The following is a 230686-nucleotide window of genomic DNA, read 5'->3' as shown; positions in this document are numbered from 1 at the left end:
AACTCAAAAGTTGGAAATAAGAACTGACCTGAATTTATATCCCCCGGAGATTCTTCAACCGGCCCTGTCCACGCGAAACCATCGTAACTATAACCGTGACCTGTTAGTTGTAGTGAATGACCAACCGGAGCTGTTGCTCCTCCTGATTCACTCACTCCCACATCCACAGATGTTTGTCCATTTGCAAGCCCTTCCGTTGCTGTAAATGTACCCTCATAACTCAAAAACTGAATGAGTTCATCATTATAAGACAGTGCGAGTCCATCAGGTTCTCCGTTTTGTATTCCTTCAACATTGATCCTCACAAAGGTGAAATTCCCGATTGTTTCACCAACCGTTACTTCCGGATCGTTTCCGGAATAAGAGGCATAAATTGTTCCACCGTTTCCGTTGTAAAGTGAAAGTGTAAACAAACTTACATCATAACTTCCTGCATCTTTGATCACGATCTCCACAAACTCGTTTTCATCCGGACCATCATTATCATAATGGAACTCGTTGATCCAGACATCGTTTGTGGTTGTTTGCCCGAATACGAAATGGTTACAGGTAGTTAAAGCAAAAATGGAAGCGAGTAGAATTATATTCTCCCTCATAGACCCTCCTCTCAGTATGTTTTGTGGCAAGGACTGAGAAAACCCCTATTACTTCTTCGTCACTTGACCCCGAATTATTCTCATTTGTTCTATGACATGAAATAATAAAAGGCAATTGATCTAAATAATCGCCTTTATTAAGAAATTTTAATTTTACTTACGATCTGCCAAACTCCCTAAAACAAAAAAGGCTCCCTGAGGAGCCTTATGAAAAATCTTACTTTTTCTTCTTGTGTCTGTTTTTTCTCAGACGCTTTTTACGCTTGTGCTTTGCAATTTTAGCGCGCTTTCTTTTTTTACCACTTGGCATAAATACTCACCTAAATGTGTTTTATAAATATTACTGTTGTTCGAACGCAACAAAAATAAGAAGAAATGAGCCGTTTTCTAAATCAATTTTCAACCATCTGGGCTTCGTTGACGGCTTCCTTAAAATCTTTGGAAACTTTTAGTACAGGTGCAAATTGCTCGGGCACAATCACTTCTTCATTTGTTTTTGGATTTCTGGCCACTCTCTGAGCACGTTTTACTACTTTAAAAGTACCAAAACCACGCAATTCAATATTATCCCCACGCTTCATCGCATCTATAACGGTTTCCATAAAACCGTTCACTACGGCTTCGGTTTCAACTTTTGTCAGGCCTACAGATGCTGATATTACATCTACTATGTCTGCTTTAGTCATAATTAATGAGTGTTTTAATAAAAGTTATGATAACTGTTTCAAAATACTACAATGAAAACAAAGCTTCTGCCAAATCGTTCACATTCATTTCTTAAACTTCTGTAAAAATACGCAGTCATTTAAAGAAAGGCCGGAAATGCCTAAATGTTATCCTTTAATATTCCGAAATGTTTTTTACTTTCTCGTTGCCTCTGAAATACTCTTAACCAAAAAAAATAATTCATGGAAGTTTTTGAAAGTGTCGTAAACTGGCTGAACAACCTGGTTTGGTCAACCCCGCAACAGTTCCCACTTATGGTGGTCTTACTGTTAGGCTTCGGAATTTTTATCACCCTCAGGCTCGGATTTGTTCAACTAAGAAGATTCACTCATGGTATCAAATCGGTGATGGGTGTTTACGATAATCCGGATGATACCGGGGATGTCAATCACTTTCAGGCTCTCACCACAGCCCTCTCTGCTACGGTAGGTATCGGTAATATTGCAGGTGTAGCTATTGCCATTCACTATGGTGGACCCGGTGCCCTGTTTTGGATGTGGGTAACCGCTTTCTTTGGTATGGCTATCAAATATACCGAGTGTACCCTGGCCGTTCAGTATAGGGTTAAGAATGATGACGGCTCCGTATCCGGTGGACCAATGTACTACATTGAAAAAGGTTTAGGGCCAAACTGGAAATGGCTGGCGGTATTCTTTGCTGCCATGGCCGTTATTTGTTCATTCCTAACCGGAAATGCGGTTCAGGCCAATACCGTGGCAGATACCATGTACAGCACATTCCAGATCCCAAGTTGGGTATCAGGAATTGTAACCGCCAGTTTTGTAGGTGTCGTGATCGTGGGTGGTATCAAGCGAATTGGTCAGGTAACTGCCCGACTCATGCCACTCATGGCGATCATCTATGTATTAGGCGCATTGATCATCCTGTTTCTGAATGCAGGATCTGTGATCCCGGCTTTCGGAACCATTATATCTTCCGCTTTCACACCTGAAGCCGGTTTATTTGGTGTAGGTTCAGGATTATTCCTAACCACTCTGGTCTGGGGTATTAAACGAGGTTTATTCTCTAACGAGGCGGGACAAGGTTCAGCTCCTATTGCCCACGGTGCTGCCAAAACGGAAGAACCGGTACGTGAAGGTGTGGTAGCTTTACTGGAACCATTCATTGATACCATCCTGGTATGTACCATGACCGGTCTTGTGATCGTAAGTACAGGTGTTTGGGAAGAACGTCACGATATGGTTTTTGATCCTTCCAACCGCGATAATGCCGTTGAGATCACAGACGGTTCCAATACCCTGATCATTGAAGATGGCGAGCCCGTGAATGGTATCGTGATGCGTAATGATTTTGAAACTGACAAATTCTATACCAACGAAGATCAGACTGAGCTATTCAGTGGAACGCTTGTGTTTGAAGGTGAAGGTGGTCGTTTTGTGGATGCTTCAGGAGCTGCCGTTCCAACCGTTTATACCAAGATCATTGAGAACGGTGCCCCACTAACTTCCCTTGCCTTTGAAAAAGGACTCGCCCCGATCTTCCCTTACGGAAAACACATCGTAACCTTCTGTGTGCTTCTGTTCGGTATATCAACGGCTATTAGCTGGAGTTACTACGGTGACCGCTCCATACAGTACCTGGCAGGAGACGGAGCCATCCTTCCATATAAAGTGGTTTATCTGGGCATGCACTTTTTAGGTGCCATCTTCCCGCTCGCTACGGTTTGGGCCATCGGTGATATCGCTTTAGGTTTGATGACCTTCCCGAACATCATCGCGCTGTTTGCCCTTTCAGGTTCAGTGGCTGTTGCCAGCAAGACCTACTTCAATAAGATGGACGAACTGGAAGCTAAAAGTTAAGTAAGATCACAACCTACTAATTCATGGAAAACGTTATTGAAATAGATCATCCCGTCGTAAAAAGGTATCTGACCATACTTCGGGATAGATCTACCGATACTGCTGCTTTCAGGCGGGCAATGGGAACCATTGGTACCGTGCTCGCCTATCAGGCTCTGACTGACCTCCCACTTGATGAATGCGACGTTGAGACACCCATTAAAACAACCAAGGGTCACAAGCCGGGGGCTGAGGTTTTTGTAATTCCCATACTGAGGGCCGGACTTAGTTTAGTTGATGGCATCATCAGCTTTATGCCGGATGCCAAGGTGGGTCACATTGGGGTTTACAGAGATGAGAAAACTCACGAACCGGTCAATTACTATCACAACTTTCCGGGCGGATTAAAAGGAGCCTATACCCTGGTTGTGGATCCCATGCTGGCTACCGGCGGAACAGGATCACATGCTGTCAAATTCCTCAAAGAAAACGGAGCCGATAACATCCGGTTCGTATCACTGATCTCAGCACCTGAAGGCATTAAACGCCTCAGAGATGATCACCCTGATGTACCAATCATTACCGCTGCCATAGATGAAAAACTTAACGATGATGCTTTTATCGTTCCGGGACTTGGCGATGCGGGAGACCGCTATTTTGGCACTCTTTAACCACCGGTCCCTTTTATTCCTTGTTGCCTGCATGACCCTTACCCTTTCATGCGGGGAACTCTCGGAATATGAAAATCAGCAGGTGGATGAGGCCCTAAGTGATTCCCTTTTTTCCACCACAGAAAGCTGGGGCATGAATATGGAAATTCTTGAAGAGGAAAAACTGAAGCTGAGACTTAAAAGCAGCTATACGGCTTCCATCAAGAATGAGACCCGTAACATTACCAAATTCAGTGGCCCGGTTTATATTGAGATCTTCAATGATGAAGGGGAACCCGAAACCGAGGTCTATTCAGACAGTGCTGTGTACAAACCCGATGATGCCACGTTTGAATTGTTTGGAAATGTGGAAGTGCTGGCTCCCGAAAACAAACGCCTGAACACACAGTACCTGATGTGGCTCAGAAATGAAGATAAGGTGAGTACTCCTGAAGCCCTTACGATCGTCACCCCTACCGACAGCATCAACGCCATAGGGTTGGAGGGCGATTCCGACCTTAGAAACTACACCCTGAAAGAAGTGACCGGAGAAACCGTCGTCAATTGAAGAAACTCAGCTTTACATATCTCCTTTTGGTTACAGGTATCATCGCCACCCTGCTCTCAATTGAGGTAAACGCACAGAATGTAGTTCAGATCGAACGAGCCCGTGAAGTTACCAACATAACTGAGGACGGTGAAGCGATCCGGAAAATGTATGATGTTCGGCTAAGAACCGGTAACATCGAAATGGTTTGTGACAGTGCCTGGGAATTCATCGACCGGAATGAATTGAGAGCCTATGGAAACATTGAGATCGAAACTCCGGATGAGATCATCTGGACCGACACCCTTTTCTACTTCACCGATCAGGAGATCAGTCAGCTTCGCGGGCGAGTAGTGATCTTACAGGATAGTACCACACTTTTTGGTGAGCAGGTGGATTATAATTTTCTGACAAAAGTTGCAGATTTTGAGGATGGCATTCGCCTGGAGGATGAGGGCGGCACACTCATTGCCAATACCGGCAGATATTTTCAGATACAGGACAGTGCCATTTTCAGAGGTAATGTTCAGGTGGCTGATACCGCTCAATATGCAGAAGGGGACAGTCTTTTTATCAACCGTAATACACAATTCCTTCAGCTTCACTCCAATATCTTTGTTCAGGACAGTACCAACAACGCCCTCCTGACCGGCGATTACCTGGAAGCCGATTCCACCGGCCGACGCTATGTTCAGGGTAATTCCTATTTGCGACAGATCAGTACCGATTCCACCGATACCACACATATCAATTCCAAAGACCTGCTGATGCTGGATCAGGATTCCACCGACATCATTCGTGCCATGCAAAACGTAAGGGTTTGGTCGCCTGATTTCTCCTCTGTCTCTGACACACTGATCTACACCTCAGATACAGAGATCTTTGAACTTATATCCAACCCCACTGCCTGGCATAAAAATATTCAGCTGAACGGACCTTACATTCAGGTGCAAATGGACAGTAATGCCGTGAACTACCTTACTTCCTACAAAAACACCATCACGGTTCAGAAAGACAGTACTACCGGGCGCTATAATCAAATAAAAGGCGATACCCTGAATGTAAATTTCGAAAATGGGCAGATCTCCCGGATCAAGATCTACCCAAACAGTCAGGTACTTTACCATACCAAAAATGAGGAAGACGAACCTGACGGAGCCGTGGAGTACACCTCTCCCGAAACGATCATGTATTTTGAAGAGGGAGATCTTGTGCGGGTAACAGCACTCAAGAACAATGGATACTTCTTTGAGGAATTCCCCGGCCTTGCAGACCGTAAACTGGATGGTTTTAAGTGGCAGCCTGAACTCAGGCCACTCAGACCTGAAGTTGCTGCTGAACCACGTTTCCCTCCTGTACCCATCGAGCGACCCTTTGAACTTCCGAACCGGTATTTGGATTATATTAGCACAGACCCTGAAGAGTAAACTTTTAATGTAAACGGAATGAGTAGCTGGACCCTCAAATCCATCCCCCCACATGACTGGTACCTTTGCCTCGATGTGGAATCCTATTTTGATCACGAACATGATCCTGAAAAAATCTTTGAGGAGGGATTCACCCGCCCCATTCCCATCGGTGATACGGATGTGATCGTCACGGTTTTCTTTAACGGTGATCCGGAGGATCCTGAATTCCATGTGGAATCGCAGGAAAGCCTGACAAAAGCTGAAATTGAGTTAGCAAATCAAAGCCTGGCAAAGATACTGGGTACCGAAATGGACCTTCGCCCTCTTTATGATCAGGCTAAAGATGATGGCGTTCTTGGCGATAAACTGATGGATCTCTATGGATTGAAACGCATGACCCGTGCCAATCTTTTTGAAGACATCCTATACCGTATCGTTCAGATGCAGATGAACCACAAGCCTACTGCCAAGAAGATGATGTTTCAGATCAGAGAGGCTTACGGTACAGCCCTGATGCTCGGCAAGCGATCTCTGCCTGCCTGGCCACGACCCCATCAGCTCATGAAGGCGGACCCGGCCAATATTCGAAAACTGGGTCCTACCCTTCGCAAGGGACAGTACCTGGTTGGTCTGGCCAATGATATCGTAGCCGGAAATGTGGATATGGGTCACCTGATGGAATGTGACCCACAGGAATTCTATGATATCATCACGAATATCAAAGGGATCGGGCCTACCTCCGGGCAGGACCTGATGATGATGCGTGGCCGAACCGATGCTGTCTTTCCTTCGAATAAGAAATCAGGTGAAGAAAAGGGTCTTCGAAGGTGGATCATTCATTCTTATGGAGAAGATCCTCATAATACCTCAGAAGAACGCTTTCAGGACCTGATCAGAAACTGGAAAGGCTATGAGGCTGCCGCTCTGGAATTCCTGTACGTGAATTATGTGCTGAAGGAAAAGGAAGAAAAGGCTAAGAAGTAGTTCGTTCGGATTTGAAGACTTTATGGAAGCAGGAGCTTCAGGGATTTCGTCTCCGAGCAGAAGCTTGGTGACGATTTCATTGTAATTCAGTGAGCTTATTCTGTTTCTGAAACCGGGTTGGTGAATAAGGCAAAGGTTACATCATTCATGCGTACACCAAGATGGTCATCATCTATATGAGTCAACATACTTTCTTTGGGCAAGTGTACCACATTTCTGACAACTCCCTCTTCATTTACCACTAACCACATTTCAGTTTTAGCCTCCATGTTTGATTTCAGCCAGAATATACCTTTATGATAGATCATTTTATCTGCCGGGGCTTTGTCTTCCGGCAGGGCTTCTTTAATCGTTTTCCACTGTTCCTCCATGTCATAACTTGCTTCCATGGAATCAAGTTCTGTTGTTGAGATCTCCTCCGTTGGCAAGTTTAGCGAAATCGTATTCAGAGTATCAAAATCAGCATCAATTTCTGCGATCAGATCAGAACCTGTATCATATGTAAACAACGAATTATTTCTAAAATCATAGCTTATAATATTGCCCGGTGCATAAGGCACTTTTGAAGCACCCATTACATTTCCATCGATCTTCAGCAAAGCATATGGCTGTGCATTCAGCGCCAAGACTTCCCCAAACGTATTATTTTCAGAATTGTACTGTACCAGATTGATCTGCCTTTGCTTGCTTTCATCCCATAAATATTCTGATGATGACATTTGCAACAGATACTCATTTTCTTCACCCATTGGGAACACTTTCAGTATGCCATTTGACTCATACTCTTTGGGAATAATATCAGATACATGGTCAAACTCCTTATCATATGTTAGGATCTTGTCGTTATTCTGATCATAGGTATAAATATTACCCGTTCTGTCTTTTGTGAAAAAATAGGCATCCTGGATCTCACCCGGTCCCCGGCCTGAACGTACGTGCTTTACGTATTCCCCGTTTTCACTGATTACCACGATGGCCGGTAACTGTCGATCGGCAAATACAATATTCCCATTCTCCAGAACTTCGCTCTCATAGCCTAAATGAGAAAAATACAGATCTCCGGCATGGTCAATGGACCATATCTGCTTTGGGTTCAAAGCCTCAATATCTTCAATGGTTAGGGGTTTTGGTTCAGCTGTCTGACCGGAGCACCCCATCAGCAGGCCGGTACAGATCATACCTAGCCCCATCATCATTCGATTTTTAAGATATCCCATTGTATCCCTTACTAAGATTCATATTTCAGCACAGTATAGCAGATAATTGATGGAAGAAAAAGCAAAGAAGTAGTTCGTTCGGATTTGAAGACTTTATGGAAGCAGGAAAGGAGCTTCCGTCCTATCGTCTCCAAGCAGAAGCTTGGTGACGGATCAATATCAGGAAACCTAAAGTCTCTTTTTTCTGAATTCAAATATGAACTTGAGAATGATCAAAAAGGCTGTGATCGGGAAGATGCCCCAGATCATGATCATTTCCATTGTCTCTTTAAACGGGTGCTGCATAGCCAGAAATACCAGGTAAGTGAGATAAGCAGCATAGTAGAACAAAAACCCGGATGCTTCTTTCCTTCCCAGTTCTTTACCCGGCCAGAACAGAGGCAAACACGCCACTGCTACGATCAGCATAATAGGCAGATCCAGTTTTATAGCTTCCGGAGAAACGTCAATAGCGCCGGGTGCGATCAGGACGGTGAGGCTCAGAGTAAGAAGAATATTATAGAGATTACTCCCCATCACGTTGGCAACGGCCGTATCGGAATCCCCATGCCTGACCGCAGCTACTGATGTGGCAACTTCCGGTAAGGAAGTACCAATGGATACGATGGTCAGGCCAATGATAAGTTCTGAAATACCCAGAATACCGGCAATTTCCACAGCAGAGGCCACCATCCAGCGAGAGCCTAACACAATGAGAACCAGCCCGGCCAGCAGCATCAGAATATATTTCCCATAGAAAAAGGTGGTTATCGGTTCATCCAGTTTCACCTCTTCTTCTGCCTTTTTTCGCTTATTGTTCTTTCTGTCTTTCTGAATCTGGAAGTACATAAAAATGGAATACAATATCAGACCCATAAATATGATCCCCCCGTCCAGTGGACTTAACAACCCATCCATAGCCAAAACAAAAAGTAACGTACTTGCGATGATCACCATGGGGACATCCACCTTGATAATACGATTAGTGATCTTAAGGGGGTGAACGAGCCCCGCAATGCCCAGTATAAGCAGTATGTTGGCAATATTACTCCCCAGTATGTTACCGAGCACCAGATCCGGTTTGCCGTCAACAGCAGCCTGTAAACTGATGGCAAGCTCCGGGGCACCGGTTGCGAATGCCACCACAGTGAGCCCCATAACCACGGGCGATACGCTCCATGCAGCTCCAAATTTGTCAACAGCTCTCAAAAATAACTCAGCTCCTCCGATCAGAATAGCCAGCCCAACGATGAATAAAAGTACAGTCATTCCTGTGTTTGTTTTTAAAAATTCAGCGGCCTAAAACTATCACAAATTACGCTGGAAATGAATTGAAAATCACCGCCCTGTAAAAGTTTATTGTGATCGAGACCAAAATCTGAAGTTTAGATTCAAATCTATATATTGAAGGCCATCCACTAACCAATTATTTAAGTATGAAATTACGATCGCTACTATTTACTCTCCTTTTCGTCCTGATGACCGCATCTTCGGCGTATGCTCAAAGAACCATCATTCATGCCGGTACGCTTATTGACGGCCGGTCGGAAGAAGCCCGGGAACAGGTCAGTATCATCATTGAAAATGACATGATCACCGGTATTCAAAACGGATACATCAACAGTAACCGTAATGATGAGGTTATCGATCTGAAAAACAAAACCGTGCTTCCCGGACTTATCGACCTCCACGTTCACCTGGAGAGCGAGACCAATCCCATGAAATATATGGAAGCCTTTACCTTTAACGAGGCTGATTTTGCCATGCGGTCCACGGCTTATGCCAAACGCACCCTTATGGCCGGCTTCACGACCGTTCGTGAACTGGGAGGCTCAGGAGTGAATATCTCATTGCGTGATGCCATCAATCAGGGATTTGTGGATGGACCGCGTGTCATTACAGTGGGGAAAAGTATTGCTACAACCGGTGGACATGCAGACCCCACAAACGGATGGAAAAATACACTGATGGGATCTCCCGGTCCTGATGACGGTGTCATTAACGGTGTGGCAGAAGCCCGAGAAGCTGTTCGTCAGCGCTACAAAAATGGAGCTGATCACATCAAGATCACCGCAACCGGTGGAGTTTTGAGTGTGGCAAAATCTGGTGATGCTGCTCAGTTCTTTGATGACGAACTGAATGCCATCGTAGAAACTGCCAATGAATATAGCATGCATGTGGCTGCACACGCCCATGGCACCGAAGGAATGAAACGAGCCGTTGAAGCCGGCGTTTTGACCATCGAACACGGTACTCATATGACCGAGGAAGTGATGGACCTTATGATCCAAAACGGCACTTATTATGTACCAACCATCTCAGCCGGTAAATGGGTAGCCGAAAAAGCCGAGATCGAGGGTTATTATCCTGCACTTGTCGTTCCCAAAGCCAAAGAGATCGGCCCCAAGATCCAAAGCACCTTTGAGAAAGCCTATAAACACGGCGTTAAGATCGCATTTGGAACCGATGCCGGTGTATTTCCACATGGTATCAACGGACGTGAATTCCGCTATATGACTGAAGTGGGCATGCCGGTGATGGAAGCCATTCAGAGTGCGACCTTAACTGCTGCCACAGTACTTGGCATGGAAGATCAGATCGGTACTATTGAAGCCGGTAAGTATGCCGATATCATTGCGACCGATAAAAATCCACTGGATGATGTAACAACACTCGAGTCAGTTCCTTTTGTAATGAAAGGAGGAAAAGTTTACAAGAAGTAGATCCGGATAAAAGTTTCAGGCAAAGAAGTTATACATGCCATCACGTTCTGTAAAACAGAGACTCATTAAAAAACTGCAGTGGACCTTTCAGGTGGAGGGAATGAATGCCGTTATGTTTTTCGGCATTCTGATCTTCATCAATGCAACCTACGATATCAAGGATCTGATCTTTTTATCATACGGTTTACTGCTCATGTGCTTTATTTTACTTCAGGGCACTTATTACTGGTGGAAAAAACTCTCAGTTCTGGAAGACAAACCTATCTTTCAAAACCGAACCCTGAAACGGTTTTTGAATTTCAAGCGGAAGAATGAGCTGGCTATAGCGTTCATGCCCTTTGTGCTGGTGGCCCAATGGGTCATTTCCGGGCGGACATTAGGCAGTGATAACCTCCTTGGCTGGGCGCTCTTTGCAAATGTATTTGCTGTACTTGAGTACATTAATTATTATCACACTCAGCTGATGTATGACAACCGCTACGATCTGCGGTATTTGTTCCGGCACAAGAAATTAAAGGAAGCTTCTTTGCGAAAAGATCTTCGTGAACAACAAATCTAATCCAGATACCATGAGCATACTTAGAATTATACTCGCCATCATTCTTCCTCCCCTTGGTGTTTTTCTGACCATAGGGATCAAACCCCATTTCTGGCTCAACATTTTATTGACTATCCTGGGTTTTGTACCCGGTATTGTTCATGCGGTTTGGATCATAGCAAAGAATGATTGACCTGAGCAGACATTAAGCTCTTCAGCCCCGATCTGTTTTATGACAAATCGGGGTTTTTTATTTGGGTGAGGTTAAGTTGTACTGCGAAGTATTTCCATACGCGGATCAGAATTGTAGGTGTCAGGTAATTCGAGGAGAAAAAATTAAACATTTTCCTGCACGACCCTGAAGGGGTCACATATGAATAGCCTCTGCCAATGAAATGTGATAGCATAGAAGCAGGCCGGGGTTAGAAATATGACTAAACAAAGCTTCGCCCAAAAGGGGATTTAGTCTATACCGTTTAACGAAGCTTGGGCAACCAACTTTTATAATGGCTTTGGTGCCCGCTTGCCCCAACCCTGCGATTGCCATGTGATATATTGGCACTTTTCGTTGCTTGGGTTTTTACAATTTCGGGGATGCACCCCAGGGTTGCATCCGCTTACGCGGCTTTACCCTGGGTTATTTATATGTGACCCTTTCAGGGTCTTCATTTTAACCAACTTTGCCCTCGAATTATCTAACATTTACCATGATGCCCCCTACCCCTCGTTCCGGTGCTCCGCTCCGGAATGCCCCACTGAGGCTCGAACGCAACGCTCGCAGGTCTTTCGGACGCTGCGAGGTTGCTGTCTTATAATATCTGATTAAAAGTTTGAGCCATTAACTGCCGGCCTTCCCGAAGGATATTTGATCGTAATTTTCCGGTTCAAACACCCACAGTTAAAGGATGTATTTCATATCTTGTCAGGAGTAGTTTACTACTGTTATTTACTACTCAAAAAAGGCTTATTGCTATGACAACCAAAGATCAGGTTCGTGAAGAAGTAACCATCCGATTTGCCGGAGATTCCGGAGATGGCATGCAGCTCACGGGCTCGCTTTTCACCAACACCACCGCCCTTCTCGGCAACGACCTCAGAACCCTTCCCGAATTCCCGGCTGAAATTCGCGCACCGGCCGGTACCGTCCCCGGCGTTTCTTCCTTCCAGCTTCATTTTGGAAGTACGGAGATCATGACTCCCGGCGATGTCTGTGATGTACTCGTGGTCATGAATTCAGCGGCATTAAAAGCCAATCTTTCCCTGCTCAAAAAAGGCGGGATCATCATAGCTAATACCGACGGATTTGATAAAAAGAATTTGAATCTTGCCAAATATCCGGAGGGGGTGAATCCGCTGGAAGATGGCTCACTGGATTCCTACCGCGTGTATGAAGTGGATGTGAGCAGTATGACCAAAGAGGCTCTGTCAGAGACCGACCTCTCATATAAGGAAGTGGACCGCTGCAAAAACATGTTCGTTCTGGGACTTTTGTTCTGGATGTATAACCGTCCGGTGGAGCCGACCATCAAATTCCTGCAAAAGAAATTCGAAAAGGAACCCCGAATCGCTGACGCAAACGTGAACGTGCTGAAGACCGGCTATCATTTTGGAGAAACGGCTGAGATCTTCAGTTCGCGATATACGGTAGAAGAAGCGGATCTGAAACCCGGCACTTATCGTAATATCACCGGTAATGAATCGACCGTATTGGGCCTGGTTGCAGCCACCCAAAAAAGTGGCCTTCCCTTATTTTTCGGCTCCTACCCTATTACCCCGGCTTCCGATATACTGCACGGACTTTCACGCCACAAGAATTTTGGAGTCACCACCTTTCAGGCAGAAGATGAGATCGCTGCGGTTTCCTCTGCCATCGGTGCGGCCTTTGGCGGACACATTGGAGTGACGAGTTCCTCCGGTCCCGGTATCGCCCTCAAGGGTGAAGCTATGGGCCTGGCTGTCATGCTGGAACTCCCATTGGTAGTATTGAACATACAGCGTGCCGGTCCATCAACCGGTATGCCGACCAAAACGGAACAGGCCGACCTCCTGCAGGCGATGTACGGCCGTAACGGTGAAAGCCCGATGGTGATCGTTGCGCCTAAATCTCCGGCCGATTGCTTTAACATGGCCTTTGAAGCCTGCCGGATCGCTCTGGAACATATGATCCCGGTGATGTACTTGTCAGACGGATACCTGGCCAATGGGTCCGAACCCTGGAAATTTCCACAAGAAAAAGACCTGAAAGATATTAAGGTACGGTTTGAACCGCCCCGTGAGAACAGTGACGAACCCTTCCTCCCCTACCTGCGGGATGAAAATCACGTTCGATCCTGGGCCATTCCGGGAACCGAAGGAATCGAGCACCGCGTGGGCGGACTCGAAAAAGAAGATGGAACCGGTAATGTATCCTACGATCCGGATAACCATGAGAAAATGGTGAAACTGCGTGAGGCCAAACGAAATAAAGTAGCAGATTTCATCCCCCTTCAGGAGATCGATCAGGGGAAACCCACCGGGGATGTCCTGGTGCTTGGCTGGGGATCGACCTATGGAAGTATCCGAACGGCAGTGGGTCAGCTTAGGCGAGATGGAATGGATATCTCCCACGCTCACCTGAATTATATCAGTCCCTTCCCTCGAAACCTTGAAGAACTGCTGAGAGGATTTGAAACGGTGATCGTACCCGAGATCAACAACGGGCAACTGGTACGCCTGATCAGAGATGAGTTTCTGATCCCTGCCAAACCTATCAACAAGATCAAAGGCCGGCCTTTTGGCGTGCAGGAGCTCAAGGATGCAATACTGAATATCCTCTCCGAAAAACAAACAGTTACAGAATCTTAAGTGAGTCGCTAATCATGACTACAAAAACGAACACAGACACATTAAAAAACGGAAATGCTAACGGAGAAAATGGCATTCCGAAGTATAGTTCCAAGGACTTTTCTTCGGATCAGGATGTACGGTGGTGCCCCGGTTGCGGTGATTACACCATCCTGAAGCAGGTCCAAAATGTGATGCCGGATATCGGAGTCCTCAAAAAAGACATCGTGTTCATTTCCGGGATCGGCTGTGCGGCCCGCTTCCCCTACTATATGGATACCTTTGGCATGCATTCGATTCACGGTCGTGCCCCGGCCATTGCCACGGGACTCAAAGTATCCCGACCGGAACTCAGCGTCTGGATCATAACGGGTGATGGGGATTCCCTTTCCATTGGGGCCAACCATTTTGTGCAGCTTCTGCGCCGTAATGTGGACGTAAACCTCTTGCTTTTCAACAATCAGATCTATGGGTTGACCAAAGGCCAATATTCCCCAACCGCGCCCGAAGGTACGATCTCTAAATCTACTCCATTTGGTTCCATCGACCACCCCTTCAATCCCCTTCAGCTGAGTATGGGAGCCGATGGCACTTTTATAGCCCGGGCCATGGACCGTGATCCCAAGCATCTCCAAAAAATGCTGCTGCGTGCCAGCGAACACAAGGGAACCTCCATGCTGGAGATCCTCCAAAACTGTATCGTTTTCAATGACGGAGCCTTTGAGTTATTCACGGATAAGAAATCCCGCCCCCGTGAGACCATTTACCTGGAGCATGGCGAGCCGCTGATCTTCGGAACAGACCATGAAAAAGGCCTTCGCCTGGATGGGCTGACCCCCGAAGTGGTTGAACTGAGTAGTGAGTTTTCCAAAGATGATCTGTGGGTCCATGATGAAAAAGACAAGACCAAAGCCGATCTGCTTACCCGATTCTTTGAGCACCCACACAACGGTGAGCACCTGAAATTCCCGAGACCCTTTGGGGTGCTGTATGACGTGGACCGCCCTACTTACGATGAGGGAGTCACCATACAAAACGCCGAAGCGCTCAAGCGATCCAAACCCGATCTGGATGCTTTACTTCAGGGACCGGAAACCTGGGAGGTAAGCTAAACAGCGGCACCTTCTATAGTTCCTTGCAACTAATGCTTAAGGTGTTATCTTTTGTGTAAATAAGAGGGGTGTTATCCGGCGACTTTATCCGCCTAATGAGACGGATAACATCCCAATATCACCGAATGATGTATGTGAGTGGCGATTCGTGGATCTTATCCACCGCGTCCTAACAAAACCCTTGTTCGGGTAATATTATGTTATACAACCAAAAGTAATCAAGCTCTATCAAATATATTAGGTGTCGGCATTCGGTCATCGGCAATGGCCACCATGTGAAACTCACCTTCAATGGCCTCTGTCCTTACGCTAGAATACATGTCTTCAATGACGATGCTCACCTTCACCTTGAGACTTCTTTTTCCAACCTCAACTACTTTTCAAATTAATTCTACCAGTTTCCCGGAGGGGGTAATCTTCTGTAAAATTAAAGCGTTACGTGGCTACAGTCACCATTTTTTAACGACTAAAGCGGGTGGCTGTTATAAAAGCTTTTTCATCCATCCAAAAAAGGGCAGTGCCTCCAAACAGGGAATCATATTGATTCTTCGTGTTTGGAAATACCGCTTTAACCATCCGATTTTCGGAGGCTTTTATTCTTTCTTCTATGTTCATATTACTGATTCTCTACCAAACACCTATTCACAACTCGGGCAGATCTTGCGAAGCATCGGATCGGTGGGACACGAATCCGCATCGGCACTTAGTGCTTCATCCACGGCTTCATCCCCGAACTTTTGGCGGGCTTCTGCTACGAGCTCATCCTGAGATTTTTCTTCATTCTGAGCCGTTGCTCCTCCAAAGCCTTTTCGGGATGCAGACGAGGTTTTGACTTTCTGCTCCTGCTCTGAACTTTCTTTTTTGGGCGCTGATGAACCGCCACTAAAACCGGCCCGTTTTCCACGCTTGTTCACCTTAGAAGTGTACTTCTCACCTTTGATCACTTTGTCGATAAAGCAGTAGTAGGTAGATTTGAGCTTCTTTTTCCAAGCATAGAGGTAGATCTCCGGCATGTCATTCCGAAGCTGCTCATCAATGTAGATCGATTTGGAAACAGCCTGATCAATAGACTCCTGGAAGGCTGCTGCAATATCTATCTGTCGTTTAGGATGAATTTCATATGCCGTCTTATACACACTCTTGTTGATCACCCCATTCAGTTCTTCAATATGTTGTACCGAACCATTGTGCTGCTTGATCAGGCTCGCCATATCATCACTCCAAAGCCCCTTCTCCTCCAGCTCTTCAATCAGTTGACTATTGATGACTATATGTTTCCCGGAAAGCGTATCCCGTGAATACAAATTGCTGAAGTAGCTGTCGATAGAAGACGTGGTGCCCGAAATAATGGAGATGGTCGCTGTTGGGGCAATAGCCAGCAGCACCGCATTTCTGCGAGGCTTATAGTTGTAGCCTTCTCTGTCCCTGGCGGCTTCATCATAATGAGCAAAAGCACCCCGTTCTTCCGCCAGTTTTTCGGACTGAGCATAGCATACTTCGCGCATGAAATTCCCGATCTTCCGGGCTTTGATCACCGCTTCTTCTGAATCATAAGAGATCTTCAAATCGACCAATGCTTCGGCAAATCCCATCACTCCAATACCCAGCGGACGCAGATCCATAGTGTTCTTTCGGGCTTCCTCAGAGGGATAAAAGTTCTTGTCGAGAATGTTATCCAGCCCCAACACCATGGTCTCCAGCGTGTCCTTGATCTTTTCCCAATTAAAGTCGCTGCCGTCATCTTTCACATGTTTCGAAAGGTTCAGCGAAGCCAGTGTACACACCGCAGTGGAATCCGGTCGGTTTGGGATGGAAATTTCCGTACAAAGATTCGAGCTGTTGATCACACTGTACTGTGGGCATGGGTTTTTGCGGTTGTGCTCGTCTTTAAAGATCAGCCACGGGTGACCGGTTTTCGCCAGCTTGAACAAGTATTTTCTAAAGAAAGTCTCCCCTTCCAGTTTCTTAAAATGACTTAACTCGCCGTTTTCAGCCTCCTCAATGCGTTGGCAATATTTTTTGGCAAAGTCGTCACCAATGGCATCTACAAGCTCAGGACACTCCCCCGGATCGAACAAATACACCGGCTCTTTATTTTCGATGCGTCGCATCAATTCGTCTGGCATCCAGAGTTTGGTATTGAGCGACGGTGTTCTAAAATAGGCATTTCCGGTTGTTTCACGCAGATCCAGAAAGGCTTCAATGTCGAGATGCCAGGGTTGAATGGAAATCACCTGCGAACTGCGACGCCGACCTCCCTGCTGGATAGAGTTAATGAGCGTATCATACATCTTGATAAACGGAATTACCCCAGAAGACTTTGCATTTAGGGATTTAATGAGTGAACCGGTTGCCCGGACACGCGTCACATCCGTTCCCACTCCACCGGCATGTTTAGCTAAAAATGCCGTCTCACGAGCCTTTGCCATAATGGATTCCAGGGAATCATCCACCACACTGACATAGCAGGAAGAATACTGAGACATCGGCGTTGCTGAGTTAAACAAGGTTGGGGTTGAGTGCAGGTATTCCAGTTTAGAAAGCTTGTTATACACCTTCACCACCTGCTCGTTGGTATTTCCGATGCCCATCGCTACCCGCATAAAAAACCACTGAGGTTTTTCGATGGTATCTTGTTCCCGATCTTTCATCAGGTAGCGGTCGCGCAGGGTTGTCAGGCCGAAATATCCGAACAATTCATCCCGATCATAATCCATCACTGATTTTAAGAGCTCAAGGTCAAATTCCAGCACCTCTTCAATCACCAGACCCTGAGCAATAGCATGATCCAGATATTCCCGAAAACCACCCAACTTTCGATCAATCTTTTTGTTGATCTGCTTCATTAGCTGCCGGGTTGCCAGTCGATCGTATCGTGGATGCTGTGGTATTAGCTGCTCGATGGCTTTTAACAGTAACTGGTCAATTTCTTCTGTTTTAACCTCTTCCGGTATCTTCAGGTCCAGCTCTTTCATGATCCGGAAAACGATCTCGTAGTCATCCTCCACATCCAGCCCAACCAGGATCTCAAAAATTGCATTAATAATCTTCTGGGTTTCAAATTTCTCTTTGGAACCATCTCTTTTTATAACTGTACGTTGCATAGTGATTTTCTTTTGTGATGATATATGATCTACTGTTTGTGTTTTGCCCTTAGATAGCATTGACCCTCACCTTGATCCTCTCCCAGGAGAGGAAACTCCTTCACGATTTTTGAATATGTAGATCTGATTATTTCTAATGTCTCAATTCAATAATTCAGTTCAACTCTTACTAAGGAGCTTCCCCGCTCGGGCGGGGATAAAGGGGTGGGTAAATGTCGCCACGACTCCTTGCCCTTAATAATTCGTGTATTCCGTAGAAGACACTTCAAAAAAGTTAATGAGCTTCTTCACATCCTCTTTCTGAAGGAATCGCAGCGGGTTTTCGGTAATGTTGAATTCAGCGCTGAATCCAAGTTCTTCCAGCCTGCGATCGGTGATATATTTTAGGTAGCGCTCCAGCTCTCCGTAGGAAATACCAAGGATTGTGCGATCGCCAAATTTGTGCTTTACATATTCAATCTCCAGCGCTGTTCCTTCCAAGATTACATCGCGGATGTCCTGTACGTACTGTGCATCCTCGGTGATCTCCGGGTTTTCATCCAGCATAATCAGGATGGATTCGATCCCATTTTGCAGGTGCAACGATTCATCGATCAGTACCAGCTCTACACCAGACACTACATTTTTCATTTTACCCATATCCTTCAACGCAAAGAAATGCGCAAACGTGGAATAGAAGAAAATACCCTCCATCACGATGTTGTTCAGCAAAATGGCCCGTAGAATATCTTTCTTTCCCTGTAGTGTTTCGGGATCAATTTTCCCGTAGCTGATCTTGTCGATCTCTTCTACGATCAGGTTCTGTTTCTTTTTCAGGATGGGATCATCAAAAGCTACCCGATACATTTTCTCACGATCCATATTGAAGGTCTGAAGTACGATCTCGAAAAAGTCGCTGTGAATATTTTCCATAAACAGCTGTGTACTGAAACTCATTTTGGCATGAGGGTCACTCAGCATGGGGAAAAAGGAATTCACCAAAACATTTTGCACCAGTAATTCAGATGAGCAAAAGTATCCTACCGCGGTGTCGAACAGATCTTTTTCTTCAGCCGTCAGTGATTCATAATCCAAAGCATCTTGCTGAATATTCAGCTCTTCGGGGAACCAAATGGCTTTTTTCTGTTTCTCATACAATTCTCTGAAAATGGGATAAGATGGGGTCTCACTCAGCTCGATGTTATCCCGCACCGAGGTTTTAGCTATTAATTTCTTCATGGTTGTCCTGTATTAAATCTCAATTCATGAGGACGGGAAAAGCAGGTAAAAGAATACAGATATACTACATGAGTACATAAACTGAAGTCTTTCACTCTGATTCTAATCCCGGAATCTCGTTTACTGGAATTAAGGCAGGTCTCCTGACTCACCGGCTATTTCTGTTCATCCTTCCCGCCTCTTTTTGAGCTGAGACAGTGGCAAATTGAACCGAATATTCCGATTAACAGTTGCGGGTACAGTTCCGGATTTTCACCGGATTCCCTTTTCATCTTTACCAAACGCAGTTGGATCCGACACCATTAATTCGCTTTTAATATGCCTGAAGAAAAACGGTTTGTCAATGATTAGTTCTCCACAAACAACCTTAGTTATCAACAATAGCAGGTTGTATAACAACGGTTTCAACGCGGACTTGGCCGTCGTCTGCCCTTTCAAAATTCATTGGTCAGAAAATAAATTCCAGTTTTAATTACATTACCAGCCAAAAAGGCCAAGCCGGTTAAACCGCAGACCGTTAGTAGGCTTTAAATTCTGAATCATGAAATCGACATCTTTTATTTTTCTTGTACTTCTATTATCGATGTCACTTTTTGTGAATTCATTCGCTCAAGAATGGGAACCTCCATTTGAATTTGAGGCTGATTATCTATCAACCAATCTTCCTGATGACAAGATTTTTAATAGTTTTGATAGTGCATTAGTAATTTTGAAGGTTCAATTTCATGAAGTCGAAAATCGAATTAATTGGTTTGATATATTGAGAGTTGATCTGTATCAGAATGATTCTGTCGCTTATAATTTTTTTAACACAGATATAAATCCAGATTGGACTTCGAATGCCAAAAAAACAAATATTGAAGTGTATCCAGATAGTATCACTCTCTCACTTGTTCAGTATTTAGAGAAAATAAAAGCCGTCGAATTTGAACCAACAAAATATGCCGAAGAATACAGGTTGGTGCCTGTTTCAGTTCCTGTTCGTTTAAAACCTCAAAGGAAACCAGCCTACTAACAAGCGCATTAACTGGGACGCGGACCGGATTTCGGTTTACAGAGTTGCTTGTTTTGAAATTTTAACCATTAATTAACTAATAATCTCCGCGCCCGTTATGCGCTGGGTCGTTAGTGTGCCTCATTAAACATTTATCCCGCGATTGCTTTCGAGGTTCTTTTTGTTCAAATTATTGTATCTAATTTAATTAATTCATTATGGAAGACACGCTGATTAAAGAATTATCGCGACTCAATAAAAACGAAAAAATCATTTTGGTAGAAGCTTTGTGGGATTCTATAGCTTCTGATCCCGAACAGATTGATATTCCTGAACATCATAAAAGCATTTTGGAAGAACGGCTGCAAACTCTTGATGAAGATACGGCTAATGGGAAGTCGTGGGATGAAATCCGAAAAAAATATTTATAGACATCGTGCCCAAAACGCTAATTCTTACTCCACAGGCTGAAAAAGATTTTGATGATGCTCACGATTGGTACGAAACCCAAGACCCGGGATTGGGGAAAGAGTTTGCTCGTTGTGTGGATGTAAAGATTACTTCAGTCCTTCGTACCCCTCATCAGCACCAAGTCATTTACAAAAATGTAGTCCGAAGAGCTGTAGTTAACCGGTTTCCTTTTTCTATTTACTTTGTTGAACAACAAGATGCGATTTCGGTTTTCGCAATTTTGCATCAACATCGGAATCCAGAATCTTGGAAATCACGCTTATAATCTACCGGCACACTAACAAGCGCATCAACTGGGGACGCGGACGTGCCGTTGGTTTCCGGAGTTGCTTGTTTTAAATTATTAGCCGTTTATTAACCCACAACCTCCGCGCCCGTTATGCGCTGGGTCGTTAGTGGGCTTGCAAATATGAATGATGCTAAAGAAGAACTCGGGAGAAAATTAGTCCATTTCTTCGAAGATTTGGGTTTGGATCCTCTTTATTCAATTACTGTACTAGTGATTATTGTTACTCTAAGTTATTACAAAGACTTTCAAAGAAAGGAAGAGTTACCATTCTGGCATCGAGGTATTATGTATTCTACTTTTTTTGGAGCAATCGTTCTTGTTTTCTTCAGTTTGTTGCAAATTTTCGGTGCTTTTTAAACAAGCGTCAGCCCACTAACAAGCGCATCAACTGGGACGCGGACGGAGCTTCGGTTTCCAGAATTGCTTGTTTTAACTTATTAGTCGTTTATTAATTAAAAATCTCCGCGCCCGTTATGCGCTGGGTCGTTATACGCCTAACAAACTTACGGAGGGTACATGGAGAGTACAAAACAAATTCTGGAGCTATTAAAAATCTATAAACTTTTAAACCTTAAAAAACCTGAACAGTCATGGCCCAATGAGATTATTAGAACTGTTTTATTTTTAAACCGAAATATTTTTGAGATCACTTGCTCGGTTAAAGCAATGAGAGAGAGTTGTAATATTCCACAAAATAATTTCTCGTCCCGATTCAAAGGATACATCGGAAAAGTCCCGAGTTTATATATTGTACATCACCGAATTGAAGCCGCTAAATTAATACTTCAGAAGAGTGACAGTTTAAATGTAACAATTGGTGATATTAGCTGGTTTGTAGGTTATGAAAAACCTGCTTCTTTCACTACTATATTTACCAATAGGGAAGGGCTTTCACCCATGGCATGGAAAAAATTGAAGAAATAATTGAAGAAAATATTGAAAAATATATGGATTGTTTTGATTTGATTTAACCTGTGCAGGTTCTTAATTAAATATTAATCAAAATCGATACTCTTATGAAAAAGCGTAATATACCCTTCCTTATTCTGAGTGGATTCATGCTCTTTGCAACACCAACAGTAAATGCAGCAATTTATCAATGTGATAATGGAGATTGCGTAACAACAATAAATGATGGAGATGGATTTGATGGATTTACTTGGTCAATATCCTGTTCCGATGGTTCTTGGGATTATGGAGAAGTAGCGGGAGCCTCTTACGGGGGAAGCTGTCCAATGATTTCTCAATAAACATTCTATCCATGACAACACAAGTAAATAAAACAGCCAATATGAGAGTTCATATTGGCTGTTTATTCTTAATTGCATTTACATTTATACATTGCTCTCAACAGAAGCCTAAGCACGTCTATGAAATTCCAGATCATGATTCCTTTGAATATATAAGCATAGATAGTTGGTCTGGAATCCGGAATGATACAACACTTGTAGAATTATGGTACGATTCAAAAAAAGATGATGGGGTAATTCTGTCTATGGTTACAGATATTATGGAAACCTCAAATGGAACTTATTGGGTAACTGATGTAACCACCGGAAAATTATTAGAATTTGATATCAGTGGTGGTTTCATAAGAGAGTTATTCAGAAAAGGAAGAGGCCCGTCGGAGGTAATTCGGCCAGTCTCTCTTGGCAAAACTTTGAACAAGAATGAAGAAACAATTTACATCATTGATACAGATCAACAGATGATCTTGGTATCCGATTTAAATGGCAATGAAAAATCAAGATATCATCTTAAGGATTTACCCAACTCTTTTGGAGGTAATAAATTAACAGTTTTAAACGAAAATGAATTTCTTTGGCCAACCTATCGTCAGGATTTTGTACTGTCCAAGCGAGATAGCTTAGGAAATGTGACTGAGAATTTAATACAGAGAATAGTTCCTTCAGGATATCAACCAAGTATGCATAATAATATTGCTTATGACATGACAGATGGTGAGGCGGGATTAATCTTATTATATGCATATCAAGGAATCCCAATGATTATGGCAAAAATCGGTGATGACAAAATAATGATAAACTTGGAACCAGATTCAGATTTAGAATCATTAAATACATCATTAGAATTGCTTCCCTTAAATGAACCTGTTACTGTTTCAGTTTTAATACGGGAAGTTTTTTTTAGTAAAAATACGATTTGGGTGGCATATAAAACTAACCTGTATGAAATTCCCTTGGACATGAACTCTGAAATTATAATTCATACATTTGTAGATAATAAAGGTGAGCAAGTGGTGTATCAGCCTCTTTTTAATACTGGCTCAAACATTTTTTTAGTTAATTTTAATAGTGCACGGATTTATAAAGCCCTTCTCCCGGATCTTATGAATTAGCTTTTGCCTTAATCCAACTCGGCGTATAACCAGCAAATCAACGCGGACACCGCCTTGCTTATTTCAAAATATCGGGTAGATTTAAAGCGTCATACAAACGGCGACGCTCCGAATCCCGGTGCCGGTTATTTGCAAGACCGTTATTGTGCAAAAAATGAATTCTGAACAAGACATAACATTTGAGATTTCTGACCAAGGAAACTTCGTTCGCCTTCAACCAATTGAGTTAATCAATCACGACTCCGATTTAGATTGGGATAAAAACTGGATCAAAACAAAGGTCATCCTTAATGCTGGGAATTTCACGGGTCATTATGACAGTGAATTTATGACCACCGATTTTGAAAAATTTAAACAAGAGTTATTTCAACTCTATAACAATTTAAAAGGAACCGCACATTTCAAGGACTTAGAGGGTTATTTAAATCTAAAAGTCATTGGAGATGGTTTAGGGCATTTTGAAGTAAAAATTGAAGCTTGCGATTCCCAAGGGATAAATAGTAGTCATTTAATCTTTTCACTAACATTTGATCAGACTCTAATTAAAGATCTAGTTCATCAGTTACAGATTATTACCAGTAATTATCCAATTGAAGGCGACTTTAAAATTCAGAATAAATCCCTGAAGTTTGCACAATAACAAGCGCATCAACTGGGGACGCGGACGTGCCGTTGGTTTCCGGTGTTGCTTGTTTTGAAAATTTAGTCGTTTATTAACCCATAATCTCCGCGCCCGTTATGCGCAGGGTCGTTAGGCAGCGGGGTACTTCTGTATAATTATAGTTATATAGCTTATTTTTATATATTGGAACTTCTTATCTTTTTTTCTCGTTCATTTAATGTTGAATGATTAATTTTAATTAAAAAAGAAAAATAATGGTACAAAAAGCATTACTGGTTACACTCGAAGCTAAACCGGGAAAAGAACAACAAGTTAAAGAATTTTTAAAAGATGCGCTGCCCATTGTTCAAAATGAACCGGATACGGTTACCTGGTTTGCCATTCGTCTCGGAGATTCTACCTTTGGAATATTCGATACTTTTGAAGATGAAGATGGACGACAGGCACATTTGAATGGGGATGTGGCCGCAGCGCTAATGGAAAAAGCTGATGAACTTTTTTCTGAAGAGCCGTCTATTACTCAAGTAGATGTTTTAGCAAGCAAATAGCAGAGACTCTGCAAGGCTCTCCGCGCTGTTTTAAACAAATAAGAGGGGATAGCTCTCTTACTCGTCAGCCTTCAAAAACAGCATGCAGACGAGGATTACTCTTCGTCAGACGACTGTTTTTGTCGTCTGACGAATATAAAAGGGCAGTTTTCTTCCTCGTCAGCCCACAAAAGCAGTATAAAGCCGAGCGGCGGTTAAAATATTTTTTCTACCTTTTCTATATCAAGCATTTGTTGGCTGCGGTTTCTAAACTGCTGCTCGTTGCTAATGTTGAAGGTGTCAATACCAAGCTCTTTTTTCGGTAAGGTGCCATTGCGCAAGCCTGCATAATCGCGATAGGATGAGAATTTCCAGTCCTCAATATTTTCAACCAGTTTAGCTTTTAGTGGATTTTGATGAATATAATGGAAACACGTTTCAGCATAATTACGATCTTCTTCACTTAAACTTTTAGCTTTAGTCTTAGGTGTAAATAATGAGCCGGATCGGTTTTCCTGCTTGTTAATGGCTTTGGCGTAGGAACTTAACATAATTGCAAGTTTTTGAACGAGCGGCCCACAATGTCCATTTTCCGCTTGAAGCGATGACGTTTCTATTTCCACTAATAGAAGGCGACCCTATCACATGGAAAAATATATTAAACGGTATACCTCTTTGGACAGTTGCTGGCCTTATTTGGGGTTATTTCGTAAAATGGTTTGCACGAAAAAAAGGCAAAAAACAAACAACAAATTCAGCCTAAACTTCAAAAACATGCGCCATAACGTTAGGCATCCTACATAATATGTCATGCTATTTATCACTCAGGGATTAAGGTAGATTAATAAATCCATTTGAATGCCATTAAATATTTGATACTTTCCTCCTGACGTATTTTCAAAAAATTGATTCCAATATGAGCAAAGAACAAGACCTGTCCAGTCCAGACGTTCGTAAACAAGATCGGGCTGCTTCTGGGGCACCCAAATCGGGTTGGGCGGTTAGTGACCGGTTTTCCTGGGAAGAAATACATCAGCGGGTTCTTGCTTCCGCGGATGAGGAGATTGCCAGTGAATCCCGGGAGTTATTCTTCAGCGGAATTACAGCGGGTTTCGCCATTATATTAACCCTGATCGGGTATGCTGTAGGCAGCGCCTATTTTCCTGACAACGCTTTTTTAGCGGCTCTTCTGTACCCCATCGGATTTATGTATATCATAATGGGCCGTTATCAGTTATATACAGAAAACACGTTGCCCCCCGTCAAGTTGGTTTTAACCAGACTGGCAAGCCTGCCGCTGCTTCTACGGTTGTGGGTAATTGTATTGGTAGCTAACGTCATTGGGGCCGCTATAGGAAGCCTGATTCTTGCCAACACTCACGTGCTCTCACAAGATGCATTAAATATGGCACTCGGTTTTGTTAGCCATGGGGTTGAATTAGGCTGGTGGGATATCTTTTTTCGTGCGCTGTTCGCAGGCTGGCTGGTGGCCGGTGTGGTCTGGTTAAGTACAGCGGCCCGGGACACGATTTCCCGCCTGCTTATCATCTATTTTGTATTTTATATGATTGCCGTATGTGATCTTTTCCATGTAGTTACTGCTGCCTCCGAAGTCTTACTGGTTGTTTTTCATGGCGGTTTATCCTACAGCCTGTTACAACTTTTCGCAACATTCTGGCTGCCTGTCTTAATAGGAAATACGGTGGGAGGTGTTATGGCCTTCTCATTTATGGCTTATGCTCAAAGCGATCAAAAACGATATCCAGAGGTTCGGGTGTTAACTATGCGAGAAGTATTGTTCAGTATGAAAGGTGGCCGTCCATTTGATACCCCAAGGCCGCGTCCCGAATGGACTGAAAAGCAACAACAGAATGATGGACCGGCTGCCTAACCAGCCCGTCAACGCGGACGTGCCTCGCCGTCGGTTGCAAGATTTTAATTCATCAAATTCTGTAGTACATTTTTAAATAAATTGGTGCCCGCCAGCACACCGGTTACGCGCAGGGTCGTTATACCCACTTCCGGAAATTTGCCCTGAGTCTGGATCAATAGAGTAAGGCTCCTTTGGTTGAGAAGGTTATCGAATAGATCGATCAAACCATCATTGAACTTGCTGATCCGGACAAATCTTCTCGCTTGAATGAGAGACGTGTAACCGTTCCCTCTTTGCTGGTTATTTCATATTCTGCTTTCAACTGTTTTACAAGTACATCAATGATTGTGAATCCCAAAGAGTGGTCTTTTATTTGCTCAAAATCTTCGAGCAGCCCTATGCCGTCATCTTTAACTTCAAGGCTTATAATATTATTGGCCATGGTAACATTGATGGTGATAGTACCTTTCCTGTCTGCCGGGAATGCATGTTTAACAGAGTTGGTAATCAATTCATTTAATATCAGTGCGCAGGGTATGGCCTGATTTACATTGATCAGAAATGGCTCACATGAAATTGAAAGCCTAATTCCTTTTTTGGGTTTGAGGGTATTTCTGATAAGCTCATTCAGGTTGTGGACATACAAGTTAAAATCGATCTTTGAAAGATTTTCGGACTGATAGAGAATCTCGTGAATCATAGCAATGGTTTTGATCCTCATTTGACAAGTAATCAACAGGTCCGAAAAAGCCTCATTTTGCGTAGTAAAATTCTGCAACTGCATCAGACCCGAAATAATAGCCAGGTTATTTTTAACCCGGTGGTGAACTTCCTGAAGCAAGACCTGTTTTTCCCGGACCGATTGTTCCAGTCGTTGCTCATAAGCCTTTCGGTCGTTGATATCCTGATATATCCCGGTAATCCGCAACGGAGACTCATTATCATCGATTTCCACTACTTTAGCCCTGCATTGTATCCAGTACCAGGAACCGTCTTTTCTTTTCAAGCGAAATTCAGCCTCAAAATGAGATAGATTTCCTATAATATGGTTTTTGAGTCGATCTTTAACAGGCTTCAGATCCTCGGGGTGGATGAGTTTATTCCACTTTTCAGCATTTTGACTTAATTCGGCAGGAAGATACCCCAAAGCATCTGACATCAACCCTTCGTCAAAAACAACCCGGTTATCCTGCGGATAGTAATCCCAGAATCCGATGTTGCCACCCTCCATGGCAAGTTGCAGGCGTTCTTCCCTAACCCGCAGGGAATCCTGAATGGATTGGTAGTTGGTAATATTGTGGCAGATCGCTGAGTAGTACTCGGTTTCATTATTACTGTTTTTGTGGGCATTTATGACCACAGAAACAGGGATCGGAGTGCCATCGGAACGCTGCAAATTGAACTCTCCGCTCCATGAACCAAACCTGGAAACAAACGGGAAGATTTCATCCTGCAGGAGACGGTAGGTACTATCAGGAACATAACAGGAGACTCTGGTTTCGGTAACATCCAGTTGTTCAAACCCTAACATGGATTGCCCGACCCCATTGACGAACATTACATTTCCGTCGGCTTTTGCAATCCCTATAAAATCGGGAGTGGATTCCAGTATCTCTACAAATAGTTGCTGACTGTCTTCAAGTTCCTTTTGTCCGGTAAAGTTTTCGACTATTGAGATAAAATAAAGAGGATTCCCTTGTTGGTCATCTATAAGTGTGGTGTACCAACGTGTGTGTTTGACCGAACCATCCTTCGCAATAATCCGGAAATAATAACATGTGCTCTTCATCTTTCCTTCCAGGAGAGAGTCGATTGACTTCAGAGCCAGTTGCAGGTCTTCTTCATCAATGGTATTAAAGGCCAGTTCAGTAGCGGCATTATTTTGGAGTTCCTCCAACCGGTATCCGAACCATTCTGTTATTTTGTCAGTAGTACTTATTACTTTGAGGTTCTTATCCAGGATGACCACTCCCAGATTCGACTGGGAGATGCATTGTTCAAGGGTATCAATCAGTTTTTGATTTTCGTAAGTGTTTTCCTCCATTATTTTTATTCTAAATTGACCTGTATGGGTTAACATTTTAGGGGAAGAGGGAGGAACTATTTTAAAGGTTGAAAATTAGAATAGAATCAGCCCTCACGCCCCCATAATTATATTATGTAAAGTTTCAATAATAATTGTGCCAATTCCCATAAGTCTCCCAATTCATTCTATTCTTTCAATTCTTTCAATATTCTCTATATTACTATTTGAAAACTAATTTAATGGGTATAGCTATGATTGCTATTATTTCACTTCTGGTTGTTATTTCTCTTTCTATACTCGTTACCCGTATAGCTGCCATGGCATTAATTCATACAGGACTCTCAAAAGATGCTGCTCGATTTCAGGCTCGCTCAGCCTTTACAGGAACGGGGTTCACTACAACCGAATCAGAGAACGTGGTTAACCATCCGGTCCGCCGTAACATTTTGATGATATTAATTTTTCTTGGAAGCGCTGGTGTTATTTCTACGATCTCATCTCTCATTCTTAGTTTTATATCTCTTGAACGAATAGGATATGTTTCCGTTGAAATTTTAGTCTTGGGGTTGGGGCTTATTCTGCTATTACTTTTAGTGCAAAGTAAATGGATTGACCGCAAACTATCGTATCTCATTAACCTTGCCCTTAATCGTTATACAACCTTAGACGTCAGAGACTATTATAGTCTCCTTCATCTTTCAGACAATTATCGGGTTTCAGAAATAAAGGTGGAACAACAAGATTGGCTGGCTGACAAAACCTTAAATGATTTACAATTACATGATGAAGGCATATTGGTATTGGGAATAAAGCGAAGCAATGGTGAATATATCGGAGCACCACGAGGAGAGACAAAAATTTATAACGATGATACCGTAACACTGTATGGACGGGCTGCACTTCTTGAATCATTGGATAATCGGCAGAAAGGTCAGAGTGGAGATAAAAAACATGCTGAGGCAGTCTTAGAACAAGAAAGAATGTGGGCTTCACAATAAAACAAGCTGTGGGTATAACAAGGCAAATCAAGCGGACGCGTTTGCGTTTAGTTGCTTACATTCAAGTATTTAGCCGTGCCGCTTATTTGCCAGGCCGTTATGCCTTCACAAAACAATTTCGTTGCATGGATACCGTTAATCCATTAAATTAAAGAATGATCAAATCATTCGGAGACAAAGCAACGTCAGATCTGTTTCATGGAAAATCGAGCAATAAAGTTCGAAAGTTACCTACTCAAATCCTTGATTCAGCTATTTACAAATTAGATATACTGAATGCGGCCACTTCTTTGGATGATTTACGGTCACCTCCAGGTAACCGATTAGAAGCACTGCGTGGAGATTATAAAGGATATCACAGTATTCGAATTAATGCCCAATGGAGAATTATTTTTCGTTGGCAAGATTCCAGTGCATGTGATGTAGCCATTGTTGATTATCATTAGAAAAAGGTGAAACCCATGATTCCACAAAACAGAATAACTACACATCCCGGGACGATTTTACTGAAAGAATACCTTGAACCGATGAAATTAACGCAGAAGGAATTAGCTGACCATCTGGATATTCCCATTCAACGAATTAATGAAATCGTAAGGGGTAAAAGAGGAATTTCCTCTGATACTGCTTGGCTGCTATCGAAAGCGTTAAATACCTCTCCTGAATTTTGGTTAAATCTACAGGCTATGCATGATTTATCCTCACATCGACCAAGCAAAGAAATTGCTCCACTTAAGGCTGTTCAGGCATAAGCGCATCAACTGGTACGCGGACGTGCCTTTGGTCTCCAATATTGCTTGTTTTGAGATTTTAGCCGTTAATTAACTCATAATCTCCGCACCCGTTAAACGCCACACCGTTAGCTGTACTAATTACTAAACAAATACAGAAGGTGTTTATATGAAAAAATTACTTTATATCTCCGTTATTGCTTCGTTCATCTTCCTTTCCTGCAATAGTAGCGTGGATTCACTTGATGATGAAAACCTCAGCATTACAACAAAAGAATCGGCCGTAATTCTTGCGAACAATTCGGATGAGATTATCCATTACATCCTACTTGAATATCAAACATCAACACTGGTTGATTTAGATCCTAATGCTGAATGGCCTACTATTGAAGGAAATTCAAAAGTCTCTATTCCATATAGTAAGATAATGGGTTATCAAGAATCATCAGCTGAAGCATTTATTATGTGGGGAATAGAAAAACGAAGTTCAGGAAATTCACTAAAATTCAAGCTTTAGCTGCAAAGCTAACAAGGCGTTAAAGCGGAAGCGGACGGGTGCGTTGGAAACTTGTTTACCAGGAATTAATTTCGCTACTTCAAATAATTCATAATCACTGTGCCGTTGTGTGATAAAATTATTCCTAATCTTACATCTATGAAAAAACACTGGCCATTAGTAGGTGCCCTCTTTTCACTATTCTTGTTTTTGATAGCAGCAAACTTATATCCAGGTGGTACAATGGCCTCCTCAAATACTGTTGGATACGATTGGGCTAACAACACCATTTCAGCATTATTTCAACCCAATGCATTGAATGGGGATACTAATCCGGCGAGATATTTTGCCATCACTGCCATGTTTGTTTATTGCTTAAGCCTGACATTTATATTTCGCAGAATTTCAAAAAATTCAACTTCAAAAGTCCATCAAAAAATAATTCAAATTGCTGGAATTGGGTTTGCGGTATATGCTTTTTTAATTGTTACTCCTATGCATAATCTGATGGTTAGTATTGCACTTGTGTTCTTTATAGTTACGGTTGTCAGCATGTTGCATAATTTATATCTGCAAAAAAATAATCAGCTGTTGGTATTGGGCCTGGCGTGTATTTCAATACCACTAATAAATGCAACATTATATTATGGGGATTTCATCTATGAGATTCTTCCTGCAGTTCAAAAGATTGGTGCGGTTGCTTGTGCAGTTTGGTTTATTCTTGTTTACTACTACGATCAAAGAACAATCGCTATTCAAACTGTACACAAAGCAAGTGCATCAACTGGAACGCGGACGTAGCTTCTCCTCATCACGGGGCAGAGCCGCCGAAATCGTTTTTTGATCCTGAATAATCCTGAAAATCCCGGTTCAAAACCTTTAGCATATAAAAACAGCGACCATTCGCACGATCTGCTTCATCCGCGTTCTATTCCTTTGCCATCTTCAACCTGTTCGTCCATCACAGGTCGGTTATTCGGTGATTCGCAGATCATTATCATGATGAATAGAACTACGATTGACCGATGGACCGATAGACCGAACTGCGATTCCTTATAGTGAAGAGAAAAGATCTTCTCCTCGTCACGGTGCTCTGCTCCGGAACGCGGGTAAACCAGTAAACGTCCTATATCCATCACTTTAAGCGGATATTCCTCGCCGCTTAGACACCAGACCGTTAGGTGTATGTATGCGTCCTATTCTTTTTATATTTTGAAATTACATTTTATCCCCAACTTACATATACCTCTATTATGCAAACATACAGCAAATCCTTTGAGGTAACGTGGGCAGATATGGATCCCAATCGTCATATGCGTCATTCCGTGTACAACGACTATGCCGCCCAAACTCGGGTCGGATTGTTCTCCGATTTCGACCTTTCCCTGACCGAGATCAGTCGCTTGGGTTTCGGCCCCATACTGTTTCGGGAAGAGACCAATTTTCTAAGGGAAATACATTTACTTGAAACCATCACAGTAACCTGTGCATTGAGATCCATGCGACGCGATGGCTCCCGCTGGAGTTTTCTGCATGAGATCCTTAAAGAAGGCGAAGAAGGTATCAAAGCGGCTCAGTTGGTTGTTGATGGCGCCTGGCTAAATCTGGAGACCCGAAAACTGGGTGTGGTTCCGAAGGTAGGTGAGGTTATGGACAGGTTCCCGAGAACTTCAGACTTTGAATGGATGTCCGATAAATGAGGCGGCTAAGAAGAAAGTTGTCATCGTCACGGAACAGAGCCACCGGCACGAGGGGAAATAGTAATTCGAGGTAAACAAAATTCGGATTCAATACCTATTTCATTACTATCAGTGATCATCTGCACGATCCGCCTCATCCGTGTTCTATTCCCATGCTTTTATCAACCTGTTTGTCCATCCCAGATCATGATGAAGAGATTTTCGATAGACCGATGGACCGATAGACCGAACTGCGATTCCTTATAGTGAAGAGAAAAGATCTTGTCCTCGTCACGGTGCTCTGCTCCGTGATGCCCCATGGAGGCTCCGCCTCACCCTGCAAGTAGTCTTGTAAATGACTCAACCGGAACGTAAAGAGTGGTGGTTCGGGAAATAAATGCCCTACGTAGCCCTAATTTATTATAGTTGGAGGCGGAGCCTCCTGCAGGCATTCCGGGGCAGAGTCGCCGGAACGAGGGATATACTTTAGCATATAAAAACAGCGACCATCCGCACGATCCGCTTCATCCGTGTTCTATTCCTTTGCCATCTTCAACCTATTCGTCACTCGCAGATCGGTTATTCGGTGATTCGCAGACCATTATCATGATGAATAGAACTACGATTGACCGATGGACCGATAGACCGAACTGCGATTCCTTATAGTGAAGAGAAAAGATCTTTGATAAAAAAATGGCCGGTGTTCAGTCCGGCCATTCTTTAATGAGGTCTCGTATGTTTTGGGTTATAGGCAACCCAAATTCTTTTTAGCGTAATCCGTTTGGCAGTCCCTTGCAGATACGGCTTACCGCATCATGGCTGTGCAGGCTTTCCATATGCACGCAACGTACCACAAAATCACGGATACTGTTATAGCTGTCTAATTCATCATAGAGCAACCGGGCGGCATCTTCCACAAATTTCTGATACGCTCCATTCATTTCCGCAAAAGCCTGTTCATCCTCACGTTTTACCATCACTTGCGTCTCGGTCTTCAGGGCATTGCGGCAGATCTGAACCAGGTCCTCCACAAAGAATTCATCCTTGAGCGCCACGGTGATATTAGCCACACTCCGCTGACTGTGTGGAATACTGGCGACTCCTCTTGTCTCACGCGCATGTTCTGCCAGCTCATAGCTGCATGGGCAGGCACTGCTGTACTCAAAATCGAGGTGCATGTATTTCTGAAACTGCCCGTAGTTATCCAGTCTTCCTTCCAACTGTACATTATAATACTGATAGCCTTTCATATCTGAACGCAGGCTGTCCATCAATAGCGGGTAATTGAATGTGATCCGAAGAAATGATTCCTGACTATCAAGGTCTTCCTTGTAGGCTTTCAGAACCTCTTCCAGTCGATCGAGGTGAAAGACCTTATCCTGAAACTTGTAGAAGGTCCGCATGATGCGACTCATGTTGATCCCTTTCTTATCCATTTCAAGGCTCACATAGCCATCTACGGAAGCCTCAAGCGTTACTGGCTCCCCTTCTCTCCTTCTGAACTTCAGGGGCAGCTTGAAGTTCGAGATCCCAACCTGCTGTATCGGTACATTTGCTCCCTCGATGAGTGAGGCCGGACCATTCTGTAGATCCGGTAAAGATTCTTTGTACTCAGGAGTCACCGTAAAGGTCGGATCATATATGCGTTGTACGTCATTTGAAATCATAGTTCTTCTCTTACTTACTGCTAATTGTATAATGAATAGTCTGTTAGATTCCCAGATAAGGACAATATTCGGCCACGTTTCGTTCGGTCTCGTATAATTTGACCTTGTAAAGCTTTCCCCCGTTGGTGCAGGCTGCTTCTACGTCAGCCTGGAGCTGATCAAAGAAAACACGTACCAAATTTTCTGAGGTTGGGATGATCCCCTTCAGAAATGGTACATCCATATTCAGGTTACGGTGGTCACAGGGGTCGAGGATCTTCTCCTTGATGATGGACTTTAAATTACCCAGGTCGATAACGTATCCCGTTTCAGGATCCGGTTCACCGGCTACCGTTACTTCTATCACATAATTGTGGCCATGCCAGTTTGGATAGTTACATTTACCGAAGGTATTTTGATTCCACTCCTTACTCTTATCAGGATTATGGAGTCGGTGTGCGGCATTAAAGTGTGCTCTTCGTGTTACAAATATCAAAATCAGACTATTTTTAAGTTTTCAGATGCTTCAACATTGAAAAATTAAAAACAGTTCTGCAAGTGGAAAGTTTTTTACAGTGAACAGTAAACAGTGATCAGTGTACAGGTGGTTATTAGTAGGCCGTTCTTTTCTTGTTTGCAAAGCGTACCAGGGATAGCATGACCGGCACTTCGATGAGAACGCCAACCACAGTTACTAAAGCCGCTCCGGATTGAAGTCCAAAAAGGGCGATCGCCACGGCAACCGCCAGTTCAAAGAAATTACTGGCTCCGATCATGGAACCGGGCGCGCAGACCTGATAAGGTAAACCGATTCGTTTGCCACCATACCATGCCAGTGCAAAAATGAAGTAGGTCTGAATGGTCAGCGGAATGGCGATCAGCAGAATATCCAGGGGTTGAGCCACAATACGTTCTCCCTGATAGGCAAAGAGCAATATCAGGGTGATCAATAGGGCTGAAATAGAAACGGGTTTAAATTTTGGAAGGAACTTTGACGTGTACCACTCCTGCCCTTTCCTCGCGATGGCTACTTTATGTGTCAGATATCCGGCCACCAGTGGGATCACTACAAAAACCACAATGGAGGCTGCCAGTGTATTCCACGGGATGGTGATGTCAGTGATGCCAAGCAGAAGTCCCACTATGGGAATGAACAAAATGAGAATAAGAAGATCGTTCACAGACACCTGAACCAGCGTGTAGTTCGGATCTCCATCCGACAAATAAGACCAAACAAACACCATGGCGGTACAGGGGGCAGCACCCAATAATATGGCTCCGGCTATGTACTGATCCGCCAGTTCGGGACTTACCCATGCCGAATAGATCTGATCAAAAAAGATCCAGGCAAAAAAGGCCATGGTAAATGGCTTGATCGCCCAGTTGATGATCACCGTCCAAACCACGCCTTTGGGTGACTTCCCGATCTCTTTGAGCGAGGCAAAATCTACCTGCAGCATCATGGGATAGATCATAAGCCAGATCAGGATCGCAACGGGAATGTTCACTTTGTAGATCTCCCAGTCACTGATCACCTGAATGGAATCACCGGCCAGATATCCCACACCAATTCCGATCCCAATACATAAAAGTACCCACACCGTTAAATATTTCTCAAAGAACGCGATCTGTTTTTCTGCCATGAATTAAGTGTATTATTTGGTTTAAATTAATATGGATTTAATTACTTATGAGCGGGGATCAACAAAAGCGGTTTTGACGTATGCCGAGCCACGCGCAGGCTGTTGCTGCCAATGAACACGTCTTCTGCATAGCCTTTACCCTGTGAACCCATCAGGATCATGGATGCATCTTTTTTATCCGCAAACTCGGTGATCTCGATCCAGATGTTACCGTGACGGGTTTCACTTTGAACCTCTCTGACACCGATCCGTTTCAGGTAGTCCACTCGCTCCTGAAGTTTATCCGGTTCACCCTCTTTGGGCATGGTCTGCACATTCAGCACGGTCACAGATGCATCCCGAAGTTCCTTCTGCTGAAAAGCCTGCATGGCCTGATCGGCCGCCTCAGAAAAATCGATGGGCAGCAGTATATGTCGCCTGACGTTCTTGCAAATAGAGACTTCCCCCTTACCCGGCTTATCAGATATTCGGAGCAGTAGCAATGGGACTTCTGCCCTGTGGATCACCTCTGAGGCCACACTGCCCAAAAGCATATCAGCAAGCAAGGTGTGGCCTTTATTACCGATCACCAGCAGGTCAGCACCGATCTTGCCCATAGAATCAAGGATCTCGGTTGGTGCATAGCTTCCATTTTCAACTTTCAGGACCCATTCAGCTTCGATACCACTTTTTTTCAGCCGTTCAGTATGATCAGTTAATTTTGACTCATAAACTTCACGATCAAACTTTTCTTTACCGTTGGGATAATCTTTGGTCACTACCGTTAACAGAGTAACTTTCTTAATTCCGATCTCTTTGAGATCTGCCATTCCACGAACCAGATCTTCACTGGAAAGTGACAGGTCGAGGGCGAGCAATGCGTGTGAGAATTTCATGTGGACCTCCTGATTACAAGTTGAGTTTAAGTACCGTAATTAAAATACGATCCTTGTTTTAAGAGAATATAAATACCGTTTGATTTATCTCCCGTATCAGCAACAATCTGCCATTTCTCTTGAGGAGTTGGTATTCATTGGTGTAACCTCATGTGTATTGGTCTCAATTCGAAATAAAATTTACTTTGGGTTGATACTCACGAGTTGTGTTTTGGTATATAAAAGGTTGAAGTTGTATTGCCCGAAGGATCTCTTAGCTTGAACCAGCGGGCCTATTAAACATTGAGATCCCTCGTGTTAAAAAGATCGATCCTAGCCACTTTTCGACCACTCGGGATGACAACTTCAGACACATTATCTCGAGTTCACAGTTGATATTTAATTCTTTGAACTCACTAAATTCATCATGTAAAACATTTCGGTAGCTATTTGCCGGCAACGCTCATCATAGACCTCTGCTTCCCGTTCGGTTCCGTCTGCTTCCTTGGGATCTACATAGGTGATCGGTTTTCGGAATTCGGCACCCGGTACAAACGGGCAGTTTTCATCGGCATCCGAACAGGTCATAATAGCGGTGAAGTTTTCATCAGGGTTGAAATCATCATCAAACTTCTTTGAGAAGCAGACCATGGGTTCCGATCCTTCACTGAATGAAACTTTATATCCGGGATTTTCACCACCGGGGTCCTCAACCTTAAATCCGGCTCGTTCCACAGCAGCTACAGCCCTTGGGTTGAAAGCCGTAGCTTCGGTTCCACCGGAGTAGGTTTCGATCTTATCAATGCTATAAAAGGCGGCAGCTGTTTGTGCCCAAATCTGCGACAGGTGACTTCGCCGGCTGTTATGCGTGCAGATGAAATTCAATTTGGCTACTTCATCGGCCGATAGTTTGGTCCTGATATAATTGGCCACTTCTTTCAGGTCCTTCTTTCGATCTTCTGAAATGGAACTGAAATCTGATACTAGCCTCGTTATATAATTTTCTAGTGTTGGGTACATATTCTTACTTATCGGTTCTCCTGTACCGTAGGGGCAATTCATGAATGGCCCCTACGGTACAGGGCTGTCAAATTGCTGGCTACAATTTTTTATCAACAACATCCTGAGCCCGGCTCACATGAAGCTGCCTCATCAGATGCTATCAGGGTAACTTGATTCTTCTCACCACCCGCTTTTTGTGCAAATACCGTAATGCTATAGATCCCGGTTCCTCCTGAATTGAACTCAGCTATTTCATCTTTACTCAAATACTGAGACAAAATATCTTCGGGGATCTCGATCGGTTTCTCTTTCTGGATCGTAATATTCTCAAATCCGGCTTCCTTGATATGTTCTAGGTAGGTGTCTTTCTGAATGGCTCCCGCTACGCAACCTGCATACATTTCTGCATCCTCACGCAAAGCCTCAGGAAGCTCTCCCTCCAGCACGATATCAGAAATACTGAAATGCCCCCCGGGCTTCAAAACTCTGAATATCTCTGAGATCACCTTGGGTTTGTCAGGTACCAGGTTCAATACGCAATTACTGACCACCACATCGGCGACTCCATCAGCAACCGGCATGTCTTCAATATCCCCATATCGAAATTCCACATTATTGAAACCCAGCTTATCGGCATTATCCCGGGCTTTTGCGATCATGGATTCCGTGAAATCAATACCCAGCACTTTACCTTCCGGTCCGGTTTCATGTCGGGCTACAAAACAATCGTTACCGGCTCCGGAACCCAGGTCAATGACATAATCCCCTTTTTTGATCTGAGCAAACTGCGTGGGCAGCCCGCATCCCAATCCAAGATCGGCATCTTTGTTATACCCCTCGAACTCACTGTAATCATCCGTCATGATGTTATATACCTTGGTCGAGTCTCCTCCTGCACCACAACAGCTGCGGGCGTTATAGTCTTTTCCCTGACGACTGATCTCGTCATATTTCTTTCGAACTGTTTCCTTGAGTTCTTCCGGAGATTTTATGTTGGTAGTCATAATATTAATGTTTGAGTCGTTATTGTTTAATTATTTCTACAGTGTCAACAGCAGTTTGGATTCTTGCTTCTCAGATCTGAGAAAAATTCATCCAAAATAGATCTGAATGCCGTAAGATTATCTTCATCCAGACAATAGCAGGTTCTGATCCCTTCTATCTCTCCTTTGATGATCCCTGCCGATTTCAAGGCTTTCAGATGTTGCGATACCGTTGATTGTGCCAGCGGAAGTTCTTCGGTGATATCACCACAGTAACAGGCATTTCGGCGAGCCAGGATCTCAAGGATCGCTATACGGGCCGGGTGTGACAATGCCTTTGCAAACTCTGCTGCTTTCACCTCTTTTTTGCTAAATAATTGTGCTTTTGTAATTGCCATAATCGTTTATCGTAATTATACGATAAAAGGTAAGTTGAATTCCGGTCATTCACAACAATTAGTTCATAAACCGAAAGGGCGTATTGCGATACGCCACTACGGTTCATTATTCATCATCTTAATCCGTTCAATCCAAAAATCTGCAATAAAAAAAGAGAACCCCGGTTCCCCGGAGCTCTCCTTGATCAGCACACCTCACAGTGATGTGAGACGTATATTTTGACGCAGATCTAATTCAATATCAGAAGGAATACTTATATCCGATACTGAAACTACGATGTTCGTTATAGCTGCTAAATATTTGATCGGCCGTATTGAATCCCTTATACAATTCTTCTCTGGCATCATCCAGAATGTTTGTGGCATTCAGACTGATGGTTGAATTTCCATCTTCGCCAAAGGTTTTATTCAACGAGAAATTGAGGCTGTGATATGGCTGCGAATACACATCAGGGAAAAGTCCACCACCAACAGCAGTCAGGGTCTCTCCTTTTACATTGTAGTAGAACCCTGCATCCAATCCGTTGTCAGGATTATCGTATGTGAATCCTGCATTGATGATGTAGGGTGCCTGACCGGCCATATCCCGGGTATCGTCAACGTTCTGCCCATCTTTCTCGCCGTTTTTACGAGCCACATACTCCTGTTCGGTCATGTCTATCAATGACCTTACCAAGGTCACATTCGTGCTTAAACCAAAGTGACGTATGGATTCTGAGATGAAATTCAGTGACTTTCTGATCTCAAACTCTGCACCATATACCTCACCATTTCCTACGTTTCGTGGCTGAAACTCACTGGATGTCTGTTGCACCTGAATACGAACCAATTCAATAGGATCCTGAAAAGATTTATAGAATAAACTGGCAGAAAGCATTTCATTCAGTCCCAGATATTTTTCCCATCTCAGATCGATGTTATTAACGTAGGTTTCGGTCAGATTTCCATCCCAGTCACCAATGGCAAATAGTCCTCCATTAAAGATACGATCTGAGACCGGATCCAGGATCTGGGCAAACGAGAGCTCTTTGAAGGATGGACGGGCAATGGTTCTGGAATACGCAAACCTTAGATTTTGATCGTCTCCAATTTCGTAACTAAGATTCGCTGAAGGAAACAGATCGAGGGCATCCAATACTTTTTCATTATCCAGATTGTTTCCTGAACCTCCTTGTGCATATAAGGCATCCCGACCGGTGTGACGCTGAGTGAATTGCTCGGCCCGAAGTCCAACGTACACTTTCAGTTTTTCAAATGGATTGAATTCGTTGGATATATAAGCGGCATAACTGCTTACATTTGAATTGTAGGCATTCGGATTAGGGATCTGATTACCGGATTGGTAATAGATGTTACCTCCTCCTCCATAAAGGTTTTCTTCTACCAATATCTCAGAGGGATCTCCGGTAAAGGTTGGCTGAGAACCAAAGAATTGCAGGTTGTAGGATAATACCTCGTAATCACGTTCTTTGTACACAAAACTTCCGCCAAATTTTAGGCTGGCAGGAAGATCGAACAGATCATACTCCCGTGTGATGTCCAAACGATTGGCATAGTTTACTTCATCCATGTACCGCCAGATACGGCTTGGGAATCCACCGGCACCGGCATTGAATCGGGGATTTGCTCCCGTCAGTGAAAGCGTATAAGCCGTTTTGCGGATATCAGGGTTCGTCATAGACGACAGGGTTACAGCCGATCTCCAGTTGACCTCCCAGTTGGTATTATCAAAGTAATTGACCCCATTCAACATGAAGTTGGTAATACTTCTTTGACCGTACTCCAAATTATAAGAATCTGCGGTATAACCGGATTGACCCGGTGCATCCTGACTGTTGTCAATAAAGAAGTTACCGGCTGTACTTTCTCCATTCTGAAGATGCATGGCCGTAAGCTTATACTTTGAGTTGTCTGTCTTGAATGCTATACCGGTTAAACCGCCAAGAAGAACACTTTGCTCAGATAATGTTCCGTTTTGCCTTGTAGCATAGATCAGGTCATAAGCAGATGGATCAGGCTGATTCTGATACTCACCTAACTGATAATTACTGTAATGATTTGACGAACTTTTGTAAGTGAGAGACATGATGTAACCCAGCTTATTGTCATCAAACACATTGTACTGATTACCCAGTGTAAAGCTGGCACTGTAATTGGCAAAATTCGTTGATGCACTTGGACCTAAGGTTGGATTGAATCCATTCACAAAATCATACACTTCCTGACTTGAGTTGCCGCTTATAGGAGTTGGGATATTACCATCGCTGGCTCCGGCCGGCAGTTCTCTTGTTCCACTGTCAAACCCAAGAAAATCAGTGCTGCTGCCATCATAGGTCAAAAAGTCACTGTTGAAGTGCATATCCGGGTTGTAATCAAAACTGATCGAGAAGTCATAGATCGGTTCCTCCGGAAAGTCGATCGTTTCGATATCCACGATACCACCGGTAAAATTAGCCGGCATTTCGGCTACGGCTGTTTTTGTAATGACCATATTGTTGATCAGGTTGGTAGGAAAGATATCGATCTGAAGACTGTTTCTGTCAGGATCAAGACTTGGGATCTCAACCGAATTCAGCATGGTTTGTGTGTACCGGTCACCAAGTCCGCGTACATACACGTACTTACCCCCTTCCACAGAAACACCGGTTACGTTTTTGAGGGCCTCAGCCGCATCAGAAACTCCTATTTTGGAAAAGGCTTCGGCAGAAATTCCATCAATCACATTTGGTGAATTCATCTTGGCCGTCATTATGGCTGCTTCTGAGATGGTCACCCGTGAAGAGGTTACAACTACCCCATCAAGTTCGGTAATAGCCGGATTCAATCGAATGTTGCCAAGGTTGGTCACCTCGCCTTCCTCGATCTCCACATCTTCAACTTCTATGGTCTGATAGGAAATGTAGGATATTCTCAGTGTGTATTCTCCGGGATCCAGTTGCAGTTTAAACTTTCCGTCAAAATCGGAGGTCGTTCCGGTTCCTTCACTTTGAATGTATATGGTGGCACCGAATATGGGTTCGGCGGTTTCGTCATCAATAATGGTTCCTCTCAATGTTCCTTTTTGGGCAACGGCATTTACAGAGAAACTTAGTGCCAATACCATAATTGGCAGTAGTTGTTTAATCATTTTCATTTGTGCTGATCGTTTTATTTAGAGAAAATGGGTGTTATAAAAAATTGCTTGCCCTTCTTTATTGAAGGACAAGCAATGAACCAGGTCATCTATGTTTAAAGTCCAATGTCACTTAGTGCACCTGAAAGGTTGGCCCAGGTAAAGCCAAAGACGCTTACGTCTGCACCTACTGTTGCATTTGCAACGTCACCAACTACGGTCACTTCTGCATCAAGTCCACCAGTGAAGTAATCTTCAACTGAAAGGCCATCAGGTATAACTGCTTCGATATTTGTGATGGAGTATCCGTTGGTATTAGCCGCGTAATCCACATAGTCACTTGAGATAACGTGAGCAGCTGCACCTTCATTAGTACCTAATCCAAAGAAGAAAAGGTTACTCATGTTGACATCCGTGTTTGCGTCTACATCGATCATAAGCTCAGAACCATTGCCTTGCATGTAGATGGTTACATCCTGAATGGTGTGACCGGTACTGGTGTAGTTGCCTTCAGGTCCGTCAAGTTCGAAAGCTGAACCGGCAGGACTTACGATCACTGCATTATTAAGGGTACCTGCCCATGCCTGGTCTGAGTCGATAGAATCATCGCCGCTGTTCCATACAAGCACATTGCTCACATTTACAGTCCCACCAAAGAATTCAACACCATCATCCTGATTCGCTACGATCTCGATATTTGAAATTGATGTTCCGGTACCAACGCCACCAAGAGTCAGTCCGTTGATCTCATTTCCTTCACCAATATTGGCTCCACCATGGCGAATTGATATGTAAGAGATTGAACCTGAACTATCACTGGCATCATTTCCGCCGTAAAGACCGCTGGGATCAGAAGATGGGATCCCTTCGATCTGAATTTCAGTGATATCAGTACCTTCATTACTGGCAGAGATAGGTGCGTTACCCAGAACGATCACTCCACCCCATAATCCGTTGATGTCAGGATCTAAATTCGGGCTGCCAAAATTTCCGGCATCCACATCTTCAGGTGTGATCTCGTCAGCAACAGAAGTAAAGATGATAGGCTGTGTAGGTGAACCATCAGCCAGAATAGTGGCATCTCGGGCTACCAATAGAGCCGTTGCATTTGAACCGGTTCCAGCTTCTCCTTTTATGATCACTCCCGGTTCGATTTCCAGGGTGGCACCGGCTTCAACAGAAATTCTTCCGCCGAGTATATAAATATTACCGTCTTCCCAGACAGTATCTTCCGTAATGTTATCAGATACTACGATCGTGTTCTCTGCATCCGGTTCTTCCGGGATATCAGTTCCTGTGGTGGAATCGTCACTGCAAGATATTAGCAACATGGAAGCCAGAAATAATCCTGACAAGTAAGTTAATGTAACTTTGAAGTTCATGAGTTATGGATATTTTAAATATTGGATTTTAGATTTCTAACAGAATCAGATATTAAGTTTCACAACTTTAGATCAGACGTGATGCTGCTGTACTGTTTTCACGAGCCAAAATAGAGGTGGTACATTTATGCAATGTTACCCGTGAATTATCCTTTAGTTATCCGAACTTTATGCTAATGTTAAGAAGGGCACTCATTAGCTTATTTCGATGAAGGGCATAAAAAAAGAGACACTGATATGTTCAGTGCCTCTCTATAGAATTTATTTTTGAAGTAAGGCTTACTCTTTTTCTTCTTCAGAAGGAGCTTGCTCTTCATCAGGTTCTGTTTCCTCGCTAATGATCTCGGCATCCTTCGCTTCTTTTTCAGCTTTCGATGGTTTCTCATTACCATCATCTGACATTCCATTTTTGGAACTTTCGCTGCTTTTTTTCTCAAAGATCCCATCCGGATATTTCCCGTGTGGGCGGTCACCTAATAACTCTCTCAGGGCATGGTGATCAAGCACTTCTTTTTCAAGCAGGGTTTCAGCCAGTTTCTCAAGTTCACTTTTATGTTTCTTAAGCAACTCGATGGTCCGGTCGTGGTTCTTCTCAATAATATTTCGGACTTCCTGATCGATCTGTTGACTTGTCGACTCAGAGTACTTCTTATTGAAACCGTAGCTGTTCTCGGCATTTTGTGAATCTTTCAGGGAAATGTACCCCAGTTTTTCACTCATTCCATACTCAGCTACCATGGCAAAGGCCATCTTGGTAATTCTCTCCAGGTCATTTTGAGCACCGGTTGAGATCCTTCCAAAAATGATCTCCTCAGCCACTCTACCACCAAGCAGAGCGCAGATCTTATCATCCAGTTCTTCAGTGGTCATCAGGAAGCGTTCTTCCAGAGGTGTTTGCAAGGTATAACCCAATGCTGCTAAACCGCGAGGTACAATACTCACCTTAAGAACCGGATCGGTATGCTCCAGGAACCAACCGACAATGGCGTGACCGGCTTCGTGGTACGCCACGATCTTGCGTTCTTCCGGGCTGATCAGTTTATTCTTGCGTTCAAGTCCGGCTATCACTTTTTCAATGGAATCCTGGAAATCTTCCATCTGAATATTATTCTTTTCTCTACGCGCTGCCAATAGAGCAGCCTCATTACATAGATTCGCAAGATCAGCTCCCGCAAAACCGGGAGTTTGAGAAGCTAAAACTCTTAGATCGATATCGTTTCCGAGTTTAAGCTTTTTAGTGTGCACCTTCAGGATCTCCACACGTCCATTCAGATCCGGCTTATCAATCATGATCTGACGATCAAAACGGCCCGGTCTGAGCAGAGCGGAATCCAGGATATCCGGACGGTTAGTGGCTGCCATAAGGATCACACCCTTATCCGAGTTGAAGCCGTCCATTTCACTTAACAGCTGGTTCAAGGTATTCTCACGTTCATCGTTAGAACCCATAGCCATTCCGCGCCCACGGGTTCTACCAATAGAATCGATCTCATCAATAAATATGATACATGGAGCTTTTTCCTTGGCTTGCTTGAACAGATCACGAACACGGGCTGCTCCAACTCCTACAAACATTTCAACAAAATCGGAACCACTCAGGCTAAAGAAAGGAACACTTGCCTCTCCGGCAGTGGCTTTAGCAAGCAGGGTTTTACCCGTACCCGGAGGGCCTACCAATAAAACACCTTTGGGCAGAACGCCCCCCAGTTTTGTGAATTTCTGAGGATTTTTGAGGAACTCAACCACTTCCTCTACTTCAGCTTTGGCTTCCTGTAATCCGGCAACGTCCTCAAAGGTTACCTTAGTTTCCGTCTGCTGATCATAAAGAGAAGCTTTGTTCTTGCCAATATTCAGCACCTGCTGTCCCGGATTCATTTTTCTGAAAATGAAGATCCAGATCACAATGAGTACTGCGATCGGTATAAGCCATATAAAGATACCACTGAACCAATCTTCTTCGATCCTGACATCAAACTCTACATTGTTGGATTCAAGGATCGGCCGAATTTCATCGTTACGCAACATGGTGGTACTGAACTTTTTAAACTGTTCCGTACCTCCCGTGGTAGTAAAGGGATTGTTATTGTCAGATTGTTCTGGCCGGGAGATCACCCCATCTGAAAGCGCCTTGTCTGAATAGGTTCCCGTAATGTCCACACCGTTAGTGATCGTGATCTCAGAAACGTGTCCATTTTCTACATGATCCAGGAATTCACTGTACTTAATTCGGTTGCCGGGTTCAGCGGGAAAGAATAGTACCTGTGCCAGCAAGAGCACGAAAAACAAAACAAAAATACTCCAAGTCGGAAACTTTGGGGAATTTCCATTTCCCTTTTTCCCACCTGGCTTTATCGATTTTTTCTTTTTGGGGTTATTTTGCGCCATCAAATATTAGCTTATGAAATTTTTTTAAACTGTAATATACGGAACCTGATACTCAAATAAGTCGGCTTCGTTTTCTAATGTGTAAGTTGAAACGGTAGTTTGGCAAAAAACGTGCCATCCATCCTGTTATGACAAATCATCAAAGGAAACAAGATCCCCTTCTGCTGTCTGCATTTTCATCCCCTCTTCTTCAGGCCTCATTCTGCCAATTACCACAAAATCATTGAACTCTTTGGCAAACTTTTCTACTTCTTTTTCAGGAAGGGTAAACATAAGTTCGAAATCCTCACCGCCAAACAGCGCGTAACGATCAACATCTTCCTGCATTTCATCTGCCACCTGTCGGGTTTCTATGGCTATAGGTAAAGCTGCCTGATAGATCGTTGCCCCGAGTTCTGAAGCTTCACACATGGCATTTAGATCACTGACAAGACCTTTTGACAGGTCGATCATCGAACTTGGTACCAGGTTGTTATCTTGCAGACTGTCTATAAGGTCTTTTCTTGCTTTAGGAACCAACTGCCGTTTTACCACAAATTGATAATCACCTAATTCAGGCTGAACCGAATCATCTCCGTGCTCCTCCCAGAATTTCTTTTCCCTCATCAGTATCCTGAGGCCTGCCAAAGCACCACCCAGATCTCCGGTCACACAAATGGCATCGCCATCCTTAGCTCCCTTTCTGTAGCTGACCTTGTCTTCACCTACCTTTCCATAAATACTGACTGACACGACGAGATTGGCATGATTGGCTTTCATATCCCCACCTACTAACTCAACCTCATATTCTTTTCCTGCAGCATAAATACCCTTATAAAGGTCCTGTATCATTTGCACCGACATTCGGTTAGGAACAGCCAGGTTGATCAGCATGCTGGTAGGTTTACCGTTCATGGCATAGATATCGCTGATACCGGCTACCACGATCTTATATCCTAAATGATGAAAAGGAGTGTAAGTTGGATCAAAGTCCACACCCTCTACAAAAGTTTCTGATGATAATAGGGAAAGATCACTTTGAGATTCTTTGATAACAGCGGCGTCATCACCCACCGACTGTATTACATTCTCATTCTTGTAGGAGTCAAAGTTTGTGATCTTATCTAAAAGTCCTTTAGCGCCTATACTCTGAATCGTCTGAAATGAATCTGACATGAAATGTAGTTGGGTTAAAATAAAAAAAGGCACCTGCATCCGGAGATACAGTTGCCTTAAATCGTTATTCGATATGCTTAAGGTTCGCGTCTTGTAGAGTAGTTGATCCTAAAAGCACTCGCTTTTTTCAGTTCTTCCTGTACATCGGTGAGAAGTCCGAATTCAGAGCTCTCATCCACACGCAGCGAGACAATTAATTTTGGTTGTTCACGCAGCTTATCGTACATGAGGTTACGAATAGCTCCAATGTCTTCCACTATGGCATCGTCGATCTGAACTTTATCTTCACCAAGTTGATTACCCGGCAGTCGTTCAGGACCAATGTAGACATAAGAAAGCAATCGTTTCTGTTCGATCTTCTCGATGTTTTCAGCCTGTGTAAGGTTTACACGAACTTTCAGGGTCACTTCTCTCAACACAGTGGTTACCATGAAGAAGAAAAGCAACATGAATACAACATCGGGCATTGCAGAAGTTGGTACCTCCTGCTTACTTCCACCTCGTTTCTTCTTGAAATGTGCCATTAGTTATCTCCCGGTTCTGCGATTGATATTTTCTTAGGATACATATCAGTGATCTGGTCATACTGCGGGCTGTCATCCTGTAATGCACCGAATGGCACACCATAGTTGGCCCGTGATGCAGCATCACGTAATTCTTTATATGCTCCCATAACTTCATCCAGCATATCCACATAAATGCGATATGGTGTCTGACGTTGTGTTTTCACAGATACAATGGCCATATCCGGAGATTCGGATAAATTTGGGTCATTGGTTGGGTTGTCAATGAACTCTTTCAAGCGTTCTTTAACTTCTGTTAGTTGATACGGTTGGTCGTCCATCAACACGCGCCCTTCAGCATTCACCAGAATATTCATCAGGTTTCTCTCCTTGATGGGTGGTGGTTCCTGATCTTCTTGTAATGGCGGTGGTAACACCAAGCCAATACCGGTATCCACATTAATGGTTGTGGTTACCAGGAAGAAGATAAGGAGAAGGAATGCGATATCGGCCATAGATGACCCATTGATTTCAGCACTTTCCCGTTCTCGTTTCTTCAATAACATATTTGAGTCCTAACTAAAACTTAAATGTTCCACGAAGACCCGTCAGAGCGATCGTGAGTATCATGAAAGCCATCATAATAGTAGCGGTGAGAACTCCTGCTTTGGCAACTTCACCAGTTACGCCATAAGAGATCCCGAACACTACAAATGGAACGGCCATCATTCCGATTTTCTTATAATCCTGCTTACCGAGCACGAGGCTTCTGATTCCGGCAACTACCATCGTCAGAACACCCAGAACTATCAAACCGGCAGCAAGTCCTACACTAATTGTTTCCATTGTTAAATCCTTTTATTGATTGGAGTTTTGTTCAGTTTAGGCGTCGTTATCAGCCTTAGGAACAAGGTCTTTTCCTTCATTCAGAAGAATAATGGAATCAATAAGAGTGATGGAACTTTCTTCCATATCAGCGATCAGGCGGTCAATTTTAGATACACAATAGTTGTATCCGATCTGCAGAATGATACCCGCTATCAAACCACCGGCTGTTGTTAAAAGGGCTGTTTTAATACCACCGGCTACAATACTTGGAGAAATATCGGCAGCAGCTTCAATATCATCGAACGCCTCGATCATACCTACTACTGTTCCAAGGAATCCAAATAGTGGAGCAATGGCAATGAATAGTGACAACCATACAAGACCTCTTTCGAGGAAGCTCATTTCAATAGAGCCGTATGCAGAAATTGCTTTCTCTGCCGCTTCGATTCCTTCATCTGACCGCATTAGGCCGGCTTGGAATACGGAGGCAACAGGTCCGCGAGTTTGTGCACAAAGTTCTTCAGCAGCATCAACGCCACCTTCCTGAAGTGCTTCTTGTACGTTAACGATAAATTTACGTGTGTTGATGTCAGCAAGGTTGAGGGTAATAATACGCTCAAGGAAAATAGCGAGACCGAGGATCAATGTGATCAATACCGGCCACATCCATCCGCCATCGTTACCTTCGTTAAATTTTGCTACGACAACATTAAAAAACCCTTCGTCAGCAGGGGCTTGTAAAAGAAAAAGAGCAATCGACGATATCATGTCTACTCCACTAATTGTTTAATTGTTAAAGGCTAAGATTAATGAGCAAAAAGAATAGTTCATTTTAAACTAAATGTCAAAGTAACATCCTTCTTAAAAAATCTTTTTTACGTAATGTTACTCAATCTAAAAAATTATCTACCAAAGTGTTTAAACGGCATTTTTAATTTTAAAAATTTGCACTCACCACCACTTTTGCCACATGAATAGACGGTCGCCCGGTCACAGTTCTTCCATCATAGTTAATGGTTAACCGCAAGAGTTCACTGGCTCTAAGGCTACCAGTTACCCCCCAAATCAGATTATTACCTGCGCCGGTCCCTTCTGTTAGTTCATAGTTTCCATAAGAGGTTGACTGCCCCTTCAAGATGGTACTTCTGAACTCTAAACTGATATTAGCCTGTATCTTTTTCATTATATATGCGCGATGAACCGTTCTGACCTTCCATTGTTCAGCCTTTGTTTCATCTGCCTGTGCGAGATCTCTCTTATATATATAGGACAAACTCAGATCTGCATTCCAGTTTCTGTTGATAGTCCCATTCAATCCCGGCGAGACAGAATAACTTCTGATATCAAAATTCCGGTTCATGAGTGTATTGCTTGTTGCAGTATTTCGCCCTCTGTTAATATCGAACCTTCCCTGGGTTCTGCTGCCTAAATCAAAAAGAGAATTCACATATTGAGTGGTCATTTCCGTTTTCAGGGATTCCCTGCTGCGGCGGTTCAGGCTTTCGCTACTTGAATACCCTATTGATATATCTCCGCCTTCAATGTCCCCCAGCAGATCCAGTTCCTGCTCCCATCTAATCCTTCCAAATATCGTGGTTGAATCGTTTTGAAAATTCTGAAGCTTCAACAGATATATCTCTCCAATATCTTCGGTGGTTGAGTTTTCAGTGATATCGATCCTTGACCTCAAGCTCAATCCGCTGTACCACGTTTCATTATCTAAGCGGTTAAAAGGCCTGAACGTATTTAGGTACCGTGTATTCAGATCAACGACCGGTAAGAGTTCATCGTTTGGAAGGAACTGCCTGATATAGGTCCCCTCATTGATACTTACTTCCGGAAAAAACTCATCCACCTGCCTGACCCCATCATTATTAAGGTCATCCCAAACATACTGTCCGATCTCCGGCCCGACTTCGATATATGTCTCCTCAAGCAGTGCGCGCCGCTGGGTATTGGCCTCATAGAATACCTCTCCTTCAAACATACTCTCTTCTGAACCGTAGTCCGTCACTGACCGGACTAGTATTCCCTTTCGGATTGCTACAGACCCGCTGTTTAGAAAATCATCCGTGAATTCTTTATTCCTGATACGAACTTCATTAACCGTTCTGAAAAACCCTTCAGGATTTACGGATAGCCTGTACCGTTGCTCGATAGCCTCTGCTCTCTTTTCGAACCGATCATCCAGCACACCGGTCTCATTTCGATAAGCCACACCGGCATCAAGATCTATTGCCCGATATCCCAAATTAATTCCGGGACCTATATCGTAAAATTTTTCTGATTCAATCTTCAACGAATCTGTGGGAAGATCCCTTAGAATTCTGTTCTCATGCTCAAAACTCAGGTACGGAGTAATAAGGGTTGAACCGACCTCAAATTTCTTCGATAAACTACCCTGCTGGCGGAACCAGTTACCCTCTTCGTTAAGCTGCTGATCCTCACTTCGGATCCAATCCTGATCGTAAGAGAACATAAACCTATCAGGCAAACTTACGGATGCAGATGTCTGCTGCCTTTCACCCTTAAATTGGTTTAACTCAACGGTTCCATACCCGGCTATGATGGAAGTGGATGCTGCAGGTATCAGATTCAGGGAAATCTCATTTGCAATTTCTTTCCCCACGAATGCTCTGTTAATATTCCAGATCCTCTCAAATTCCACATCTCTGGTGCGTTCAAAAAATTCAAAATTTTGTCCGTTGTACCTACGGTTGAATTGAAGGTTCAGTTTGCCAAGTCTCGTCCGGGCTTCCTTTACATTAAATCCTGTGGTATAACCGATATCAGTATTATCGGCATCATCTTCGCTCGAAAACCGGTTGGCATCGTGATCACTGGTAGCAAACTCTCCAGTCAACTCAATGTGATCCGTTAGCTTGTAACCTCCTCTAAGTGCCACCATCTGTTTGCTTTCCGGTGCATCCAGTGTCCTGAAGGGAGTATAATCCCCATTTCCCTCACCCACCCATTCATATAAAAAACCATTCGTTTGACCCGTGGTTCGCTGATAATTCCCCTCCCCCTGAGGCACCTTTGTAAATTGCACTCTATATATAGAGGTTGGTGCCCCGGGCCGGTGTTCATATATCGTGAGGTTCTCTCCATTGACGGTGGTATCCACTTTTGTGTACATGACGAACTGCTCTCTTTCCTCTGCAGTGGCTATACGAGCACCGTCGATCACAGCCTCGTCCAGATCATCTCCTACTTGTTGCAGCAGGCTCACATCGGAGGGAGTCAGAGACCGCTGAGAAAGTAACTCATCACCGTCTGCCTGCCTGATCACCGTGGCCCCAATATCCAGTTTACCATTAAAAAGAGAAGTTTGCGTTTCACCTGCAATGGCTGTGTTGGTAAAATTCTGATCCAGGTACTCATATTCTATGGTGATCCTGCTTTCATCTGTAATGAGCTGCTGATTGGTAAAAGTTACTTCCCCGATCCCATAATCGATGATGTAATCATTTTGAGCTCCTCTACTCACCCTTTCACCATTTATGTACACTTGCTCAGTTCCGGCTAAGATGGTCACAAACTCCTGCCCGTTTTCATTCGTGAGGCGATACGGTCCCTGAACCCCATCCTGACCGCTAAAACGCATGGACCGGTAAGTACCCCTGACCACAGAAAATGCCGCCTGATATTCTCCATGATCCAGGTCTAAGGTTCCGGTGGCACCTTGCAACCTTCGATTGAATCTGGCAAAAGAACTCTCCGAAAGGCTCACGTCCACATCCCCCATGGCCACCCTGGAATTAGGAGCCTCGACCTCAATAAAGACCTTATCAAATTCCCTCAGGTTTTGGGTGGTTCCATCGGGTTGAATGGGAATACTTTGATCCGTCAAAGAGGCGTTGATATTTATGTTCTCGGTCAAAGCCCCTGAAAGTTCAAAATTCAAACCGCTTTCGAGAGAAAAATCCTGATTTGACCCCACTATAATTCCCCGGCTCAAACTACCGGATTGTCTGAGGTTTGAGGCGTAGGAATAATTCCTTTCTGTCTCATTTAAAAGTGTTTGGAGGGAATCCGGCTCAGTATAAAATGAAGGATCAACTTCTCTGGGTGTCAGATTTTGATAGGTTCGTGGAAGCGAGTAGGGCAATTCATGAAAACGAACCCTGACTTCTCTGTACAGGCGTACTTCATTATTTTTGGGGATGAGTGTCAATTCACCTTTCAGCTCGTTAAAAACCCAAAGCGAATCCCCAAGTATGTTATTCTCAACGGTGATCTCAAGCGTGCCCGGCACGACCCAATCTCCAATAAATACCGTGGTATCGTTAGGCAATGACCGAAAACTTAACTTCTGTTCAATGGTGGATTGTGCCCGAATTTCAAACGTACCAAACAGGCACTGCACCACAATGCAGAACACACAATATAATCCGTACCTGGAAATCCGCGCTGTCAGAGAATTCAGATTTAGTTAGCCGTTGATCAAGGCTAAAGCTTTAATCGGTAAGGGTCAACCGTTATCGGTTTTGGTAGGCTTGAAGTCCCTTATCCAGAAAGGCGACAAAATCTTCTTTTTTGCTATACCCCAGGCTTTGAGCGATCACCCTTTCCGTTTCCGGGTCCACAATAGCGTAAGTAGGAAGGGCCACATTCCCGGTCAGTTCAAACTGAAACATCTGATTTTCAGGACCATCAGGACCACCGTCGGTGTACAGTTTAACCAGTTCCATTTGGTCAAAACGCTCCACCACTTCAGCTAACGGAAACACATTTGATTCCATAGCCCGGCAATTTGTACATGTGTAACCCGTAAAATCGATGAAGATCGGCACGCCTTCTTCTATCGCCACTTCTTTAGAAGCTTCAAAATCCTTAGACCAGCCATCGTCAGCACTGCTTGAAGTACCTGAACCTCCCATGGTTCCGATCGATGCCACCAGGCTTACATCAGTAGCTTGTTTTGGAGGGAGAAACGCATCCCAAATGCCAAGTGAGGAGCCTAACAAACCCGGTATAAGGTAAAAGCTAAACAGGAAAAAAGGGATAGCCAGCAACATCCGTCCGGTTGAGATACTTTCCGGCTTTTGCTCGTGCTTCAGGGAGTAACTGCCCAGAAGGTACAATCCGGTTAACAGGAATATGGCGATCCATGCAGCGATCGTCAGTGGGCGTGAAACAACCCCCCACTCCCAAACCAGGTCCACATTTGACAGGAATTTAAAGGCTGCAGCCAATTCTATAAATCCAAGGATCACTTTAACAATATTCATCCATGAACCGCTTTTGGGTAGTGATTCCATCCATTTTGGAAAAATGGCTAAGATCACAAAAGGACTGGCGAATGCGGCAGAAAACCCGATCATCCCGATAATTGGATAGAACCATTCACCACCGGTTGTGGCAGCAAATACGCCCCCAACAAAAGGTGCCGTACAGGAAAAGGATACTGCACTGATGGTCAAAGCCATGAATAAGATACCGGCTACTCCTGAACTTTGGTTACTCTTACGGTTCAGCCAGTTAGTTAGCTGATGGGGTAATTGCAGCTCGTACATCCCCAGTAAACTGAAAGCAAATGCCACCAATACAAAGGCAATAAATAGATTCACCCATGGATTGGATGCAAAATTCTGAGCTCCTGATACTCCGAATACAGCGGCCAGCAGAATCCCCAACAGTGTGAATGTTGCTACGATCGCCACACCAAAAAGAAAAGCTTTACCCACAGCTTTCCCGCCTTCATCTTGCTTGGCAAAATAGGATACGGTCAGTGGTATCATCGGGAAAACACATGGAGTCAGCAAGGCTGCAAAACCGGCCAGAATAGCCAGCCATAAAAAGGAAAAGACGCCTTCTCCTCCAAGGGCTGATTCCTTGATCTCTGCTTCAGTACCTGAAAGTTCCGTACCGCTGCCATCATCCAAAGCCTCCGGATCAGGATCCGCGGCTACACCGGTTACCGTAACACCTGCCACGATCGATTTAGTGGTGGGTGGCAAACATACTTTGTCGTCACAGACCTGATAATAAACTTCAATATCCAGGTTTTGCTTCCCGGTTTCTGTGGTCTTGATCGCAACCGGAATGGTGAATTCAGCAAAGTTACTATGCCAGCCTAATTCGGCTTCAAAGTTTGGATCGATTTCAATATCGGCTTCCGATTCGGTAGCCTGACCAACGATCACAAAATTGTTGGATTTGGCTGAAAATTCGGTTGGGAAAGGCCCGGCGTCTTCATCATTAAGAATAGAATACAGGTGCCAGTTACCTTCGATGGAGGCATCCACTTTTACTTCGAATACCTCACCGGCTAATACTGAGTCAGGTACTTCTGATAGGGTGAATTTTACCGGATCGGGAATTTGAGCCTGTAAAAAAAATGGGGATAACATCAGAATGATGATCCCCATTAATTTGATTTGCAATGATTTCATTGAAACTAATTTCTGTCGTTGTTCAGGTTAAACCTGTTTATAGGATGTTGTACACTGAATGAAACTTACTTTATTCGAAATTAGTGCCTGAAATCCCGAATGAAAATGATCATTCGTCTTTAACAACCCAAAACTTAACCTGTGGTTTCAGATCACCTACCAGGCTAACGGTTGCGGTGTATTCACCGAGACCTTTAACTTCCTGATCAAGTGTCACATCTTTCTTCTCAACAAGAATGTCACGCTCTTCCAGTGCCTTGGCAATATCTGCGTTGGTCACGGTACCGTGGATCTTGTCTTCATCTCCTGTTGTAACCGGAATGGTCAGTGAGGTCACTTCAAGCTGCTTGGCCAGTTCTTTGGCTTCATTTACTGTAAATTCAGCCTGACGTGCGGCTTCCTTCTTCAGTCTTTCAAGTTCCTGAATGGCTCCTTTGGTTGCCATAACGGCTTTGCCTTGTGGGATCAGGTAGTTTCTACCGTATCCATCCTTCACATCAACAACTTCTCCGGATTGTCCTAATTTTTCTACGTCTTCTCTAAGAATGATCTTCATAATACTGTTCTATAAATTTTATCGAAGGTTTTCAGCTACGTACGGCATAAGTGCTAAAAAGCGAGCACGTTTGATGGCCGTTGTTAACTGTCGTTGATGTTTAGCACTTGTACCGGTAACACGACGCGGAAGGATCTTTCCCTGATCGTTGGTGAAGCGCTGAAGAGTCTCAACATCTTTGTAATCGATGTACTCAAGTCCGGCACGTGTAAACTTACACTGCTTAACTTTACGTTGATTTTTTTTCGGGTGTGATGGATTCTTAATCATAATTCAATTCCTTTTGTGAGATTTGGCTGTTTAATCGTCGTCTTCTTCGTTGTCCTCATCTTCGTCTTCGATCGCGAAGATATCAGGGACTTCATTTTTTCTCTGAAGTTCTCTGTGACGCAACATTTTTGCATCATACTTGAGGGTTAAGAAACGAAGCACGTTATCGTCAATGCGTAACTGTCGTTCAACAGAAGCGATCGCTTCAGCAGGTGCAGTGAAATACATATTCACATAGTATCCACTTCCTTTTTTGTCGATATCGTATGCAAACTGACGTAAGCCCCACTCATCAACTTCATCAATTTCACCACCGTTGTTTTCGATAAGCTTGTTAACTTTATCAACGGTCTCTTTAAACATGTCCTCTTCGAGAACAGGGTTTATGATATAGGTAAACTCGTAATAGTTCTTGCTCATTTTATATATGTTTTCTTTGGGTGCTTTCTGAGATAAAAGCAGTCACTCTGGCACTTTGCCGAGCAACAGAAGACTCCAAAGATACGCTTTTTTCAGCTACTATTACAACAGAATTAATTAAATACTAAACCAGCGTGCCGATCACCTTACTGACTTGACCTTCCCTATTTTCAACACATGCCCAACTCAGATACTTAAGGTGTAAACTTTCAGTTCAATTCATTGATCGCCTTTGCCAGATCAAGATCTTTTTGGGTTACCTTATCTCCCGCGTCGTGGGTGCTTAACGAGATCCTCACTGTATTGTACACATTGAACAGTTCAGGGTGATGTCCCTGCTTTTCTGCTTCAACTCCAACCCGAACGATAAAACCCAGGGCTTCACTGAAGTTTTTGAACTCGTATTCATTGCTGATCTTATCATTCTCAAACTTCCAGCCGGACAGAGATCCAAGTTTTTGCTCTATATCTGATTCTGTTAATGGTTTTGCCATAATACTCTTCTCCTACTTAGAATATGTTTCAGATTTCTACGATAGCCATTTTCATTTAATACAGTGCGAGTCACTACAAAATAGTTCCATGTATCCGGGTAGTTGCTTACGCTCTCTCACGCTCAGCTTCATAATTACTTAACGATTCTTTTGTAAATGGTGAACTTTATAATGCGAAGCGAATCGGAACGCTAAACGCATTTACAATATTTAAAGGATATGACAACTCACTTTTGATAATCTTTTAACGGCTGATTTTTCAGCCGGCTATTATTTTTTAAATCGATGGTTCAACAGAACTAACAATCGCTCAAATAACATTTCAAGAATTATTCAGAATTTGTATGTTATAAGCCATTAGAAATTTAACGCTAACCCTACTCTTTACTTAATTTTGAAGTCATTATCTGCAAAAAGCCTGATTACCTCCTTTTTAAGCCTGATGGCATTCTGGTACATCATGAGCGGTTTTTTTGATGTGACACACTCACTGATGGGAGTTGTCAGTGTTGGTATTGTGATGGCCGTTAATTACAAACTCAAAGCTCACTCCTATTTTGCGGATGAATCGGACGTGATCAAAGACCTCAGGGTCTTCTATGTACCCTACTATTTTCTGTGGTTACTCGTTCAGATCGTGGTTTCAGGAATTCAGGTTGCAAAGATCTTACTCACGCCATCGCTGCCTATTCAAACCTCAGTGGTAAAGTTTAAGGTCAATTTCCCAAATGCGCACTGCAAAATGATCCTTGGAAATTCGATAACGCTGACCCCGGGTACACTCACAGTGGATATAGAAGGAGATGAATTTACCGTGCATGCCATTTCACCGGTTTCTTTCGAAGGTATCGCAAGCGATGAAATGCCTCAAATGGTCTTGAAATTATTTAAAGCAGAAACAGATCAGGTAGTTTATGATTTTAGAGTTTTACACAGTAAGGAGGAGCTGAACTGATGGAATCATTTTTCCTCTACAGTGCAGTTATTCTCACTGCCATTATTGCGGTACCTGCTTACAGGGTGATCAAAGGTCCTACGGTATTTGACCGCCTTGTAGGAACCAATGCCATCGCAACAAAGACCATTGTGCTGATCTGCCTGATCGGATATGTGTTTGACCGCATTGGCATGTTCGTGGATATCACTCTTGCTTACGCAGTACTTGGATTTGTTGGATCGTTGACCATAGCCAAATATTTCTCATCAGAGAACACAAACTTCCGATACGATGATTGATATCACAAATATCCTGACCATACTTTTTGTTGTTGCCGGGATCTTCTTTTTGCTGATCGGAAGTATTGGTACGATCCGTTTACCCGATTTTTACTCAAGAACTCACGCCACCAGTAAAAGTGATACGCTGGGCATGATGCTGATCATACTTGGACTGATCATTTATGAGGGGTTGAATATTAACAGCGGAAAATTGTTTCTCATACTCCTGTTCATATTACTGGCCAATCCGGTTGGCGCTCATGCCCTGGCGCGTGCAGCTATCAATTCAGGATTAAAACCTATTTTTGAAGATCATAAAAAGAAGAAGGAGGATAGCTGATGTTCTGGGAACTTGAGATCATTCTTTTCATCTTTTTATTGATCACGGCAATTATAGCCCTCGAATCGAAAGACCTGCTGGTGGCCGCCGTCATGCTTACACTTTTCAGCTTCTTAATGGCCTTGTTATTTACCACCATGGGAGCCGTGGATGTAGGTTTTACCGAAGCCGTAGTAGGCGCCGGTGTGACCGGAATACTCTTGATCGTAGCAATTTATCAAACCACATTTAAGACAGAAGATTGAAGGTTCTAAAACTACTTTTAATACTGGTATTTGCACTGTTGCTGCTGTTTGCTGCTTCAGACCTTCCCTTTCGTGGAAAGGCTGATAATCAGATGAATCAGCGAACCAGCATGACCGGCACTGAGGTGCCCGGCAATTACTATATCCGTGAAGCATATAACGATGCTCACACACCCAATATCGTAACCGTTGTACTTGGTGATTATCGTAGCATTGATACCCTGGGTGAGCAGATCGTGATATTCACAGCCGGTATGATCACCTTCCTTTTACTCAGAAACCGGAGGGAAGACGATGAAAGGTAGGTCACCCAGCCCGATCGTATTATTAGGTACCCGTTTTCTAAGTCCGTATATCATGGTCTTTGGATTCTATGTGATCTTTCACGGGCACTATTCCCCGGGCGGCGGATTTCAGGGTGGAACCCTGCTTGCCGCTTCACTTTTACTGGTCAGAATTGCCAGCGGCACAAAGATCGCCAACCTTCAATTCAAGGATTATCTGGCAACACCCTATGCCGCCATTGGTGTGATCATCTATTTTGGAACGGGATTACTCGCACTCATTATGGGCGGATATTTCCTGGATTACGAACAACTGCCTCTTCCCGGATTGGAAGGAGCAGACCTGAGATACTGGGGAATTCTGATCATTGAACTTGGGATCGGGCTCACGGTTATGACCGTATTGGTGCTGATCTATGATAACATGGTGAAAGGAGAAGATTATGCTTGATTTCTTTATGGGCCATTACGCGTATTGGTTTACCATGATCCTGCTTTCGGTAGGGCTGTATGGAATGTTGTTGAAAAAGAATTTAGTGAAGAAGACCATTGGTCTGTCCATTTTTCAGGCCGGTGTAATTCTGTTTTTTGTGTCTGTAGCGATGAAAGAAGGTGCCACCGTTCCGGTAAAAGCCGATGGCCTTCCGGTCAGTGAAGTGGCAAATTACATGAATGCCTTACCGCATACTTTAATGCTGACAGCTATTGTGGTTGGTGTAGCAACACTGGGAGTTGCCTACGCCCTTTTGATCAAGATATACAACCGTTACGGCACGCTGAACGAAGAAGAACTTTTAGATAAGATTCAATGATCGGATCAGAGATACCGGCTTTAATTCCTGTTACCTATATCCTGTTTGCGATATTAATACCTCTCATAGGATTATGGAAGCGTGAGATCGTCTGGCACCTGAGCCTGCTCGGTACCGGCATAGCCTCTTTCCTTTCGGCTTGGGGGTTTTTACATCTCATTAACACCGGAGAAACCATACGCTATTACTTTGGTGGCTGGACTCCCCCGGTCGGAATTGAATTTGTTTATGACGGCCTGGCGGCATTTATTGTTCTGGTCATCAACACCATCGCCTTTCTGGTCTTGATTCACTCTAAAGAGATCAGCAAACTGGAATTTCCCGGCAAGAAAATGCCCTACTACACCATCGCCATGCTAATGATGCTTGGTTTCAATGGCATGGTGCTCACCGGCGATCTTTTCAATCTGTATGTTTTCCTGGAGATCTCATCACTTTCAAGCTATGCACTGATCGCTATTGGTGAAAAACGAGCTCCTTATGCTTCCTTCCGGTATCTCATTATCGGAACGGTCGGTGGCTCACTCTATCTTTTGGGCGTTGGATTTCTTTACACCGTTACGGGCACTCTGAATATCATTGACATGCATGCCATGTTGCCTCAGGTGATCGGACATTCCTCCGTAGTGGCCGCACTTATACTTATGGTCATCGGTGTTGGGGTGAAAGCGGCTCTGTTCCCGCTTCATGGCTGGCTGCCCGATTCGTACACTTTTGCCTCCTCAAGTTCTTCTGCCTTGATCGCCCCTATCGGTACCAAAGTAGCTGCCTACATTTTATTTAGAGTGGTTCTCTTTTTATTCGGAGTGGATCTGATCGATGATCAGTTACCGGTAACCACCATCATTGGAATTTTTGCTGGTATCGGGATCCTTTACGGTTCCATCATGGCTATTGCCCAAAGTGAAATGAAGAAGATGCTGGCTTACAGCTCCGTATCTCAGATCGGATATATTATCATGGGGATCAGCCAGGCAAATCCATTTGGGTTTATTGGGGCCGTGCTTCATGTCCTAAACCACGCATTGATGAAAGCATTGCTGTTTCTTGTCTCCGGAAGTTTACGATCCAAAGAAGGCCACTCTCTCATTACGAAATTCAATAACAGCTATCGCAAAAAATATCCCTGGACGATGGCTGCTTTTACAACTGCGGCCATCTCTATGGTTGGGCTACCGCCACTTGCCGGCTTTTTCTCGAAATGGTATCTGGCACTGGGAACCATCGAAAACAGTAACTGGATCCTCCTTGCGGTTATCCTCATCAGTTCATTGCTGAATGCGGTGTATTTCTTCAGAATTCTCGAAAAAGTATATCTAAACGATCCTGAAGAAGAATTAACTGAAGACACCGAAATCATAGAAAACAACGAAGTCGGTTTCACCATGATGTTTCCAATGGCTGTGATGGCTTTAGGTTTATTAGTAGTGGGTATATTCAATGCCTACATCGTCAATATAATTTTCACCATGTTTCCTGCAGGATTTTAATCAGATAATTAACGCAATGGAGCTAACGTACGTCCCTTTATATGCTGTACTGGTATCGCTGGCTGCGGTGCCGTTCATCTTGCTGAGTTCAAAGAAACCGAATCTCCGCGAGTTCTGGACGATACTTGCCGGTGTTATCAAATTCCTGCTGGTTCTCACCTTATTACCCTCTGCCCTGCAAGGCAATGTGATCGAACTGGAATTGCTTGAGATCGCACCAAACCTGCCGCTGGTACTCAAAGCTGATACCTTTGGCGTGTTCTTTGCCCTCATTGCCTCCGGACTATGGATCTTCACCTCGTTCTATTCAATAGGCTACATGCGCGGCCACAAAGAAAAGAAACAGACCCGATATTTTGCCAGTTTTGCTGTCTGTTTAAGCTCTACCATTGGGATCGCGTTTTCCGGTAACCTTTTGACCTTTATCATCTTTTACGAGATGCTGACCCTGGCCACCTATCCTCTCGTTATTCACAGTGAAAGCAAAAAAGCCATAGCAGCTGGTCGTAAATACCTTAGCTATACCCTGACTGCCGGCTTACTCCTGATCGCTGCCGCAGGAATTACTTATTCCCTCACAGGAACCCTGGATTTTGTACCGGGTGGTATTTTTGGAGACACGGATCTTACAAGCACAATGGCCGTCACCATATTTCTTCTATTTCTCGGCGGTGTTGGGGTGAAAGCCGGCATCATGCCTCTGCATAGCTGGTTACCTTCGGCTATGGCTGCCCCCACACCGGTAAGTTCCCTGCTACACGCTGTTGCCGTGGTAAAATCCGGTGTTTTTGGGGTGATCCGTGTGGTTGGATTCATCTTTGGTCCTGATGTAATGGCCCAGTTCGGCCTGAACGATATACTGATGGTACTCGCCGGCTTTACCATTATTGTAGCCTCCCTACTGGCCTTTGCACAAGATAATCTGAAACGAAGACTGGCTTATTCAACCGTAGGTCATCTTTCTTATATCGTGCTTGGTGTGGCTTTACTCACTGAAACCGGCCTGGTGGGTAGTATCATGCATATTTCCTTTCATGCCACCATGAAGATCACCCTTTTCTTCTGTGCCGGTGCTATTATGGTCAATTTGCATAAAAAGAATATCAGCGACCTGAATGGGATCGCCAAGGTCATGCCATGGACCATGGCAGCATTTACCATCGGTTCCATGGGGCTCGCCGGGATCCCACCAGTAAACGGATTTGTAAGTAAATGGTACTTAGCAGCCGGAGCCCTTGAAGGTGGCATGCTGGTACCGGTCATAATTTTTGTAGTGAGTGGATTACTGAACGTGGGCTATTTCTTTCCCATCATCCACAGAGCTTATTTCAAGAAAGGCGGCCCTGAACTGGAAGGCCATACCGAGGCTTCTCCCTTCATGGTAGTCCCGTTAATGAGCACGGCCGTTCTTTCCATTTTATTTGGATTGAATCCTGATCTGTTTTTCAACTTTTTCGATATGGCCTCCTCTGTAGCCTCAACCATATTTAATTCTATCTGACCATGAAGAACTGGCACTGGATTATATTAGGTTTACTGCTGATCGTCAGTCTGGTACTGGAATTTACCTACCTGGCTGACTACGACTCACACTGGTGGAACAGCGTTCCCGCTTTTTATGCCTTATGGGGTGGACTGGGAGCTATCGTTTTGATCTTTGGTTCAAAGATCCTTGGTAAAATATTCATCTTAAGCAACGAAGATTACTATGATCGTTGAGCTCATTTCAATTCCGGCTATAATTTTGATATTGGGAGCCCTCGTGCTTCCACTGTTACCGGAACGTGTCAGAAGTGCTGCTTTTATCACCTTTCCTCTGATCGCGTTGGGGATCCTTTGGAATCTACCTGATGGTGATCTGTTACAGGTATCCTTCGCCAGTTATGAATTACAACTTCTTTCGGTAGATGGATTAAGCCGAATTTTTGGGATCATCTTCTCCCTCATCACTATAATTGGAGGGATATATGCTTTCCATATCAAAGACATAGGACAGCAAAGTTCGGCACTTGCCTACGCAGGTGGAGCCCTTGGGGTAACCTTTGCAGGGGATTACTTCACTCTGTTCATATTCTGGGAACTGATGGCCGCGGCCTCTTCTTACCTGATCTGGGCAAGGCGTACAAACGAATCGGATAAAGCAGGTATGCGCTACCTGTTGGTTCATATTCTTGGTGGTGGCTTATTGTTTACCGGTATCTTGTTACATCTGAATGCAGGCGGATCTCTCTATCTCGAACAGCTGATGCCCGATTACACCCTTGCAAACATTTTTATACTTCTGGGTGTGGCATTGAACACAGCCGTACCGCCTCTGCACGCATGGCTTGCTGATGCCTATCCAAAAGCTACTATTACCGGAGCGGTATTTATGTGTGCCTTGACTACAAAATCTGCAGTTTACGTGATGATCCGCCTATTCCCCGGATGGGAAGTTTTGATCTGGGTTGGAGTGATCATGGCCATTTATGGCACCATTTATGCCCTACTTGCAAATGATATCCGTGAGATCCTGGCTTATAGCATCATCAGTCAGATCGGTTATATGGTGACCGCTATTGGAATCGGTTCTGAACTTGCCCTTAATGGTGCCACAGCTCATGCTTTCAATCATATTATTTATAAATCTCTGTTGTTTATGGCAGCAGGTGCCGTTATTTACTCAACCGGAAAAAGTAAACTGAGCGAATTAGGCGGACTTTCCAAAAAAATGCCTTTAGTTCTTGGATTGTATCTGGTTGGTGCCCTATCAATTTCAGGAGCTCCGTTTCTGAATGGGTTTATCAGTAAGACAATGATCTCCGGTGCCATGGGAGACGCTCACCTGGAATGGCCTATCTTGTTGCTACTTATTGCAACCATCGGAACATTCATACACTCAGGACTTAAACTCCCCTACTTTACATGGTTCAGGGAAAGAACAGAGGATCTGGAACTCAAAGCTATACCTGTGAACATGAAAGTGGCAATGGGTGTTGGAGCCTTTTTCTGCATTCTGTTTGGAGTGGCTCCTCAACTTCTTTACACCCAACTGCCCTATCCAACTGACTTCCAGCCATTCTCAGTGTATAATTTCGTAGAAATGACACAGATCCTGGTACTGGCTTTTGTTGCTTTCTGGTTCCTTAAAGATCATTTGAACACCTCTTCAACCATCTCCTCAGACACCGACTGGTTTTATCGCAAACCGGCAACTATCGTAGAAAAGATATTCGTTACCTTCCCAAATAACCTGTTTGGCAAAGCTGAGCAGGTAGTCTATGCGATTGCAGGGGGTGTTTCATCGGTATCCAAGAATCCTCTAAAGATCTTATTGCCATCATTTGTGGCAGAAGGCCGTGAGGTCAAATCGGATGGATTTTCAGCGTCAATTGGAGCGGCACTGTCCTTTATATTATTCGGGTTTATCGTAGCCCTTTTGGTCATTTTACTATAGAACCGATAACACCCATACTCTAATTTAGATAGGTCGATAAAGCTTTTATCTTCGGGGCTCCATATCCATCAAAATTCAATTTATAAAGATCGTTTGAAACGCTTTAGGTCCTATTTTTTTATTTTTGTGATCATCTTAACAGGTTCACTGCCCGAGACTTTCGCACAACCCATTAGCGATGAAGGGAAACGGATCACTGTGACCGATACCCTGGACTTTGCCTTTATGCCGGCTTTGGGATACAACAGCGACTATGGCTTGATCGGTGGTGGGATCATAAGCCGGTATCATTACAGAGATGGGGTTCGGCCATTTTACTCATATTTTACGGTTGATGCATTGGCTTCCACGAATGGATTATTTTCTGCATCCATCCTGTACGATAAACCTCATATCTTTGATCAAAGAAAACGACTCACCACTGAACTGTTTGTTTCCAAGTTCCTGAATGATCAATTTTATGGAGTTGGTACCTACGATGATCTGCATCCCTCTATTTTAGAAGATCAGGAATTCTACTATTACGAATCTTTTTCGTTTGGCATAGAATCGATCCTTCGCCATTCATTGAAACAATACTCATCAGGATATTCATCTGATGTGTATTTCCTGACCGAATTTGATTATCACAACCCGGTGGATATCGGTCAAAATTCATATTTGTATCAGAGAAGTCCTGTGGGTGTAGAAAAGTCAGGGACTGTTTCTCTTGGAACCGGATATATTTTTGACAGTCGTGATAACGAATTCGATCCCCGTAATGGCATCTATGGCAAAGCAGGGTTTCAGCTGATCAAAGATTACACCCGGACAACCGATATCTTTCCCTTCGTTGAAAGTGAGATCAGAACGTATTACACCTTTCACCTTATCCGGGATATCACTTTTGCCAATCGCCTCTCATATCAACACATTGACGGAGAGGCTCCATTCAGAAAACTTCCGGTCATAGGTGGCGAAGAGACCATGAGGGGTTACCCGCAAAACCGGTTCATGGATGATAATGCCCTTTTACTGAATACCGAACTGAGAACCTGGCTATTCGAATTCCCTGCTTATGAAGTCAAATTTGGTGGTACTCTTTTCTTTGATGCAGGACGAACCTATGCCAATGGAACCTCATTAAAGGACGTGTTTGATGATCTTAAATACACTTATGGTTTGGGAGGCACAAGTTCTTTCTTCAACGCGAATTTTATATTTCGTGCTGACCTCGGTTTTTCTGACGATGGCTATGGATTATACTTTACCGCCGGTTACCTTTTTTGATCAGAGCTGATGTTTATCAGTAAGTAGAACTCAGTAATTCCCGGTTTCGGTACATGATATCCTTAGCACGTTCTTTGAGTAAAGTAGCTGCATCCATCAGCATGAATTCATCGTTTGGAAATGGCACGGCCCTTCTTTCAATGATCTCCCTGGAGTCTTCACTTAAAGCACGCTCATCACCGGTAAATGCACCTGAAACATGCTCAAACACAGCGGTGACACCAATATTTTCAGATCTAACCAGTTGATCTGTACGCAGGTCAATATAGTCAAGACTTCCGCCAACGGTAGCTTCCTTGAACTGTCTCTGAGTTTGAACTTCTGCTGATACCGTGATCATATTCGGAACTTTGATATCATTACCCAGGGAGTCTTTCATGACGTTCCCTCTTTGATCCAACACGTATTTGGTGCCATCCTGAATCTCAACAGATTCTGTGTACTTTTCGCGCTCCAGGCCTTCAGGACTCATTGATATACGATTGATGTTCAAAGCAACAAAATAGTCGTAATTCACCTCCTCATTCTCATACACACTGTACTGTATCCAGCGATTATTCAGGTCGCCCAGGCTGATCTTAAGCAACTCAGCCTCAAAGCGTTCGGGCAGCATGATCTCTGAATTATTTTCAACAACAAACAAGACCTGATTGGTACCCAGATAGGCTGCTTCCCGTTGCAGATCATTCACATCCTTGTAGTTTGGATACAGGTCCTGAACATTTTCAAATTCATAATACGCCCGCCGCGCGTTTTCCCTTCCCCCCATGTCCAGAAATTCAAGCCCTTGCAGGTAAGACGTTTCAGCCGCCTGTTCTTTTGAGGCGATCAATTCATCATCGTAATCAATGATCCGGAACTCATTCAAAAGCCTGGAAGGCAACGTTTTGATCCTGTCTTGTCTGCGATCAAGCCGACCGTAAAGCTCATATATCCGTACGTAATTTTCACTTCTGCCTTCTTTTTCAAGAAAGGTGATCTGATCCATGTCAAATGTATTAGCCTTGGTATAAGCCTCTTTCAACACATATAACTCTTTATCATTACCGGGATCCTTTCTGAGTTTATTAACAGCTTTCTCGATGGCTCGATCGTACTCACCTTTCTGCAAAAGCTTTTCAGAGGAGTTACATCCGGTAATCAGGATCACTGAAAATAGAACTACAAATAGTCGTTTAAGCATAGGTCACCTCACGATTGATATTGAAAGAAGAAACGAAGTCCTGACTAATTCTACTAATTTGAATCGAATATTTCCTAAAGAATCATACAAAGAAATACACCAAACCTACTGCACCGACGATCCAGCAGTAATAGGCAAAATAATGGAAACCGCGTCTTTTAAGAATGATAATTAGATATTTGAGAGCATAATAACCTGAAATAAATGCTGCAAAAAATCCTATCACCAGATTTATCAGGGCTGCATCAGAAATACCCAGCTCAATAAGTTCTTTCACTTCAAGCAGCATGGCACCGGCAATAACAGGGATCAGCATCAGGAATGAAAAATTAGCGGCTGCTTCCCGTTTCACCCCAAGCCATAAAGCTGTGGAAATAGTGGAACCTGAACGACTTATACCCGGTATCATTGCAAAAGACTGGGCAATTCCGATCAGGAAACTTTTGCCTAAAGAGACTTCCTTTGGAGTATCTTTTACAAACTTAGTGGAAAAAAGCATTAATCCGGTTACAATAAGCATTCCGGAAACGATCAAAGGAGAAGAAAATATGGATTCAACCTGCTCTTCGAGTGTAAAACCTACGATCATGGCAGGGATCATACTTATCAAAATAAAACCGATCAGTTTTACATTGGGGTCTTCTTTCTTTGCTGAGGGAGCTCGCAAGAAGCTTAATCCTGAAGTGATCAGTTCCCAGATGATCTTACGATAATAAACAAGGATACTGCACAAGGTTCCAAAGTGTACCACTACTTCAAAAGTGATCCCGGTTTCAACCTCTACCCCCAGAATTTGTTTACCTAAAACCAGATGTCCCGAACTGCTGATAGGTAAAAATTCAGTTAATCCTTGAATGATACCTAATAAAAAAGATTGTAAAATGTCCATTTATTATATTTGTTCACTTTTTTAAGGCGAGAAAATAATCATATCATCAGCTAATACTAAATAAAGAATTATTAAATATGAGTGAATACGCAGTTGACATGGAAGCCCTGACCCAAAAGATCGAGAAGGACAGTGCTTTCATTGAGGATATCAGAAAGGAACTTGATAAGGTTATTATCGGTCAAAAATATATGATAGACCGATTGTTAGTGGGGTTACTCACCAATGGGCATGTTCTGCTTGAAGGAGTTCCCGGCCTGGCCAAGACACTGACCGTATCGAGCTTGGCCACTGTGTTAGCCACGTCATTTCAGCGTATTCAGTTTACCCCGGATCTCCTCCCTGCCGACCTGATCGGAACGCTCATTTACAATCAGAAAGAAGGCGATTTCTTTGTTAAAAAGGGCCCTATTTTTGCCAACATCATTCTGGCAGATGAGATCAACCGTTCTCCGGCCAAGGTTCAAAGTGCCCTACTTGAGGCCATGCAGGAGAAACAGGTAACCATTGGTGAAAGCACCTTTAAACTAGAAGAACCATTTTTAGTACTCGCTACACAAAACCCGGTTGAGCAGGAAGGTACCTATCCGCTTCCTGAGGCTCAGGTTGACCGCTTCATGCTGAAGCTGAAGATCGATTATCCGACTGAAAAAGAGGAAATGCAGATCATGCGCATGCAGGCTAAAACGGGTGAGAAAGAAACACTGAATAAAGTGGTAGATCCCCAAAAGATCCTTGATGCCCGAAAGACGATCAACGAGATCTACATGGATGAAAAGGTAGAGCAATACATTATCGATCTTGTTTTTGCCACGCGAAAACCAAAGAATTATAATCTGGATGATCTTGAGGATCTGATCAGTTTCGGTGCCTCACCAAGGGCCACCATCAACCTGAACCTTGCGGCCCGTGCACAGGCGTTTATGGAGCACAGAGCCTATGTTACACCCGAAGATGTGCGTACTATTGCCATGGATGTTCTGAGACACCGCATCATTCCAACCTTTGAGGCTGAAGCCGAGGATATTGGTCCCGAAGATATCGTTACCAAGATCATGAATAATGTACAGGTGCCTTAGAAGTAAACGCTTCTGATTTACAAGCTCATCTGAAAATCACCATAAAAAAGCCTCATATCCCTATTCCGGGAAATGAGGCTTTTTTCTTTTTAAGTGACCTGATCATCGATCAGGATTTGTCCTCTTCTTTCGATTTGTTCTTTAGCTGATCATAACCAATGGGTATGGCGAAACATAAGATCGCCAACGCTGCAATTATGAGTGTTGCTGCATCAAATTCCATGTGAGTAAAAATTAAAAATTCTAAGATGCACCATTCCCTTCTATTCAATTAATGTGGAATGATGATTTGTACCGATGAGATCTTAGTTTTACTCAGGTATGAACGTGATGTGGGAAGATCAGTTTCCTCAGGCTCAGTCCGGGTTCGATCAGGAAACAGTTTGCTCTGTAGTGTTCTTGCCGGCACCTGTTATTTCCTTTCGATTCTACACCTTTTGGTGAAAGTTCTTCATGGTTCGTTTCGGCTGAAGACAAGTGGTTGTTCTCAACATCCATGAACTCAGCCGAACCCGGTAACTGAAAAGAAAAAAATAATGCTGATTGTGGGGGCAGTGACTCATCATTGATCTGATGACCGGATGCCTGTATCTGAGAAGAGACCTGCTGAACCGATTGCCCAAAGGCGGCAGAGCCTGCAAGCAAGACTAAAAACAGAGTACTATATGTTTGCAACTTACACATACCCCAAATTACGGTATTGGTAACTGTAAAGCATAAAAAAAGCCTCGTCCAAAAACATTTGAACGAGGCTTTAAATCAGTTAGCTAAATGTGAAGATCACTCTTCTTCGTCAGAGTCTTCTTCTGTTTTCTTTTTAGCTTTAGCGGCGTCAGCTTTCTTCTGAGCTTCAGCTTTTTCCTTTTCTTCCATATCAGCTTTCAAAGCAGCCAAACCTGACATTTCACCCAGTGTTGGGGCACCGGTTTCCATGTTAGAAGATTCAACTTTCTTCTTGGCTTTCTTAGCTTTGTTCTTGTCTGAATCCAGCTGACTCAATTCAATGTTCTTGCTGTTTTCATCAAAGTTAAGAACAAAAGCATCTTCAACCTTATCGCCTTCCTTGTACTCTGCTTCAGTAGCTTTAGAGTAGTTCAGGAATGCTTCGGCACCTAATGGAAGCTTAACAAATACGCCTTTGTCAGTGGTTTTGATAACTTCGCCTTCCACTTTATTTCCTGGCGCGTATGCTTCAGCATATTTCTTCCAAGGGTTGTCCTCAACTTGCTTGTGTCCAAGTGTGATTCTTCTGTTATCGAAGTCAACGCCGAGGATCACAACCTCGATCTCCTGATCTTTGTCAACAACCTCATTTGGATGGTCAACTTTCTCAGTCCAGCTTAAGTCAGATACGTGGATCAGACCATCGATACCTGGTTCAAGTTCAACAAACACACCGAAGTTGGTGAGGTTGCGAACAATACCGGTATGCTTAGAACCGACTGGGAATCTTTCCAGGATATCTGCCCATGGATCTTCTTCAAGTTGCTTAACACCAAGAGAGATCTTCTTCTCATCTTCGTTGATGTTCAGAACGATACATTCGATGATGTCGTCCTTCTCAACCAATTGAGATGGATGCTTAATGTGTTGTGTCCAGGACATTTCAGAAATGTGGATCAATCCTTCAACGCCTTTTTCAAGCTCGATGAAAGCACCGTAATCGGCGATAGATACCACACGACCCTGAACTTTCATTCCTTCAGGATACTTGTCTTTGATTCCTTCCCACGGATGCGGCTGAAGCTGCTTAAGACCAAGAGAAACGCGTTTGCTCTTCTCATCAAAGTCGATAACGGCAACGTTCATGCGCTGATCCAGAGATACGATCTCATTTGGATCATCAACACGTCCCCAGGAAAGGTCCGTGATGTGAAGAAGTCCGTCAACACCACCAAGATCGATAAATACACCGAAGTCTGTGATATTTTTAACGGTACCTTCAAGAACCTGACCGGCTTCAATAGACTCAAGAATTTCTTCTCTTTGGTCTTCAAGGTCAGACTCAATAAGAGCACGGTGAGAAACAACAACGTTCTCAGCGGCCATATTCAGCTTCACAACCTGGAATTCCATGGTCTTACCCACGTAGGCATCAAAATCACGAACCGGACGCACATCAATTTGTGAACCGGGAAGGAAGGCATCAATGCCAAGAATATCCACAACCATACCACCTTTGATACGTCGTTTGATGTAACCTTCAATGATATCACCATTGTCGTGTGAGGATTCGATTTTCTCCCATGCCTGCAGAATATCTGCTTTACGGCGGGAAAGGATCAACTGTCCTTCTTTATCTTCTACTCTGTCAAGGAATACTTCGATCTCATCGCCCACTTCCATTTCTTCGAGGGCTTCATTAGAGAACTCATTAACCTGAATAATACCTTCAGATTTAAAACCGATGTCAACTACAACATATTTGTCATCAACAGAGACAACCCGGCCTTGTACGATTTCCTTTTCTTCAATTTCGTTGAGGGTATCTTCATACATACCCACCATCTCATTGTACTCTTCATCAGTATATTCATCAGAAGGTCTTTGAAGGTCTTCAAGCTTATATACATCACCTTCAACATCACCTGAAAATACGTGAGTCAGTGTTTCTTTTCTCTCTTCAGCAGCCGTTTCTTCGGCTTGTGTTGCTACTTCTTCTTCAGTGGCAACTTCTTCAGTTTCATTCGCAGCCTGGGTTACTTCGACCTGTGCTTCAGCTGCTTCGTTTTGTTCTTGTTTCGTTTCTTCTGTCATTATGTTTGGTTATTGGTTTACCTCACAATTGACTTTCAACTGTGGGATAAGTTAGGGTTTACTTTTTTATCTGTTTAGATAGTTCTTTCCTGATCACCTTACTGATGAAAGCAACCTGATCCTCAAAAGTCATATCAGAGGTGTTCACTTCAATTGCATCATCGGCCTTTTTTAAAGGATCCGAATCTCTGTTCGAATCTTTCTCATCCCTTTGTGCAATGTTCTTCCTTATCTCTTCTAAGGTAACTTCAGGATCTGATCCCTTTATTTCGTTATATCTGCGTTCGGCTCTGGTATCCAGATCCGCGATCATGTAAAATTTCAGTTCTGCATCGGGAAAAACCGCGGTACCCAGATCTCTGCCGTCGGCTATATAAACGTCTTGTTTTACGGCTTTCCGCATCAAATCATTTATATAAGCTCGCACTTTGGGATCTGAAGCCACTTCACTTACATGGTCAGAAACATCCATACTTCTGATCTCTTCGGTGACATCCTGCCCGTTTAGAAACGCATGAAATTTTTCTTTTTTGAAATAAAAGGAAATCTCACTTTCTTCAAGCTGTTCAAAGAACGATCGGTTATGTTCGCGGCTGTTCAAATAAACAAGAGTAGCCACGCGATACAACGCTCCTGAGTCAAGAAATTGAATCTGAAGGTTTGCCGCTACGGCTTTTGCTGTTGAACTTTTTCCTGAGCCTGCTGGCCCGTCAATTACCACTATCATAACAGATCAGCTAAATTAAACTTATATTGTTAATTATTCAATCATTTCTTGTTTAATATTTGCATAACTCTTAATTTTGGAATCTCGAAAAAAATCGAGGAATGATTAATTTTAAAAGCATATTAAGCAATGCCAATAACCCAACAAGCTAAAAAACGTGTACGTCAGGCTGAACAACGCCGTAAACACAACCGAAGCAGACGTTCTAAAATGAGAACGCTAATCAAAAATGTTTACGATATCTCTGACAAAAGCAAAGCTGAGGAAGCACTCAAAGAAGCTGTTTCTTACCTCGACAGAATGAGCGTTAAAGGAATTATCCACGAAAATAACGCCGCCAGAAAAAAAGCACAGCTTACAAAGTACGTTAATAACCTATAGATCTTAGTTGGATGGCCAACCCTGAGTCAAAAGCACTGCTTGTCATTTTAGATGGATTCGGGTTGGCTGAAGATCCAGCCGTCAGCGCAATTGATAAAGCTGACAAACCTTTCATTGATTCCCTATTCGAATCCTGCCCCCACTCCAGGCTTTCCGCGAGTGGCGAAAATGTAGGATTACCCGATGGTCAGTTTGGCAATTCTGAAGTTGGTCACCTTAACCTTGGTGCCGGAAGAATTGTCTGGCAAGAACTTTCCCGAATTAACAAAGCCATCAGAGATGGTTCATTTTTCGAGAACGAAACGTTACTGGCCGCCATCGAAAAAGCTAAACAGAAGAATAAGATCCACCTGATGGGTCTTTTTTCGGATGGTGGGGTTCATAGTCATAACGAACACCTCTTTGCATTGCTGCGTCTTTGTAAAAAACACGGCATAGATAATGTGTACGTTCATGCTTTTACGGATGGTCGTGATACCTCCCCTAACGGTGGTATTGAGTATGCCAAAGAATTTCAGAAGCAAGCTGCCGAGATCGGTGTAGGTGAGATCGCAAGTATTGTAGGCCGATACTATGCCATGGATCGTGATAACCGATGGGAACGCATTAAGCTGGCTTACGATCTGTTAGTAAAAGGAAAAGGTGAAAAATTTGATACTCCCGGGGAAGCTTTTGAAAGTTCCTACGCAAATGATGTTACCGATGAATTCATCAAACCGATTCTGATAAACGACGATGCGTCTTCAAGGATCAATAAAGATGATGCCGTAATTTTCTATAACATACGAGGTGACAGAGCCCGCGAGATCTCAAGGGCACTTAATGAAAAAGAATTCGCAGAGTTTGATGTTGAAGAATTGAATCTTCATTACACAACCTTTACTTCTTACGATCAGACCTTTGAGTTTGCAAGAGTAGCATTTCCACCTCAGGTTTTAAATAACACGATGGGTGAATGGATCAGCAAAAAGGAACTTAAACAGTTCCGTATTGCTGAAACTGAAAAGTATCCACACGTCACCTATTTCTTTAATGGCGGGGTTGAAACTCCAAATGAGGGAGAAGACAGAACCGTTATCCCAAGCCCCAAAGTGGCCACTTACGATCTTCAGCCCGAAATGAGTGCTGAGGAAGTAGCAGATACACTTTGTGAAAAACTATCTTCAGAGGAGTATCAGTTCGTAGTACTCAATTTCGCTAACCCGGATATGGTTGGACATACCGGAGACATGGATGCTGCGATCAAAGCTGTGGAAGCTGTTGATGCTCAATTAAAGAAGGTGATCGATACGGCTAGCGAACACGGTTACAGATCTCTGATCATTGCGGACCATGGAAATGCCGATCAAATGATCAAGGCAGATGGCAGTCCACATACCGCACATACTACGGCATTGGTGCCTGCAGTCATCGTCAATTATCCTGAACAAATACAGATGCATGACGGCATCCTTGCCGATGTATCCCCAACCATTCTCAAGCTCATGGGAATGGAGCAACCTGAGGAAATGACCGGCACACCATTATTTTAGTTCTTCTCTCAAGCTTTTAGTTTGCATTTACTATACCGCCCTACTACCTTCGAGTAGCGATGAACTAAAGATGTGTCAGACACGTTTTGAAATACATCAAAAGAAACTATTATATACCAAAAGGACTAAGGAACACGTCAGATGGAGGGAAATTTTTCAAGTAAAGTTCGTGATGTTATTCAATTCAGCCGTGAAGAAGCGCTGAGATTGGGACACGACTACATCGGAACTGAACATCTAATATTAGGAATTGTACGTTTGGGCGACGGTGTTGCAGTCCGGATCTTAAAAAACCTGGATTGCGACCTATTTAAACTCAAAAAAACTATTGAAGACACTGTGAGAGGAACCGGTGGCTCGGTTCAGGTCGGAAATATACCGCTTACTAAACAAGCCGAAAAAGTATTACGCATTACTTATCTGGAAGCCAAACTCTACAAAAGCGATACCATTGGAACAGAGCATCTTCTTTTATCACTACTCAGAGATGATGAAAATATCGCCGCACAGATCCTCCAGCAATTCAGTATCTCATATGATGCTGTTCGGGAGGAACTTGACCTGATCATTTCCGGTAAATCGCGGGATGATCACAGTGATTCTTCAACCATGAAAGCCAGTGCCGCGGCCTCAAAAGGACCAAGCGGCTCAGGCAGTTCCAGAGAGAAAAAAATGGATAAATCTAAAACTCCTGTACTGGATAATTTCGGCCGTGACCTTACTGAACTTGCTGAAGAAGGTCGCCTTGATCCAATTATCGGTCGTGAAAAAGAAATTGAACGTGTGGCCCAGGTATTGAGTCGCCGTAAAAAGAATAACCCGGTATTGATCGGTGAACCCGGTGTGGGTAAAACGGCTATAGCCGAAGGACTTGCCTCCCGTATTGTAGAGCGCAAGGTATCCCGGGTATTATACGACAAGCGTGTGATCGCCCTTGATCTTGCCGCACTGGTTGCCGGCACAAAATATCGGGGTCAGTTTGAAGAGCGAATGAAAGCTGTGATGACCGAGCTCGAAAAAACAGACGATGTGATCCTCTTCATTGATGAGCTTCATACGATTGTTGGTGCCGGTGGTGCCAGCGGTTCACTTGATGCCTCAAATATGCTGAAACCTGCCTTGGCAAGAGGTGAAGTTCAGGCGATCGGAGCTACCACTCTGAATGAGTATCGACAATTTATTGAAAAGGACGGCGCCCTTGAGCGACGTTTTCAAAAGATCATGGTAGATCCTACCACACCGGAGCAAACCATTGAGATCCTGAATCAGATCAAATCAAAATATGAGAAACATCACAGTGTAAGATACACGGATGAAGCTCTTGACGCCTGTGTGAAACTCACCGATCGTTACGTTTCGGATCACTTTTTGCCGGATAAGGCCATTGATGCCCTGGATGAAGCAGGAGCCCGGGTTCATTTGGCAAACATCACGGTTCCACAAAATATCATTGATCTTGAAGAACAGATCGAAAGCACCAGTGAGGAAAAGAACTCAATGGTCAAAAAGCAGCGTTTTGAAGAGGCTGCCCGACTTCGTGATCAGGAAAAACGCTTGATCGAAGAACTTGAAATTGCCCAGCGTGAATGGGAAAAAGAATCTGAGAACATTGTATATGATGTAAATGAGGAAGATGTAGCTTCTGTCATAGCCATGATGAGTGGCGTGCCTGTTAACAAGATCAGCCAGAAAGAAGGACAAAAACTTCTGAAGATGAAGGAAAGTCTTTCCGGTAAGGTGATCGGGCAGGAAGAAGCCATCATCAAACTCACAAAAGCCATTCAACGAACCAGAGCCGGACTCAAAGATCCATCTCGCCCAATCGGTTCCTTTATCTTTCTGGGACCAACCGGAGTGGGTAAAACTGAGATGGCCAAGGTTCTTTCCAAGTATTTATTTGACAAAGAAGACACGCTCATTCGCATTGATATGAGTGAATACATGGAGAAATTTTCTGTATCCCGATTGGTGGGTGCACCTCCCGGCTATGTTGGATATGAGGAAGGCGGAATTCTCACCGAAAAAGTAAGACGCAAACCATACAGCGTGGTTCTTCTGGATGAGATCGAAAAAGCTCACCCTGATGTATTCAATATCTTACTGCAAGTGTTGGATGACGGAATTTTGACTGACAGTCTGGGCCGAAAGGTTGACTTCAGAAATACCATTATCATCATGACATCAAACATCGGAGCCCGCGATATTCGTAATATGGGTAAAGGTATCGGATTTGATACGGATGATTCTCCCTTCGATTATGCGAAGATGAAATCAACCATTCAGGACGCCCTGAAGAAAGTATTCAATCCCGAATTCCTGAACCGAATTGATGATGTGATCACCTTTAAGCCACTTGAGAAAGAGGATATCTATCAGATCATTGACCTGCTGAATGAGGAACTATTCGCAAGGATCAAAGAGCTTGGGTTTACGATCGAAGTAACCAAGGCTGCCAAGGAATTCATTACTGATAAGGGCTTTGACCAGAAATATGGAGCCCGACCGCTGAAACGAGCGATTCAGAAATATATCGAAGATCCGTTGGCTGAGGAGATCCTTGAGAATGAACATAAGGAAGGAGCGGTCATTAAGATCAAAATGAACAAATCCAGAGATGGATTGGATTTTGACTGGGCTGAAGCAGAACCGGTTGAAACAAAATCAGAAAATGGCACTTCAGAATCTGATCATGAAGAGGACACTTCTGAAGAAGCCAAAAAGGCTTAAATTTTTCTGATAAGTTCTAATCTAATTACAACAAAAGCCCTGTTCAACGAGCAGGGCTTTTGTTTTATCCGTCAGAAAATTTGAAAGATCAGTCTTTCAATCAGAAGTTAATTCTGAGTTCAACCGTATTGTTAAAGCCATTCAGTACATATTCGTTGGCATTGTTTCTTAATAACGTAACCGGCACCTCATCATGAAAACCAAGCCGACCGTTATATTCCTTTCTTTCTATACTTCGCAACTCGGTATTGATGGCATGAAACTCAATGTCTGAAAGAGTATTTCCGGAACTTTCTGCAGTGATCGCTACGATCGTATGATCTTCAGGTACAAAGGTTGCAAACTGTAGCCTGGATCTGAAACTGGTACTTCCAACTCTCTCCCCGCTCAGAATGTCATAAACACCTACCCTTCCATTAGATCTGAGCGTTACAAATCTTCCATTTGAAGAAATTTCAAAATCCATCACAGCCTGATCAAATGAAATGGTATTCAGCTCATTCCCAAATCGGTCAAACAGGGAAAGCTGATCATCTCCACTGCCATAGGAAATTACTCCAATAAACTGACCCTCGCCTGAAACCTTCACGTTTCTTATTGCCCGATCTGAACTGTTATAGAAATCATTGGTTGTATAATTAGACTCTATGATCCTGGCTCGTGACCCTTCCACTCCGTCACGAACGATCTTCGGATTATACAATACTTTTGTTTTCATGGCAGGATCTGCAGCAAATTCGGAAATGGATTCCCCTTCAGTGCTTTGAGAGCTGTTCGAGATCGTTTGTTTGATCTCACCCTTTGAATCATAAAAAAGAAAATTGGCAATATTTTCACGGATGATGAATGAACCATTCAGCGCTGCATATATTTTCAGTGACTCGTCCCCCCCGGCAGTGGATATCTGAGAGGTAAAAAGGGGTTCATTGACAGCTGCGAATATCTCAACGGCATCTGACTTCAACAAGGTTGATAAACCGGTTAAAGTGTTTATATCGGAAGTCAAAACTGAAGAAGCATTCAAATATGAACTTCGGCTCAAGTCCACATTCTCATCATTAATAGTAAACACCTGCATAGAATTGTTACCGTTTACAGAAACCGATAATTGAGCAAGTGCTGTTGAGTTAACAAGAAATAAAAAAAGTGCGAGGTTTGTCAGATATTTCATAAATACATTTGATAAAATTTTCGGTGCAAACTTACTGAAAATTATTAAGAGCTATTAGTTTAATATGGTTCCCGTTAGAGTTTGTGATTATTTATTTTAAACATTACCATTTCAAATAAAAGAATCCCTTGATCTCATTTTTAAGTGTATTTCCTCCCTACCGAGGGGGCATTGCAAAATTCAGTGATTATCTGATCCGGAATCTGAACGATAGAACAGATGTAAAGGCTTATAACTTTACCAACTTATATCCTTCTCTTTTGTTTCCGGGAAAAGATCAGTTTTTAAAGGATGACGACACTGAAGAATACGCCAAACGTATCCTTCATTCCTGGAACCCACTGAATTGGAAACAAGCTGCTATAAAGATCGCATCCGATAAACCTGATCATCTTTTAATAAGTTATTGGCACCCCTTTTTTGCGCCTGCTTTTATCAAAGTGATCAATCAGGTGAATAAGAACTCACCTGACACCACCATTTCAATACTGGCTCACAATATTCTGCCTCACGAAAAATTTCCCTTGGGAAAATTCCTATCCAGGAAATTAATGAATAAGGCAGATCAGGTGATCGTTTTATCGGAAAAAAGTACTTTGGAAGCTGACCTACTATCCATCGGTAAAAAAGTCATTAAACTATTTCATCCGGTTTATGAACAGGATCTTCCGGAAGAATCACGATCAGCTCTGAGGAACCAGTACGGATTCTCCGATAACGATCTTATTTTGTTATTCTTTGGGCTGGTTCGGCCTTATAAGGGGCTGGACCTCATGATAGAAGCATTAAATGGCTTGAACCTGGAGGCTAATCAAATTCGCCCGTTTATAGTTGGAGAATTTTATACAGACAAGGAATCTCTTCTATCCCGCATCAAAGAGGAGCACCAAAAATACTATACTGTGATAGACCGGTTTGTAAGTGACCGGGAAATGGCTGAGATACTTACGCTATCTGATGCAATGGTGATGCCCTATCGGTCGGCTACCCAAAGCGGTATACTCGCCAATGCCATCAACTTTGAACTCCCCTGTATTGTATCCGACCTCAAGGGGTTAACGGAACATATTGAAGCCTATAAATCCGCCCTTATCTTTCCTACTGAGAATATTAATGAACTGAAGAAAGCCATAGAATCCATTCAAGATATCGAAGTTCGCACGACCATACGTCGCAATCTGGGAACCTTAAAAGAAGAACTGAGCTGGACTGCGTTTACCGACCTCTTGATGGAGAAAGTATTTAAAGAAAAACCCTAAAAGTATTTGCCTGCAATTAGTAAGCTTCGTATTTTTGGAATCTGTCCTGAGGACGGAAACCGGGGAGTGGCGCAGTCCGGTAGCGCATTCGCTTTGGGAGCGAAGGGTCGCAAGTTCAAATCTTGTCTCCCCGACATCGAGATTTCCTGATCAAAAAAAGCTGATCAGGAAATCTCACTTTTTTTGACATAATGTTAAGTTGAGCGCCCGTAGCTCAACTGGATAGAGCAATTGCCTTCTAAGCAATAGGTTACAGGTTCGAGTCCTGTCGGGCGTACTAACTTAGTGCTTTAAAAGGCGACATGGCCGAGTGGTTAGGCAGAGGTCTGCAAAACCTCGTACGGCGGTTCGAACCCGCCTGTCGCCTCAATTGGTTGTAGCTCTTTTTTGACATATTGATTTTCATATATGCCGCGTTCGTCTAGGGGTCTAGGACGCCGCCCTTTCACGGCGGTAGCACGGGTTCAAATCCCGTACGCGGTACTTAAAATGGAGCTCGTAGCTCAGTTGGTTAGAGCGCCAGGTTGTGGCCCTGGAGGCCGTGGGTTCAAATCCCATCGGGCTCCCTTTTTAATAAGCTGTGGATATTCAAAACATCCACGGTTTTTTTATTGACAAGTTTTTTGATGCCGCGTTCGTCTAGGGGTCCAGGACGCCGCCCTTTCACGGCGGTAGCACGGGTTCAAATCCCGTACGCGGTACAGCAATCAAGCTTCCCTTTTCAAGAAGGGGAGCTTTTTTTGTTTGTGGCATTTAAGATATTATCCATTCTTCTTTCTTAAACTGATAAATAACTGCCCAAACACTAATGGTATTAAGCTCATCACCATTACAACACCCCACATAGGCAGAGTTGGTTTTACGAGACTAAGAACTTCCGCAAACAACGGTACATAGATCGCGGTCAGGAGTAATCCCACACAAAGTAAGATTGCTCCCCAAACCCATTTATTTCTGTTTACAGAATTCGAAAAGTTAGAACTGTGGTCATCTCTCATGTTAAACACGTGCCATAATTGAGCTAGCGCAAGAGTCAGAAAGCTCATGGTAACTGCGCCATCAGCTCCAACACTCATCCATTGAAGACCAATGTAGAATGCGGCAAGAACAGACGTCATGATCACAAAACTGTACACCCCGATCCTTTTCCAGTGTTTCGTCGTTAAAATAGGCTCATCGGTATCTCTTGGCTTTTCTTTCATGATGGATCTATCCCCTTCCCCAAGCCCCAATGCTAGAGCCGGAAAAACATCGGTTACCAGATTCAGGAATAGTATCTGAAGTGGCAGGATCGGGAGTGGCATTCCAATAAAAGAAGCAATACCAACCACGGCTACCTCACTTACATTACAGGACATCAGGTAAAACACAAATTTTCTGATATTATTGAAGATGATCCTGCCCTGCTCTACCGCCACAACGATCGTAGAGAAGGCATCATCTGTTAAAACGATGTCAGCCGCTTCACGGGCCACCTGTGTCCCTCGCTGACCCATAGCGATCCCTATATCCGCTTTTTTCAAAGCCGGTGCATCATTAACCCCATCTCCGGTCATCGCCACCGTTTGATTCTCATTCTGGTACATTTCAATAATATCCAGCTTTTGTTTGGGATCGATCCGGGCATAGACCGATGAATTGAGTTTTGTTTCTTTGTCTGTGTCATACAGCTTGCTGCCATGCACCACCACATTACTACTATTCTCATCCAACCTGAGCTCATTAGCAATGTACCGTGCTGTTTCAGCTTGATCGCCGGTCACCATCACTACATTGATACCTGCCTGCCGACAATCTTCTATGGCCGCTTTAACTCCTTTCCTGGGAGGATCCATTAAAGCAACCAACCCAACAAAACAAAGATCACTGTACGAATTGCCTTCCGATGTATCTGAAAGTTTACTGGCCAGGGCTATCATTCTGTATCCCTGCCCTGCTAATTTATTATTTAGGTCTAACCAATACTGTTGAGCCGTTTTATCAAGAGACTCGCATTCCCCATCTTTTAGGTAAGTGGTACAATGTTCTATAATGGCTTCAGGAGCTCCTTTGGCGTAAACCCTAAATGAATCCTGATCTGTTTTATTCCAGGTGGCCATCATTTTTGTTGTGGAATCAAAGGCATCTTCCTTAACCTCAGGGTGTTCTTCGATCAATTTTGGATGTGAGATCCCAGCTTTGTACCCAAGTTCAAGAAGTGCAATTTCAAGGGGGTCACCATTGTTCTCCTCAGATCCTGCTTCGAAGGTCGCATTGTTACAGATCATTCCAATTTCAATGGCAAGCCTCAGGTCTTGATCTTGTTCAATACTCTTTGAAATTCCGTTTTCTGTCATTTCCTGACCATTCTCCCCATTTACATCTATCTCTTTTTGGTATAGATGAACCTGTGTAGCGGTCATCTGATTTTCAGTCAGAGTTCCCGTTTTATCCGTACAAATTACGGAGGTCGCTCCAAGTGTCTCAACCGACGATAGCTTATTGACCAATGCATTCTTATTTGCAAGGGTTTTAAGTCCCTTAGCCAGTGATAATGTTGCAACAATTGGTAGTCCTTCCGGAATAGCTGCAACGGCTAAAGCAATACCGGTTTCTATCATCAACACAATATCCTTACCACTTAATATGCCGGTAAACACAATGGCCAGAATAATTCCAACAGTCACATAGATCAGTTTATACCCGAGTTTATCCAGCCGTTCCTCAAGAGGTGTGGCTTCATCCTCAGTTGTTTCCACAAGTGAAGAAATTTTACCCAGCTCGGTGTTCATTCCGGTTCCAACCACTACTGCCATGGCTGATCCTCTGGTCACTGCCGTGCCTTTATAAAGCATGTTGCTTCTTTCAGCCAGCACAACTTCTTCTTCCACAACCTCTTCATTTTTGGAAACAGGAAGACTTTCCCCGGTCAGTGCCGATTCATTAGCCTGTAGTTTTGAAGCGTTAATGATCCTGAGATCGGCCGTTATTACATCTCCCCCTTCGATCACCACAAGGTCACCCGGTACCAGTTCCTCGGCATCTACTTCAATCGTCCGGCCATTTCTTTTCACTCGGGTTTTAACGGTTCCCAGCTTGGACAAAGCTTCCATAGCACGGACAGCTCTCAATTCAGTCACAAAACCGATCAGGGTATTAATAAGTATCACGACCAACACAGCCCAACCTTCAACCCACTCACCATATAAAAAGGCTGCTATGGCAGCTATCGCAAGTAAACCTATGATGATACTTTTGAACTGAGCGGCCAAAACAGACCATATACTTCTGCTTTTATGCTGTCTTAACCGATTGACCCCAAATTTATCTCTCCTGATTTGAACCTCTTCCTCTGTCAGGCCCTGTTCTTTATCCACTCCATATTTTGACAGTACTTCACTTCCTGCTAAGGCAAACGGTTTGTTGATTTCTTCAAACTCTGTTTTTGATCCTGACCCTGTTGCCATTATGAAATACTTTGATCGGTGAATATTTTAAGACGGTGACTTAGTTGATTCTGTCTCTTATACGTGGCTTTTGTTTCTCCACATGATTCTTATTTATCAGCTCACCTAACAAACCGGTTGAAAAGAACTGAACACCGACAACCATAAGCAGTATACCTAAAAACAGTAAAGGCCTGTTTCCAATACTTTCCCCAAAGAATATCTTTATAAAAGCCATGTAACCATTAATAACACCACCGGCAATCAGAAGCAGCATACCAATGGTTCCAAAAAAATGCATGGGTTTCTGAAGGTAACGCTGAACAAAAGTGATGGTCACCAGGTCAAGGAAGCCGTTCATAAACCTTGACAGGCCAAATTTGGTCTTGCCATATTTTCGTGGATGATGTTTGACCACTTTTTCAGTTATCCGGCCATAGCCCTCCCTCTTTGCTAGCATTGGGATGTACCGATGAAGCTCTCCATACAAATAGATGTTCTCCACAACTTCTGATCTGTAGGCTTTAAGGCCACAATTAAAATCGTGCAGATCAATGCCTGCTACTTTCCTTGTTACGTAATTGAAAAATTTTGAAGGAATGGTTTTTGAGATCGGATCATGCCTTACTTTTTTCCAACCGCTTACAAGATCGTAACCATCCTTCAACATTTGTATCATCTCAGGTATTTCATGCGGATCATCCTGAAGGTCAGAGTCCAGTGTAACCACAAACTCTCCCGTCGCATTTTCAAATCCGGCCTGCAAAGCTACACTTTTTCCATAGTTATGATGGAATGAAACGCCTTTTACACCCTCTTTACTCAGGGCCAGATCTTTGATCACCTTCCAGGAATTATCTGAAGATCCGTCATCAACAAATATGACCTCATAATTGTATTGAGCAGAAAGAGCTTCTGAGATAGCCTCTTCAAGTTCAGGCAGTGAATCCTCTTCGTTATAAACCGGGATCACTAAACTTATGTCAATATTTGAATTAGTATCCTTATCTTGCAAAATGTAACCTTTTATAAATGATCAGAATTAGTTTACTTTCATAAACAAAACAGCTCTAAAATACACTTTCTGCCTGCTATGAAAAAATTGTATTACTCCATGGGTGAAGTCAGTAAATTAACGGGACTTGAGCCGCATGTTCTCAGAAACTGGGAAAAGACCTATTCTGAGCTTAGACCTAAGAAAAACAGTGCGGGAAACCGTGTGTACAAGGAAAGTGAGCTGGCGCTCATCTTCAGGATCAAAGAGTTGTTGCACGACAAAAAGTACAGCACAGAAGGTGTTCAGGAGATCCTGACCAATGGCGAACCCAAAAAGAAGCAATCAGACCTGAGTGCCGAGGCACAAAAAGACCTTTCTGAGATCCGGGTATTTTTAAATGACCTTCTTGAAAGGCTTTAAGGGAAATAGGTTTATCATCTGATAGGTTCAACGGATCACAAAGTGTACCGCCCTAAACTATTTTTACAAGTATTCTGTATCAAAACTGCATTTTTGCCTTAGAAAACTTCAAAGTAACTAACAAAAATCAGGAATTTATCTTACCTTCATGATTGCTTCATAAAGCCGTATTTGAACAAGCTCAGTAAATGAATTCAGTAAACGAAAACGTATTAATCAAGAGACCTTTCAGCGAGGTAGTATCTGACTATTATCAACTGACTAAACCCGGCATTACTATGTCTGTTTTGGTGAGTATGCTGGTTGGATTTATACTTGGAAGTGGTTCCGATATTAATTTCTCAATTCTTGTTCACGCTCTAATCGGCACCTATTTGATCGCTGCAGGAACCGGTGCTCATAACCAATTTATTGAACGAGTTTCTGACCGACTCATGAAGCGTACGGCCAAACGTCCGCTTCCCGATCAACGAATTGAATCCAGGAGTGGAATGATCTTTTCGCTCTCACTGATCTTTTCTGGTCTCTTCTACCTTATTTTAATGGTCAACCCGGTCGCCGGTGCCGTTTCGTTCGTAACCGCTTTGATCTATTTGGGTGTTTATACCCCTATGAAAAAAGTATCGCCTGTTAACATAGCTATTGGAGCTATCCCGGGGGCACTGCCCCCTGTTGGTGGGTGGGCAGCAGCAACGGGTAATATTGCGGAACCGGGAATGTGGTTGTTATTTGGGATCATGTTTTTCTGGCAAGTACCACATGTACTCTCAATTGCATGGCTGTGTAAAGATGATTACTCAAGCGCCGGTCTTAAGATGCTTCCTAAGAATGATGAAGTGGGGCGTAAAACCCTCTTCTGGTCTATGATCTGTGTTCTGGGTCTATTTCCGGTCACCCTGGCCCTATGGCAACTGAATATTTCAGGAATGATCTTCTTGGTTCTCGGAATGATCTTAGCTATTGGCTTTACAGCTTATACCATCAAATTTGGGATGGACCGAACAAAGGAAAATGCCAAGAAAATGATGTTCGCATCTATTGCCTACCTGCCCTTGGTTTGGGTTGCTGTATTTATTGATCGTTTCATCTCTTTCTGATCTGATCTTACCCTTTTAAAACTTCTGGATTTTATATCAAGCCCCCCTCTTTGCTTATCTATTTTAACATCACAAAAAAAGGTGATCGTAATTCCTTTTAGGGAATCCGAATCACCCTCATTAAAAAATAGATTGCAAAAGCTTTAAGAATTTGCTGAAACTCAGATCTCAGGGTACTGAGCAGGATCAGCTTCACTCATTATCGAGTAGATTGTCTCAAAGATATCCTCAGCATTGGGTTTACTGAAGTAATCACCGTCAGAGGCATAGGCCGGTCTGTGGGCTTTGGCTGTCAGGCATTTAGGTTCAGAATCCAGGTTGAAATACCCGCCTTGTACTTCAAGGATGTTCTGCAGTATATAGGCCGAGGCTCCACCCGGTACATCCTCATCAACGATCAATAGTCGGTTTGTCTTGCCAAGTGATTTACCGATCACATGATCAATATCGAATGGCAACAGAGTTCTTACATCGATCAGCTCAACGGAAATTCCGGCTTTTTCTAATTGTGGAAGCAGGCTTTCGATCATATTGAACGTAGATCCATAAGAAATCACGGTAATGTCTGAACCTTCATTCACGATCTCAGGCTTGCCTAATGGTGTTGTAAACTCACCAAGATTATTCGGCAATTCTTCTTTCAGTCTGTAGCCATTCAATGGCTCTACAATGATCGCAGGGTCATCTCCTTGAAGTAAAGTATTATAAAAACCGGCAGCTTCAGTCAGATTTCGTGGTACACAAAAATGTACCCCTCTTACACCATTAACGATCATGCCCATTGGTGAACCTGAGTGCCAGATTCCCTCCAAACGATGTCCGCGCGTTCTCACAATGAGCGGTGCAGCCTGACCACCTTTGGTTCTGTAACGAATGGTGGCAAGGTCATCAGAGATTCCCTGAAAACAATAGAGCAAATAATCCAGGTACTGAATTTCTGCGATGGGTCTCAAACCACGAATAGCCATCCCAATTCCCTGACCTAATATGGTTGCCTCACGAATACCGGTGTCACTTACACGGGTCTCACCATATTTGTCCTGCATTCCTTCAAGGCCTTTGTTTACATCTCCAAGCTTTCCGGAATCCTCGCCAAACACCAGCGTATTTGGGTATTTCTCAAAGATCTTATCGAAGTTATCACGCAGAACGAGTCGACCATCTACCTTCTTCGGCTTCTCATCGTATTCAGGCTTGATCTCATCCACATTCAGTGGTGAATACTTGGTCTCACTATAAAGGTGTGAGGAATATCTTTCCCTGTTTTCTTTAAGGGAATTTGCAACCCAGTCTTTCAATTCCTGTCGAGCTGAACCGCTTTGACCTGCAGTTGCTGCCAGAGATTTTCGGGCAGCTGATAAAATATCTTTTCGGATCGCAGTAGGATAATTCTTAAGTGCCTTGGCAAAGTCTCCAACTTCCTTTACACCCGACTCTTCCTGTAATTTCGATAGCAGGTCAAGCACTGATTTCTTTTCTTCCTTGATGGGCTTCATGAAAGCATCCCAAGCGGCTTTCTTAGCTTCATTTATCTCAGCCTTTGCTTCTTTTTCAAGCTCATCCAGCTTATCAGCTTTAGCAATATCATTTTCAATGATCCACTGTCGCAGTCTTTCTAAGCAGCAATATTCTTCTTCCCAATTCAGACGATCTTCGTCTTTGTATCGCTCATGAGAGCCTGAGGTGGAATGCCCCTGTGGCTGCGTCACTTCCTGAACGTGAACCAATACCGGAACGTGCTCATCCCGTGCTATCTTTGCTGCTTTTTCATAGGTATCAAGCAAAGCCTCATAATCCCAGGCCTTCACCGTCAGTATCTCATACCCGTCTTTATCATCGGTTCGCTGAAATCCACTCAGGATCTCTGAGATACTTTCTTTGGTCGTCTGATATTTTTTGGATACAGATATTCCGTAACCATCATCCCAAACGGAAACCACCATTGGGACCTGAAGCACCCCACCGGCATTAATGGTTTCCCAAAAAACACCCTCCGAAGTACTTGCATCGCCTATGGTTCCAAAAGCGATCTCATTACCCTTACTCGAGAATTTTTTCCATTCCTTGCCTTTCAGGGCTTTTTCATTTCGATACACTTTGGAGGCTTGCGCAAGCCCAAGTAAACGAGACATCTGTCCGGCTGTGGGGGATATATCTGAGGCCGTATTCTTTGACTTGGTTTGATCTTTCCACTCGCCATTTTCATCTATCAGTCTTGAGGCAAAGTGTGAATTCATTTGGCGTCCGGCAGAGCTTGGGTCAGCTTCCACATCAGCGTGTGCATAAAGCTGAGCAAATAATTGCTGTGGAGTTACCTCACCTATTGCAAGCATAAAGGTTTGATCCCTGTAATAACCGGATCTGAAATCCCCTTCCTTAAATTGTTTGGCTAATGCGATCTGAGGTATCTCTTTACCATCGCCGAAGATGCCGAACTTTGCCTTACCGGTCAGAACCTCTTTTCGTCCGATAAGTGACATATGCCGACTTACCCAACCCAGTTTGAAATCATTCAGGATCTCCTTTTTCTGAGCTGCAGTAAATTTTTTCTTCGTTGATTTCTTTTTCGCTTTAGCCATTTTATAAAATTAGTTCTGAAATTTGGTAAGCACCTTCCGAAAGGGGCGACAGTATAAGGAAAAGCGCTTTTTTATGAAACTGGTTTTGGTCTTCCTAACGTTCTGATCGTTCGCTAAGAAGACCTAAGCAATTTATTCTGTAAAACCGCCTTTAGTCATCTTGATGGGATCCAGGGCTTTATCCAGCTCTTCATCAGAAAGATCGGTCATTTCCTTGGCCACTTCTTTCAATGGTCGTGACTCAGCAAAAGCTTTCTTGGCAATTTTAGCAGCCAGATCGTAACCAATGATCGGATTCAATGCTGTAACAAGAATTGGATTCCTGCCCACCATATCAGCAATTTGTTCTTTCTTAACCTTAAGTCGGAATACAGACCGGTCTGCCAGGTTGCGAGCTGCATTAGCCAGAATATCAATTGACTGGAGTAAATTGTGAGCAACAACGGGTAACATAACGTTGAGCTCAAAATTACCGGCCTGCCCGCCAATTGTTATGGCAGAATCATTCCCTATAACCTGTGCACAAACCATGGTAAGTGATTCTTCGATAACAGGATTTACCTTACCCGGCATGATGGAAGACCCGGGCTGAAGTGCCGCTAATTCTACTTCACCGATTCCACTGTTGGGACCTGAGTTCATCCATCGCAGATCGTTTCCTATCTTCATCAAACCCACTGCTATGGTTTTGAGCTGCCCGCTTAATTCTACCGGAGCATCAACCGTGGCCTGGGCTTCAAAATGATTTTCTGCTTCCACAAAACTCTCACCGGTCAGTTCAGAGATTTTAGCTGCAAAATTCTTACCAAAATCTTTGTGTGTATTGATACCGGTCCCGACAGCGGTTCCCCCCTGTGGTAATTCACTTACTCTTTCAAGAGCCGATTCAACCCGCTTAATTCCCAATTCAACCTGACGTGCATACCCCCCGAATTCCTGTTCTATGGTCACAGGCATGGCGTCCATAAGATGGGTACGCCCGGTTTTAACCACATCAGAGTATTCCTTTCCTTTTTCAAGGAAGGCTTTTTGTAAATGCTGAAGCGCCGGGATCAGGTTATGCTTCACGGCTTTTACAGCAGCCACCCGGATGGTGGTGGGGATCACATCGTTGGAGCTTTGTCCATAGTTGATGTGGTCGTTGGGGTGAATGTTCACATCCACGTTATTCTTAAGCTCGTTAGCCCTGTGGGCGATCACCTCGTTGGCATTCATATTTGTTGAAGTACCCGAGCCGGTTTGGAAGATATCGATCACAAATTCCTTATCGTGGACGCCTTCAATCACTTCCTGTGCGGCTGCCTGAATGGCTTCAGCAACTCCCTTGTCCAAAAGACCAAGTTCGGCATTAACTGCAGCCGCTGATTTTTTAACGTATCCAAGTGCTTCAATGAATTCCCGGCTGAATTTGATACCACTCACCGGAAAGTTATCGTGGGCTCTTTGGGTTTGTGCACCGTAAAGGGCATCTTTTGGAACTTTAATTTCACCCATTGAATCTTTCTCGATACGAAAATCACTCATCTTACTTAGTTCTTTTAGAGGTTAAAAGGAATACTCTGTCTTCAACATGAACGCATAAATACAGAGCAGAGAAATTTAATTTCTTAGCCTCGAAAAGATAAGGAAAAACTGTGTAGATGTTGTGAAATGGTTGTTAAAATTGGTGAGATGCTCAGAGCGATTTTGAGTACATCCGATAGGTCTTATCCAGTTTACCACCAATGCGTTCAGCAACGCGTATCATTTCAGGATTTGATTCCAGGACCCAGCTCATTTCCGACTCGGTCTTATTTTCACCTTTCAGGCCGTTTTGAATGGACCTATGATGCAGCAAAGCATCAATTCCTTTACCCTGATGTTCAGGAACTACCCCCATCAAAGCGGTTCTCAGAGAGTTGAGCTTTTTCTTTTTCCACAGAAGTTTAAAGATCCCAAATGGAAAAAGCTTTCCATTCATCGTTTTCAAGATCTCATTGATGTTGGGTATTCCGATCGAGAATCCAACCGGTTTTCCGTTCATCTCTGCAATGTGGGCGTAATCTGTATCAATGATGAATTTCAGGTCTTTGGCCACCGCATCAAACTCGGCTTCAGAAAGTGGAATAAACCCCCAATTCTTTTTCCAGGCCTCGTTAAATATCTCACGAACGATCCGGATCTCAGATTTAAGATTTTTAAGATCAACGGGACGGATATCAATGTTGGGAAGTCGCTTTTTAACGATATTCATCGCCCGGTTCATTCGGTCCAGCGAAACAGTCTCAGTATCCACCATATAGGCATACAGGTCCATTTCTTTTTCGAAACCGGCTCCTTTGATGAGCCTGTCGTAATAATCAAAGTTGTAAGGCATCAACACATAAGGATCCTTGTCAAACCCATCGATCAAAACCCCAATGGTATCCATCATACTGGGGCTGGCCGGACCGATCACTTTGTTCATGCCTTTATCACGCAGCCAGTCTGAGGCTACGCGAAACAATAGATTTGCAGTGTGTTGATCATCTATACATTCAAAAAAACCAAAATGTCCTGTTTTGGAATTGTGATAATCATTGAACCGGTGATCGATAATGGCAGCAATTCTACCTACCAGATTTCCATCCTTTTCTGCCATGAATAGTTGGATCTCGGCATTTTCGAAGAAAGGATTTTTATCGGTATCGATAAGCTTCTTCTGGTCCATCCGCAAAGGTGGGATCCAGTGTTCAGCATTCTCGTAGAAGGTGTATATAAAATCTACAAATCGTTTCCTTTCATCCTTTGAAGAAACAACCGTGACAGCGGAGCTATTCATACGGTACTACAGTTTAATTATTCAACTCCGGAGTGACCGTTACGATCAATGATACCATGCTTCAGCCCTACTTTACGGAAGGCCTCTAGGATCTGATCCAGGTGTTCATCGGTGTGGCTTGCCATGTAGCTGGTTCTCAGCAGAGACTGCCCTCTTGGCACAGCAGGGGGAACAACCGCATTTGCATATACGCCTTCTTCAAACAGGTCTTTCCAGAAACGGAAACAATCCATCATTTCACCGATCACGACCGGTATAATAGGACTTTGACTGTTCCAGACATTGAACCCAAGATTCTTAAGCTCTTTACGCATGTAATTTGCGATCTCTTCCAATCGTTCGAGTCTCCAGGGCTCTTCCTGAAGGATCTCAAGAGCTTTCAATACTGTAGCCACATTAGCCGGTGGCATAGAAGCACTGAAAATATGTGCCGGTGAGTTATGTCTGATAAATTCAATAACCGGTTTATCGCCTACCAGAAAACCGCCAAGTGATGCAAATGATTTAGAGAAGGTACCGCTGATCAAGTCAACTTTATCGGTCAACCCAAACACGGAAGCTGAACCACGTCCTCCATCTCCAACTACACCAACGGCATGAGCATCATCCAGGTATAACCTTGCGTTGTATTTTTGAGCAAGATCTACCAGCTTTGGAACATTGGCAAGTGTGCCTGACATGGAAAATACACCATCAGTAATAATGATCTTACCTGAATCAGGATCGGCCCGCTGTAAAAGCTTCTCGAGCTGATCCATATCATTGTGTTGATACCGAACGGTCTTCGCATTCGAAACCAGGGTACCAACTACGATACAGGCATGATTGTCCTTATCAGAGAAAATAATATCGTTACGGCCTGCAATGGTTTGTATCGATCCCTCATTGGTTTGATATCCGGTACTGAACAATACACAGGCTTCCTTACCCATGAATTCGGCCAGTTTTTCCTCCAGTTCCAGGTGACTGTCAAGTGTTCCGTTCAAGTATCTTGAACCGGTACATCCGGTACCGTATTTGGTCAAAGCATCCTGGGCTGCTTTGATCGTACGTGGATCGTTAGTGAGGCCAAGGTAATTATTGGAACCGGCCATGATCACACGGTGCCCTTCAATTTCTACAATGGTTCCGTCAGTGGCTTCCAGGGGCTTAAAGTATGGAAACAATCCTGCTTCTTTTACCTCATCGGCTTTTCTGAAATTATAAGCCTTTGAAAAAATGTCTGAATTTTTGGCGCTTGTTTTCTTATCGGCCATTAGGTGATTTCCTTAAAAAAGATTCTAAATAAACATCAAAATATAGCCGGCTTCTTGATCCTAAAAAGTTATTACTAAAGACGTTAGAAAAACCGACTGCTGATACAAAAAGTAATTATCTGAGCAAAGATAACAAATTTATAAGAATGCTTCTGAATTACATGTAAATCAGTACTCAGATGAGCAATTTTCTTCGATGATCCTCAGCCCTTCTTAGCTAACAAATCCTCGTATGTTTCAAACAACATTTTAAAATGTTGCTCCATGGTAACGATGTCATTTTCTGCGGCTTTTACGGTGGCGTTCACCAGGTCACTTCGATCCCGACTTACCAGATTCAGTAATCCTTTAGTAAAGGACTCGCTGTCCCCGGGTCTGTAGGTTTCCCCAAGTTCAGGATTTGCGATCTCTGCGGCCCCACCGATCTCGGGTACCAATACAGGGAGTCCACTGCACACAGCTTCCGCTACCACAATACCATAAGTTTCAGCGGCAGAACCGTGAACAAAATAATCTGATGAGGCCAGAATATTGGCGAGTTCGTCCCTGTTCTCCGTAAATCCCATCAATTTGACCAGATCCGATTTACCGGCCTTCGATTCCACATATTTTCTGATGGGTCCGTCTCCAAAAATCATCAACCCCATGGGTGTTTCTTCTGAGGCCTTGATAAATCCATCAATTATGGTACCTAATCTCTTTTCGGGATGATGACGGCTTATCGCGATCATAAGCTTAGCATCTTCAGGAAGCCCAAAATCAGCTAATAGCCTGGACCGAAGCTTCTCATCTCTTCGTTTCGGTGAAAAGAAATCCTTATCGATCCCGAACGGGACAGCAATTGGATTTTTCACCCCATGTTCACCTATCCGTTCTGCCAGCCAGCTACCACTTACAATTGTAGCGTCGAACCGGTTACTCAGATTCTGTAAATACTTCCAGTAGAATCCAAACATCTTATCAATATTCCTGAAACCAACGGAGTGCCCAAAAAAAGTTTGTGGGTAAGCCGCGATCGGATCCTGATGAAAGATAAAGGTCTTGACCGCATCCCCCTTCCACCTGCCGGCAAACCAGCCGCCTGTCCACGGTGACGAACCTTCCACTACATCCGGCTTTTCCCGATCCAGGATCTCATGAACGGCTTTTTCTCTCCATAGAATATAGTATCGCCAATCGACCGGTAATCGCGGGCCTTTTACCCAAATGACTCTCCCGCCATCACGTTCCTCTTCTCCCCAATCCTCGCCGGGGGCAACGATCACGATCTCGTGGCCCATCTGGGACCCAAACTTCAATTTTTGATTGATGTAGGTTTTAACACCTCCACCCTGATCCGTATAAAACTCTGCAACGTCAATGATCTTCATAAAATGGAGATCCCTTAATTATTTTTCTGGTTGATAGCTGTATTCAATACTTCCCGATAATTCTGAACCAACTGTCCGTTGATCTCGTCCCACTCGTAACCCAAGGCTTTCTCCCTGGAGCGCTCTCCCATCTCTTTTCTCAAGCTTATACTTTCAACGATCTTTTTAAGCTTTTCCGTAAAATCGGTTTTATCCTGAGGTTCTGCCAAAAAGCCATTTACCCCATCCTCAACCAAAGAACGGCTGCCCGTGGCATTGGCAACAAGGCATGGCAAGCCACAGCTCATAGCTTCGAGGGTTACGTTGCCAAAAGTTTCGGTGTGAGATGGAAACATGAACACATCACTGCTTGCATAGGCCGTAGCCAGATCCTCGCCATTTAAAAAACCGGTGTAAACCGCTTCAGGCATTAACTCCTGTAATTCGGCTTTTGCCGGCCCATCTCCCACCACCATGGCTTTTATGTGAGCGTTCTCTTCAGAAAGTTTTTGAACACTATGACGGAAGGTATCCAGTTCTTTTTCCCACACAAGACGAGACACGAATGTTACAACGATATCATCTTCTTTAAAGCCTCGTTCCTTTCTCCAGCTTTCGCTCCTTTTATCGGGGGAAAACAGATCTGTATTAACCCCTCGTGCCCAGATCTTCATCTCACTTTTAAATCCATGAGGTATGAGCTCATCGATCATGGATTGTGACGGAACATACACATGCCTACAAGCATTGTAGAACCAGCTCAAATATTTCCATGCTACGCTCTCTATCAGGTTCAATCCATAGTATTTCAGATAACTGGTAAAGTGGGTATGGTATGAACCGACAATGGGAACATTATGCTTTTGTGCCCATTTTTTAGCTTTCAATCCGCCAACATCAGGGGTGGCTATGTGAACCAACGTGGGGTCAAATTCCTTAAGTGCTTTTTTAGCCTCTCGGGACAGCCCGAGTGTTGCCCGGTATTCTCCCCTTCCGGATACGGGCATTCTTACAGAGGGCAATGGAATCAGCGTACCGTTGTGTTCCAGATCCGGTTTATCGATGGTTGGGCCAAATACCAACACCGGAATACCCTGATCTTCCAAAAACTTGACCAACCTGTTTAGTGTAAGGGAAACGCCATCTTTGATATGATTATAATTTCCGGTAAAAAGGGCGATTCTTAATTCTTTCATAAAAATTTAAAAGCAGGTGGCAGATTCGTATCTTGATCGCCCTGCAATGTAATAGAGATTCTGATTATTATATTTCGATAAATAATCTTTAAATATAAGGAATTTAATGAAAGCCTTTGTAACCGGCGGAACTGGTTTTATTGGAAGTCACCTTGTTGAAGCACTTTTAGATTCTGACAACTATTCTGAGGTCCGTTGCCTGGTTAGAAGTAATGAGAAATGGCTAAACGGACTCGACTTTAAAAAGATCTCAGGTGATCTCAACGATCTAAAAGCATTAGGTGCCGGACTTGAAGACGCAGACATCCTGTTTCATGTGGCCGCAATTGTGAAAGCACCAACAAAAAAAGAGTTTACCCGTGCCAACGTTGAAGCGACTGAAACACTTGTAAGACTGGCTCAGAAAAAAGGAGTCAAAAACATTGTTCTTCTTTCCTCTTTAGCCGCGGCAGGGCCAAGTAACGGTTCACCCAAAACCGAACGCGATCCCATGGAGCCTGTGAGTATGTATGGGCAATCGAAAAAGGAGATGGAAAAGAAGATCAAACAAGTCGCAACAGAGAGCGACAGCATAAAAATAATTCGACCGCCGGCTGTGTATGGCCCCAGAGAGGATCAGATCTTTTCGTTCTTTAAAAGTTGCTCGAGAGGCATTTGTCCTATCATTGGGGATGGGAACAATCCGAAGGTATCGATGGTGTATGTAAGTGACCTTGTGGATGGTATCATGCAGGCGGCAGCAAAAACGGATCCCGGCATTCACACTTATTTTATTTCAGGGGAAGGCACTCATTCATGGAATGAAATTCGTAGTGTCACCTCCAAAGTTCTGGGTAAACGAACCATCCCACTTAAGATCAAACCCGCACTGGTAAAAAAAGCGGCAGCGGTCATTGAAAATATTTCATCATTATTTGGGATCTATCCCGTTGTGAATAAAGAAAAAGCAAACGAGCTGATACTGGAATGGACCTGCAGCTCTAACAAAGCACAAAATGAAATTGGTTATGTACCCAAAACCTCACTGGCGGAAGGTATTTCACGCACCATTCACTGGTATAAAATGCATAAATGGTTGTAAGGCTATGAGATCAAACTTAGAACATCTCCTACTTCTCTTAATTGTTTCATTGATAACATTACCTGCGGTTGCACAGGACAAACTGATGCAGGATTTCTCAAATGTCATGGAGATCCCTGAGATCGTGGCTATGGAATCTTCTCCAACTCACTTGTACGTATTATCAGCTTCAGAAGGCATGGTTGTATTCCGATCCTATCCTGATTCACTTCAATGGCTGTACACATCATCAGGCATGCAGAGACGAGGCGATAAGATCATGGCTGATATTCGATTTGCATACTTGTTTGGTGATACCAATCGATTAACCATATTAGAACCTACCTCAGCACTTGGTGTTTATTCTTCCACGCTGCTTCCACAAAAACCGGCAGCAACTGCACGCATCGGTAATAACCTCTTTATAGCACTTGGACAAAATGGCTTAGGAAAGATATCTCTTGATACCCCTGAAACCGTTGACTCATCTCCTGAATATGTGATCAAAGACCAGACCTCAGGTCATACAGTTCTTGATGTGCGATCAACTGCTGTCAGTAAACAACTGTTTGTGTTAACAGACGCACCTTCACTGCTTGTACTCGATCACAAAGATCAAAAATTGCAATTATCCCAAAACATTGATCTGACCACAAATCTCAGAAATATCTTTGTGGATGATGAGAACGTATGGGGTGCCAACAATAACGGAGAAATATTCATGATCCGGGCTGCGGGTGTGGGGCAGAGAATCGGTTCCATAAATGAACGCACAGAAAGCATTTACAGATGGAATGACCGAACTTTTGTGAGAAGTGTTTCCGGTAAAGTCTGGGTAACAGGTGTTAACTCAAATACACTTCAACCCTGGAAAACTGATGGAGCCGCAGATAATTTTCTGACTAAGAGTAAAGAACGATTGTGGATTGCTGAAAACGACAAGATCTCTGAGATCAAGGTATCGAACACAACAAATCCTGATGTGACGGCTAATTCAAATTCGAGCACTGGGTTCAGCATTAAAGATATTCCCAATCAGATCGTGACCTACCCTGCCCCACTTCTTTTGCCTCTGGAAATGGAAGGTAACCGTACAACCCAGGATATTGAATTTTCGTACCGGTCTAACGTCAAAAATGCCATGGTTCGAAAGCAAGGATTTTACTGGCAACCCAATATCAATCAGGTTGGAAGCTTTTGGTTTACGGTTTTAGCAACAGATAATGAAGGGCGCTCAGACAGTACCCGATTTCTGGTAGATGTTCGTTCATTTAATTCACCGCCCCGATTCAGTCCGGTCAGAAATACCAGCATTGCTGTTAACGAACCTTACGAACTCATTTTCAGTGCAATAGACCCTGATAGTCCGGAACAATCTGTAGTCAGGTTTATCGGTGTTGACATGCCGGATGGAGCTGCCTTAAATGAAAAAACCGGAACCTTTACCTGGACACCATCTGAACGACAACTTGGTGAATCCACATTTAAAGTCATCGCAACGGATAAACTTGGGGCAGCTTCTTCGGTTGAAGTAACCCTGAATGTGCTTGATATCTCCCGGGGAAGTTCTGAGAACGGAAATTAGGCTACATCTGTATTAGAAACTCAGCTCAACTTTAATCGAAGACGTGGACCCAAAGCAATTTCGAACTGAACTTCTGAACTGGTATCAGGATCATAAACGTGAAATGCCCTGGCGTGGTGAAGCGGATCCTTACAAGATCTGGATCTCAGAGATCATGCTCCAGCAAACACAGGTTCAGCAAGCTACTCCCTATTTTAGAAATTTCATCTCTCTGTTTCCAACAGTGTACGATCTTGCCAAAGCAGTTCAACAGGAAGTACTGAAAGCCTGGGAAGGTTTGGGTTATTACAGCCGTGCCAGAAATCTTCATGCTGCAGCAAAAATGGTGGTTAAAGAATTTGATGGACAGGTACCTGATACCTATGATGAGATCATAAAACTGAAAGGAGTGGGACCTTACACAGCTGCGGCCGTCACAAGTATAGCCTTCGGCAAACCAAATGCCGTAGTGGATGGAAATGTGATCCGCGTCATCACCCGGTATTATGGCATCGAAGATGACACCCGAAGCAGTAAAACGAGACGACAGGTTCAGGAACTGGCCGATGAACTAATTGATAAGCAGCACCCTGGAGATTTCAATCAGGCGTTGATGGAATTAGGATCCGTGATCTGCACACCTTCCAAACCGAAATGTGATTCCTGCCCTATTCAAGCCGGATGTACTGCCTCTAAAATGGCCAAAACAGATTCCATCCCCTATAAATCTCCTGCCAAGAAAAAACCTCATTACACTATCGGAGTTGGGATCATTGAGCGTGATCAGGATGGTAAGATACTGATCGCCTTGCGGCCAAATGAGGCTATGCTGGGTGGGCTCTGGGAGTTTCCGGGCGGTAAACAGGAAGATGGTGAAGACATTCAAGAAACTGTTGAACGGGAGTTAAAGGAAGAGCTCGGAGTGGAAGTGAAAGCCTACAAAGAGCTTACACATTTAAAACATACCTACTCGCACTTTTCCATAACCATGCATGCCTGGCACTGTAAGCTGCTTTCCGGGGAGCCCAAACCTAAAGAAAGTCAGGAAGTAAAATGGGTGGCCACCGATGACCTTCAGAAGTTTCCATTTCCAAAAGCTAATCAGGTCCTGATCTCCAAATTGGTAAACTGAATCCCTTTTACTATTTGATCGCTGTTCCACTGATATGAGGTATGATCGGAAGGAATACCGTTTTACTTTTGAATTCCTCCAGGTCGATCTTACTAAACGGCACTTTATCAATACTTGAGGCTGTATCCCTGTTTACATGGCAGCCATCAAAAAACCACTTCCATGGCTTTTGCACAAAGTTTTGTAGACGACACAGCCATGTATGATGCTCCGATCTAACGTGTTCAATGAAGACAAACTTCCCACCTGTTCTTAGGATGCGATGAATTTCTGACAATACCTGATCAGGATATTCCACCGTACACATAACCAGGCTATCCAATACCATATCGATCGAATCAGAAGGCAGGTCAATGGATTCGGCACCTGTGTTATGAATTTCAATAGTCACATTAAATCTTTCGGCTCTCCTCTTGAGAATTTTATTGTAGGATTCATTCGGCTCTATCACGATCACCTTGGTACCCGGTTTAAGGTATCTGAAGTTCGCCCCATATGCCGCACCGATCTCCACAATTGTTTCCGGATGATCGCGAAGCAGCGACTGCTTCCTTCCGCCGTAATGAGCATCCATATACCGGTCAACCAATGAAATGAACCAATCGTTAATAATGTGAATCAATTTGACTGCAATTTGTTTGTATAATCGTATGGAAAGGTACCAAAATCCTGACCGCTTTAACCTAAATGAAAAACACTCATAAAGTAGAAAAATTCCTTGCCCCGAAAGAGAAAAAGATATCGAACCATCTCTAAGCGTAAACTCACTGAACTTAAACCCTTTCTCGATGATCTGGTAGTAAAAATTGAAGTGCCGGAGTATATCGACAGTGATCCTGTGCAATTTATGCATGCCTTTGAGGAAAAGAACGACCGGGAAATCGCCGGATTTTTTGCAGCAGTTATGGCCTGGGGCCGGCGGGATATTGTGAACGCCAAGGTTGAAGACCTCTTGAATAGAATGAACCATCAACCTACCGAGTTTATTTTGAATTACACGGAAAAGGATGCCCCTAAATTTGAAGGATTCAAACACCGCACTTTTAAACCGGTGGATATGCACTGGTTAACGAAGACGCTGCAATCCATTCTACTGAAATTCGGAAATTTTGAAGCCTTCTGGGCATTCTGTGATGATCAGGCTATACGTGAGAACAGGGATCTGATCTCAGTATTCAACGAACAGTTTTTCACATTCCATCCTGAAATGCCTGTGCGGGTTCATAAACACATTTCAAATCCTGAAAAGAACAGCTCAGCCAAAAGACTGTATATGTACTTACGATGGGTGATCCGAAAAAACAGTCCGGTAGACCCCGGCACCATGAGTTTTATGGGACCCGAAAAGCTAAAGATCCCGCTGGATGTGCACGTTGCACGTCAGGCTCGGAAACTTGGACTCCTGTCACGCAAGCAAAATGACTGGAAGTCTGTGCTGGAACTTACAAAACGTCTGCAGTTCTTAGATCCGGATGATCCTGCAAAATATGATTATGCCTTGTTTGGAATAGGTGTTTTGGGCTCTGATATACCTGAGGAACTGATCATCAACCAGCGGGTAGAGTGAGCCCCTCCAACTTAGATTGTTTAGAGCAAGCTTGCAGCGTCCGCAGGTCTTGCGAGCATTATGGACAGGAGCCTGCAACCCGAACGCTGCGAGGTACGCTGGACGCTCGCAGGTTCTATATGGTTTTAGGTTCTACATAGTTCAGAATAAAAATCAGGCAACACTTTTCGTTCTAAATTAACTGTACCTCACCCATTCCAGCCTGATCAACCACATATTTTAAAACACCTAAAGACTTTGTATATTTAATGTTCCCAATTATGGGAACTAAAAATCAAATGAAAGGATGTGATACTTCATGTTAGGAGTCGAAGTAAAAGACAACGAAAGTGTTGATCGCGCAATAAACCGCTTCAAGAAACTGGTAACCCGATCACGTGTTCTCAACGAATACAAAGATCGTCAGCAGTATACGAAGCCGTCAGTTGAGCGACGCGAAGCTTTGAAAAAAGCCAAGCGAGAACAACGACGTCGCAATCGCGACAACTTCTAAACGAAGTGTAACGAATTCAAGCCCTCCGGTTCTACCTGAGGGCTTTTTTTATGGCCTGATGTAAGTATCTGATGCCATCTTTTTGTTTGGAATCAGGTGAGATCAGGTCCTCGAAACCCAGTTTTTTAGCTTCTTTGATCCGTTGCTCCAGGTGTGGAACCGTTCTAACTTCTCCTCCAAGTCCTACCTCTCCCACAAAAGCCATCTTTTGAGCTACCGCTTCGTCCATCAGGCTCGATACCAAAGCACAACAGACCCCAAGGTCACCGGCAGGATCATTCAAACGGAACCCTCCTGCTATATTCAGATACACATCATGATTCGAAAAGTTCTTCCCAACCCGTTTTTCCAACACGGCTAATAATAAAAGAAGTCGGTTACGGTCAAATCCATTCGCTGTTCTTTGGGGTGAACCGTAAGCTGAGGGCGTAACCAATGCCTGTACTTCGATCAACAGCGGGCGTGTGCCTTCCATGGTACAAACTACCGCATTTCCACTCACTCCGGCCGTTTTATCTGATATGAATAATTCTGAAGGATTCGATACCTCACTCAAACCATCAGATTTCATCTCAAAAACCCCAACTTCCTGTGCAGCACCAAATCGGTTTTTAAGACTTCTGAGTAAACGATATGTGTACTGTTTATCCCCTTCGAACTGCAGTACTGTATCTACCATATGTTCCAACACCCTGGGACCTGCAATATCCCCTTCTTTGGTCACGTGACCTATAACGAGTGTGGTGATATTCTTCTTTTTAGCTAACTGCTGGAATAAGGCTGCACATTCCTTCACCTGCTGAATGCTGCCGGGCATACTCGATAATTCCGTTCGATAGACCGTTTGAATGGAATCCACGATCAGCAGATCTGGCTTCATTTTCTGAGCTTCAGCAATGATGTTATCAACCTGCGTTTCGTTGTAGATCAACAAGTTCTCTGACTCAACTCCCAGGCGGGCAGCTCGCTGCTTGATCTGTCCGGCTGACTCCTCGCCCGCACAATATAAAATAGTCATTTCAGGATTAGCCTTGGCGATCTGTAGGGTCAGCGTACTTTTTCCGACCCCCGGTTCCCCCCCAATGAGTACATATGACCCTGGTAAAAAACCACCACCCAACACTCTATCCAGTTCACTGATGTTACTTTTGAACCGGGTCTTTTCAGAGGTTTCAACATCCTGTAACCTCTTTGGCTCAGCAGTTGATTCGAGTCCCTCTACCTTGGCTTTATGATTGGACGATGACTTGTTCTTTGAAACTGTTTTTTCAACAAAGGTATTCCATTCATTACACGATGGACAACTGCCATTCCATTTCGGTGAAATGTATCCACAATTAGAACACTCAAACTGAGTTTTGGTCTTAGCCATCTTAGTCTTTCTTTATTTCCACAACCTTTTGATTTACATACCAGGTGGTTGCCATTATACCCAAACCGATACTTATATAGTAACTGATGATTCGCCAGAGGAATACAGCCAAACCGATAAATCCTTCACGGGAAATCAATGGTCCCTGAAAGAGTACAAAGAGTCCTTCCACTCCCCCACTGCCGCCGGGTGTTGGAACGACCAGGAAGGCAAGATTCATTGCCAGACTTCTCAGCACCGAAAGAACCTCAGGAGCAGGTAAGAGACTCAATACCACAATGGTCGGTAATGCAATACGCATCAGCCACGACATCGTTGACAAAGTGAATGCTTTCACCAAAAAACTGAATGGTTTTCTGCGTAACTGATGCGCATACTCTTCGAGGTTCTCGGCCTCTATCTCGATCTTATCTCCCATTCTTCGAAGGATAGGCAGTTTAAATACAAACTTGACCACTTTCTTGATGGCAGCAGGGTTGACCAAAACACCATAAGCTAATACACTTGCATAGCTTAGTAAGCCAACATATAAAAGCCCCATGGAAACATCACCAACTAATCCAATTTCAGCCGGAACCACCTCATAGAATATACCGGCAAACAGTAAGATCGGTATGGCCATGGCAAACCAGATCTGATCCAGTAAAACTCCGTAGAGAATGATAGCGCCGGAATCACCAAGCTTAAGTCCCTCCTTTGTCATAGCATAGGTCGCCATTGGCGCACCTCCAATAGTTGATGGGGTGACTGCCGAAGTGAAGTCCCAGGCTAACACGACCCTTACGGATGCCATCCAGCTAAGTTTTTTATCCGCCAGAAAACGGATCTTTGCCGCACTAAACCACACTCTCAACAAAGAAACAACCAATGCGATCCCTAATCCGGGCAGTCGCTTTGGAGCAAGGTGTTTCAGGACACCGGGAGTATAGGTCCAATAAATGACCGCTCCCATGGTTACAAGGCTAAGCATTACTGAGATGATCAGATACTTCCTTGAAAACAAAGATTGTGGCTGCCTAATATGTTTATGCTCAGAACTCAACAGGGATGAACTTTTGAAAAAGATAAAAAAAGCCTTGCAGGTTACCTGCAAGGCTTAATAAAATTTGAGGCTTTCTTATGCCAGTGTGATATCATCGTTCAGATACACATCCTGAATCATATTCAGAAGTTTCACACCTTCACCAAGCGGTCTTTGAAATGCTTTACGACCACTTATGAGTCCCATACCACCGGCTCTTTTATTGATGATAGCCGTTTTAACCGCATCGGCAAAATCATTTGTACCGGACGCTCCGCCTGAGTTTATCAGGCCTGCGCGGCCCATAAAACTGTTTGCTACCTGGTAACGGGTCAGATCGATCGGGTGATCTGAAGAAAGTTCGGTATAAATACGTTCATCAAGCTTACCATAGCTGGAATCGCCGGAATTAAGAGCTTTGTAACCACCGTTGTTGGTTGGCTGCTTTTGCTTAACAATATCAGCACCTAAAGTTGTACCAATATGGTTAGCCTGACCGGTTAGATCAGCAGAGCTGTGATAATCAACACCATCTACTTTAAAGGCATTATTTCTGGTGTAGCACCATAGAATAGTTGCCATACCTAATTCATGGGCATAAGCAAATGCCTGAGCCACTTCCTGGATCTGACGGTTTGATTCTTCAGAACCGAAATAGATCGTTGCTCCAACAGCTGCGGCTCCCATATCATAAGCCTGATCGATGGTTCCAAACATGATCTGATCGTAGTTGTTTGGGTAGGTGAGCAACTCATTATGGTTAATTTTTACCACAAAAGGAATCTTATGGGCATATTTTCTTGAAACAGAAGCCAATGCACCAAAAGTAGATGCCACAGCATTACAACCGGCTTCCATGGCAAGGTTAACAATATGATCAGGATCAAAATAATCCGGATTCTTGGCGAATGAGGCACCCGCTGAGTGCTCTATCCCCTGATCCACAGGCAGAATAGACAGGTAACCGGTTCCACCCAGACGACCGTTGTTAAGTAACCGCTGAAGGTTTTGAAGTACCCTGTTATTTCTATCTGAGTGATACCATACTTCATCAACGTATGAAGCGGATGGCTTGATCAGGCGGTCTTTGCTGATGGTTTCACATTTATGTTCTAAAAGATCGGAAGCTTCATCTCCCAGAAGTTCTTCGATACTATTAATTCCAAGTGACATAATTAATTTCCCTTATTTAAAATTGTTTTTATGAGTGAGTAAGTGGGCAGAAAATATAAGCCTAAAAGAGGGAAATGGCTAAACTGATCTTTAAGTAATTATTCGAGTGAAGCACTGAATAGGAATATCCATTGGCTGTTCGATTAATCTGAATTTAATTCAGAATTTAGCGGCTTTACGGCTGCACTTTTCGATTCAGGTCAACAGTTAATTAAATTCTCGCACAAAAAATGACTCATCGTTCAATTAAATTTCTATTAATTCAATTTAAACGCATCAAATATTATTCATTCACACTTTTACTGAAAGCGCTTTTTCAGTCTTAATTTCCTTTCTGAACCCTATTCTGATAGAATTAACCTTAGCTGAACATTATTTAGAGAAGGATTGGAATTACTGAAACTATTCTTCGTAATTTTCGTTTTGTCAACCGTGCATCAATTCACGAGTTGAAGTTTTAATCACACACAGTAAATGACTACCGGTCAGTAAATGGGAATTAAAGAACGAAAAGAACGCGAAAAAAGTCGCCGCAGAGATCAAATACTCGACGCTGCTATTGAGCTGACAGGCCAGCAGGGTTTTGAGAGAACCACTATGGATGAGATAGCTGAAAAAGCTGAGCTCAGCAAGGGTACACTTTATCTCTATTACAAAGACAAATCCAGCCTGTATCAGGCTATCAAGAAAAGAGCCTTGCAATCTTTGCATCAGGATTTCCTGACTGTTCTTCAGCAAGATAAGCCCGGAGCCATGTTGGTTAAGGAAATGATCTCCTCGTTTCTGGATATGATCCAAAAGAATGTCACTTTCACAAAAGCCATAATGCTGTATCGAGGCTCAGAATCTTCAGATAGTGATCAGCAGTCGTCCATTGCTGAGAAATGCCTGAATATTGAAAATGATGTGAATATGCTCATGGTCAAAGCTATACAGATCGGGGTTCAGGACGGCAGCATAACCACCAAATTGGATCCTAAATTATTGGCCCTTCAGATCGGCTTCCAGATGCGCGGATTACTTCAGTTTTACATTCTTGACAATAAAAATATGGGCGTCAAGATATTCAAAGAACAGAAATTAACCCTTGGTGAACTCATGGATCAATTTTTGAACATTCATCTCAGTCATGTTGAAAAGCCATGATCACCATTAAATTAAAAACGACTTTACTAAACCATCGAATTATTGACATGATACAAAGCAGAAACGCCTTCGGTTTTTTAACCGGGATCTTCATTCTGATTTTTGGTCTTGGTTTGACCACCTATTCACAGGCTCAGGATGCCTCTGATTTTAAAATAAACCAAACCCAGACCTTAGATCTAAAGCAAGCCATTCAGATCTCCCTGGCTAATAATACACAAATGAAACGGTCACTTCTCTCGGTCAGAGATGCAGATCAACAGGTGAGAAATGCCTGGAGTAACGTAATGCCTGAAGTTTCAGCTTCGGCTAATTACACCAGAAACCTTGAAGTACCCGTCAACTTTATTCCGGCCATCATCTTTGATCCCAATGCCAATCCGGATGACCTCATCCCCGTTGCCTTTGGAACCGATAACAACTGGCAGGGTGGCTTCACCGTATCACAAACCCTATTCAGTGGGCAGGCTTTTGTCGGCATCAGCAGTTCAGAACTGTACAAAACGGCCCAATCTGAGGGCATGCGAGCTACAGCTCAGGGTATTGTCACACAGACAAGAGTTACCTACTATCAGGCATTAGTGGCCAAAGAACAACTTCGGTTGGTAGAAACCCAGATCAACCGTATCAAAGAAAATCTTGAGGATACCCGAAAATTATTCGAACAAGGATTTACGGATGATTATGCCATTCTGCAACTCGAAGTTCAGCTAAGCAACCTTGAACCTCAACTAACACAGGCAGAGTTCGCGGTTGATGAAGCTCTTAGAAACCTGCTTGATGTCATGGGGCTTCCCGTTCAGCTTTCTGTGGATATTAAAGGGAACCTGAGTGATTACAAGATCGACGATAACAGTGTGACTGATCCTGAAAACAAGGAACTGCACGAAGTCGATACGATGACTCCCCTGGTACTCACCACCGACTCATCCGAAATTGAGCAAGCTTTTGAATTGCGCGGTGATCTCAGAGTACTGGACATACAAAAACAATTACAGGGAAAGCAGCTTGATGCACAACGCAGTGCCTATCTCCCAACCGTTTTTGCCAACTACGGATTAAACTGGACAGCCTCTCAAAGAGGGAAACCGGTCTTTTTTGGAACCGAACAGACCCGTGCCAGATCACAAACCCTGACGGTGGGCGTTCAGCTTCCCATATTTCAGGGATTTAGCCGTGATGCAGCCATACAACGGTCCAAGATCCAGATCAAGGATACCGATTTGCAAATGTATCAGGCTCAACAAACAGCTAACAAAGAGATCTATAACGCCAAACAAGGAGTCAGACAAGCATTAAAAACAAGTGACGCTTTGATGAAAGCCATCAAGCAAGCCGAACTTGGTTACGAAAGGTCACTCATCCGATATCAGAATGGCGTCGGTTCGCAGCAGGAAGTAACAGATGCTGAACTTCAACTCCGGCAAGCAGAGATCAACTATGCACAAATGGTATCAGGGTATCTGTCAGCCAAAGCGCAATACGATCAGGCGATCGGTGAAGTCCCTTTTGTGGGTCAGGATATTCAAGACATTAAAGAAACAATTGAACTCAAATAAGATGAACACATTAAGCATGAAATTTCAATTATCGGTTTTAGCATTACTATTATTCGTCACAGCTTGTGGCAATGGCGGTCAGGAAAACGGCGAGGATGAGAATCGCCGAAGCACTCCTGTTTATGTAAGTGAGATCCAGCCATCCACCTTTAAACACTATATCAACGTTCAGGGTGATGTGGAATCAGACAAGACCATTATGATCACGCCTAAAACTTCAGCTACGGTTGAAGAGATCCTTGTCCGTGCCGGGCAACAAGTAAACAAAGGTGACATCCTTGCCAAACTTGACGGAGAGATCACGCGTAACCAACTGAACCAGGCCGAAACTCAGCTGGAACTGGCAAAAACATTATTTGAACGCCAGCAAAATCTTCGTGAGCAAAACATTGGTTCAGAAGTAGAATTCTTGCAAGCCAAAACTCAGTATGAGTCAGCGCAAAGCCAGCTTGCCAGCCTGAAAGAGCAATATGAGTATTATACCATCCGTGCTACCATTTCCGGAACCGTTGATCGTGTTGATCTTAAAGTAGGTGAAACCGTAGGTCCTACTCTTCCGGTTTTTCAGATCTCAAATTCTGATGCCCTGAAAGTGACCACTGAAGTGTCGGAAGCCTACATTACACGCGTCAATGAAACTGACAGCGTTGAGATCACCTTTCCAAGCCTGAACTCATCCGTTAAGAAACAGCTGGATGTAGTGAGTAAAGCCATCAATCCTTCTAACAGGACTTTTGGGGTAGAGATCTACCTTCCGGGTGGCGTTGAGGGAATCAGACCAAATATGATGGCTCGCGTAAGTATCAACGACACCAAACTGGAAGAACAGATCGTGGTACCGGTAAACACTGTACAACAGGCTAATGATATCCGATATGTATTTGTTGCTGAGCAGACGGAAAATGGTTGGATCGCTAAAAATAAGGAAGTGACAACCGGACTAAACTACGGCAACACCCTGGTGGTTACCGGTGGCCTGCAAACCGGAGACCTTTTGATCACATCCGGATATGCAAACTTATCGGACGGATCAGCCATTTCAATTCAAGAAAATTAACAGATCAGAACTGAGTAACAGAAGATGAATTTCAAAGAATTTAAGATCTCAAGTCTTTCGATCAACAACCGAACAACGGTTTACCTGCTTACGGTTTTGATCACCATTATCGGTGTGTATTCTTACATCACCCTTCCCAAAGAATCCTTTCCTGAAGTAGAAATACCCATTTTTAATGTGGTGACGATCTATGCAGGAGCCTCACCGGCAGATATTGAAAACGTGATCACCCGGCCCATTGAGGAAGAATTACAGGGAATCGATGGCATCGATAAGATCAGCAGTGTATCAAAACAGGCTACTTCCATTATCACCATTGAGTTCACTACCGAGAAGGACAAACTGGTGGCCCAGCAGGAAGTGAACGATGCCGTTGAGAAGGCACGCACTGAGCTCCCAACTCAGCTAACCCAGGAGCCGCAGGTCAACGATTTCAACCTGGATGATCAGCCCATACTCAACATCAACCTGTCGGGTAATTTTGACCTGGTTGAACTCAAAAAGTTTGCGGATGAAATTCAGGATCGCATCGAAAGTATCTCTGATGTAAATGAAGCTGAGATCATTGGGGCACTGGAAAGAGAGATCCAGATCAATGTGGACCTTCATAAAATGCAGGCCGTTGGTTTATCCTTTAATGATATCCGAACTGCGGTACAGAATAAGAATATGACCATCTCTGCCGGTCAACTTGAGATCGGATCTATGGAGCGCTCTGTTCGGGTTGATGGTGAGATCGAGGAGGCCAAAGATCTTGAAGAACTTATTATTACCAACGCACAAGGTGAGGAAGTATATCTGAAGGATATTGCCTCGATTGAGGATGACTTTGCCGACCGGGAAAGTTACGCCAGCCTGAACGGTGAGCCGGTCATCACCATCAATGTTAAGAAGAAAAGCGGCGGAAACCTCATTGAAACCTCTGAAGCCAGTATGGCTATCATACAAGAACTGCAGGAAACCCAATTTCCAGAAAGCCTGAATATCACCATTACCGGAGATCAGTCGCAGGATACAAAGGACAGTGTCTCTAACTTGTTCAACACCGTGATCCTTGGATTTTTCTTCGTGGTCTTGGTTCTGATGTTCATCATGGGGGTTCAGAATGCGGTATTTGTTGGCCTTGCTATTCCTCTTTCCTCTATCATAGCCTTTTCAGTGATGCCCATGATCGACTTTTCGATCAACATCGTGGTTCTCTTTGCGCTCATTCTTGGGCTCGGAATTGTGGTTGATAACGCCATTGTGATTGTTGAAAACATTTACCGCCACGTTACAAAAGGTGAGCTCAGTAAGAAGGAAGCCGCTAAAAAAGCCGCAGGTGAAATAGCCCTTCCTGTGATCACAGGTACATTAACGACCATCGCTCCTTTCTTTCCATTACTTTTCTGGGGTGGGATCATTGGGCGATTTATGTTCTACCTGCCGGTTACCATCATTTTAACACTGGTTGCTTCTCTCCTTGTTGCACTGATCATGAATCCGGTCTTTGCCGTTTCTTTTATGAACGAAGACGATGATCACACTAAAAAAGTAGAACACAAGGACAACAAGTTTCTGTGGATCGCCTCTGCTGTTGTTGGTATACTCGCTGTTGTCTTTTATATCACAGGAGGCCTGTTTGTCGCCAATCTTCTCGTATTCCTATTTCTCTTGTGGCTGCTTGAGCGATTTGTACTGAAACCATTGATCCGAAAATTCAACGAAACAACATTGCCTAAGATCCAGTCCCTGTATCATGATCTTATCCAATGGATCCTGGTTGGCTGGAGACCCTGGTTCGTATTAGGCGGAACCTTTGTGTTCCTGGTTTTCAGTATATTTCTGCTTGGTGTTGTGTCCCCGAAAGTGGTCTTCTTTCCGGAAAGTGAGCCTAACTTCGTCTATGTTTACAATGAAATGCCTGCCGGAACCGATCTCGATGAAACCAATCGGATAACCCGTCAAATTGAAGATCGGGTCTATGAAGTGATCGGCCGCGACAATCCGATCGTTAAATCTGTGATATCCAACGTCTCGATCGGGGCCAATCCGCCCAATAGTATCGACCCTACTCCATCACCCAACAAAAGTAAAGTGACCGTGGAGTTTGTGGATTATCAGTACAGAAATGGAGTTTCCACTGAGGATGTACTCAACGATATTCGTGACAATGTGCAGGATATACCTAACACGACCATCACCGTTGAAAAAGAACAGAATGGGCCTCCCACAGGTAAACCTATCAATATTGAGATTACGGGCGAGAGCTTTGAAGAACTCATTACCCTTACTGAAAACGTCAAAACATTTATTGAAGATCAAAACATTGAGGGTATCGAAGAACTTAGGTCTGATCTTCAGGTGAATAATCCTGAGATCATCATCGATATTGACAACGAGAAAGCGAACAGCTACGGCATCAGTAATGTACAGATCGGTGGTACTATTCGTACCGCTTTACTGGGTGAACCGATCTCGACTTTCCGTGTTGATGAAGACGAATATGACGTCACACTCAGATTGCTGGAAAATGACCGGTCTAATATCACAGACCTGATGAACATGAAAGTTGGAACGCCCACCGGCTTCATACCGATCTCTGCTGTTGCCACCCCTCGCCTTTCAAACAGTGTGGGTGCCATCAACCGAATTGACCTTGAACGCGTTGCTACCCTGTCATCTAACGTTTTGACCGGTTACAATGCCAACGAGATCAATGCTCAGATAAGGGAAAAATTACAGGACTTTGAGATCCCTCAGGGATATGAGGTCAGCCTGACCGGTGAACAGGAAGAACAAGCTGAAACCGGACAATTTTTGATCGTGGCATTATTTTCTGCTGTGATGCTCATTTTCCTGATCCTTGTGGCTCAGTTCAACTCCATCGGTAAGCCGCTGATCATTATGTCGCAGGTATTGTTTAGTCTGATCGGTGTATTCATTGGTTTTGCCACATTTGGAATGGATATCTCCGTGGTATTGACGGGAATGGGTATTATTGCTGTAGCCGGTATCGTGGTTAAGAACGGGATCATTCTGGTCGATTATATCGACATCCTCAGAAATGAGGGAGCTTCCCTTAAAGAAGCCGTTATTGAAGGTGGATCCGTACGTTTGAATCCGGTACTGCTAACCGCTGCATCAACCATTCTGGGACTCATTCCTTTGGCAATGGGACTGAATATTGACTTCTATGGACTCTTCGCCAGCTTTGAACCGAACCTCTACTTCGGTGGCGATAATGCGAGCTTCTGGGGTCCCCTTGCCTGGACCATCATTTACGGCCTGGGCTTTGCCACATTCCTTACCCTGTTTTTGGTTCCCTCCATGTACTACATCGGAGTGAATGCCAAGCAGTGGTTCAAACAGAAATTCAACATCATTTCAGAATAAAGAACACCTATGTTTCCTTATTCAGTATTAGACCTTGCAGTAGTAACCGAAGGCAGTAATGCAAAGGAAGCCATTGAACGCAGTCGGGAGCTGGCTGTGCATGCCGAGAACCTTGGCTACAATCGCTTCTGGATGGCAGAACACCATAATATGGAACATATTGCCAGTTCGGCCACTTCTGTCCTATTGGGACACATGGCTGAAGCAACTTCCAGTATCCGAATTGGCTCGGGAGGTATCATGCTGCCAAATCATTCCCCCTACATTATTGCGGAACACTTTGGAACCCTGGCCACCATGTACCCTGACCGTATTGACCTTGGGCTTGGGCGTGCACCGGGAACCGATCAAACCACGGCTCACGCTATCCGGCCGGATCGTATGCGGGAGGTTTATAACTTCCCCAAAAACGTGGAGTTGCTCCAAAAGTATCTATCTGCTGATAATTCTGACAGCAAAGTCCGGGCTTTCCCCGGTGAAGGCACTGAAGTGCCATTATGGGTTTTAGGCTCCAGTACCGACAGTGCACATCTGGCTGCAAAACTTGGGCTGCCATATGCCTTTGCCAGTCATTTTGCACCACAGCAGTTATTGGAAGCTATCAGAATATACAGAGAAGAATTTAAGCCCTCTGCCCAACTGGATGAACCATACGTCATGGCCGGCATAAATGTGATCGCTGCAGATACCACCGAGCAGGCAGAGTACCTTGCCACATCCACCAAGCAGATGTTTGTTGGGGTGATAACCGGCGAAAGAAAACCCCTGCCCCCTCCTGTTGATGATATTAACAGGGTCCTGCCTTTTCAGCATCAAATGGCGCTAAAGCAGATGCTTGCGTATTCCTTTGTAGGCGATAAGAAAAAGATCCGTGAGAACCTGAAGCATTTCATGGATCAAACGAATGTGGATGAACTCATCACTGCTTCATACATCTTTGACCATCAGGAACGATTAAAATCACATACATTGTTTAGTGAACTGATGGAAAGCATCAAAGCAGAAGCCATCTAAAGATTTTTTGTACCCCGAAAACCAGGCCTCATCAGGTGAAACTGATGGGGTCTTTTTTTATTCCTAAATTATACCTTCTATCACCTTCCACTCACAAAACAGGAATACAGGCCATGAACTGGATCATACTAATTATTGCAGGGTTATTTGAGGTAACCTTTGCCTTTTGCCTCGGAAAAGTAAAGGAAACAACAAATACTGAAATGTATCTCTGGTTTGCAGGATTTCTGGTAGCCCTCAGTATCAGTATGGGACTTCTGGTAAAAGCCACACAAACATTACCCATTGGAACAGCCTATGCGGTCTGGACCGGAATCGGTGCTGTTGGCACTGTTTTAATTGGCATCTTTGCCTTCAATGAACCGACCACTTTTCCCAGGCTCTTCTTTCTTACCACCCTCATTATTTCCATTATAGGGTTGAAAATAGTTTCGGGGTAACAAATCGCTCCTTTATAAAAGCCTATAAAAAGCTGTATCTTTGTTTTCTAAATCAAAATTTCATCAGACTATTCAGCAATGAACATCGGTCCTATAGAATTACCGGATCAACCATTATTCCTCGCCCCTATGGAGGACGTCACCGATTCCCCGTTCCGACAAATTTGTCGACGCAAGGGAGCGGATATCGTATTTACAGAATTCATCAGTTCTGAAGCTATCATTCGTGATTCTGATATTGCCATGCAGAAAATGGATTTTGAAGAAATGGAACGTCCCTTCGGTGTACAGATATTTGGAGGACGTGAGGAAGCCATGGAAGGGGCCGCTAAAGTGGCTGTAGATCAGAATCCCGATCTAGTGGATATCAATTTTGGATGCCCGGTGTATAAGATCGTCAAAAAAGGAGCCGGTGCCGGATGTTTGAAAGATCTAGGTATGATGGAGCGTATGGCGGGAACCGTTGTTGATGCAGTGAAAGATCGGCCGGTTACGGTTAAAACCCGCCTGGGCTGGGATGATAACACGATCAAAATTCAGGAAGTCGCCTTGATGCTCCAAAAGCTTGGAGTAAAAGCCCTGACGGTTCATGCCAGAACCAGAGCACAGAAATACAAAGGGGATGCCCGCTGGGATTGGTTAAAGAAATTAAAGAATACGCCGGGACTCGAGATCCCGATCATAGGTAACGGAGATGTCACCTCTCCTGAACTTGCCAAAAAGATGTTTGAAGAAACCGGTGTGGATGGCGTCATGATAGGACGTGGTGCCATTGGAAATCCCTGGATCTTTGAACAAACCAGGCATTACCTGCAAACCGGTGAGTTGTTACCTGAACCTACGGTGAAACAACGGGTCGAATTATGTGCCGAACAACTCCGGCTTTCCGTACAGCAGCATGGAGAACGCTATGGGGTTATCATCATGAAAAAGCATTACGGGCAGTATTTGAAAGGTGTCAGAAACGGCAAGAAGCTTCGTATGGAACTTATGGAACACGATGAGATGCAACCTATCCTGGAACTGCTGCTTAATTTTGATGAAACAGAAATTCACGCGGTAGCTTAAAGAATTGCTGTGAATCTTTTTGGCGGATGGGCTCGTATTCCACGAAAATTAATGTAACCACCCAAGTATGTTTACACGCCTTGCCCGACTTATAAATTCATTCATCGGAGCCTCAGCCGTTGCAGCGGCTCCTCTTAAAGCCATCACCGGCATAGTGATCAGTCTGATCATTCCCTATCTGTTGTATGCCTTTCTTGGTGGATTTGGTTTAGCCCTGGCTTTGGTTGGGATCATTTGGGGGGTGGTCTGGCTTTCAAAAAGAAACAGCTAACAATTCACCCCGTTGTTAACCAACCGGAATAGCATTTCCTATTTCGACCTGAAGTTTCCCTTAAGGCCAATACTGAAGAATAGCGGTTCATATCCGAACGACAGGTCATCTATCAACGGATCTGAAATACCTATTTGAGTAACAAATTTCACCTTTTCCCAACCTACATTCACATAGAGCATCGGTTCAAAGAAAACGCTGCTGTTTGCCCCTTCATAAACTGAAGAAGTGGTTTCAAATTCACCGAATGAAACATGAGCCAACCTGAGTGCCATTCCAATATCAAAATGCTCTCTTTCCATTCCATTATTGGCTTGAATGAACACTCTGGAGTAGTTTCCCTTTGCTGTTACTTCATCAGGTTCAAAGAAAAAATACTTACTGCTTGCCTCCGAGCTGCCAAAACCTAATCCACCCAAAAATTCAAACCGCCCGAATTTACTGAACGGTTTAAAGTATCCCACCCCTCCTTCTACATACCTATGAGACTGATATGAATCTTCAGAACTGTAATCAGAATTATCGAATGATCCGGCTCCAAAAACAAAGATGGAATTATTGAGTGCATATGCTGCCTGAACATCCAATCCATTGGTTCCAGTATAGATCCCTCCGCTAAAATCTCCCGAATCATCTAACTGATGCACGTGATAGGCATTAGGAACATAAACAGGGGCACACCCCTGAAAGGTCAGGACCGGAAAGAAAGCGATTAGTACAGAAAGGCGGAATAGAGTCCATTGATTCATAAAATATCCCCATAGTTATTAACTAAGGGGATATTATCAAACTTTTAAAATGATACCAAGGGCTTGAGGCCTTTAATCGTTGTCAGCCTCTTCCTCATCCTCCTTCTTATCAGCTCGCTGCCATGGAGTCCATTCTTCACCTAAGGTATATTTCTGTATCCATTTGATCTCTTCAATATCACGAGTTCGCTGATTTCGTGGTTCACGGAAACCGTGCCCTTCTCGTTTGAAATAAATGTATCGGGTATCCACTTTTCCAATATCTTTGAGATACGTGAAAAATATCATGCTTTGTGCGGGCGTATCCACCCTGTCGTTGGCACCATGCAGGAACAGGGTTGGTGTGGTTACTTTAGCTGCATGTGTAGCCGGCGATCGCATACGGAAACCTTCCGGGTTGGTCCACGGTTCACCACCGATATACCACAATCTTACATCATAGTTAAACCCAAGGGCATATTCTGAAGACCAATCAGAAACCATAGCTCCCAATGATGCGGCTTTGAACCGATCAGTTTTGGTGATCACGGTACCACCCAGAATCCCACCATAGCTCCATCCTCGTACTGCCATCTTATTCGGATCGATCTGTCCCTCGTTGACCAGCTTATCAACACCGGTCATAAGGTCCCGATAGTCACCATCTCCAATATCACGCATATTGCCTCTTAGGAAATCATCTCCGTATGCTGTACTTCCTCGTACATTCGGCGCCAGCTGTACATAACCCAACCCTGCCCAAATATGGTATCGGGCAGAAAATGAATTTGTAAACACTCCGGCCGGTCCGCCGTGTATATGCAGCAGGAATGGAGATTTTTCATTTTCGTTCAGGTCCTTCGGCAGGTATTTAATGCCTTCAACCTCAAGCCCATCGTTACTTTTCCAGGTAATGACCTCATGATCTGCCAGGATCAAGCTGTCTCTTACTAAAGGGTTAAGATCTGTGAGCCGAGTGGGATTACTAATTTTATCGATATCAGCTACATAAAGGTCCCTTGGTGTGGAAACATCCTCTTTAGTGAAAAGAACTTTAGAACGGTTCTTATCAAAATCTGCAACACGCAGGGTTCCGGTATGATCTGTATGCTGAGTTACCCGGCCATTTTCTATGTTCAGTGAGAATAAATTACTGTTTGTTTTGACTGAACCCGTGAAGTAAATGGTCTTACCATCCCCAGATAAATAATAACCTCTCAGATCTCCGTTAAAATTACCGGAGATCATTTCATACTCTTTGTTTGAAGCATTCATTTTCCACAGTTTATCCTGTCGAAGCTCATGCTTTTCATCATCAGCCGCACTGAAAATAAAATGCTCATTATCGGGCAGCCAGGTCAAGCTGTTTTCCGGTGCCTCATTATCGGTAAGCTGAACAGATACGCTATCCCCGATCGTCAACAAATAGATCTCAGACAGATTACCCTGATTTCTCCTGTTCTCAAAACGAGCGGTGTATAATATTTTTTCCTGATCCGGTGATACTTCAAATTCACCAACAATGTGTTCATCATGAGTGATCTGAGTCTCTTCTTTGGAATCCAGGTCAAATTTCCAGATATGACTCCATTCACCTTCCTGTTGTCCATTTGGTGCTTCATCTACAAAAAGGTGATCATAGCCGGCTTTATATTCTTTTTCCTCTTCCTTGGTTTTTGGAACATCAGATCTGAAGAAGATCGACTTACTATCCGGAGACCATTCGTAACTGCCCACACTGTTTTTATGCTTCGTGAGCTGAACTGCCTCACCCCCGGCCGTTGGAAGCAGAAAGATCTGTGACTTTCCATCTACACTTCTTTTTAGCGACAGATACTTACCATCCGGTGAGAATTTCAGATCACTTCCCCCTTCTTTTCCCAGATACTGATACTCATTTTCACCGTTCGGGTTGATCCGGTAGTATTTGGTATCGTATTTATTGTCATCCCAGTTAAGTGTTGTTTTCCCGAAAATGACCAGGTCGCCATCAGGTGAGATCATAGGAGAGCTAAGGTTGACCATATTCAGATAATCATCGGTAGTCATAGCCCGTTTCTGAGCTACCGCATGAAAACCCATGAACATCATCAAAGACAGGAGAAGGAGTTTTTTCATAGTATTATTTTGGAATAATTTCAGATTCGCACCAAAATAACATTTCCTTCCTCAAATCAAATTCAACCATCAGTAAAAGACGGTTGATCACTTCAGTTTTGCATTGATTTACAGATGATCGCGATTAAAGAAAGGTTTGAGAACTTCCGGAACCCTGACCCGGCCATTTTCTTCCTGATATGTTTCAAGAATGGCAGAAACAACCCGTGGTAAAGCCAGTCCTGAACCGTTAAGCGTATGAACGATCTCAATTTCTTTTTCGCCTTTACGGTAACGCAGCTGCATCCTTCGGGCCTGAAAACTTTCAAAATTAGAACAGGAACTTACTTCCAGCCAGCGCTTTTGTCCGGGACTCCAAACTTCCAGATCATACTTTTTGCTTTGGGTGAAGCCCATATCTCCGGTACACATCAACAGGGTTCGGTAAGGAAGTTCAAGTGCTTCAAGTAAACCTTCAGCGTGTACACGAAGGCTTTCAAGTTCATCATAGGAATCTTCCGGTTTCACGATCTTTACCAACTCCACCTTATCAAACTGATGAAGACGATTCAGCCCACGAACATCCTTGCCGTAAGAACCGGCTTCTCGCCGCCAGCATGGTGTGTGGCACACATATTTTTTAGGGACCTCTTTCAGTTCCAGGATCTCATCCCGGTGAAAATTAGTTACCGGTACCTCAGCGGTCGGAATAGTGAAAAATTCATCACGCGGAATCACGTACATCATGTCTTCCTTATCCGGAATTTGTCCGGTTCCTCTCGCTGAATCCTCATTCACGAAATACGGAGCCTGTAATTCGGTGTACCCGTTTTTTACAGCCTCGTTAATGAAATAGTTGATCAGGGCACGCTGCAGCTGAGCAACAGGCCCTACATAAAACGGAAATCCGGCACCGGTTACTTTAACACCGCGCTCAAAATCGACCCATCCGTGGCGTTCGGTTAATTCCCAGTGCGGCTTTAGCCAATCTCTTTCATCAGGTTTACCCCAGGTTTTGAAGGTATCGTTATCATCCTCAGTAGCTCCCACAGGCACACTTGGGTGGGGCACATTTGGTATCCTTAGTAACAAGTCATCCCGTTCTTTACGCAAGGCCTTTACATCCTCATCGATCTCCTTGATCGTCTCCTTCATGGCAGACGTTTCTTTGATGATCGCCTGAGCCTCTTCTTTTTTCCCCTGCCCCATCAACTGTCCGATCTTGGACGATTTGTTATTGCTTTCACTTCTAAGCTGATCGCCTTCGTGAACCTTCGCTCTCCACTTTTCATCAGCAGCCAATACCTTTTCAACAATGGAAGTATCCTTCTCCCCCTTATTGACGATCGCTTGTTCTACCGTTTCCTTATGATCTCTGATGTAATTAATGTCGAGCATTGTTGTTCTTCTTTCTGATTGATTTTTCTCAAAGATAAGAGGTATTCCATTTTATATCGCACCTTTTTTGGTACTCAACAGTTATTTAAAAGAAAAGCTTTGGAAGCGCTTTTATCATTGACTACCTAAATAATTAAGGTTATCATTGCTCCTTCAAAGTATTTTAAGGCATAACCCTGTTAAAAATGAGCCATTTGTTAGACGAGACCGATATAGCCATCCTGAATCATTTACAAGAACATGGTCGTGCGCAGCGCAACACCATTGCCGAGATCGTGAATCTATCGGTACCTTCGGTATCAGAGCGCATGAAGAAACTTGAAGAGCGTGGCTTGATCGAAGGATACAAAGCCATTCTCAATAGCAAGAAATTCCATTTCGACATCACTGCTTTTATCTTTGTTCAGGTGGATGGTTCTGAAAATTATGCCAACTTTGTTGATAAGGCTTCTGAAGAAGTTGAAGTTCTCGAGTGCCATTCCATTACAGGAGACGGCTCGCATTTCCTCAAGGTCAGAACTAAAAACACCGGTTCCTTCGAGGCACTTCTATCAAAGATACAATCCTGGGAAGGGGTCAGTAAAACCCGCTCCAACCTCGTTCTTTCCAGCTTTAAGGAAACCCGTCAGATCCCGGTCGAACACGCAACCGAGCTTATCAAGTAACTCAGCTACACACAAATTCACCGGAGTTTACATTTACTTACTAAGGTAAGAATCATTAACTTACGTCAATCTGTCAGTAACTAAATCGGAGTCCGGATGGAAAATTTGATAGATAACCGGACTTAGTTTTCATGAATCGTTATCTATGGATAGAGAAGTATTTCAGGAACAGTATGGATTATTAGGCACGTCTGAAGCCATGCGTCAGGTGATCGATAAGATCATGCAGGTAGCAAAAACAGATATTACCGTTACTTTACAAGGTGAAAGCGGGGTTGGGAAGGATGTCACTGCCCGGGCCATTCACGCTATGAGTAACCGAAGCCGCAATAACCTGGTGATAGTGAACTGCGGGGCTATACCCGAGGGAATCATTGAAAGTGAGCTATTCGGTCATGAAAAAGGAGCTTTTACCGGAGCAGAAACCTCGCGCGAAGGATATTTTGAAAAAGCAGACGGTGGCACCATATTTCTGGATGAGATCGGAGATACTCCTAAGAACGTACAGGTAAAATTACTGAGAGTGCTTGAAAACGGAGAGTTTTTCAGGGTGGGCTCCAGTAAGGTTCAAACAACGGATGTCCGCGTCATTGCCGCTACCAATCAGGATCTCTGGAAAATGGTTCAGGGTGGCGATTTCCGGGAAGACCTCTATTATCGCCTGGATACGGTTCAGATCAAATTGCCTCCACTCAGAGACCGACAGGAAGACATCATACCCATATTTCGAAAATTTGTAGAAGAATACTCAGCCAGGTATGATTCTGTATTCAAGGGATTCTCTGATGAAGCCAGGGAATTGCTCATCTCCTACCGCTGGCCGGGTAATATCCGGGAGTTACGAAATGTGGCTGAACAGCTTGTGGTACTTGAAAAGTCACAGTTTATTGATAAGGAGAAGCTGCAAAAGTATTTGAAAGGCCGGCAACATCAGGGAAGTGCCGATAATCTCCCTATGGTAGCTCAGGATAGCCAAAACGACCGTACCTATGAAGGTGATGAACCTCTTGATAAAAAAGACCGAGAACTTGTTTATCGGGCTCTGGTAGAACTTCGAAATGACATTGCCGATGTTAAAAAAATGTTTGCCAACTTTTTGTATTCATCGTTTTCAGCCAAGAATCTAAAAGCCCTACCCCCTTCAGTGAAAGAAGAAGTCGACAAAACGGATACTACAGGCATGAATATCAACCTGGGAGATCATGCCACGCTTGGGATGCAATCTATGCCGGATGATGAAGAAATTGAGGCTACCGAGGAATCGGAACTGGCAGGTTTTCTTCAAAATGATGAAATACCATCTATTGAAGAGGCTGAAAAGTTTTTGATACAACAAGCCCTTCAACGCTTTGACGGAAATCGGCGCAAAGCTTCAGAAACACTGGGCGTCAGCGAAAGAACCCTCTACAGAAAACTGGACCAATATGGGCTTGACTAAATTTCGTGCCGTTCTGCTTTTAATCATTTGTTTTACGTTCAGCGGATGTATGACCTATAGCTTTACCGGTGCTTCCATTCCAAGCGGGGTCAATACGATCTATATTCCCTTCTTCCCGGATCAATCCAACAGTGGACTTGGAGATCTCGGAGAACAGTTAAATCAGGTTTTGATCGATCGGTTTGTGAACCAGAGTCGACTGCAGCTTGCTAATAATGAAGAGGATGCAGATGCCGTACTGGATGGTGTAATCACTTCCTACTCTAACCGCCCATTCAGTATTGGCGGGGATGAACAAACAGGGCAAAATCAGGTTTCAATTTCAGTTCGGGCTTCATTCAAATATGCCACGGAAGAAGAAGCTGAGTGGAATACAAATTTCAATGGCCGGGCTACTTATGATCCGGCTCAGGATCCTATTGATGGTGAACGTAATGCAGCTACTGAAGCGCTTGAACAAATAGCTAATAACATGTTCAACGACGCAGTGAGTAATTGGTAGGCAAATAGCTTTGATTGTAAGTACACTTCCCGTTATTATTGGTCAGCCCTAAATTCATCTATGCAAGATTTTCCATTTAACATACCTAAGTCACTCTCTTCCTATGTGGAGAAGTTTGATGAGGATCCAAAGCTGATCACTCAAAAGCTGAAGAAACACCTTAAAAAGAGGGGACCTGATGCCGTAGGTCACTTTTTACTGTCGTGGTTCTTTCACCTCAGAGGCATGAATAAAGAGGCTATTGCCGAAGCTTTAAAGGCAAAAACGTATGCGCCGGGAAGCCCCTTGATGGAGCATTTGCATTACTTTCTGGTTCACCCCGAAAAATTTGAAGCTGCGGTCCCGACCACTTCCTACAGTTCAGGTACTACCAAGCTTCAACAAGCCGCACGCACATCATCCATACTGGATCTGGACAGGCTGATCGAAATGCTGGAACAGGTGGAGTCTAAACGCATACAGATTCCCGGTGAGGATGAAGAATTTGACGATACTGACCTTTCGAAAGAATCAGAGAAAGTGGATGACCTGGTGTCTGAGACTCTGGCCAAGATCCATGCTCAGCAAGGCCGTGAAAAGGAAGCCGTCAAAATGTATCAGCGACTCATTGAGCTTAAGTCAGACAAGGCTGATCATTATCAAAAGCAGATCGATAAGCTGAAAAAAAAGAAAAAAGGGTAAGCTTCTTTTCTAACTAAGCCTGCACAAACGGATTGTTCTTTTTCTCGTGTGCAATATTTGTTTCAGGTCCGTGACCGGGATATACCACTGTTTCGGCAGGCAGTGTATATAGTTTTTCCCTGATACTTTTTTCAAGCACCTCTAAACTACCTCTGTACAGATCGGTGCGCCCAATACTCTCTTTAAATAAAGCATCTCCGGCTAACAGTACTCCATCATCTTCAAAATACAGTGACAAATGATCAGGTGAATGCCCAGGGGTGTACAGGCATTTGAACGTGAAGGAACCGATCTCAAACACATCATCGGTCGGAAGGTTTTCAGGTATGAAATCGAGTCCGCCCTGATTGATCCCAAACATCTGAGACTGGCTTCCAAAGTTTTCCCAGAGAAAGCGATCTTCCTTGCAGTAATAGACTGGGACATCAAAGTCTCTTAGGGTCCGTTTTAAGCCGAGTACATGGTCCACATGCGCATGGGTCAACACAATGGCTTTCAGTTCAACCGTCAAACTGTTCTTGAATTCCTGAAACTCAGGCTCCCTTGAAAAACCGGGGTCCACAAGAATATGTTCACTCCCTTTGGTTAGCAGGTAGGTGTTTTCTAAAAATGGTCCGACTTCAAACTTTTGTATTTCCATAACCGACTTAAATAAAAAAAGGATGCACCGGTTAAGATACATCCTTTAATAAAATATTTACTGAGCTTACTTGTCTTCGCCTTTTCCGTAACGACGCTTGAAGCGGTCAACACGGCCGGCGGTAGATGTAAATGTATTGCTCTTAGTATAAAATGGGTGGTTTTTAGAATCTACCTCACTGCGGTAAACACCATCTTTGGTGTCCATGGTGCTGCGAGTCTGGATCTCAGTACCATCACTCATTAAAACTGTAATCTCTTTGTAATCTGGATGAATTCCTTTTTTCATGGTCTTGTACTTGCTTGAAATTTGCAAAGGTCTCAAAGATAACACTAACTACAACTGAATTCAATCTATTTATTACTCAAATTCATCAAAGCCTTCATCCTCAAAACCACCGAGTGATGAGAACATGGAACCCAACATATCCGTGTATAAGGTCTGATCATCAAGGTCCTGCTTGCTCAGCATGGAATTTTGGTGCAGGGATTCGAGTACCAGGTCTTTCCAGGCATTGATCTCATCATCGGGTTGGTCCTTGACATACTTGGAGATCAGTGCGTCTAATCCGGTCACCTGATTCAATGCTTTGTCATAATCCTTGTTTGTGAGCGTATCACTGATATTGATCTCATTGCCATTAGCAAACCAATCGGTGATCTCTTTATACACCGATTTCTGCTCCTCACCTTTTGCCTGTGGATCGGGGAAGTATCGTTTAAATATTCCATTGATGGCCTTACCCAAAATATGTTTAGCCACGCTGATCGCCCCCTCCTGCTCACCTTCATACACTAATTCTATTTTTCCGGTAAGGGCCGGAACCATATGAAACAGATCGGCTATGCGAACGGTGGTTTCAGATTCATCATTCAAAATTGCTCGCCGCTCTGCAGACGATACGACCTGCTCTAAAGCAGTGATGGTCATACGTGTTGACACCCCACTCTTTTGGTCCACATATTCTGAATCGCGAGCTTCAAAAGCAGCTTTTTCCACGATCTCACGAACAAATTCCGGTATGTGGATCTTAATACCTGATGGGCGCTCCTGCCAGGCTTCCTGCCGGGTGATCGCTACACCGGTTCCAAGTTCTTTGGGATAATGCGTGATAATCTGTGAATCGATCCGGTCTTTCAATGGCGTGATGATATTTCCACGGTTTGTATAATCCTCAGGATTGGCAGAGAAAGCCATGGCCACGTCCATGGGGATACGTACATTAAATCCCCTGATCTGAATATCCCGCTCCTGCATAATATTCAACAACGCCACTTGAATCCTCGGTTGAAGATCCGGTAACTCGTTGATCACAAACAGTCCCCGATTCGTTCTTGGGATCAACCCAAAATTGATCACGCTCTGATCGGCCAATGTAAGTTTTTTTGTAGCTGCTTTGATGGGGTCAATATCCCCGATCAGGTCTGCCACTGAGGTATCCGGAGTGGCAAGTTTTTCTCCATAACGATAGGATCTGTGTAACCAGTCGATCGGGGTATCATCTCCTTGTTCGGCAATAAGGTCTTTGGCATATTTTGAGAGTGGGTTCATCGGGTCGTCATTGATCTCTGATCCTTTAACAACCGGTATATATTCATCCATGAACTGTACCAGCATGCGAAGGATCCGCGTCTTGGCCTGCCCTCGTAATCCCAGAAGGATCATATCATGTTTTGAAAGCAAGGCATGTTGTATTTGCGGGAGTACGGTCTTCTCATACCCTAATATTCCGGGAAACAATTCTTCTTTGTTGCGGATCATTTTGATCAGGTTCTGCCGTATCTCGTCTTTTACGGATATCGATTTCCAGCCACTTTCTTTCAACTCACCAAGGGTACTTGCTCTCATACTGTTATTACTCTGAAATGAATTTTATTCTTTCCCCTTATAACTTTAATTATCAGAGCTTCATTCAGGAAATTCCTTATCAGGACAATAAATTTGTAATGGCTTTTGCTTTCAGTATGGTTTCTTCCCATTCCTGTTCCGGAATAGAATCACTTGTAATGGCTCCCCCCACAGGATATACCAATTTACTTCCATCTATAAGAGCGGTTCTGATCACCACATTCAGGTCAAAATCCCCATTTGGCTTAAAGTAACCTATTGCTCCCGAATAGATCCCTCTGCGGTAGGTTTCATAGTGGTCGATCGCTTTCATGGCCGCGATCTTTGGGGCACCGGTCATGGAGCCCATAGGGAAACAAGCTTTGATCAGTTCTATACTGTCAGCCGACTCAGGGACTTCACATTCAATGGTGGATACCATTTGGTACACCGTTTCAAAACTCTGGATCTCAAACAATTTTGAAACCTGAACGGTACCCTTTTTAGCCACCCTGTTAAGGTCATTTCGCACCAGATCTACGATCATCAGGTTTTCTGCCCGTTCTTTTTCAGACTCTGAGAGTTTTCGGGCCGATTCCACCCCTCCTTCCCTGGGGGCGGTTCCTTTGATAGGCTGCGACCAGACTTTGTTTCCTCTTCTCGCTAAAAACCGTTCAGGAGACGAACTGCATACCTCAATCCCATCAAAACTCATGTAAGCACCAAAGGGAACCGGACCCAGCATTCTCATTTTTTCATACAATTCCAGCCCGTGGCCTTCAAAGTCAAATTCAAGGGGATGAGATAGATTGATCTCATAATATTCCCCTTCATAGATATCATTCTGAGCAAGCCGAATGGTTTCCTCATAATGTTTCCGGTCTATACTTTTGCTCAGTTGAAGACTTACCCCGGCTGGTCCTCTTGTTTCAAATTGAAGATCAGGAACTTCTCCTTTATGAGAGAAAACTGATCGATCTCTTCCGAACTCAATGAGCAATTCAGGGATGAAAAAGAACATATCCGGAGTATTCGTTACCGGCTCGTTACCGCTTTCTAGATCCTCAAGATGATCCTTCAGATCGTATCCCAGATATCCGAACATCCAGTCTTTATGCTGCTCACAAAATTCTGAAAGCGCCTCCCAGGGGTCTCCTTCAAACGTACTTTTATTGCCTTCACTGTAAACCGTTATTGTACGCCCCGTCGATCTGATCCATGCAGATGGTCGTGCAGCCAGAAAGCTTTTCTTGCTTGACGGATGTTCGTCCATTTGTGATTCAAGAAAAACTACCTCTCCTTCATCACTCAGTTGATCTATCAGACCTAATATGTAATCTCGTTTTCTTTCCATAATATCGGCGATCGATTATAAGGCTTCTTTAACTCTTTTTGAACGTTTTTTCTTATTATTGACCGATGATCTACAAAAATCTTATCAAACCCGTTTTATTTAACAAGGATGCCGAAGAAGCTCATGAACTTGGACTTCGGATAGCCTCTCTGACCAATCGCTCGAAATTCTTACAGGTACTGGCATCTGCCGTTTACAAAACATCGCATCCATCCCTGGAACAGGAACTATTTGGGTGCCGTTTTCCAAATCCTGTGGGATTGGCAGCTGGTTTTGATAAGAACGGAACCACCCCCAAAGCTATGCAGGCGCTCGGTTTTGGTTTTGTAGAAGTGGGAAGCATCACTGCCAAACCATCTCAGGGAAACCCAAAACCCCGGGCTTTTCGCATTCCGCGTGACCACTCTCTGATCAACCGAATGGGGTTAAATAACGAAGGGGCTGATGTTATCACTGAACGGCTTTCCACCCTGGATCTGAATATCCCTTTGGGTGTCAATATTGCCAAAACCAACGATGCTTCCATTCATGGTGAAGCCGCTCTTGAGGATTATCTGTACAGTTACGAAAAAGCCCAGTCGGTGGCTGATTATATTACCATTAATATTTCCTGCCCAAATACCGGGGAAGGTAAAACCTTTGAAGACCCGCAGGCACTTCGCGATCTCCTCCAAACGCTTAAACCGAATCAGGCTGGCCGTAAACCTTCATTGGTTAAATTCACCGTGGATATTGATAAACTTGCACTGGAGACTTTGATCGAAATTTGTGAGGAGCATGGAGTGGCCGGATATGTGGCTACCAACACATCTTCTACTCATGATGGTTTAAACACTCCAAAAAATCTGCTGGATGAGATCGGCAATGGGGGCTTAAGTGGCCGTGCCATCCAAAAACGAAGTACACAGGTCGTACAATGGATCAGTGAGATAACAGGCGGCAACAAACCTTTGGTGGGCGTAGGAGGCATTGACAGCCCCGAAGCAGCCATTGAGAAGATCGAGGCGGGTGCACATTTGTTACAGATCTACACCGGCATGGTCTATGAAGGTCCTTCACTGGCTAAAAAGATCAATAAAGCCCTTATTGGTCGGCTGAAATAACAACGGTACAAAACACAGGTACTGATCTCGCCTGATAAATAGTTGGTTCAAAAACCACTTCACTTTTAATGATCGTATCCAGATCTTCAATGTGTGCATCACTCAATGATTCAGTGATCAATTCGTAAGTATCCACCAATCCTCGATGGTTTACCCTGAATTTAATTGTAAGTGATCCAACCTCACCTGAACTTCTGATCAACCCTTGGATCGATTCCTGTCCCGATCTAAACTTCAGCTCTCTTTCAATTTCTTTACAATTCACGTAACCATCATCATCAATGTCCGTTTCATTGGCCATCAATTCAGTATCCTCAACCTCTTGATCAGCCTCATCCTGACTTGCTTCAGGCAGGCTGAGTTCTTCCTGCAGCAGTTCTACCCTATTGGCCAGGTCAGAATTTGGATAGGTATTTAAAAAGGTATCGATCAGGCTTCTTGCACTGTCAAAAGACGTATTCTGATATGGGAATATGGCTAACAGATCATTTTGGTTCAGTGTTGAATCGGCGACAAGTGCACGGTCACTACGCAATATCAGGGTATCGGATAAAAGCGGGTTCAAAGAATCAGCGATGGAAAGTGAATCCATTCCATTTCTCTTAATATCTTTATACCGGTCCCAGGCTATGATCTTTTCATTGTACAGGGAATCTGAACTCCCTTCTTCCAGATACAACTGAATCGATTCATACAGTATGAGATCCGATCTCGGATGATCAGAAAATGACATTGAAAGGAACCTGAGAGAATCGGCTTTTTCAGAAAAAGAAAGACTGTCGTTTTGAGACACTGAATTATATTGAGCAATCAGGTTTTGGGTATCACTGCTGTCTTCAGTTTCAGGTCCCTCCCCAATAAGTTCTTTGGCAAAGCTGCTGTTTGGATACTCCTGCAATAATCTATCAGCATACTCCATCGATCTTCGGGTATCACCTGCATTTTCATACAACTCCGTCAGGGAATAAAGAGAGATCATATTTATTCGATCATCCGAAGGATTTTCCAGCGCTTTTTGAAAGTAGTATGCAGCGCTGTCGGGCATATCCATGGACAGGTACATCAGATTACCCAGTTCGTACTGCAACGCTGAAATATTACGTCTCACAGAATCCTGCTCCATTTCAGTGAATGGCACATCACTAAGATCAATTTCAACATCCAAAAGGATCGTTTGTTCACGGTCTTCCGTCTGTTCAGTGAACTGTTCCTGTACAATTTGTGATCCCATCAGACTCTGCACTCTCCAGTTATCAACCAATGCACGATTTCCCCATACCTGATTGAATTGTTGTTTAACGGAAGCCTGCAGTTCCGGATTATTGGTATTCAGAAATCCATTTCGTTCTGTGGTGCCCGGATCTGCGGTTCCGGACGGCTGATCTAAAGTTACCAATCGGTCATCCCGGTTACCGGCTCTTTGCTGTTGCTGCAGCTCAAGGATCTTATTACGACGCATCTCAGTGATCACGGAATCCAGTTCTTCATCTTTCAACAGTCCCAGTGCCAGCAAACTGTCCTGTCTTGAAAGTTCATTTTTCAAACTCGCATACGATCCAAAGGAATCGGCCAGTTCCTGAGCATTATAAGCCTCGGGTAATAATTCTCTCGAAACGTTCACGCTTGCAGCTGAATCATAATAAACCGCAGCTATCATGAAATCATCATAACCATGACGATAGATCTCGGCTAAACCGTTATAACTTCTGGCTCGTATTTCCGGGTTGGGCGGGGTTACTCCACCATGAAGAACCCGGTTATACAGTAATTCTGCTCGTTCATAATTACCACTTTCATGCTCCGTTCTTGCCAGCTCAAAATCAAGTTCGGAGAGATAATCCACATTCTTATCGTCCCGACGCATAGCATTGAATATACCTGCAGCAATATCATTACGGCCCATTTGTCGGGCCAGTTCTGCTTTTTTACGCTGCGCAAGATATTGTAGCCTGTAGTCGGTAAAGTGATCTCCCACACGATCATATACCCCGTAAGCCGTCTCCAAAATACCAAGGCGCTCATAAACCTGACCAAGTAAGAAATATCCCCGGCTTTTTTGACTTTCACTCTCAAGGTAAGGCACAGACTCTCTGAGTGCTTCTTCTGCAGACGACCAGTTTTCCTGTGCTACAAAATGTTGCCCCAAAATGGTACGCAGTTCCGCTAATTCCTCATGGTTCCAACCATCTTCCTCCGAATTCAGGACTTCACTTATGAAGGCAATAGCCTCGGAATTCAACCCCATTTCGAGAAAATTCCTTGCCTTCCAAAGCACTGATCTTTTTGACAGTTCTGGGTTGTTAGTGGTCAGTGATAGCTCATCAAACTTCTGATCAGCGGAGTAATATTCCTGTTGATAATAATAAGAACGGCCGATCAGGAAAAGGGCATCATCCACCCACTTGGATTCCTGATGATTTCTTAAAATACCGGCTGATTTTTGAATGGCACTTTCAAAATCCTGATAGCCGGCGTTTACCGGAGGTTGATGGATGCGGATCGGAACGAGGGGATTATAGTCTCTGGGCTGACTAACATTTTTATTTAACCCTGATTCATAACTCTTCTGAGCGTTGTAAAAGGTATTATAATAGGCATTGAAATTTTTCCAGCTCGATCGCAAAGAAATACTGCATCCGGCAAACAAGACTCCAATTACGACCCACAGAAATATATTTCGGAAACCCATATCACGCCCAAAAGTCCATGCTATTCTATTGTACTCACTTTGATCATGTTAGTGCGACCTCGTTTGGCTATTGGCATGCCGGTAGCTACGATCACCCGGTCTCCTTCTTTTACCATTCCGTTTTCCTTGAGGTAATCCTCCATCATCTTAACACTCTTATCCGTGTCAAAAAGCTCATCCAATCGAACTGAGTACACACCCCAAACAAGATTCAACTGGCGACGTACTTTCTTATTTTCTGTAAATGCTACGATCGGAACTTTGGGCCTGAATTTAGCGATTCGGCGGGCCGTATTCCCGGAATGTGTGATGGTACTGATGGCACTGGCTTCTACGTTATCGGAAATAGTTACGCAGGAATAGGCAAGCGATTCGATCACCTGCTTTTCTTTCCATTCCGGCTTCCTGTAACCCAGACTGTTATAAAGCTGTGGCCTGTTATCTTCAATGGATCGGCAGATCCGGTCCATCACGTTCACAGCCTCCATTGGAAAAGCTCCGGCAGCGGTTTCTCCGGAAAGCATCACGGCATCGGTTCCGTCAAGAACAGCATTGGCCACGTCCGAGCTTTCTGCCCGTGTTGGGCGTGGATTGGTGATCATGGAGTCCAACATCTGTGTAGCGGTGATAACCGGTTTACCTGCCGTTCTGCACTTCTCAATGATCATTTTTTGCATGATCGGCACCTGCTCGGTCGGTATCTCGATACCAAGGTCACCCCTCGCCACCATGATACCATCAGCTTCTTCTATGATCTCATCGATCACCTTAAGCGCTTCCGGCTTCTCGATCTTAGCGATAATAGACGCCTGACTCCCAGCAGCCCTTACTCTTGAAATGATATCCCGTACATCCTTGGCCGACCGTACAAAAGAAAGAGCAATGATATCAACATCTTGCTTGATACCAAATTCGAGGTCTCTAATATCCTTTTCAGTAAGTGATGGCACTGATATCTTTACATTTGGCAGATTCACTCCTTTTCGGGATTTCAGTAATCCCCCCACCACAACTTTGGCTTCCAGGGAATCCGGCAACTGCTTGGTCACTTTAAACTCCAGCAATCCGTCATCAAGTAAAATGGTATTTCCTTCTTCGGCTTCACGGATCAACCCTTTATAATCAATAGGAACCACTTTATTTGTTCCTTCAACATCTTCTGCCGTGATCTTTATGGTTGAACCGGTCTTTAATTCCTGAGCCCCATCTTTCATCTGCCCAACGCGGATCTTTGGTCCCTGAAGGTCCATCAACACGGGTACACTGTACTTATATTTTTTTGCGGCTTTACGAATGTATTTGATCACTTTGGCATGATCGTCATGTGTGCCATGAGAAAAATTTACCCGTGCTACATTCATACCATGTAAAAGCAGGTCCTCGATCTTTTCCTGAGTATTACAACTGGGACCAATGGTGCAAACAATTTTTGTTCGTCTCCTTGCAGAAATCATAAAGAGTGATTATTTAAATGAGTGAGTACGTTTTTACAATGTGCCTAAAGATAGCTTAAATGTTGCAATCATTGTGAATTGATTTTTTAAAAGATGAGGTCAGATTATGAGGGTATTTAATTTTGAAAGATCGCATCTGATGATCATTCTAATTTCTTCTTTTGTGATCATCAGCTGTTCCAATAACTACACAGAAGATATCAAACGGGGATCAGCCTATGATTATGAACCGGGACTTCCGGAACTTTGGTTTGAACCGGCCGGTGTGATTACCACTGAGGGTATTCCTGTGATCAAAGTCGCAGGTACCATCCCTAAAAGCAGCCTGATCTATAAAAATGCGGATGATGTATTATCAGCATCCATCAGTGTCAACATTGAAGTGATCAACACAAACACGGGTCAGTCCACTTCCGACACATTCAAAGAGACCATAGCCCAAAACGAACGGCAAAGTGCCTTGAATGATGAACTCTATAACTTTTATAAAGAATATGAAGTTTCTCCCGGTACGTTCGATGTGATCGTTTCTGTAATGGATCAGGCAACAGGTAAGCTTGTCATAAGAGAGAAGACGGCAGCCATACCCGATCTGAGTGACGGGGTACAGAACGTAACAAACATTCGGTTACTGGCCAAAGGCATCGGTAATACCGATGATTTTGTACCTATACCAACCTATGATGTAAATAATACGGCAGACAGCCTGAAATTCGAGTTTCAGGTAGCTAATACGACTAACAACCGTTCACCCCTCACATTCAATGCCAGGCTCCTTAAGTTCAGGGCTGATACGACCATAGCCACTCCCATGACCTACACAAACCGTTCTGCATCCAGCATTGAATACAAAGGGATCGACATGAGGGATTATGAGGTGATACAATCCACACAACGAGAGTTGACGCAAAGGGGTAACGTAACGGTTGAGTTCGTTTTTGATAACCTTCAGGAAGGCAACTACCGATTTGAGGTAGGTCAGAATCTGAATGAAAAAGACAGATTGTACAAAGCCCGTGACTTCTCCATCAAAGGTGAAAACTATCCGTTAGTTCAATCGGCACAAGAACTTGCTGAACCCCTAATCTATATCATGGATCCTGAAGAGTATGAACAATTGATACGTATTCAGAAAGAGGATTCGCTCAAAAAGGCCATCGATCGCTTCTGGCTTAGCAACATTGAGAACTCCTCTTTGGCTAAAAGTACCATCTCTATGTATTACAGTCGGGTTGAAGAAGCCAACAAACTATTCTCTAACTTCAAAGAGGGTTGGAAAACGGATATGGGAATGGTCTATATATTATTTGGTCCTCCCTTTTATCAGACTAAAAGCCTTAACGAAATGAAATGGGCTTATTCTTACGACCTCTCTGCACCTGAGTACAATTTCATCTTTCGCAGGCAAAAATCAAGATCAGATGTCTATCCCTTTGAACACTATGTGCTTCAAAGAGACAACGTTTACTTTCAGTTAGAATACCGGGTGAGGGAACTATGGCTTTCCGGGGGCATTATTACGGCAACCTTGTGAAATCAATGGGAGAAATTCTGATCCCGTAGTTGGAAATTGAATCTGTAGTAAAAATTAAAGTCATTCTGATCCTTGGTTGGATAATGAATTGATAAAATTATATAGCGCTAAATCCATCATTCGGCTCAGCTTAAGTAATGAACAAAATCATGATCCCAAAAGAGCCGGGTGATGGAATGGGTAGCTTAAAGTATAACACTGCCCACAGCAACCACTACAAACACTAAATACATTCCAACCACCCATGCTCCGCAAAAGGCAAGGTTCATCACTTCTTAATGAATGACTCGTTCTTGAATCTTGAATCTGTAATAATAATAAGGAAAGTCATTCTGAGGGTACTCCCGAAGAATCCTGCCTATTTAGGATACTTTGTTGGCATCTCTTAAACAACTCACCACTACATACTCTGTTAATAATAATAAATAAAATGCTTCGCAAAAGGCAAGATTCATCGCTCCGCTCTGAATGACACTTGGTTGGATAATGAATTGATAAAATTATATAGCGTTAAATCCATCACCCCGTCCTCTCAAGAATAAACTTGAATTCCAGATTCAAACCGGATGGAATGATGGATTATGATTGATAGCACTTCCATCATTCGGCTCAGCTTAAGTAATGAACAAAATCATGATCCAAAAAGAGCCGGGTGATGGAATGGGCAGCTTAAAGTATAACACTGCCCACAGCAACCACTACAAACACTAAATACATTCCAACCACCCATGCTCCGCAAAAGGCAAGGTTCTTCGCTTCGCTCTGAATGACGAGTAAAATTAACTGCATAAAAAAAGGCCACTCTGTAAGCAGAGCGGCCTATAAAATAGACTTCAGTATGTTACTGAATTATTGATCCCACCATACGTTGGTAAGTGGATCATCAGCACCTTGAGCACTAACAGCAGCGTTGTAATTCTCTGTGTTGTTAGTTGCCTCAGACGTTGGATACGTGAAACGTACCGGGATCTGATTCAAGACGCCCCATGGGTTTGGAGTCAGAGCCGGGAAACCAAGTCGTCTCCACTCTGACCATGCTTCATACCCATTCGGGAAAAGAGCGATCCATTTCTGATTACCAATCAATTCGTCCCAGTTATTAGGGTCATACATGACCTCAGCCTGAGTGATGTAATCGTTGTAATCTGAACCATCGCCATAAACTCCCCATTGGTTCCAGGAAGCTTCTATACCTGCATAGTAGTGATCAGCTGCAACACCAGTGATCCACCCGCGCTCAACGGCTTCAGCTTGCGCCAACTCCATCTCAGCAACAGTAATGATCGGTAGCGGAGCATCCTGTACACCTACGCTCGGTCCACCTGCTCCAATAGCTGAACCAGGGAATGAGATATCAGTGTTAGGAATATTACCAGCGTTCTCTACATAAGGCATACCTACGATCTCGTCGAAAGTTACCTCCGTGTCTCCGTTATCCTGTGCAGGTGCCGGATTGGCAAATACGAGGATTCGGTTATCATCGATACCTTTCATGTAATCTGCAAAAGGTTCTGAGATCGCATAGTCAGTACGAGTTCTGAATCTTGAGTACCATGGGTTCTCATTATCAGCATTCGAGAGGTATGGATACATCACATCTTCTGAGATAACGCCATCACTGATTGCATCAGCGAATTCGTTTTCAGCCAGAGTCAATGAAGCACCGGATGTTTCTGATAACCTGAGGGCTGCACGAGCTCTTAAGCTATTGGCGAAATTGATCCATCTCTGCATGTCACCTTCAAAAAGGATGTCACCATTAACAGCTGCAGAGCCCAGATCGATCTGATCTGCGGCGGCTTTCAGCTCATTAATGATGTCAGTGTAGATCGCTTCCTGCATATCGTAGGCAGGTTGTAGGTTTTCTCTACCCTGAAGTGCTTCAGAATAAGGAACCATACCCCAGCGATCGGTGATCATCTGATAGAAGTAGGCTTTCAGGATTCGCGCAACGGCGATCTGATTTGCATTACTACCACCGGATAGAACATCACCGGCAGTCTCTGAATCAGAGTTCAGGTCAATGATGGTTTGAAGATCCTGTAATGGACCGGTATACCAACCATTGAAATCAGCGTTAACACTTCTGTATTCCTGATCATCTGTATACTGCGTCTCAGCCATGTACTGAACCCAAAGGGTTCCCATCACGGCACCTACTTTACTACTCATGCTACGCTGAGCATTCGTAAGCAGTAGGTCAGTTCGTACCTGAGAAGGATTATTCGGATCTGTATTTACATTTCCGAAATCATCACAACTCATGAACAGTCCTGTCAGTAACATAACAAGAACTAGTTTCTTTGCTGCTTTCATATATGTGTTATTTAAAAAGTTCATAATAGTCTGTCTCCTATGATTTAAAATCCAATATTGACATTAAATCCGAAGGAGCGAGTACCCGGCAGAGTACCACCTTCCCAGAATCCAAAACCGTTGGCATTGTTCTGAATAGCAGATGGATCAACACCGTCTACGCTAGAGTAGATCAGCAGAGGATTCATAGCTACCAAAGAAACACTTGCACGGTTGATCGGAAGTCTCTCTAAAGTTCTGGCAGAAAGATCATAGGTCAGCTTAAGCTCTCTCAGCTTAACATAACTTGCATCTTCTAACCATTCTTCTTTGTTGTAAAACATATTCAACCAGTAAGTAGGTGCGTTCACAAGGTATGCCACTTCATTACCGTTTTCATCAACACCGCGAAGTGTCTTACCACCGGAATTAGATGCCGCCTGATTCAACGGAGTAGATATAACTTCATTACCGTTTGAATCCAGAACAGGATCACGCTGTGGGTTACCCAGTGCATTGTTTCCTACTGTTTCTTCCACAAGTCCGGAATAAGCTCCAAACATTCTGGAGATTGAATAGAACTGTCCACCTTTCTGGAACTCAACAAAAGCTCCAAGAGAGAAGTTCTTATAATTCACATCAAGATTGAATCCACCATTCCAGTCAGGAAGGATATTTCCAAGATCTTTATTGTATTCCAACTTATAGGAAGTTCCGCTTGAATTAATGATAGGCTGACCATTTTCATGGTAAGCAGTACCACCATAACCACCGGAAGTAATTGCTCTACCCCATTCTTCGCCTTCAACTGCAAACAGCTGAATTCCAAAGAATGCACTTTCAAGAAGTCGGGTATCAATACCTTCAGCAAGTTCGTCTACAACGCCTTTACTCTTAGACCAGTTGAGGTTCATATCAACGGTAAGGTCTCTTTGTTCAATGGCTGTAGCACCCAGTGCAACTTCCCAACCTGTGGTTGTGAATTTACCGGCGTTAACCAATGTAGCACTGTAACCACTGGATCCCGGAGCATCAAGCTGAAGGATCTCATTCTCACGAACTGAGTTGTAATACGTTACATCTGTTCTTACACGTCCATCCAGGAATCGCAGATCTAAACCTAACTCATAGTCGGAAGAAATAGCCGGCTCTAAGTCTGGGTTTGAAAGTACGTTTGGAATAGATTGTGCAGGCTGACTTCCGTAAGGAGTCGAGCTGTTGAACGTTTGCAGAATTCTGTATGGGTCAAGATCATTACCTACCTGTGCGATAGAAGCTCTGATCTTACCAAAGCTTAAGATATTCTGATCGCTGAAAGCATCAAACTCAGTAAATACCAAACTACCGGATAGACCGTAGTAGAGGTATGAATTATTGTCTGAAGGCAATGCAGATGACCAGTCATTTCTTAAAGAAGCATCAATATACGCTAAGTCACGGTATCCAACTGTTGCAGTACCGAATAAACTACGCACTTCTTTTTGCTGCTTGTAACTCGACACATTAGGTCTGTTAATAGAAGCATCAATATTGAAGAAGTTAGGTGTAGAAAGTCCACCTACTGTCTGCTGAATTACAGAACTGTAGTCCTGAGTAAGGATGTTACCTCCTAAATAACCGGACATTGAGAAATCTTCGAAATCCTTGTTGAATTTCGCTCCACCCTCATAGTTCACTTCACGCCGTGAACGCTGAGCTATATAATACCAGTCTTCTTCAAGTCCACCGGTACCAATGCGATCTTCAACCGTAAAGGAGTAAGCATCCAGGTGTAATTTACCGATCAGCTCAACATTGTCATTTACGTTGTAAGAAAGATTATAGTTACCGTAAATACGATCCCTGTCATCTTGCTGAACATTCTCATAAACTGAGAAATAAGGACTATCCCAATACAAAGGTCTTTTGTTTGTATTTGAGCGGATATTCCAGGAAGCTATAGAACCATCTTCGAGACGGTATGTTTTAAGCTTATCCATATCCAATTGACGCTGGAACCACTGACTCATGTTCTGAGCAGGGTTACCCTGTACTGCGGAATAACCGGTTGCAGGACGTCCTTTACCCTGTGTGTTCACATAATTGAATGAAACACTGGATGTCAGTTTGTTATTATGGTTCAAAGAACCATTGAATGTAACAGCTGTCTTATCAAGGGTTGAGTTTGGATAAACACCTGATTGATTGGTGTTATTCAATCCTGCACGATAAGCAGAATTAGCTGAACCACCGGAGATAGACAGTTTATTGGCGATCCTAACACCTGTATCATAGAAATTTCGAACGTTATCAGGATTTGGATTCAACGGTACGGTCTTACCGTAATCACTCACGCCGTCACCATCAAAATCACCATCAAACCACGAATACCATGGTCGATACTGTGTACCATCCATTCGTGGCCCCCAGCTTTCATCCGCCGCATAGTTCAAACCGTTGTAGGTCTGACCATCAGCAGGGTCGGTATACTGAAGAAAATCCTGAGTATAACCACCGGCGTATTCATTCTGGAAATTTGGCAGAATATATACATTCTCAAAATAGGTACTGTTTGTATAATCTACTCTTACCGGCTGATCTTCACCCATTTGACCACTTTTTGTGGTAATAAGGATAACACCATTGGCCGCACGGTTACCGTACAGTGCAGATGCCGCAGCACCTTTAAGTACAGAAACACTTGCAACACTACTCAGATCGATATCTGAGGCAAGGTTACCAAGGTCACGACCACGAGCTGAAGAACCATTACTGGCTACTTCAAAAGAAGAGTTATCAACAGGTGTACCATCAATTACGAATAATGGCTGACCATCAGAAAGTCCGTTCACGCCACGGATACGGATTCTTTCAGAACCACCCATAGTTGGACTTTGCACAACCTGTACACCGGCAACTTTACCGGTTAGTGCGCCAACCACGCTATTTTGGTCAACACGCGCCAGGTCTTCTGCATTAACATCCTGAACGGAATATCCCAATGATTTTTGCTCACGGCTCACACCAAAAGCAGTTACCACAACATCTTCAAGTAGCTGAATATCTTGTGCCAACTCAAAATCAAAGGAGTTGTTATTTGCGTTTACAGTGATATCACGCTCAATGGTGATGTATCCTACGGAACTTACACGGAAAGTGTAGGTACCATATTCAACGCCATCGATCGTGTATTCACCATCAATATTCGTAGCAGCACCGGTAGAAAGATCCGAGATATAAATCGCAACCTGCGGAATAGGTTCTCCAGTATCTGCATCAGTAACGGTTCCGGTCACTGTCGTGGTCTGCGCAAACGCCGCAGAAACAGAAACCAAGACCATAAATGAACTGATTAGTAGCTTTTTTAACATACTAGGTCCTCGTTAGTTAATTGTTAGATGAGCTTTGATAATAATTATTATTCACCTCCGTATCAATATTTTATCTAACATTAATTTACAATTCATATAAAGTTCACAAATACCTCAAAAGCCCGTTTTAATGAAAATTGAACTATAATAAATAGAAAGACCCTTTGTTTATATGTACATTGCATGCAGACAAAATTTAATTTTTTTCTATGAATTATCGATTTCCTCTACTTATTGCAGCACAATCAATTATCCTGATCCTGATCTTTGCAAGCTGTTCCAACTCTTACATAGATGATATAGATCGTGGGGATTCCTACAACTATCGCCCAGGTTTTCCCGAATTACGAATGGCGGCAACGGCATATATCAATGATTCGAATGTTCCAATGGTTACGGTTACCGGTGATATCGTTAAAGGAAGCCTGATCTATGTGAACCAGGATGATCGATATTCGGCCAGTTTTTCCCTTGAGATCACCATTCGGGAGCAGGGAGATGGCGGGGAGGTCCTCATGCGGGATTCATTTAATGATACCATAGTACATCAGGGCGAAGAGATCACCAACTCTCAGGATGTGTATTTATTTGAGAGAGAATATGACGTATCACCGGGTGAGCTGCTTGTTGAGGTCAGCATCATCGATGATCAGTCCTCCAAGCAAACCCTGAGGCGCAACCGGATCACTGTCCCCTCTCCCGGCACAAACAGCTCTGCCATAACCAACGTAAGCCTGCTAACCCGGAATTCGGATTCAGAGGATATGGCCTTTAATCAGGCCACCACTTTTGACATTCCCTCCCGCATGGATTCCCTCAAATTCAGGTTTCAGGCAATCAACCGAAATGCCGATACGGGCCTGAATGTGCAGATGCGACTTCTTCGGTTTGAATCGGATACCAGCATAGCCCGCCCGATGAATTACAGCGACTACTCCCCTTCCAGTATTCAGCGTATCGGTATTGATTATGATGAATATGAGGTGGTACAATCATCCGTACGTAACCTAACCCAACCCGGTAATGTTGTGATCGAGTATAATTTTCATGAACTGCAAAGAGGCAATTATCGCCTGGAAGTCAGTTCCGGCGAAGGGGAAGAGCGGATCTACAAAGCCATGGAATTTGGCATCAAAAGCCCAAACTACCCATCCCTGAAATCCGCCCGGGAACTTGCGGCTCCCCTGGCATACATTATGACCGAGAAGGAATACGAACGGATCATGGGTATCTCCGACCCTGCAGCTTTGAAGAATGCCATTGATCGATTCTGGCTCTCCAATATCGGGAATTCCAATAAAGCCCGCGAAGTGATCTCCCTCTACTACGAACGGGTTGAGGAAGCCAATAAACAGTTTTCAAACTTCAAGGAAGGCTGGAAGACCGATACCGGCATGATGTACATCCTGTTTGGCCCGCCTATGTACGTTAATACCTATTCTACGGAGATGATCTGGTCCTATTCCTATAACCGTGAAGACCCGGAATCCAACTTCATCTTTGATCGCCCCAAGTTAAATACCAAATTCTACCCTTTTGATAATTTTGTACTTCGCCGAAGCAATTATTACTACAACGTACAACGCAGACAGGTAGAACGCTGGCTATCCGGAAGCATATTAACGCGGGCTTTTTAGTCTTTTCTCAACAATAAAGTCATTCAGAGCGATAGCGATGAACCTTGCCTTTTGTGGAGCATTGATGTTTGCATGGAGTGGTATGTTGGTAGTGGCTACTGAAGTGATGGATTAAACACCTTTGCTAGAATAGGCAAGTTTCTTCGGGAGTACCCTCAGAATGACCGGGGTAGAGTTTGGTTTATTCACTTAATTTAATATTCGTCATTCAGAGCGAAGCGATGAACCTTGCCTTTTGCGAAGCTTCGTTACAGGCAATGATTATCAAATTGACAGTGGCTATTTTCATTGGTAGTGCTGAACTAATACCCTAAATAGGCAAGTTTCTTCGGGAGTACCCTCAGAATGACTGTGGTAGGGTTTAGTTTTTGTATTTAACTCAACCTCCCGTGTCATTCAGAGCGGTAGCGATGAACCTTGCCTATTGCGGAGCTTCGGAGTTAGCATGGAGTAGTATGTTGGTAGTGGCTACTGAAAAGATAGGAAAACACCATTCTCTAAATAGGCAAGATCTTTCTCCGCCGGCTGTCGGATCAAGATGACCGGAGTTGGATTTAGTTTTTGTATTTACCATAACCTCCAGCGTCATTCAGAACGCAGCGATGAATCTTGCCTATAACGAAGTATCAGTGTTTGCCTAGATTACCATGTTGATAGTGGCAAGAAAGTTGCAATACTCAATTTGTTTGACCACAGTAGGCAAGATCTTTCTCCGCCGGCTGGCGGTTCAAGATCACTTTTACATGACATGTAGTGTTTTTAATATTCCTATCTAGTTTGAATAGAGAGAATGCCTTATCATAAAATATTGACTGCAAAGCCTTCAACTTGCAGATAGGTACTCACTCTTTCTCTGATGATGGAATTATTATCAGAATTTGTTGGGTCGAGAATAGATCCATCCGGATTTATAAAGACGTCATTCAAATCTATGGATTTACTGAGGATCAAGGTCTCATCAATATCACTTAAAGTAACACGATCGAAATTGAAAATTCTGTCGAAGGTTGGAGAGATCCTGAAATTAAACTCTTTTCGGTTATAGGTACCTTTAATCACCATTGAGTAGTTATTGTCTTCACCAAAAAAGTCATCGTCAAGGATTTCTGCATTTCTTGGTACAGGCTGAATAAACATAGTATAGTTGTTAAAAGTGGTATTGTCAGCTATTCCAAGGCCTACATCAAGCACCAATCTCTCCTCTGATGCATTTAGGTCATAAGTAAATAAGAACGTACTCACATTAGGTGAACTCTCCAGTTCAATATCATTTCCGGCAACAATAAATCGGTCAGCCGAAAATTTAAAATCACTAATTACTAAAGAATCTTGTTCTGTAGTCAAAGTATCTCCAAGATTTTCTGCCTGAAAATATATGGCTAGTCTTTTTTCAACCTGAATATCATTGTTGAATAAGCCACATGCTGATATGATTGATAATAGTGTAATAGAAATAATTAGTGTAATAAATGAACTGCGCATAGAATATTCTTTAGAAATTAAAAAAGCCATGCCTCGTTTGAGGCATGGCTTTTAATATAAGAATTTATCTCAGTTAATTGATCTTACGATCCAAAGATAAATGTAGTTGATTGATCCAAGTTAGGGGCAGCGGTTGCACCGTCTGCATCCTCAAGGTTTAGGATCAAAGTTACTTCCTCTCCGGCTGCCAGGTTACCATCGATCAGATCGATAGAAACATCAACAGCACTGGTACCTGCTGCAATAGTTGCAGAGGTTCCGTTAAGAGTGTAATGGGTTCCGGCAACAGCTGTTGAGGAACCGTCTACATTAAAGCTAACGGTTAAGTCAGAATTTCTCTGCTCACCAATCAACTGAATCGTTACATCGAATGAACCAGCAGCTTGATTGACTTCTTGCTGAAGTGGCTTGAATTCAATCTGATCTGGTCCTTCGAATGTTTTCTCTACATCGCCTTTGTCAAATAGGTCATCACAACTGACAAACAAAAGCGGAATAAGTAACGCTATAAGTAATTTAATTTTCATTGGATAAAAATATTTTGAGTTAATTTTTTCGAAAATCTTATGAGATTATTCGTAACCAGGGTTTTCAACCAACTGATCATTTACGTTTCTCAGGCCGGACCCGATCTCAGCAAGAATTCTGTATGATTCTGCTCGCATTTTCAGGGATCCATCAGGATTTCTGACGTCTCGCTGTAAACGCTTAAGGTCGTAGAATCTATGGCCTTCAACGCCTAATTCCCTCATTCTTTCATCCAAAATGAAATCTTCAAATGCCTGTTGGCTAGCAAGAGCGCTTGCAGGTACTGCACCTACATTTCTTGCTGTTCTCAGAGTTTCAAGATCTGGAACTCCAGCTGCTGGATTATTTTGATCTTTTGCTAATCCTTCAGCACGGATGAGATACATCTCTGAAAGTCTCATCATTGGAAGATCATCTACAGAATTACCTTTTTCACCTCTAAATTTTGTGATGGCAAAACCATTTGTGTTTATGGCATCACAGTTTGTAGGTGAAGTTAAAGGATTCAACTGTGTAGTAGTACAGTCTTGGTACCATCCTAATCTATGGTCAGCTGCATCATACTTATCTATCAAGAACTGAGTTGGAAGTTGCGCTAAGAATCCATCAGCTGTATAAGTTGCAGGACCACTGTTATTGTATCCTCCACCTTCTGTATCAGGATTGATCACAACAAGGAACAAAGCTTCTGAATGAGCGTTTGAAGTTCTTTCATCAAACATATCAGCAACACCGGTAGCTGTATTTTCCAGTGAATTTGGAAAATTATCGATGGCGTTTTGAGCTGCAGTTGCTGCAGCACCCCAGTTACCTGCATATAGGTTAACCCGAGCTGTTAAACCATCAACAAAAGCTTCAGTTATATAACGATTGTCTGAGTTTCGTCCAGCTAGTAATGTTTTAGCTGTGCTCAGGTCGTTTAGGATTTGAGTGTAAACTTCATTCACAGTACTTCTTGGTCTCAGGTCAGCATCAGACAAGTCCAAAGTAGGCTCAGTTCTGATGATGATTCCTGCGTCCCAGTTACCTTCCAGGTCACCTTGACCAAAGTTACCAGGCTCATAACCATACACTCTAACCATAATGTGCATTGCGAAAGCACGAAGAGCTAAAGCCTCTCCTCTATATTGATCCAATGTTGCAGGATCTTCAAATACAGAAGGGTCAACGGCTCCAATGAGTAAGTTGGCATCCTGTATGATCTCATACAGTCCCCAATTGTTCAGGTGAGCTGTTCCACCACTTGTTCCTGTGGCATTATTCAAGGCTTGGTACCTTGTTGATCCGGGTCGGTTACGTGTTTCATCAGAAAACGCACTTGGCCCTACAAAATATTCAGTATGCATACTGAAATTTTCGTGGATCTTGGAATACATGGATGCTCTAAGAGCATTAACTCCATCTTCGCTGGTTAGCACCACCTCAGATGATACCGATGTAGATGGTTCCACACCGTCTAACATACTGTCACAGCCGGTAAACCCTACAAACAGGGCCACGACTAGTGCATACTTAAGTGTTTTAAATTTCTTCATTTGATTATCTAATTTTTTAATTAAAACTGGATTTCAATACCGGCATTAACCTGACGCTCTGTTGGGTAAGAGGCTGCTGTCAAGTTGTTGTAGATATCATTTGGACTAAAGGCAACTTCTGGGTCATAGAATGGCCATGCTGTCCAAGTTACCAGGTTCGTAGCAGATGCGAAGAAAGTTACATTATTCAGGCCAACTCTCTGTGTAAATCTATCAGGCAGGCTATAGTTCAAAGAGATGTTCTTCAAACGAATGTAGCTTGCATTATAGATGGAAGCTGTACTTAGCTGAGTACGGTAGTTCGCAGTTTCTGCAAAATCTGTTCCTCCTGTGATTGCTCTTGGGTAAGATGTTACATCACCCGGCATTCTCCACCTTTCCAGTACTTCCGTTGAAAGGTTCATCAGGAAGTCAGGCGTTCTGGTAAAGTAGTAATCCGTGTTAGGGAAGGCCCACTGTCCAAAACTAAACTGGAAGAATGCATCCAGACTTAATCCTTTGTAGCTGATTGTATTACCAAATCCACCAACAGTATTAGCAACTCCATCTTTGTAGTTAACAGCATCCACAGAGTTGGTTGGGGTGTAGGTAATGTTACCATCAGCGTCATACCACATTGGACGTCCGTCTGCAGGGTTAACACCGGCCCAACGCACAACCTGAATCTGGCCAATAGGCTGGCCTTCGATCAAGCTTGTAAAGAGGGCATCTTCACCAATTGGGTCACCATTTGGCAGTTCAAGAATTTCGTTGTCAGAGAACGCTACGTTGAAACGTGTTTGCCATCTGAATCCTGAGCGAACCACGTTTACTGAATTCACTTCAAATTCAACACCTGTGTTACGTACAGACCCGATATTCTCGGTTATACTTCCGTAACCACTGTCACTTGGCAATGGACGACCGAATAGCAGTTCTTCTGTGTCTTTTTGATACGCATCAATAGACCCGTAAAGGCGTCCATCAAACAATTCGTAATCAAGACCAACATTGATCTCCTTAGCTTCTTCCCAACCAAGGTTAGCATTAGCTAACTGAGTAGGACGAAGTCCGGTAGATCCTAAATATGAACCACTTGCAGAGTATAGTCCACGAGCTGCAAAGTTACCGATCGCAGAGTTACCTGTGGTTCCGTAACCTACACGTAGCTTCAATTCATTGATCGCATCAATATTAAGGAAATCCTCTTCAGAGATTCTCCAACCTGCAGAAACAGACGGGAAGAAACCCCAGCGAGTATCCTGACCAAATCGAGAGTTACCATCATAACGGGCAACCAATTTCAGGATATACTTTTCGTCATAGACATAATCAACATTACCGAAGTAACTGGCTTGTCTCCACTCACTGTTGATACCTGAAGCAGTTGTTGGAGTAGAAGTAGCAGATAGTACAGTAAAGAATGGTCCCGGAAGGCCGTCACCACGTGTTACCTGACTTTCAGAGTAATCAGAGCGATACTCAGTTCCAACAAATCCACTAACAGCATGAACGCCGTCAAAAGTTTTAGACAAGTTGGCGATCAGGTTACCCTGATAGTTTTCTACGTTTCTATTCGCAAAACTGATCCAACCATTTTGTGAAGGAGCAGCAATTGCTGAACGATACTGATTGTCCTGAGTATTTCTGTAATCAACATTCATACTACCGTTGAATGATAACCAGTCGTTAGCTTGATATTGTAATCTAATAGAACTCAGGATCTGAGTTACTGTATTCTCGCGATCTACTTCATTTTTAACAACCGCAGGGTTGAATGGCTCACCAAAACGTGTATTTGGATTATAAGAACCATCAAATAGATATGGGAAACTCATTGGAGCTTCAAACATAGCCTGTGACGGAGGACAGTTAATAAAGTTACCATCCTGACACACACCGGTTTGTCCTGAACGGGAAATATTCAAACGCACGCTGGTTCTCCAATTCTGAGCCAGTTCGTGGTCAATATTTGTTCTCAGGTTCAAACGGGTAAAGTCCGAATTAAAGGCAGTACCTTCAGTGGATTCGTAACCACCTGAGATACGGAAAGTCGTAGCAGAGTTACCACCGGAAGCCGAAACGTTATACTTCTGAGTTACACCTTCGTCAAAAATGAAATCCTGCCAGTTTGTATTGGCAAGTTCATCACCGGCTTCTACAGGACTTCCGAAGAAACTCAAGAAGAAGTTTCTATAAATATCTTCGTAAGAACTATAATCACCGCCTGGAGTAACGCCTGAGTTCAACGCTAACGCTTCCCCCATATACTCAACATATTGCTCAGAGCTAATGTAGTCTACGTTGTTAGCAAGAGAACGTACACCGGTCTCGGCACGCGCTGTAATTTGTGTTGGACCTGCAGAACCATCTTTGGTAGTAATGATCACAACACCGGCAGCGGCCTGAGCACCATAAATAGCAGCAGAAGCCGCATCTTTAAGTACCTCAATAGACTCAATGTCACTTGGGTTCAAGGTGTTAAGTGGAGACGTACTGGCCTGAGATGATAGCTGAGCAAATGATATCTGCACACCATCAACAATATAAAGAGGCTCAGTAGCCGCGTTAATAGAACCGTTACCACGGATATTTACACGGAAAGCACCACCCGGGTTACCGGAGGTAGTAGTAATGTTAACACCGGCAGCACGACCCTGTAGCAGGGATTCTGTGTTTTGCAGGGAAACGTTTTCAAGATCTTGTGAAGAAACAGTTGAAATAGAACCCGTTACTTCCCTCTTTTGCTGAACAGCATATCCGGAAACAACAAATTCATCCAAACCAACAACATCAACACTTAACTCAACGTTACGTGTTACGGTTCCTGATCCGATCTCAACAACTTCATTTACTGTTACATAACCAACGTATCGGTAAGAAACAGTATATGTACCGGCGTCAACTCCGGTAATTGTGTAGTTACCATCAACATCGGATTGAGTTCCTCTGTTAATAGATTCGATATAAACAGTCGCGCCGATCAACGGCTCTCCTGTTTCAGCATCTGTAATTTGCCCGGTTAAAGTCCCGCTTTGTGCATATGCACTTGCCGACAATAACAAAGCAAATACTGTAAATAGTAGCTTTTTAAACATAGTAGCTTTGATTTAGGTTTTGGGTTAAGACAAAAATGTTTAACAAACAGTTATCAAATGTTTAACAAACATATATCAGCTTGGATATTATTTATAATAAAGTTCAAATACAAAATATAATAACCCAAATCACGCTTCGTAATATTCTGAAGGGAATATTTTTTTTAATGTTAAAGAAATACCTTTAAAGCCTAAGGCACTTTGATAGCTAATCCCATAGTGCCCATGATTTTATATCAACAGAAAAGGTCGGCAGGAAATAAGATCAAGAAAAGGGGCTTTTTCTAAGTATCTGTTCGAGGGCTTCATCAAGCAGTTGTTGATATAACATTTCTTTTTCCATTGCAGTGTATCTTTTAGCTGAGTTCACCCTACCCCAAGCCGCAGGTTTCCCAGCTGTATTATCCCAGATCAGATATTTTGTTTCGAATCGTAATCTGGTCTCTTTCTCCGTCTCGTGGCCTGCATAATTTCCACCACCAGTTTCAATATCATACAATTGGTAGTTGAACTGATCTAATATCAAGGTAAAGCGGGAATTTATACCATCTGTTGTTAGCGAGGTATTATCCTTGGGCCCCAGGATCTGAAATTGAGTTTCTGATTCCAGCGGCAGTTCCTTTAACTCAAAGTTACTTCCTTCCAGATAAGCAGAGGTCAGGATCTCTTTAACATCAGCCTGAGTATTTCTTTCTATATAAGTTGGTAGATACTGCTCGAAGGTCTCATTTGATTTGTTTTCAAGTTTCCCGAAGGTATAACCGGGGAAATACTCAAAAAAGGCTTCAGCCTGTACCGGCAGGATGCTAAGAGTAGCATTTACCTCTTTATCGTCATATCCGGAAGCCAGATACTGATTGGACGTGGACGCACAGGATGTGATAAATAATAGTGTGGAAACCGTCAGTAATAAAATATTTTTCATCTGAATGAAATAGTCTGCTTATTGAATAATAAAAAAGCGACAGCGTTAAGAGCTATCGCTAGAATAGATATGAAAATAATTGGCTTACAGATAAATAAAAATACTTAAATCAATTTTTACATCTTCTGCTCATTGAATTTTGAGACAGCTATGGCCACATCCCTTGGATTCGACATATCCAGGTTATTTTGATCTATGAAGGTTTCCATCTTTTTACTTCCCTCAAAGTAGCCCATGACCCTCCTTTTATTCAGCCGACGAACATTTGATACCTTATCCCCTTCCTTGAAATAATATCTCTCGGTTTTTGAATAACTGGCTTGTTTTGTTGCAGACCCATAACCGGAACTCGCATTCTCATTAAAATTAACCTCATGCTTAACCAGAAATGTCAGCGGTCCTTCGGCTGCCACCTCTACAAATTCATCTCCATCAAGTCTCCTTGAGTCATAACCTCTTTTGAATAGCCGTTCTGTACCATCAACGCTTAGCTTAAATTGACGGATATTGGCCAGATCCACCCCATAGGTCTGGTTTCCAGATCTGTATTCTAATCTTTCTTCGTAGATATTGAAGTTCATGTATTCTGCATTCGCATACCGTCCACTATATACTTCAAATGACCCACTTGTAAAATCATCCGTCACATATGGTGTTCCGGATATTTCTGTCTTTTTGATAGTGGGCACTACATTTCTCTCCACCATATCCACTATATCATTTTCATCGACCTGGTCTTGAGCCAGAACCGATGCCGGTGATACACCGATTATGATCATGAGTACACTTAGAATAACAAGATTTAATTTATTGGATTTCATAGTATTCATTTGCTTTTAGTTAGTTACTCAGAGATCTGTAGTCAGAATGAGTCCCGTTCTCCACCGCTGCTTTTGTCTATACTCGATCGTATAGTAATAGATCTCTCTTTGTAGTATATAATTATCAAACGGGAAGTATTTACCCCTTATATCGGATACTCTAAATAAAAAATTTCTTTCCGGGTCTTCCAAATTATAAGTGTATGACAAAATCACCCGACTGTTGAAGACATCATTGACCGTCCACGGTGCCCCAAAAAGAATGTATACCATACCTAAGTCCGTTTTCCATCCTTCTTTGTAGTTTGAAAATTGTTTATTAGCCTCTTCTACTCTGGTATAATAAAGTGATATTACATCCTCTGCCAAATTTGAGTTATTGATATTGGACAACCAAAACCGGTCAACAGCCACCTTTAATGAATCATCGTTTTTTATGGACATCAGCTCTTCATATTCCTTATCCGTCATTATATAAGCCAGGGGTTCCGCCATTTGCCTAGTGGTCTTTATAGCAGGATAAAAGGCCGGTTTGATACCGAATTCCCTCCCCCCTTCTGTTTTGAGATCATTATCGGCTTCTATAAACACTTCTAGACGATAATTACCCAATTCAAGCTGACCATATGAGTATTCTATAAATATGTTCCCGTTTTGATTGATCCTGCGGCTCCCTGACTGAATGATCTCGAATTCATCGTATTCGATCCCCTGAAAGCGAATACTGGATCTTGGATAATCCTGAATACTCATCGGCCAGGCGACGGAAGTATCGGCTACAAATTTCTTCAGATTTGATCGTATGTTGATCGGTGTGCCTGTGCTGTTGTTGATCTGGACCATGAATTTCAGTGAATCCAGGTTTGCAGGCACATCATAGGTTGTAACAGGTACAAAATTAGCCCCTCTCACAGCATTCTCTTTCCCAAATATCTGAACTTCTGAGATCGATACGATCCCGTCGTTGATATTTTCAATTGAGGTTTCATTAGTTCGAACCATTTGCTTACCGGAACTTTCGTCTGTAACCGAGACCACGACTTCATATTCGCCCGGTTCAACCTCAAAAGTTTCATTAAATCTAAACAACTCCTGACTATGAATGACTGAATTATCTTCAGCTATTAAGGCCTGAGAAAAAGATCTTTGTGCTATCAATTCATCAGTATCTATGTCGTATAGGGTGATCTCAACAGCAATATCAGCCTGAATATTACCCTCATCATTCTGTTTATAGATCAATCCGCCATACACCACATCCCCCGACACTTCAATAGTGGGTATTCCCACCTGGCTATAGTAACCGGTAGTTGAGAGGCGTAATTCGGGGAGCCCTGCTTCATAATTATACCATCCCCCCCTTTGCACATTATCTATGTAGCTATCGGAACAAGACATGCCAACGAAGCTGAGTAACAGTATCCCGGGCAGTAAGTAAATATTAGGTCTTATCATTCTTATAATAATATCGGATAACCGGTGACTTCCTTAGTTAAACTACATGAACCGTTTATTATTATAATAATACGAATTCAACTATCTGCCTAATATTTACAATAAAATTCCCGATACCATTCTCGGTGATCTACTTATTAAAAGAATGCAGTGTTTCTTTTATAATATTTACGCATTCCATAAGCTGATCTTCCGTCATCACCAATGGCGGTGCAAAACGAATGATGTTGCCGTGAGTGGGCTTGGCAAGTAATCCATTATCCTTCAATGCCACACAAAATCGCCAGGCGGTATCGCTTTCCGGTGAATCGTTAATGATGACGGCATTCAGAAGTCCGCGACCCCTTACTTTTACAAACAGGTCATGATCTTCGACCAGCTTTTGCATTTCATTTCTGAAGGTCTCACCCAGCTTTCGTGCATTCTGGGCCAGGTTTTCGTCTTTTACAACATCAAGAGCTGAAATTGCCACCTTACATGCCAGGGGGTTTCCTCCGTATGTTGACCCATGCTGACCCGGTTTGATAACATCCATGACTGGTTCATCAGCCAATACGGCCGATACCGGATAAGCTCCGCCTGACAGTGCTTTGCCGAGGATCAGAATATCCGGCTTGGTGTAAGTACTTTGCTGCTCACAATGTCCCTGACAATCACAATCACCGCAAACCGCCAAAAGGCTACCGGTTCGGGCAATTCCCGTCTGGATCTCATCCGCTATAAAAAGAACATTGTTTTCGCGGCAGAGATCCGCCATTTGAGAGATATATCCATCATCAGGAACTACCACACCGGCTTCACCCTGAATCGGTTCGGCCAACACTCCGGCAATGTTTGGCTGAGCTAAAGCTTCCTCAAGTGCTTCGATATCATTATAAGGGATCTTTATAAAACCGGGGGTATAAGGTCCAAAGTTCTTTCGGGCATCCGGATCATTTGAAAATGAAATAACAGTTGTGGTACGCCCGTGAAAGTTATTTTCCAGAACGATGATCTGAGCTTCCTGCTCAGGGATCCCCTTTTTCTCATACGCCCATTTCCGGCAGATCTTAATGGCAGTTTCCACACCTTCAGCCCCGGTATTCATTGGCAGTACTTTATCAAAGCCAAAATATTCGGTCATATATTTTTCGTATTCACCAAGCACATTATTATAAAAGGCTCTTGAAGTCAGGCACAAGGTGGAGGCCTGATCAGTCAGTGCTTTGGTGATCTTAGGATGACAGTGGCCCTGATTAACGGCAGAATATGCCGATAAAAAATCGAAATATTGATTGCCTTCAGGATCCCACACATAAACGCCTTCTCCTTTTGAAAGTACTACAGGGAGCGGATGATAGTTATGGGCACCGTATTTGTCTTCCAGTTCAATTGCTTGCTTTGATGTGATCATAAAATGCTGTCTGTTATTTTTTTTTGCTGAAAATAGGAAAAGCATCACTGAAACAAGAACAAAATTATTTCAAATTACCCTTGATATCGAATGATATTTAGCCGTATATTTAAGTCTCGACATCGCGGGGTGGAGCAGCTGGTAGCTCGTCGGGCTCATAACCCGAAGGTCGTAGGTTCGAATCCTACCCCCGCCACTACCAAAAGCCTTCTGATTAAGTTCAGAAGGCATTTTTATATTCGGGAGAAAATCGGGAATTTATGTACACTGTTTACGCTCTATACTCACCTTCGCATCAAAAGATCTATATTGGGTACACAACAAACCTGGAGCAGCGCTTAATTTCTCATAACTCGCTAGGTAAAAAGGGGTGGACCATAAAATACCGTCCATGGAAATTAGCTTATACTGAGGATTTTGAGACCAAAAAAGAAGCCATGCGCAGAGAAAAACAGTTGAAATCAGCCAAAGGGCGCGAATTTATTTGGAACCTCGTAAACGAAAAATTTAAATAAGCTCGTCGGGCTCTTATCCGCCGATTGGCGGACGTAGGTTCGAATCCGACTATCATCCGACCACCGACGGACACGCCACTACCAAAAGCCTTCTGATTAAGTTCAGAAGGCTTTTTTTATATTCATGAGAAAATCGATGTCTCATATTTACCGTTTACGCTCTATACTCACCTTCTCATCAATAGATCTATATCGGGTACACATCCGATCTTGAACAGCGTCTTCTTTCTCATAACTCATTAGGTAAAAAAGGGTGGACTATAAAGTACCGCCCCTGGAAATTAGCCTATACTGAAGAACACCAAACAAAGAAAGACGCTATGCGCAGAGAGAAACAGCTTAAATCAGCCAAAGGACGGGAATATATCTGGGAGGTTGTTAAAGAAAAATTCAATTAGGCTCGTCGGGCTCTTATCCGCCGATTGGCGGACGTAGGTTCGAATCCGACTATCATCCGACCACCGGCGGGCACGCCACTACCAAAAGCCTTCTGATTTAGTTCAGAAGGCTTTTTTTATATTAAAGAGAAAAGTAGGAACTTATGTATACCGTTTATGCTCTTTACTCGCCTTCTCATCAAAAGATCTATATCGGGTACACTTCAAATCTGGAACAACGCTTACTTTCTCATAACTCATTAGGTAAAAAAGGTTGGACCATAAAATACCGACCGTGGGAATTGGTCAATACTGAGGATTTCGAGACCAAGAAAGAAGTTCTACACAAAGATAAACATCTGAAACCAGCTAAGAGACGTGAGTTTTTATGTGAAACTGAGTTCGAAAAAAAACGAGATCACTCGTTATATAAGCACTAATGTAGAACCTGCGAGCGTCCGAAGGTCCTCGCAGCGTTCACTCGCAACGCTACGCTACGATCGCAGGTCTTAAAGACGCTGCGAGGTTGCTTAAAGTATAAGATGCTTTAGTTCTTTACTCGTCTTTCTCTGATCCTTCTTTTATTTATAAACTACGCTCTCTCATTTCTATTCTATGATTTCTTCAAAGATTCAAAAACTTATCTAATCAATCAATCCCCGCTCTCACACCACACCCAAAACCACCCTTTCTAACTTTAGTGAATTTAAAAGCTATTGAGGCACTTTGATCCTTTTGGTAGATTTGTAGAAACAATTCAACAATAGGAGTTACGAATGCAAGATAGTCTTAATATCAATCCTGATAATGTACGTAAAGTTTTAGGTAAACATATTCTCACTGATGGGTACGACATGGTACTTGACCTCAAAAAAAGTGAGGGCGCATACCTTCTGGATTCAAAATCAGGCAAAAGATATCTGGATTTTTTCACCTTCTTTGCTTCTAACCCATTAGGCATGAATCATCCCAAACTGGCCGGAGATGATGATTTTATTGAACGCCTGGCACAGGTGGCCATCAACAAGCCTTCCAACTCTGATATCTATACCGAAGATATGGCACGGTTCATGGCTACATTCGACCGGGTTGGTATTCCTGATTACATGCCTTATTCATTTTTTATATCCGGCGGGGCATTAGCCGTTGAAAATGCCATGAAAGTAGCCTTTGACTGGAAAGTGCAGAAGAACTTTCAAAAAGGCTACCGACACGAAAAAGGCCACAAGATCCTTCACTTTGAAAAGGCATTTCACGGACGCTCCGGCTATACCCTGTCAGTTACCAACACCGTCCCGAATAAGGTGAAATACTTTCCAAAATTTGACTGGCCACGGGTTATAAGTCCTGCCATGACCTACCCTGCCACTAAAGAACATATTGAGGCAACGGCCGCTCAGGAGAAAATGGCTATTGCACAAGCCGAACGCTTTTTCGAGATCCATAAAGATGATATTGCCGGGATCCTTATCGAACCGATCCAGGGTGAAGGTGGAGACCGACATTTCCGCCCGGAATTCCATCAGGCGCTGCGTGACCTGGCAGATCAACACGAAGCCCTGCTTATTTATGATGAAGTTCAAACCGGTGTAGGTATGACCGGAAAATTCTGGGCCCATGAGCATTATGTGAAACCAGATATTCTGGCCTTTGGTAAAAAAGCACAGGTTTGTGGCATCCTTGCCAATACCCGGGTAGATGATATTGAAACCAACTGCTTCCATGTCTCGTCACGCATCAATTCTACGTGGGGCGGTAATCTTGTGGATATGGTTCGCTTCGGGCGTATCCTGGAAGTGATCGAAGAAGACAACCTGGTTGATAATGCTGCAACTGTAGGTGAACACCTGAGATTCAAGCTTGAAGACCTGGCTGACAAACATGAATACCTGAGTAATCCAAGGGGTAAAGGCTTATTCTGTGCTATCGATCTTCCGAATACACATGCGCGAGATCACGTGATCAAGGAGTGTATGGCAAACGGATTGATGATCCTTTCTTGTGGACCGAATACCGTGCGTTTCCGTCCGCCATTGACCATCAGCAAAGGTCAGATCGATGAGGGGCTGGATATCCTTGAAAAAGCATATCTGGCTAAACAGGATGAATGTCCTGTGGTTGGCTGATAAACGTTTCTTTTAGGTTTACAGGGAGGATGGTATTTTAACCACCGAATTCCACCATTCTAAAAGAAACCTTATCACTTGAAAACCATTCTCGATCATTTACCATTTTCAGATCAGGAGCTTAAAAATGTGACCTCGACCATGGTCACATTTTTGCTTCTTGGTTTTTTTATACGGATCTATGAGATTCTTTTGGTCTCACAAAACTTCAGCTTACCTGAAGGATCTTTTCTCATCTATTTTAAAGCCCTGATCCCTGACCTCTTTCTGTTTGCATTCTGGGCCGTGATACTGATCGCTATTTGGGCTATACTTTCTAAACTGATTCCCAACTACGCTTCAAAAAACATCAAAGCACTCATGGTTCTCTTCATAGTGATCTATATTGCTTTGATCCAATATTTCGGTGAGGTCCTTGTGCTTCTTGGTGTGGATCTTTGGGCGTATAACATCACTGAGATCGGAGATACGGTCAGCACGTCAGTGAGTTTTGGGTTTACGGAGATCGCTCCACTTATCCTGTTTCCTCTGATATTTTTATTCGGAATTCGAGGTCTTAATAAAATTGAATTCAAACCTGCATTTCAGAATACCTTTCTGATCTTCTTATCGGTATGTGCCATATTGAGTTTTTTCACCTATCCATCTAAGGAGGATCACGAACTTGAGTTGACCTATGCCCTTTCTGTTAATAAGGCCTCTTACTTTTTTGGTGAAACGGCGAACCATTTCCTTTCTGCCCTAACCTATGATGAGTACTCCGGTGACGAATATCCATTCATGAGGGTCCCTGATACTGAAGATGTGCTCTCCCCTTTTCTAAACAAGCCGGATCACCTGCCAAACTTTGTATTTGTGATCGTTGAAGGTTTAGGCGGAACCGTGGTTGACCCCAATGCTTCGTATGGAGGATTTACTCCTTTTCTGGATTCGCTATCTAATGAGAGCCTGAACTGGACACATTTCCTATCCACCAGTGGTCGATCATTCAACGCACAACCTTCCATTTTCGGTTCACTGCCTTATGCAAACAGTGGATTCATGGATCTGGGCTACCGCATGCCTGAACATCACTCCCTCATTTCAATCCTGGATAACAGCGGTTACCATACCGGTTATTTTGGAGGCTATGATACAAGTTTCGACAATCTGGATCTTTTCCTTGAACGACAGGGTATTGATCTGCTGGTCAATGCGTCCCGTTTTCCGGATCAATATGAGAGAATGGATGAGATCGAAGGTGGATTCAGCTGGGGATACTCGGATCATGATCTCTATGATTTTGCTTTTTCATTTCTGAATGAGTTTCAAAGTAATACTCCTCGTCTCGATATCTTTTTCACGCTTAACTTTCATGAACCGTTTATCATCCCGGAAAGTCAGCAATTTGATCTCATATTTGAGCAAAGGCTTGAAACCCTTGATCTGCCGGATGATCACAAACAGATGTATCAGAACCATCCTGAACTGTTCAAAGCTCTTTTATATACTGATGATTCCATCCGACAGCTGTTTGACCGTTACAAACAGCGGGATGATTTTGCCAACACGATCTTCATCATCACGGGTGACCACCGTATGGTTCCCATCCCCCACCGGGATCGTATTGACCGGTATTACGTGCCATTTATGATCTACTCCCCGCTTCTCAAAGAAAGTAAGACCTTCAAGGGCGTCTCATCCCATCTGGACATTGCGCCAACCCTGATGGCTTATCTCAGATCAAATTTTGGAGATCAGATCATTACTCCGGAGAATGTCCATTGGCTGGGTGGCGAGTTAAGTACGAGTGTAACATTTGAGGCTCAAAAAAGGGTGCCGTTCATGAGAACCAAAAACAACTTAGCTGATTACCTCTCAGGGGAATATTTTATTTCTGATAATAGATTGTACCGGTTAAACGAAGGTATGCTTTTGGGTGAAATTCAGGACGACGAAATCAAAGACAGGCTCTATAAAGAGTTTGAGCAGTTTAAAATCCGAAATAACTATGCCACTTCTAAAAATAAGCTTATCCGACTCACAGAGGAACAGAAAAGGGAGCATGAGACACTGAATGAAGAAATTGAGTTTTTAAGAAATGAAAACCTGACAGGACTTGGAAATTCCGAATTATTCCAGATCGCCAGGGATTCTGCTTTTAGCACCAATTATTCTTACGCCCGAATGGTCCTGAGGCATGTTTTACGCCGTTCTCCCAACTATCATGATGCCCGCTTACTGTATGGAAGAACCCTGGCATGGGGTGGTAACTATGAAGATGCGATCAGCCGTTTCAGGGAGGTATTGGATCGTGACCCTTCCTACATGGATACCTACAACGCACTTACCGATGTGTATTACTGGCAGGGAGAGCATCAGAAAAGCATGGATTTTGTGAATACCGGACTTGCCTACAACGGCAATTATGTCCCTCTGATCTTTCGTAAAGCGAGAACCTACTACCTGATGGAAAATAGGGATAGTTCCACTGTTTGGATCAATAAAGGACTTGAACTGGACTCTGATAATTCAAACCTGCGTGAGCTGAAAGAACAGCTGACTGAGAACTAAAATTTATAGACGAATCCACCATTCAGGGTAACGATCGTGATAAAATTATCCGGATCGAAGGTCAGCTCCTGACGGGCAAGATCAAGCGATAAGAAAGCAGAAAGGTTGTAGCGAAGTTCTTTATATCCATCTATGCCTACAAATTGCGATTGGGTAAAAAATACATCTCCTGAAACATCCTGAAAACGTCGTTCTTCGGGATAAAAACCGAATCCTCCCCGAAAGGTTATATAGTTTTCAGGTCCTGACAGGTACCTTCTTGCCAATAAACTCAAAGACCGGGAAACACCCACTGAATTTGGCGTGATATACGGCCTTACAGTAAACAACCAGTTGCCCTGATACTTTGAAACGGTTCCGGTAAATATCCAGACATCGCTGTTGAAACTCAGGTACCTAAACCCTGCCGAAACTTCGAATGCGCCGGGCAGCGTTTTAAATAACTCCGCACCTGACCTGAACTCCGGAAACAAAGAACTGGAAGAATACCCGGCACTGACATACCCATACCAACCCTCAGCGATGGATGGATAGAAATCAAGTTCAGCCTGTAATCCATCCGTGGAAAATCTGCGCTGATAATTGACGCGGCCGATTACTGAACCAATACCTGTCCGCCTCGAAAGCTGTACGTAGGCTTTATGTATATCGTCGAATACATCCTCAAATGTATCGTAGGTATATGCCGTGGTAAGGGTGTAATTCTGTCCTGAGGTTTTTATGCTTTCCCTCAACTGTAACGCTTCTTCGTTTATTTTATCGATCTGCTCCAGTTGATTCAGGACCTGCAGTGCCTCTTTATCCTTACCGGCCGAATTTAGAGTTTCAGCTCGCTTCAATAGTACATCCGCATCAACGGCGTGATATCTCACTGCCTGCTTCGAGTAATCCAGCATGGCCTTTTCATTTCCCGCCCAGCGTTCGTTATCGATGGCTGCAAAGAGGGCGTCTTTATAATCGGGCCTGCGTTCGAGTACGTAATTCAGTTCCTCACGGGCATTATCGTAACTGCCATCCCAGGCGTAGGTGCGGGCTATTAGAATCCTGACGTCGTGATAATCGGGTGATATTTCCAGAATGGCATGGGCCAATTCCCTTGCTTCCTCCCTTTGGCCATCGAAAGCGAGTTCCCGGGCTTCCATAAAGGCTTTATCAACATTTTCAACGGTTTGAGCTGAAAGGGTTTGGAGTGAAAAGATCATCAGTAAACCCGTTAACCACCCAACCAATAAACAGGTCCGTTTTGAAATTGCACTTACAATACATGTTTTGGGATGTGTTTTCATGATCAACATTACCTCTGATTTCATCAAATTCCAAGTTCCGCCCTGACGATGGAATACACATCAGGGATCACTCCGTTATCTATCAATACGTGCAGGATGAGTGCTATAACAATGACCGTTACACCATACACAACCAGCCAATATTTTAATGAACCGAAAAAGTTGGATACAGAATCCTTCAGTTTTTTGATTCCTTCTGTCACATTACTGTTTGAGGACAGGCCGGTTCGGGTCATCACTCCCCACGCCTTATCTCCTTTAATAAAATCGATCAGTCCTTTGAATCTCCACCAGGTGTGAATTTGTCTGTATCCGATATTCTCCAGAAAGGCGTAGAGAGTCAGGGTGGCGATATTCCCAAGGGTTGGATATCGGCGGAAGGACAGTTCCTCACAAAGGACAGAGGTAATGGAAAGCACCATACCCAGGAATACGGACACCGTTAAAAACAGAAGTACAAACGTGGAGTTGAATCCACCTAAAAGCAGAACAATCAGAAAATACCCAAAACCAAACAGTTCAATTACGGGGCCCAGCATCTCAATAAAAAAGAAGAATGGCATGGCCAGCATACCCAGTCGACCATATTTTGGGTTGAACAACATCTTCTTGTGGCGCATCATAGTATCCGCCAGTCCCCGCTGCCAGCGATTTCTTTGTCTCCCCAACACTGACCAACTTTCCGGTACTTCTGTCCAGCACACCGGTTCCGGTAAAAATCGCACTCTGTATGGTTCCCCTTTATCCTTGAAATGTCGATGCAGCCTTACCACCAATTCCATATCCTCACCCACCGTGTCATGCAGGTACCCACCCACTTCAACCACAGCCTTCTTATCGAACACCCCAAAGGCTCCGGAAATGATCAAAAGGCTATCAAGGTAATCCCAGCCAACCCTGCCAAATAAAAATGAACGGAGATACTCCACCGTTTGGATGCGACCCAGAAAGCTCTTTGGCAGATCTACTTTTTTGACAATGTTATCCTCGATGGTACAGCCATTCGCTATCCTTACGATCCCTCCTACAGCCACTACATTTTCTTCTTCCATAAAGGCTTTAAGCAATTTCAGAAGTACATCCGGTTCCAGGATGGAATCAGCATCAATGGAACATACCAGATCTTTTGAGGCTACATTGATCCCCGCATTCAGGGCATCCGCCTTTCTGCCATTTTCTTTATCTACCACCTTCAATTCCGGGTAGATCGAAGACCTGTAAACTTTCTTGATGGGTTTGTGATCTATAGGCAGCTCTACCGGCCGGTCGATCTCATATAGATCAAAATGTTCGATCAGTAATTTCAAGGTATCATCCGTACTTCCATCATTTATAACGATCACTTCAAAGTCAGAAAAATGCAGCTGGAGCAGTGCTTCAACCGAGGCAATGATGTTTACCTCCTCATTATAAGCCGGAGAAAGTATGCTGACCGGTTTGTACAAATTTGAATTGAACAGGCCTTTCAGGTTAAACACCTGATAGTAGTTTTGCTGATGCCTGATGTAGAAGAATGATATTATTACGAGTAGGGTATACGTCAGATTCACGGCAAGAAAATACCCAATAAACAGCCACTCAGCTGGCTCCATATAGGTTAAAAATTGCTGAAGTATGTCTCTGATCTCAGCCATTAAAATTTGTTTCATTCCTTTTTTCGTGAACGTACATCAACACGTATTTCGTGATCAATTTTATATCACTTTCGGGTACCTCTTGAAGGATCTCAGATTCTTTGAATCCATTTTTTAATAAGGCGTAAACAATGGCCTTTTTAACGTTCTTATCTTCATGTCCCAATAAATATTTAAAGTAGATAAAGTCATCTTCACTCCCATAATCACCCAGTTCTTCCAGAGCTGAAACCACTACTTCCGGAGCTTCATGGTCTAAATACCGGCGAAGGGTCTTAATACTTTTAACATTATTGAATTCGCCCTGAGCCTTGATGATGGCTGACAATACCTCCGGATAATTCCATTCCCGTGATGGATCCTGTAACTTTTCGAGCAGATAATTCACAAGGTTATAGTAGCCTATTTCTGTGATCCCCTTTATGAATAACGCCCGGTTTGCCGGTGGGATATCCTGCTCATCCAACACAATTTTCAGTGCCTCGCCTTCGGCTTCATTTTGATCATCCTCATCCGAGTGGAATTTATGGAACAACTCGATCATCGCCATTTCTGACAGAAAATCTTTTTTGGCAACACGACTAAGGGCCTCCACTCTCAAATTGACGTCATCGCTACCCATTAGTGCGGTTGCTGCTGAAAATACCAGCATCTGATTCGGTGAGTCTAAATACCCCTTCAGCTTTTTGATCACTTTAAAGTTTACCAAACGTACATTACTGAAATAGTTACAGGCCTTTACCCGGGCTACATCATCCGATGACCTCAATAAATTAAAATGGTGATCAAAGATCGGTTCTATAAAGAGGAGTTCCTTGAGTTTATCAGCCTCTGTTCCCTCAACATGAGTAAGCATTTCCGTAATGATCTTTTCAAAGGCGTAATATTCAAGGTTTTTCCCGGTAAATTGCTCTATCACCTCTTTTTCATTTCCTTCTTCGAGGTAATTCAAGACATGGGGCATCAAGGTTTTTCGGTAATTTTCCAGTTTGGCAGACCAATTTCTGTGCCTGACCCGAATTATGATGGCACTGAGAAAAAGTACCAGCGTTAAGCCCAGCAGTACCATTGAAACGATCAGAAGTAAATAAACAGAAATGTCCATAGCCGGGCTTTGTGAATGAAATCAACTTCCCAGGACTTCCTCTATCCTAAGCATCAAAATATTTGGTTTGAAAGGTTTTTCGATATATCGCTCCGCACCCAGCTTATGCCCTTTCATGATATCCTCTTCACGATTCTTACTGGTGAGCATGATCACTTTGATATCTTTGGTTTCCGTGTCTTCCTTGATGTTTCGGAGTACCTCGAAACCATTCATGCTTGGCAACATCACGTCCAGCAAAACCAGATCCGGCTTAAGTTCTTTTACTGCCTCAAGACCTTCTTTTCCATTTGCCCGGTGTTCTACCCGGTAGCCGCTCTTCTTTAGCTTATACAGTAAGAGCTCGTATATAACCTCAGTGTCCTCAATGACGAGGATCAATGGTGAATCATTGCTCACAATAAACCTTCCTTTCTTTATTTAGCCTGCCTCAATGATAAAAAACGAATATACAGTCAACAAATGTTAAATGTACCTTTCATTTCTCTACACTAATACCAATAAGGTACAGTTTCGTGAAGGCCTGATTAATTTTTCAGATCTTTTCAGTCTTGAGCAAAGCGGTGTCTGAAAAGTTAATGCTCAGGAAGTCTCTGACTTCCATTTCAAGCAATCGTTTTGAACTTTGTCACCAAAGATTAAATTTGAAATATATTACACCAGCTGGTGACTTTGGGGCTGTATCACCATTTCATTTAATACTGACCCGGAAGGTTGGTCAACAGCATAATATACGGCATCGGCTACTTCTTCAGTGGTTAGCATCATGTCTTTTTTAACCTTCATGCCAACGCGATCATCGTCCCAGAACGGTGTATCCACTCCTCCCAGATAGAGCAGAGAAAATTTAGTTTTACCACGGCGCTGTTCTTCAATGAGGGCTTTTGTAAATCCCTGAATGGCAAACTTTGAAGCTGCATACACGGAAGCATTTTTCATGACATATTTGCCCATGGTACCCGGAAACATGACCACAGATGTCGGTTCATCCTCATTCATGTGTTTCATCACGGTTTGCGTGACCAAAAATGTGCCATAAACATTGACATCGATGACCTCTTTAGCATCCGCCGGGTCAATATCCAAAAAGGGTAGTATGATGCCCTGCCCGAACGCATTGATCAGCACATCGATCTTTCCGATCTGATCTTCGATCTCGGTAGCCATGCGTTCAACAGCTGCCCGATCGGTGGCATCAGTTTCAATGGCATAGGCCTCTCCACCTGCATCATTGATCTCTTTAGCCACTTCTTCGGCTTTGACTTTGTTACGCGCAGCCAAGATCACTTTTGCTCCCTTTGATCCAAATTTTCTGGCTGTTGCTGATCCGATTCCGCCGGATCCCCCAACGATAAGTACGATCTTGTCTTTCATGGTAAATAAGGTGTAACGTCTTTCTTGATAAATAGTCACACCCATAAATTCCGAAAACGAATTTTTCGTTCCATGGACTGATGGTGCTTCAAAGGCGAGCTACGAGCGTTGTTGCCCGAACGCTGCGAGGACCGTTGGACGCTAGCAGGTTCTCTTCTTGAGCTTATCGTTTCCTCATTTTCGCTCCGACGCAGAGCGTCTGAGCGAGATGGTCGTGAGCCGTGGGTGGTTAGTAGTTCTTGAAAGTAGCTGGAGAAGTTTGGGCATGATCTAAAGATCAGATCTGATACCAGTGCCTTAGAAGATCTTTAATACTACACTTGACCTCATTCAGACGCTCTGCGCCTGCCTTTGTCGGCATACAGGTCGGAACGAATAGTAAAGCTTTTAATGATAAACAGAGTGTATAAAACCGATGTATCTAAAACTGATTACCCTGCCATAGCTTTAGGTAACACGCTCTCGTAGATCTCATCGGCTTCCGTAACATTGATGGAAACAAGATCTTTGATCGACAAGGTATCTCCTTTGACCACACCCAGTTCGTATAACGGAACTCCGGCTTCATCAAAGTGGTGCTTCACGGTCTGTAGCTCAGGAGCCGGAATAGTGATCACAACACCAGACTGAGCCTCGCTATACAGAATTTCATGTGTTGATCCCTTCAGGGTTTCAACTGAAAGTTCAGCCCCTTTTCTTCCAAAAATGGCCATTTCAGCCAGGGATGTGGCCAGTCCACCGTCAGAGAGATCATGAGCTGCATTTACTAACCCAAGCTTAATGGCTGTGAGTAAAGCTTCCTGAAGTTTAACTTCAAAATCGAGATCTATCTCAGGTGCGTCTCCGGTGGTTAATCCGTGCACGGCCTTCAGGTATTCACTTCCACCCAGGCCTTTGCGATCAGCACCAATGTATAACACAATGTCTCCCTCGTTCTTGAAGGCCGGAGTGGTTCTGTGTTTTTCCACATCCTCGATCACCCCAAGCATACCAATGATGGGAGATGGAAAGATCGCCCCATTTGGGTTTTCGTTGTAGAAACTTACATTTCCACCTGTTACCGGAGTATTCAATGCACGGCAAGCATCACCCATTCCACCGAGAGCTTCCTTGAAGGTCCAATACACTTCCGGTTTGTAAGGATTACCAAAATTCAGGCAGTTGGTGATCGCCATGGGTTTGGCACCGGAACACACAACATTTCGGGCTGATTCCGCCACAGCAATCTGACCACCTTTACGTGGATTCAGATACACATACCGACCGTTGCAATCCGTCTTGGCTACCAGACCTTTTTTGGTTCCTTTGATGCGAATAACGCCGGAATCAGATGCTCCCGGCCCGGTTACGGTATTGGTTCTCACCATGGTATCATACTGCTCGTGCACCCACTTCTTGGACGCGATATTAGGAGAGCTTAGTAATTTTTTGGTGATCTCAGTATGGTCATCAGAATGCTCAATTGAGTTGGCATCAAAATTCTGAACTTCATCCAGATAGGCCGGTTTTTTGGTTTCACGCACATATTGAGGAGCTCCACCTCCCAGCACTAAATGCTCAGCCGGGATCTCCGCCTTAACCTCTCCTTCTTTCCAGTAGGTCACTTTATCGCCTTCCACAACTTCACCGATCACTACCGCATGCAGGTCCCATTTCTCATACACATCAATTATCTCCTGCTCACGACCTTTTTCAGCCACGATCAGCATGCGTTCCTGACTTTCAGAAAGCAGTAATTCATATGCCGTCATCCCGTCTTCACGTGCCGGCACTTTATCGAGATCTACTCTCATGCCCTGTCCGCCTTTGGCCGTCATCTCGGAGGAGGAACAAGCAATGCCCGCAGCTCCCATATCCTGCATACCGATCACGGCGCCGGTTTTCAGGACTTCAAGGCTAGCCTCGAGTAATAATTTCTCTGTAAATGGATCCCCAACCTGAACGCTTGGTCGTTTAGCTTCACTTTCTTCGCTTATCTCTTCGGAGGCAAAAGTAGCACCGTGAATACCATCACGTCCCGTGCTTGCACCTACAATCAGAACCGGATTCCCAATACCCTCGGCAATGGCGGAGGCTGTTTCGCCTTCTTTTACCAACCCAATACTCATCGCATTCACAAGGGGATTTCCTTCGTAGCTCTCATCAAACACTACTTCACCGGCTATAACCGGGACTCCGAAAGAGTTACCGTAATCACCAATTCCGCGAACCACTCCATCCAGCAGGTACCGCACTTTTGGGTTTTCCATGGAGCCGAACCGCAGCGAATTCAAGCTCGCTACCGGACGTGCACCCATCGTAAAAATATCTCTGTGAATACCTCCTACACCGGTTGCCGCTCCCTGATATGGCTCAATGGCAGAAGGATGATTGTGGCTCTCGATCTTAAATGCACAACCAAGGCCGTCTCCCAGATCTACCAGACCGGCGTTTTCTTCACCGGCTCCAACCAATAGATTTTCTCCCTCAGAAGGCAGCTTTTTCAGCTCAATGATGGAATTCTTATATGAACAGTGCTCACTCCACATCACCGAATATACTCCCAGTTCTGTGAAGGTTGGGGTACGTCCCAGGCGGGACAGTATCATTTCATACTCTTCTTCAGTGAGTCCGTGATCTAAGGCGAGTTCCAGGTTTACTGTTGGTTCCTGAATGGCAGATTTTGACATTTGAGTAAATAGAATTGGGATTGAACCGATTCAAATGACCGGTTGAATTAAGACGGAATTGAAGGTACGATTATTTGAGAAAAGGCTCTAATGGTTTACATAGATTAATTGCCTTCAATTCCTCTTTTCCGGTTCAACCCAATTTAACTGCGCTGAAGTACCTTGATCTATTTACCAAATCGGTCACGAACCGATCTGCTTAATTCCTCACGGTGATCCGGATGCGCAATATTTACCAGCTCCTCGGCCCGTTGCCCCATATTCTTTCCATATAGGTTTGCGATACCGAATTCCGTAACTACATAATGCACGTGAGCACGGGTGGTTACTACACCGGCTCCCTCCTTCAAGTGAGGTACAATGCGGCTGATCCCCTTTCGGGTCACCGATGGCAGAGCAATGATGGGTTTCCCGCCCGGCGAGAGTGAAGCTCCACGGATGAAATCCATTTGTCCACCCACACCTGAGTATTGGTAGGTCCCGATGGAGTCGGCACAGATCTGTCCGGTCAGGTCCACCTCCACCGCACTGTTGATGGCCGTTACCTTGGGGTTTCTCCGGATAACAGCAGTATCATTGATGTAGGCAATATCCAGCATGGCCACGGCAGGATTATCGTCTATAAAATCGTAGGTTTTTCGGGTACCCATTACAAAACCACTGACGATCTTACCGGGGTGTATTTTCTTTTTCTTTCCGGTGATCACCCCTTTCTCAACCAGTTCGATCACACCATCAGAGAACATTTCTGTATGAATACCCAGGTTCTTATGATTGGTCAGACTTTTAAGCACCGCATTAGGAATGGCTCCGATCCCCATTTGCAGAGTAGCTCCGTCATCGATCAGTTCAGCACAAAATTGCCCGATCCTGAGTTCTGCTTCATCCGGTTCGGGTACGGTTTGTTCCGGCAAGGCATCGTCCACCTCAACCAGGGCATTGATCTGATCTACGTGGATCAGTCCATCACCGTGAGTTCTTGGCATATTCGGGTTTACCTGTGCGATCACATATTTTGATGTTTGAACCGCGGCAACCGTTGCATCTACAGATACACCTAAAGAGCAATACCCATGTTTATCAGGTGGAGAAACATGGATCAGAGCTACATCCAGCGGCATGATCTTATTTCGAAACAAGTTTGGTACCTCACTTAGAAACACCGGCACGTAATCTCCTCGTCCCTCGTTTATGGCTTTCCGGACGTTGGCGCCCACAAACAGGGCATTCACAAAAAAGCTGTCTTTGTATTCAGGATCAGCATATGGGGCCGGACCTTCAGTGTGAAGATGAACCACTTCGACATGTTTGAGTTCATTATGACGCCGGGTCATGGCTTCCACAAGCTGAACCGGGGTCGCCGACACCCCGTGCACAAATACCCGATCCCCGGATTTAATGATCTTTACCGCCTCATCTGCTGTTTTATATTTACTCATAGGTCTGTGTATTGATTGATGATTTTGAACAGATAATAACGACCCAATGTGAATTTTTCTTTAAGGTTAAGGATTGGCTTTGTTCCTTAAAAAAAGTTTTAAAGTCCTTAGACTGATCGTATCGATTCTATTTTACGTTTTAGATCAGGGATATCATATTGAATAGAATACCAGATCTCAGTGACCTCTATTCGAAAATATTCATAAATAAGAAGATTTCTGAAATCTTTAATAACACGCCACTCTACTTCCGGATATTTTTCTTTTGTAATTTCAGTTACTTTAGATGCAGCTTCCCCTAAAATTTCAAACTGTCTGATCACAGCCGATTGAATTAAAGCACTTTCCCTAAACTCTATTTCACTTACATTGTCTGTAAAACTCTGGATGGCTAAAATTGCCTCATAAATATGATTAATCCTTTCAACATCTCTGCTTTCAGGCTTCATAAACTATTCTGCTTTCTTCCTGTACTTTATTGATCGCATCAACAGAAAGTCCTAACTCTGTACCTAAATCTACATTTAAGCCAAGTTGATCCTGAAGATCATTTTTATACCTCGATAATTCCATTAATCCGACTGGACGCTTTAGTTCAATCAAAATATCTAAATCAGAATTATCCCTCTCCTTACCCAGTGCATATGAGCCTAGTATGTAGATTTTCTTGACCGGTTTCCCCTCAAAGTATTTTTTTACTGTGCTATATATCTCTTCCCTTTTCATAGTAGAATATATCAACTCATATTTATAAATGCGATCAATTACGCATTCAGAGTTATTCTCGATTCAGTAAAAATTAACCGACTTCACTCTTGATAGTCTTCCTATTTCCTCTTAAAATCTAATATTATTATTAGAATTTAAATATCTGATTTAAACTCTCTCCTATGAGGCTCATTTCACAAGGTGCTCAGTATGCCATATCGGCAATTATTGCGATATCCAAGCAAAGTGGAGATGGAGCGGTTTCTGCTTCCAACTTGTCAAAGTCCTTGAACTGCCCAACCGCTTATTTGTCTCAGGTTCTGGCCAAGCTCAAGGAACCCGGAATTCTAAAATCACAACGCGGACTAAACGGTGGGGTTTACCTGGCCAAACCGATCGAAACGATCACGATGATGGATGTGATCGCTGCCATCGATGGCACCGAGTTCTTTGATAAATGTTTTATGGGCATTGAAGGATGTGGACATATTGAACCCTGTCCGTTTCACGAATTCTGGTCAGTGGAAAGAACTAAAATTGAACGATGGCTGAAAAATACCACCTTTGCTCAGGTTGATGAAAAAATGACGAAGGCATGGTTCGATCTGCGCTTGCAATTTTCAAGCGGGGTTCCTTCATTAAGCTAATGCCGCAAACCGTTGAAACCATATCATCAGAAATTTGCTACCACTGTGGTGAAGACTGTGCTGATGAGACCATCCATTACGATGACAAAGCCTTTTGCTGCAACGGGTGTCGTTCCGCCTACCAGCTATTGGATGAAAGCGGATTGTGTTCGTATTACGACCTGGATGCCAACCCGGGCATCAATTTAAAGAACACCAAGCACCGCGCCCGCTTCGATTACCTGGAAGATGATGAAGTGATCGAACGCATTGCCGAGTTCAGGGATAAAAATAGATTATCTCTAAGTCTTTACATCCCAAATATTCACTGTACCTCCTGTGTGTGGTTACTTGAGAATCTCCAAAAACTGGATTCGGGCGTACTACAAAGCAGTGTTAATTTTCTGAAACGGGAACTATCCTTACTCATCGATACCGATTCAACCACTCTGCGCGATGTGGTTGAACAACTGGTGACCATCGGGTATGAGCCGGAGATCCGCCTCGATAAACTGGATTCCAAAAGCGAATCCTCACACCAAAACCGTTCACTTTGGCTGAAGATGGGCGTGGCGGGATTTGCTTTCGGGAATATCATGCTATTCAGTTTTCCCGATTATCTGGATACAACGGGAAGCGGACTTGGAGGGAATTTCCACATCTTTTTTGGAGCCCTTAACATCATTCTGGCCATACCGGTTTTGGTGTACAGCAGCAGTGATTATCTGCGATCCGCTTTTGCCGCGATCAAACAAGGGGGAGTAAATCTCGATGTTCCTATATCTATTGGCATTGTGGCTCTGTTCAGCCGAAGTGTGTATGAGATCCTCACCATGACGGGCACCGGATACATGGATTCCTTTACCGGCCTTATCTTTTTTCTATTGATCGGAAAACTCGTTCAACAAAAAACCTTTCACAGGTTATCATTCGATCGTGATTATCGGTCCTACCTCCCGATCGCCGTTAATGTTTTGGATACTCAGGGACGTGAATACTCTCTCTCACTCGATAAACTGGAGCCCGGCCAAACTTTGAGACTTCGAAATCAGGAGCTGGTACCCTGCGATTCTACCCTTCAAAGTGAGCAGGCTTTTTTTGATTACAGTTTTATTACCGGTGAATCTGAACCCATTTCTGTTACGCAGGGAGAGAAAGTATTTGCCGGTGGCCGACTGATCGGACGCTCTGCTCAGTTACTGACTGAAGAAAAAGTAACTAACAGCTATCTCACAAAGCTATGGAATCATGAAGCCTTTCAAAATAATGATAAGGAACTGAAGCTTACCACCTTTGCTGACAAGATCAGTCCTTATTTTACGATGGCGGTACTTGGAATTGCGTTTGCTTCCGGATTCTACTGGCTGCAAACCTCCGGCATGGATTCGGCCTTATCCGTCTTTACAGCCGTGCTGATCATTGCATGTCCTTGTGCACTGGCCCTTTCAACTCCTTTTACTCTCGGTTCAGCCCTCAATGTACTTTCACTTAACGGGCTGTTCGTTAAAAATCACCTGCTCATTGAGAATTTGTCCAAAGCATCGGCTGTGGTTTTTGATAAAACCGGAACCCTTACCAATTCAGAAGCCTCAAACATTGAGTTTATTGGTATGACATTAACTGAAGATGAAAGGAATTTGGTTGGAACCGCAGCCGGAAACTCCATCCACCCACTTAGCCGAAAAATTGCTGATATAACAAGTTCAACCAAAGAATTAAAACCTGATACGTTCCATGAAGTGCCCGGTAAAGGGATCTTTGCAACCATAGCAGGCCAAAGTATTTGTATGGGCTCACGACACTTCATTTCAGAACAAACATCACTGGGTCAGGATCAGATTCCTGAACCTGATTTCATCGGCTCAACCGTACACCTGACCATTGACAACGAATACCTGGGTTATTTTGGGATCAAAGCCGGACTTAGAAGCGGTATTTCTGACCTGCTTAACCGGCTCAAAGAGACCCTTCGTCTATTCCTGATCTCAGGTGATAATGAAGGGCAACGGCAGGAATTTGAAACGTATTTCAGTACGAAAGGCTCACTCTTATTCAACAAGAAACCGGAAGAAAAACTGGATTTCATCACAAGCCTGCAGACAGAAGGGGAATCTGTGATCATGGTTGGGGATGGATTGAATGATGCCGGAGCTCTTAAAAAATCAGATTTTGGTATTGCACTGGCTGATGACGTCAGTTCCTTTGCCCCGGCATGTGATGCCATTCTTGAAGGCGATTCCCTAAACAAGCTTCAGAGTTTTATACAATTTTCACAGAATAGCATGAAGATCATTATTGCGAGCTTTGTGCTGTCTTTACTTTACAACACCGTTGGATTAGGCTTTGCTATAACCGGCCACCTGTCGCCATTGGTGGCGGCCGTACTTATGCCACTGAGCTCGATCAGCGTCATGGTGTTCACATTCTTTACCACACGATATTTTGCGCATAAAGGAGGGCTGGCGATATGGAAGTGATCTACATGCTGATCGGTTTCAGTTTACTTGTGGCCCTGATCTTTCTGGGACTGTTCTTTTGGGCCGTGCGGTCAGGACAGTTCGATGATCAGTATACGCCGTCTATGCGTGTTCTTTTCGACCAAAAATCTTCAGATAAAAAAACCAATAACCAAAAAAATCGGGATGAATAAATGTCATCATCAACATTAGAAACCTTTCATTACGATAACGATATTGTCCGAAAATTCGGGGTCGCCTCGCTGGCGTGGGGCCTCATTGGCTTTATCGTTGGGCTGACCATTGCTCTTAAACTGATATGGCCGGATTTTCTCGGCTTTATTCCGGAACTGAGTTATGGACGGCTTCGACCGCTGCACACAAATGCAGTGATCTTTGCCTTTGCCGGTAATGCCATTTTCTATGGTGTATACTACTCGCTGCCAAGGCTAACTAAAACTCCCATGTGGAGTCAAAAGCTCAGTCAGATCCATTTCTGGGGCTGGCAAGCTATCATAGTCTCTGCGGTGTTAACCCTGCCTTTTGGCTTCAACACCAGTAAGGAATACGCAGAACTCGAATGGCCAATTGATATCGCCATCACCATCATCTGGGTGATCTTTGGTGTCAATATGATCATGACGATCATGAAGCGCCGTGAAAAGCACTTGTATGTAGCCATCTGGTTCTACATTGCAACCTTTGTGACCGTAGCTGTTCTGCACGTTGTGAACTCTTTTGAGGTACCTGCAACACTGCTTAAAAGTTATCCGATCTATGCGGGTGTTCAGGATGCCCTGGTACAATGGTGGTACGGACACAATGCCGTAGCATTTTTCCTGACCACACCCTTCCTGGGAATCATGTATTACTTCATTCCGAAAGCGGCTAACCGGCCGATCTTTTCTTACCGGTTATCGATTGTTCACTTCTGGTCGCTGATCTTTATTTACATCTGGGCCGGACCTCACCACTTGCTGTACACCTCTTTACCAGGGTGGGCTCAGGCGTTGGGAACCGTATTTAGTTTGATGCTGATCGCACCAAGCTGGGGCGGTATGCTGAACGGTCTTCTAACCCTGCGTGGTGCATGGGACCGAGTTCGGGAAGACCCGGTTCTCAAATTCCTGGTTGTTGGTGTAACCGCTTATGGGATGGTTACTTTTGAAGGCCCAATGCTGTCCATCGCAAATGTGAATGCGATCGCTCACTATTCTGATTACATCATTGGTCACGTACACAACGGTGCCCTTTTATGGAACGGTGGTCTGACCTTCGCGATGCTGTATTACATCACACCGAAGATCTACAAGACCAAGCTATACTCCGTTAAGCTGGCGAACATCCACTTCTGGTTCGCAACCATGGGAGCCATCTTTTATGTGATCCCTATGTACTGGGGTGGAATTACTCAGTCGCTGATGTGGAAAGAATTCACCGCTGAAGGTCTTCTTCAGTATCCAAACTTCCTTGAAACCGTGACACAGATCATGCCTATGTACGGCTTGCGTGCCATCGGTGGAACCTTGTTCATTATCGGTGCTTCTTTTGGAGCCTATAACCTTTGGAAAACGGCCCGTCAGGGTTCTTTCGTGCATCAGGAAGAGGACGAAGCACAGGCAATTATTGATCCTTCTGCCGGACATAAAGAAAGCTGGCACCGTCGGTTGGAAGGACGTCCACTCCAACTTACAGGTCTTACCTTAGTGGTGATCCTGATCGGTGGTATCATCGAGTACGTACCAACGGCACTCGTTGATTCAAACGTTCCGACCATTGCCAGTGTGAAACCGTACACTCCATTGGAGATCGAGGGACGTGATATTTACATCGCAGAGGGTTGTAATAACTGTCACTCTCAAATGATCCGTCCGTTCCGTTCAGAGACCGAGCGATACGGGGAATACTCCAAAGCCGGTGAGTTCGTGTATGATCACCCATTCCTGTGGGGATCCAAGCGTACCGGACCCGACCTTCATCGTATAGGTGGTAAATATCCTGACAGCTGGCACGTACGCCATATGTACGATCCAACATCAACCTCTCCGGGGTCCATCATGCCGGCTTATCCGTGGATGTTTACGGAAAAAGCAGACATTGAAAGCATCCCAAATCGAATATCTGCCTTACGAACTGTGGGAGTGCCCTACGTGGCCGATTATGAGGAGCTTGCGATCCGCGATTACATGGCTCAGGCAAATAACATTGTAAACGGATTGAAAGAAAACGGGTTTGGTGAGATCGAGGGTATCGAGATCACATCAGACTCCAAGATCGTGGCCATGATCGCATACCTGCAGCGAATGGGAATCGACATCAAGGGTGAAAAGAACCCTTGGGAAGATCTGCCATCAAACGAGCGACTTCAGGCAAACTTTAAACCTCAGGTTGAGGACTGATCGTCATGTATAAAAATGTGCTCCGCGCAATTGAAGATATCGGCATTTACCCCAGCATATCCCTGATCATATTCTTTGTGTTCTTTATAGGGTTGATCATTTACCTGATCGCAAAAGGTAAAAAACACTGGGATGATGCCGCTAATCTTCCTCTTGAGGATGACGACAATTTGAACACTAAAAACTCTGAACAATGAAAGTATTTGACGACGAAAAGGATCTGTTACTGGATCATGATTACGATGGGATCAAGGAGTTGGATAACCATATGCCGGTTTGGTGGTTATGGCTGTTCTACTTTACCATAGCATTTGGCATTGGCTATCTGGCCTACTACTACATGCTGGGCGGACCTGATCAACATGAACTGTATGAGATGGAAGTTGCAGCCGCTCAGGAACGCTATGGCCTTGAGCCTGAGGTTGATGAAAGCGGTGAACCGATTCAATTCGAATGGGCTTATCTTGAAGATCAGGCTCGTATCGATGAAGGCCGTGAGATCTACATGGGTAACAATAACCTGTGCTATACCTGCCATGGTGCCAACGGTGAAGGTTTGGTAGGACCAAATCTGACGGATAATCTATGGATCCACGGCTGTAGCGCCGAAGAAGTGGCAAGCAGTATCATCGAGGGATATCCCGACCGGGGTATGATCGCTTACGGAAGTGGTGCCCGGTTAACTGATGAACAGGTACAAAGCGTGATCAGCTACATTGCTTCCATTCAGGGAACTGAACCCGCTAACCCAAAAGCTCCGGATCCCCGGGCTACGGAATGTAGTTTATAACCATTAAAAGTGACGGGGATCTTAAGCAGGCTCCGTCACTTTTTATTTTTAATTCACACTTTCATCAAGAACAGGCAATATTTTTAAGAGAGTCAGTGGTAATAACAACTAAAAGTTATCACCCTGTATTAGTACTATAAGTATGAGGTAACATTATGGCCAAATTAGAAGAAGACCGTCGCATTGACCAACAGAATTTTCGTGATCACCTTGCCACGGTCAATGAGGAAGGAAAGAGAAACTGGATCTATCCCAAAAAACCCAGTGGTCGCTATTACACGGCCAGAAACATTGTAGCCGTACTTTTACTGGCCTTCTTTTTCAGCGGACCATTCATCACTATAAATGGGAATCCACTCCTGCTTCTGAACATACTTGAACGCAAGTTTGTGATCTTTGGCGTTGCATTCTGGCCACAGGATCTGCATCTGCTGCTGTTTGGCATGCTAACCTTTATCCTCTTTATCGTTCTGTTTACGGCTGTTTTTGGACGGCTATTTTGTGGATGGGCTTGCCCTCAGACCATCTTTATGGAAATGGTATTCAGGCGTATCGAATATTGGATAGAGGGAGATTCTGCCGCTCAGATACGTCTCAATAATCAGGACTGGAATTTTGAGAAGGTTCGTAAAAAAGTCAGTAAACATGCCATCTTTTACGGCATGGCCTTTCTGATCTCGAACATGTTCCTTGCTTATATCATAGGAAAAGATCAGCTGTTTGAGATCATTACGGATCCACCCTCTGAACACGCAGGCGGACTCGCTGCAATGATCATATTCAGTGGGGTGTTTTACGGTGTCTTTGCCTTTATGCGTGAACAGGTATGCCACTTTGTGTGTCCGTACGGAAGGATGCAATCCGTTATGCTCGATAACAACTCGATCAATGTCATGTATGATTACGTTCGTGGCGAAAGCCGGGCCAGTGTCAAAGACCGGTTCCAGCTTGAAAACAGAAAAGCGACTCTTGAAGACCTTGGCTTCAGTGCCGATACGGAGTTTGGAGATTGTATTGATTGCTACCAATGTGTTAAGGTATGCCCAATGGGAATTGATATCCGTAATGGAACACAACTTGAGTGCGTGCACTGTACCGCTTGTATCGATGCCTGCGATTCTGTGATGGATAAGATCGACAAGCCCCGCGGATTGATCCGTTATTCTTCGGAACACGCTATTCGGGAAGGCAAACAAAAAGTATTGACTCCAAGAGTTGCCGGATATTCCGGAATTCTTTTAGTTCTCTTAACAACATTCGTAACCCTTCTCACTTTACGACCGGATACCGAAACCACTATCTTACGTGAACCCGGAACCTTGTATCAAGAACTACCAGGCGACCGATACAGCAATATCTATAACGTCAAGATCCTGAATAAAACCTTTGAAGATATACCTGTAGATATCAGACTGCTTTCACCCGAAGGTGACATTGTGTCTCTTGGAACCGTTGATATGGTTGGGTCTCAAAATTCAGTTGAAGGTCGATTCATGGTTCAATTAGACGAAGCCCAACTGACCGGTTCACAGACCGAACTGACCTTTGAGGTCTACTCCGGCGACGAAAAATTAGAAACTGTAACTTCCGGATTTTTAGGTCCGGCCAATATTTCCAATGAGTAATTTTATGAAAGAGAAATTTAACTGGGGATCCGGTATCACAATAGCCATTGTGGTTTTTGTACTGGCTACCCTAAGCACCGTAAGCTACCTGATCAGCCTGGAATTCTACCTGGTTTCTGAGGATCATTATGAAGATGGCGTCCAGTATCAGGAAACCATTGATGGTATTCAGAGAGCTAAAAACCTGGACACTCCGGTTTTAATTCTGTTTGATGAGCCAACGGTGTCCATCAAGATCACCTTCCCACAGGCCCTAATAACCGATTCACTATCCGGAAACGTGACCTTCTATCGTCCAAATGATTCGGAACAGGACCGGCGATTCAAACTCCAGCTGGATGAAAATGGCCGGCAATCCATTCCGGTTTCTGATTTTGAGGATGGCCGATGGAAACTGACCCTTGAATGGAAATCAGACTCACTGACCTACATCGATCAAAAGAATATCTTTATTTAAAAATTGGTATTACGCTGTACTCTTAATTCTGAATATTCAAAGATCTAAGTAACTCGTTAAAGTCACTGAATACAAGGTTTGCCAGTTTATAACCCTGATCGATCGGATTTTTGGTAAACCACGCAACCTGCCAGTTTGCTTTGGAGCCGCCCACTATATCAGACGTAAAGGAATCTCCAACGTACAAAATGTCCTGTCTCTCATATCCCGTTAGATCTGTGGCATGATCAAATACTTTTGGGTGGGGCTTCATTTCCCCCACTTCTTCTGATATCACAATATGCCGTGCGGTATCTTTAAGTTTGAACTGATCAATTTTAAGCCATTGTGTTTCTGCAAATCCATTAGTGATAATACCCACCTCAAATCGCTCGGCGATTCGATCATAGGTCTCTTTTGCCCCATTGATCCACTCCCAGTGATTCCGGTAATAATTCATGTAAACCTGACCGGCTTCTTCGTGCATGTCCTGATCCACTCCAAGATCCCGGAACGTTTCCTGAAATCTGCGACGGTGCAATTCGTGCCGATCGATCTCTCCCCTGCCATATTCTTCCCATAGGCCTTTGTTGATATGATGATAGGTATCTAAAAGCTGCCTTTCGGGGATATTCCTGAACATGTCAAAATGTTGATGTACGTCAGACAAACCTGCCCTTTCTGCCTTTTTATGGTCCAGCAGGGTATCATCCAGGTCAAAATAAATGAATTTTGGTTTCAGTTGTGACAATGGAATAGTTTTTGATTATTGTTGGAAGTAAATAAATATTGATAAACTTATTTATCAGTCGGCAAAACAAAACATGTTCTCGCTCGTATTGGGGCATCAAATAAACCACAAATTCAAAACTCATGAAAGCTAAATTTTTTATCATCCTCGGAGTACTCGCACTCCTTGTCTTTTACGGCATCAGTGTAAACAACAGCCTGGTAACAGCAGAAGAACAGGTAAACAGTGCCTGGGCTCAGGTTGAAAACCAATATCAGCGCAGAGCTGACCTCATTCCTAATCTTGTTAACACCGTGAGAGGAGCCGCAGATTTTGAGTCTGAGACGCTTCAGGATGTGATTGAAGCACGCAGTCGGGCTACCTCTGTTAATATCAACGCCAACGACCTCAATAATCCTGAAATGTTTCAACAATTTCAGGAGGCTCAAAGTCAGCTTAGCGGAGCGTTATCCAGGCTTCTGGTAACCGTTGAGCGATATCCGGAATTACAGGCCAACCAGAATTTCAGGGACCTTCAGGTTCAACTTGAGGGCACGGAAAACAGGATCGCAACCGAACGTATGCGCTTCAATCAGGCTGCTCAGGGCTTCAATACGCAGATCCGTAAATTCCCTACCAGCTTGTTTGCGTCCATACTTGGCTTTGATCAGAAAGAATACTTCCAGGCTGAAGAAGGTGCAGAACTAGCTCCTGAAGTCGACTTCGGTAATTAATAAATCAATATTAACATGAGATCAGTCAGGCTTGAATCTTGTTACTGATCTCATGTCTTTAACCCCAGTTTGATCAGACATGGCAAAATTTTTATCACAAGCACAGGAAGAGCATATTGTTGAAGCTATTCAACAGGCCGAAGAGGCTACCTCAGGTGAGATCCGCGTTCATATTGAAAAAAAGTGCAAAGCCGAGTCCCCCATTGAAAGAGCACAACAGATGTTTTCTGAACTTAAAATGCACGAGACTGAATTACGGAATGGGGTTATCGTATATGTGGCCTGGAAAGATCATAAAGTAGCCATTTGGGGAGACAAAGGTATCCACGAAAAAGTTGGACAATCTTTTTGGGAAGAGGAAGTAGATTTGCTCATTTCTTTTTTTAAAAAGGAAGAATATGAAACGGGCCTTTCAGAGGTGATCTTACAAATTGGTCAAAAATTGAAGGAAAACTTCCCTTATCAATCTGATGATGTAAATGAGCTTTCCAATACCATCAGCTACAACAAAGAACAGGACGATGCGTAAAATTTTAGCCACATTTGTATTTCTATTCATTTCAGTATCAGTAAACGCACAGGATTTCATTCCTGAACAACCCGTTGGTATGGTCAACGATTTTGCCAACATGCTTACGCAGTCTGAAGAACGTCAACTGGAATCTAAACTAAGAGCCTACCGGGATACCACCACCAACGCTTTTGTAATAGCTACCCTCGAAAGCCTGGAAGGTTATCCCATTGAGGATGTGGCCCTACAAATGCATAATGACTGGAATATCCAATACGAGGAACGAGGAAATGGGGTTTTGATCCTGATCTCTGAACAGGATCGCGCTATGCGGATAGAGGTTGGATATGGACTTGAAGGAGCCATTCCGGATATCATAGCCGGGCGTATCATTAACGAGATCCTGACTCCCAGCTTCAGGGCTAATGATTTTTATGGTGGTCTTGATCAGGCTACAAATGTCCTGATCGATCTGGCTGCCGGAGAGTTTGAAGGATTTCCAGAGCAAAAGTCATCCGGTGATGGTTTCCCCATAGATGTCTTGTTAATTTTTATCATCATTATTTTCATTCTCATCACCCGAGGCAAAGGTGGTCGCAGACATTCCATCGGTTCCAGCGGCATCATCTTTTACGGAGGAGGATTTGGTGGTGGCAGCCGTGGAGGCGGAGGCGGAAGCTCCTTTGGTGGAGGTGGCGGATTCGGAGGTTTTGGCGGCGGTGGCGGATTCAGCTCAGGTGGCGGTGGTGCCAGCGGTGGCTGGTAAGCACTCCTTTACACCCCTGAGATTCTCAAGCACACTATCAACCATCAGGAAAAGAGCCATACATGCTTTTAGGCGTTTTCCAGTGCCTGCTCCAGATCTGCAATGACATCTTCAACTCCTTCGATCCCAACAGAGAGCCGAACTAAGCCATCCGTGATACCTGCTGCTTTTTTGATCTCTTCATCTACTATAGAATGCGTCATTGAGGCCGGGTGTTGGATCAAAGTATCAACGGCACCAAGGCTTACTGCCAGCGTACAAAGCTCAACGCTATTCATCAGGCTCACCCCTGCATTAAAGCCGCCGGTCAGCTCAAAAGTGATCATCCCTCCGAATCCATTTTTCATCAGCTCTTTAGCTAATTCATGTTGTGGATGTGAACTCAATCCCGGATAAAATACCCGGTCAACTTTCGGGTGAGACTCCAACCATTCTGCCACTTTCATGGCATTCTCGTTATGTTGCTTCATTCTGATTGAAAGCGTCTTGATCCCATTTGTAGTCAGCCAGGCATCCATCGGCCCGGCAATACCACCGAGGTTTTTTCTGAATAGAAAAGTATTGGCTTCCTCAAAGACCTCCTTCTTAGCCACCATCGCACCACCGATCAAAGTTCCGTGGCCCCCGAGATATTTTGTAGTGGAGTGAACCACGATGTCTGCACCAAGTTCAAGAGGCTGAATATGGTAAGGTGTGGCAAAGGTATTATCTACCATAAGCATTGCATTGTAAGATTCGGCCAGCTGTGCAATAGCTTTGATATCAGAAATTCTAAGCGTTGGGTTCGCAATGCTCTCCAGGTAGATCAGTTTTGTGTTCGGATGCTCTTCAAGAAGCTTTTCTATATTCCTGATATCAGAGGTATCAGTGAATGAAACGGTCATTCCCATTCCTGGAGCTTCTTCCTTCAGAAACTGTGAGGTACAGCCGTACAGATCATTTTGAGCAATAATATGCCCTCCATACGCAAAACTGATGATGCCGGTGGAAATAGCGGCCATTCCACTGCCAAATGCCATGCCCATGTATTGCTCTGAATTATCTAAATGATAAGTTTCCAGGGCACAAATAGTTCGCTCCAATTCTTCTACCGTAGGATTACCCAGCCTTGAATACACATGGCTTGCCCCGCCTTCCTCATGGCGAAAGGCTTTTGCTCCCGATTCCACATCATCAAATACAAACGTAGATGTCTGATAGATCGGTGAAGTGTGTGCACCATATTGATCTTTGTTTCCTTTTCCGCCATGTATGGCTGTTGAGGCAAAGGTAGGTTTTACTTTAGTCTTCATGATGAACTGGGATTGGAGATTGATCTTTGATGGTATTCAGTACAATGCTGGTATGAAGCCGCTCCACATCAGGGAGCGTAGTGAGTTTATTTCGCATCAGTTGCTCATAATCTTTGGTGTCTTTTGCCACTACATGCAGTAAAAAGTCACCGTCACCGGTGGTATGATAGCAGGCAAGGATCTCAGGGATGTCCCGTATTGCAGCCGTGAATTCTTCCATCAAGTTCAATTGGTGGACTTTCAACGTCACTTTAACAAAAGCCGTAAATCCCCGACCCACTGAATCTTTATTTACCTTGGCAGCATATCCATCTATCACCCCTTCCCGTTCAAGTCGTCTTACACGCTCCAGGGTCGGAGTTGTCGTTAATCCGATTCGTTTAGCCAGCTCATTGTTTGCGATCCTGCCTTCCTGTTGCAGGATCTGAATGATCTGCTTATCGGTTTGATCTAATTTTAGAAGTGCCATGGAAGAATTATTACCTAAGATTACAGTATAATTGTAATCATTTATCCTTCCAAAATCTACTATTACAGTTTTATTGACCTTATTAATTATTAAATAAGGATTTTATGCTATTTATAAAAAATATTTAGAATTTTATACTGCAATAAGGCTTACCCAACCAGTACAACCTGAAGATCCATAGCATTTTTTCCGGTTGTCCCGATCTTAATATGCGAGTTCATTGCTGAATGAAACTCATAGGAGTTGAAATTCTGCAGATACGACTCCGGCTTAAGCTTATTCTTGCGGGCCTTCAGTGTGGTCATCGAGTTAATGATCGCACCCGCTGAATCAGTTGGTCCATCGATGCCATCTGTAGCAAGACTCATAACAGAGACCGGATGTTGACCTTCTATCATCAATGCAGCCATTAAGGCCAAGTGCTGATTCCTGCCTCCTTTACCTTCCCCTTTTACTTTAACTGTGCTCTCTCCAAAATAGATCAATGCGGCCGGGGCTTTTATCTCTCCGCGTTTACTCAGGATGGTTATAGCATCAGTGCATATTTTCTTGGATATCGAAGACACATCACGGTTATAAGCTTTTTGAGATATCTCCACGTTATATCCTTTTTCAGTTAATTTCTGCCCTACATCTTCAGCCAGTAACTTAGCTCCGGAAATAACCTCAACCTGATGCTGCTTCCATTTATTCCGGCGAGGCTTCGGGGTTTCTTCCACATCCCCGTGCATACCTTTCGAAATATGAATTCTGACAGTGTGTGGTAACTTTGGCCAGATCCCATATTTTTTCACGATCGCAAAGCATTCTTTGAAGGTAGAAGGATCGGGTACAGTAGGTCCGCTGCCGATCACTGAGGGATCATCTCCCGGAACATCTGATACGATGACAGAAAGTAATCGGTGGCTGGATAATAAACTTCCCAGCCTGCCCCCTGAAGTTTCACTAAGATGTTTTCGAACCACATTGATCTCATGAATGGAAGCCCCTGAGTTGAGTAGTAATTTATAGGTATTACTTAGCTCGTCAATCTCAATATCATCGGCAGGAATACAGAACAATGAAGAAGCCCCTCCGGACAGGCAACAAAGCACCTGATCCGATTCAGGGATTTTTGATGCGAACTCCATCAACTCGTAAGAGGCAGAAACTGAATCCTCATGTGGATAGGGATGAGACCCGGTGAATACCTGTGTGTATGAGAGTTTATCGGTTGGAGCATTGGTTATGATCATCCCGTCCTTGATCGCACCCCCAAAATAGGATTCTGCACTTTTTGCCATACTCACGGAAGCCTTACCGGCTCCCAATATCCAGACCGGCTTGCGATTATTTAAACTGGAGAAGGCTGAGTGAACCCCTGAAGTTCCTATCTCAGTTTTTGATACAAATCCGGCCAGATCCAGGAGGATCTCAGCCTGTTCTTCCAACTTCTTTTTCATCACCATCTATTTTCTTTTTCTCAAGTAAAGCATATGCAACAACTCCAACCGATATCAGTGGAATAAAATACCGGGTGAACAGGTCATTGATAGCCAAAAGCCACGTATTTACATTTATTGAGAGGTAAAATACCAAACTGCCAAGCAGCAGTACAGCCAAATGTGATAAAATCAGTACAAGGTACATACGTCGATTTGCGCCAACTGCGATCAACCCAACTAATCCGATCAAAAAGAAGAAGCCGAATGGTATTTTGTAGGTAATGATCTTTGCGGACTTACGGGTGTCACCTGTTTGCACAAAATCAATGATCCGGCTGTCTATTCTGCTGATACTTAGCTCATTGGTAGTGGTACTAAAGTATTCATCCACCCCTTTGATCTGAAATTGAAACAGGTTCGTTCTCAGGTCTGACAGGATCAAGAAATGGATCAGAAGATATATACCAATCCAAAATACTTTCTTTGACAACTTCATATTATTCCGTTTCGCTTATTGCGCTGTCATTAAAGTTGACCCAGATCATCCACAACAAAAAGATGAACAGATAAAAAATAGTGGTCGTGGAATAATCATGCATAAAATCAAATAACGACGGGTAATAGGCTTGTGTGATAGTCAAGGTGATGATCCGAAGTAGATTAACCACGTAAATCAAAGAAACCCCGAATAAACTGAAACTTAACTTGTTTCTCCAATCACCGGGATACGCAAAGATAAATCCCAAAAACAAGCCGATGGCTGCCACTCCATTACAGCCATCCACGATCTCTATACCGGGATATTCCACAATGCCTATGACGCGGCCAAACGCATAAACATCAAACCCAAAGGCCTCAAGTATTCCGCCACCAACCATGACAATATTCAACGATATCCATCGGTCCAGTTCCCCGGCAGGTAGAAGCCACAGGTCATAAATAAGATACCAGATCGCAAAGAATCCTAAAGCCTTGGCAATAAATTTGACTATAGGGGAGTTCATTTTAGTGCTTTAATTATTTGTTTCTTAACTTGCCTTATTAAATATTAGTATAGCATATCGCACCTAAACAATCTAATTTCAAAATCTTTTGATACTGAATGCGACAAATTAAATACATTGTTTTCGGTTTACTATTTTCGGTTTTATCTCTCCCCCTTCTGGCACAGGATGTAGGCATCGACTTTGAGAACATAAAAGTGGATCAACTCAGTGATTCTCAGATCAGTCAGCTTTACCAACGAATGCAAGATCGGGGCCTAAGTATCTCAGAGGTTGAGCAACTTGCATTGGCACGTGGTATGGACCCTGCAGAGATCAGCAAGCTAAGGAGAAGAATTAATGATGTTCGATCGTCATCAGGTGATTCTTCACAATTAACAGGTGATAGACAAGGCAGAAATCAGCAAGGACAGGTTCAGGGACAGCTTCCTCCCGGCATGCAACCTCCATTCCAGAGTGTAAAAGTTGATACAATGGACATGCTCCTTGATAACAATAAACCTGATTCTTCAACGGTATTCGGTTCAAGTGTTTTCTCTAATCAGTATTTAACCTTTGAGCCATCAGTAAATATCCCAACTCCAGAAAATTACGTTCTAGGACCGGGAGACGAACTTGTGGTAGATATCTGGGGCGCTTCAGAAAACACCTATCAGTTGCCTGTGAGTCCTGAAGGTGCGGTTCGTATAGATAACCTTGGTCCAATTTACGTTAATGGGCTTACCATTGAAGAAGCCCGTGAACGCTTGACAAACAAGCTTTCTGAAATTTACTCAGGACTGAAAGGAGAGGATAAAAACACCTACGTTCAGATATCTCTTGGAGATGTAAGAAGTATTAAAGTGAACATGGTTGGTGAAGTGAATGTACCCGGAACCTACACATTGTCATCACTGTCCTCAGTTTTTAATGCTTTGTATGCGGCAGGCGGGCCCAATGAAGACGGTACTTACCGCTCTATCAAAGTCATTCGCGATGGTTCTGTTTTTAAGGAAATTGACCTTTACGACTTTCTGATACACGGTGACTTAAGCTCAAATATCACCCTTCAGGATCAGGATATCATTAAGGTCGATCCATACGTGAACCGTATTCAGGTAAAAGGGGAATTCAAGCAGGTTGGTTTATTCGAAACCCTGGAAGGGGAAACCTTTGAAGAACTTCTCTCATACACCGGAGGCTTCAATCAATATGCTTATACCAAGCGTGTTAACGTTGAACGAAATACTGAATCTGAAAAACGTGTCATCGATATCAGTTACCCGGATCAAGCAAATACCATATTACGATCCGGTGATATTGTAACTGCTGAACGCATCCTGGACCGATACGAAAATAAAATAGAGATCGAAGGTCCTGTATTCCGCCCCGGCGTTTATCAGCTTGAACAAAACGCTACCCTCTTTACACTTATTCAGAATGCAGAAGGCCTGATGGGTGATGCCTTTATGGAACGGGCTATTATTTACAGAACCCTTCCTGATTATACCATCGAGGCTATCCCGGTTAACCTGAATGACCTGATGGCTGATCCTTCAACCCACGATGTGGAACTGGAGAAAGACGACCGCATCAAGATCTCTTCCATTTTTGACCTAAGGGAATTTCAAACTGTTAAGATCTCCGGTTCCGTTCTGACTCCCGGAACCTATCCTTTTGTACAAAAGAGTTCATTAAAAGATCTGATCTTTGAAGCCGATGGATTCAGGGATGAAGCTGCTCCCTATAATATTGAAATAGCCAGAAGAATTGCGGATGATCATTCCGGCACCATTCAAAATGAAATTGCCGAGATCATAACCGTCAATATTGAGAACGGTCTTTTATACTCAAAAGAATTAGAAGAGATCGAACTCAAACCTTTTGACCAGGTATTTGTTCGAAAATCACCTTCTTACGAAACCCAACAAACTGTAAAGATCTCCGGTGAAGTTCTGTTTCCCGGTGAATATGCTATCTCATCACGTGATTTCAGGTTAGCGGATCTGATCGAAAAAAGTGGAGGACTTACAGAATTTGCCTATGCAGAAGGAGCCTCACTTACAAGAGATATCATCGATGAGGTAGATGAAAGAGAAATAAATCTTGCTGATTCAGTACTTCAACAGCGCACCCAATCTCTATCAAGAGTGGGAATTCGCCTGAATGATGCTTTGAATGATCCTAACTCAAACTATAATCTTCTGCTTCAGCCCGGTGATCAGATCAAAATTCCTAAACGACTTGAAACCGTTCAGGTTCGTGGTGAAGTTCTTTATCCTATCAATGTTCGTTTTGAAGATTCTAAGTCCTTTAAAAGCTACATTGGCTCTGCCGGTGGTTTTACTGAGCTAGCAAATACCAAAAGAGGGTATGTAGTGTATGCGAATGGCGAAGTGGATCGAACCAAGAAGTTTTTGTTCTTTAAGAACTATCCGGATGTGGAACCGGGTTCCACCGTGATCATCCCTCCAAAAGAACAAAGGGACAGATTAAGTACAACGGAAAGAATTACCGTTCTTTCCACGATCGTATCACTGGCTGCGATCGTGACCAACACGATATTCCAGATCCGAAGAAATTAAACGACAAACAAAAAGGGAATCCTGTCAGATTCCCTTTTTTATTTTAACCTGTTTTGTCCCAGAAACACTTAAGGTACCATTGTTGATTCCTTACCACTTCCAACCGGATTGGTTGGTGTTTGATTCAAATACTCATCCAGCGTGAATTCATCTACCTGAATAGCATCATTTCGGGCTATCTCTGTTTTCTTGACAAGCTCACCTTCTGCCTTTGTGATCACTCCTTTTTCTACTGCAAGATCTGCAATATCCAGATAAGGCTCTTTAGGCAGCTCTTTTGATTTAATAGCCTTGTACAGTTTTTTGAATACCGGCCATGCTTCTTCATTAAGCTGCATGGTGTATTCATACCGGCCAATGGCTGATTCTCTATCTTCCGGTAAGTACATGCCACTTGTCATTTGGTCACGATCCGCACCTCTGACCTGCATAGCCTGTGCCACTTTATGGCCCAGTTTATCGGAAGGATAGGTTCCGATCGGATTCAAACGCCCCCATACTCCAACTAAGCGAAACAACCAGCTCAAACCGGGCACGTTGATCTCTCGTAGAATGCCCTCAAAAGCCTGCTGAATGCGATAGAAACTGTATTCCATGGCCCACTCAAAATAAGCCCTGTCAGCTTCTTGTCTACCTTCAGCTTCAAAGCGTTTCAGGGTACCGGACGCTAAATATAGAAAGCTAAGAATATCGGCATAGCGGCCGGCAATCTTTTCTTTCATTTTCAGTGCTCCGCCATAAGAACCGAGAGCCAGGTCGGCAAAGAAAGCAAAGGAAGCAGATGCCCATGACAACTTCCTGAAATACTTGGAAGCGGGCCCGCTGACAGGTGATCCGGCAAGCTTACCGCGTGTCACACTAAGCACTACTGACCTGAACATATTCGTAACCACATGACCAATATGCTTCCAGAAATTATCATCGAATTTTTTTACGTCCTTATTCATCAGGGCATCGATCTCATTGTAGGCATACGGATGGCAACGGATCGCACCCTGACCAAATATCATGAGGGTTCTGGTGAGAATATTAGCCCCTTCAACCGTGATCGCAATGGGGAGTGCGGTGTAAGTACTTGCAAATATATTACGGGGTCCCCTTGAAATACCGGCTCCACCCACAATATCCATAGCATCGTTTGCGATCTCCCGACCCAGTTCAGTAAAGTTATATTTGGCGATCGCAGTTACGACGGCTGGTTTTTGTCCTCTGTCAAGACCACCGGTTGTGTACCGTCTTGTGGCCTCAAGCAGGTAGTTATACCCACCGATACGCGCCATGGGTTCTTCAATACCTTCAAACTTTCCAATATTCAATCCAAATTGCTTACGGATAGCAGCGTAGGCTCCTATCACCCTAGTCGCTACTTTGGCCCCCCCTGCACTTTGCGCCGGAAGTGATATTCCACGTCCAACAGCCAGAGATTCCATCAACATTCTCCAACCGTTTCCGGCTCCGTCCAAACCCCCTATGATCGAGTCTACAGGAATGATGACATCCTTACCGTCTATTGGGCAGTTGTAGAACGGAATTCCCAATGGGTCATGGCGGCGACCAAGTTCGACCCCTTCTGTATCAGATGGGATCAGCGCACAGGTGATACCTCTGTTTTCTTCGTCTCCGATCAGATGATCCGGATCCTTCAGATTAAAGGCCAGGCCTATCACCGTAGAAATGGCCGCTAAAGTGATGTAACGTTTCTCAAAATTCATGCGAAGGTAAAGCTTGCCGTCCTCCCCTTTAAAGACCACCCCTTCAGAACGCATGCTTCCGGCATCTGAGCCGGCGTTGGGTTCTGTTAAACCAAAGCAAGGCATTTCCTCTCCGGTTGCCAGTCTTGGCAGGTAGTGATCCTTTTGTTCCTCGGTTCCATAATGCAGTAACAACTCAGCCGGTCCCAATGAGTTTGGCACCATTACCGTTGTTGCTAAAGGACCACAGCGAGAGGCTAGTTTAGCAACAATGGCACTGTGGGCAGTGGCTGAAAATTCGAGTCCTCCGTATTTTTTAGGTATGATCAGTCCAAAGAATTTTTCCTTACGCATGAACTCCCAAACTTCATCCGTAAATCCTTTACGCACCATCACGTCCCAGTCGGTAACCATTTCGCAAAGTTTTTCTACGGGACCATCCATATAAGCCTGCTCCTCTTCTGTCAGGTCGGGATAATCTTCATTCAGGATGCGCTTCATGTCAGGTTTTCCGGAAAAAAGTTCACCTTCAACCCACACGTTACCGGCTTCAATAGCCGTTTGTTCGGTTTCAGATATCTTTGGCAGAAAGTTTATGGCATCCAATAACTTCATGAGCGGTCCGCTTAACACTAATCTTCGAAGCGCTTTCACGTTGAAAACCAGAACAAGAACGGTATATGTGATGAATAACCAGCCCGGTGCATTAAGTCCTGCTAGTCCCGCATAACCGGCAATAGCCCATATCCAAAGTGGGGCTCCTGTAAAACCAAGCACTAATAGTATCAATACACTTGAACCGATCGAAGCCCATAAGGGCACCTCTGCAAAAAATCCTAAAAATTCACTCATAGCATCCATTTTGTTCTCCTATTTTAAGTGACCGCTGCACGAATCAGGAATCCCTGTATCACATGCTCGATCGAGTCATCAATAAATTGTTCTCTGTTTATGCGGCTGTCTAACCGGCCATTTAGTACCACTGATACAATACCATGCATCTGAGCCCAAATGGAATAAGCAGCAACCAACGGATCATCCACATCCATCTGATTCTTTTCTACGCTCTCCTCTATCGTTTTCACCAGCAGTTCATAGGCCCGCCTGGCTTTTCTGAATTTCTCTTTAGGGTATCTTGCCATAGAATCAGATCTCACCTTATAGATGATCTCATACTTCTCAGGATACGTAATCCCGAATTCCGCATAGGCACGAATGATCGCTTTGAACCGGTCAATGCAACTGCCAACCGGCAGAGCTTTTTTTTCAATGAACCGGCTGAGATCCTCAACCGATTCCTCGATCAGCGTATGTAATAGGTGATCCTTGTTCTCGAAATAGAGATAGATACTGGTTGCCGATACACCGGCTTTCTTGGCGATCTTCCGCATAGACAATGATTTATATCCTTCATTGAACAGCATGGATCGACTAATTTCCAGTATTTGATCACGTAACGGGTTTTCTTCGCTCATTTCCTGATTTAGGTTAACAGTGTTAACTGATTTAATTTAACCAATCCAAAGCGAAAATCAAGAGAGGTACAGAAATTATTGTGGAGCGTAAATCAACTACTCTCTTTTTAGAGTATTCTAAAGTTTAAAAGACAGGTATTTTATCGTCTTCCCCTTTTCGAGGTGCATGCTTTCATAATAAGTGATGATAGATAACTTCGGATCATCCGGGCGGTTTTTATGGACATCAGGTTCATCCACAAGCAGTTCCAGCTTCTCTTTCTGAATGACCTCCTTCGTGTACTCATACAACACATCGCTATCCGTTTTCAGGTGAATAACGGAACCGGGTTTCATCACTTTTCGGTAGAGTTTAAGAAATTTTGGGTGCGTAAGGCGCTTTCTCTTTTTTTTGAGGTATGGGTCCGAAAAGACGATCCAGGCTTCATCCACTTCATTTTCCCCGAAATAAAGGTCCAGATGATCTATGAAACAGCGAAAGTACCTGACGTTTTCTAATCCTTTATCCAGAGCTTCTTTTGCCCCAACCCAAAGCCGATTACCCTTAACATCCAGGCCGACGTAGTTTTTTTCAGGTTCAATTTCTGCAAGCCCGATCGAGTACTCCCCTTTGCCACATGCCAGCTCCAGCACAATTGGCTGAGTTTTGTCAAATACCTCGGTATTCCATTTTCCTTTTGGGGGAGGGTTTTCTTTACTGAATTCGGTGTAAACTAAGGTATTATCAAGTTTAGGCAACTCTTCCATGCGTTGCTCTTTGATCTTGGGCATAGCTAATTCGAAGCTTATCAGATTTACATTAGGTGTAAGGGTAAGTTAAGGAGACAATCGCTTGATATCCCATTTATCTCCAACCTTTTCAAATTTGATGCGGTCATGAAGGCGACTTCTTCTTCCCTGCCAGAATTCAAGGACTTCGGGTTTCACTCTGTATCCACCCCATGATTCAGGTTTAGGTACCTTACCTTCAGAATATGTCTCTTCCAGTTCTTTGAACCGATCTTCCAGAAATGCTCTGTTTGGCACAACCGCACTTTGATTGGAAGCCAGTGCCCCGATCTGACTTTTGTACGGCCGTTTCTTAAAATATGCCTCACTTTCATCCTCAGAAAGCTTTTCGGCTATTCCCTCTATTCGAACCTGCCGTTCCAGCTCCAGCCATAAAAAACACAAAGCGACATTAGGATTCTGATCAATTTCAGCTCCCTTATCACTTTTGTGATTGGTATAGAACACAAAGTCATCATTTTCAATCCCCTTCAAAAGCACCACCCTGGAGTGTGGCTTGTTTCCTGCCCCCACTGTTGACAAAGTCATAGCGTTAGGCTCAGGAACCTCAGCTTTCAAAGCTTCCTTCATCCAGGTTTCAAATTGTTCAATGGGATCGGAACTTACATCCGATTCGTCAAGTGAGTGCTTACTGTAATCTTCTCTTAGCTTTTGAAGCTGTTCTTTATCCATAATGATCTTTAACCGAAATAATCGGGTTCGTTACCGGGTTTCCATTTTATATTACATCCAATACTGGGTATTTGCTCTTCTTCCGGCACCTTTTTCCCGTCAAGTACAGCATCAAGGGCATTTCTAAGATCTTTGCCGGTCACAGGTTTATCATTTTTGGGCCGGCTGTCATCAAATTGTCCACGATAAACCAGTGATTTATTTTCATCAAACACAAAGAGATCCGGTGTACAAGCAGCCTTGTAATCTTTTGCCACCTCCTGTGACTCATCATACAAATATGGGAACGGATACCCTTTCTCAGCCATTTTTTCAGGACTATCTTGTGGATATTTTTCTACATCATTTGAACTGATCGCCACAAAAGCTATTCCTTTGGCCATGTATTCATTTGCCAGATCGACAAGTTCATCCTCAATATGCAGTACATACGGGCAATGATTACATATGAACATGATCACGAATCCCTTACTTTGATCTGTGTAGGTAAGAGACAGGCTTCCTCCGTTCACACTTTCAAGGTTGAAGTCCGGGGCTTTTGTTCCAAGTTCCAGCATGGTTGAGGGTGTGGCAGACATTGTATTAGTGAATTTTTTAGTGTTATGATTATAACGTCAAAAATTTAATACCACTGCAAAGATATCGAATGTTGCAGACAAAATGGTAATCGATATGCCGAAAGCACATGATCATTCAATTTTTTCAACACGATGCAGACACGCTTAATTCAAATACTCCATTGAACATCACTTTCACACCAAAACGTGACTTATACATACAGTGATAAAAACGCATAAAAAAACCCGTCCATTTAATAAACGAACGGGTTTGATAAAAGGTAAGGGGTTAATCTAAACCCAAGACATCCGTTCCCTGTTCAAAAATAATATCCACAGGTATATTTTGTTCTGAAAGTTTATTCAGTGAGGCCTTTAGCTGCTCAGTTTCCACAGCGTACTCCTTTACAAAAGCATCCACAGCATTGTAATCACCATTTCCTTGAAGGGTCAGGATCTTTTCAGACAGTGAGGCCACGGCTTCATCCACACGGTCAAAATTGATGCGGTATGTTTCAGACTCCTCATCGTAGTCAAAGGCTCCCATTTCCTGGAAATAATTGAACCGGATCAGGTTTGCCCGCCCATGGGCACTTGATGAACCAAACCGAATGGACCTGAAGATACTGGCCAAAAATGTCACGTAATCCTCTTCCGGGCTTCCATCTTCAATCATCCCTTTTTCACGCAGTGCATCTACCATATATAATCCAAGAACGTCCGCTTTTCCCTCTTCAAGGGCAGAGGCATGATTCCTTAAAGCTTCCCGCACCGTGCCATTTCCGTTAATGGTATTTTTGATACCCAGTCCGTGGGCAACTTCATGGAACATCGTATTGCCAAAAAAGGCATCAAAACTGATGTATTGTCTTTGGTCTTCTGCGATCAGCACTTCTGAGATCGGGATCAGGATCTTGTCATACTTTGCCCTCATCGAGTTTTTAAGCTGCATCCTTCGGGTTCCTTTAGCCAATTGAACCTCCTCATCGTTTGGCAGGTTTATCGCTATGGTCTTGGAACCGGCATTGGCATCACCGGCATAGTACACGGCATCGTAGGCATTCAGATCTGAATCACTTCCCGGTGTTTCTGCTTTATATTCCTCAGGCACCGGAAGTCCCTCCTGCAGTTCGGGTAATACGGCCGCATATTTTGATAACCTATCGCTCCAGGCCTTGTCTTTGATCAATACAAAAGCCTCATGCGCTGCTTTATAACCAAAAAGCTGGTCTTCGTAGGTTTCGATCGGACCGATAACCAGTTCAATAGTATTATTTTTCATGTCCATCCAGACAAGGTCACTTTCCTGATATTCATCATCCAGCAGGGCATCGGCTCTTAACTCCAGATATGACTTGAACCCTTCATCTTCTGCCAGTTCAGACGCTTGCCTGAGTAAGTCAGCCGCTCTTTCATGTTCTGCAGCAAATGCTTCATGATAGGGAATAGTGATCAGGTTTCCGTCACCATCTCTGCGAACCAGTGTATACAGATCGTCTTTCGCATCCGACTCCCATGAATCAAATTCAGCCGTTAACATATCATTCGGATAGAAATTTGCCCCGGCCGGTTTACTGCCCACACCCGCCAAAAATGGCTCATTTCCGTTTAACCTATCCCAGGGACCATAATTGATCTCAGCAAACCGTTGTTCTTTTTCGCTGAGTCCTTCCATTAGATCATCCTTATTCCCGTATGCCTGAAGCCAGAATACTTCCTCCATTTCCTTAGCGGCTTCGATCAGTAACGGTATCATTTTCTTTTGGTTTTCGGTCAGTTCAGACAGATCAGCTTCCAGGGTAAACGTGGTGTATTGAGCAAGCCGGTCATCGATATCCATTGAGGTATCTTCTTTTTGTGTGATGCAACCTGACATGACTAACACAGCCATTACAATTGCAGCAGAAGCTTTTAATAAATGTGTCATTTTTTTGGTGTTTGGAGATTAATTTATTGATTCAATTTTTAACGACTCCTAATGTTTCATCCTTCAGGATATTTCTTTCTCTAAGCTCAGTAAGAATTAATTCTGTCACATCGCTCTGGAAAGGAAATTCGTATCTTATATCCAGCACATAAGCTTTTACCTTTAACTTAAGGACGAATCGCCGCTGGTGCATCTCATTTTCAGTCATAATGCTTATCGGCTTTTTCATATATACATATTTAGACGAGATGACGGCTTTATATGCAATTTGTTTTACTTCTTCTATGGGGCACTCGGCCGGTAAATAAATATTTGTGATCACTAAACAATCGAGGGCTCCGGTATTCGCATTCGATACAGCTGTTCGTATAAGTTCCCCATTTGGAATGGTAACAACAGAGTCGCCGGGAGTTACAATTCGGGATGATCGCAAGCCAATTTGCTGTACCTCACCGTAATGTTCCATAAACTGGATCTTATCCCCCACCTGAAATGGACGGTCGAGAATAAGCATGATCCCCCCAAATAGGTTTTTAAGCACATCCTGAGAGGCCAGACCCACCGCAATACCTACTGAGGCCATTACCGTTATTATGGTCGCATAAGGAGGTTGAATAATTCCTGCAATGGCAATATAGATCGCTATGGTCCAGATCACGACCCTGGCAATAGGAACCATCCGTTTGATCTTTAGCCGATACTTTGAGATCCGTTCTGAGAAGTTATCCAGGATCTTGCTGAGAAAAGAGGTGAAATAATAAGTAATGATAAAGAACAGGATGATCAGAACCACCTTGGGCCACGATATCACATTTTCCAGTTCCGCAATAGCTTTTTCACTTTCCGTAGAGAACTGAGTGGTGTCTGATTCACCGGATCCGGCCTCTGACTTCAACTCCTGAACCAGGGAATCAAGCTGCGAAAAGCGGGCATTAAGCAGTGAATCTACTTTTAGTGAGATCAGGGAGTCCGGCATAAATCCAACATTTTGCAACGTATCTGTTGTCGTAACTGATGTATCGGCCTGTTGGAAGGCCATTGCCGGATCTACCTTGAGCAGGCTTAGAAAAACCACACTAAAAATTAATACAACGGTATGTAACGATTTAATTTTCATGGCCATTAATGTATGAAGTTTGCCTCTTTCAGAACCCTTACTACCTGCCGGTAGATCAAGTGATTCAATACATATCCCTCTTTTACCTCAACTAAAATGGAACTGCTTACAAGTCGGGATACGGTTAACCTGCTTTCGCTCAAAGGTTGGTGCATAATCTTACTCAGATCTTCCGGATACAAAGAATCGTGAAGTATGAAGGCCGTGAGTGCAAACAGATCTGAACTGTCTAAATTTTCGATGCGGTCTATAGAACTGAAATTAAACGGATTGATATAAAAGTGAGTGTCGTCAAACTCCTTTATCGACCGGATCCAGTAGATCATGGCCGTTGATGGGTTTCCTTCGGACAGTTTCGACAATTTTTCAAAGTAGTTATTTCTCAGATAATCCTGAGTTTTCTCAACATCGTCCAGGTTCTTTTTGAATGTCCTGCTTTTCTTTGCAGATTCATCAGGCAGAAATTCGAGTTCGTAACCGCTTGCATTATGCCTTCTCAGGATAAGTTCCTGAATTTGCTCTGAACTCAAATTATCAGTCTCCGCTGAATGGGTAAAATAATTGGATATGGTCAGAACTTTATCCAGGTACAACCACCCATAACGGGTACAGCTCACCACCCAAAGTATCTCTTTGTTGGTTTCAGAGATCAGGTACAGTAGTTCCTCAATTCCCTCAAACCCCTTGATACTTCTGATATAGCAATCCTGAATGTTCTCAAGAACCACGATAATGCGTTTTTTCTTTCTTTTGATAGCATCTATCAGGTCTTTGGTTTCTTCAACATCACTGATCTTGAGTTTAGAGGCTATCTGCTCAATTATTTTTTTCTTGTCAGCAACAGTACCTTCAAATTCTACTTCAACGATATCATGTTTTTTCAGGATCTCATCTTTGACCATTTTGATGAACAGACTCTTACCACTGCCTTTTTCACCGATCACTGCAAAGGAGGAGGGAAAGTTATTCTGCCATAGCTCATACCCCTTTCTGAGATTCTCGAACTGATTCGGCCTGCGAATAAAGAAACGATTATCTACCTCCTTCTGAAAATCAAAGAGTCGCCTATAAATAAACGGCAGCCTGGCAATTTTTTCATCGGTTTCAGATAGAAAAGCAGCCAGATCAACTTTTGTGCTTTCCAGTTCAGGTTTTTTGGAAAAGCCAAGAAAATCCCGGGTGACCTCAAAATAATGGCCGATTTTTTTATGGCAGAAACGATATAACAATTCAACCCGGTCAACGAACCGCGCCCACCTGGCCTGAAATTTTGATTTCCAGTCGACAGCAGCCTCTTTGGCCTTATACTGAGCCCCTGCTAACCTGACATCACTTACATCCTGCTTTTCCAGAAGGTTGGCTAATTTTGTAAAAGCCACCCTTTGTTGCCCGGAAAGTTTATCGATCAACTCGTTTCGCCGTTCTGTAACGGAATCAGAGATCTCTATTAACTTATTTTGTGCCCGTAACAACCCTTCCTTGGCTACCTCAACCGGATCTTCCTCATCAGACTTCTTTACTTCTCCCGCTATTTCCAGATTCGTGATCACAACCTGTTGAACTTCCTTGATTTCGCTGGAAATCTTCACCAAAAACTGTTCGGGTTTGATCTCTTTGGGAACAAACTCGTTGGAGATCTGATTACTCAACACCCTTTTAACCAGTGATTTCCATTCCACTTCCTCAAATTCAAACGTCGGCGGAAAATCACCAAGGTCTAGCGTCTCGATCAAAACAGCTTTTTCAGGAAGGCCTTCAGTCCAGTCTTGTATAGCTGATGTGAATCGGTCGAACTTAGTGCTCAACTCAGCTTCTTCCGTAAACTCAGATAGTGGGTTGATCAGCTTAGACTGGATAAACTCATCGATCTGCTCTTTCTTTTCACTTCTTTTTTCTGAAAGATCTTTTGGAGGTTTCTCATCTTCTTCATTGACCTTGAACAGAAGAATGGTCTCATCCAGGATTTCACCCAATTCATTTAAAGGAGCCGATATACCCTCATCAAAAAATTCTGCCAGCGAATTTGAAAACCCACCGATTCGTTCTTTTACCTGATCGTACAGCTTGATAAACTCTTTGGATAAATTAAGTTTATTTGCCAGGGCTAGCTTAAGGGTTACCCAGTTTTCAGCTCTTTTTTCAGTGTCCTGCCGGATCTGATTTTCTTTTTTGTTGATCTGAGTTACTGATAAATCCCCCTCTTTATATTCTATCGTACCTGCAAGAGAAAAAGCTTCAATGATTTCATTTCGCTTTTCTTCAATGATCTCTTTCAATGAAGAGGTGTGTTCGTTCAAGACCCGATCTACCTCTTCGATCGCTTTATCAAAAAAGATCTCGATATCCTGCTCATCCGGAACAGCTATTCTTTTTGGAGCCGGCTTGGGGTGGTCCTGCTCTTCTTTATCATCATTTTCATCCTTAAGCAGCAGAAACAGTTCATTGGAGTGAAGAATCCTTGCCTCTACCTCCAGTAACACATCACATTCTATTCGCCTGAAGTAGTTATCCCAGCTTTTGACCCACTCATTAAGTTCAAGAAAGTGATTTTTTACAATTGCACGAACCGGAACTTCCTGTTTCCATCTCGGGTAAGCATCCTGTTCACTGGATCCAGTCAATTTTGAAAGGCCCGCTAAATAACCACGCCAGGCTCTTTTAAAAAATTTATTGAACCGAACCATCGTAGGGTCATCATCTCCGGAAATAAACCGCCCTTCTTCCTGCACCAGTTCAACTAGTTCAGGAATGGGATCTGTAATTTCATTTACATTGATAAGCCACGAAACTTCAGGATCCTCTTCAGTGTCTTCATTCTCTTTCTTTTCCTCTTCCTGACCCGGTGCTATTTCTGCCGGTTTTAGTTTTTGGAGCACATCACTAAAGGCCTTCTCCTGCTCACCTTTTTTGATCCTTTCAGCGGCCAGTTTTAGTATATCAGTCAACTTTTGGGCATCCTGTTCCAGATAAGAGTTAAGTTGTTTCTCAATATTTGTGAGCCACTCTTCGTTAAGCTGCTTGTGTAAGGTATCTCTGGAGATGTCAGGATCCATGCGTCTGATGACCTAATGAATGGTTATGAACATGTTGATTGACGTCAAATATAGCTCATATAATCAAACAATGATATGATGCTATGTTGTAATGACTTATGTGTACTTTATCCTTTTTTTTGAACTCTTTCAATGGTTTAAAGAATATCTTACATTATGTGTATCATCTATTTAGGCTATTAACATTTCAACCAAATAACCCCGGCATTAAAATGCGCATCAAAATTACTGCTCACGCGCTTGCTTTGTTATTGCTATCGTTGGTAAGCACTGACCTGTTTGCACAGAACGTTTTGGAACGTGTTTCAAATACCGGCCGCAGTGATGGTTTGGGATATGTTATCAGATACCATATGACGGCGCCGGTTGATTCTTTTGAGATCATACAACCTGCCAATGACCTCATACAAATGGTACTCTATGATCAGGATCTCGACACCACCGGGATCAGATTACCTGAAAGAAGTGAAAAATTAAAAGAAGTTCGCCTATACGACCTCGAGTATGGCTATGGGGTTGATATTTATCTCGAAGAAAACGCCTACTATAAAGCAAAAGCCTATAACGATAAGAACGGAAGTGATATTCTTGTGGCCCTGACCCGTTCTACTGAAGAAGAGATCGATCGGTATTCTCAGCAATTCATTGCCAGGAACTGGTATGAAGAGATCATCGGGGAAGACCCACTTGATATCTCGACTAATGTTATAGCTTCAAACGGCTCCTCTTACAGTAACGTAAAGAATAAACTACGGTTCGATAAGATCGTGATCGACCCGGGACATGGTGGCTCAGACCCCGGATCCATCGGTTACAAAGGAGTTAAAGAAAAGAATATTACGCTGGCCGTTGGGTTAAAACTTGGAGCTTATATTGAGGAACACCTCCCTGACGTGGAAGTGGTGTACACCCGTAAAGACGACAGCTACTTAGGATTAGCTGAACTGGGGCATTTTGCTAACCTTTCTGAGGCAGATCTGTATGTTTCTATTCATACCAACTCATTTCATAACCGGCACGTCAGTGGTGCAGAAGTTTACTTTTTAGGACTCCATAAGAGTGACGCCGCATTTGAAGTAATGAAACGGGAGAACAGTGTGTTCAAGGAAGAGGTCAACACGGATCTATCAGAGGAAGATCTTCTGATCTATGAGTTGGCTCACAGCGGGTTCATAGCCACCAGCGAAAAAATTGCCTACATGATCGAGGATCAGTTCAAAAATCGTGCACAACGGAAATCCAGGGGTGTTAAACAAGCAGGGTTCCAGGTACTATTTGAAGCTTCCATGCCGGCCGTGTTGGTTGAACTGGGCTTTATTACCAATCCTGCAGAACAACGTTTCCTGACCAGCGATTATGGACAATCGATCATGGCTTCAGCCCTGTTCAGAGCTATCCGCGATTATAAAGTGGAGTACGAAAGTAAACAAGCCTATAACGCCTCTTCAAACTGATTAAGTAATTCATGTCTAAACCATTAGTGATCGGTGTTGCAGGAGGTAGCGGATCCGGTAAAACAACGGTAGTTAATTACCTCTGCGATGAATTCTCGTCTGATAATATCCTCCGAGTAGAACACGACTCATACTACCGGGAGTTAGAACACCTTCCATTTGAAGAACGTGTTAAGCAAAATTTTGATCACCCTGCTTCCCTCGAAACCGAACTCATGATCCGCCACATTCAGGCTTTGATGGAAGGATATCCTGTGGAAGTTCCGGTGTATGATTTTGAGTTGCACACCCGTAAAGACGAAACCATCACTGCCACACCTTCTGATGTTATACTCATTGATGGCATCCTGATCTTTTCCGAACCCGATCTATTAGAGCTTATGGACGTTAAGATATTTGTGGATACCGACGATGACGTCCGCCTGCTACGCCGCTTACAGCGTGACATTGAAGAAAGAGGGCGCAGTGTGGAAAGCGTACTGAAACAATACGAAAAGTTTGTACGCCCCATGCACCTCGAATTTGTCGAACCAAGCAAAAGATATGCTGACATCATTATACCACGCGGCGGCAAAAACAAAGTAGCCCTTGAGATGGTGACCGCTTTAATACGCGGCAAAATGGGATAACAGCTCAATTTACCCTATTTCAGAAGCGACCAACTCCTCCTCTTTTAAAGAACTGTAAATTTTCGTGCTTTTAGTTCATTTTGTGCCTTACTTACAACGTCATAATTTAATCACACTTATAAAAACGTTGTCATGAAGAACTTAAGAGCCTCATTCCGTTTTTCAACCATTTTATTGATCCTCTTTGCGATCAGCTTTCAGGTTGAACTTTTTGCCCAAAACCCTCCTGACCTTAGGGAACAGTATCTGACACCTCCTGATGAAATTGCTGAAGAGGTCTTAGCTCCAAGACATGAAAATGTACTTTTGAATGATCTTTCACCAATTTCTGAGTACTTTTTAAACACTACCCAAAACCGAACACTCTCGCCTCTTTCAGCATTTGCAAAACCCTATTTTAATCTGGGTGGACTTCAATTCAACCCTGAGGCTAACAGAAACCGAAATTTTACAACCAGTACAAGTAATGGCTTAGAACTGATCGGATCAAGAAGTGGGGACAATGTTACTATTGAAACGCCTGACAACGCAGGAGTAACCAATGCAACGTGGTCACCTGATGGGACGATGTTGGCCTATTTTGCTCACTTTGAGAATGAAACCCACATTTATGTAGCCGATGTTAAAAATCGAAGATCCAGAAAACTTACAAAAAGTATGGTTCTTGCTACTCTGAATACTTCTTTTGAGTGGTCAGGTGACAGTCAATTCATATATACTGTGTTGGTTCCCGAGAACAGAGGAAATGAACCGAAAGAACCCTCAACACCTACTACCCTCCAGGTAAAAAAGACAACTGACAAAGAAAACCGGCTTCGAACCTATCCTGATCTTTTGAAGGGAAAATTCGAGGCTGAGTTACTCAAGTTTCATACAACAGGACAATTGGTTCGCATTGATGTAGATAATCGCAGAACAAAGAATATCGGTCAACCATCCATGTTCCGTAACCTGGATCCATCTCCGTCAGGAGACCATATTATCGTACAGATCATGGCTGAACCATTTTCCTACATCGTTCCTGTTTACAACTTTGGATGGAAAGAAGAGATCTGGGATATGAACGGAAATAAACTGCTTGAATTGAGAAACAGTGAATCCCGAGAAGGATTAAGTGATTATGAGGAAGTTGAAAATTACGGTCGGCGTGATATCAAATGGCGGCCGGATGGTGAGGGTTTAAGCTTACTCGCAAAAGAAGGTCAGGGACTTGAACCAACCCGAGATAACGATGAACCCAAAAACAACGATGACGAAGAATCAGATTCTGAGGAAGAAGGTGAAGAAAAGAAAAAAGAAAAAGATAGAGTGATTAAATGGCTGCCACCTTTTGGCGAAGACAATATGGTTACGGTATATGAAACCGAGAAGGAAATGGAGTCAGTTTCGTATGCCGATAACAGCAACCTTATCTTCGTAGAAGAGTCGGCAAGAAATAAGGACCTTATTTATGCAGTGTACCTTGATAACGTAGAAGAAACCTTCACTCTCATCGATCACAAAACAGATGACTTCTATGATGACCCTGGTAGTCTGATGTACACATCCAATGCGCAGGGTGAGCGTGTGGTTCGTACAAATGCCGACGATTCATTTGTTTACCTGGACGGGGTTCAGTACGACGAAAATTATTCAGAAAATGCCCCGCGTCCGTTTATAGATAAACTAGAGATCCGTTCCGGTGAGAAAAACCGAATCTTTCAGAGTTCAGAGGATCTTTATGAAAATCCATCTGCTGTCTTAAATGATGCCGTTACAGAGATCATGATCACTCGTGAATCTTCAACTGTGCAACCTGATTCGTGGCTAGTGGATCTCAGCAACGGGAACGAGACAAAACTTACCTCAAACGTGGATCATAACGAGGCTGTAACTCAAGCCCGGAGGGATCGCTTTAAGGTTAAGCGAGCCGATGGCTTTGAATTTTGGGTGGATGTCACTCTCCCAAAAAATTGGGATGGTACTCCTCTTCCCGGAATCATCTGGCATTATCCAAGCGAGTTTGACGATCAGAAAGATTACGACGAACGTCAACGCAGATACAACAAGAATAGTTATCCCCGTGTTTACCACCGAACCATCGATATTTTGGTGAAACGCGGATACGCTGTGATAAACGCTGATTGGCCGATCTCTGCCGAAATGGGAGATCCGAATGACGGGTTTGTGTGGAGTATCGTTCAAAACAGCACTGTTGTGATAGACAGCACCGCTAAACGTGGTTACATTGACCGGGATCGAATGGCCATCGGTGGGCATAGTTATGGGGCTTTTGGTACTGCAAATGCTATGATCCATACTTCCTTCTTCAAGGCAGGTATTGCAGGGGACGGTAACTATAACAGAACGCTAACCCCACTGGGTTTTCAACGCGAACCGAGAGACCTTTGGCGAGGGTTGGAACGATATGTACAAATGACACCTATTTTCTGGGCCGACCGTATGGATGGAGCCTTACTGATGTATCATGGTGAAGCGGATCAAAATGTAGGAACCTGGCCTATTCATTCACATCGCATGTTTCATGCGTTAAATGGTATTGGTAAAACGGCTGCCATGTATATGTATCCACACGAAGCTCACGGTCCGGCGGCTGAAGAAACACTGCTTGACCTGTGGACACGATGGGTTCAGTGGCTCGATCATTATGTGAAGGATAACGGAGAACACATACCAGAAGTAGATCTTGGTAAATAGTATTTATTAGCAGATTCAAAATATGATTTAAAAATAGGGAGCGGTCGAAAGGCTTCTCCCTTATTTTTTTGCCTTCAATTGATTGACCAGTCTTTCCAATCCTTCAAACACCAAAAAAGGTCGGACTTTGGATTCTTTTTTTAGCAACCCCTCCAGAACGGTGGCATCCCCGCCGGTCAGGAATAATTCATAGTCACCGAATTCCTCTTCATATTTTTTCAGGATTCCCACTACTCCAAATTCGTAAAACCCTGCCTGACCCCATTTCAGTGAATCTACGGTATTCTTACCCGGCCACTGTTTCGGGATCTCAAATTCTACAAAGGGTAACGCAGGTGCTTTACGGGATAACACCTCTGAAAAGCCCCAGATTCCGGGTATAATAACCCCTCCATGATAGGTATCATCCTGATCCATAATATCAATAGTGGTCGCGGTACCCGCATCTATGACCACTACCGATTTATTGGTTTGACCGGTTGCCCCGTAGCATGACAAGAACCGATCGATGCCAAGTGTTTTTGGAGTTTCATAATTCAGAAGATCTCTGGGAATATCCGAAACACTGATCTCTATGATCTTATGATGCTTCAGTTCTTTGGCGATGGCTTCAGTCACGTCATCTCGAACACTGGCTATAACGATCTCATCAAACGAATCAGGATGCTTTTGGATCCAGTTTACAAGCTCGAGAGCCGTAAAAATTCGTTCATCAGTGAGGACCATCCACTGTGTCCCAACCTTATAGGCTCCCTTTATACTGGAATTACCAATATCCAGATAAAGGGTTTTTTTTGAGGTATCCGAATCGTTTTTGCTCATCTTTTTGTATTACTTTTAAACAAACAATTTAAAAATAAAATACAGTTTTAAAATGGATCTAAAATCAAAAGTCGCCATCGTTACAGGAGCCAGTAGTGGCATAGGTGCTGAATTTAGTAAAATGCTGGTTGAAAATGGTGCAGAAGTCTATGGACTTGCGCGCAGCAAAGATAAACTTGACCGGTTACATAAAGAGCTTGGCCATCAGTTTCATCCCGTTTCTATGGATATAACCGATGCATCCGCTTTAGAAGAATGGGTAAACAATACATTTGATCATGACCACCTTCCGGATGCCTTGATAAATAATGCGGGAGTCATGTACTCCGCTAATGTGGATGAAACCACTATGGAACAATGGCATACCATGATCAATGTTAACCTGAATGGGATCTTTTATCTTACCAGACTCATTGTTCCACTGATGAAAGAGAACGAAAATGTCTGCCACATCATCAATATCTCCTCCATTGCCGGTATCATGGGGAATCCAACTATCTCAGGCTACAACGCCAGTAAATTTGGCGTTCGTGGTTTCAGTGAAGCACTGTTTAAGGAACTGAGATACGACGGTATCAAGGTAACCTGTGTATTCCCCGGCTCAATAGACACCAATCTATTTGATAAGATCGATGGGGTTGAAAACCACCCGAACATGATGAAGACCACAGATATCTCAAAAACCATTAAATTCCTTCTGGAAACAGACGACAACTATCTCATCAATGAGATCACCATGCGTCCACTTAACCCTAAAAATCCAGATGAGGAAAATTAAACTTCTTTTTGATCTTTCAACCGAAACAGTACCATTCATGCTTATTTTGATCGTGATGGTACTGACCGGTTGTTCGGGGCAGCATAAACCGGAAAAACCCAAAGATCTAATTCCTGAGGATACATATATCGATCTGCTGGTTGAGATGCAGAACATTCAGTCTTACCGAAATGCTGAACCTGACAGCGTAAATGCAGATTCACTTAAAACATCCGTGCTGAACCGATACAGTGTGTCTGATTCACAATTTTTAGCAACGCACAAATACTATCAGATGCAACCTGACCGGCATTTGGAGCAAATTGACTCGGTCATTTCCCGTTTGGATAGAGAGGAATTGAAGATACGAGCATTCATAGATTCCACACAATCTGCAAGGCAAAAGAGTGATTCTCTGAAATCTGAAGAATGATCCCTGATCAAACTGATCAGATCACTTGATAGTAACCCGGTTTTTCGGAGACCGTGGTCACTTTTTCTTCTTTGATCAAATATCGAAGAATTTGATCCACCTTAGAACGATCATATCCGGTATCACCCATCAGATCAGTCATACTTTTTGCATCATCATGTAGTAATTCATGAATTTTGACAACCTCACCCTTGGTTGGTTGTGATGCACTGCCTCCCTTACCTTTCAGGCAGTTATCACAATGTCCGCAAGCTTCTGCATTGAGGTCACCAAAGTAACTTCTCAGATAAACTTCACGGCACTGCTTGGTGTTCACATATCCGTACATATGCTCCAGCTTTCTGAGTATATTTTTTCGGTACGATTCAACCTCGCTTTTACTTACAGGAATACTACGGGAACGGGCTTCCAGTACCTTAACCTTTGTTCGTTCATTGTGATACGTGTACTTCAGGATGTTATCATTCCGGCTCAGTACATCAAGGCCCTTGATCAGGGCATTATGTCTGATCCCTAATTTATCGAGTACCAGATCTTCATCCAGAAAAACCGGCTCCCGGAACGATTCCGGACCAAACAAGCGCTCCAGTTTATCAACAAATTCCGTTTTTGCATCATTTTCAGCCCTTTCCTTGTAATCTTTCAAACCGTCACTACTCAGGGCAAATTGTAACTCCACGGCGGGTTTCAGTTCATTTTGCAAACTGATCACATCAAACTGATCCATCAGGCTGAGAGCTGACCGCAACATACCGAACGAAATTTTCCCCCTTTGGGACAGCGCCTTCACTTCCAGGGTTTCACTTTCCTCCATCAGGGACCCTACCGCCAGATCGAATGAATCACACAGGATCTGATATACATGATCCAGTTCCTCATATTTTGGATATTTTTGTTCGATCCGATCGATGGCCTTTTTGTGATCCGATTCCCTGAATAATAAGATCGGAAAGCTTTCTTCACCATCCCGGCCGGCCCGGCCGGCTTCCTGATAATAGGCCTCAAGTGAATATGGCATCTCTTCGTGGATCACATACCTGCAGTTTGGTTTATCGATCCCCATACCAAAGGCATTAGTGGCAACTACCAGTGGCGTCTCCCCGGTGATCCATCTCTGCTGAATGGCCTTACGTTTCTCTGATTCGATGCCGGCGTGGTAAGCTTCTGTTTTAATTCCAAGTTCAGAAAACAGTCCGGCCAGTTCTTCACAATTTCTGCGGGTTCCACCATAGATCAAACCATCTCCTTTTTGAGCTGCTTTTTGAACCGTGGTTTTCAACACTTGCTTTTTCTTCAAGGCTTCGGTCACCCACCATTTCAGATTTGGCCTGGAAAATCCCTGTGAAATTACTTTCGACTCACTAAAACCCAGTGATTCTACAATATCTTTTTGAACCTCAGGTGTTGCTGTGGCCGTCAATGCGATCCACCGTGTATTATCAGCAATACTTTCGAGTGAGCTACGGATCTCTCTGTATGAAGGCCGAAAATCATGTCCCCATTCACTGATACAATGAGCTTCATCTATGGCAATAAGACTGATATTCAATTTAGGTAACTCAGCTTGCCATAAGTCAGTTTTGAGACGCTCAGGTGCACAATACAACAGTTTATACATCCCATTCCGTGCATTTACCAATCGTTGTTCAACCTCAAAGGATGGGATCGTACTGTTGATAAAGGTCGCAGATATCCCCTTCACCTTTAATTGTTGAACCTGATCCTGCATCAAAGCCACTAATGGTGATATCACCAGCGTCAAACCATCAAAAACAGTGGCCGGAGCCTGATAACACAAAGATTTACCTCCCCCCGTAGGAAATAAAACCAGAGTATCAGTCCCCTCAATGACAGAACGAACTACCTCATCCTGACCTTTCCTGAAGTTGTCAAAACCCCAATATCGCTTCAGGTTATGCTCCGTCTTTTCGTATAACTCTTCCAATGGCATCTGTAATTTCATTATCGAATAAAATACAAAGCCAAACGGATACTTCTATAATATTGATCAAACAACTGCACATAAAAAAAGCCGCACTCACTTTAGTGAATGCGGCCGTACTTGAAAACTACTGTATAATTACCAGTCGCTTTTCTTTTCTTCGCTCTTGTTGGCTGCCAAAGCTTCTTTAATGCTCGGTGGTAATATAACTGCATCAATTACGTGCACAACGCCATTAGAAGCATCTATATCAGCCATCACTACATTAGCATTATCAACCATTACATCGCCATAATTAATGGTTACGGTAGCCTCGCTTCCTTCAACGGTTCCGGCTTTCATACCGTCCTCAAGGTCACCCGACATAACTTCAGCAGGTACCACATGATAGGTAAGAACTGCTGTCAGCTGATCTTTATTTTCAGGTTTGAGCAGCATCTCCAACACACCTTCAGGTAAAGCTTCAAATGCAGCATTGGTAGGTGCAAAAACGGTAAATGGACCGTCACCTTGTAGCGTCTCAACCAGGCCGGCAGCTTTCACTGCGGTAACTAAAGTTGATAGGTCATCAGTTGCAACTGCAAGGTCAACAATATCGCTGTCCTGCGCTTTTAAATTGGTAGAAAAGAGTAAAATTGCAGCAAGTGCAAATACTCCTGTTAGTTTACTTAGTGTTTTCATTGTGTCTCTGTTTTATTGATGAATAGTTACCGGTATAATGCAACTTCCTTAACTTTCATTCCAAATTGAAAATAAAGATCACAATTTTTTGATCAGCATGGCTACACTTTTCTTACCCTTGTCTGTAACCAGTTCAGCCACTTGTGTGAACCCCAATCCAAGATGAAAGGCCATAGAATCAGGATTAGGTGGCTTGGTGTTGACCTCACAAGTAACATACGACCTGTCTGAGTTTGCAATAAGATACTCATATAACCCCGTCCCAAGTTTTTGCCCCCTGAAAGGCTCGGCTATCACAATACGGTCAACGTAGTCAAAATCGGAGTAGTTGTTATTAAAAAACGCATAGTTCAGGCTCGGGTAATCGAGTCCCTCTTGAAGGACTATCATAAAACCGGCCAGCTCATGATCCGACTCAACCACAAGAAATGGATCGGCCTGCTCCAAAAAACGTTCCATATCAGTAAGTTGTACCTTGCTTACATGAGGCAGAGCCTTCTCATTTAACTCTAATATTTTTGGAAGATCGCTTTGTTGGGCTAACCTGATCGTCATTACAAAACAGTTGGTATTTCTGAAACTAAATGAAGAGATTCAAACTCTTTTAAATGAATCAAGTATAACGAACTAATGGATTGCAAAAAATCGGATTTTCAACTTAACCATTCATTTACCTACCTGAATTGCGCCTACATGTCGCCTTTAATGAAACGGGTTGAAGAAGCAGGTCATGCAGGTGTAGAACGGAAACGTAATCCCTTTAATATCTCGCCGGAAGAGTTTTTTGGTGAAACTGAAACTCTTAGAGGTGAATTTGCCAAACTCATAAACGCCTCTGACCCTAAAAGGGTTGTAACCATTCCTTCCGTTTCATACGGTATGGCGAATGTGGCAAAAAACCTTCCGCTTTCACAAGGCGACAATATCATCGTAGTGGGTGAACAGTTTCCAAGTAATGTTTATCCATGGATGAAGGCAGCTGATAATAACAATGCTGAGATCATTACTATCACCCCTCCTGATACTAAGAAAGATCGGGGTAAGACCTGGAACCAACTCATTCTTGAAGCCATCAACGCAAACACAAAATTGGTAGCGGTTGCCAATGTACACTGGGCAGATGGCACGCTGTTCGATCTGAAAAAGATCCGTGAAAGAACGCATGAGGTCGGAGCCCGGCTGGCTATTGACGGGACTCAATCCGTTGGTGCCCTGCCATTTGATGTTGAAGAGATAAAACCGGATGCTCTCATATGCGCCGGTTACAAATGGCTTATGGGGCCTTATAGTATCGGTATGGCGTATTATGGGCCGGCTTTAGATGGCGGTGAGCCGGTGGAAGAAAACTGGATCAACCGATACGAGAGTGAAGACTTTTCCAATCTGGTGAATTATAATGATCAGTATCAGCCCGGTGCTTTGCGTTATGAGGTTGGAGAGCACAGCAATTTTATACTTGTACCCATGCTGCTGGAGGCGGTTCGCCAGTTGAATGAATGGGGACCTGCCAATATTCAACAGTATTGCAAAGACCTAACCTCAACCGGAATTGAGAATCTTAAATTTGCCGGATACTGGGTGGAAGATGAAGCCTACCGTGGGTCACATCTGTTTGGTATTCGTTTGGGTGATCATCATGACCTGGAAGGGATCAAAGAGACTCTTAACAGGGAAAACATACTGGTTTCTTTTCGAGGGGACTCTATTCGGGTGTCGCCTAATGTTTACAACACTCAGGAAGAGTTTGATAAACTGATCCGGGTATTGTGCGCATAAAAAAAGGCACAACGATAGGATCGTTGTGCCTGAATAAGTCAGTTCAGCTTATAAAGCGGGATATCAATCTCCACTCATAACTGCTTTCATGTAATCCTTTCTCATTTCTGCGATGGCAGAGATGGAAATACCTACCGGACAAACGGCTTCACATTCGGCAAAGTTAGAGCAATCGCCGAATCCTTCTTCTTTCATTTGATCAACCATTGCTACCACGCGGTTCGAACGTTCGATCTCACCTTGTGGCAATTTATTCAGGTGAGCGATCTTCGCACCGGTAAACAATGAAGCAGATGCATTCGGGCAAGCTGCCACACATGCACCACAACCAATACAGGTTGCATAATCAAATGCTTCGTCCGCTTTTTCCTTTTGTATCAAAATAGAATTGGCTTCGGTTGCAGAACCTGTCTTGATGGATACATACCCACCTGCTTCAATAATGCGGTCAAAAGCGGAACGGTCTACTACCAAATCCTTGATAACCGGAAAAGATGCAGCACGTGGCGGCTCGATCGTAATATGATCTCCGTCCTTATAATTTCTCATGTGCAACTGACAGGCGGCTACCCGTTCTTTAGGGCCGTGTGCCTGTCCGTTGATCACCAGATTACAGGATCCGCAAATCCCTTCGCGGCAATCGTAATCGAACTCAACCGGTTCTTTATCTGCAAGTATAAGTTCTTCGTTCAGTACGTCTAACATCTCGAGGAAAGACATATGTTCGTTTACTGAATCCAGCGTGTACTCTTCAAAATGTCCCCTGTCATTAGGTCCATTTTGTTTCCAGTATTTTAAATGAATGGTCATTTCTTTGCTCATAATGTCTTCCTTATTTGTAACTACGTTGTTTTAGCTCAACGAATTCAAATTCGAGATTTTCTTTGTGAAGGGTTTCTTCCAGCTTGCCATTCAGGCCTTTGTATTCCCAGGCAGCTACGTATGAATAATCATCATCATTACGTAATGCTTCCCCTTCTTCGGTTTGATATTCTTCCCGGAGGTGGCATCCTGCAGACTCTTCTCTGTCGAGTGCATCAACCGCCATTAGTTCTGCTAATTCAAAGAAATCAGCGACCCTTCCGGCAAACTCCAGGTATTTGTTATAGTTATTTTTCTCGCCCGGTACTTTAACATCCTTCCAGAATTCCTCACGCAGTGCGCGGATCTCTTCAATGGCGGATTCAAGCCCTTCTTTGTTTCGGGCAATTCCGATCTTATCCCAAACGATCTTACCTAAAGAACGGTGGAAATCGATGATGGTTCGGTTACCATCTATATTCAGTAATTTATCGATCTGTTCCTGTGCGGCAGATTCCGCTTCATTAAAAGCTTCATGATCCGTTCCATAACGTTTACCCGGTTCCTGTTTGGCCAGATAATCACCGATCGTGTAAGGCAGTACAAAATAACCGTCAGATAATCCCTGCATCAGCGCACTGGCTCCCAATCGGTTGGCACCGTGATCAGAGAAGTTTGCTTCACCGGCTGCAAATAGTCCGGGAACCGTGGTTTCGAGATTATAATCAACCCAAAGACCACCCATGGTGTAATGAACCGCAGGATAAATTCTCATTGGTCTTTCGTATGGATTCTCTCCCGTGATGTTCTCGTACATATCAAACAGGTTACCATACTTCGCTGAAATGGCGTCTTTTCCATCTCGTTTGATGGCATCACGGAAGTCGAGGTAAACGGCAAGACCGGTATCACCTACTCCAAGTCCGTCGTCACACACCATTTTCGCATTACGGGAGGCCACATCACGAGGCACTAGGTTACCGAAACTCGGATAGCGTTCCTCCAGATAGTAATAACGCTCATCTTCAGGAATATCGTTAGGATGACGATCATCCCCCTTCTTGCGCGGCACCCAAACACGGCCATCATTTCTCAAACTCTCTGACATCAGTGTCAGTTTGGATTGATAGTCACCGGAAACCGGAATACATGTTGGGTGAACCTGTACATAACATGGATTGGCAAAAGCTGCTCCTCGTTTATGAGCCCGCCATGCTGCGGTAACGTTTGAATTTTTTGCGTTTGTGGATAGATAGAATACGTTTCCATAACCACCGGTGGCCAATACCACAGCATCTGCCTCGTATCGGCAAAGTTCACCGGATACAAGGTCTCTGGTGATAATTCCTCTGGCTTGTCCGTCTATGACTACCACATCCAGCATTTCGTGGCGTGGATGATATTTGATATTTCCGTTCTGAACCTGACGCATCATAGCCTGATAGGCACCAAGCAGCAACTGCTGTCCGGTTTGACCACGGGCATAAAACGTTCTCGATACCTGAGCTCCCCCGAATGAACGATTAGCCAGGTTTCCGCCGTATTCCCGGGCAAATGGAACGCCCTGGGCTACAGCCTGATCAATAATTTCATTGGAGACCTGTGCAAGTCGATACACATTCGACTCTCTTGAGCGGTAATCACCGCCTTTAATGGTATCATAAAACAACCTCCAGATACTGTCGCCGTCATTTGGGTAATTCTTGGCTGCGTTGATACCACCCTGAGCCGCAATACTGTGAGCTCTTCGGGCAGAATCCTGAATACAAAAACTTCTGACGTTGTAACCGAGTTCAGCAAAACTGGCGGCTGCAGCACCACCGGCCAATCCGGTTCCAACTACAATGATCTCAAACTTTCTCTTATTGTTGGGAGCTACCAGTTTGATGTCCTTGATGTGCTTATCCCATTTCTCTTCTAACGGTCCGCCGGGTACTTTTGAATCTAATTTCATAATGCTAAATCTATATTCGTAATTCTCTTTATGTCCTGTTGGCTCAAACTGACCCGCTTACCAGAATGTATAGCGGAATGGAAATAAATCCGAGCATTAATACAATTGCAAAGATGTATGCTCCTACTTGAACCTTTTTGGATGTTTCACCATGCTTCATTCCAAGTGAAGTAAAGGCACTCCATGCACCGTGAGACAAATGCAAAATGGTGATCGCCAGTACAGCAATGTAGCTCAGTGATACTAAAGGCTTATTGAATTCTTCAATAACCAATTTCTTCAGGTCTCTCATTTGAGTCCCATCAATAGTGGTCATGTAAGTTGGACCAAACTTGAAATGCCAGATGTGGAGTACCAGGAAGATCAAAATGATAGCTCCAGAAATGATCATACTTTTTGAAGCAAGGGTTTGATGGCTTGGACCGCCTTTGGTCTTATACGTATTGTAACCTTCAGGGCGGGCTTTTTTTCGCTGTCTCCAGATGGAGATACCTAAAATGGCATGATACAGGAAGAAGAAAGCTAAAGCGGCCTCGATCACATAAAGCAGAGGTCCTAAACTTTCGAGGGTGTGGGTGTAGAGGTTAAACGCGTTTTCCTCTCCAAAGATCGAGAGGTTACCTACCAGGTGACCGACCAGAAATAACATAAGACCAATACCGGTGATCCCAGTCATAATTTTCCGGCCTACCTGAGAATTCAGTGCTTTAGTAAATGAAGGCATGAAATTATTACTTAGATATTTTCAATTTGTGATAATCAACAGTAAATGACTTTTCAAGGTTTCAAAAATTTTTGAAACTTCATTAAAAAGCTAAACTGCGCTGAGAAAATCGCTTTTTCCTCTTTGAATAACAAGGCAGAATAGGTCTAAATACGGGAACGAGTTTTACCTCAGTGACCTACAGAGATCATTTACATGTTATATCATTCTCCACCTCAGAATTTCCGGATAAATTTGAAAAAGATTTGAAATGAATTTAGGTCGTTGGACCATTACCTTTGGGAGCATCAAATCCACACTATTGAAAACCATTAATAAAACATACGAATCTTCCTTCAGAGAGCGTGGCTCTAAGTTTATGGGATATCTTTTCCCAATTGAGACGGAAGAGGATTTTCAAAATGAACTTGATGGGCTAAGATCTAAATATCCCGACGCCACTCATCATTGCTGGGGGTGGCGATTGAATCCGGCTCAACCCAAAGAATTCAGTTCGGATGACGGGGAACCTTCCGGAACAGCCGGACTTCCAATTTTGAATCAGTTAAGGTCTTTTGAAGTGGTAAATGCCGGAATAGTGGTCGTACGTTACTATGGTGGCACTAAACTAGGTAAGTCAGGTCTCATTGAGGCTTACGGTCGCGGGGCCGAATTATGTTTAGAAATGGCTGAACTTTTGACGATCAAACCGGTTCAAATGTATGAGATCATGTACCCGTATCCCGAAGAAAATACCATTCAAAAACTGATCAACGACTTTAACCTCAAAGTGGTTGGATCAGAATACCTTGAAAAGGTAAAACTAAATGTGGCATGCCCCACACCAAATACCAAATTGTTTGAGAAGTCCATCCGTGGTATGGAACATCTACAGATCCATTTTGATACGAAACAGGAAGATTACATCAGGGTTTGATCATTTGTACCTTCCAAATTTATAGTGAGTATTTGAAACGATACCACAAAAATGCAGCTTAGTTTGCAAACCCTTATTTTTCATCAAAATTGCAGATCATGAAAATATACACCAAAAAAGGCGACAGCGGTAATACCTCCCTCTTTGGGGGGCAACGGGTTTCTAAAAGCTCCAAGCGCATTGATGCTTACGGAACCGTAGATGAATTAAATTCCCTTTTGGGGATGGCCTCGTCCTTTGGCTTATCAGATAAAGGGGTTCAATTTATTGAAACCGTACAGCAACAATTATTTGTGTTAGGGGCAGACCTTGCCACACCCGCCTCCAAAGATGTCCGGATCAACCGGATCAGTCACAATGAGGTGGAGTACCTGGAAAAAGCCATCGATGAAATGGAGGAAGAGCTCGAACCGCTTAAAAACTTTATCCTGCCTGGAGGCGCCCAAGCCGGAGCCACACTGCATTTTGCACGCACTATTTGCAGGCGGGCTGAACGTATCACGGTTGAATGCCGGCACGAAGAAGAGATCTCTGAAGTCGCCATTATGTATATCAACAGGCTTTCTGATTTTCTTTTCGTGCTTGCACGCTTCGAAAATAAAGAAGCGGGAGATGAGGAAACTCCCTGGATACCGGAACGATCTAAATAATTACATCCTCCCTACATTAAATTTTCAATACTATTAACACACTCATTTTATGGCATTAATGATTTCCGTCTCGGGTATTCGGGGCATTTTCGGAACAGACCTTACCCCTCAAAATCTTTCAAAATTTACTGCAGCCTATGGTACCTGGCTCAATGGTGGAACCGTAGTGGTTGGACGAGATTCCAGAGTGACTGGAAAAATATGTGAAGATATCGTCTCAGCAACCCTTGCCAGTGTGGGTTGTGATGTGGTAAAAGTGGGCATTGTTCCCACACCAACCGTTGCCATGGGAGTTCTAAAACATAAAGCCGCCGGTGGCATCATCATATCAGCCAGTCATAATCCGGCTGAATGGAACGCTTTGAAATTGTTGAATGAAAAAAGTGAATTCCTGGATGCCGATCAGGGTAACCAAGTGATCGAGATCGCAGAGTCAGGTGAATTTGATTATAGACCCTATGATAGGATCGGAAAAATAACTGAAGACCACGATCTGCTGGATGATCACATTGACAAGATCCTGGAACTGCCATACATCAAAAAAGAAGAGATCGCTGCAAAGAATTTTTCTGTAGCTGTGGATGCCGTGAACGGAGCCGGATCTGAAGCTATTCCCAGACTTTTGGAACGCCTGGGGGTAAACACCGTACATAAGATCCACTGTACCCCAAATGGACTATTCCCACACAACCCTGAACCACTGCCCGAACATCTAACTGAGATCTGCGGCCTGGTCAAGGAAAAGAACGTTGATCTTGGTGTGGTCACAGACCCGGATGGAGACCGACTCGCACTGGTAGATGATACCGGAAAATTATTTGGTGAAGAATACACTCAGGCAACCGCTTTCGATTTTATTCTTTCCAATAAACCCGGTGCATGTGCCACAAATCTTTCCTCTTCCCGGGTATCAGATGATGTAGCTCGTGAACATGGTGAAAAATGCTATCGATCAGCTGTTGGGGAGATCAATGTGGTGAAAGTCATGCAGGAGCACGATGCTGTGATCGGCGGAGAAGGCAATGGAGGAGTGATCTGTCCGGACCTTCATTACGGCCGGGATGCATTGGTCGGTGTTGCCATGGTACTTCAATTATTGGCTGAAAAGGGAATGAGTTCTTCTGAATACCGCTCTACCCTGCCTGACTATTATATGAGCAAAAATAAGATCCAGCTAAACGATTTGGGTAAGGATGCTGATGATGTTCTTGAAATGGTTAAAGAGCATTTTTCAAGCCTGGAGCCAAATACCATTGATGGTGTAAAGATCGACTTTGCAGAAGGCTGGGTGCATCTTCGAAAATCAAATACGGAGCCCATTATCCGTATTTATTCAGAAGGACGTACGCCGGAAGCAGCTCAGGCTTTTGCCAATAAGATATTTGATCTGCTTAAGTAAATTATCTCAGGCAAAAGAACGCGACATTATAGTAGCGTGTTGAAACACTACAACTTAAACCGAAGTACAGATAAATGTTGACTTGGAAAGATCTTAAAGAATTCGCCAAAAGTGGTAATCCTGTACCCGAATGCAGAGTGGAAAAGTCCGCTGAGGAATGGAAGAAGGAACTCACTGATGAGCAATATGCCATCACCCGATTAAAAGGTACAGAACGCCCGGGTTCCAGCGATATGTGCTTCAAATTCGATCCCGGTATTTACTCATGCGTATGTTGTGGTACGGAACTTTTTGATGCCGGAGAGAAATTCGAAAGTGGTTCGGGATGGCCTTCCTTTACCCAGCCGATCAAAGAAGATGCCGTTAAATATGAAATGGACACCTCTCACGGGATGGTCCGTATCGAAGCCTTGTGTAATGTTTGCGATGCCCACCTTGGGCATGTATTTCCGGACGGCCCAGAACCTAGCGGATTACGTTATTGCATGAATGCGGTGAGCCTCGAGAAAACCGAGGATGCTTAATATTTACCGATTGCCATTTCTTATCCCCTGTTTACTTTTGTATTTTCTCGCTCAATTTTCATCAGTTTTGAATAAATGATCATATCAATGACCGGTTTCGGTCGCGGTGAAACCACGGAAAATGGGATCACAGCAACCGTAGAAATCAAATCACTGAACAGCCGATACCTTGACGTCAGTACCCGACTGCCTCAACGCCTTCAGGACAAAGAGCTGGAAGTCAAAGAATTGGTTCAAAAATCCATCAACCGCGGTAAACTCAACATCACCGTAAATGTATCGGAAGCGGATTCTGCCGGACCTTCCATTGCGGTAGATACCAATAAAGTGGTAGGATATTCGAACATTCTCAGGGAACTCATAGAAGCTGCGGGAATTGATGAACCGATCACCATCAGGGATATCACCCAATTCAATGATGTCTTCATTAACAAAGAGGAAGATGAAGAGATCCTCGAAGAAAAATGGAAAGTCACGGTTAAAGCCCTGAAAGAAGCCGTAAGCTCACTGCTTAAAATGCGCACGCAAGAAGGCGATCAGCTTAAAAAAGACCTGATCGACCGCATTGATTTCATTGACGAAAACATCAAGATCATTACCAAAGAAACCAATGGCCGGGCTGATGAAACCCGTGAAAAGCTCCTGGAACGGATAAACAACCTGATTGACGAGGATAAGATCGATCCTGAAAGGCTGGAGATGGAAGTGGCTATTCTGGTCGACAAAATGGATGTAACTGAAGAGATCGTCAGACTAAGGTCACACCTCAAGTTTTTCAAGGAAGCGGTTGAGCAACCCGAACCGGCGGGCAGGCAGTTGAATTTCTTAACTCAGGAGATCAATCGCGAACTGAATACCATAGGCTCAAAAGCAAACAACTCTGAGATCGCTCAGTACGTAGTTAAGTGCAAAGAAGCCCTGGAACAAATTCGCGAACAAGTACAAAACGTAGAGTAACAGCAGTTTAGAATGGCGCAAAAAGGTAAAGTCATTATTTTGGTAGCACCCAGTGGAAGCGGCAAAACTACCCTCGCCCGTATGCTTTTTGAAGATTTTGAGGATCTTAAATTCTCTGTTTCTGCCACAACTCGTCAACCTCGTGAAGGTGAGCAAAATGGGGTCCATTATCACTTTCTCACTAACGAAGAATTCGAAAAAAAGATCAACTCAGGTGACTTCCTTGAATGGGAGGAATTCTACGGTGGAAAGAAATATGGCACATTGCGTTCAGAGGTTGATAAAAAACTAAATTCGGGCTATTTTGTTCTGCTTGACATCGAGGTAAAAGGTGCCGTAAATGTGAAAGAAATTTATGGGGATGAATGCCTGAGTTTATTCATCAAACCACCTTCTATTGAGATCCTGAAGCAACGTTTGACCGACCGGGGAACGGAAGACAATGAAACCCTTTCCCTGAGGCTTGAACGTGCAAAAGAAGAACTTACATACGCTGATCGTTTTGATCAGGTAATTATTAATGATGATCTTGAAACGGCTTATCAGGAAGTTAAGAGTGCCGTTGTCAAATTCATGAATCAAAACTGATACCATCCATGGCAGTCAAAACATTAGACATTGAGAAACTGAAATTTAAAACAGGTAACAAATATGAGTTACTTGTGATCTTGTCCAAGAGAGCCCGTCAGATCGCTGCTCAGGAAAAGCTGGAGCTTGATGAAAAGCTTCAATACTTCGAAGGATTTGAGGAAGAAGATGAGTTCTCATTCAACGAAGAACAGGAAAATATTTCCAAAGCCTTTGAAAAATTACCACACGCTACACAGCGGGCAATTATAGAAATGGAAGAAGATCAGATCTACTACCGTCACCCTGACAAAGAAGACTGATCATGCTCTCCGGTAAACGCATAATTCTTGGTGTTACCGGAGGAATTGCAGCATATAAAGCTGCTTTTTTACTCAGAGAATTTCAAAAAGCGGGAGCTGAAGTCCGTGTCACCATGACCCCCTCGGCCACCCGCTTTGTTGGTTTAGAGACCTTTGCCTCCCTCTCCGGTCATAATGTAGCCGTTGATATCTTCCCGGAAGAAGGTGAATCCACAGATTGGACGCGCCATATCAATTGGGGAGAGTGGGCTGATCTGTTTGTGATCGCACCATGTACAGCTAACACCCTTGCCAAGATCGCGAACGGTATTTCCGATAATATGCTGACAAGTACCGTCTTAGCCGCCCGATGTCCCATTCTCATCTGCCCTACCATGGATGGTGAAATGTATGAAGCGCCGGGAGTCTCCAAAAATTTAGAAACTGTACAACAGCAGGGTTATCACATTCTTGAACCTGATAGTGGGTATTTAGCCAGCGGACTGGAAGGCAAAGGGCGATTACCGGAAATTGAATCAATTCTCGATAATGCTTCAGAAATCATCGGATCCATAAAAGGTCCCCTGGAAGGCAAGAAAGTGATCGTTACCGCAGGACCAACCAGAGAGCATCTCGATCCTGTGCGATTCATCTCAAACCCAAGTTCCGGTAAAATGGGCATTGCCATGGCACAGGCTGCACAGAAACTTGGAGCTGACGTAACCCTTATCCACGGCCCCCTTTCTGTTCCGGTTCCGGATGGTATACACGCTGAAAAGATCATCAGTGCTGCCGAGCTCTTTGAAGCCGTACAGAATTATCAGAATGCTGATGTCATCATCATGGCAGCGGCCGTTTCTGATTTCACTCCGGCTAGGGTCTATGACCAAAAGGTCAAGAAGTCAGGCGGGGAAAATAGCATCCCTCTTAAAAAGACCCGGGATATTCTGGCTTGGCTTGGCGAGCATAAAAAAGAGAGTCAAACCCTGATCGGTTTTGCTATGGAAACGGAAGATCTGATCAAAAATGCCACTCAAAAGCTTAAAAATAAGAATGCAGACTACATCGTAGCTAATTCACTGTCTGAATCCGGATCCGGCTTTGAATCTGATACTAACAAGGTTCATTTATTGAGTAAAGATTCTGACAAACCTTTCGAAGGAACCAAACGAGATATCGCTATTGAGATCCTGAATACGATATTCAGATAGAAAGTGATGAAGTTAAGAGTAATTATGTAGGCTACTTCATCACTTGATCACTCCATACTTTACCCCTAACACAACCATTTGTACACGCGATAGGTCTTAGCGATCCGGCAACCCAGGGCTTCGAGGCTTCGCCTCATGATCCAGTTCTTTTCACTCACAAACCCTCCTTCCAATACCTTTAAGTTTGGATAGAGTTCTTTGGTCCATTTAAATCCTTCAATAAAGACCAGAGCTTCCAATCCTCTTCCCCTGTACCGGGGATCGGTTCCAAAAGCTAACGGGCGGAATTTGACCGCTCTTTTCTTAAATCCGATCAGGCGGGGCAGTTGCCACCATTTTAAGGTCCCACCTGTTTTAGCGGATATTTCATGCAGATCGGGTACACTTACCAGGAATGAGGCCGGTTCACCATCCACAAAGGCTATCGGTGAGGTTCCGGGCATCAATACGGGTTTTAACTTCTTAACCATCTGACGGATCGTTTCCTCACTGATCCCGATAAATTCTTCCTCCCTTTCCTGTATGATCTGATCATGAAATGCCCGGTTATAGACCTTTCGGATCAGCTCTCCATCCCGAAGTAAATTTCTTTTGTTAATAGGGCGTATCTCAACATTATCCTTAGACTTCAACCGATCCGTAATGTTCAATAACCGTTCCGGTAACGGCTGATCCATCTGCAGTTGGTACATAAAAAGGTCATCAAATTTATCAGGCTTGGTTTGTTCAATCAGACCTTCATAATATTCGGGATGATACAGCATACCATACACATTATGATCCTTAAAACCATCGATCAAAACACCCCAGAAGGTGTCATTTTCTCCAAAATTGACCGGTCCCCGGAATCCACTGTAGCCTCTTTCACGATGCCAGTCTTTAGCATACTGAATGATGGCATTTGCTACCTCAGGATCATTCTGCATTTCAATAAACCCAATGCCACCAAGTTTTGGATCATAAACGATGTCTTTTTCGGGGTCTGTAAATACTGCAAAACGCCCCACTACCTCATTGTCATCATACACCAGAAACCGCTCACATTCTCCTCCCCTTTGGTACCGTTCATTTTTATCGGGGTTGAATATATTTTCAACTTCAAACCTGAATGGAGGTCTATACCACTTGTTTCCCTGATTTAATTTTTTCGGGAGCCTGTGAAACTCATCAATCTGTTCTTTTGTGGTAATTTTCCGGATCTGAATTGGCATATCCTTTTTTGACAGAAGTTTATAGATTTTGCGTAAGTTAAATTACTGAAATTTAGATACCAACAACGGTTCATGTTTAGTAAAAAAAACAGTAAAAAGATCATCACGGCCCTGCTTTTTATCTCCTGTGTGATAAGCGGGATCATATTGGCTTCTACTCCTGAAAGATCCGTCCACCGAATAGAAACGGGGGCACAACTTGATTCGTTGATCAACATGCACCTGTCTAATGCCCAAATTCTACAGGATCAGGTACGCACCTCAACCATTCGTATTGATACCAGTTTCACCAGGAAATTACTCCGGATACGCGTCCCATCCGTTTTTTCTAAAACCTTATTTCATGTTGACCTGCATAATGATCTGAGGAAGTATCGCATGGAGGTCCCGGCTATAATCAAATTTCCCTCCCGGGATATGCATATATACGTTTACTACAATAATACGGTGATCCGCACCCTAAGGCTGACTACCGATCCCGAACTTGATGAACTCACCACTGAATAATACCTAAATGCCTGACCGAAATAATTTACTTAAGCGATTTCAGTTACAGGAATTTCCCCAGCCGGAACTGGTTCAAATGAAATATCCGGTTTTTCTGTGCCACGGTTATGGGGCAATCGGTTCAGTCATCAAAAAAGGACCACTTCACGATCCCTGTATGCAGATTCGTGGTCATGGCGTTGCCGCTATTGCCCCGAATATCGTTCCATACGCCACGATCGAGACTCGTGCTGAAAATTGGGTGCGATTGATTCAAGAATTTTGTGATGACTATCAGTGTGAAAAGGTCAATGTAGTCTCTCACAGTATGGGAGGATTGGATATGCGTTTTGCGCTTTCAAATCTCGGTATAGCAGACAAAGTTGAGAGCCTTACAACGATCGCCACTCCTCATCACGGTTCCCCCTTAGCTGATCTGATACTCAAAACACCGGAACTGGTTACCGAAAAATTAAGTGTCATGTTCGATTGGTTTGGGGATAACATCTACCCTAAAATTAAGAGTGATGCCTTAGGGTCCCTCGAGCAGCTCACCGCAGATTACACTACACAAGTCTTTAATCCTGAAAACCCAGACGTGGAAGGTGTTTCCTATTATTCCTACAGTGCGGCCGTAGGAAAAGGCACCAAACATTCTGTTAATCCGGTACTCAAATTTCAGAATAACCAGATCTTTGACAGGGAAGGTATCAATGATACTTTTGTATCAGTTGAGAGTGCCAAATGGGCGGAGCATATTAAAACGATTCCCTTATCTCATATCTCACAGATGCATTTACAGATGAATAAGGAGAGTCAAAAGATCTATGAGCAGTTTTGGTTAGATCTTCTCAGACACCTGTCAGAAAAAGGTCACTGATCACTCATTCAAACTTCTCTCATCCACATTTTCCAGAAGACGATAAGCCGTCAGGTCATAATGGATCGGAGTGACCGATGCCAATCCACTATTCAATACATGAATATCCGAGTCTTTACCTTCGTCAAGTAATTCAAACTTACCGGTTAGCCAGTAATATTTTCTATCAAATGGATCTTTGCGGCCTTCGTATTCCTCAACATAACGGCTGTCAGCCTGACGCGTCCATTTTATATCGGTAAACTCTCCGGCCGGGGCATTCACATTCAGCGTAATGCCACGGGGCAATCCATTCTTCAATACAAAACCGATCACTCGTCTTGCTGCTTCCTTACAGCCATTCAGATTGGCATCCTCATTAAAGTCGGTACAGCTCACTGCTATGGAAGGATAACCAAGTATGGTCCCTTCCGTTGCAGCACTCACGGTTCCCGAATACATGATATTTATACCGGCATTACTTCCGTGATTGATCCCACTTACCACCAAATCAGGTTTTCTATCTAAGAGCTGACCGTGAGCTAATTTCACGCAGTCAGCCGGGGTACCATTTACGGCCTCCCCATCAAACTTTCCGGCTACTGTAAATTTACTCGACCTCAGCGGGACCTGAATGGTAATGGAATGCCCCACGGCACTTTGTTCCTTATCCGGAGCAACGATGTACACATCGCCGAACTCTGAAGCGACCTCAGCCAGCGCTTTAATACCAGGTGAAAAAATTCCGTCATCGTTACTAACTAAAATAAATGGTCTTTTGGTGTCGCTCATCCGCCGTATTGTTCGTCTTTATTTGGAAAATCCTTACTCTTTACATCTTTGATATAATTCTGAACAGCCTCGGTCATGACTGAATTCAGATCTGCGTATCTCCTCAAGAATCGTGGATTGAATTCTTTATTCAATCCCAGCATATCGTGGATCACCAATACTTGCCCATCGCATGAAGGGCCTGCTCCGATACCAATAGTTGGAATGGATAACTCGGCTGAAACTTTCGCTGCGAGATCTGCCGGAATCTTCTCAAGCACCAGCGAAAAGCATCCTGCTTCCTCCAGCAATTTGGCATCACGGATCAGATCATCCGCTTCTTCTGTTTCAGTTGCCCTTACCTTATAGGTGCCAAACTTATAAATGCTTTGGGGGGTCAACCCTAAATGCCCCATCACGGGAATACCTGCATCCACAATACGTTTGACTGTATCTACAATATACTTTCCGCCTTCAAGCTTGACGGCATGAGCACCGGCTTCTTTCATCATTCGCCCGGCACTGATCAAAGCCTCTTTAGTGGTTACCTGATAACTCATGAATGGAAGGTCAGCGATCACCAAAGCCCGATCAACTCCACGCACCACACAGGAGGTATGATAGATCATATGATCCAGTGTCATGGGTACCGTAGTTTCGTGTCCGGCCATCACATTACTGGCTGAGTCACCAACCAATATGATCTCAATACCTGCTTGATCGATGATCTGAGCCATGGTAAAGTCGTAAGCCGTCAGCATGGAGATCTTCTCCCCTTTGGCCTTCATATCCACCACGGTTTGGGTCGTTATTTTGGCAGGTTTTTCCGGAGATTTTTGAGTACTCATACATTCTCCCGCTGAACCAGTGCAGCAGATGCCTCAAGTTCGCACGCTACCTTACCATCAACGGTGGCCTTGCCGGTCATGGTTACAAAATTCCGTTTTTTACTCCCAAGCTCGACCTCAAGCATCAGCTGATCACCGGGTACTACTTGTTTGCGGAATTTGCACTTATTGATCCCGGTAAAAACCATCAGCGTATTTTCCGGATCTTCTGATTGTAACATCAGCATTAATGCTCCGGCCTGGGCTAAGGCTTCTACCTGAAGAACACCCGGCATGATCGGCTGCCCCGGAAAGTGACCGTTGAAGAATTCCTCATTTGCTGATACATTTTTATAGGCTTTAATGCTTTCTGCATCCACCTCTAACACCCTGTCCACTAATAGAAATGGATAGCGATGTGGTAGTATTTTTTTTATCTGTTCTATATCCATGAAACTGTTTTTTTAATTCGGGTCAGGAATATACTATTTCTGAACCACTCCTACATAAACGTATGCGATACCGGCCGTTAACTTTACGGCTCTACGGCTTTCAAAAGAACCGGATTCATCCATTAAAGCCAGAAACTTGTTACCGGCTGGGAATTTGGCACTGGTTCTCGGCAGGTAGGTGTAAGCCTCCCGGTTGCCACTTAACCATCCACCAATTGCCGGCATGATGTGTTGACTATATAATTCGTAAGGAAATTTCATCAATCCTCTTGGCTGACCAAATTCCAGTACCACAACCCGTCCACCCGGTTTTACGACTCGAGCCATCTCTTTTAAGGCGATAACAGGTTCATCTACATTTCTGATGCCAAATGCGATACTGGCGATATCAAACTTATTATCCTCGTATGGCAGATCCATCGCGTCTGCCACTTCAAAATCGATGACCAGCCCGGCATTTTCAGCTTTAGCCGGAGCGGGTTCGATCATAGGGGCACAGAAATCGGTTCCTAGAACATACCCGGAATCACCCACGGTTTTCTTGAATTCGATAGCCAGATCTCCGGTTCCGGTTGCACAATCCAGCACATGATCTCCATCATGGGCACCACTTTCAAGAACGGCTTTTTTTCTCCATGCATGATGCACTCCAAAGGAAAGCACGCTGTTGATCCGATCGTAATCATCGGCTATATCGGCAAACATGGATCTTACTTTTTCACTCATACTTTTTTAATTCTTTTAGCTTTCGAATATCAAAAACAAGAAGCTGATTAAAATGGTTCTTACAGCCTGCAAAGATAAGCAATTAATGACAGTTCAATTAGTAAAGATTGATGAAGATCAAACCAGCTCAGACAGATGATCCGTCATATTTAGCTGAACTGCTTCAAAGGAACCATCTATCCATTTCAAATGATTGATCGCACCATTTTGGTGTTCAATCTTATGCATATTCTTTAAACCAAATCCGAGCCACTCAGATAATAAAATTCGGGTCAATCTTCCGTGGATCATGAATACAATATTTTCATTTTCAGAGGTCTTGAGCACTTCCGTGACTTTTGCATTAGCCCGGTCAAAAGCTTCCTTTGGCGATTCACCATTATTTGGAGCATAGGTTACATTTCCTGACATCCACTGTTCATGAACCTCGAGTACATCTCCCCTGATCTGTTTAAATGATTGCCCCTCAAGAATACCAAAGTTGATCTCATCCAGCTCAGAATATTTTTCAACTACCAATCCTCTTTCTGAAGCAATAGGCTCAACGGTCTCATGTGTTCTCCTTAATCCACTGGCTACCACTCGATGGATCTCGTAGGGCCTGAGTGCATTTTTAATAGCCTCAGCTTGCCGTTTTCCTATCTCATTGATAGATGCATCAATACTTCTTCCCTGAATGATGCCTGCTTTATTGTTATCTGTTTCACCATGACGGATAAAGAATAACTGCCTCATAAAAATTCTGCGATGACCTACTTTTTCTTTTTTGTTTTGTGATAGTTTGCAACCCTGATCAATTCTTTTTCCATTTCCTGAACTTTACCCGTCAGGCTGCCAACTTTCATTCCGTATCTGATGAGTATCATATTCAGGATCCGGTCCTGTCTCGATACGCCTTTTTTTCCCGAAGTTTTACTTATCACGAATTTCACCAACATTCCCAATAAGCCTACCTTATAAAGAAAGAACAACCCCAATCCGTACCAAACGGCACTGAAATCGATCGTAATTCCAAGGCCTGAGATAAAATCATTGAAAGTCATTCCTATGAGGAAGATCGCCGACAAAGTGTAAACAAAACCATCATTATTTAGGGTTTTTGCGATCGGAGTTGCAGTCACATTCACAAATACACTTGTGTTAAAGTACCAGGCAACGTAAAACAGCAGTGATATTCCGGTTGCAAATAGTGGGTTTACCATTGCATACACCAGAAAGAAATAAAGCATAAGTGCTAACCCATCTGAGCTCTTCACCCAGGCATCCGCTTCCCTGATGATTCTTTCCAATGGGAATTCTTTGAGTAATCCGGGCACATATTTTTCAATTCCATCCCTTGTTATATGATACCAGTTACCCTCTGATGTGGTGATGCCATCAGGTAATTCCAGCATCTGCCACTCATTCCGTCCTCTTTTAAAATTTTCCATGCATCAAATATACCTTTAATAACACACTCTTTCATGCCTGAGCAACGGTTACGATCGCTATTTTTTCACAATGGGAGGCTTTAATGACAGAAGCTAATTCAAATGTGGTTGACCCCGTCGTAAATACATCATCCACAATGATGATATTTTTCCCATTCACTGAATCCGGATGGACTACTTTAAAGGCATTTTCAATATTCCTTCTTCGCTTTTCCAGCGAGAATCCGGTTTGGGTCTTAGTATTCTTAATGCGGATCACCGCTTTTTTTGATATGATCTCTCCCCCAGCAACCTCAGCAATCCCCTTTGCTATATAATATGCCTGATTATACCCTCTCATTCTTCTCTTTTTAGGGTGAAGAGGTACCGGTAACAATTGGTATGGCTCCAGTAAGAATGAACTCATGAGCGAATTCTTTTTCATACTAACCGCAAGCTGCCTTCCAATATCCACCCCAACTCCCGTTATACGATGGTACTTCAATTGGTGAAGCAATTCCTGTAAATACCCGCCTTTATCAAAGGTCCATAAGGCATGTTGAAGCTGAATACCTTCAGGTAAAAGGATCCCATCAGACGTAACCGAACCTTTTGGTACCGTCTCCTCGAATTTTGAGCTCAGACATTCCACACAGAGCACATTTTCTTTGGGTGATAAACTGTGCCCGCAAACCACGCAAACCCTGGGAAATAGGATTTCCAGTATTCCTTCTTTAAAACGTTTTGCACCCATTTTTACCCCCTTTACATTTAATGCAAAAGTTTGCTTTTCCTAACACAATATATTACTTAGCTTCTCACAGATATTGTTTAGGACCCAAATCAGATTCTATGTCTCTCGGAAAAGATCTTGCCTACATTCGAAAAAAACAAAACCTCTCTTTAGAGGATATACAAAACGAAATTAAAATTCCTCTTCAAACGCTGAAAAGTATTGAAGATGGGTCCATTTTTACGGATTCGGGAGAAACCAAGACCTACATCCGAAGTTTTGTTAGAAGCTATGCCAAAGTACTCGGACTTGCAGACGATGATGTTGTTCAAGCCCTAAATGAAATGGAGGCCGGAACCTATTCCGGAAGCTTGCTGGCAGACACCAAAAAACCGGATGAAGTTTATCAGGATATCGAGAAGATCGATACCTCCAAAGATGCAGAGCCGGTAAAAGAAGACTCTGAGACTGGATCAAAGGTAACAGCAGACTCTGAACATGAACCTAAACCCAAGCCAAAACAGCCATCGGAATCCACACCTGCCTATACCCCTCCTAAACCAAAACCCGTACCGGCAACGGATGTCAACTCGGTTAACTGGGCAGATATGGGGAAAAAATTCACCTCTGTCAGAAAACATTCAAATTTATGGGTGATCATCTCATTTTTTATCGTTTTGGTGATCGCCATTCTTGCAACCATTTTTTATTGGGATTCCCTTTCATCGGTTTTCAGCGAAGATCCACAACCGGAACCTCAAACTGAAGTGATTGATCCCTCTGCTCCACCTTCTGAAACCCAAATACCAGAAGCAGAAAATACCATCCCAACTCAAATTCCAACCACAAGCGAAACCGGTGAACCTGAACAACCAGCTAACCAAGCCATTCAGAGCCTTGATGATACGCTCACTGTAACCGTTTACGCTGCTTTTGATAAACTGGAACCGGTGAGAGTAACCAGTGATTTTAACTGGAAAACCAATCCTTTCTGGATGGAACAGGGAAATGCATTTAATTTTGACTTCCGCGATAGTCTTTTGATTGATGGACAGTACAGTCGGATGCTTTTACTGTTCAACGGACATATTATTGAAAACCCTCGTCAATCATACTTTGATGAGACTTTTAATGCGGTATTGATCACACGTTCAATTCTGGATCAACCCCGATTCCTTGAAGCAGCTCCGGCTGAATTTCCGTTAGAAATTGGAGCTCCGGACAGCACCGAATATGTCATCCGCTATTAGTTAGTAAGTACCCTATTATTTCATGAATAAAAGCGAAGCTAAAGCACGTGTCCAGGAATTACGTGAACTGTTAAATAAAGCAAATCAGGCCTATTACCAGGAGGCTCTTCCATTCATCAGTGATAAAGAGTTTGATGAAAAACTAAAAGAGCTTCAAACCCTTGAGAGTGAATTTGACCTGCACGAACCTGATTCCCCCACTAAACGGGTTGGTGGCGAAGTGTCTTCGAACTTTGAAACAGTGCAACATCCGGTTCCCTTATTAAGCCTTGATAACACGTATAATGAGGACGAACTGAATGATTTTGATGGCCGGGTCAAAAAGATACTCGGGCACGACAACTACGATTATATGGTCGAATTAAAGTTCGACGGTGCTTCCATCCGGCTCAGATATGAGAATAGAAAATTTGTACTTGGGGCCACACGTGGGGATGGTCAACAGGGAGATGATATCACAAACAATTTGAAAACGATTCAGGATATCCCGCTTGAATTACCCGAACAAGCCCCGGATATCGTTGAGGTACGTGGCGAGGCATACATGGAAAGAGAAGCCTTTGCACGATTAAACGAACGGCGTGAAGAGGAAGGCCTTAATGTATTCGCCAACCCGCGTAATTCCACTGCCGGTTCCCTTAAAATGCAGGATCCAAAAGCGGTTGCACAACGCCCCATACGTTTCTTTGCATTCGATCTGATCCTCGAAAATGAGGATGAATCACTAACGCAATTTAAAAAGGCCGAACTGTTACAGGAATTCGGGATACCGGTTTCCGAACACTACCGCATCTGCTCAAAGATCGATGAAGTTCATGCTATTATTCAGGAATGGGATGACCTAAGGCACAAACTGCCTTACGAAACGGATGGTGTGGTCATTAAAGTGAATCAAAGCCACTATCGTGATCAGTTAGGAACTACCTCCAAATTCCCACGTTGGGCCATTGCCTATAAATTCGAAGCGGAACAGGCTACCACCAGGATCAATGATATCACACTGCAGGTAGGCCGACTCGGCACCATCACTCCAGTTGCAGAACTTGAAGCCGTAGAACTGGCCGGAACTACTGTAAAACGAGCCTCACTGCATAATGAAGATGAGATCAGGCGCAAAGATATTCGTATCGGTGATACCGTAGTGGTCGAAAAAGCCGGCGAGATCATTCCTCAGGTTATCAATGTAGTCAACCCGGATCGTGAGGACCGGAACCCACCGTTCCGTTTCCCTGAAAATTGTCCTGCCTGCGACTCAGAGTTGATCAAGTATGAGGATGAAGTTGCCTGGCGTTGTGTGAATCCAACATGTCCGCCACAGGTTCGCATTCGAATAGAACATTTCGCCTCCCGAGATGCCATGGATATTGAGGGACTTGGAGAATCTGTGGTCGATCAGTTGGTATCTGCCGGTCTTATTCAAACCTATGCTGATCTTTATGAGCTGCAGAAAGATCAGATCAGAGATCTGGAGCGAATGGCTGAAAAAAGTGCTCAAAATTTGATCGATGCGATTGAGAAAAGTAAAGAGCAACCTTATGAAAAAGTGATCTATGCCCTGGGTATTCGTTTTGTTGGTAAGACCGTGGCTAAAGATCTGGCTAAAGCCTTCAAATCCATGGAACAGCTTCAATCTGTAACTGAATCCGATCTGGAGGCGGTTGATTCCATTGGTCCCCGCATTGCTGAATCTGTGGTTTCATTCTTCCGTAACGATAAGAACCGGCAGATCGTGGATACACTTAAAGCACACGGCCTGCAATTTGAACTCGAGGAGGAAGAGCTTGCTTCTAACATATTTGAAGGAAAGAAATTTGTACTCACCGGCTCCCTCCCAACACTCACCAGAAAAGAAGCCACAGAACTGATCGAAAAACATGGAGGCAAAACTGCCTCTTCCGTAAGTGGAAATACGGATTATGTTTTGGCCGGTGAATCTGCCGGCAGCAAACTGGATAAAGCCAAAAAATTAGGAGTTTCTGTACTTGATGAGGAAAATTTCAGGGAAATGATCGGGGAATAAGTACAAAACCAATTTTATGCTTACGGTGCCATATTAATGCTGATTCTCTCACTCTTCCACAAATTTCCCTATCTTCGAAAAAATCACACTTAGCCCACTCCTCATGGATATAAAGCCCCTTGATACTGAACAGATAGGATTGAAGACACTTGAGAAACACCTGATCCGTTCCAAAAGTCAGGTTTCCCTAAAGATCGGATTGCCCAAAGAGATATCCTACGATGAACGCCGCGTATCATTGACACCCGGTGGAGTGTCCGTTTTAAAAGCCAATGGGCATGAGATCTTCATTGAGACCGGTGCCGGTGAAGCAGCAAACTTTTCAGATCGGGAATATGCCGATGCAGGAGCTGAGATTGCTTACAGTAGTGAGGATGTGTTCAGGAAATCAGAGCTGATCCTTAAGATCGCCCCACTTATTGAAGAAGAATTTGAATACTTACAGCCCGATCAGTCTATTATTTCGGCTTTGCACATTGGCAGCCAAACCAAAAACTATCTGGAAACTTTCGCAAAGAAGTCTATTACCGGAATCGGTTATGAATACATTCAGGGCGAGGACAAGGAATTTCCCATTGTGCGGATGATGCACGAAATAACCGGATCAATGTCTGTTCAGATCGCTGCTCACTATCTGGAAAGTATGAGTGGTGGGCAGGGTATCATGCTTGGTGGAATTTCCGGGGTTCCTCCGGCTACTGTTGTCATTCTGGGAGCGGGTATCACCGGTGAATATGCGGCACGTACAGCATTGGGATACGGAGCCCAGGTATTTGTAATGGATACTGACCTCACCGCTTTACGCAGACTGGAAAATGCACTGGATCGAAGGATCATTACAGCCGTTGCAAATCATCAGTACCTAAATTCGGCACTAAAATTTGCAGATGTGATCATCGGGGCAGCCATGGCTGAGGGTGAACGCTCCCCATGCTGGGTAACCGAGGAAATGATCGCTGCCATGAAACCCGGAAGTGTGGTCGTTGACACCGTTATAGATCAAGGTGGATGCGTGGCCACTAGCCGTCAGACCTCACATTCCAACCCGGTGTACTCGCAACATGAAGTGATCCACCACTGTGTGCCCAATATTCCGGCTAACGTACCCCGTACTGCCACTTATGCACTCAACAATGTGCTGGTTCCCTACATCCTTTCTATTGGTGATGCCGGTGGCATCAAAGAATGCCTTTGGGAAAATGTGGCATTGAGAAACGGAACATATTCATACAAGAATAACATCACTAAAAAATCTCTGGCTAAAATGTTTGATATGCCCTATCGGGAAATTGAAATGTTAATTGCTTCCCAAATTTAGGCAGGATCTTATGTCTGAGCTTAATGAATCGAATTATAAGCGCATTGCGATCATTAACTGGATATTGACCATTCCGATGATCGTGCTATTTGCGTGGCCATATCATTTGGCGAGTGGACTTCTCGACATTAACGTGAACCTAAAGTTCATCGGGTCTTTATTATTCGCTGCTCCCTTTATGCTTACCATCCTGCACGGGCATGTTACCATGGCTTTGGGAGCCGTTCATCGCCATCATTACTATGAATGGATGACAGAAGAAAAACCTCTGACCTTTGGACTTCTGTTTCACCCTGTTTTTGTTAAAACACGATTCAGGTTAATACTGCTTGTGATCAGCTTAATCATTTTACCTGTTGCCTACCTTTTGGGGTTATGATTGGTTGTTGAAATCTTAGAGTCAATTTAATTAATCTTGTTCACCAATAAGCTTTCTCAGAAATATACAAAGTTGAGAATGCTGGGTTAGATTCTGTTGTTTTTATTACTATCAAAGTCCTTTCTATCCTAACCTCATCCAATGTTTTTGATATGCGTTACATTAAAATTTTGACTGCCTTTTTTATTTTTTTCGCTCTTTTTACAGTCATTTTACCTGATCTGTTACACGCACAAAATGGTACATTTGACGCTCAAAATTACGCACAAAAATCTTTTGAACTGCAAAAAAAGGGTATGATTTTGCTGGGAAGCTGGGCAACTTTGAATCTGATTTCCGGTTCAACCGGTTACTTTCTGAGCGAGAATGACAATAAATATTTTCACCAAATGAACGCCGGCTGGAATCTTGTGAACCTCGGAATAGCCGGTTTCGCGCTTTATAATTTAGGCCAATCTGATCCTTCTGTTTTAAGCTATTCTGATACTGTTTCTGAACTGCAAAACCTGGATAAGATCCTGCTATTTAATGCGGGTTTGGATCTTGGATATATGGCAACCGGAGCCTGGCTTTGGGAAAGAGGGATCAGGAAGCAATCACACAGACTGAAAGGCTATGGTAAATCACTTTTGGTACAGGGAGGCTTTCTACTGGTTTTTGATGTGATCCTATATTTGATGCACTCCCCGATTACCAAAGAGGCTATTTATTATGCTGATCTATTTGAGATCACTGCTAATGGTTTCAGGATAAACTTTTGATCACTGATTTGATTTACGCTTAAAACAGTGGTGCAATCGGCTTAGAATACGGTGCTTCTTTGTCCTGACATTTGCGTTAGACAGGTCAAATTCCTCAACAGCATCATCTGTGCTGGCATCAGGCCTATCCATAAAGTATTCGATAAATTCCCTGGATTTCTTTCTCAATTCTCCCAGGCATTCTTCAAGAATTCTTTGCCGTTCCTTATCTAACAGGTTTTGAAACTGCTCTTCAGGCTCGTATATCTCACTGAATGACTCTTCATCATATTCAAACTTATGTTCCCTTTTCACATATCGTATGTACTCGTGCCTGCATGATTTTATCAGATAACTGAATATATACTTATTGTTCTTGATATTATTCTTTCTGATCTGTTCAAATACATCAAGAAAAGCCTGTTGTACACATTCTTTTGCAGCATTTACTTCTGCACTCATTACAACCTGCAGATAGTCCTCCAGCCTTGGGATCACTTCTGAGAGCAGTTCACTTGCTTTGGCTTCATTTCCTTTCTGAAGCGCTTCAACCAATTCTGAATAATCGACTCTTTGTTGTGCCAAACCTACCAACTAGTTATTAATATTCTTCCAACCTCTGTAGTTATCAGATAACAAGGTATGCTAAATACCCTGTCCCTTAAAATCTAAGAAATTGAATTCACCTCCAATAATAACTGATTTTTTTTGAATTATTAATCCATTTTAATCTTTTAGTGGCAGCTATAATTATTAAAAATTAGATTAATCCTGTAACAATAAGTGTAGTAAACACTCATGTACTGGAGGATCGATATGTTTTATACATATTTATTACCTCAAAATTAAATTGTAACAATGAGTGTAAAACATACTCTTGAACTTGACCATAAGTACACAAATAACTCAAATTAAAATCCTATTACCATGAAATCACTTAAATCAACCATTGCCCTGTTATCCATCGTTGCCCTCTCTTTCGGATGCGCCTCCGTGAGCGACGCCTCCCTGACCGAAGAGCTGGCCAAGCAGCCTGAAACCGTCACCAATGCCCCTGAC

Annotated in this window: 210 protein-coding genes, 7 tRNA genes and 1 riboswitch (1 of these 218 only partly in view); of the genes, 109 read left to right on the top strand and 108 right to left on the bottom strand. The window is 43.5% G+C overall.

Annotation, left to right across the window (positions count from 1 at the left end; translation table 11 throughout):
* Window positions 1-596, bottom strand: the 5' portion of a protein-coding gene (locus C3B73_RS11085) for a lamin tail domain-containing protein (RefSeq protein ID WP_103665660.1). Its footprint begins 2248 nt before the window's first position; the window shows 596 of its 2844 coding nt (coding positions 1-596); its start codon is at window positions 594-596; its stop codon lies beyond the left edge, outside the window.
* Window positions 597-988: 392 nt separating this feature from the next.
* Window positions 989-1282, bottom strand: a complete 294-nt coding sequence (locus C3B73_RS11080) for an HU family DNA-binding protein (RefSeq protein ID WP_103665659.1) — start codon at window positions 1280-1282, stop codon at window positions 989-991.
* 222 nt (window positions 1283-1504) lie between these two features.
* Here C3B73_RS11080 and C3B73_RS11075 point away from each other — a divergent pair, with 222 nt between their 5' ends.
* From C3B73_RS11075 to C3B73_RS11055, 5 genes are read left to right on the top strand one after another with little or no spacing between them, the layout of a single operon-like run.
* Window positions 1505-3142 carry an alanine/glycine:cation symporter family protein gene (locus C3B73_RS11075; protein WP_103665658.1) on the top strand — a complete coding sequence of 546 codons (1638 nt, stop codon included), beginning with the start codon at window positions 1505-1507 and terminating at the stop codon, window positions 3140-3142.
* Window positions 3143-3165: 23 nt separating this feature from the next.
* Window positions 3166-3792, top strand: a complete 627-nt coding sequence (gene upp, locus C3B73_RS11070; protein WP_103665657.1) for a uracil phosphoribosyltransferase — start codon at window positions 3166-3168, stop codon at window positions 3790-3792.
* Window positions 3716-4339 carry an LPS export ABC transporter periplasmic protein LptC gene (lptC, locus tag C3B73_RS11065; RefSeq protein WP_103665656.1) on the top strand — a complete coding sequence of 208 codons (624 nt, stop codon included), beginning with the start codon at window positions 3716-3718 and terminating at the stop codon, window positions 4337-4339. Before upp ends, lptC begins: the two co-directional genes overlap by 77 nt.
* Window positions 4336-5745, top strand: a complete 1410-nt coding sequence (locus tag C3B73_RS11060; RefSeq protein WP_103665655.1) for an OstA-like protein — start codon at window positions 4336-4338, stop codon at window positions 5743-5745. Before lptC ends, C3B73_RS11060 begins: the two co-directional genes overlap by 4 nt.
* Before the next feature lie 18 nt (window positions 5746-5763).
* A complete protein-coding gene (locus C3B73_RS11055; protein ID WP_103665654.1) occupies window positions 5764-6711 on the top strand; it encodes a DNA-3-methyladenine glycosylase family protein in 948 nt (315 codons plus the stop codon).
* A gap of 95 nt (window positions 6712-6806) precedes the next feature.
* Here the strand turns inward: C3B73_RS11055 and C3B73_RS11050 are convergent, their stop codons facing one another.
* Together C3B73_RS11050 and C3B73_RS11045 are read right to left on the bottom strand one after the other, a co-directional pair.
* On the bottom strand, window positions 6807-7928 hold the full coding sequence (locus C3B73_RS11050; protein WP_103665653.1) for a 6-bladed beta-propeller: 1122 nt from the start codon (window positions 7926-7928) through the stop codon (window positions 6807-6809).
* Between the two features lie 168 nt (window positions 7929-8096).
* The gene (locus C3B73_RS11045; RefSeq protein ID WP_103665652.1) at window positions 8097-9176 is read right to left on the bottom strand and encodes a calcium/sodium antiporter; all 1080 of its coding nucleotides are present in this window, start codon (window positions 9174-9176) and stop codon (window positions 8097-8099) included.
* Between the two features lie 167 nt (window positions 9177-9343).
* Here C3B73_RS11045 and C3B73_RS11040 point away from each other — a divergent pair, with 167 nt between their 5' ends.
* The 5 genes from C3B73_RS11040 to C3B73_RS11020 all read left to right on the top strand — a co-directional run bounded on the left by C3B73_RS11040 (window position 9344) and on the right by C3B73_RS11020 (window position 15103).
* Complete coding sequence (locus C3B73_RS11040) at window positions 9344-10630, top strand: metal-dependent hydrolase family protein (RefSeq protein WP_103665651.1); 1287 nt, start codon at window positions 9344-9346, stop codon at window positions 10628-10630.
* A gap of 34 nt (window positions 10631-10664) precedes the next feature.
* The gene (locus C3B73_RS11035) at window positions 10665-11189 is read left to right on the top strand and encodes a hypothetical protein (RefSeq protein WP_103665650.1); all 525 of its coding nucleotides are present in this window, start codon (window positions 10665-10667) and stop codon (window positions 11187-11189) included.
* 10 nt (window positions 11190-11199) lie between these two features.
* Window positions 11200-11361 carry a YqaE/Pmp3 family membrane protein gene (locus C3B73_RS11030; protein WP_103665649.1) on the top strand — a complete coding sequence of 54 codons (162 nt, stop codon included), beginning with the start codon at window positions 11200-11202 and terminating at the stop codon, window positions 11359-11361.
* Window positions 11362-12140: 779 nt separating this feature from the next.
* The gene (locus tag C3B73_RS11025; RefSeq protein WP_103665648.1) at window positions 12141-14012 is read left to right on the top strand and encodes a 2-oxoacid:acceptor oxidoreductase subunit alpha; all 1872 of its coding nucleotides are present in this window, start codon (window positions 12141-12143) and stop codon (window positions 14010-14012) included.
* Window positions 14013-14026: 14 nt separating this feature from the next.
* The gene (locus tag C3B73_RS11020; RefSeq protein ID WP_103665647.1) at window positions 14027-15103 is read left to right on the top strand and encodes a 2-oxoacid:ferredoxin oxidoreductase subunit beta; all 1077 of its coding nucleotides are present in this window, start codon (window positions 14027-14029) and stop codon (window positions 15101-15103) included.
* 459 nt (window positions 15104-15562) lie between these two features.
* Here C3B73_RS11020 and C3B73_RS14030 read toward each other — a convergent pair whose 3' ends face one another.
* The 3 genes from C3B73_RS14030 to C3B73_RS11005 all read right to left on the bottom strand — a co-directional run bounded on the left by C3B73_RS14030 (window position 15563) and on the right by C3B73_RS11005 (window position 19425).
* A complete protein-coding gene (locus tag C3B73_RS14030; RefSeq protein ID WP_198597342.1) occupies window positions 15563-15718 on the bottom strand; it encodes a hypothetical protein in 156 nt (51 codons plus the stop codon).
* 23 nt (window positions 15719-15741) lie between these two features.
* Complete coding sequence (locus C3B73_RS11010) at window positions 15742-18207, bottom strand: ribonucleoside-diphosphate reductase subunit alpha (RefSeq protein WP_103665646.1); 2466 nt, start codon at window positions 18205-18207, stop codon at window positions 15742-15744.
* 234 nt (window positions 18208-18441) lie between these two features.
* Window positions 18442-19425 carry a ribonucleotide-diphosphate reductase subunit beta gene (locus C3B73_RS11005; RefSeq protein WP_103665645.1) on the bottom strand — a complete coding sequence of 328 codons (984 nt, stop codon included), beginning with the start codon at window positions 19423-19425 and terminating at the stop codon, window positions 18442-18444.
* A gap of 116 nt (window positions 19426-19541) precedes the next feature.
* Window positions 19542-19744, bottom strand: a riboswitch (cobalamin riboswitch).
* Window positions 19745-19966: 222 nt separating this feature from the next.
* Here C3B73_RS11005 and C3B73_RS11000 point away from each other — a divergent pair.
* From C3B73_RS11000 to C3B73_RS10960, 8 genes are all read left to right on the top strand, one after another.
* The gene (locus tag C3B73_RS11000) at window positions 19967-20440 is read left to right on the top strand and encodes a hypothetical protein (protein WP_157939486.1); all 474 of its coding nucleotides are present in this window, start codon (window positions 19967-19969) and stop codon (window positions 20438-20440) included.
* A 197-nt stretch (window positions 20441-20637) separates the two neighbouring features.
* Complete coding sequence (locus C3B73_RS10995; RefSeq protein ID WP_103665643.1) at window positions 20638-20850, top strand: addiction module protein; 213 nt, start codon at window positions 20638-20640, stop codon at window positions 20848-20850.
* A 5-nt stretch (window positions 20851-20855) separates the two neighbouring features.
* Window positions 20856-21155 carry a type II toxin-antitoxin system RelE/ParE family toxin gene (locus C3B73_RS10990; RefSeq protein ID WP_157939485.1) on the top strand — a complete coding sequence of 100 codons (300 nt, stop codon included), beginning with the start codon at window positions 20856-20858 and terminating at the stop codon, window positions 21153-21155.
* A 540-nt stretch (window positions 21156-21695) separates the two neighbouring features.
* Window positions 21696-22103: a helix-turn-helix domain-containing protein gene (locus C3B73_RS10980; RefSeq protein WP_103665640.1), complete on the top strand. Its 408-nt coding sequence runs from the start codon at window positions 21696-21698 to the stop codon at window positions 22101-22103.
* A gap of 92 nt (window positions 22104-22195) precedes the next feature.
* Window positions 22196-22429: a hypothetical protein gene (locus C3B73_RS10975; RefSeq protein WP_103665639.1), complete on the top strand. Its 234-nt coding sequence runs from the start codon at window positions 22196-22198 to the stop codon at window positions 22427-22429.
* Window positions 22430-22440: 11 nt separating this feature from the next.
* A complete protein-coding gene (locus C3B73_RS10970) occupies window positions 22441-23538 on the top strand; it encodes a 6-bladed beta-propeller (RefSeq protein WP_103665638.1) in 1098 nt (365 codons plus the stop codon).
* Window positions 23539-23692: 154 nt separating this feature from the next.
* A complete protein-coding gene (locus C3B73_RS10965; protein WP_103665637.1) occupies window positions 23693-24178 on the top strand; it encodes a WapI family immunity protein in 486 nt (161 codons plus the stop codon).
* A gap of 236 nt (window positions 24179-24414) precedes the next feature.
* Entirely contained in the window at window positions 24415-24708 is a 294-nt protein-coding gene (locus C3B73_RS10960) for a putative quinol monooxygenase (protein ID WP_103665636.1), read from the top strand.
* Window positions 24709-24902: 194 nt separating this feature from the next.
* Here the strand turns inward: C3B73_RS10960 and C3B73_RS10955 are convergent, their stop codons facing one another.
* Entirely contained in the window at window positions 24903-25310 is a 408-nt protein-coding gene (locus C3B73_RS10955) for a hypothetical protein (RefSeq protein ID WP_157939484.1), read from the bottom strand.
* Window positions 25311-25603: 293 nt separating this feature from the next.
* Between C3B73_RS10955 and C3B73_RS10945 the strand changes: the two genes are divergently transcribed.
* Window positions 25604-26578, top strand: coding sequence for a formate/nitrite transporter family protein (locus C3B73_RS10945; RefSeq protein ID WP_103665633.1), 975 nt, complete (start codon window positions 25604-25606; stop codon window positions 26576-26578).
* 202 nt (window positions 26579-26780) lie between these two features.
* Here the strand turns inward: C3B73_RS10945 and C3B73_RS10940 are convergent, their stop codons facing one another.
* Window positions 26781-28604: a PAS domain-containing sensor histidine kinase gene (locus C3B73_RS10940; protein WP_198597341.1), complete on the bottom strand. Its 1824-nt coding sequence runs from the start codon at window positions 28602-28604 to the stop codon at window positions 26781-26783.
* Between the two features lie 233 nt (window positions 28605-28837).
* On the opposite strand from C3B73_RS10940, the gene C3B73_RS10935 reads away from it, so the two are divergent.
* The 5 genes from C3B73_RS10935 (at window position 28838) to C3B73_RS10915 (ending at window position 31612) form a co-directional block, all read left to right on the top strand.
* Entirely contained in the window at window positions 28838-29584 is a 747-nt protein-coding gene (locus tag C3B73_RS10935; protein ID WP_103665844.1) for a TrkA C-terminal domain-containing protein, read from the top strand.
* Window positions 29585-29739: 155 nt separating this feature from the next.
* The gene (locus C3B73_RS10930; RefSeq protein ID WP_103665631.1) at window positions 29740-30030 is read left to right on the top strand and encodes a type II toxin-antitoxin system RelE/ParE family toxin; all 291 of its coding nucleotides are present in this window, start codon (window positions 29740-29742) and stop codon (window positions 30028-30030) included.
* A gap of 15 nt (window positions 30031-30045) precedes the next feature.
* Window positions 30046-30336 (top strand): HigA family addiction module antitoxin, encoded by a 291-nt coding sequence (locus tag C3B73_RS10925; RefSeq protein WP_103665630.1) that lies wholly within the window; start codon window positions 30046-30048, stop codon window positions 30334-30336.
* 148 nt (window positions 30337-30484) lie between these two features.
* Window positions 30485-30832, top strand: a complete 348-nt coding sequence (locus C3B73_RS10920) for a hypothetical protein (protein ID WP_103665629.1) — start codon at window positions 30485-30487, stop codon at window positions 30830-30832.
* A 138-nt stretch (window positions 30833-30970) separates the two neighbouring features.
* Window positions 30971-31612 (top strand): hypothetical protein, encoded by a 642-nt coding sequence (locus tag C3B73_RS10915; RefSeq protein WP_103665628.1) that lies wholly within the window; start codon window positions 30971-30973, stop codon window positions 31610-31612.
* A gap of 116 nt (window positions 31613-31728) precedes the next feature.
* On the opposite strand, the gene C3B73_RS10910 is transcribed toward C3B73_RS10915, so the two are convergent.
* Window positions 31729-31947: a hypothetical protein gene (locus C3B73_RS10910; RefSeq protein ID WP_103665627.1), complete on the bottom strand. Its 219-nt coding sequence runs from the start codon at window positions 31945-31947 to the stop codon at window positions 31729-31731.
* A 117-nt stretch (window positions 31948-32064) separates the two neighbouring features.
* On the opposite strand from C3B73_RS10910, the gene C3B73_RS10905 reads away from it, so the two are divergent.
* Window positions 32065-32511, top strand: a complete 447-nt coding sequence (locus tag C3B73_RS10905; RefSeq protein WP_103665626.1) for an acyl-CoA thioesterase — start codon at window positions 32065-32067, stop codon at window positions 32509-32511.
* Between the two features lie 161 nt (window positions 32512-32672).
* On the opposite strand, the gene C3B73_RS13940 is transcribed toward C3B73_RS10905, so the two are convergent.
* The 22 genes from C3B73_RS13940 to C3B73_RS10800 form a co-directional block, all read right to left on the bottom strand.
* The gene (locus tag C3B73_RS13940) at window positions 32673-32810 is read right to left on the bottom strand and encodes a hypothetical protein (protein ID WP_157939483.1); all 138 of its coding nucleotides are present in this window, start codon (window positions 32808-32810) and stop codon (window positions 32673-32675) included.
* A gap of 447 nt (window positions 32811-33257) precedes the next feature.
* The gene (gene folE2, locus C3B73_RS10900; RefSeq protein ID WP_103665625.1) at window positions 33258-34157 is read right to left on the bottom strand and encodes a GTP cyclohydrolase FolE2; all 900 of its coding nucleotides are present in this window, start codon (window positions 34155-34157) and stop codon (window positions 33258-33260) included.
* Between the two features lie 43 nt (window positions 34158-34200).
* The gene (locus C3B73_RS10895; RefSeq protein WP_198597340.1) at window positions 34201-34632 is read right to left on the bottom strand and encodes a 6-pyruvoyl trahydropterin synthase family protein; all 432 of its coding nucleotides are present in this window, start codon (window positions 34630-34632) and stop codon (window positions 34201-34203) included.
* Window positions 34633-34747: 115 nt separating this feature from the next.
* Window positions 34748-35779 carry an ACR3 family arsenite efflux transporter gene (gene arsB, locus C3B73_RS10890; RefSeq protein ID WP_103665623.1) on the bottom strand — a complete coding sequence of 344 codons (1032 nt, stop codon included), beginning with the start codon at window positions 35777-35779 and terminating at the stop codon, window positions 34748-34750.
* Window positions 35780-35820: 41 nt separating this feature from the next.
* Window positions 35821-36654 (bottom strand): universal stress protein, encoded by an 834-nt coding sequence (locus tag C3B73_RS10885; protein ID WP_103665622.1) that lies wholly within the window; start codon window positions 36652-36654, stop codon window positions 35821-35823.
* Window positions 36655-37032: 378 nt separating this feature from the next.
* Window positions 37033-37653 carry a low molecular weight phosphatase family protein gene (locus C3B73_RS10880; RefSeq protein WP_103665621.1) on the bottom strand — a complete coding sequence of 207 codons (621 nt, stop codon included), beginning with the start codon at window positions 37651-37653 and terminating at the stop codon, window positions 37033-37035.
* Between the two features lie 92 nt (window positions 37654-37745).
* Window positions 37746-38627 (bottom strand): arsenite methyltransferase, encoded by an 882-nt coding sequence (locus tag C3B73_RS10875; protein WP_103665843.1) that lies wholly within the window; start codon window positions 38625-38627, stop codon window positions 37746-37748.
* A gap of 56 nt (window positions 38628-38683) precedes the next feature.
* Window positions 38684-39016 (bottom strand): ArsR/SmtB family transcription factor, encoded by a 333-nt coding sequence (locus tag C3B73_RS10870; RefSeq protein WP_103665620.1) that lies wholly within the window; start codon window positions 39014-39016, stop codon window positions 38684-38686.
* A 241-nt stretch (window positions 39017-39257) separates the two neighbouring features.
* Window positions 39258-42149 (bottom strand): TonB-dependent receptor, encoded by a 2892-nt coding sequence (locus tag C3B73_RS10865; protein ID WP_103665619.1) that lies wholly within the window; start codon window positions 42147-42149, stop codon window positions 39258-39260.
* A gap of 95 nt (window positions 42150-42244) precedes the next feature.
* The gene (locus tag C3B73_RS10860; RefSeq protein WP_103665618.1) at window positions 42245-43510 is read right to left on the bottom strand and encodes a hypothetical protein; all 1266 of its coding nucleotides are present in this window, start codon (window positions 43508-43510) and stop codon (window positions 42245-42247) included.
* Between the two features lie 279 nt (window positions 43511-43789).
* Window positions 43790-45895 carry an ATP-dependent zinc metalloprotease FtsH gene (gene ftsH, locus C3B73_RS10855; protein ID WP_103665617.1) on the bottom strand — a complete coding sequence of 702 codons (2106 nt, stop codon included), beginning with the start codon at window positions 45893-45895 and terminating at the stop codon, window positions 43790-43792.
* Window positions 45896-46021: 126 nt separating this feature from the next.
* Window positions 46022-47050, bottom strand: a complete 1029-nt coding sequence (gene thiL, locus C3B73_RS10850) for a thiamine-phosphate kinase (protein ID WP_103665616.1) — start codon at window positions 47048-47050, stop codon at window positions 46022-46024.
* A 77-nt stretch (window positions 47051-47127) separates the two neighbouring features.
* Entirely contained in the window at window positions 47128-47574 is a 447-nt protein-coding gene (locus C3B73_RS10845) for an ExbD/TolR family protein (RefSeq protein WP_103665615.1), read from the bottom strand.
* Complete coding sequence (locus C3B73_RS10840) at window positions 47574-48119, bottom strand: ExbD/TolR family protein (RefSeq protein ID WP_103665614.1); 546 nt, start codon at window positions 48117-48119, stop codon at window positions 47574-47576. Before C3B73_RS10840 ends, C3B73_RS10845 begins: the two co-directional genes overlap by 1 nt.
* 13 nt (window positions 48120-48132) lie before the next feature.
* A complete protein-coding gene (locus tag C3B73_RS10835; protein ID WP_103665613.1) occupies window positions 48133-48399 on the bottom strand; it encodes a hypothetical protein in 267 nt (88 codons plus the stop codon).
* A gap of 36 nt (window positions 48400-48435) precedes the next feature.
* Window positions 48436-49149, bottom strand: coding sequence for a MotA/TolQ/ExbB proton channel family protein (locus C3B73_RS10830; protein WP_103665612.1), 714 nt, complete (start codon window positions 49147-49149; stop codon window positions 48436-48438).
* Between the two features lie 169 nt (window positions 49150-49318).
* On the bottom strand, window positions 49319-52765 hold the full coding sequence (locus C3B73_RS10825; RefSeq protein ID WP_157939482.1) for a hypothetical protein: 3447 nt from the start codon (window positions 52763-52765) through the stop codon (window positions 49319-49321).
* A gap of 97 nt (window positions 52766-52862) precedes the next feature.
* Window positions 52863-54779, bottom strand: a complete 1917-nt coding sequence (locus tag C3B73_RS10820) for a protein-disulfide reductase DsbD family protein (RefSeq protein ID WP_103665610.1) — start codon at window positions 54777-54779, stop codon at window positions 52863-52865.
* Window positions 54780-54888: 109 nt separating this feature from the next.
* Window positions 54889-55335 (bottom strand): 50S ribosomal protein L9, encoded by a 447-nt coding sequence (gene rplI, locus C3B73_RS10815; RefSeq protein ID WP_103665609.1) that lies wholly within the window; start codon window positions 55333-55335, stop codon window positions 54889-54891.
* 18 nt (window positions 55336-55353) lie between these two features.
* A complete protein-coding gene (gene rpsR / locus C3B73_RS10810) occupies window positions 55354-55605 on the bottom strand; it encodes a 30S ribosomal protein S18 (RefSeq protein ID WP_103665608.1) in 252 nt (83 codons plus the stop codon).
* 30 nt (window positions 55606-55635) lie between these two features.
* Entirely contained in the window at window positions 55636-56025 is a 390-nt protein-coding gene (gene rpsF, locus C3B73_RS10805; protein ID WP_103665607.1) for a 30S ribosomal protein S6, read from the bottom strand.
* Between the two features lie 209 nt (window positions 56026-56234).
* Window positions 56235-56519 carry a 4a-hydroxytetrahydrobiopterin dehydratase gene (locus tag C3B73_RS10800; RefSeq protein WP_103665606.1) on the bottom strand — a complete coding sequence of 95 codons (285 nt, stop codon included), beginning with the start codon at window positions 56517-56519 and terminating at the stop codon, window positions 56235-56237.
* Between the two features lie 394 nt (window positions 56520-56913).
* Here C3B73_RS10800 and C3B73_RS10795 point away from each other — a divergent pair, with 394 nt between their 5' ends.
* The 12 genes from C3B73_RS10795 to C3B73_RS10740 all read left to right on the top strand — a co-directional run bounded on the left by C3B73_RS10795 (window position 56914) and on the right by C3B73_RS10740 (window position 65613).
* On the top strand, window positions 56914-57474 hold the full coding sequence (locus C3B73_RS10795; RefSeq protein WP_232803153.1) for a Na+/H+ antiporter subunit E: 561 nt from the start codon (window positions 56914-56916) through the stop codon (window positions 57472-57474).
* Entirely contained in the window at window positions 57474-57755 is a 282-nt protein-coding gene (locus C3B73_RS10790) for a monovalent cation/H+ antiporter complex subunit F (RefSeq protein WP_103665604.1), read from the top strand. Before C3B73_RS10795 ends, C3B73_RS10790 begins: the two co-directional genes overlap by 1 nt.
* Complete coding sequence (gene mnhG, locus C3B73_RS10785; RefSeq protein WP_103665603.1) at window positions 57748-58077, top strand: monovalent cation/H(+) antiporter subunit G; 330 nt, start codon at window positions 57748-57750, stop codon at window positions 58075-58077. Before C3B73_RS10790 ends, mnhG begins: the two co-directional genes overlap by 8 nt.
* Window positions 58077-58322 (top strand): hydrogenase subunit MbhD domain-containing protein, encoded by a 246-nt coding sequence (locus tag C3B73_RS10780; RefSeq protein WP_103665602.1) that lies wholly within the window; start codon window positions 58077-58079, stop codon window positions 58320-58322. Before mnhG ends, C3B73_RS10780 begins: the two co-directional genes overlap by 1 nt.
* The gene (mbhE, locus tag C3B73_RS10775) at window positions 58319-58627 is read left to right on the top strand and encodes a hydrogen gas-evolving membrane-bound hydrogenase subunit E (protein ID WP_103665601.1); all 309 of its coding nucleotides are present in this window, start codon (window positions 58319-58321) and stop codon (window positions 58625-58627) included. The genes C3B73_RS10780 and mbhE overlap by 4 nt, the downstream gene beginning before the upstream one ends.
* A complete protein-coding gene (locus C3B73_RS10770; RefSeq protein WP_103665600.1) occupies window positions 58617-59057 on the top strand; it encodes an MnhB domain-containing protein in 441 nt (146 codons plus the stop codon). Before mbhE ends, C3B73_RS10770 begins: the two co-directional genes overlap by 11 nt.
* On the top strand, window positions 59050-59418 hold the full coding sequence (locus C3B73_RS10765; protein ID WP_103665599.1) for a cation:proton antiporter subunit C: 369 nt from the start codon (window positions 59050-59052) through the stop codon (window positions 59416-59418). Before C3B73_RS10770 ends, C3B73_RS10765 begins: the two co-directional genes overlap by 8 nt.
* Window positions 59415-60908, top strand: coding sequence for a proton-conducting transporter transmembrane domain-containing protein (locus C3B73_RS10760; protein WP_103665598.1), 1494 nt, complete (start codon window positions 59415-59417; stop codon window positions 60906-60908). Before C3B73_RS10765 ends, C3B73_RS10760 begins: the two co-directional genes overlap by 4 nt.
* Before the next feature lie 16 nt (window positions 60909-60924).
* Window positions 60925-62409 carry a monovalent cation/H+ antiporter subunit D family protein gene (locus C3B73_RS10755; protein ID WP_103665597.1) on the top strand — a complete coding sequence of 495 codons (1485 nt, stop codon included), beginning with the start codon at window positions 60925-60927 and terminating at the stop codon, window positions 62407-62409.
* A gap of 2 nt (window positions 62410-62411) precedes the next feature.
* Window positions 62412-62627, top strand: a complete 216-nt coding sequence (locus C3B73_RS10750; RefSeq protein WP_103665596.1) for a hypothetical protein — start codon at window positions 62412-62414, stop codon at window positions 62625-62627.
* Window positions 62617-64344 (top strand): Na(+)/H(+) antiporter subunit D, encoded by a 1728-nt coding sequence (locus tag C3B73_RS10745; protein WP_103665595.1) that lies wholly within the window; start codon window positions 62617-62619, stop codon window positions 64342-64344. Before C3B73_RS10750 ends, C3B73_RS10745 begins: the two co-directional genes overlap by 11 nt.
* A gap of 126 nt (window positions 64345-64470) precedes the next feature.
* Complete coding sequence (locus tag C3B73_RS10740) at window positions 64471-65613, top strand: BamA/TamA family outer membrane protein (protein WP_232803151.1); 1143 nt, start codon at window positions 64471-64473, stop codon at window positions 65611-65613.
* A gap of 16 nt (window positions 65614-65629) precedes the next feature.
* On the opposite strand, the gene C3B73_RS10735 is transcribed toward C3B73_RS10740, so the two are convergent.
* The gene (locus tag C3B73_RS10735; protein WP_103665593.1) at window positions 65630-66796 is read right to left on the bottom strand and encodes a hypothetical protein; all 1167 of its coding nucleotides are present in this window, start codon (window positions 66794-66796) and stop codon (window positions 65630-65632) included.
* 82 nt (window positions 66797-66878) lie between these two features.
* A complete protein-coding gene (locus C3B73_RS10730; RefSeq protein WP_103665592.1) occupies window positions 66879-67685 on the bottom strand; it encodes an undecaprenyl-diphosphate phosphatase in 807 nt (268 codons plus the stop codon).
* A gap of 77 nt (window positions 67686-67762) precedes the next feature.
* On the opposite strand from C3B73_RS10730, the gene C3B73_RS10725 reads away from it, so the two are divergent.
* Entirely contained in the window at window positions 67763-68764 is a 1002-nt protein-coding gene (locus C3B73_RS10725; RefSeq protein WP_103665591.1) for an AAA family ATPase, read from the top strand.
* A 315-nt stretch (window positions 68765-69079) separates the two neighbouring features.
* On the opposite strand, the gene C3B73_RS10720 is transcribed toward C3B73_RS10725, so the two are convergent.
* The 3 genes from C3B73_RS10720 to cmk all read right to left on the bottom strand — a co-directional run bounded on the left by C3B73_RS10720 (window position 69080) and on the right by cmk (window position 72248).
* Window positions 69080-69439 carry a hypothetical protein gene (locus tag C3B73_RS10720; protein WP_157939481.1) on the bottom strand — a complete coding sequence of 120 codons (360 nt, stop codon included), beginning with the start codon at window positions 69437-69439 and terminating at the stop codon, window positions 69080-69082.
* 105 nt (window positions 69440-69544) lie between these two features.
* Window positions 69545-71521, bottom strand: coding sequence for a 30S ribosomal protein S1 (gene rpsA, locus C3B73_RS10715; RefSeq protein WP_103665589.1), 1977 nt, complete (start codon window positions 71519-71521; stop codon window positions 69545-69547).
* 58 nt (window positions 71522-71579) lie between these two features.
* On the bottom strand, window positions 71580-72248 hold the full coding sequence (cmk, locus tag C3B73_RS10710) for a (d)CMP kinase (RefSeq protein ID WP_103665588.1): 669 nt from the start codon (window positions 72246-72248) through the stop codon (window positions 71580-71582).
* 129 nt (window positions 72249-72377) lie between these two features.
* Here cmk and rpsT point away from each other — a divergent pair, with 129 nt between their 5' ends.
* The 3 genes from rpsT to C3B73_RS10695 all read left to right on the top strand — a co-directional run bounded on the left by rpsT (window position 72378) and on the right by C3B73_RS10695 (window position 76888).
* Window positions 72378-72629, top strand: a complete 252-nt coding sequence (gene rpsT / locus C3B73_RS10705; protein ID WP_103665587.1) for a 30S ribosomal protein S20 — start codon at window positions 72378-72380, stop codon at window positions 72627-72629.
* 11 nt (window positions 72630-72640) lie between these two features.
* Window positions 72641-74161, top strand: a complete 1521-nt coding sequence (gene gpmI / locus C3B73_RS10700) for a 2,3-bisphosphoglycerate-independent phosphoglycerate mutase (RefSeq protein ID WP_103665586.1) — start codon at window positions 72641-72643, stop codon at window positions 74159-74161.
* 141 nt (window positions 74162-74302) lie between these two features.
* Entirely contained in the window at window positions 74303-76888 is a 2586-nt protein-coding gene (locus C3B73_RS10695; RefSeq protein ID WP_103665585.1) for an ATP-dependent Clp protease ATP-binding subunit, read from the top strand.
* Between the two features lie 100 nt (window positions 76889-76988).
* On the opposite strand, the gene C3B73_RS10690 is transcribed toward C3B73_RS10695, so the two are convergent.
* Window positions 76989-78059, bottom strand: coding sequence for a hypothetical protein (locus C3B73_RS10690; protein WP_103665584.1), 1071 nt, complete (start codon window positions 78057-78059; stop codon window positions 76989-76991).
* Window positions 78060-78187: 128 nt separating this feature from the next.
* Between C3B73_RS10690 and C3B73_RS10685 the strand changes: the two genes are divergently transcribed.
* The 7 genes from C3B73_RS10685 (at window position 78188) to C3B73_RS10655 (ending at window position 80019) form a co-directional block, all read left to right on the top strand.
* A complete protein-coding gene (locus tag C3B73_RS10685; protein WP_103665583.1) occupies window positions 78188-79318 on the top strand; it encodes a glycosyltransferase in 1131 nt (376 codons plus the stop codon).
* A 60-nt stretch (window positions 79319-79378) separates the two neighbouring features.
* Window positions 79379-79452, top strand: a tRNA-Pro gene (locus C3B73_RS10680).
* A gap of 69 nt (window positions 79453-79521) precedes the next feature.
* A tRNA-Arg gene (locus tag C3B73_RS10675) sits at window positions 79522-79595 on the top strand.
* Window positions 79596-79614: 19 nt separating this feature from the next.
* A tRNA-Cys gene (locus C3B73_RS10670) sits at window positions 79615-79685 on the top strand.
* 43 nt (window positions 79686-79728) lie between these two features.
* A tRNA-Glu gene (locus tag C3B73_RS10665) sits at window positions 79729-79801 on the top strand.
* 9 nt (window positions 79802-79810) lie between these two features.
* A tRNA-His gene (locus C3B73_RS10660) sits at window positions 79811-79884 on the top strand.
* Window positions 79885-79946: 62 nt separating this feature from the next.
* Window positions 79947-80019: transfer RNA gene (locus tag C3B73_RS10655), tRNA-Glu, on the top strand.
* Window positions 80020-80079: 60 nt separating this feature from the next.
* Here C3B73_RS10655 and C3B73_RS10650 read toward each other — a convergent pair.
* Both C3B73_RS10650 and C3B73_RS10645 read right to left on the bottom strand, forming a co-directional pair.
* Window positions 80080-82764 (bottom strand): cation-translocating P-type ATPase, encoded by a 2685-nt coding sequence (locus tag C3B73_RS10650; protein WP_103665582.1) that lies wholly within the window; start codon window positions 82762-82764, stop codon window positions 80080-80082.
* Between the two features lie 40 nt (window positions 82765-82804).
* Window positions 82805-83758: a glycosyltransferase family 2 protein gene (locus C3B73_RS10645; RefSeq protein WP_103665581.1), complete on the bottom strand. Its 954-nt coding sequence runs from the start codon at window positions 83756-83758 to the stop codon at window positions 82805-82807.
* Between the two features lie 78 nt (window positions 83759-83836).
* Between C3B73_RS10645 and C3B73_RS10640 the strand changes: the two genes are divergently transcribed.
* Both C3B73_RS10640 and cyoE read left to right on the top strand, forming a co-directional pair.
* Window positions 83837-84160: a MerR family transcriptional regulator gene (locus C3B73_RS10640; RefSeq protein WP_103665580.1), complete on the top strand. Its 324-nt coding sequence runs from the start codon at window positions 83837-83839 to the stop codon at window positions 84158-84160.
* A 188-nt stretch (window positions 84161-84348) separates the two neighbouring features.
* Window positions 84349-85257, top strand: a complete 909-nt coding sequence (gene cyoE / locus C3B73_RS10635) for a heme o synthase (protein ID WP_103665579.1) — start codon at window positions 84349-84351, stop codon at window positions 85255-85257.
* A gap of 161 nt (window positions 85258-85418) precedes the next feature.
* Here the strand turns inward: cyoE and C3B73_RS10630 are convergent, their stop codons facing one another.
* The 6 genes from C3B73_RS10630 to C3B73_RS10605 form a co-directional block, all read right to left on the bottom strand.
* Complete coding sequence (locus tag C3B73_RS10630; RefSeq protein ID WP_103665578.1) at window positions 85419-87836, bottom strand: alpha-ketoacid dehydrogenase subunit alpha/beta; 2418 nt, start codon at window positions 87834-87836, stop codon at window positions 85419-85421.
* A gap of 132 nt (window positions 87837-87968) precedes the next feature.
* Window positions 87969-89360: a class II fumarate hydratase gene (locus C3B73_RS10625; protein ID WP_103665577.1), complete on the bottom strand. Its 1392-nt coding sequence runs from the start codon at window positions 89358-89360 to the stop codon at window positions 87969-87971.
* Between the two features lie 151 nt (window positions 89361-89511).
* Window positions 89512-90636, bottom strand: a complete 1125-nt coding sequence (locus C3B73_RS10620) for a GNAT family N-acetyltransferase (RefSeq protein ID WP_103665576.1) — start codon at window positions 90634-90636, stop codon at window positions 89512-89514.
* A 17-nt stretch (window positions 90637-90653) separates the two neighbouring features.
* Window positions 90654-91892, bottom strand: a complete 1239-nt coding sequence (locus C3B73_RS10615; RefSeq protein WP_103665575.1) for an aminotransferase class I/II-fold pyridoxal phosphate-dependent enzyme — start codon at window positions 91890-91892, stop codon at window positions 90654-90656.
* 203 nt (window positions 91893-92095) lie between these two features.
* Window positions 92096-93262 carry a glycosyltransferase gene (locus C3B73_RS10610; protein WP_103665574.1) on the bottom strand — a complete coding sequence of 389 codons (1167 nt, stop codon included), beginning with the start codon at window positions 93260-93262 and terminating at the stop codon, window positions 92096-92098.
* A 14-nt stretch (window positions 93263-93276) separates the two neighbouring features.
* Window positions 93277-94437: a glycosyltransferase family 4 protein gene (locus C3B73_RS10605; RefSeq protein ID WP_198597337.1), complete on the bottom strand. Its 1161-nt coding sequence runs from the start codon at window positions 94435-94437 to the stop codon at window positions 93277-93279.
* Window positions 94438-94543: 106 nt separating this feature from the next.
* Here C3B73_RS10605 and C3B73_RS10600 point away from each other — a divergent pair, with 106 nt between their 5' ends.
* Genes C3B73_RS10600 through mutY form a run of 3 tightly spaced genes read left to right on the top strand, consistent with a single transcriptional unit; the run spans window position 94544 to window position 98193 of the window.
* The gene (locus C3B73_RS10600; RefSeq protein WP_103665572.1) at window positions 94544-95518 is read left to right on the top strand and encodes an NAD-dependent epimerase/dehydratase family protein; all 975 of its coding nucleotides are present in this window, start codon (window positions 94544-94546) and stop codon (window positions 95516-95518) included.
* Window positions 95519-95567: 49 nt separating this feature from the next.
* Window positions 95568-97082: an Ig domain-containing protein gene (locus C3B73_RS10595; RefSeq protein WP_232803149.1), complete on the top strand. Its 1515-nt coding sequence runs from the start codon at window positions 95568-95570 to the stop codon at window positions 97080-97082.
* Between the two features lie 43 nt (window positions 97083-97125).
* Complete coding sequence (gene mutY, locus C3B73_RS10590) at window positions 97126-98193, top strand: A/G-specific adenine glycosylase (RefSeq protein WP_103665570.1); 1068 nt, start codon at window positions 97126-97128, stop codon at window positions 98191-98193.
* Between the two features lie 10 nt (window positions 98194-98203).
* On the opposite strand, the gene C3B73_RS10585 is transcribed toward mutY, so the two are convergent.
* Window positions 98204-98815 (bottom strand): class I SAM-dependent methyltransferase, encoded by a 612-nt coding sequence (locus C3B73_RS10585; RefSeq protein ID WP_103665569.1) that lies wholly within the window; start codon window positions 98813-98815, stop codon window positions 98204-98206.
* 96 nt (window positions 98816-98911) lie between these two features.
* Here C3B73_RS10585 and C3B73_RS10580 point away from each other — a divergent pair, with 96 nt between their 5' ends.
* Entirely contained in the window at window positions 98912-99760 is an 849-nt protein-coding gene (locus C3B73_RS10580; RefSeq protein WP_103665568.1) for a TIGR02757 family protein, read from the top strand.
* A 298-nt stretch (window positions 99761-100058) separates the two neighbouring features.
* Window positions 100059-100253 (top strand): 30S ribosomal protein S21, encoded by a 195-nt coding sequence (rpsU, locus tag C3B73_RS10575; RefSeq protein WP_103665567.1) that lies wholly within the window; start codon window positions 100059-100061, stop codon window positions 100251-100253.
* Window positions 100254-100284: 31 nt separating this feature from the next.
* Here rpsU and radA read toward each other — a convergent pair whose 3' ends face one another.
* From radA to C3B73_RS10560, 3 genes are all read right to left on the bottom strand, one after another.
* A complete protein-coding gene (gene radA / locus C3B73_RS10570) occupies window positions 100285-101625 on the bottom strand; it encodes a DNA repair protein RadA (RefSeq protein ID WP_103665566.1) in 1341 nt (446 codons plus the stop codon).
* A 1-nt stretch (window position 101626) separates the two neighbouring features.
* A complete protein-coding gene (locus tag C3B73_RS10565; protein ID WP_103665842.1) occupies window positions 101627-102595 on the bottom strand; it encodes a lysylphosphatidylglycerol synthase transmembrane domain-containing protein in 969 nt (322 codons plus the stop codon).
* Between the two features lie 147 nt (window positions 102596-102742).
* Complete coding sequence (locus C3B73_RS10560; RefSeq protein WP_103665565.1) at window positions 102743-103819, bottom strand: class I fructose-bisphosphate aldolase; 1077 nt, start codon at window positions 103817-103819, stop codon at window positions 102743-102745.
* Window positions 103820-104311: 492 nt separating this feature from the next.
* Here C3B73_RS10560 and C3B73_RS10555 point away from each other — a divergent pair, with 492 nt between their 5' ends.
* From C3B73_RS10555 to C3B73_RS10520, 8 genes are all read left to right on the top strand, one after another.
* Complete coding sequence (locus C3B73_RS10555) at window positions 104312-104965, top strand: TetR/AcrR family transcriptional regulator (RefSeq protein WP_103665564.1); 654 nt, start codon at window positions 104312-104314, stop codon at window positions 104963-104965.
* Between the two features lie 47 nt (window positions 104966-105012).
* Window positions 105013-106524: a TolC family protein gene (locus tag C3B73_RS10550; protein ID WP_232803147.1), complete on the top strand. Its 1512-nt coding sequence runs from the start codon at window positions 105013-105015 to the stop codon at window positions 106522-106524.
* Between the two features lie 16 nt (window positions 106525-106540).
* Window positions 106541-107581 carry an efflux RND transporter periplasmic adaptor subunit gene (locus tag C3B73_RS10545; protein WP_157939480.1) on the top strand — a complete coding sequence of 347 codons (1041 nt, stop codon included), beginning with the start codon at window positions 106541-106543 and terminating at the stop codon, window positions 107579-107581.
* A gap of 24 nt (window positions 107582-107605) precedes the next feature.
* Window positions 107606-110956, top strand: coding sequence for an efflux RND transporter permease subunit (locus C3B73_RS10540; RefSeq protein WP_103665561.1), 3351 nt, complete (start codon window positions 107606-107608; stop codon window positions 110954-110956).
* A gap of 9 nt (window positions 110957-110965) precedes the next feature.
* Window positions 110966-111970 (top strand): LLM class flavin-dependent oxidoreductase, encoded by a 1005-nt coding sequence (locus tag C3B73_RS10535; RefSeq protein ID WP_103665560.1) that lies wholly within the window; start codon window positions 110966-110968, stop codon window positions 111968-111970.
* A 113-nt stretch (window positions 111971-112083) separates the two neighbouring features.
* Window positions 112084-112410 (top strand): DMT family transporter, encoded by a 327-nt coding sequence (locus C3B73_RS10530; protein WP_103665841.1) that lies wholly within the window; start codon window positions 112084-112086, stop codon window positions 112408-112410.
* A 78-nt stretch (window positions 112411-112488) separates the two neighbouring features.
* On the top strand, window positions 112489-113478 hold the full coding sequence (dusB, locus tag C3B73_RS10525) for a tRNA dihydrouridine synthase DusB (RefSeq protein WP_103665559.1): 990 nt from the start codon (window positions 112489-112491) through the stop codon (window positions 113476-113478).
* Window positions 113479-113545: 67 nt separating this feature from the next.
* On the top strand, window positions 113546-113749 hold the full coding sequence (locus C3B73_RS10520; protein WP_103665558.1) for a hypothetical protein: 204 nt from the start codon (window positions 113546-113548) through the stop codon (window positions 113747-113749).
* A gap of 38 nt (window positions 113750-113787) precedes the next feature.
* On the opposite strand, the gene C3B73_RS10515 is transcribed toward C3B73_RS10520, so the two are convergent.
* The 3 genes from C3B73_RS10515 to serS all read right to left on the bottom strand — a co-directional run bounded on the left by C3B73_RS10515 (window position 113788) and on the right by serS (window position 117972).
* Window positions 113788-114498, bottom strand: a complete 711-nt coding sequence (locus C3B73_RS10515) for a hypothetical protein (protein ID WP_103665557.1) — start codon at window positions 114496-114498, stop codon at window positions 113788-113790.
* Window positions 114499-114570: 72 nt separating this feature from the next.
* Window positions 114571-116595 carry a S9 family peptidase gene (locus C3B73_RS10510; protein ID WP_103665556.1) on the bottom strand — a complete coding sequence of 675 codons (2025 nt, stop codon included), beginning with the start codon at window positions 116593-116595 and terminating at the stop codon, window positions 114571-114573.
* A gap of 108 nt (window positions 116596-116703) precedes the next feature.
* Window positions 116704-117972 (bottom strand): serine--tRNA ligase, encoded by a 1269-nt coding sequence (serS, locus tag C3B73_RS10505; protein ID WP_103665555.1) that lies wholly within the window; start codon window positions 117970-117972, stop codon window positions 116704-116706.
* Window positions 117973-118157: 185 nt separating this feature from the next.
* Between serS and C3B73_RS10500 the strand changes: the two genes are divergently transcribed.
* The 4 genes from C3B73_RS10500 (at window position 118158) to C3B73_RS10485 (ending at window position 121258) form a co-directional block, all read left to right on the top strand.
* On the top strand, window positions 118158-118637 hold the full coding sequence (locus C3B73_RS10500; protein ID WP_103665554.1) for an Lrp/AsnC family transcriptional regulator: 480 nt from the start codon (window positions 118158-118160) through the stop codon (window positions 118635-118637).
* A 145-nt stretch (window positions 118638-118782) separates the two neighbouring features.
* Window positions 118783-120075 (top strand): sigma-54 interaction domain-containing protein, encoded by a 1293-nt coding sequence (locus C3B73_RS10495; RefSeq protein WP_103665553.1) that lies wholly within the window; start codon window positions 118783-118785, stop codon window positions 120073-120075.
* Window positions 120076-120124: 49 nt separating this feature from the next.
* Entirely contained in the window at window positions 120125-120577 is a 453-nt protein-coding gene (locus C3B73_RS10490) for an LptE family protein (protein ID WP_232803145.1), read from the top strand.
* Between the two features lie 60 nt (window positions 120578-120637).
* On the top strand, window positions 120638-121258 hold the full coding sequence (locus C3B73_RS10485; protein WP_103665552.1) for a hypothetical protein: 621 nt from the start codon (window positions 120638-120640) through the stop codon (window positions 121256-121258).
* A 13-nt stretch (window positions 121259-121271) separates the two neighbouring features.
* Here C3B73_RS10485 and C3B73_RS10480 read toward each other — a convergent pair whose 3' ends face one another.
* The 4 genes from C3B73_RS10480 to C3B73_RS10465 form a co-directional block, all read right to left on the bottom strand.
* On the bottom strand, window positions 121272-121898 hold the full coding sequence (locus tag C3B73_RS10480; protein WP_103665839.1) for an MBL fold metallo-hydrolase: 627 nt from the start codon (window positions 121896-121898) through the stop codon (window positions 121272-121274).
* Window positions 121899-121964: 66 nt separating this feature from the next.
* Entirely contained in the window at window positions 121965-122186 is a 222-nt protein-coding gene (rpmE, locus tag C3B73_RS10475; RefSeq protein WP_103665551.1) for a 50S ribosomal protein L31, read from the bottom strand.
* 72 nt (window positions 122187-122258) lie between these two features.
* Complete coding sequence (locus C3B73_RS10470) at window positions 122259-123746, bottom strand: sigma 54-interacting transcriptional regulator (protein WP_103665550.1); 1488 nt, start codon at window positions 123744-123746, stop codon at window positions 122259-122261.
* A gap of 79 nt (window positions 123747-123825) precedes the next feature.
* Window positions 123826-125079, bottom strand: a complete 1254-nt coding sequence (locus C3B73_RS10465; protein WP_103665549.1) for an anthranilate synthase component I family protein — start codon at window positions 125077-125079, stop codon at window positions 123826-123828.
* A gap of 65 nt (window positions 125080-125144) precedes the next feature.
* On the opposite strand from C3B73_RS10465, the gene C3B73_RS10460 reads away from it, so the two are divergent.
* Window positions 125145-126182: a quinone-dependent dihydroorotate dehydrogenase gene (locus C3B73_RS10460; protein ID WP_103665548.1), complete on the top strand. Its 1038-nt coding sequence runs from the start codon at window positions 125145-125147 to the stop codon at window positions 126180-126182.
* Here the strand turns inward: C3B73_RS10460 and porW are convergent.
* On the bottom strand, window positions 126163-128871 hold the full coding sequence (porW, locus tag C3B73_RS10455; protein WP_103665547.1) for a type IX secretion system periplasmic lipoprotein PorW/SprE: 2709 nt from the start codon (window positions 128869-128871) through the stop codon (window positions 126163-126165). The two genes, C3B73_RS10460 and porW, sit on opposite strands and share 20 nt — an antisense overlap.
* Window positions 128872-128891: 20 nt before the next feature.
* Window positions 128892-130325, bottom strand: coding sequence for a pyruvate kinase (gene pyk, locus C3B73_RS10450; RefSeq protein ID WP_103665546.1), 1434 nt, complete (start codon window positions 130323-130325; stop codon window positions 128892-128894).
* Between the two features lie 106 nt (window positions 130326-130431).
* Between pyk and C3B73_RS10445 the strand changes: the two genes are divergently transcribed.
* Complete coding sequence (locus tag C3B73_RS10445) at window positions 130432-131859, top strand: GWxTD domain-containing protein (protein ID WP_232803143.1); 1428 nt, start codon at window positions 130432-130434, stop codon at window positions 131857-131859.
* Between the two features lie 849 nt (window positions 131860-132708).
* Here C3B73_RS10445 and C3B73_RS10440 read toward each other — a convergent pair.
* Window positions 132709-134199, bottom strand: coding sequence for a SusD/RagB family nutrient-binding outer membrane lipoprotein (locus tag C3B73_RS10440; protein WP_103665544.1), 1491 nt, complete (start codon window positions 134197-134199; stop codon window positions 132709-132711).
* A gap of 20 nt (window positions 134200-134219) precedes the next feature.
* Entirely contained in the window at window positions 134220-137504 is a 3285-nt protein-coding gene (locus C3B73_RS10435) for a SusC/RagA family TonB-linked outer membrane protein (RefSeq protein WP_103665543.1), read from the bottom strand.
* 209 nt (window positions 137505-137713) lie between these two features.
* Here C3B73_RS10435 and C3B73_RS10430 point away from each other — a divergent pair, with 209 nt between their 5' ends.
* The gene (locus tag C3B73_RS10430) at window positions 137714-139141 is read left to right on the top strand and encodes a GWxTD domain-containing protein (protein WP_103665542.1); all 1428 of its coding nucleotides are present in this window, start codon (window positions 137714-137716) and stop codon (window positions 139139-139141) included.
* Between the two features lie 798 nt (window positions 139142-139939).
* Here C3B73_RS10430 and C3B73_RS10425 read toward each other — a convergent pair.
* From C3B73_RS10425 to rocD, 8 genes are all read right to left on the bottom strand, one after another.
* Window positions 139940-140485, bottom strand: coding sequence for a hypothetical protein (locus tag C3B73_RS10425; protein ID WP_232803141.1), 546 nt, complete (start codon window positions 140483-140485; stop codon window positions 139940-139942).
* 221 nt (window positions 140486-140706) lie between these two features.
* Entirely contained in the window at window positions 140707-141150 is a 444-nt protein-coding gene (locus tag C3B73_RS10420; RefSeq protein ID WP_103665540.1) for a Calx-beta domain-containing protein, read from the bottom strand.
* A 45-nt stretch (window positions 141151-141195) separates the two neighbouring features.
* Window positions 141196-142686 carry a RagB/SusD family nutrient uptake outer membrane protein gene (locus tag C3B73_RS10415; RefSeq protein WP_103665539.1) on the bottom strand — a complete coding sequence of 497 codons (1491 nt, stop codon included), beginning with the start codon at window positions 142684-142686 and terminating at the stop codon, window positions 141196-141198.
* A 20-nt stretch (window positions 142687-142706) separates the two neighbouring features.
* Window positions 142707-145763, bottom strand: a complete 3057-nt coding sequence (locus C3B73_RS10410; RefSeq protein WP_103665538.1) for a SusC/RagA family TonB-linked outer membrane protein — start codon at window positions 145761-145763, stop codon at window positions 142707-142709.
* A gap of 265 nt (window positions 145764-146028) precedes the next feature.
* The gene (locus C3B73_RS10405) at window positions 146029-146688 is read right to left on the bottom strand and encodes a hypothetical protein (protein WP_103665537.1); all 660 of its coding nucleotides are present in this window, start codon (window positions 146686-146688) and stop codon (window positions 146029-146031) included.
* A gap of 116 nt (window positions 146689-146804) precedes the next feature.
* Window positions 146805-147509, bottom strand: coding sequence for a hypothetical protein (locus tag C3B73_RS10400; RefSeq protein ID WP_103665536.1), 705 nt, complete (start codon window positions 147507-147509; stop codon window positions 146805-146807).
* A gap of 27 nt (window positions 147510-147536) precedes the next feature.
* The gene (locus C3B73_RS10395; protein ID WP_157939477.1) at window positions 147537-148907 is read right to left on the bottom strand and encodes a GWxTD domain-containing protein; all 1371 of its coding nucleotides are present in this window, start codon (window positions 148905-148907) and stop codon (window positions 147537-147539) included.
* Window positions 148908-149094: 187 nt separating this feature from the next.
* Window positions 149095-150357, bottom strand: coding sequence for an ornithine--oxo-acid transaminase (rocD, locus tag C3B73_RS10390; protein ID WP_103665838.1), 1263 nt, complete (start codon window positions 150355-150357; stop codon window positions 149095-149097).
* A 123-nt stretch (window positions 150358-150480) separates the two neighbouring features.
* On the opposite strand from rocD, the gene C3B73_RS10385 reads away from it, so the two are divergent.
* The 6 genes from C3B73_RS10385 to C3B73_RS10360 all read left to right on the top strand — a co-directional run bounded on the left by C3B73_RS10385 (window position 150481) and on the right by C3B73_RS10360 (window position 155928).
* A tRNA-Met gene (locus C3B73_RS10385) sits at window positions 150481-150553 on the top strand.
* Window positions 150554-150617: 64 nt separating this feature from the next.
* Entirely contained in the window at window positions 150618-150872 is a 255-nt protein-coding gene (locus C3B73_RS10380) for a GIY-YIG nuclease family protein (RefSeq protein WP_103665534.1), read from the top strand.
* Window positions 150873-151057: 185 nt separating this feature from the next.
* Entirely contained in the window at window positions 151058-151270 is a 213-nt protein-coding gene (locus tag C3B73_RS14255) for a GIY-YIG nuclease family protein (RefSeq protein WP_198597350.1), read from the top strand.
* Between the two features lie 143 nt (window positions 151271-151413).
* Window positions 151414-151689, top strand: a complete 276-nt coding sequence (locus tag C3B73_RS10370; protein WP_103665533.1) for a GIY-YIG nuclease family protein — start codon at window positions 151414-151416, stop codon at window positions 151687-151689.
* Window positions 151690-152025: 336 nt separating this feature from the next.
* Window positions 152026-153375, top strand: coding sequence for an L-lysine 6-transaminase (lat, locus tag C3B73_RS10365; protein WP_103665532.1), 1350 nt, complete (start codon window positions 152026-152028; stop codon window positions 153373-153375).
* Between the two features lie 78 nt (window positions 153376-153453).
* Window positions 153454-155928 (top strand): sulfatase-like hydrolase/transferase, encoded by a 2475-nt coding sequence (locus tag C3B73_RS10360; RefSeq protein ID WP_103665531.1) that lies wholly within the window; start codon window positions 153454-153456, stop codon window positions 155926-155928.
* Here the strand turns inward: C3B73_RS10360 and C3B73_RS10355 are convergent.
* From C3B73_RS10355 to C3B73_RS10315, 9 genes are all read right to left on the bottom strand, one after another.
* Window positions 155925-157214 (bottom strand): YaiO family outer membrane beta-barrel protein, encoded by a 1290-nt coding sequence (locus tag C3B73_RS10355; RefSeq protein ID WP_198597336.1) that lies wholly within the window; start codon window positions 157212-157214, stop codon window positions 155925-155927. The genes C3B73_RS10360 and C3B73_RS10355 overlap by 4 nt on opposite strands.
* A gap of 23 nt (window positions 157215-157237) precedes the next feature.
* On the bottom strand, window positions 157238-158863 hold the full coding sequence (locus tag C3B73_RS10350) for a glycosyltransferase family 2 protein (RefSeq protein ID WP_198597335.1): 1626 nt from the start codon (window positions 158861-158863) through the stop codon (window positions 157238-157240).
* The gene (locus C3B73_RS10345; RefSeq protein ID WP_103665529.1) at window positions 158841-159953 is read right to left on the bottom strand and encodes a HEAT repeat domain-containing protein; all 1113 of its coding nucleotides are present in this window, start codon (window positions 159951-159953) and stop codon (window positions 158841-158843) included. Before C3B73_RS10345 ends, C3B73_RS10350 begins: the two co-directional genes overlap by 23 nt.
* Before the next feature lie 21 nt (window positions 159954-159974).
* Window positions 159975-160352: a response regulator gene (locus C3B73_RS10340; protein ID WP_157939476.1), complete on the bottom strand. Its 378-nt coding sequence runs from the start codon at window positions 160350-160352 to the stop codon at window positions 159975-159977.
* 255 nt (window positions 160353-160607) lie between these two features.
* A complete protein-coding gene (locus tag C3B73_RS10335; protein ID WP_103665836.1) occupies window positions 160608-161327 on the bottom strand; it encodes an SDR family oxidoreductase in 720 nt (239 codons plus the stop codon).
* A 431-nt stretch (window positions 161328-161758) separates the two neighbouring features.
* Complete coding sequence (gene purL, locus C3B73_RS10330) at window positions 161759-163996, bottom strand: phosphoribosylformylglycinamidine synthase subunit PurL (RefSeq protein WP_103665527.1); 2238 nt, start codon at window positions 163994-163996, stop codon at window positions 161759-161761.
* Window positions 163997-164163: 167 nt separating this feature from the next.
* A complete protein-coding gene (locus C3B73_RS10325) occupies window positions 164164-165435 on the bottom strand; it encodes an acetyl-CoA hydrolase/transferase family protein (protein ID WP_103665526.1) in 1272 nt (423 codons plus the stop codon).
* 107 nt (window positions 165436-165542) lie between these two features.
* Entirely contained in the window at window positions 165543-165884 is a 342-nt protein-coding gene (locus C3B73_RS10320; protein WP_103665525.1) for a HepT-like ribonuclease domain-containing protein, read from the bottom strand.
* Window positions 165874-166161, bottom strand: coding sequence for a nucleotidyltransferase family protein (locus C3B73_RS10315; RefSeq protein WP_103665524.1), 288 nt, complete (start codon window positions 166159-166161; stop codon window positions 165874-165876). Before C3B73_RS10315 ends, C3B73_RS10320 begins: the two co-directional genes overlap by 11 nt.
* A 164-nt stretch (window positions 166162-166325) precedes the next feature.
* Between C3B73_RS10315 and C3B73_RS10310 the strand changes: the two genes are divergently transcribed.
* The 8 genes from C3B73_RS10310 (at window position 166326) to C3B73_RS10275 (ending at window position 174496) form a co-directional block, all read left to right on the top strand.
* Window positions 166326-166790: an RrF2 family transcriptional regulator gene (locus C3B73_RS10310; protein WP_103665523.1), complete on the top strand. Its 465-nt coding sequence runs from the start codon at window positions 166326-166328 to the stop codon at window positions 166788-166790.
* On the top strand, window positions 166790-169246 hold the full coding sequence (locus tag C3B73_RS10305) for a heavy metal translocating P-type ATPase (RefSeq protein WP_198597334.1): 2457 nt from the start codon (window positions 166790-166792) through the stop codon (window positions 169244-169246). The genes C3B73_RS10310 and C3B73_RS10305 overlap by 1 nt, the downstream gene beginning before the upstream one ends.
* Entirely contained in the window at window positions 169237-169419 is a 183-nt protein-coding gene (gene ccoS / locus C3B73_RS10300) for a cbb3-type cytochrome oxidase assembly protein CcoS (RefSeq protein WP_103665521.1), read from the top strand. The genes C3B73_RS10305 and ccoS overlap by 10 nt, the downstream gene beginning before the upstream one ends.
* Complete coding sequence (ccoN, locus tag C3B73_RS10295; protein ID WP_103665520.1) at window positions 169420-171624, top strand: cytochrome-c oxidase, cbb3-type subunit I; 2205 nt, start codon at window positions 169420-169422, stop codon at window positions 171622-171624.
* A gap of 5 nt (window positions 171625-171629) precedes the next feature.
* Window positions 171630-171821 carry a cbb3-type cytochrome oxidase subunit 3 gene (locus C3B73_RS10290; RefSeq protein ID WP_103665519.1) on the top strand — a complete coding sequence of 64 codons (192 nt, stop codon included), beginning with the start codon at window positions 171630-171632 and terminating at the stop codon, window positions 171819-171821.
* Window positions 171818-172414, top strand: coding sequence for a cbb3-type cytochrome c oxidase N-terminal domain-containing protein (locus tag C3B73_RS10285; protein WP_103665518.1), 597 nt, complete (start codon window positions 171818-171820; stop codon window positions 172412-172414). Before C3B73_RS10290 ends, C3B73_RS10285 begins: the two co-directional genes overlap by 4 nt.
* A 155-nt stretch (window positions 172415-172569) precedes the next feature.
* Window positions 172570-174039: a cytochrome c oxidase accessory protein CcoG gene (gene ccoG / locus C3B73_RS10280; RefSeq protein WP_103665517.1), complete on the top strand. Its 1470-nt coding sequence runs from the start codon at window positions 172570-172572 to the stop codon at window positions 174037-174039.
* A 4-nt stretch (window positions 174040-174043) separates the two neighbouring features.
* Window positions 174044-174496: a FixH family protein gene (locus C3B73_RS10275; protein ID WP_157939475.1), complete on the top strand. Its 453-nt coding sequence runs from the start codon at window positions 174044-174046 to the stop codon at window positions 174494-174496.
* Between the two features lie 22 nt (window positions 174497-174518).
* Here C3B73_RS10275 and C3B73_RS10270 read toward each other — a convergent pair whose 3' ends face one another.
* Entirely contained in the window at window positions 174519-175226 is a 708-nt protein-coding gene (locus C3B73_RS10270; protein ID WP_103665515.1) for an HAD family hydrolase, read from the bottom strand.
* A 122-nt stretch (window positions 175227-175348) separates the two neighbouring features.
* Here C3B73_RS10270 and C3B73_RS10265 point away from each other — a divergent pair, with 122 nt between their 5' ends.
* The 3 genes from C3B73_RS10265 (at window position 175349) to C3B73_RS10255 (ending at window position 177216) form a co-directional block, all read left to right on the top strand.
* Window positions 175349-175939 carry a LemA family protein gene (locus C3B73_RS10265; protein ID WP_103665514.1) on the top strand — a complete coding sequence of 197 codons (591 nt, stop codon included), beginning with the start codon at window positions 175349-175351 and terminating at the stop codon, window positions 175937-175939.
* A 79-nt stretch (window positions 175940-176018) separates the two neighbouring features.
* Window positions 176019-176468, top strand: a complete 450-nt coding sequence (locus C3B73_RS10260; protein ID WP_103665513.1) for a TPM domain-containing protein — start codon at window positions 176019-176021, stop codon at window positions 176466-176468.
* Window positions 176461-177216, top strand: coding sequence for a TPM domain-containing protein (locus tag C3B73_RS10255; RefSeq protein ID WP_103665512.1), 756 nt, complete (start codon window positions 176461-176463; stop codon window positions 177214-177216). The genes C3B73_RS10260 and C3B73_RS10255 overlap by 8 nt, the downstream gene beginning before the upstream one ends.
* Before the next feature lie 68 nt (window positions 177217-177284).
* Here the strand turns inward: C3B73_RS10255 and C3B73_RS10250 are convergent, their stop codons facing one another.
* From C3B73_RS10250 to xrtX, 5 genes are all read right to left on the bottom strand, one after another.
* Window positions 177285-178508 (bottom strand): trans-sulfuration enzyme family protein, encoded by a 1224-nt coding sequence (locus C3B73_RS10250; RefSeq protein WP_103665511.1) that lies wholly within the window; start codon window positions 178506-178508, stop codon window positions 177285-177287.
* Window positions 178498-178977, bottom strand: coding sequence for an Lrp/AsnC family transcriptional regulator (locus C3B73_RS10245; protein ID WP_103665510.1), 480 nt, complete (start codon window positions 178975-178977; stop codon window positions 178498-178500). Before C3B73_RS10245 ends, C3B73_RS10250 begins: the two co-directional genes overlap by 11 nt.
* A 149-nt stretch (window positions 178978-179126) precedes the next feature.
* Complete coding sequence (locus tag C3B73_RS10240; RefSeq protein WP_198597333.1) at window positions 179127-180419, bottom strand: glycerate kinase type-2 family protein; 1293 nt, start codon at window positions 180417-180419, stop codon at window positions 179127-179129.
* Window positions 180391-180897 (bottom strand): hypothetical protein, encoded by a 507-nt coding sequence (locus C3B73_RS10235; protein WP_103665508.1) that lies wholly within the window; start codon window positions 180895-180897, stop codon window positions 180391-180393. Before C3B73_RS10235 ends, C3B73_RS10240 begins: the two co-directional genes overlap by 29 nt.
* A gap of 1 nt (window position 180898) precedes the next feature.
* On the bottom strand, window positions 180899-181405 hold the full coding sequence (xrtX, locus tag C3B73_RS10230) for an exosortase X (RefSeq protein ID WP_103665507.1): 507 nt from the start codon (window positions 181403-181405) through the stop codon (window positions 180899-180901).
* A gap of 98 nt (window positions 181406-181503) precedes the next feature.
* Here xrtX and C3B73_RS10225 point away from each other — a divergent pair, with 98 nt between their 5' ends.
* Window positions 181504-183969 carry a polysaccharide biosynthesis/export family protein gene (locus C3B73_RS10225; protein WP_103665506.1) on the top strand — a complete coding sequence of 822 codons (2466 nt, stop codon included), beginning with the start codon at window positions 181504-181506 and terminating at the stop codon, window positions 183967-183969.
* A gap of 68 nt (window positions 183970-184037) precedes the next feature.
* On the opposite strand, the gene C3B73_RS10220 is transcribed toward C3B73_RS10225, so the two are convergent.
* The 8 genes from C3B73_RS10220 to C3B73_RS10185 all read right to left on the bottom strand — a co-directional run bounded on the left by C3B73_RS10220 (window position 184038) and on the right by C3B73_RS10185 (window position 195250).
* A complete protein-coding gene (locus C3B73_RS10220; RefSeq protein WP_103665505.1) occupies window positions 184038-186521 on the bottom strand; it encodes an acyl-CoA dehydrogenase in 2484 nt (827 codons plus the stop codon).
* A gap of 14 nt (window positions 186522-186535) precedes the next feature.
* Window positions 186536-187135 carry a TetR/AcrR family transcriptional regulator gene (locus tag C3B73_RS10215; protein WP_103665504.1) on the bottom strand — a complete coding sequence of 200 codons (600 nt, stop codon included), beginning with the start codon at window positions 187133-187135 and terminating at the stop codon, window positions 186536-186538.
* Window positions 187136-187252: 117 nt separating this feature from the next.
* Window positions 187253-187906 (bottom strand): tRNA (guanosine(46)-N7)-methyltransferase TrmB, encoded by a 654-nt coding sequence (gene trmB, locus C3B73_RS10210; protein WP_103665503.1) that lies wholly within the window; start codon window positions 187904-187906, stop codon window positions 187253-187255.
* A 45-nt stretch (window positions 187907-187951) separates the two neighbouring features.
* Window positions 187952-188596 carry a pyridoxamine 5'-phosphate oxidase gene (gene pdxH / locus C3B73_RS10205; RefSeq protein ID WP_103665502.1) on the bottom strand — a complete coding sequence of 215 codons (645 nt, stop codon included), beginning with the start codon at window positions 188594-188596 and terminating at the stop codon, window positions 187952-187954.
* Window positions 188597-188604: 8 nt separating this feature from the next.
* Window positions 188605-189174: a thioredoxin family protein gene (locus tag C3B73_RS10200; protein ID WP_103665501.1), complete on the bottom strand. Its 570-nt coding sequence runs from the start codon at window positions 189172-189174 to the stop codon at window positions 188605-188607.
* Window positions 189175-189442: 268 nt separating this feature from the next.
* Window positions 189443-191080 (bottom strand): dipeptidyl-peptidase 3 family protein, encoded by a 1638-nt coding sequence (locus C3B73_RS10195; protein ID WP_103665500.1) that lies wholly within the window; start codon window positions 191078-191080, stop codon window positions 189443-189445.
* A gap of 31 nt (window positions 191081-191111) precedes the next feature.
* Entirely contained in the window at window positions 191112-192197 is a 1086-nt protein-coding gene (locus C3B73_RS10190) for a mechanosensitive ion channel family protein (protein ID WP_232803137.1), read from the bottom strand.
* A gap of 5 nt (window positions 192198-192202) precedes the next feature.
* Window positions 192203-195250 (bottom strand): hypothetical protein, encoded by a 3048-nt coding sequence (locus tag C3B73_RS10185; RefSeq protein ID WP_103665499.1) that lies wholly within the window; start codon window positions 195248-195250, stop codon window positions 192203-192205.
* A 212-nt stretch (window positions 195251-195462) separates the two neighbouring features.
* On the opposite strand from C3B73_RS10185, the gene C3B73_RS10180 reads away from it, so the two are divergent.
* From C3B73_RS10180 to C3B73_RS10170, 3 genes are all read left to right on the top strand, one after another.
* Window positions 195463-196704, top strand: coding sequence for an N-acetylmuramoyl-L-alanine amidase family protein (locus tag C3B73_RS10180; protein ID WP_103665498.1), 1242 nt, complete (start codon window positions 195463-195465; stop codon window positions 196702-196704).
* A gap of 11 nt (window positions 196705-196715) precedes the next feature.
* Window positions 196716-197333 carry a uridine kinase gene (gene udk, locus C3B73_RS10175; RefSeq protein ID WP_103665497.1) on the top strand — a complete coding sequence of 206 codons (618 nt, stop codon included), beginning with the start codon at window positions 196716-196718 and terminating at the stop codon, window positions 197331-197333.
* 132 nt (window positions 197334-197465) lie between these two features.
* Window positions 197466-200030, top strand: a complete 2565-nt coding sequence (locus C3B73_RS10170) for an alpha/beta hydrolase family protein (RefSeq protein ID WP_103665496.1) — start codon at window positions 197466-197468, stop codon at window positions 200028-200030.
* Window positions 200031-200090: 60 nt separating this feature from the next.
* Here the strand turns inward: C3B73_RS10170 and C3B73_RS10165 are convergent, their stop codons facing one another.
* Entirely contained in the window at window positions 200091-200852 is a 762-nt protein-coding gene (locus C3B73_RS10165; RefSeq protein WP_103665495.1) for a type III pantothenate kinase, read from the bottom strand.
* Between the two features lie 52 nt (window positions 200853-200904).
* Here C3B73_RS10165 and C3B73_RS10160 point away from each other — a divergent pair, with 52 nt between their 5' ends.
* Both C3B73_RS10160 and C3B73_RS10155 read left to right on the top strand, forming a co-directional pair.
* Window positions 200905-201630 (top strand): SDR family oxidoreductase, encoded by a 726-nt coding sequence (locus C3B73_RS10160; protein WP_103665494.1) that lies wholly within the window; start codon window positions 200905-200907, stop codon window positions 201628-201630.
* Entirely contained in the window at window positions 201617-202042 is a 426-nt protein-coding gene (locus C3B73_RS10155; protein WP_157939474.1) for a DUF4296 domain-containing protein, read from the top strand. The genes C3B73_RS10160 and C3B73_RS10155 overlap by 14 nt, the downstream gene beginning before the upstream one ends.
* A 16-nt stretch (window positions 202043-202058) precedes the next feature.
* Here C3B73_RS10155 and C3B73_RS10150 read toward each other — a convergent pair whose 3' ends face one another.
* From C3B73_RS10150 to C3B73_RS10140, 3 genes are all read right to left on the bottom strand, one after another.
* On the bottom strand, window positions 202059-204005 hold the full coding sequence (locus C3B73_RS10150; protein ID WP_232803136.1) for a RecQ family ATP-dependent DNA helicase: 1947 nt from the start codon (window positions 204003-204005) through the stop codon (window positions 202059-202061).
* Between the two features lie 117 nt (window positions 204006-204122).
* Window positions 204123-204665, bottom strand: a complete 543-nt coding sequence (locus C3B73_RS10145) for a fasciclin domain-containing protein (RefSeq protein WP_103665492.1) — start codon at window positions 204663-204665, stop codon at window positions 204123-204125.
* A 78-nt stretch (window positions 204666-204743) separates the two neighbouring features.
* A complete protein-coding gene (locus tag C3B73_RS10140; protein WP_103665491.1) occupies window positions 204744-205220 on the bottom strand; it encodes a GNAT family N-acetyltransferase in 477 nt (158 codons plus the stop codon).
* 75 nt (window positions 205221-205295) lie between these two features.
* Here C3B73_RS10140 and C3B73_RS10135 point away from each other — a divergent pair, with 75 nt between their 5' ends.
* Window positions 205296-206441, top strand: a complete 1146-nt coding sequence (locus tag C3B73_RS10135) for an aminotransferase class V-fold PLP-dependent enzyme (protein WP_103665490.1) — start codon at window positions 205296-205298, stop codon at window positions 206439-206441.
* Between the two features lie 63 nt (window positions 206442-206504).
* Here C3B73_RS10135 and C3B73_RS10130 read toward each other — a convergent pair whose 3' ends face one another.
* The 3 genes from C3B73_RS10130 to C3B73_RS10120 are packed head-to-tail and all read right to left on the bottom strand — an operon-like array spanning window position 206505 to window position 209920.
* A complete protein-coding gene (locus tag C3B73_RS10130) occupies window positions 206505-207263 on the bottom strand; it encodes a succinate dehydrogenase/fumarate reductase iron-sulfur subunit (RefSeq protein ID WP_103665489.1) in 759 nt (252 codons plus the stop codon).
* Window positions 207264-207273: 10 nt separating this feature from the next.
* Window positions 207274-209196, bottom strand: coding sequence for a fumarate reductase/succinate dehydrogenase flavoprotein subunit (locus C3B73_RS10125; RefSeq protein ID WP_103665488.1), 1923 nt, complete (start codon window positions 209194-209196; stop codon window positions 207274-207276).
* 43 nt (window positions 209197-209239) lie between these two features.
* On the bottom strand, window positions 209240-209920 hold the full coding sequence (locus C3B73_RS10120; RefSeq protein WP_103665487.1) for a succinate dehydrogenase cytochrome b subunit: 681 nt from the start codon (window positions 209918-209920) through the stop codon (window positions 209240-209242).
* 250 nt (window positions 209921-210170) lie between these two features.
* Here C3B73_RS10120 and C3B73_RS10115 point away from each other — a divergent pair, with 250 nt between their 5' ends.
* From C3B73_RS10115 to coaBC, 8 genes are all read left to right on the top strand, one after another.
* Entirely contained in the window at window positions 210171-210836 is a 666-nt protein-coding gene (locus tag C3B73_RS10115) for an IMPACT family protein (RefSeq protein WP_103665486.1), read from the top strand.
* Between the two features lie 98 nt (window positions 210837-210934).
* A complete protein-coding gene (locus tag C3B73_RS10110; RefSeq protein ID WP_103665833.1) occupies window positions 210935-211486 on the top strand; it encodes a cob(I)yrinic acid a,c-diamide adenosyltransferase in 552 nt (183 codons plus the stop codon).
* Between the two features lie 49 nt (window positions 211487-211535).
* Window positions 211536-212885, top strand: coding sequence for a phosphoglucosamine mutase (gene glmM / locus C3B73_RS10105; protein ID WP_103665485.1), 1350 nt, complete (start codon window positions 211536-211538; stop codon window positions 212883-212885).
* A gap of 74 nt (window positions 212886-212959) precedes the next feature.
* Window positions 212960-213409, top strand: coding sequence for a peptide-methionine (R)-S-oxide reductase MsrB (gene msrB, locus C3B73_RS10100; protein WP_103665484.1), 450 nt, complete (start codon window positions 212960-212962; stop codon window positions 213407-213409).
* A 75-nt stretch (window positions 213410-213484) separates the two neighbouring features.
* Window positions 213485-214366 (top strand): YicC/YloC family endoribonuclease, encoded by an 882-nt coding sequence (locus tag C3B73_RS10095; RefSeq protein WP_232803135.1) that lies wholly within the window; start codon window positions 213485-213487, stop codon window positions 214364-214366.
* A 12-nt stretch (window positions 214367-214378) separates the two neighbouring features.
* On the top strand, window positions 214379-214954 hold the full coding sequence (gmk, locus tag C3B73_RS10090) for a guanylate kinase (protein ID WP_103665482.1): 576 nt from the start codon (window positions 214379-214381) through the stop codon (window positions 214952-214954).
* A gap of 8 nt (window positions 214955-214962) precedes the next feature.
* Window positions 214963-215256 (top strand): DNA-directed RNA polymerase subunit omega, encoded by a 294-nt coding sequence (locus C3B73_RS10085; protein ID WP_103665481.1) that lies wholly within the window; start codon window positions 214963-214965, stop codon window positions 215254-215256.
* A gap of 2 nt (window positions 215257-215258) precedes the next feature.
* Complete coding sequence (gene coaBC / locus C3B73_RS10080) at window positions 215259-216446, top strand: bifunctional phosphopantothenoylcysteine decarboxylase/phosphopantothenate--cysteine ligase CoaBC (protein WP_103665480.1); 1188 nt, start codon at window positions 215259-215261, stop codon at window positions 216444-216446.
* Window positions 216447-216511: 65 nt separating this feature from the next.
* On the opposite strand, the gene C3B73_RS10075 is transcribed toward coaBC, so the two are convergent.
* The gene (locus C3B73_RS10075; RefSeq protein ID WP_103665479.1) at window positions 216512-217657 is read right to left on the bottom strand and encodes a hypothetical protein; all 1146 of its coding nucleotides are present in this window, start codon (window positions 217655-217657) and stop codon (window positions 216512-216514) included.
* Window positions 217658-217729: 72 nt separating this feature from the next.
* On the opposite strand from C3B73_RS10075, the gene C3B73_RS10070 reads away from it, so the two are divergent.
* Both C3B73_RS10070 and C3B73_RS10065 read left to right on the top strand, forming a co-directional pair.
* Entirely contained in the window at window positions 217730-218164 is a 435-nt protein-coding gene (locus C3B73_RS10070) for a hypothetical protein (RefSeq protein WP_103665478.1), read from the top strand.
* A 7-nt stretch (window positions 218165-218171) separates the two neighbouring features.
* A complete protein-coding gene (locus C3B73_RS10065) occupies window positions 218172-219023 on the top strand; it encodes a PGAP1-like alpha/beta domain-containing protein (protein ID WP_103665477.1) in 852 nt (283 codons plus the stop codon).
* Here C3B73_RS10065 and surE read toward each other — a convergent pair whose 3' ends face one another.
* From surE to C3B73_RS10030, 7 genes are all read right to left on the bottom strand, one after another.
* Window positions 219024-219794: a 5'/3'-nucleotidase SurE gene (gene surE / locus C3B73_RS10060; protein ID WP_103665476.1), complete on the bottom strand. Its 771-nt coding sequence runs from the start codon at window positions 219792-219794 to the stop codon at window positions 219024-219026.
* The gene (gene panB, locus C3B73_RS10055) at window positions 219791-220621 is read right to left on the bottom strand and encodes a 3-methyl-2-oxobutanoate hydroxymethyltransferase (RefSeq protein ID WP_103665475.1); all 831 of its coding nucleotides are present in this window, start codon (window positions 220619-220621) and stop codon (window positions 219791-219793) included. The genes surE and panB overlap by 4 nt, the downstream gene beginning before the upstream one ends.
* Complete coding sequence (gene fabZ / locus C3B73_RS10050; RefSeq protein WP_103665474.1) at window positions 220618-221052, bottom strand: 3-hydroxyacyl-ACP dehydratase FabZ; 435 nt, start codon at window positions 221050-221052, stop codon at window positions 220618-220620. Before fabZ ends, panB begins: the two co-directional genes overlap by 4 nt.
* 33 nt (window positions 221053-221085) lie before the next feature.
* The gene (gene ubiE, locus C3B73_RS10045) at window positions 221086-221778 is read right to left on the bottom strand and encodes a bifunctional demethylmenaquinone methyltransferase/2-methoxy-6-polyprenyl-1,4-benzoquinol methylase UbiE (protein WP_103665473.1); all 693 of its coding nucleotides are present in this window, start codon (window positions 221776-221778) and stop codon (window positions 221086-221088) included.
* Window positions 221779-221895: 117 nt separating this feature from the next.
* The gene (locus C3B73_RS10040) at window positions 221896-222513 is read right to left on the bottom strand and encodes a histidine phosphatase family protein (protein ID WP_103665472.1); all 618 of its coding nucleotides are present in this window, start codon (window positions 222511-222513) and stop codon (window positions 221896-221898) included.
* A 17-nt stretch (window positions 222514-222530) separates the two neighbouring features.
* Complete coding sequence (locus C3B73_RS10035; protein ID WP_103665471.1) at window positions 222531-223208, bottom strand: hypothetical protein; 678 nt, start codon at window positions 223206-223208, stop codon at window positions 222531-222533.
* Between the two features lie 31 nt (window positions 223209-223239).
* Window positions 223240-223941 (bottom strand): ComF family protein, encoded by a 702-nt coding sequence (locus tag C3B73_RS10030; RefSeq protein ID WP_232803134.1) that lies wholly within the window; start codon window positions 223939-223941, stop codon window positions 223240-223242.
* A 98-nt stretch (window positions 223942-224039) separates the two neighbouring features.
* Here C3B73_RS10030 and C3B73_RS10025 point away from each other — a divergent pair, with 98 nt between their 5' ends.
* The 5 genes from C3B73_RS10025 to C3B73_RS10005 all read left to right on the top strand — a co-directional run bounded on the left by C3B73_RS10025 (window position 224040) and on the right by C3B73_RS10005 (window position 229648).
* Window positions 224040-225170, top strand: a complete 1131-nt coding sequence (locus C3B73_RS10025; protein WP_157939473.1) for a helix-turn-helix domain-containing protein — start codon at window positions 224040-224042, stop codon at window positions 225168-225170.
* A gap of 22 nt (window positions 225171-225192) precedes the next feature.
* Window positions 225193-227190: an NAD-dependent DNA ligase LigA gene (gene ligA / locus C3B73_RS10020; RefSeq protein ID WP_103665469.1), complete on the top strand. Its 1998-nt coding sequence runs from the start codon at window positions 225193-225195 to the stop codon at window positions 227188-227190.
* A 103-nt stretch (window positions 227191-227293) separates the two neighbouring features.
* Window positions 227294-228508 carry an alanine dehydrogenase gene (locus C3B73_RS10015; protein ID WP_103665468.1) on the top strand — a complete coding sequence of 405 codons (1215 nt, stop codon included), beginning with the start codon at window positions 227294-227296 and terminating at the stop codon, window positions 228506-228508.
* Window positions 228509-228518: 10 nt separating this feature from the next.
* Window positions 228519-228887: a hypothetical protein gene (locus C3B73_RS10010; RefSeq protein WP_103665467.1), complete on the top strand. Its 369-nt coding sequence runs from the start codon at window positions 228519-228521 to the stop codon at window positions 228885-228887.
* A gap of 152 nt (window positions 228888-229039) precedes the next feature.
* Complete coding sequence (locus C3B73_RS10005) at window positions 229040-229648, top strand: DUF6992 family protein (RefSeq protein ID WP_103665466.1); 609 nt, start codon at window positions 229040-229042, stop codon at window positions 229646-229648.
* Here C3B73_RS10005 and C3B73_RS10000 read toward each other — a convergent pair whose 3' ends face one another.
* Window positions 229649-230212 (bottom strand): RNA polymerase sigma factor, encoded by a 564-nt coding sequence (locus C3B73_RS10000; protein ID WP_103665831.1) that lies wholly within the window; start codon window positions 230210-230212, stop codon window positions 229649-229651.
* Between the last annotated feature and the right edge of the window lie 474 nt (window positions 230213-230686).

It is taken from the genome of Gracilimonas amylolytica, assembly GCF_002911695.1.
Classification (GTDB): Bacteria; Bacteroidota; Rhodothermia; order Balneolales; family Balneolaceae; genus Gracilimonas; species Gracilimonas amylolytica.
This window is presented reverse-complemented; position numbering and strand designations above follow the sequence as displayed.

Bases quoted from the DNA above. Each gene is read 5' to 3' on its own strand.
- C3B73_RS11080 (WP_103665659.1), bottom strand. From the start codon at position 1,282: ATGACTAAAGCAGACATAGTAGATGTAATATCAGCATCTGTAGGCCTG.
- C3B73_RS11075 (WP_103665658.1), top strand. From the start codon at position 1,505: ATGGAAGTTTTTGAAAGTGTCGTAAACTGGCTGAACAACCTGGTTTGG.
- upp (WP_103665657.1), top strand. From the start codon at position 3,166: ATGGAAAACGTTATTGAAATAGATCATCCCGTCGTAAAAAGGTATCTG.
- lptC (WP_103665656.1), top strand. From the start codon at position 3,716: ATGAAAAACTTAACGATGATGCTTTTATCGTTCCGGGACTTGGCGATG.
- C3B73_RS11055 (WP_103665654.1), top strand. From the start codon at position 5,764: ATGAGTAGCTGGACCCTCAAATCCATCCCCCCACATGACTGGTACCTT.
- C3B73_RS11050 (WP_103665653.1), bottom strand. From the start codon at position 7,928: ATGGGATATCTTAAAAATCGAATGATGATGGGGCTAGGTATGATCTGT.
- C3B73_RS11045 (WP_103665652.1), bottom strand. From the start codon at position 9,176: ATGACTGTACTTTTATTCATCGTTGGGCTGGCTATTCTGATCGGAGGA.
- C3B73_RS11040 (WP_103665651.1), top strand. From the start codon at position 9,344: ATGAAATTACGATCGCTACTATTTACTCTCCTTTTCGTCCTGATGACC.
- C3B73_RS11035 (WP_103665650.1), top strand. From the start codon at position 10,665: ATGCCATCACGTTCTGTAAAACAGAGACTCATTAAAAAACTGCAGTGG.
- C3B73_RS11030 (WP_103665649.1), top strand. From the start codon at position 11,200: ATGAGCATACTTAGAATTATACTCGCCATCATTCTTCCTCCCCTTGGT.
- C3B73_RS11025 (WP_103665648.1), top strand. From the start codon at position 12,141: ATGACAACCAAAGATCAGGTTCGTGAAGAAGTAACCATCCGATTTGCC.
- C3B73_RS11020 (WP_103665647.1), top strand. From the start codon at position 14,027: ATGACTACAAAAACGAACACAGACACATTAAAAAACGGAAATGCTAAC.
- C3B73_RS14030 (WP_198597342.1), bottom strand. From the start codon at position 15,718: ATGAACATAGAAGAAAGAATAAAAGCCTCCGAAAATCGGATGGTTAAA.
- C3B73_RS11010 (WP_103665646.1), bottom strand. From the start codon at position 18,207: ATGCAACGTACAGTTATAAAAAGAGATGGTTCCAAAGAGAAATTTGAA.
- C3B73_RS11005 (WP_103665645.1), bottom strand. From the start codon at position 19,425: ATGAAGAAATTAATAGCTAAAACCTCGGTGCGGGATAACATCGAGCTG.
- C3B73_RS11000 (WP_157939486.1), top strand. From the start codon at position 19,967: ATGAAATCGACATCTTTTATTTTTCTTGTACTTCTATTATCGATGTCA.
- C3B73_RS10995 (WP_103665643.1), top strand. From the start codon at position 20,638: ATGGAAGACACGCTGATTAAAGAATTATCGCGACTCAATAAAAACGAA.
- C3B73_RS10980 (WP_103665640.1), top strand. From the start codon at position 21,696: ATGGAGAGTACAAAACAAATTCTGGAGCTATTAAAAATCTATAAACTT.
- C3B73_RS10975 (WP_103665639.1), top strand. From the start codon at position 22,196: ATGAAAAAGCGTAATATACCCTTCCTTATTCTGAGTGGATTCATGCTC.
- C3B73_RS10970 (WP_103665638.1), top strand. From the start codon at position 22,441: ATGACAACACAAGTAAATAAAACAGCCAATATGAGAGTTCATATTGGC.
- C3B73_RS10965 (WP_103665637.1), top strand. From the start codon at position 23,693: ATGAATTCTGAACAAGACATAACATTTGAGATTTCTGACCAAGGAAAC.
- C3B73_RS10960 (WP_103665636.1), top strand. From the start codon at position 24,415: ATGGTACAAAAAGCATTACTGGTTACACTCGAAGCTAAACCGGGAAAA.
- C3B73_RS10945 (WP_103665633.1), top strand. From the start codon at position 25,604: ATGAGCAAAGAACAAGACCTGTCCAGTCCAGACGTTCGTAAACAAGAT.
- C3B73_RS10940 (WP_198597341.1), bottom strand. From the start codon at position 28,604: ATGGAGGAAAACACTTACGAAAATCAAAAACTGATTGATACCCTTGAA.
- C3B73_RS10935 (WP_103665844.1), top strand. From the start codon at position 28,838: ATGATTGCTATTATTTCACTTCTGGTTGTTATTTCTCTTTCTATACTC.
- C3B73_RS10930 (WP_103665631.1), top strand. From the start codon at position 29,740: ATGATCAAATCATTCGGAGACAAAGCAACGTCAGATCTGTTTCATGGA.
- C3B73_RS10925 (WP_103665630.1), top strand. From the start codon at position 30,046: ATGATTCCACAAAACAGAATAACTACACATCCCGGGACGATTTTACTG.
- C3B73_RS10920 (WP_103665629.1), top strand. From the start codon at position 30,485: ATGAAAAAATTACTTTATATCTCCGTTATTGCTTCGTTCATCTTCCTT.
- C3B73_RS10915 (WP_103665628.1), top strand. From the start codon at position 30,971: ATGAAAAAACACTGGCCATTAGTAGGTGCCCTCTTTTCACTATTCTTG.
- C3B73_RS10910 (WP_103665627.1), bottom strand. From the start codon at position 31,947: ATGGATATAGGACGTTTACTGGTTTACCCGCGTTCCGGAGCAGAGCAC.
- C3B73_RS10905 (WP_103665626.1), top strand. From the start codon at position 32,065: ATGCAAACATACAGCAAATCCTTTGAGGTAACGTGGGCAGATATGGAT.
- C3B73_RS13940 (WP_157939483.1), bottom strand. From the start codon at position 32,810: ATGGGGCATCACGGAGCAGAGCACCGTGACGAGGACAAGATCTTTTCT.
- folE2 (WP_103665625.1), bottom strand. From the start codon at position 34,157: ATGATTTCAAATGACGTACAACGCATATATGATCCGACCTTTACGGTG.
- arsB (WP_103665623.1), bottom strand. From the start codon at position 35,779: ATGGCAGAAAAACAGATCGCGTTCTTTGAGAAATATTTAACGGTGTGG.
- C3B73_RS10885 (WP_103665622.1), bottom strand. From the start codon at position 36,654: ATGAAATTCTCACACGCATTGCTCGCCCTCGACCTGTCACTTTCCAGT.
- C3B73_RS10880 (WP_103665621.1), bottom strand. From the start codon at position 37,653: ATGTACCCAACACTAGAAAATTATATAACGAGGCTAGTATCAGATTTC.
- C3B73_RS10870 (WP_103665620.1), bottom strand. From the start codon at position 39,016: ATGGCAATTACAAAAGCACAATTATTTAGCAAAAAAGAGGTGAAAGCA.
- C3B73_RS10865 (WP_103665619.1), bottom strand. From the start codon at position 42,149: ATGAAAATGATTAAACAACTACTGCCAATTATGGTATTGGCACTAAGT.
- C3B73_RS10860 (WP_103665618.1), bottom strand. From the start codon at position 43,510: ATGAACTTCAAAGTTACATTAACTTACTTGTCAGGATTATTTCTGGCT.
- ftsH (WP_103665617.1), bottom strand. From the start codon at position 45,895: ATGGCGCAAAATAACCCCAAAAAGAAAAAATCGATAAAGCCAGGTGGG.
- thiL (WP_103665616.1), bottom strand. From the start codon at position 47,050: ATGTCAGATTCATTTCAGACGATTCAGAGTATAGGCGCTAAAGGACTT.
- C3B73_RS10845 (WP_103665615.1), bottom strand. From the start codon at position 47,574: ATGGCACATTTCAAGAAGAAACGAGGTGGAAGTAAGCAGGAGGTACCA.
- C3B73_RS10840 (WP_103665614.1), bottom strand. From the start codon at position 48,119: ATGTTATTGAAGAAACGAGAACGGGAAAGTGCTGAAATCAATGGGTCA.
- C3B73_RS10835 (WP_103665613.1), bottom strand. From the start codon at position 48,399: ATGGAAACAATTAGTGTAGGACTTGCTGCCGGTTTGATAGTTCTGGGT.
- C3B73_RS10830 (WP_103665612.1), bottom strand. From the start codon at position 49,149: ATGATATCGTCGATTGCTCTTTTTCTTTTACAAGCCCCTGCTGACGAA.
- C3B73_RS10820 (WP_103665610.1), bottom strand. From the start codon at position 54,779: ATGAAATCATTGCAAATCAAATTAATGGGGATCATCATTCTGATGTTA.
- rplI (WP_103665609.1), bottom strand. From the start codon at position 55,335: ATGAAGATCATTCTTAGAGAAGACGTAGAAAAATTAGGACAATCCGGA.
- rpsR (WP_103665608.1), bottom strand. From the start codon at position 55,605: ATGATTAAGAATCCATCACACCCGAAAAAAAATCAACGTAAAGTTAAG.
- rpsF (WP_103665607.1), bottom strand. From the start codon at position 56,025: ATGAGCAAGAACTATTACGAGTTTACCTATATCATAAACCCTGTTCTC.
- C3B73_RS10800 (WP_103665606.1), bottom strand. From the start codon at position 56,519: ATGGCAAAACCATTAACAGAATCAGATATAGAGCAAAAACTTGGATCT.
- C3B73_RS10790 (WP_103665604.1), top strand. From the start codon at position 57,474: ATGGAATCATTTTTCCTCTACAGTGCAGTTATTCTCACTGCCATTATT.
- mnhG (WP_103665603.1), top strand. From the start codon at position 57,748: ATGATTGATATCACAAATATCCTGACCATACTTTTTGTTGTTGCCGGG.
- C3B73_RS10780 (WP_103665602.1), top strand. From the start codon at position 58,077: ATGTTCTGGGAACTTGAGATCATTCTTTTCATCTTTTTATTGATCACG.
- C3B73_RS10770 (WP_103665600.1), top strand. From the start codon at position 58,617: ATGAAAGGTAGGTCACCCAGCCCGATCGTATTATTAGGTACCCGTTTT.
- C3B73_RS10765 (WP_103665599.1), top strand. From the start codon at position 59,050: ATGCTTGATTTCTTTATGGGCCATTACGCGTATTGGTTTACCATGATC.
- C3B73_RS10760 (WP_103665598.1), top strand. From the start codon at position 59,415: ATGATCGGATCAGAGATACCGGCTTTAATTCCTGTTACCTATATCCTG.
- C3B73_RS10755 (WP_103665597.1), top strand. From the start codon at position 60,925: ATGGAGCTAACGTACGTCCCTTTATATGCTGTACTGGTATCGCTGGCT.
- C3B73_RS10750 (WP_103665596.1), top strand. From the start codon at position 62,412: ATGAAGAACTGGCACTGGATTATATTAGGTTTACTGCTGATCGTCAGT.
- C3B73_RS10745 (WP_103665595.1), top strand. From the start codon at position 62,617: ATGATCGTTGAGCTCATTTCAATTCCGGCTATAATTTTGATATTGGGA.
- C3B73_RS10735 (WP_103665593.1), bottom strand. From the start codon at position 66,796: ATGCTTAAACGACTATTTGTAGTTCTATTTTCAGTGATCCTGATTACC.
- C3B73_RS10730 (WP_103665592.1), bottom strand. From the start codon at position 67,685: ATGGACATTTTACAATCTTTTTTATTAGGTATCATTCAAGGATTAACT.
- C3B73_RS10725 (WP_103665591.1), top strand. From the start codon at position 67,763: ATGAGTGAATACGCAGTTGACATGGAAGCCCTGACCCAAAAGATCGAG.
- rpsA (WP_103665589.1), bottom strand. From the start codon at position 71,521: ATGACAGAAGAAACGAAACAAGAACAAAACGAAGCAGCTGAAGCACAG.
- cmk (WP_103665588.1), bottom strand. From the start codon at position 72,248: ATGATAGTGGTAATTGACGGGCCAGCAGGCTCAGGAAAAAGTTCAACA.
- rpsT (WP_103665587.1), top strand. From the start codon at position 72,378: ATGCCAATAACCCAACAAGCTAAAAAACGTGTACGTCAGGCTGAACAA.
- gpmI (WP_103665586.1), top strand. From the start codon at position 72,641: ATGGCCAACCCTGAGTCAAAAGCACTGCTTGTCATTTTAGATGGATTC.
- C3B73_RS10695 (WP_103665585.1), top strand. From the start codon at position 74,303: ATGGAGGGAAATTTTTCAAGTAAAGTTCGTGATGTTATTCAATTCAGC.
- C3B73_RS10690 (WP_103665584.1), bottom strand. From the start codon at position 78,059: ATGAAATATCTGACAAACCTCGCACTTTTTTTATTTCTTGTTAACTCA.
- C3B73_RS10650 (WP_103665582.1), bottom strand. From the start codon at position 82,764: ATGGCAACAGGGTCAGGATCAAAAACAGAGTTTGAAGAAATCAACAAA.
- C3B73_RS10640 (WP_103665580.1), top strand. From the start codon at position 83,837: ATGAAAAAATTGTATTACTCCATGGGTGAAGTCAGTAAATTAACGGGA.
- cyoE (WP_103665579.1), top strand. From the start codon at position 84,349: ATGAATTCAGTAAACGAAAACGTATTAATCAAGAGACCTTTCAGCGAG.
- C3B73_RS10630 (WP_103665578.1), bottom strand. From the start codon at position 87,836: ATGGCTAAAGCGAAAAAGAAATCAACGAAGAAAAAATTTACTGCAGCT.
- C3B73_RS10625 (WP_103665577.1), bottom strand. From the start codon at position 89,360: ATGAGTGATTTTCGTATCGAGAAAGATTCAATGGGTGAAATTAAAGTT.
- C3B73_RS10620 (WP_103665576.1), bottom strand. From the start codon at position 90,636: ATGAATAGCTCCGCTGTCACGGTTGTTTCTTCAAAGGATGAAAGGAAA.
- C3B73_RS10615 (WP_103665575.1), bottom strand. From the start codon at position 91,892: ATGGCCGATAAGAAAACAAGCGCCAAAAATTCAGACATTTTTTCAAAG.
- C3B73_RS10610 (WP_103665574.1), bottom strand. From the start codon at position 93,262: ATGAAGATCATTGACGTTGCAGAGTTTTATACGGATCAGGGTGGAGGT.
- C3B73_RS10605 (WP_198597337.1), bottom strand. From the start codon at position 94,437: ATGAAAGAATTAAGAATCGCCCTTTTTACCGGAAATTATAATCATATC.
- C3B73_RS10600 (WP_103665572.1), top strand. From the start codon at position 94,544: ATGAAAGCCTTTGTAACCGGCGGAACTGGTTTTATTGGAAGTCACCTT.
- rpsU (WP_103665567.1), top strand. From the start codon at position 100,059: ATGTTAGGAGTCGAAGTAAAAGACAACGAAAGTGTTGATCGCGCAATA.
- radA (WP_103665566.1), bottom strand. From the start codon at position 101,625: ATGGCTAAGACCAAAACTCAGTTTGAGTGTTCTAATTGTGGATACATT.
- C3B73_RS10565 (WP_103665842.1), bottom strand. From the start codon at position 102,595: ATGCTTAGCCTTGTAACCATGGGAGCGGTCATTTATTGGACCTATACT.
- C3B73_RS10560 (WP_103665565.1), bottom strand. From the start codon at position 103,819: ATGTCACTTGGAATTAATAGTATCGAAGAACTTCTGGGAGATGAAGCT.
- C3B73_RS10555 (WP_103665564.1), top strand. From the start codon at position 104,312: ATGGGAATTAAAGAACGAAAAGAACGCGAAAAAAGTCGCCGCAGAGAT.
- C3B73_RS10550 (WP_232803147.1), top strand. From the start codon at position 105,013: ATGATACAAAGCAGAAACGCCTTCGGTTTTTTAACCGGGATCTTCATT.
- C3B73_RS10545 (WP_157939480.1), top strand. From the start codon at position 106,541: ATGAAATTTCAATTATCGGTTTTAGCATTACTATTATTCGTCACAGCT.
- C3B73_RS10540 (WP_103665561.1), top strand. From the start codon at position 107,606: ATGAATTTCAAAGAATTTAAGATCTCAAGTCTTTCGATCAACAACCGA.
- C3B73_RS10535 (WP_103665560.1), top strand. From the start codon at position 110,966: ATGTTTCCTTATTCAGTATTAGACCTTGCAGTAGTAACCGAAGGCAGT.
- C3B73_RS10530 (WP_103665841.1), top strand. From the start codon at position 112,084: ATGAACTGGATCATACTAATTATTGCAGGGTTATTTGAGGTAACCTTT.
- dusB (WP_103665559.1), top strand. From the start codon at position 112,489: ATGAACATCGGTCCTATAGAATTACCGGATCAACCATTATTCCTCGCC.
- C3B73_RS10520 (WP_103665558.1), top strand. From the start codon at position 113,546: ATGTTTACACGCCTTGCCCGACTTATAAATTCATTCATCGGAGCCTCA.
- C3B73_RS10515 (WP_103665557.1), bottom strand. From the start codon at position 114,498: ATGAATCAATGGACTCTATTCCGCCTTTCTGTACTAATCGCTTTCTTT.
- C3B73_RS10510 (WP_103665556.1), bottom strand. From the start codon at position 116,595: ATGAAAAAACTCCTTCTCCTGTCTTTGATGATGTTCATGGGTTTTCAT.
- serS (WP_103665555.1), bottom strand. From the start codon at position 117,972: ATGCTCGACATTAATTACATCAGAGATCATAAGGAAACGGTAGAACAA.
- C3B73_RS10500 (WP_103665554.1), top strand. From the start codon at position 118,158: ATGAGCCATTTGTTAGACGAGACCGATATAGCCATCCTGAATCATTTA.
- C3B73_RS10495 (WP_103665553.1), top strand. From the start codon at position 118,783: ATGGATAGAGAAGTATTTCAGGAACAGTATGGATTATTAGGCACGTCT.
- C3B73_RS10490 (WP_232803145.1), top strand. From the start codon at position 120,125: ATGACCTATAGCTTTACCGGTGCTTCCATTCCAAGCGGGGTCAATACG.
- C3B73_RS10485 (WP_103665552.1), top strand. From the start codon at position 120,638: ATGCAAGATTTTCCATTTAACATACCTAAGTCACTCTCTTCCTATGTG.
- C3B73_RS10480 (WP_103665839.1), bottom strand. From the start codon at position 121,898: ATGGAAATACAAAAGTTTGAAGTCGGACCATTTTTAGAAAACACCTAC.
- rpmE (WP_103665551.1), bottom strand. From the start codon at position 122,186: ATGAAAAAAGGAATTCATCCAGATTACAAAGAGATTACAGTTTTAATG.
- C3B73_RS10470 (WP_103665550.1), bottom strand. From the start codon at position 123,746: ATGAGAGCAAGTACCCTTGGTGAGTTGAAAGAAAGTGGCTGGAAATCG.
- C3B73_RS10465 (WP_103665549.1), bottom strand. From the start codon at position 125,079: ATGGAAAGAAAACGAGATTACATATTAGGTCTGATAGATCAACTGAGT.
- C3B73_RS10460 (WP_103665548.1), top strand. From the start codon at position 125,145: ATGATCTACAAAAATCTTATCAAACCCGTTTTATTTAACAAGGATGCC.
- porW (WP_103665547.1), bottom strand. From the start codon at position 128,871: ATGGGTTTCCGAAATATATTTCTGTGGGTCGTAATTGGAGTCTTGTTT.
- pyk (WP_103665546.1), bottom strand. From the start codon at position 130,325: ATGATTTCTGCAAGGAGACGAACAAAAATTGTTTGCACCATTGGTCCC.
- C3B73_RS10445 (WP_232803143.1), top strand. From the start codon at position 130,432: ATGAGGGTATTTAATTTTGAAAGATCGCATCTGATGATCATTCTAATT.
- C3B73_RS10440 (WP_103665544.1), bottom strand. From the start codon at position 134,199: ATGAACTTTTTAAATAACACATATATGAAAGCAGCAAAGAAACTAGTT.
- C3B73_RS10435 (WP_103665543.1), bottom strand. From the start codon at position 137,504: ATGTTAAAAAAGCTACTAATCAGTTCATTTATGGTCTTGGTTTCTGTT.
- C3B73_RS10430 (WP_103665542.1), top strand. From the start codon at position 137,714: ATGAATTATCGATTTCCTCTACTTATTGCAGCACAATCAATTATCCTG.
- C3B73_RS10420 (WP_103665540.1), bottom strand. From the start codon at position 141,150: ATGAAAATTAAATTACTTATAGCGTTACTTATTCCGCTTTTGTTTGTC.
- C3B73_RS10415 (WP_103665539.1), bottom strand. From the start codon at position 142,686: ATGAAGAAATTTAAAACACTTAAGTATGCACTAGTCGTGGCCCTGTTT.
- C3B73_RS10410 (WP_103665538.1), bottom strand. From the start codon at position 145,763: ATGTTTAAAAAGCTACTATTTACAGTATTTGCTTTGTTATTGTCGGCA.
- C3B73_RS10405 (WP_103665537.1), bottom strand. From the start codon at position 146,688: ATGAAAAATATTTTATTACTGACGGTTTCCACACTATTATTTATCACA.
- C3B73_RS10400 (WP_103665536.1), bottom strand. From the start codon at position 147,509: ATGAAATCCAATAAATTAAATCTTGTTATTCTAAGTGTACTCATGATC.
- C3B73_RS10395 (WP_157939477.1), bottom strand. From the start codon at position 148,907: ATGTCTTGTTCCGATAGCTACATAGATAATGTGCAAAGGGGGGGATGG.
- rocD (WP_103665838.1), bottom strand. From the start codon at position 150,357: ATGATCACATCAAAGCAAGCAATTGAACTGGAAGACAAATACGGTGCC.
- C3B73_RS10380 (WP_103665534.1), top strand. From the start codon at position 150,618: ATGTACACTGTTTACGCTCTATACTCACCTTCGCATCAAAAGATCTAT.
- C3B73_RS10370 (WP_103665533.1), top strand. From the start codon at position 151,414: ATGTATACCGTTTATGCTCTTTACTCGCCTTCTCATCAAAAGATCTAT.
- lat (WP_103665532.1), top strand. From the start codon at position 152,026: ATGCAAGATAGTCTTAATATCAATCCTGATAATGTACGTAAAGTTTTA.
- C3B73_RS10355 (WP_198597336.1), bottom strand. From the start codon at position 157,214: ATGAAAACACATCCCAAAACATGTATTGTAAGTGCAATTTCAAAACGG.
- C3B73_RS10350 (WP_198597335.1), bottom strand. From the start codon at position 158,863: ATGAAACAAATTTTAATGGCTGAGATCAGAGACATACTTCAGCAATTT.
- C3B73_RS10345 (WP_103665529.1), bottom strand. From the start codon at position 159,953: ATGGACATTTCTGTTTATTTACTTCTGATCGTTTCAATGGTACTGCTG.
- C3B73_RS10335 (WP_103665836.1), bottom strand. From the start codon at position 161,327: ATGAAAGACAAGATCGTACTTATCGTTGGGGGATCCGGCGGAATCGGA.
- purL (WP_103665527.1), bottom strand. From the start codon at position 163,996: ATGTCAAAATCTGCCATTCAGGAACCAACAGTAAACCTGGAACTCGCC.
- C3B73_RS10325 (WP_103665526.1), bottom strand. From the start codon at position 165,435: ATGAGTAAATATAAAACAGCAGATGAGGCGGTAAAGATCATTAAATCC.
- C3B73_RS10320 (WP_103665525.1), bottom strand. From the start codon at position 165,884: ATGAAGCCTGAAAGCAGAGATGTTGAAAGGATTAATCATATTTATGAG.
- C3B73_RS10315 (WP_103665524.1), bottom strand. From the start codon at position 166,161: ATGAAAAGGGAAGAGATATATAGCACAGTAAAAAAATACTTTGAGGGG.
- C3B73_RS10310 (WP_103665523.1), top strand. From the start codon at position 166,326: ATGAGGCTCATTTCACAAGGTGCTCAGTATGCCATATCGGCAATTATT.
- C3B73_RS10305 (WP_198597334.1), top strand. From the start codon at position 166,790: ATGCCGCAAACCGTTGAAACCATATCATCAGAAATTTGCTACCACTGT.
- ccoS (WP_103665521.1), top strand. From the start codon at position 169,237: ATGGAAGTGATCTACATGCTGATCGGTTTCAGTTTACTTGTGGCCCTG.
- ccoN (WP_103665520.1), top strand. From the start codon at position 169,420: ATGTCATCATCAACATTAGAAACCTTTCATTACGATAACGATATTGTC.
- C3B73_RS10290 (WP_103665519.1), top strand. From the start codon at position 171,630: ATGTATAAAAATGTGCTCCGCGCAATTGAAGATATCGGCATTTACCCC.
- C3B73_RS10285 (WP_103665518.1), top strand. From the start codon at position 171,818: ATGAAAGTATTTGACGACGAAAAGGATCTGTTACTGGATCATGATTAC.
- ccoG (WP_103665517.1), top strand. From the start codon at position 172,570: ATGGCCAAATTAGAAGAAGACCGTCGCATTGACCAACAGAATTTTCGT.
- C3B73_RS10275 (WP_157939475.1), top strand. From the start codon at position 174,044: ATGAAAGAGAAATTTAACTGGGGATCCGGTATCACAATAGCCATTGTG.
- C3B73_RS10265 (WP_103665514.1), top strand. From the start codon at position 175,349: ATGAAAGCTAAATTTTTTATCATCCTCGGAGTACTCGCACTCCTTGTC.
- C3B73_RS10260 (WP_103665513.1), top strand. From the start codon at position 176,019: ATGGCAAAATTTTTATCACAAGCACAGGAAGAGCATATTGTTGAAGCT.
- C3B73_RS10255 (WP_103665512.1), top strand. From the start codon at position 176,461: ATGCGTAAAATTTTAGCCACATTTGTATTTCTATTCATTTCAGTATCA.
- C3B73_RS10250 (WP_103665511.1), bottom strand. From the start codon at position 178,508: ATGAAGACTAAAGTAAAACCTACCTTTGCCTCAACAGCCATACATGGC.
- C3B73_RS10245 (WP_103665510.1), bottom strand. From the start codon at position 178,977: ATGGCACTTCTAAAATTAGATCAAACCGATAAGCAGATCATTCAGATC.
- C3B73_RS10240 (WP_198597333.1), bottom strand. From the start codon at position 180,419: ATGAAAAAGAAGTTGGAAGAACAGGCTGAGATCCTCCTGGATCTGGCC.
- C3B73_RS10235 (WP_103665508.1), bottom strand. From the start codon at position 180,897: ATGAAGTTGTCAAAGAAAGTATTTTGGATTGGTATATATCTTCTGATC.
- xrtX (WP_103665507.1), bottom strand. From the start codon at position 181,405: ATGAACTCCCCTATAGTCAAATTTATTGCCAAGGCTTTAGGATTCTTT.
- C3B73_RS10225 (WP_103665506.1), top strand. From the start codon at position 181,504: ATGCGACAAATTAAATACATTGTTTTCGGTTTACTATTTTCGGTTTTA.
- C3B73_RS10220 (WP_103665505.1), bottom strand. From the start codon at position 186,521: ATGGATGCTATGAGTGAATTTTTAGGATTTTTTGCAGAGGTGCCCTTA.
- C3B73_RS10215 (WP_103665504.1), bottom strand. From the start codon at position 187,135: ATGAGCGAAGAAAACCCGTTACGTGATCAAATACTGGAAATTAGTCGA.
- trmB (WP_103665503.1), bottom strand. From the start codon at position 187,906: ATGCCCAAGATCAAAGAGCAACGCATGGAAGAGTTGCCTAAACTTGAT.
- pdxH (WP_103665502.1), bottom strand. From the start codon at position 188,596: ATGGATAAAGAACAGCTTCAAAAGCTAAGAGAAGATTACAGTAAGCAC.
- C3B73_RS10200 (WP_103665501.1), bottom strand. From the start codon at position 189,174: ATGTCTGCCACACCCTCAACCATGCTGGAACTTGGAACAAAAGCCCCG.
- C3B73_RS10195 (WP_103665500.1), bottom strand. From the start codon at position 191,080: ATGACACATTTATTAAAAGCTTCTGCTGCAATTGTAATGGCTGTGTTA.
- C3B73_RS10190 (WP_232803137.1), bottom strand. From the start codon at position 192,197: ATGAAAATTAAATCGTTACATACCGTTGTATTAATTTTTAGTGTGGTT.
- C3B73_RS10185 (WP_103665499.1), bottom strand. From the start codon at position 195,250: ATGGATCCTGACATCTCCAGAGATACCTTACACAAGCAGCTTAACGAA.
- C3B73_RS10180 (WP_103665498.1), top strand. From the start codon at position 195,463: ATGCGCATCAAAATTACTGCTCACGCGCTTGCTTTGTTATTGCTATCG.
- udk (WP_103665497.1), top strand. From the start codon at position 196,716: ATGTCTAAACCATTAGTGATCGGTGTTGCAGGAGGTAGCGGATCCGGT.
- C3B73_RS10170 (WP_103665496.1), top strand. From the start codon at position 197,466: ATGAAGAACTTAAGAGCCTCATTCCGTTTTTCAACCATTTTATTGATC.
- C3B73_RS10165 (WP_103665495.1), bottom strand. From the start codon at position 200,852: ATGAGCAAAAACGATTCGGATACCTCAAAAAAAACCCTTTATCTGGAT.
- C3B73_RS10160 (WP_103665494.1), top strand. From the start codon at position 200,905: ATGGATCTAAAATCAAAAGTCGCCATCGTTACAGGAGCCAGTAGTGGC.
- C3B73_RS10155 (WP_157939474.1), top strand. From the start codon at position 201,617: ATGAGGAAAATTAAACTTCTTTTTGATCTTTCAACCGAAACAGTACCA.
- C3B73_RS10150 (WP_232803136.1), bottom strand. From the start codon at position 204,005: ATGAAATTACAGATGCCATTGGAAGAGTTATACGAAAAGACGGAGCAT.
- C3B73_RS10145 (WP_103665492.1), bottom strand. From the start codon at position 204,665: ATGAAAACACTAAGTAAACTAACAGGAGTATTTGCACTTGCTGCAATT.
- C3B73_RS10140 (WP_103665491.1), bottom strand. From the start codon at position 205,220: ATGACGATCAGGTTAGCCCAACAAAGCGATCTTCCAAAAATATTAGAG.
- C3B73_RS10135 (WP_103665490.1), top strand. From the start codon at position 205,296: ATGGATTGCAAAAAATCGGATTTTCAACTTAACCATTCATTTACCTAC.
- C3B73_RS10130 (WP_103665489.1), bottom strand. From the start codon at position 207,263: ATGAGCAAAGAAATGACCATTCATTTAAAATACTGGAAACAAAATGGA.
- C3B73_RS10125 (WP_103665488.1), bottom strand. From the start codon at position 209,196: ATGAAATTAGATTCAAAAGTACCCGGCGGACCGTTAGAAGAGAAATGG.
- C3B73_RS10120 (WP_103665487.1), bottom strand. From the start codon at position 209,920: ATGCCTTCATTTACTAAAGCACTGAATTCTCAGGTAGGCCGGAAAATT.
- C3B73_RS10115 (WP_103665486.1), top strand. From the start codon at position 210,171: ATGAATTTAGGTCGTTGGACCATTACCTTTGGGAGCATCAAATCCACA.
- C3B73_RS10110 (WP_103665833.1), top strand. From the start codon at position 210,935: ATGAAAATATACACCAAAAAAGGCGACAGCGGTAATACCTCCCTCTTT.
- glmM (WP_103665485.1), top strand. From the start codon at position 211,536: ATGGCATTAATGATTTCCGTCTCGGGTATTCGGGGCATTTTCGGAACA.
- msrB (WP_103665484.1), top strand. From the start codon at position 212,960: ATGTTGACTTGGAAAGATCTTAAAGAATTCGCCAAAAGTGGTAATCCT.
- C3B73_RS10095 (WP_232803135.1), top strand. From the start codon at position 213,485: ATGATCATATCAATGACCGGTTTCGGTCGCGGTGAAACCACGGAAAAT.
- gmk (WP_103665482.1), top strand. From the start codon at position 214,379: ATGGCGCAAAAAGGTAAAGTCATTATTTTGGTAGCACCCAGTGGAAGC.
- C3B73_RS10085 (WP_103665481.1), top strand. From the start codon at position 214,963: ATGGCAGTCAAAACATTAGACATTGAGAAACTGAAATTTAAAACAGGT.
- coaBC (WP_103665480.1), top strand. From the start codon at position 215,259: ATGCTCTCCGGTAAACGCATAATTCTTGGTGTTACCGGAGGAATTGCA.
- C3B73_RS10075 (WP_103665479.1), bottom strand. From the start codon at position 217,657: ATGCCAATTCAGATCCGGAAAATTACCACAAAAGAACAGATTGATGAG.
- C3B73_RS10070 (WP_103665478.1), top strand. From the start codon at position 217,730: ATGTTTAGTAAAAAAAACAGTAAAAAGATCATCACGGCCCTGCTTTTT.
- C3B73_RS10065 (WP_103665477.1), top strand. From the start codon at position 218,172: ATGCCTGACCGAAATAATTTACTTAAGCGATTTCAGTTACAGGAATTT.
- surE (WP_103665476.1), bottom strand. From the start codon at position 219,794: ATGAGCGACACCAAAAGACCATTTATTTTAGTTAGTAACGATGACGGA.
- panB (WP_103665475.1), bottom strand. From the start codon at position 220,621: ATGAGTACTCAAAAATCTCCGGAAAAACCTGCCAAAATAACGACCCAA.
- fabZ (WP_103665474.1), bottom strand. From the start codon at position 221,052: ATGGATATAGAACAGATAAAAAAAATACTACCACATCGCTATCCATTT.
- ubiE (WP_103665473.1), bottom strand. From the start codon at position 221,778: ATGAGTGAAAAAGTAAGATCCATGTTTGCCGATATAGCCGATGATTAC.
- C3B73_RS10040 (WP_103665472.1), bottom strand. From the start codon at position 222,513: ATGAGGCAGTTATTCTTTATCCGTCATGGTGAAACAGATAACAATAAA.
- C3B73_RS10035 (WP_103665471.1), bottom strand. From the start codon at position 223,208: ATGGAAAATTTTAAAAGAGGACGGAATGAGTGGCAGATGCTGGAATTA.
- C3B73_RS10030 (WP_232803134.1), bottom strand. From the start codon at position 223,941: ATGGGTGCAAAACGTTTTAAAGAAGGAATACTGGAAATCCTATTTCCC.
- C3B73_RS10025 (WP_157939473.1), top strand. From the start codon at position 224,040: ATGTCTCTCGGAAAAGATCTTGCCTACATTCGAAAAAAACAAAACCTC.
- ligA (WP_103665469.1), top strand. From the start codon at position 225,193: ATGAATAAAAGCGAAGCTAAAGCACGTGTCCAGGAATTACGTGAACTG.
- C3B73_RS10015 (WP_103665468.1), top strand. From the start codon at position 227,294: ATGGATATAAAGCCCCTTGATACTGAACAGATAGGATTGAAGACACTT.
- C3B73_RS10010 (WP_103665467.1), top strand. From the start codon at position 228,519: ATGTCTGAGCTTAATGAATCGAATTATAAGCGCATTGCGATCATTAAC.
- C3B73_RS10005 (WP_103665466.1), top strand. From the start codon at position 229,040: ATGCGTTACATTAAAATTTTGACTGCCTTTTTTATTTTTTTCGCTCTT.